This window comes from Burkholderia sola (assembly GCF_905400185.1).
GTDB lineage: Bacteria > Pseudomonadota > Gammaproteobacteria > Burkholderiales > Burkholderiaceae > Burkholderia > Burkholderia sola.
Genome location: NZ_FR989675.1, coordinates 1,772,362 through 2,001,267, shown reverse-complemented (window position 1 = coordinate 2,001,267; position 228,906 = coordinate 1,772,362). Strand labels below are relative to the sequence as shown.

At 67.6% G+C, this 228,906-nt stretch carries 197 protein-coding genes, 3 pseudogenes and 3 riboswitches (2 of these 203 cut by a window edge); of the genes and pseudogenes, 109 read left to right on the top strand and 91 right to left on the bottom strand.

Features of this window, described 5'->3' with window-relative positions:
- On the top strand, positions 1-399 hold the 3' portion of the coding sequence (locus KR541_RS09150) for a 3-ketoacyl-ACP reductase (RefSeq protein ID WP_006491801.1). Its footprint begins 342 nt before the window's first position; the window shows 399 of its 741 coding nt (coding positions 343-741); its start codon lies beyond the left edge, outside the window; the stop codon is at positions 397-399.
- A gap of 119 nt (positions 400-518) precedes the next feature.
- Positions 519-1,085, top strand: coding sequence for a polyhydroxyalkanoate synthesis repressor PhaR (gene phaR, locus KR541_RS09145; RefSeq protein WP_011549704.1), 567 nt, complete (start codon positions 519-521; stop codon positions 1,083-1,085).
- A 264-nt stretch (positions 1,086-1,349) separates the two neighbouring features.
- On the opposite strand, the gene KR541_RS09140 is transcribed toward phaR, so the two are convergent.
- Positions 1,350-1,625, bottom strand: a complete 276-nt coding sequence (locus KR541_RS09140; RefSeq protein ID WP_050014909.1) for a hypothetical protein — start codon at positions 1,623-1,625, stop codon at positions 1,350-1,352.
- Between the two features lie 869 nt (positions 1,626-2,494).
- Positions 2,495-2,731: a hypothetical protein gene (locus KR541_RS09135; RefSeq protein ID WP_050014911.1), complete on the bottom strand. Its 237-nt coding sequence runs from the start codon at positions 2,729-2,731 to the stop codon at positions 2,495-2,497.
- 433 nt (positions 2,732-3,164) lie between these two features.
- On the opposite strand from KR541_RS09135, the pseudogene KR541_RS09130 reads away from it, so the two are divergent.
- A pseudogene (locus tag KR541_RS09130) lies at positions 3,165-3,731 on the top strand (phage late control D family protein); the annotation flags it as partial.
- Between the two features lie 45 nt (positions 3,732-3,776).
- Here the strand turns inward: KR541_RS09130 and KR541_RS09125 are convergent.
- Positions 3,777-5,027: an IS256 family transposase gene (locus KR541_RS09125; RefSeq protein WP_050014915.1), complete on the bottom strand. Its 1,251-nt coding sequence runs from the start codon at positions 5,025-5,027 to the stop codon at positions 3,777-3,779.
- A gap of 55 nt (positions 5,028-5,082) precedes the next feature.
- On the opposite strand from KR541_RS09125, the pseudogene KR541_RS09120 reads away from it, so the two are divergent.
- The 7 genes and pseudogenes from KR541_RS09120 to KR541_RS09090 all read left to right on the top strand — a co-directional run.
- A pseudogene (locus KR541_RS09120) lies at positions 5,083-7,326 on the top strand (DUF2345 domain-containing protein); the annotation flags it as partial.
- Positions 7,323-8,831: a hypothetical protein gene (locus tag KR541_RS09115; protein ID WP_216089512.1), complete on the top strand. Its 1,509-nt coding sequence runs from the start codon at positions 7,323-7,325 to the stop codon at positions 8,829-8,831. The pseudogene KR541_RS09120 and the gene KR541_RS09115, both read left to right, overlap by 4 nt.
- Positions 8,832-8,856: 25 nt before the next feature.
- Entirely contained in the window at positions 8,857-9,882 is a 1,026-nt protein-coding gene (locus KR541_RS09110) for a pentapeptide repeat-containing protein (RefSeq protein ID WP_050015557.1), read from the top strand.
- Between the two features lie 512 nt (positions 9,883-10,394).
- Entirely contained in the window at positions 10,395-11,756 is a 1,362-nt protein-coding gene (gene rimO, locus KR541_RS09105; protein ID WP_050015555.1) for a 30S ribosomal protein S12 methylthiotransferase RimO, read from the top strand.
- Positions 11,757-11,759: 3 nt separating this feature from the next.
- Positions 11,760-12,686 (top strand): sugar kinase, encoded by a 927-nt coding sequence (locus tag KR541_RS09100; protein ID WP_050015553.1) that lies wholly within the window; start codon positions 11,760-11,762, stop codon positions 12,684-12,686.
- Between the two features lie 119 nt (positions 12,687-12,805).
- A complete protein-coding gene (locus KR541_RS09095) occupies positions 12,806-13,348 on the top strand; it encodes a hypothetical protein (protein WP_050015551.1) in 543 nt (180 codons plus the stop codon).
- A gap of 113 nt (positions 13,349-13,461) precedes the next feature.
- Positions 13,462-14,643, top strand: coding sequence for a cystathionine beta-lyase (locus KR541_RS09090; protein ID WP_050015549.1), 1,182 nt, complete (start codon positions 13,462-13,464; stop codon positions 14,641-14,643).
- An 87-nt stretch (positions 14,644-14,730) separates the two neighbouring features.
- Here KR541_RS09090 and serB read toward each other — a convergent pair whose 3' ends face one another.
- Positions 14,731-15,576: a phosphoserine phosphatase SerB gene (gene serB, locus KR541_RS09085; protein WP_050015547.1), complete on the bottom strand. Its 846-nt coding sequence runs from the start codon at positions 15,574-15,576 to the stop codon at positions 14,731-14,733.
- A gap of 169 nt (positions 15,577-15,745) precedes the next feature.
- Positions 15,746-16,696 (bottom strand): LysR family transcriptional regulator, encoded by a 951-nt coding sequence (locus KR541_RS09080; RefSeq protein WP_050015545.1) that lies wholly within the window; start codon positions 16,694-16,696, stop codon positions 15,746-15,748.
- A 124-nt stretch (positions 16,697-16,820) separates the two neighbouring features.
- Here KR541_RS09080 and KR541_RS09075 point away from each other — a divergent pair, with 124 nt between their 5' ends.
- From KR541_RS09075 to KR541_RS09065, 3 genes are all read left to right on the top strand, one after another.
- On the top strand, positions 16,821-17,837 hold the full coding sequence (locus KR541_RS09075; RefSeq protein WP_050015543.1) for a zinc-binding alcohol dehydrogenase family protein: 1,017 nt from the start codon (positions 16,821-16,823) through the stop codon (positions 17,835-17,837).
- A gap of 163 nt (positions 17,838-18,000) precedes the next feature.
- On the top strand, positions 18,001-18,552 hold the full coding sequence (locus tag KR541_RS09070; RefSeq protein WP_050015570.1) for a DUF6013 family protein: 552 nt from the start codon (positions 18,001-18,003) through the stop codon (positions 18,550-18,552).
- 224 nt (positions 18,553-18,776) lie between these two features.
- Positions 18,777-19,250 carry a PliI family lysozyme inhibitor of I-type lysozyme gene (locus tag KR541_RS09065; RefSeq protein WP_050015541.1) on the top strand — a complete coding sequence of 158 codons (474 nt, stop codon included), beginning with the start codon at positions 18,777-18,779 and terminating at the stop codon, positions 19,248-19,250.
- Between the two features lie 34 nt (positions 19,251-19,284).
- On the opposite strand, the gene KR541_RS09060 is transcribed toward KR541_RS09065, so the two are convergent.
- Positions 19,285-20,088: an ABC transporter permease gene (locus tag KR541_RS09060; RefSeq protein WP_050015539.1), complete on the bottom strand. Its 804-nt coding sequence runs from the start codon at positions 20,086-20,088 to the stop codon at positions 19,285-19,287.
- Positions 20,085-20,786: an ABC transporter ATP-binding protein gene (locus KR541_RS09055; RefSeq protein ID WP_216089511.1), complete on the bottom strand. Its 702-nt coding sequence runs from the start codon at positions 20,784-20,786 to the stop codon at positions 20,085-20,087. Before KR541_RS09055 ends, KR541_RS09060 begins: the two co-directional genes overlap by 4 nt.
- A gap of 152 nt (positions 20,787-20,938) precedes the next feature.
- On the opposite strand from KR541_RS09055, the gene KR541_RS09050 reads away from it, so the two are divergent.
- Positions 20,939-23,248: an AsmA family protein gene (locus tag KR541_RS09050; RefSeq protein ID WP_050015535.1), complete on the top strand. Its 2,310-nt coding sequence runs from the start codon at positions 20,939-20,941 to the stop codon at positions 23,246-23,248.
- Between the two features lie 93 nt (positions 23,249-23,341).
- On the opposite strand, the gene KR541_RS09045 is transcribed toward KR541_RS09050, so the two are convergent.
- On the bottom strand, positions 23,342-23,794 hold the full coding sequence (locus KR541_RS09045) for a lipocalin-like domain-containing protein (protein WP_050015533.1): 453 nt from the start codon (positions 23,792-23,794) through the stop codon (positions 23,342-23,344).
- Between the two features lie 159 nt (positions 23,795-23,953).
- Between KR541_RS09045 and KR541_RS09040 the strand changes: the two genes are divergently transcribed.
- The 6 genes from KR541_RS09040 (at position 23,954) to KR541_RS09015 (ending at position 30,688) form a co-directional block, all read left to right on the top strand.
- On the top strand, positions 23,954-25,546 hold the full coding sequence (locus KR541_RS09040) for an ABC-F family ATPase (protein WP_050015532.1): 1,593 nt from the start codon (positions 23,954-23,956) through the stop codon (positions 25,544-25,546).
- 233 nt (positions 25,547-25,779) lie between these two features.
- Positions 25,780-26,529: an FkbM family methyltransferase gene (locus KR541_RS09035; RefSeq protein WP_050015530.1), complete on the top strand. Its 750-nt coding sequence runs from the start codon at positions 25,780-25,782 to the stop codon at positions 26,527-26,529.
- Entirely contained in the window at positions 26,530-27,528 is a 999-nt protein-coding gene (locus tag KR541_RS09030) for a phosphotransferase enzyme family protein (RefSeq protein WP_050015529.1), read from the top strand.
- A gap of 1 nt (position 27,529) precedes the next feature.
- Positions 27,530-28,408, top strand: a complete 879-nt coding sequence (locus KR541_RS09025; RefSeq protein ID WP_050015528.1) for a GTP 3',8-cyclase MoaA family protein — start codon at positions 27,530-27,532, stop codon at positions 28,406-28,408.
- Positions 28,405-29,472, top strand: a complete 1,068-nt coding sequence (locus tag KR541_RS09020) for an asparagine synthase-related protein (RefSeq protein ID WP_124652699.1) — start codon at positions 28,405-28,407, stop codon at positions 29,470-29,472. Before KR541_RS09025 ends, KR541_RS09020 begins: the two co-directional genes overlap by 4 nt.
- Positions 29,473-29,479: 7 nt before the next feature.
- On the top strand, positions 29,480-30,688 hold the full coding sequence (locus KR541_RS09015) for a glycosyltransferase (RefSeq protein ID WP_050015526.1): 1,209 nt from the start codon (positions 29,480-29,482) through the stop codon (positions 30,686-30,688).
- Here KR541_RS09015 and KR541_RS09010 read toward each other — a convergent pair.
- Complete coding sequence (locus tag KR541_RS09010; protein ID WP_050015524.1) at positions 30,645-31,334, bottom strand: cephalosporin hydroxylase family protein; 690 nt, start codon at positions 31,332-31,334, stop codon at positions 30,645-30,647. The genes KR541_RS09015 and KR541_RS09010 overlap by 44 nt on opposite strands.
- Before the next feature lie 25 nt (positions 31,335-31,359).
- Between KR541_RS09010 and KR541_RS09005 the strand changes: the two genes are divergently transcribed.
- Positions 31,360-32,325, top strand: a complete 966-nt coding sequence (locus tag KR541_RS09005; RefSeq protein WP_050015522.1) for a phosphotransferase — start codon at positions 31,360-31,362, stop codon at positions 32,323-32,325.
- Here KR541_RS09005 and KR541_RS09000 read toward each other — a convergent pair.
- The 3 genes from KR541_RS09000 to KR541_RS08990 all read right to left on the bottom strand — a co-directional run bounded on the left by KR541_RS09000 (position 32,322) and on the right by KR541_RS08990 (position 34,062).
- Entirely contained in the window at positions 32,322-32,918 is a 597-nt protein-coding gene (locus tag KR541_RS09000; protein WP_050015520.1) for a polysaccharide deacetylase family protein, read from the bottom strand. The genes KR541_RS09005 and KR541_RS09000 overlap by 4 nt on opposite strands.
- A gap of 16 nt (positions 32,919-32,934) precedes the next feature.
- Positions 32,935-33,486, bottom strand: coding sequence for a hypothetical protein (locus KR541_RS08995; protein WP_050015518.1), 552 nt, complete (start codon positions 33,484-33,486; stop codon positions 32,935-32,937).
- A gap of 210 nt (positions 33,487-33,696) precedes the next feature.
- A complete protein-coding gene (locus KR541_RS08990) occupies positions 33,697-34,062 on the bottom strand; it encodes a hypothetical protein (RefSeq protein ID WP_006488152.1) in 366 nt (121 codons plus the stop codon).
- A gap of 268 nt (positions 34,063-34,330) precedes the next feature.
- On the opposite strand from KR541_RS08990, the gene KR541_RS08985 reads away from it, so the two are divergent.
- The 3 genes from KR541_RS08985 (at position 34,331) to KR541_RS08975 (ending at position 37,787) form a co-directional block, all read left to right on the top strand.
- On the top strand, positions 34,331-35,767 hold the full coding sequence (locus KR541_RS08985; protein ID WP_050015516.1) for an aldehyde dehydrogenase family protein: 1,437 nt from the start codon (positions 34,331-34,333) through the stop codon (positions 35,765-35,767).
- 122 nt (positions 35,768-35,889) lie between these two features.
- Entirely contained in the window at positions 35,890-37,080 is a 1,191-nt protein-coding gene (locus KR541_RS08980) for an NAD(P)H-dependent flavin oxidoreductase (protein WP_050015568.1), read from the top strand.
- 65 nt (positions 37,081-37,145) lie between these two features.
- Positions 37,146-37,787, top strand: coding sequence for an OmpW/AlkL family protein (locus tag KR541_RS08975; protein ID WP_050015514.1), 642 nt, complete (start codon positions 37,146-37,148; stop codon positions 37,785-37,787).
- An 83-nt stretch (positions 37,788-37,870) separates the two neighbouring features.
- Here the strand turns inward: KR541_RS08975 and KR541_RS08970 are convergent, their stop codons facing one another.
- Positions 37,871-38,074 carry a DUF1289 domain-containing protein gene (locus KR541_RS08970; protein ID WP_006493160.1) on the bottom strand — a complete coding sequence of 68 codons (204 nt, stop codon included), beginning with the start codon at positions 38,072-38,074 and terminating at the stop codon, positions 37,871-37,873.
- Positions 38,075-38,435: 361 nt separating this feature from the next.
- On the opposite strand from KR541_RS08970, the gene KR541_RS08965 reads away from it, so the two are divergent.
- From KR541_RS08965 to KR541_RS08950, 4 genes are all read left to right on the top strand, one after another.
- Positions 38,436-39,530, top strand: a complete 1,095-nt coding sequence (locus tag KR541_RS08965; RefSeq protein WP_050015511.1) for a polyamine ABC transporter substrate-binding protein — start codon at positions 38,436-38,438, stop codon at positions 39,528-39,530.
- Positions 39,531-39,616: 86 nt separating this feature from the next.
- Positions 39,617-40,777, top strand: a complete 1,161-nt coding sequence (locus KR541_RS08960) for an ABC transporter ATP-binding protein (RefSeq protein WP_050015509.1) — start codon at positions 39,617-39,619, stop codon at positions 40,775-40,777.
- The gene (locus tag KR541_RS08955) at positions 40,774-41,700 is read left to right on the top strand and encodes an ABC transporter permease subunit (protein ID WP_050015507.1); all 927 of its coding nucleotides are present in this window, start codon (positions 40,774-40,776) and stop codon (positions 41,698-41,700) included. Before KR541_RS08960 ends, KR541_RS08955 begins: the two co-directional genes overlap by 4 nt.
- Positions 41,697-42,518 (top strand): ABC transporter permease subunit, encoded by an 822-nt coding sequence (locus KR541_RS08950; protein ID WP_089435094.1) that lies wholly within the window; start codon positions 41,697-41,699, stop codon positions 42,516-42,518. The genes KR541_RS08955 and KR541_RS08950 overlap by 4 nt, the downstream gene beginning before the upstream one ends.
- A 103-nt stretch (positions 42,519-42,621) precedes the next feature.
- Here the strand turns inward: KR541_RS08950 and KR541_RS08945 are convergent, their stop codons facing one another.
- Genes KR541_RS08945 through KR541_RS08935 form a run of 3 tightly spaced genes read right to left on the bottom strand, consistent with a single transcriptional unit; the run spans position 42,622 to position 46,030 of the window.
- The gene (locus KR541_RS08945; RefSeq protein ID WP_089488467.1) at positions 42,622-43,428 is read right to left on the bottom strand and encodes a sulfite exporter TauE/SafE family protein; all 807 of its coding nucleotides are present in this window, start codon (positions 43,426-43,428) and stop codon (positions 42,622-42,624) included.
- Positions 43,429-43,446: 18 nt separating this feature from the next.
- Entirely contained in the window at positions 43,447-45,114 is a 1,668-nt protein-coding gene (locus tag KR541_RS08940) for a bifunctional protein tyrosine phosphatase family protein/NAD(P)/FAD-dependent oxidoreductase (protein WP_216089510.1), read from the bottom strand.
- 31 nt (positions 45,115-45,145) lie between these two features.
- The gene (locus KR541_RS08935; protein WP_050015500.1) at positions 45,146-46,030 is read right to left on the bottom strand and encodes an MBL fold metallo-hydrolase; all 885 of its coding nucleotides are present in this window, start codon (positions 46,028-46,030) and stop codon (positions 45,146-45,148) included.
- Between the two features lie 253 nt (positions 46,031-46,283).
- Between KR541_RS08935 and KR541_RS08930 the strand changes: the two genes are divergently transcribed.
- From KR541_RS08930 to KR541_RS08910, 5 genes are all read left to right on the top strand, one after another.
- Positions 46,284-47,666, top strand: coding sequence for a sigma-54 interaction domain-containing protein (locus tag KR541_RS08930; RefSeq protein WP_050015499.1), 1,383 nt, complete (start codon positions 46,284-46,286; stop codon positions 47,664-47,666).
- An 81-nt stretch (positions 47,667-47,747) separates the two neighbouring features.
- Complete coding sequence (locus KR541_RS08925; RefSeq protein WP_089488465.1) at positions 47,748-48,272, top strand: M949_RS01915 family surface polysaccharide biosynthesis protein; 525 nt, start codon at positions 47,748-47,750, stop codon at positions 48,270-48,272.
- Positions 48,273-48,445: 173 nt separating this feature from the next.
- Positions 48,446-49,006 (top strand): DUF2975 domain-containing protein, encoded by a 561-nt coding sequence (locus KR541_RS08920; RefSeq protein ID WP_050015496.1) that lies wholly within the window; start codon positions 48,446-48,448, stop codon positions 49,004-49,006.
- A gap of 8 nt (positions 49,007-49,014) precedes the next feature.
- The gene (locus tag KR541_RS08915) at positions 49,015-49,239 is read left to right on the top strand and encodes a helix-turn-helix domain-containing protein (protein ID WP_050015494.1); all 225 of its coding nucleotides are present in this window, start codon (positions 49,015-49,017) and stop codon (positions 49,237-49,239) included.
- Positions 49,214-49,900: a hypothetical protein gene (locus KR541_RS08910; protein ID WP_216089509.1), complete on the top strand. Its 687-nt coding sequence runs from the start codon at positions 49,214-49,216 to the stop codon at positions 49,898-49,900. Before KR541_RS08915 ends, KR541_RS08910 begins: the two co-directional genes overlap by 26 nt.
- Before the next feature lie 47 nt (positions 49,901-49,947).
- On the opposite strand, the gene KR541_RS08905 is transcribed toward KR541_RS08910, so the two are convergent.
- From KR541_RS08905 to KR541_RS08890, 4 genes are all read right to left on the bottom strand, one after another.
- A complete protein-coding gene (locus tag KR541_RS08905) occupies positions 49,948-50,976 on the bottom strand; it encodes a MerR family transcriptional regulator (protein WP_216089508.1) in 1,029 nt (342 codons plus the stop codon).
- Between the two features lie 131 nt (positions 50,977-51,107).
- Positions 51,108-52,673 (bottom strand): efflux transporter outer membrane subunit, encoded by a 1,566-nt coding sequence (locus KR541_RS08900; protein WP_050015489.1) that lies wholly within the window; start codon positions 52,671-52,673, stop codon positions 51,108-51,110.
- 2 nt (positions 52,674-52,675) lie between these two features.
- Positions 52,676-55,837 (bottom strand): efflux RND transporter permease subunit, encoded by a 3,162-nt coding sequence (locus tag KR541_RS08895; RefSeq protein WP_050015487.1) that lies wholly within the window; start codon positions 55,835-55,837, stop codon positions 52,676-52,678.
- Positions 55,834-56,943, bottom strand: coding sequence for an efflux RND transporter periplasmic adaptor subunit (locus tag KR541_RS08890; protein WP_050015485.1), 1,110 nt, complete (start codon positions 56,941-56,943; stop codon positions 55,834-55,836). Before KR541_RS08890 ends, KR541_RS08895 begins: the two co-directional genes overlap by 4 nt.
- Before the next feature lie 188 nt (positions 56,944-57,131).
- On the opposite strand from KR541_RS08890, the gene KR541_RS08885 reads away from it, so the two are divergent.
- Positions 57,132-57,752 carry a TetR/AcrR family transcriptional regulator gene (locus KR541_RS08885; RefSeq protein WP_050015483.1) on the top strand — a complete coding sequence of 207 codons (621 nt, stop codon included), beginning with the start codon at positions 57,132-57,134 and terminating at the stop codon, positions 57,750-57,752.
- A gap of 28 nt (positions 57,753-57,780) precedes the next feature.
- On the opposite strand, the gene KR541_RS08880 is transcribed toward KR541_RS08885, so the two are convergent.
- Together KR541_RS08880 and KR541_RS08875 are read right to left on the bottom strand one after the other, a co-directional pair.
- Positions 57,781-59,514 carry a ClcB-like voltage-gated chloride channel protein gene (locus KR541_RS08880; RefSeq protein WP_200891631.1) on the bottom strand — a complete coding sequence of 578 codons (1,734 nt, stop codon included), beginning with the start codon at positions 59,512-59,514 and terminating at the stop codon, positions 57,781-57,783.
- A 115-nt stretch (positions 59,515-59,629) separates the two neighbouring features.
- A complete protein-coding gene (locus KR541_RS08875; protein WP_050015479.1) occupies positions 59,630-60,706 on the bottom strand; it encodes a YeiH family protein in 1,077 nt (358 codons plus the stop codon).
- Positions 60,707-60,818: 112 nt separating this feature from the next.
- On the opposite strand from KR541_RS08875, the gene KR541_RS08870 reads away from it, so the two are divergent.
- From KR541_RS08870 to KR541_RS08835, 8 genes are all read left to right on the top strand, one after another.
- Positions 60,819-61,712: a LysR family transcriptional regulator gene (locus KR541_RS08870; RefSeq protein ID WP_050015477.1), complete on the top strand. Its 894-nt coding sequence runs from the start codon at positions 60,819-60,821 to the stop codon at positions 61,710-61,712.
- A gap of 162 nt (positions 61,713-61,874) precedes the next feature.
- Positions 61,875-62,639: a TIM barrel protein gene (locus KR541_RS08865; protein ID WP_050015475.1), complete on the top strand. Its 765-nt coding sequence runs from the start codon at positions 61,875-61,877 to the stop codon at positions 62,637-62,639.
- A gap of 28 nt (positions 62,640-62,667) precedes the next feature.
- The gene (locus KR541_RS08860) at positions 62,668-63,660 is read left to right on the top strand and encodes a sugar kinase (protein ID WP_050015474.1); all 993 of its coding nucleotides are present in this window, start codon (positions 62,668-62,670) and stop codon (positions 63,658-63,660) included.
- A gap of 112 nt (positions 63,661-63,772) precedes the next feature.
- The gene (locus KR541_RS08855; protein ID WP_050015472.1) at positions 63,773-65,053 is read left to right on the top strand and encodes an MFS transporter; all 1,281 of its coding nucleotides are present in this window, start codon (positions 63,773-63,775) and stop codon (positions 65,051-65,053) included.
- A 4-nt stretch (positions 65,054-65,057) separates the two neighbouring features.
- The gene (locus tag KR541_RS08850) at positions 65,058-66,023 is read left to right on the top strand and encodes a 2-hydroxyacid dehydrogenase (RefSeq protein ID WP_050015567.1); all 966 of its coding nucleotides are present in this window, start codon (positions 65,058-65,060) and stop codon (positions 66,021-66,023) included.
- A gap of 318 nt (positions 66,024-66,341) precedes the next feature.
- Positions 66,342-67,385, top strand: coding sequence for a LacI family DNA-binding transcriptional regulator (locus KR541_RS08845; RefSeq protein ID WP_050015470.1), 1,044 nt, complete (start codon positions 66,342-66,344; stop codon positions 67,383-67,385).
- A gap of 55 nt (positions 67,386-67,440) precedes the next feature.
- Positions 67,441-68,229 (top strand): YhfC family intramembrane metalloprotease, encoded by a 789-nt coding sequence (locus KR541_RS08840; RefSeq protein ID WP_050015468.1) that lies wholly within the window; start codon positions 67,441-67,443, stop codon positions 68,227-68,229.
- Between the two features lie 13 nt (positions 68,230-68,242).
- The gene (locus KR541_RS08835) at positions 68,243-68,605 is read left to right on the top strand and encodes a DUF3022 domain-containing protein (RefSeq protein ID WP_050015466.1); all 363 of its coding nucleotides are present in this window, start codon (positions 68,243-68,245) and stop codon (positions 68,603-68,605) included.
- Between the two features lie 35 nt (positions 68,606-68,640).
- Here the strand turns inward: KR541_RS08835 and KR541_RS08830 are convergent, their stop codons facing one another.
- Positions 68,641-69,072: a PGDYG domain-containing protein gene (locus KR541_RS08830; RefSeq protein ID WP_050015464.1), complete on the bottom strand. Its 432-nt coding sequence runs from the start codon at positions 69,070-69,072 to the stop codon at positions 68,641-68,643.
- A gap of 143 nt (positions 69,073-69,215) precedes the next feature.
- Complete coding sequence (locus KR541_RS08825; RefSeq protein ID WP_050015462.1) at positions 69,216-69,767, bottom strand: Spy/CpxP family protein refolding chaperone; 552 nt, start codon at positions 69,765-69,767, stop codon at positions 69,216-69,218.
- Between the two features lie 247 nt (positions 69,768-70,014).
- Between KR541_RS08825 and KR541_RS08820 the strand changes: the two genes are divergently transcribed.
- Together KR541_RS08820 and KR541_RS08815 are read left to right on the top strand one after the other, a co-directional pair.
- Complete coding sequence (locus KR541_RS08820) at positions 70,015-70,479, top strand: Lrp/AsnC family transcriptional regulator (RefSeq protein WP_006481526.1); 465 nt, start codon at positions 70,015-70,017, stop codon at positions 70,477-70,479.
- A 489-nt stretch (positions 70,480-70,968) separates the two neighbouring features.
- Positions 70,969-72,069, top strand: a complete 1,101-nt coding sequence (locus KR541_RS08815) for a saccharopine dehydrogenase family protein (protein WP_034181371.1) — start codon at positions 70,969-70,971, stop codon at positions 72,067-72,069.
- A gap of 121 nt (positions 72,070-72,190) precedes the next feature.
- On the opposite strand, the gene KR541_RS08810 is transcribed toward KR541_RS08815, so the two are convergent.
- Both KR541_RS08810 and cydX read right to left on the bottom strand, forming a co-directional pair.
- Positions 72,191-72,808, bottom strand: coding sequence for a P-loop nucleotide/nucleoside kinase family protein (locus tag KR541_RS08810; protein ID WP_050015459.1), 618 nt, complete (start codon positions 72,806-72,808; stop codon positions 72,191-72,193).
- Positions 72,805-72,951 carry a cytochrome bd-I oxidase subunit CydX gene (gene cydX, locus KR541_RS08805; protein ID WP_063772904.1) on the bottom strand — a complete coding sequence of 49 codons (147 nt, stop codon included), beginning with the start codon at positions 72,949-72,951 and terminating at the stop codon, positions 72,805-72,807. Before cydX ends, KR541_RS08810 begins: the two co-directional genes overlap by 4 nt.
- A gap of 200 nt (positions 72,952-73,151) precedes the next feature.
- On the opposite strand from cydX, the gene corA reads away from it, so the two are divergent.
- Entirely contained in the window at positions 73,152-74,129 is a 978-nt protein-coding gene (corA, locus tag KR541_RS08800; RefSeq protein ID WP_050015565.1) for a magnesium/cobalt transporter CorA, read from the top strand.
- Between the two features lie 40 nt (positions 74,130-74,169).
- On the opposite strand, the gene KR541_RS08795 is transcribed toward corA, so the two are convergent.
- The gene (locus KR541_RS08795; protein ID WP_050015457.1) at positions 74,170-74,463 is read right to left on the bottom strand and encodes a YciI-like protein; all 294 of its coding nucleotides are present in this window, start codon (positions 74,461-74,463) and stop codon (positions 74,170-74,172) included.
- A 457-nt stretch (positions 74,464-74,920) separates the two neighbouring features.
- On the opposite strand from KR541_RS08795, the gene KR541_RS08790 reads away from it, so the two are divergent.
- From KR541_RS08790 to KR541_RS08725, 14 genes are all read left to right on the top strand, one after another.
- The gene (locus tag KR541_RS08790; protein ID WP_050015455.1) at positions 74,921-75,409 is read left to right on the top strand and encodes an aminoacyl-tRNA deacylase; all 489 of its coding nucleotides are present in this window, start codon (positions 74,921-74,923) and stop codon (positions 75,407-75,409) included.
- Between the two features lie 931 nt (positions 75,410-76,340).
- Positions 76,341-77,042 carry an energy transducer TonB gene (locus KR541_RS08785; RefSeq protein WP_050015453.1) on the top strand — a complete coding sequence of 234 codons (702 nt, stop codon included), beginning with the start codon at positions 76,341-76,343 and terminating at the stop codon, positions 77,040-77,042.
- An 86-nt stretch (positions 77,043-77,128) separates the two neighbouring features.
- Positions 77,129-78,034, top strand: coding sequence for a MotA/TolQ/ExbB proton channel family protein (locus KR541_RS08780; RefSeq protein ID WP_050015451.1), 906 nt, complete (start codon positions 77,129-77,131; stop codon positions 78,032-78,034).
- A 20-nt stretch (positions 78,035-78,054) separates the two neighbouring features.
- Positions 78,055-78,477: an ExbD/TolR family protein gene (locus tag KR541_RS08775; RefSeq protein ID WP_204383252.1), complete on the top strand. Its 423-nt coding sequence runs from the start codon at positions 78,055-78,057 to the stop codon at positions 78,475-78,477.
- An 81-nt stretch (positions 78,478-78,558) separates the two neighbouring features.
- A complete protein-coding gene (locus tag KR541_RS08770) occupies positions 78,559-78,990 on the top strand; it encodes an ExbD/TolR family protein (RefSeq protein ID WP_069620775.1) in 432 nt (143 codons plus the stop codon).
- A gap of 16 nt (positions 78,991-79,006) precedes the next feature.
- Entirely contained in the window at positions 79,007-80,197 is a 1,191-nt protein-coding gene (locus tag KR541_RS08765; protein ID WP_050015445.1) for a tetratricopeptide repeat protein, read from the top strand.
- A gap of 305 nt (positions 80,198-80,502) precedes the next feature.
- Positions 80,503-81,078: a helix-turn-helix domain-containing protein gene (locus KR541_RS08760; protein ID WP_050015443.1), complete on the top strand. Its 576-nt coding sequence runs from the start codon at positions 80,503-80,505 to the stop codon at positions 81,076-81,078.
- 353 nt (positions 81,079-81,431) lie between these two features.
- The gene (locus tag KR541_RS08755; RefSeq protein WP_050015441.1) at positions 81,432-84,257 is read left to right on the top strand and encodes a TonB-dependent receptor; all 2,826 of its coding nucleotides are present in this window, start codon (positions 81,432-81,434) and stop codon (positions 84,255-84,257) included.
- 240 nt (positions 84,258-84,497) lie between these two features.
- Entirely contained in the window at positions 84,498-86,378 is a 1,881-nt protein-coding gene (locus KR541_RS08750; RefSeq protein WP_050015439.1) for an extracellular solute-binding protein, read from the top strand.
- 13 nt (positions 86,379-86,391) lie between these two features.
- On the top strand, positions 86,392-87,444 hold the full coding sequence (locus KR541_RS08745; RefSeq protein ID WP_050015437.1) for a microcin C ABC transporter permease YejB: 1,053 nt from the start codon (positions 86,392-86,394) through the stop codon (positions 87,442-87,444).
- Positions 87,398-88,513: an ABC transporter permease gene (locus tag KR541_RS08740; RefSeq protein ID WP_050015436.1), complete on the top strand. Its 1,116-nt coding sequence runs from the start codon at positions 87,398-87,400 to the stop codon at positions 88,511-88,513. The genes KR541_RS08745 and KR541_RS08740 overlap by 47 nt, the downstream gene beginning before the upstream one ends.
- Positions 88,510-90,153 (top strand): ABC transporter ATP-binding protein, encoded by a 1,644-nt coding sequence (locus KR541_RS08735; RefSeq protein ID WP_050015434.1) that lies wholly within the window; start codon positions 88,510-88,512, stop codon positions 90,151-90,153. The genes KR541_RS08740 and KR541_RS08735 overlap by 4 nt, the downstream gene beginning before the upstream one ends.
- 46 nt (positions 90,154-90,199) lie before the next feature.
- Entirely contained in the window at positions 90,200-93,373 is a 3,174-nt protein-coding gene (locus tag KR541_RS08730; protein ID WP_050015432.1) for a multidrug efflux RND transporter permease subunit, read from the top strand.
- A gap of 718 nt (positions 93,374-94,091) precedes the next feature.
- Positions 94,092-96,812: a TonB-dependent receptor plug domain-containing protein gene (locus KR541_RS08725; RefSeq protein WP_050015431.1), complete on the top strand. Its 2,721-nt coding sequence runs from the start codon at positions 94,092-94,094 to the stop codon at positions 96,810-96,812.
- A gap of 88 nt (positions 96,813-96,900) precedes the next feature.
- Here the strand turns inward: KR541_RS08725 and KR541_RS08720 are convergent, their stop codons facing one another.
- Complete coding sequence (locus KR541_RS08720; RefSeq protein ID WP_204383248.1) at positions 96,901-97,377, bottom strand: helix-turn-helix domain-containing protein; 477 nt, start codon at positions 97,375-97,377, stop codon at positions 96,901-96,903.
- A gap of 635 nt (positions 97,378-98,012) precedes the next feature.
- On the opposite strand from KR541_RS08720, the gene KR541_RS08715 reads away from it, so the two are divergent.
- The 11 genes from KR541_RS08715 (at position 98,013) to KR541_RS08665 (ending at position 108,381) form a co-directional block, all read left to right on the top strand.
- The gene (locus tag KR541_RS08715) at positions 98,013-98,327 is read left to right on the top strand and encodes a cellulose synthase (protein WP_089491450.1); all 315 of its coding nucleotides are present in this window, start codon (positions 98,013-98,015) and stop codon (positions 98,325-98,327) included.
- Between the two features lie 352 nt (positions 98,328-98,679).
- The gene (locus KR541_RS08710) at positions 98,680-98,928 is read left to right on the top strand and encodes a major capsid protein (RefSeq protein ID WP_230955184.1); all 249 of its coding nucleotides are present in this window, start codon (positions 98,680-98,682) and stop codon (positions 98,926-98,928) included.
- A gap of 130 nt (positions 98,929-99,058) precedes the next feature.
- Positions 99,059-99,397, top strand: coding sequence for a major capsid protein (locus tag KR541_RS08705; protein WP_216089507.1), 339 nt, complete (start codon positions 99,059-99,061; stop codon positions 99,395-99,397).
- A gap of 100 nt (positions 99,398-99,497) precedes the next feature.
- Positions 99,498-100,979, top strand: a complete 1,482-nt coding sequence (locus KR541_RS08700) for a virulence factor TspB C-terminal domain-related protein (protein ID WP_216089506.1) — start codon at positions 99,498-99,500, stop codon at positions 100,977-100,979.
- Positions 100,976-101,254, top strand: coding sequence for a DUF2523 family protein (locus KR541_RS08695; RefSeq protein WP_059608835.1), 279 nt, complete (start codon positions 100,976-100,978; stop codon positions 101,252-101,254). Before KR541_RS08700 ends, KR541_RS08695 begins: the two co-directional genes overlap by 4 nt.
- Entirely contained in the window at positions 101,251-102,159 is a 909-nt protein-coding gene (locus tag KR541_RS08690; RefSeq protein ID WP_176015657.1) for a zonular occludens toxin domain-containing protein, read from the top strand. Before KR541_RS08695 ends, KR541_RS08690 begins: the two co-directional genes overlap by 4 nt.
- Positions 102,156-103,493 (top strand): type II secretion system protein GspD, encoded by a 1,338-nt coding sequence (locus KR541_RS08685; RefSeq protein WP_176015658.1) that lies wholly within the window; start codon positions 102,156-102,158, stop codon positions 103,491-103,493. The genes KR541_RS08690 and KR541_RS08685 overlap by 4 nt, the downstream gene beginning before the upstream one ends.
- Positions 103,494-104,034: 541 nt before the next feature.
- Positions 104,035-104,880, top strand: a complete 846-nt coding sequence (locus KR541_RS08680) for a rolling circle replication-associated protein (RefSeq protein ID WP_089491448.1) — start codon at positions 104,035-104,037, stop codon at positions 104,878-104,880.
- Positions 104,881-104,990: 110 nt separating this feature from the next.
- Positions 104,991-105,497, top strand: coding sequence for a DUF2726 domain-containing protein (locus KR541_RS37015; protein ID WP_208458926.1), 507 nt, complete (start codon positions 104,991-104,993; stop codon positions 105,495-105,497).
- Positions 105,498-105,929: 432 nt separating this feature from the next.
- Positions 105,930-107,420: an ISNCY family transposase gene (locus tag KR541_RS08670; RefSeq protein ID WP_050017844.1), complete on the top strand. Its 1,491-nt coding sequence runs from the start codon at positions 105,930-105,932 to the stop codon at positions 107,418-107,420.
- A gap of 382 nt (positions 107,421-107,802) precedes the next feature.
- Complete coding sequence (locus tag KR541_RS08665) at positions 107,803-108,381, top strand: YbhB/YbcL family Raf kinase inhibitor-like protein (protein ID WP_060733857.1); 579 nt, start codon at positions 107,803-107,805, stop codon at positions 108,379-108,381.
- A gap of 34 nt (positions 108,382-108,415) precedes the next feature.
- Here KR541_RS08665 and KR541_RS08660 read toward each other — a convergent pair whose 3' ends face one another.
- The gene (locus KR541_RS08660) at positions 108,416-109,429 is read right to left on the bottom strand and encodes a hypothetical protein (RefSeq protein ID WP_216089504.1); all 1,014 of its coding nucleotides are present in this window, start codon (positions 109,427-109,429) and stop codon (positions 108,416-108,418) included.
- Positions 109,430-109,860: 431 nt separating this feature from the next.
- Here KR541_RS08660 and KR541_RS08655 point away from each other — a divergent pair, with 431 nt between their 5' ends.
- From KR541_RS08655 to KR541_RS08630, 6 genes are read left to right on the top strand one after another with little or no spacing between them, the layout of a single operon-like run.
- Positions 109,861-111,003, top strand: coding sequence for an acyl-CoA dehydrogenase family protein (locus KR541_RS08655; RefSeq protein WP_216089503.1), 1,143 nt, complete (start codon positions 109,861-109,863; stop codon positions 111,001-111,003).
- A 49-nt stretch (positions 111,004-111,052) separates the two neighbouring features.
- Entirely contained in the window at positions 111,053-111,955 is a 903-nt protein-coding gene (locus KR541_RS08650) for an HpcH/HpaI aldolase/citrate lyase family protein (RefSeq protein WP_216089502.1), read from the top strand.
- Between the two features lie 8 nt (positions 111,956-111,963).
- Positions 111,964-112,617: a pyridoxine/pyridoxamine 5'-phosphate oxidase gene (locus KR541_RS08645; protein ID WP_050012679.1), complete on the top strand. Its 654-nt coding sequence runs from the start codon at positions 111,964-111,966 to the stop codon at positions 112,615-112,617.
- 35 nt (positions 112,618-112,652) lie between these two features.
- Positions 112,653-113,846 (top strand): cystathionine beta-lyase, encoded by a 1,194-nt coding sequence (gene metC, locus KR541_RS08640; RefSeq protein ID WP_050012701.1) that lies wholly within the window; start codon positions 112,653-112,655, stop codon positions 113,844-113,846.
- Positions 113,840-114,484, top strand: a complete 645-nt coding sequence (locus KR541_RS08635; protein WP_050012677.1) for a glutathione S-transferase family protein — start codon at positions 113,840-113,842, stop codon at positions 114,482-114,484. Before metC ends, KR541_RS08635 begins: the two co-directional genes overlap by 7 nt.
- Positions 114,485-114,504: 20 nt before the next feature.
- Positions 114,505-115,287: a glutamine amidotransferase gene (locus tag KR541_RS08630; RefSeq protein ID WP_124640231.1), complete on the top strand. Its 783-nt coding sequence runs from the start codon at positions 114,505-114,507 to the stop codon at positions 115,285-115,287.
- On the opposite strand, the gene KR541_RS08625 is transcribed toward KR541_RS08630, so the two are convergent.
- From KR541_RS08625 to KR541_RS08605, 5 genes are all read right to left on the bottom strand, one after another.
- Complete coding sequence (locus KR541_RS08625; protein WP_124593092.1) at positions 115,210-115,944, bottom strand: autoinducer binding domain-containing protein; 735 nt, start codon at positions 115,942-115,944, stop codon at positions 115,210-115,212. The genes KR541_RS08630 and KR541_RS08625 overlap by 78 nt on opposite strands.
- Before the next feature lie 85 nt (positions 115,945-116,029).
- Positions 116,030-116,461, bottom strand: coding sequence for a hypothetical protein (locus KR541_RS08620; RefSeq protein WP_050012700.1), 432 nt, complete (start codon positions 116,459-116,461; stop codon positions 116,030-116,032).
- Positions 116,462-116,520: 59 nt separating this feature from the next.
- Positions 116,521-118,059, bottom strand: a complete 1,539-nt coding sequence (locus KR541_RS08615; RefSeq protein WP_216089501.1) for a DHA2 family efflux MFS transporter permease subunit — start codon at positions 118,057-118,059, stop codon at positions 116,521-116,523.
- Entirely contained in the window at positions 118,056-119,420 is a 1,365-nt protein-coding gene (locus KR541_RS08610; protein ID WP_080334193.1) for an HlyD/EmrA/EmrK family protein, read from the bottom strand. Before KR541_RS08610 ends, KR541_RS08615 begins: the two co-directional genes overlap by 4 nt.
- Positions 119,421-119,429: 9 nt before the next feature.
- Positions 119,430-120,929: an efflux transporter outer membrane subunit gene (locus tag KR541_RS08605; protein ID WP_176015662.1), complete on the bottom strand. Its 1,500-nt coding sequence runs from the start codon at positions 120,927-120,929 to the stop codon at positions 119,430-119,432.
- Positions 120,930-121,032: 103 nt separating this feature from the next.
- On the opposite strand from KR541_RS08605, the gene KR541_RS08600 reads away from it, so the two are divergent.
- Entirely contained in the window at positions 121,033-121,869 is an 837-nt protein-coding gene (locus KR541_RS08600) for an AraC family transcriptional regulator (protein ID WP_050012673.1), read from the top strand.
- Positions 121,870-121,989: 120 nt separating this feature from the next.
- Entirely contained in the window at positions 121,990-123,357 is a 1,368-nt protein-coding gene (locus tag KR541_RS08595) for a glutamate--cysteine ligase (protein ID WP_216089500.1), read from the top strand.
- Between the two features lie 19 nt (positions 123,358-123,376).
- Here KR541_RS08595 and KR541_RS08590 read toward each other — a convergent pair whose 3' ends face one another.
- Positions 123,377-124,489, bottom strand: coding sequence for a 3-deoxy-7-phosphoheptulonate synthase (locus KR541_RS08590; protein WP_060733859.1), 1,113 nt, complete (start codon positions 124,487-124,489; stop codon positions 123,377-123,379).
- 383 nt (positions 124,490-124,872) lie between these two features.
- Between KR541_RS08590 and KR541_RS08585 the strand changes: the two genes are divergently transcribed.
- The 8 genes and pseudogenes from KR541_RS08585 to KR541_RS08550 all read left to right on the top strand — a co-directional run bounded on the left by KR541_RS08585 (position 124,873) and on the right by KR541_RS08550 (position 129,348).
- The gene (locus KR541_RS08585) at positions 124,873-125,283 is read left to right on the top strand and encodes an acyl-CoA thioesterase (RefSeq protein WP_050012672.1); all 411 of its coding nucleotides are present in this window, start codon (positions 124,873-124,875) and stop codon (positions 125,281-125,283) included.
- A 40-nt stretch (positions 125,284-125,323) separates the two neighbouring features.
- On the top strand, positions 125,324-125,962 hold the full coding sequence (locus tag KR541_RS08580; RefSeq protein WP_050012671.1) for a hypothetical protein: 639 nt from the start codon (positions 125,324-125,326) through the stop codon (positions 125,960-125,962).
- Positions 125,959-126,510 (top strand): shikimate kinase, encoded by a 552-nt coding sequence (locus KR541_RS08575; protein WP_050012670.1) that lies wholly within the window; start codon positions 125,959-125,961, stop codon positions 126,508-126,510. Before KR541_RS08580 ends, KR541_RS08575 begins: the two co-directional genes overlap by 4 nt.
- 497 nt (positions 126,511-127,007) lie before the next feature.
- Positions 127,008-127,280, top strand: a pseudogene (locus KR541_RS08570) (Ohr family peroxiredoxin); the annotation flags it as partial.
- Between the two features lie 71 nt (positions 127,281-127,351).
- Positions 127,352-127,678 carry a DUF4148 domain-containing protein gene (locus tag KR541_RS08565; protein WP_050012669.1) on the top strand — a complete coding sequence of 109 codons (327 nt, stop codon included), beginning with the start codon at positions 127,352-127,354 and terminating at the stop codon, positions 127,676-127,678.
- 64 nt (positions 127,679-127,742) lie between these two features.
- Positions 127,743-128,069, top strand: a complete 327-nt coding sequence (locus tag KR541_RS08560) for a DUF4148 domain-containing protein (RefSeq protein WP_124630378.1) — start codon at positions 127,743-127,745, stop codon at positions 128,067-128,069.
- Positions 128,070-128,141: 72 nt separating this feature from the next.
- A complete protein-coding gene (locus KR541_RS08555) occupies positions 128,142-128,468 on the top strand; it encodes a DUF4148 domain-containing protein (protein WP_050012666.1) in 327 nt (108 codons plus the stop codon).
- Between the two features lie 163 nt (positions 128,469-128,631).
- Positions 128,632-129,348: a GNAT family N-acetyltransferase gene (locus KR541_RS08550; protein ID WP_216089499.1), complete on the top strand. Its 717-nt coding sequence runs from the start codon at positions 128,632-128,634 to the stop codon at positions 129,346-129,348.
- Positions 129,349-129,400: 52 nt separating this feature from the next.
- On the opposite strand, the gene KR541_RS08545 is transcribed toward KR541_RS08550, so the two are convergent.
- The 3 genes from KR541_RS08545 to KR541_RS08540 all read right to left on the bottom strand — a co-directional run bounded on the left by KR541_RS08545 (position 129,401) and on the right by KR541_RS08540 (position 130,460).
- Positions 129,401-129,856: a MarR family winged helix-turn-helix transcriptional regulator gene (locus KR541_RS08545; protein ID WP_050012664.1), complete on the bottom strand. Its 456-nt coding sequence runs from the start codon at positions 129,854-129,856 to the stop codon at positions 129,401-129,403.
- A gap of 107 nt (positions 129,857-129,963) precedes the next feature.
- Positions 129,964-130,092 carry a hypothetical protein gene (locus tag KR541_RS36920; RefSeq protein WP_256122098.1) on the bottom strand — a complete coding sequence of 43 codons (129 nt, stop codon included), beginning with the start codon at positions 130,090-130,092 and terminating at the stop codon, positions 129,964-129,966.
- A complete protein-coding gene (locus KR541_RS08540) occupies positions 130,089-130,460 on the bottom strand; it encodes a GFA family protein (RefSeq protein ID WP_050012663.1) in 372 nt (123 codons plus the stop codon). Before KR541_RS08540 ends, KR541_RS36920 begins: the two co-directional genes overlap by 4 nt.
- A 483-nt stretch (positions 130,461-130,943) precedes the next feature.
- Between KR541_RS08540 and KR541_RS08535 the strand changes: the two genes are divergently transcribed.
- Positions 130,944-132,407 carry an MFS transporter gene (locus KR541_RS08535; RefSeq protein WP_050012662.1) on the top strand — a complete coding sequence of 488 codons (1,464 nt, stop codon included), beginning with the start codon at positions 130,944-130,946 and terminating at the stop codon, positions 132,405-132,407.
- Between the two features lie 74 nt (positions 132,408-132,481).
- On the opposite strand, the gene KR541_RS08530 is transcribed toward KR541_RS08535, so the two are convergent.
- The 5 genes from KR541_RS08530 to KR541_RS08510 form a co-directional block, all read right to left on the bottom strand.
- The gene (locus KR541_RS08530) at positions 132,482-133,375 is read right to left on the bottom strand and encodes a LysR family transcriptional regulator (RefSeq protein ID WP_089488446.1); all 894 of its coding nucleotides are present in this window, start codon (positions 133,373-133,375) and stop codon (positions 132,482-132,484) included.
- Between the two features lie 106 nt (positions 133,376-133,481).
- Positions 133,482-134,309 (bottom strand): alpha/beta hydrolase, encoded by an 828-nt coding sequence (locus KR541_RS08525; protein ID WP_050012660.1) that lies wholly within the window; start codon positions 134,307-134,309, stop codon positions 133,482-133,484.
- Positions 134,310-134,519: 210 nt separating this feature from the next.
- Entirely contained in the window at positions 134,520-134,903 is a 384-nt protein-coding gene (locus KR541_RS08520) for a VOC family protein (protein WP_216089498.1), read from the bottom strand.
- 27 nt (positions 134,904-134,930) lie between these two features.
- The gene (locus KR541_RS08515; RefSeq protein ID WP_089488444.1) at positions 134,931-135,893 is read right to left on the bottom strand and encodes a hydroxymethylglutaryl-CoA lyase; all 963 of its coding nucleotides are present in this window, start codon (positions 135,891-135,893) and stop codon (positions 134,931-134,933) included.
- 21 nt (positions 135,894-135,914) lie between these two features.
- A complete protein-coding gene (locus KR541_RS08510; RefSeq protein ID WP_089488651.1) occupies positions 135,915-137,105 on the bottom strand; it encodes a CaiB/BaiF CoA transferase family protein in 1,191 nt (396 codons plus the stop codon).
- A gap of 259 nt (positions 137,106-137,364) precedes the next feature.
- Here KR541_RS08510 and KR541_RS08505 point away from each other — a divergent pair, with 259 nt between their 5' ends.
- Positions 137,365-138,330, top strand: coding sequence for a D-2-hydroxyacid dehydrogenase (locus KR541_RS08505; RefSeq protein WP_216089638.1), 966 nt, complete (start codon positions 137,365-137,367; stop codon positions 138,328-138,330).
- A 211-nt stretch (positions 138,331-138,541) separates the two neighbouring features.
- Here the strand turns inward: KR541_RS08505 and KR541_RS08500 are convergent, their stop codons facing one another.
- From KR541_RS08500 to KR541_RS08475, 6 genes are all read right to left on the bottom strand, one after another.
- Positions 138,542-138,754, bottom strand: a complete 213-nt coding sequence (locus tag KR541_RS08500; protein ID WP_046545736.1) for a hypothetical protein — start codon at positions 138,752-138,754, stop codon at positions 138,542-138,544.
- A 163-nt stretch (positions 138,755-138,917) separates the two neighbouring features.
- The gene (locus KR541_RS08495; RefSeq protein ID WP_050012655.1) at positions 138,918-139,355 is read right to left on the bottom strand and encodes a hypothetical protein; all 438 of its coding nucleotides are present in this window, start codon (positions 139,353-139,355) and stop codon (positions 138,918-138,920) included.
- A 113-nt stretch (positions 139,356-139,468) separates the two neighbouring features.
- The gene (locus KR541_RS08490; RefSeq protein WP_089488443.1) at positions 139,469-140,392 is read right to left on the bottom strand and encodes an ABC transporter permease; all 924 of its coding nucleotides are present in this window, start codon (positions 140,390-140,392) and stop codon (positions 139,469-139,471) included.
- On the bottom strand, positions 140,392-141,264 hold the full coding sequence (locus tag KR541_RS08485) for an ABC transporter permease (protein WP_209934872.1): 873 nt from the start codon (positions 141,262-141,264) through the stop codon (positions 140,392-140,394). Before KR541_RS08485 ends, KR541_RS08490 begins: the two co-directional genes overlap by 1 nt.
- Positions 141,265-141,313: 49 nt before the next feature.
- The gene (locus KR541_RS08480; protein WP_089488650.1) at positions 141,314-142,393 is read right to left on the bottom strand and encodes an ABC transporter ATP-binding protein; all 1,080 of its coding nucleotides are present in this window, start codon (positions 142,391-142,393) and stop codon (positions 141,314-141,316) included.
- A 50-nt stretch (positions 142,394-142,443) separates the two neighbouring features.
- Positions 142,444-143,610 carry an ABC transporter substrate-binding protein gene (locus KR541_RS08475; RefSeq protein ID WP_209925654.1) on the bottom strand — a complete coding sequence of 389 codons (1,167 nt, stop codon included), beginning with the start codon at positions 143,608-143,610 and terminating at the stop codon, positions 142,444-142,446.
- Between the two features lie 470 nt (positions 143,611-144,080).
- On the opposite strand from KR541_RS08475, the gene KR541_RS08470 reads away from it, so the two are divergent.
- Together KR541_RS08470 and KR541_RS08465 are read left to right on the top strand one after the other, a co-directional pair.
- On the top strand, positions 144,081-144,785 hold the full coding sequence (locus tag KR541_RS08470) for a glutathione S-transferase N-terminal domain-containing protein (protein WP_050012694.1): 705 nt from the start codon (positions 144,081-144,083) through the stop codon (positions 144,783-144,785).
- Positions 144,786-145,026: 241 nt separating this feature from the next.
- On the top strand, positions 145,027-145,380 hold the full coding sequence (locus tag KR541_RS08465) for a colicin immunity protein (protein ID WP_216089497.1): 354 nt from the start codon (positions 145,027-145,029) through the stop codon (positions 145,378-145,380).
- Between the two features lie 176 nt (positions 145,381-145,556).
- On the opposite strand, the gene KR541_RS08460 is transcribed toward KR541_RS08465, so the two are convergent.
- The gene (locus KR541_RS08460; RefSeq protein WP_124630383.1) at positions 145,557-146,078 is read right to left on the bottom strand and encodes a MarR family winged helix-turn-helix transcriptional regulator; all 522 of its coding nucleotides are present in this window, start codon (positions 146,076-146,078) and stop codon (positions 145,557-145,559) included.
- 130 nt (positions 146,079-146,208) lie between these two features.
- Between KR541_RS08460 and KR541_RS08455 the strand changes: the two genes are divergently transcribed.
- Positions 146,209-147,387: an MFS transporter gene (locus tag KR541_RS08455; protein WP_089488442.1), complete on the top strand. Its 1,179-nt coding sequence runs from the start codon at positions 146,209-146,211 to the stop codon at positions 147,385-147,387.
- A gap of 37 nt (positions 147,388-147,424) precedes the next feature.
- On the opposite strand, the gene cobM is transcribed toward KR541_RS08455, so the two are convergent.
- Genes cobM through cbiE form a run of 4 tightly spaced genes read right to left on the bottom strand, consistent with a single transcriptional unit; the run spans position 147,425 to position 151,292 of the window.
- Positions 147,425-148,153, bottom strand: coding sequence for a precorrin-4 C(11)-methyltransferase (cobM, locus tag KR541_RS08450; protein ID WP_089488441.1), 729 nt, complete (start codon positions 148,151-148,153; stop codon positions 147,425-147,427).
- A 42-nt stretch (positions 148,154-148,195) separates the two neighbouring features.
- Positions 148,196-148,927 (bottom strand): cobalt-precorrin-6A reductase, encoded by a 732-nt coding sequence (locus tag KR541_RS08445; RefSeq protein WP_204383236.1) that lies wholly within the window; start codon positions 148,925-148,927, stop codon positions 148,196-148,198.
- Positions 148,924-150,012: a cobalt-precorrin-5B (C(1))-methyltransferase gene (locus tag KR541_RS08440; RefSeq protein WP_124630384.1), complete on the bottom strand. Its 1,089-nt coding sequence runs from the start codon at positions 150,010-150,012 to the stop codon at positions 148,924-148,926. Before KR541_RS08440 ends, KR541_RS08445 begins: the two co-directional genes overlap by 4 nt.
- Positions 150,012-151,292 (bottom strand): precorrin-6y C5,15-methyltransferase (decarboxylating) subunit CbiE, encoded by a 1,281-nt coding sequence (gene cbiE, locus KR541_RS08435; RefSeq protein ID WP_216089637.1) that lies wholly within the window; start codon positions 151,290-151,292, stop codon positions 150,012-150,014. The genes KR541_RS08440 and cbiE overlap by 1 nt, the downstream gene beginning before the upstream one ends.
- Before the next feature lie 202 nt (positions 151,293-151,494).
- Positions 151,495-151,685: riboswitch (cobalamin riboswitch) on the top strand.
- 107 nt (positions 151,686-151,792) lie between these two features.
- On the opposite strand from cbiE, the gene cobG reads away from it, so the two are divergent.
- The 5 genes from cobG (at position 151,793) to KR541_RS08410 (ending at position 157,919) form a co-directional block, all read left to right on the top strand.
- The gene (gene cobG, locus KR541_RS08430; RefSeq protein ID WP_283813221.1) at positions 151,793-153,154 is read left to right on the top strand and encodes a precorrin-3B synthase; all 1,362 of its coding nucleotides are present in this window, start codon (positions 151,793-151,795) and stop codon (positions 153,152-153,154) included.
- The gene (locus KR541_RS08425) at positions 153,147-153,773 is read left to right on the top strand and encodes a precorrin-8X methylmutase (protein WP_124593110.1); all 627 of its coding nucleotides are present in this window, start codon (positions 153,147-153,149) and stop codon (positions 153,771-153,773) included. The genes cobG and KR541_RS08425 overlap by 8 nt, the downstream gene beginning before the upstream one ends.
- Positions 153,770-154,504, top strand: coding sequence for a precorrin-2 C(20)-methyltransferase (locus KR541_RS08420; RefSeq protein WP_050012643.1), 735 nt, complete (start codon positions 153,770-153,772; stop codon positions 154,502-154,504). Before KR541_RS08425 ends, KR541_RS08420 begins: the two co-directional genes overlap by 4 nt.
- Complete coding sequence (gene cobJ, locus KR541_RS08415; RefSeq protein WP_176015665.1) at positions 154,501-156,216, top strand: precorrin-3B C(17)-methyltransferase; 1,716 nt, start codon at positions 154,501-154,503, stop codon at positions 156,214-156,216. Before KR541_RS08420 ends, cobJ begins: the two co-directional genes overlap by 4 nt.
- A gap of 347 nt (positions 156,217-156,563) precedes the next feature.
- Positions 156,564-157,919, top strand: coding sequence for a chitinase (locus KR541_RS08410; protein WP_050012641.1), 1,356 nt, complete (start codon positions 156,564-156,566; stop codon positions 157,917-157,919).
- Between the two features lie 102 nt (positions 157,920-158,021).
- On the opposite strand, the gene KR541_RS08405 is transcribed toward KR541_RS08410, so the two are convergent.
- The 4 genes from KR541_RS08405 to KR541_RS08390 all read right to left on the bottom strand — a co-directional run bounded on the left by KR541_RS08405 (position 158,022) and on the right by KR541_RS08390 (position 162,627).
- Positions 158,022-158,765: an IclR family transcriptional regulator gene (locus tag KR541_RS08405; protein WP_050012640.1), complete on the bottom strand. Its 744-nt coding sequence runs from the start codon at positions 158,763-158,765 to the stop codon at positions 158,022-158,024.
- A 60-nt stretch (positions 158,766-158,825) separates the two neighbouring features.
- Entirely contained in the window at positions 158,826-159,992 is a 1,167-nt protein-coding gene (locus KR541_RS08400; protein ID WP_050012639.1) for an acyl-CoA dehydrogenase family protein, read from the bottom strand.
- Positions 159,993-160,029: 37 nt separating this feature from the next.
- On the bottom strand, positions 160,030-161,331 hold the full coding sequence (locus tag KR541_RS08395; protein WP_050012638.1) for a CitMHS family transporter: 1,302 nt from the start codon (positions 161,329-161,331) through the stop codon (positions 160,030-160,032).
- 132 nt (positions 161,332-161,463) lie between these two features.
- A complete protein-coding gene (locus KR541_RS08390) occupies positions 161,464-162,627 on the bottom strand; it encodes a CaiB/BaiF CoA transferase family protein (protein WP_050012637.1) in 1,164 nt (387 codons plus the stop codon).
- A gap of 277 nt (positions 162,628-162,904) precedes the next feature.
- On the opposite strand from KR541_RS08390, the gene KR541_RS08385 reads away from it, so the two are divergent.
- Positions 162,905-163,165, top strand: a complete 261-nt coding sequence (locus KR541_RS08385; protein WP_050012636.1) for a hypothetical protein — start codon at positions 162,905-162,907, stop codon at positions 163,163-163,165.
- 157 nt (positions 163,166-163,322) lie between these two features.
- Positions 163,323-163,727, top strand: coding sequence for an NUDIX hydrolase (locus KR541_RS08380; RefSeq protein WP_050012635.1), 405 nt, complete (start codon positions 163,323-163,325; stop codon positions 163,725-163,727).
- A 56-nt stretch (positions 163,728-163,783) separates the two neighbouring features.
- Here KR541_RS08380 and KR541_RS08375 read toward each other — a convergent pair whose 3' ends face one another.
- From KR541_RS08375 to cobW, 7 genes are all read right to left on the bottom strand, one after another.
- Positions 163,784-164,110, bottom strand: coding sequence for a low molecular weight protein tyrosine phosphatase family protein (locus KR541_RS08375; RefSeq protein WP_050012634.1), 327 nt, complete (start codon positions 164,108-164,110; stop codon positions 163,784-163,786).
- Positions 164,111-164,138: 28 nt separating this feature from the next.
- Positions 164,139-164,711: a DUF1993 domain-containing protein gene (locus KR541_RS08370; RefSeq protein WP_050012633.1), complete on the bottom strand. Its 573-nt coding sequence runs from the start codon at positions 164,709-164,711 to the stop codon at positions 164,139-164,141.
- Positions 164,712-164,807: 96 nt separating this feature from the next.
- Positions 164,808-165,260, bottom strand: a complete 453-nt coding sequence (locus KR541_RS08365) for a YaiI/YqxD family protein (RefSeq protein ID WP_050012632.1) — start codon at positions 165,258-165,260, stop codon at positions 164,808-164,810.
- A 61-nt stretch (positions 165,261-165,321) separates the two neighbouring features.
- Positions 165,322-165,930, bottom strand: a complete 609-nt coding sequence (locus KR541_RS08360) for a vWA domain-containing protein (RefSeq protein ID WP_050012631.1) — start codon at positions 165,928-165,930, stop codon at positions 165,322-165,324.
- A 68-nt stretch (positions 165,931-165,998) separates the two neighbouring features.
- The gene (locus KR541_RS08355; RefSeq protein WP_050012630.1) at positions 165,999-167,072 is read right to left on the bottom strand and encodes a magnesium chelatase ATPase subunit I; all 1,074 of its coding nucleotides are present in this window, start codon (positions 167,070-167,072) and stop codon (positions 165,999-166,001) included.
- Entirely contained in the window at positions 167,069-170,878 is a 3,810-nt protein-coding gene (cobN, locus tag KR541_RS08350; RefSeq protein WP_216089496.1) for a cobaltochelatase subunit CobN, read from the bottom strand. Before cobN ends, KR541_RS08355 begins: the two co-directional genes overlap by 4 nt.
- Before the next feature lie 6 nt (positions 170,879-170,884).
- Positions 170,885-171,973, bottom strand: coding sequence for a cobalamin biosynthesis protein CobW (cobW, locus tag KR541_RS08345; protein WP_216089495.1), 1,089 nt, complete (start codon positions 171,971-171,973; stop codon positions 170,885-170,887).
- A 221-nt stretch (positions 171,974-172,194) separates the two neighbouring features.
- Positions 172,195-172,459: riboswitch (cobalamin riboswitch) on the bottom strand.
- A gap of 151 nt (positions 172,460-172,610) precedes the next feature.
- On the opposite strand from cobW, the gene KR541_RS08340 reads away from it, so the two are divergent.
- Positions 172,611-174,749 (top strand): TonB-dependent receptor, encoded by a 2,139-nt coding sequence (locus tag KR541_RS08340; protein ID WP_216089494.1) that lies wholly within the window; start codon positions 172,611-172,613, stop codon positions 174,747-174,749.
- Between the two features lie 93 nt (positions 174,750-174,842).
- On the opposite strand, the gene KR541_RS08335 is transcribed toward KR541_RS08340, so the two are convergent.
- Positions 174,843-176,339: an EAL domain-containing protein gene (locus tag KR541_RS08335; RefSeq protein WP_216089493.1), complete on the bottom strand. Its 1,497-nt coding sequence runs from the start codon at positions 176,337-176,339 to the stop codon at positions 174,843-174,845.
- 297 nt (positions 176,340-176,636) lie between these two features.
- Positions 176,637-176,873: riboswitch (cobalamin riboswitch) on the top strand.
- A gap of 110 nt (positions 176,874-176,983) precedes the next feature.
- On the opposite strand from KR541_RS08335, the gene cobA reads away from it, so the two are divergent.
- The 4 genes from cobA to KR541_RS08315 are packed head-to-tail and all read left to right on the top strand — an operon-like array spanning position 176,984 to position 180,117.
- Complete coding sequence (gene cobA / locus KR541_RS08330) at positions 176,984-177,793, top strand: uroporphyrinogen-III C-methyltransferase (protein ID WP_235356174.1); 810 nt, start codon at positions 176,984-176,986, stop codon at positions 177,791-177,793.
- Complete coding sequence (locus tag KR541_RS08325; RefSeq protein WP_050012625.1) at positions 177,790-178,167, top strand: cobalamin biosynthesis protein; 378 nt, start codon at positions 177,790-177,792, stop codon at positions 178,165-178,167. The genes cobA and KR541_RS08325 overlap by 4 nt, the downstream gene beginning before the upstream one ends.
- Positions 178,168-178,201: 34 nt before the next feature.
- Complete coding sequence (gene cobO / locus KR541_RS08320) at positions 178,202-178,804, top strand: cob(I)yrinic acid a,c-diamide adenosyltransferase (RefSeq protein ID WP_089488432.1); 603 nt, start codon at positions 178,202-178,204, stop codon at positions 178,802-178,804.
- Positions 178,805-178,806: 2 nt separating this feature from the next.
- A complete protein-coding gene (locus KR541_RS08315) occupies positions 178,807-180,117 on the top strand; it encodes a cobyrinic acid a,c-diamide synthase CobB (RefSeq protein ID WP_050012623.1) in 1,311 nt (436 codons plus the stop codon).
- A gap of 35 nt (positions 180,118-180,152) precedes the next feature.
- On the opposite strand, the gene KR541_RS08310 is transcribed toward KR541_RS08315, so the two are convergent.
- Together KR541_RS08310 and KR541_RS08305 are read right to left on the bottom strand one after the other, a co-directional pair.
- Entirely contained in the window at positions 180,153-180,440 is a 288-nt protein-coding gene (locus tag KR541_RS08310) for a type II toxin-antitoxin system ParD family antitoxin (protein WP_089488431.1), read from the bottom strand.
- Between the two features lie 112 nt (positions 180,441-180,552).
- Complete coding sequence (locus tag KR541_RS08305) at positions 180,553-181,716, bottom strand: M20 aminoacylase family protein (RefSeq protein WP_089488430.1); 1,164 nt, start codon at positions 181,714-181,716, stop codon at positions 180,553-180,555.
- 359 nt (positions 181,717-182,075) lie between these two features.
- On the opposite strand from KR541_RS08305, the gene KR541_RS08300 reads away from it, so the two are divergent.
- Positions 182,076-183,146, top strand: a complete 1,071-nt coding sequence (locus tag KR541_RS08300) for a type IV toxin-antitoxin system AbiEi family antitoxin (protein WP_050012621.1) — start codon at positions 182,076-182,078, stop codon at positions 183,144-183,146.
- On the top strand, positions 183,115-184,020 hold the full coding sequence (locus KR541_RS08295) for a nucleotidyl transferase AbiEii/AbiGii toxin family protein (RefSeq protein WP_050012620.1): 906 nt from the start codon (positions 183,115-183,117) through the stop codon (positions 184,018-184,020). The genes KR541_RS08300 and KR541_RS08295 overlap by 32 nt, the downstream gene beginning before the upstream one ends.
- A 44-nt stretch (positions 184,021-184,064) precedes the next feature.
- On the opposite strand, the gene KR541_RS08290 is transcribed toward KR541_RS08295, so the two are convergent.
- From KR541_RS08290 to KR541_RS08250, 9 genes are all read right to left on the bottom strand, one after another.
- Positions 184,065-184,481, bottom strand: coding sequence for a PIN domain-containing protein (locus tag KR541_RS08290; RefSeq protein WP_080334190.1), 417 nt, complete (start codon positions 184,479-184,481; stop codon positions 184,065-184,067).
- Positions 184,478-184,738, bottom strand: coding sequence for a type II toxin-antitoxin system VapB family antitoxin (gene vapB / locus KR541_RS08285; protein ID WP_216089492.1), 261 nt, complete (start codon positions 184,736-184,738; stop codon positions 184,478-184,480). Before vapB ends, KR541_RS08290 begins: the two co-directional genes overlap by 4 nt.
- A 250-nt stretch (positions 184,739-184,988) precedes the next feature.
- Positions 184,989-186,005 carry a GNAT family N-acetyltransferase gene (locus KR541_RS08280; protein WP_089488428.1) on the bottom strand — a complete coding sequence of 339 codons (1,017 nt, stop codon included), beginning with the start codon at positions 186,003-186,005 and terminating at the stop codon, positions 184,989-184,991.
- On the bottom strand, positions 186,005-186,844 hold the full coding sequence (locus tag KR541_RS08275; RefSeq protein ID WP_089488427.1) for a formyltransferase family protein: 840 nt from the start codon (positions 186,842-186,844) through the stop codon (positions 186,005-186,007). The genes KR541_RS08280 and KR541_RS08275 overlap by 1 nt, the downstream gene beginning before the upstream one ends.
- An 88-nt stretch (positions 186,845-186,932) precedes the next feature.
- Positions 186,933-189,173 carry a TonB-dependent siderophore receptor gene (locus tag KR541_RS08270; protein ID WP_332374522.1) on the bottom strand — a complete coding sequence of 747 codons (2,241 nt, stop codon included), beginning with the start codon at positions 189,171-189,173 and terminating at the stop codon, positions 186,933-186,935.
- A 46-nt stretch (positions 189,174-189,219) separates the two neighbouring features.
- Entirely contained in the window at positions 189,220-190,596 is a 1,377-nt protein-coding gene (locus tag KR541_RS08265; protein WP_050012615.1) for a lysine N(6)-hydroxylase/L-ornithine N(5)-oxygenase family protein, read from the bottom strand.
- A 33-nt stretch (positions 190,597-190,629) separates the two neighbouring features.
- Positions 190,630-191,661, bottom strand: a complete 1,032-nt coding sequence (locus KR541_RS08260) for a GNAT family N-acetyltransferase (protein WP_050012614.1) — start codon at positions 191,659-191,661, stop codon at positions 190,630-190,632.
- Positions 191,651-196,639: a non-ribosomal peptide synthetase gene (locus tag KR541_RS08255; protein WP_050012613.1), complete on the bottom strand. Its 4,989-nt coding sequence runs from the start codon at positions 196,637-196,639 to the stop codon at positions 191,651-191,653. Before KR541_RS08255 ends, KR541_RS08260 begins: the two co-directional genes overlap by 11 nt.
- A gap of 9 nt (positions 196,640-196,648) precedes the next feature.
- Entirely contained in the window at positions 196,649-206,326 is a 9,678-nt protein-coding gene (locus tag KR541_RS08250; protein ID WP_216089491.1) for a non-ribosomal peptide synthetase, read from the bottom strand.
- Between the two features lie 272 nt (positions 206,327-206,598).
- On the opposite strand from KR541_RS08250, the gene KR541_RS08245 reads away from it, so the two are divergent.
- Positions 206,599-208,344 carry a cyclic peptide export ABC transporter gene (locus KR541_RS08245; RefSeq protein ID WP_050012612.1) on the top strand — a complete coding sequence of 582 codons (1,746 nt, stop codon included), beginning with the start codon at positions 206,599-206,601 and terminating at the stop codon, positions 208,342-208,344.
- Positions 208,345-208,517: 173 nt separating this feature from the next.
- Here KR541_RS08245 and KR541_RS08240 read toward each other — a convergent pair whose 3' ends face one another.
- From KR541_RS08240 to KR541_RS08190, 11 genes are all read right to left on the bottom strand, one after another.
- Positions 208,518-209,543, bottom strand: a complete 1,026-nt coding sequence (locus KR541_RS08240) for an ABC transporter substrate-binding protein (RefSeq protein ID WP_216089490.1) — start codon at positions 209,541-209,543, stop codon at positions 208,518-208,520.
- Complete coding sequence (fhuF, locus tag KR541_RS08235) at positions 209,540-210,340, bottom strand: siderophore-iron reductase FhuF (RefSeq protein WP_050012610.1); 801 nt, start codon at positions 210,338-210,340, stop codon at positions 209,540-209,542. The genes KR541_RS08240 and fhuF overlap by 4 nt, the downstream gene beginning before the upstream one ends.
- On the bottom strand, positions 210,337-212,427 hold the full coding sequence (gene fhuB, locus KR541_RS08230; protein WP_216089489.1) for a Fe(3+)-hydroxamate ABC transporter permease FhuB: 2,091 nt from the start codon (positions 212,425-212,427) through the stop codon (positions 210,337-210,339). Before fhuB ends, fhuF begins: the two co-directional genes overlap by 4 nt.
- The gene (locus tag KR541_RS08225) at positions 212,424-213,272 is read right to left on the bottom strand and encodes an ABC transporter ATP-binding protein (protein ID WP_050012608.1); all 849 of its coding nucleotides are present in this window, start codon (positions 213,270-213,272) and stop codon (positions 212,424-212,426) included. The genes fhuB and KR541_RS08225 overlap by 4 nt, the downstream gene beginning before the upstream one ends.
- Positions 213,272-214,279 carry a TauD/TfdA family dioxygenase gene (locus KR541_RS08220; RefSeq protein ID WP_050012607.1) on the bottom strand — a complete coding sequence of 336 codons (1,008 nt, stop codon included), beginning with the start codon at positions 214,277-214,279 and terminating at the stop codon, positions 213,272-213,274. Before KR541_RS08220 ends, KR541_RS08225 begins: the two co-directional genes overlap by 1 nt.
- Before the next feature lie 45 nt (positions 214,280-214,324).
- On the bottom strand, positions 214,325-214,567 hold the full coding sequence (locus KR541_RS08215; RefSeq protein ID WP_050012606.1) for an MbtH family protein: 243 nt from the start codon (positions 214,565-214,567) through the stop codon (positions 214,325-214,327).
- 85 nt (positions 214,568-214,652) lie between these two features.
- Positions 214,653-215,321, bottom strand: coding sequence for an RNA polymerase factor sigma-70 (locus KR541_RS08210; RefSeq protein WP_216089488.1), 669 nt, complete (start codon positions 215,319-215,321; stop codon positions 214,653-214,655).
- 240 nt (positions 215,322-215,561) lie between these two features.
- Positions 215,562-216,584, bottom strand: coding sequence for a fimbrial protein (locus KR541_RS08205; RefSeq protein WP_050012604.1), 1,023 nt, complete (start codon positions 216,582-216,584; stop codon positions 215,562-215,564).
- Positions 216,581-217,327, bottom strand: coding sequence for a fimbrial biogenesis chaperone (locus KR541_RS08200; protein ID WP_050012603.1), 747 nt, complete (start codon positions 217,325-217,327; stop codon positions 216,581-216,583). Before KR541_RS08200 ends, KR541_RS08205 begins: the two co-directional genes overlap by 4 nt.
- A 17-nt stretch (positions 217,328-217,344) precedes the next feature.
- Positions 217,345-219,831 (bottom strand): fimbria/pilus outer membrane usher protein, encoded by a 2,487-nt coding sequence (locus tag KR541_RS08195; protein ID WP_482830288.1) that lies wholly within the window; start codon positions 219,829-219,831, stop codon positions 217,345-217,347.
- 89 nt (positions 219,832-219,920) lie between these two features.
- Positions 219,921-220,433 (bottom strand): fimbrial protein, encoded by a 513-nt coding sequence (locus KR541_RS08190; RefSeq protein WP_050012601.1) that lies wholly within the window; start codon positions 220,431-220,433, stop codon positions 219,921-219,923.
- Positions 220,434-220,456: 23 nt separating this feature from the next.
- On the opposite strand from KR541_RS08190, the gene KR541_RS08185 reads away from it, so the two are divergent.
- Positions 220,457-220,675, top strand: a complete 219-nt coding sequence (locus KR541_RS08185) for a hypothetical protein (protein ID WP_124630392.1) — start codon at positions 220,457-220,459, stop codon at positions 220,673-220,675.
- Positions 220,676-221,279: 604 nt separating this feature from the next.
- Here the strand turns inward: KR541_RS08185 and KR541_RS08180 are convergent.
- From KR541_RS08180 to KR541_RS08170, 3 genes are read right to left on the bottom strand one after another with little or no spacing between them, the layout of a single operon-like run.
- On the bottom strand, positions 221,280-222,740 hold the full coding sequence (locus KR541_RS08180; RefSeq protein WP_050012690.1) for an efflux transporter outer membrane subunit: 1,461 nt from the start codon (positions 222,738-222,740) through the stop codon (positions 221,280-221,282).
- Complete coding sequence (locus tag KR541_RS08175; RefSeq protein WP_216089487.1) at positions 222,740-225,880, bottom strand: multidrug efflux RND transporter permease subunit; 3,141 nt, start codon at positions 225,878-225,880, stop codon at positions 222,740-222,742. Before KR541_RS08175 ends, KR541_RS08180 begins: the two co-directional genes overlap by 1 nt.
- A gap of 15 nt (positions 225,881-225,895) precedes the next feature.
- Positions 225,896-227,098, bottom strand: coding sequence for a MexX/AxyX family multidrug efflux RND transporter periplasmic adaptor subunit (locus tag KR541_RS08170; protein ID WP_216089486.1), 1,203 nt, complete (start codon positions 227,096-227,098; stop codon positions 225,896-225,898).
- Positions 227,099-227,249: 151 nt separating this feature from the next.
- On the opposite strand from KR541_RS08170, the gene KR541_RS08165 reads away from it, so the two are divergent.
- On the top strand, positions 227,250-227,897 hold the full coding sequence (locus KR541_RS08165; RefSeq protein WP_050012598.1) for a TetR family transcriptional regulator: 648 nt from the start codon (positions 227,250-227,252) through the stop codon (positions 227,895-227,897).
- Between the two features lie 339 nt (positions 227,898-228,236).
- Positions 228,237-228,906 carry the 5' portion of a M23 family metallopeptidase gene (locus tag KR541_RS08160; RefSeq protein WP_204383838.1) on the top strand. 602 nt of this gene lie beyond the right edge of the window, so only the first 670 of its 1,272 coding nucleotides appear in the window; its start codon is at positions 228,237-228,239; its stop codon lies off the right edge, out of view.

The window sequence follows — 228,906 nt, the reverse complement described above, 5'->3', positions numbered from 1 at the left end:
AGCCTGTTCAACGTGACGAAGCAGGTGATCGACGGGATGGTCGAACGTGGCTGGGGCCGCATCATCAACATTTCGTCGGTGAACGGCCAGAAGGGGCAATTCGGCCAGACCAACTACTCGACCGCGAAGGCCGGCATTCACGGCTTCACGATGTCGCTCGCGCAGGAAGTCGCGACGAAGGGCGTGACGGTCAACACCGTGTCGCCGGGCTACATCGGCACCGACATGGTGAAGGCGATCCGTCCGGACGTGCTGGAGAAGATCGTCGCGACGATTCCGGTGCGGCGTCTCGGCGGGCCGGAGGAAATCGGCTCGATCGTCGCGTGGCTCGCGTCGAACGATTCCGGCTTCGCGACGGGCGCCGACTTCTCGCTGAACGGCGGCCTGCACATGGGCTGAGCGTCCGGGCTGCGCGAGCCGGACGGCCGCGCAGCCGGGCGTTTTCCGAAGGCCCCCGCCTCCCGGATTCGGGCGGCGGGGATTCGTCACTTGCGCTACGCTGCACTCAAAGGCGTTACATGACTACTACAAAGAAGACGGCCGAACGGCTCATCAAGAAATACCCGAACCGCCGGCTCTACGATACCGAGACAAGCACGTACATTACGCTGACCGACGTGAAGCAACTCGTGCTGGAGCAGGAGGATTTCAAGGTCGTCGATGCGAAATCCAATGAAGACCTGACGCGCAGCATCCTCTTGCAGATCATCCTCGAAGAGGAAAGCGGTGGCGTGCCGATGTTCTCGTCGTCGATGCTGTCGCAGATCATCCGTTTCTACGGTCATGCGATGCAGGGCATGATGGGCACGTACCTGGAAAAGAACATCCAGGCATTCATCGACATCCAGAACAAGCTCGCGGATCAATCGAAGAACCTCTACGAAGGTAACGCGATGAATCCGGAAGTCTGGTCGCAGTTCATGAACATGCAGGCGCCGATGATGCAAGGGATGATGACGAGCTACATCGAGCAGTCGAAGAACATGTTCGTGCAGATGCAGGAGCAGATGCAGAACCAGGCGAAGTCGATGTTCAGCACGTTCCCGTTCAAGCAGCCGGGCGCGCCGGAGCCCGAAAAGAAGTAAGCGGCGAGCCGGCGTGGACGCGCAAAGTGTCGCGCCGGCATCGTGCGGGACGGTCGTTTGGGACGACCCATTCGGGACGGCAACGGGCCGCGTCGCGGAACGATTGTTCGCACGGCGACATCGCACGCGCGTGCATGGGCGTCGTCGTGCCGTAGCGCCTCAGTGCAAATAAAACGAACAAGGCCGACCGGCAAAGCCCGGTCGGCCGAATATCAGATAAAGCGCTGATTGTAAAAGATGCCGATGGCCGGATTTTCGGCCGGCTTATCGAACCGCGAAGCGGCTTGCCGCCGATCCGTTCGCGCAGTTATTTCCGTAAATAAAGAGATTTCTGTTTTCGGAAAATGCCGAGTAGATGATCGGGAAAACTTCCTTGGCGCTGAACGAGTAAATGCCATCGTTGATGGATACGAGGAGGTTGCCGCTCGTATCGGTTTCGATCTTGTCGATCTTGCCTGCCTTGCAAAGCGATTCCGCGGACGCGTACGAGGATGCTGCAAGCGTCATGGCGCAAACGAGGGTGGCCGCGAGTTTTCTCATGGTCTTTCCTTGGTGAATGAGTGGATTGCTGGGGTTGTGATGCGGGTCATGCACGGTTCAGTATTGGCTGGCCGAATAGGTGCCGATGTCTGATCGATGTGAAATGTATCGGAGATTAATCGGGCGTTGAATGGGGGTGGCGGATTTGGAAATGATTTTTGTGGATTGTTGAGCGTTTCAAACTATTCTTGTGAATTGTGTGTTGTGAGGTCGAATAAGGGCTGGTGGTAATTGGACGGTTGCAACAAAATAAATTTATCGACGATTTTTGGTTGTGGTTTGGTTTGTGGTTTTTTTAATTTATTCCTCTATTTTTTATTTGCGCGGCCGGATTTTTTGAATGATCACCGCTGAAATGCGCAAGGCCATCGGCGAGCGTGCCGCCGTGCGGGCCGATCGGACGGGCAAAGGGCTGATCGCGCTGGCGCGGGCCGAGCGCCAGTGCTCGCGGAATAGACGGGCGGCCCGTTGGCGGGCTTCGAAGCGAGCTGCGATTTCGTTCCGGGCGATGCGCGGGGCGCACACGTTTCGTATCCGTGTTTCGGTGCGCTACACGTGCAGCATCGTGCGCGTGTCTGCAGCCGGAGCGAGGATTGGGCCACCGGTGCGTTTGTCAGTATCGCGCGATGACTGTGGCCGATGGCGGGAAGATTCGCCCGATGGCGCTCTGCGAGGCGCTGGCGCCGGGTGCGATGACGATGGCGCGCAGGCTGGGTGAGGTGCGTGGGGGGCGGCGATAGCGATAGTCACGCGCCTGCGCCGACAACCGGTCGGCCGCAACTCCGTACGGAGCTGTGGCCGATCGGCGATGGCGACGATGCGGTCCGGTTCAAACGGTGCCCGACGGCAGCGATAAGCGTCGGATCGAGTCAGTCTTCGCCATCCGACGGGGGTAGATCGAGAACGAGCTTGACCGCGCTGTAGTTGGCCTTGAGCGAAAACACGCGGCCGATCACGAGAAACGTCTGCCGCGAATTTTCGAGCTCGACGAAGTCGCCCGGCTGCGGGACATGCGCGCCCTGGTCGTAGGAGAAGCTGGTGTTGGTCTGCTCACCGATGGCTTCTGCGGCGTGTTCGGTGAATTCGATCGTGAGGTGGGTGGTCATGCGAGTCCCGTTGGGTAATGGAAGAGATGGAAGAGAGTGGACGCTGCGATTTTCGCATAGCGACAGGGCGGATCCGGCGGAATTGTCGGGAAGCGACGCGTGCGGCTGGATCCCCGTCACTTCATCCGGTTGCCGAGAAAGGGGCCGCACTGGCGCTTGCCTAGGCGCGCGCCGGTGATCGAGTTGCGGCTCGGGCCGTTTGGCGAAGTGTTGAGGCGCTGGCTGTATGCTGGCATCGGCTGCTCATGGCGGTCGAGCGGGGCTTGGAATAACCGACCGCATTTAACCCGTTCTCGATTTCATGGGCTTCGATACTGGTTCCCTCCCACAACGGTACCTCGCGACATGAAGGTCGTCCTTGGCTCGGGTAAAATTGAGCAAGCATTAATCAGACGCTATCCGAGAGCGCTGTAATAATAATGAAAGGCTAACAATGAACGTGCAGAACTTGGCTGCTGCATTGCGCGGTGGCCTGATTCAGCAGGGCCGGTTGTTGAAACTCGATACGCCTCTGGGACCGAACTCCCTTGTGGTGCAGCGGGCCATCGGTCATTCGACGGTCGGCCGGGACTACATTTTTACGCTGGACGTGGTGTCGACTGACAGCGCGATCGAGCTGAAGAGGCTCATCGCCCAACCGGTTACCCTGTGGATCCAGCAAGCGAGTGGCGACTATCGCCCAATCAACGGTTATGTTTATACCGCGCGCCGGCTGGGCGCCGACGGTGGTCTCACAACGTATCAAATCACGCTGCAAGCGTGGATGCACATACTGAAGTTCCGGCGGGACCAAAGGATCTGGATCGACAAGACGGTCGAGGACATCGTTTCCGATGTCCTGAAACAGCACCCCGAGGCTCGTGGCCGGTTTCGATTCACGCTATCCCAGTCGTTACCAAACCGCTCATACACCCGGCAGAGCGAGACCGACTGGAACTTCGTGCACCGTCTGCTCGAGAGCGAGGGGCTGTTCGGCTACTGGGAGCAGGCCGACGACGGAAATCGGGGGGTGTCAGGATTTCCGTGTTCAAGGCGGGTTGAGTAATTACACGGAAGGCCGGACGAATCGATCTGCGTAAAGGATAGCGAATTGGTTCATGGCGGTCTTCCAGTCATGAGCTGCACTACCCCAATTCGCCGTGATGTTGCGCAGGGCCAGCCAGATGAGTTTGGTGGCTGCCTCGTCGGTCGGGAAGTGCCCGCGGGTCTTGATGATCTTGCGCAACTGCGAGTTGATATTTTCAATCGCGTTTGTCGTGTAGATGATCTTGCGCACGCCTGGCGGAAAGGCAAAGAACGGGATCACGCGATCCCAGGCGTTGCGCCACGCGCTACTGACGGTTGGGAATTTCTGACCCCACGGACCATCGGCAAACGCATCGAGTTCGGCCTGGGCCGCTTCCGCGCTGGGCGCGGCGTAGATCGGTTTGATCGCGGCGGCCAACCCTCGGCGGTCTTTCCAACTGGCGTAATCGAGGCTGTTGCGGATCAGATGGACGATACAAGTTTGCAGTGTGGTCGCCGGAAACACCACCGCCAAGGCCTCGGGCATACCCTTGAGACCATCGGTGACAGCGATCAGGATGTCGTGAACGCCGCGCGTCTTCAGGTCATTGAACACCTTCATCCAGAACTTGGCCCCCTCGGTGTTCTCGATCCAGAGGCCCAGAATGTCACGGGTGCCGTCGGGCAGCACGCCCAGCGCCAGGTACACCGCCTTGTTGCGCACGACGGCGTCTTCGCGAATCTTAACCCGAAGGGCGTCGAAGAACACGACCGGATACATCGGCTCAAGCGGTCGGCCCTGCCAGGCAGTCACTTCGGCCATGACCTCGTCGGTCACGGAACTGATGAAGTCGGGCGAGACCTCCGTGCCGTATTGCTCCAGCAGGAAGCCCTGAATCTCGCGCACGGTCATGCCCCGGGCATACATGGCAACGATCTTGTCGTCGAAGCCGGTGAAGCGCCGTTCGTGCTTGGGTATCAGGATGGGTTCGAAGCTGCCGTCGCGGTCGCGAGGCACCTCGATGCGAATCGGGCCGTCTTCGGTCAGGACAGTCTTGGCACCTCGGCCGTTGCGCTGATTTGTGGCGTTGGCCGGCTTGGCCGCACCGGCAGGGTAGCCGAGATGATGACTCATCTCACCGCTCAGCGCTCGCTCGATCAGCGCCTTCTTGAGCGCCAGCGTCGCGGCATTGATGGCTTCGGCGGTCATCGGACCGTTGCCAAACTGCTCAAGCAGTTCGACCGGAATCGCCGGCAGATCCACCGGCTGGGCTTTCGATTTGCGAGGCATACACTCTCCTTGAGAGCATGTTATGCCTTAAACACGAAATTCCTGACAGGCCCGAAAATCGCACACCTTGGTGATCACCGATAGACCGGATACGTTTCCGGACCTGTCGCCCAAGAGCATTTCGTTTTACCGCGGGGGCGCAAAGACCGAGGTCGACGCGCTCACGCAGTGGGCCGGTACGCGCACGCTCCAAAGCGTCACCCTTACTACTCGAACCTTCGACTACAAGAACCCGTCCGATCCCTCGAACCCCAAGGGCACGACGGTGCCGACAATCGAGAGCCAAGGCAATGTCCCGGACCAACTCGAAGTCTACGAATACACGGGTGCATACACGTACCTGCAACAGCAGCGCGGAGACGCACAATCTCGCTTTCGGATGGAGGAATGGGAGTCGCGCGCGAAGCGCTTTCACGGTATAGGAGGACTCCGTGCAATTGAAGCGGGCCGGCGTTTCGTGCTGACAGACCATCCGGTGCACGACACCGATCCTGTCGATCAGCGCGAGTTCGCGACGATCAAGTCATCCTGGTGGATCGAGAACAACCTGCCGATCACTCTTGAGTCGAATTTTCCGTATAGCCTGCATGACGATATCGCCGACGCACGAGCTAGTCACCCGGGCGACGCGTCGTTGCAGGTGCCGCATGCCGACGGTTCCGTCGGCTTTTACCTCGTCGAGGTCGAAGCGCAACGCGCGAGTGTGCCGTACCGCAGCCTGTTTGAGCACGAGAAGCCGAAGATGCATCTGGAGACGGCCGTCGTCGTTGGCCCATCGGGCGAGGAGGTTTACACCGACGAGTTGAACCGGATCCGCGTTCACTTCGTCTGGGATCGCGTGAACGAGGGTGACGAGAGCGCGTCGTGCTGGGTGCGCGTCGTTCAGTCCGACACCGGGGGCGGTTACGGGGGTGTCCATGTCCCACGGATCGGCGAAGAAGTGCTGATCGATCACGTCGGCGGTGATTGCGATCGGCCCCTGGTCGTGGGCCGCGTTTACAACGGGGTGACCCAGCCGCAGTGGCACAGCAACGGGCTTCTGTCCGGGTACCGCTCGAAGGAGTATGCCGGCAGCGGTTTCAACGAACTGGCGCTGGACGATGCCACTTCGCAGAATCGTGTGCGGTTGATGAGCAGTTCTAGCAACAGCATTCTGCACCTGGGTTACCTAATCGATCAGGAGGGCAACACGCGCGGGGCCTACCTCGGCAGTGGCTTCGACTTGCGCACGGACGCGTATGGTGCGGTGCGCGCGACCCGTGGCCTATACGTGACCACGCATCCGAAATCGCCGACGAGCCAGCCGCTCGACGTGTGTGAGACGCAGCAGCAACTTGTGAACGCGGAAAGCCTGCTCGAATCGCTGTCGGGCACCAGCGAACTGCACCAGGCGGAATCGCTTAAACCGGGCCGCGATGCCATGCGTGCGTTCACCGATGCGACTCAGGACAGTGTGTCGGGCGCAACGTCGGGCGGGCGCACGGCGGGCGGTGGCACTGGCTCGGCGAGTGCATTCAAAGAGTCGGTGATGTTGTTCGGCAGCCCGGCCAGCATCGGCCTCTCGACACATCAATCCGTTCACGTGAGTGCGGACCAGCATGTCAACTTGGTTAGCGGGCAGAGTACCCACATCGCCATAGGCAAATCGCTACTGGCGAGCGTCGGGCAAAAACTGAGCCTCTTCGTGCAGAACGCGGGAATAAAACTGTTTGCGGGCAAGGGCAAGGTCGAGATCCAGGCGCAGTCGGACAACATCGAGGTGACCGCGCAGAAAGCAGTGAAGGTTGTATCGGCGACGGACCGGATCGAGATCGCGGCCGACCAAGGAATTCTGCTGACGAGCGGTGGCGCCTACATCCTGATCAAAGATGGAAATGTCGAAGTTCATGCTCCCGGAAAAATCGATATCAAGGGCGCGTCACATACGTTCGCGGGGCCAGCGAGCACAAATTTCGTCATGCCGCACTTGCCCCAGGGCGTAGCGGCCCCGACCGACTTGGAATTCCGTCTGGTCGATCCCTACGGGCGCCCCAGTCCCGGCGTGGAATACAAAACGACGCTCAGTGACGGCTCTGTCAAACACGGCGTACTGGATGCGGATGGTTACGCGAAGATCAGTGGCGTACCTGCCGGCACCAGCGCGAAAGTCCAATACCTGACGGACAAGAGTCCACCCAAGTCGGAGGTCGGTATCAAGACTGATTCCGACTGGAGTCTGTTTCAGTCGATAAAGGTTACGGCCAAGCCTGTGGCCGACGCAGGCAATTCCAACGATCCTGATCGGAGCGGGACAGTATGAGCGAATCGTCAAGCAGCGGCCTGTTGGACGCAATCTGGAAGGAAGTGCTCGGCGACGCGGCGGCCACCTTCAACTGGCTGAAGGATTTCCTGCTGGGCGAGTTCGTTCCAGACCGACCGTTCTCCGTGATCGTTGCCGAAATGCTCGCGAACTTCGTGCCGGGCGTCATTATCGTCACGAGCGCGCGCGATGCGGTCGCCATCATAGTCCGTCTTTCCACGCACCCTGAGCGGCGCAAGGAAGTGTCCGAGTGGATTCTGCTGTGCGCGTGCTTAATCGCCCTGGCCTTGCCGCTGGTGATGGCCGCCGCCGGTGCGGTCGCCGCGGGCGTCGGCGCGGTGGTCACCGGCGTCATGGGTGACGAACTCGCGGCTGCGCTGCGCGCCGTGATGCTGATGCTGATCGAGAAGTCGGGAAAGCTAGCCGAAATGATCCGCTTTCTCAACAAATTCATCAAAGGCAACATTCTTGAGTTTCTGAAGGGAGTGAAGTTTGCCAACTATGAAAAGTCGCTGCTCGAAATTCTTCAGCAGACTACGGGCAAGCTGATCGGCATCGTGCAGGAAGTACGCGGCAAGCTTCTGGAAGCCCGAGTGTTTCATGTCAAGATCGCGGATCATTTCGAGTCGGTCCAGAATCTGGTCCAGAAGCTGTCGACGTGGGAACAGCGGTTCTACGCGGTACAGCAGGAAGGCATCCAGCAGATTCCGAGGGCCGTGGCAGAGTTGCAGCAGCGCCTCGACCGGTTGCTGGCGCAGGAGGCACCAAAGGACGGCCACGTGGTCTCCGCAGGGGTGACAGCGACGAAGCCACAAGCCGTCGCGCCGCCCAAGCAGGAGATCCACGACACGCCAGGGGCGACGCTTCGTGATCCGGCGGCGCACGGTGCCGACGGCACCAATGGAAGCGCGAGGACGGGTTCCGCGCCGGCCCGCAAAGAGAAGCCGAACGTGCCGCCGCCGCCGACTGGTCAGCCGAATGTGAAGATCGAGGAGGTGCATACGCCGGGTGAGCAGTATGCAGTGGTAAACGGTGTCAAGATCAAGCCTCTGCTTTACGACAAGTTGTATCACGGGGCCGACCGAGCCACGCTCGGCGTCGATACGCAGCTGTCGGCCAAGGAGGTCGCGGCAAAGATATATACGGAAGGTCTGCCGGGACGAGGCAACAATATCGATCTGGTTGAACACGCCGGCGGCGCACACGATCGCGCGTTTCGCGGCACAACGGTCATGATGATGACGCCCGACGGTCAGGCCGGCGCGATCTTGTGGGCCGACGAAGGCGGATTTGTGATCGAACTGAAGAACGTGAAGGGCTACGACGTGAATGCCGTACTCGAGGGGCGGGTGCGTAAGCCCGACGGCAGTTTCGGCGGTAACGCCGTGCACGGCGAGGTGGAAATTGCAGTGCCGGGAAGAGTCAAGCCGGAACAGGTGGAGGCGGTGTATGAAGTGGTGATGAGCCGAAGCGGAAGATTGATGGCGCGTAAACTGCCACGGTAATCACATATTTGCCCGGAGAAATTGCATGTTGACGAACGACACCGACGTGCGGGAATTGCGCGATCGATGGAAAATCGGGAAGTACAAAGAACTGCTCGACGCAATCAAGGAAGCGTTGCCAGAGGATGAATGGGTGCCTTTGTGCGACTCCCTGCCACATATGCTGGATGGCTCGCCGACGATCGACCTGCGCGGGGCGCCGTTGCCGGGCGGCAAACTCGAGAACCTGGACCTGAGCTACAGCCATCTCGGCTTTGCTGTGTTCGATGCCTCGCAGTTCGAGGAAGTAGGGTTTCAACACGCGATCCTGGACGGTGTCTCTTTCAAGGAATGCGGGTTTCATTTGGCACAGATGCTGCCTGTCTACGGAAACGGTGCTGATTTTCGCCATGCTCGATTCCGGCAATCGTTCATCGAGTATGCCAAGTTGAGCAATAGCGATCTCTCCGGCGTGACGCTGTCCGACAGCAGTTTGAATTTTTCGGAGCTCATCGAATGCAATTTTTCCGGCATGCTCGCTGAGCAGAGCGAATGGCGCTGGAACACGACGACGCGATGCGCTTTCGTGGCGGCCCGTTTCGTCGAGTGCAGACTGACGGCAACCCGGCTCGATGGCGCACGGCTGATCGATGCCACGTTCGAGAATTGCGATCTGAGCGGTGTTGACTTCAGGGGCGCGGACCTGACGGGTGTGCGCTTTCTTGGTGGCACATTCGGTGACGTGCTGCAGGGTGAGACGACCTACCGGACTCGGTTCGACGATATACCGGAAGCCCGCCGTGCGGTTGCCGCGGGCAGTGCGGAGAATGGGCGCGCCATCGAATGGTGTCCCGTTGTGATCGGTTCGAGCGAGCCTGCCCAGAAGGTCGCCTCGTCGAGACTGAAGGGCCGGCCCGGCGACGTGGTACCGCAGAGTGGATGGTGGACTAGCCCGGCACTCGGGAGTGAACAGGGGCGGCGCTATTTTAAGGAGGGGGAGAAATTTCCCGACATCAAGTCGACGAATTGGGGACTCGTGATCTGGAGTTACAACCCCGCTGATCAGGGTTGAGCCCTGACGCGGGGCCTGACGCGAGCGGAGCAGCCGCGCACGAAAGATCTTGTCGATTTCGCGCGGAGCCATGCCCTGACGACTGCACCGACACCCATAGACATCAAACCGCTGAAGGTTCGGTTAGGTTGCGGTCTCCCTGCTCGTACTGCCGGAACGTGCGCAACCCCACGCCGAGCAGCTTCGCGAAAGGCCCAGGCTGGATTTCGCGCGCGCGACCGACGCCACTGTCGGCTCTACCCCATGCGGATCTCCTCTGACGCGGATCGGCGCGCGCCACGTCCCCGCGATCCAGCTCTGGCACTGCCGGCGGATCGCCGCCTTCACGCGCTTGCTCTTCGTGTCCGATTCCCCGAAGTGATAGGGTCATATAAAACTCCATCTCGTTGTCGGCCCCCAGCGGGCAGCGTGCTCGAACTGCCGATGGGTGCTGCCGCCAACCGCTCATTTTGGCTCGCTGGACCCTAAATCGCTGTAAACTCACGCTTTTGCTGCCACGCCCCCCATTCCAGATGTCCCAATCCCCCAAAGTAGGGTTCGTATCCCTCGGGTGCCCGAAGGCGCTCGTCGATTCCGAACAAATCATCACGCAACTGCGCGCCGAAGGTTATGAAATCTCCGGCAGCTACGACGGCGCCGACCTCGTCGTCGTGAACACCTGCGGCTTCATCGACGAAGCCGTGCAGGAAAGCCTCGACGCGATCGGCGAAGCGCTGACCGAGAACGGCAAGGTGATCGTCACCGGCTGCCTCGGCGCGAAGTCGAGTGCGAGCGGCTCGAACCTGATCGAGGAAGTCCACCCGAAGGTGCTCGCCGTCACCGGCCCCCACGCGGTGGGCGAGGTGATGCAGGCCGTGCATTCGCACCTGCCGAAGCCGCACGACCCGTTCGTCGATCTCGTGCCCGCGGCCGGCATCAAGCTCACGCCGCGTCACTACGCGTACCTGAAGATCTCCGAAGGCTGCAACCACCGTTGCACGTTCTGCATCATCCCGTCGATGCGCGGCGACCTCGTGTCGCGGCCGGTCGCCGAAGTGATGCTGGAAGCCGAGAACCTGTTCAAGTCGGGCGTGAAGGAACTGCTCGTGATCTCGCAGGACACGAGCGCATACGGCGTCGACGTGAAGTACCGCACCGGCTTCTGGAACGGCAAGCCGATCAAGACGCGGATGACCGACCTGGTCGCCGCGCTCGGCGAACTCGCCGCGCAGTACGGCGCGTGGGTGCGCCTGCACTACGTGTATCCGTATCCGAGCGTCGACGAGGTGATCCCGCTGATGGCCGAAGGCCCGTTCAAGGGCCACGTGCTGCCGTATCTCGACGTGCCGTTCCAGCACGCGCATCCGGACGTGCTGAAGCGCATGAAGCGGCCGGCGAACGCCGAGAAGGTGCTCGAGCGCGTGCAGAAGTGGCGCGAGATCTGCCCGGACCTGACGATCCGCAGCACCTTCATCGCCGGCTTCCCCGGCGAGACGGAAGCACAGTTCGAAACGCTGCTCGACTTCATCCGCGAAGCGGAACTCGATCGCGTCGGCTGTTTCGCGTATTCGCCGGTCGAAGGCGCGACCGCGAACGACCTGGATGGCGCGCTGCCGGACGAGGTTCGCGAGGAACGTCGCGCGCGTTTCATGGAAGTGGCGGAGGAAGTGTCGGCGAAGCGCATGCAGCGCAAGGTCGGCAAGACGCTCAAGGTGTTGATCGACGAAGTCAGCGCGGAAGGCGGCATCGGCCGTACGGCAGCCGATGCGCCGGAGATCGACGGCGTCGTCTACGTCGAGCCGGCGGCGAAGGCATCGAAGCGCTACAAGGTCGGCGATTTCGTGTCCGTGAAGATCACGGGCGCCGACGGCCACGATCTGTGGGGCGAGGTGTAAGCGATGGCCGCCGCATTCCCGGAGATCCTCGCGCTCGGCGAGGCGATGATCGAATTCAACCAGTCGCAGCCGGGGCGTCCTGAATTCCTGCAGGGCTTCGGCGGCGACACGTCGAACTTCTGCATCGCGGCGGCGCGCCAGCGCGCATCGACGGGCTTCGTGTCGGCGATCGGCGACGATCCGTTCGGCCGCCTGCTGGCCGACATGTGGGCGTCGGAGCAGGTCGACACGACGTACGTGCGGATCGACCGCTCGGCACCGACCGGCGTGTATTTCGTCACGCACGGCGCCGACGGCCATCAGTTCGACTATCTGCGCGCGGGGTCGGCGGCGAGCCGCTACGCGACGGCCGACCTGCCGCTCGACGCGCTCGCGGCCGCGAAGGCCGTGCACCTGTCGGGCATCAGTCTCGCGATCAGCACGGCCGCGTGCGACGCGGCGTTCGCGGCGATCGACCATGCGCGTCGCAGCGGCGCGAAGGTCAGCTTCGACACGAACCTGCGCCTGAAGCTGTGGCCGCTGCCGCGTGCCCGTGCGGTGATGCGCGAGGCGCTGCGGCAGACGGACATCTGCCTGCCGAGCTGGGACGACGTCACGGCGCTCACGGGCGCGAACGATCGCGACGCGATCGTCGACGCGATGCTCGAACACGGGCCGCAGGTCGTCGCGTTGAAACTCGGCAAGGAAGGCGCGTATGTCGCGACGCCGCACGAACGGCGCGTCGTGCCGGGCTTCGCGGTCGAGGCCGTCGACGCGACCGGCGCGGGCGACTGTTTCGGCGGCGCGTTCGTCGCGCGGATCGTCGCGGGCGACGATCCGTTCGCGGCCGCGCGTTATGCGAACGCGGCGGCGGCGCTGTCGACGACCGGTTACGGTGCGGTCGCGCCGATTCCGCATCGCGACGCGGTGGAACGCCTGATGCAGGGCTGACGCGACACGCGCCTGCCCGCGCATTCGCGGCGCAGGCTTGCGTGGTCATGCAGGAACCGGGTCGCGGCCCGGCACGGTCCGCGATGGTCGGGCGAATCTGAAGCAAGGAGTAACACAAGGTGGGTCGATATTCGGAATGGCAACGGGCGCTCGTCGTCGCGGGTGCGCTGGCAGCGGGCATCGCGATGCCGACGGTGGTCGCCGCGCAGGCGGTCGCACCGGCCGTGCAGCAGGATGAACCGGCGCCCGCGCGGCCGCTGAAGCCGAATCCCGAGTTCGCCGGCCTGCCGCGCTACGAAGGCACGCTCGGCGATCGGCCGATCGTCGTGCATCTCGGCCCGAAGACGGACGAGGAAGGCGTGCACGGCGAATACCAGTTCGCCGACACGGGCGAAGTCGTGCTGCTCGCGGGCGACCGGGACGGCGATACGCTCGAGATCGAAGAGTCGAACGACGGCACGAACATCACCGGCGTGTGGATCGGCCGCTTCGACGCGACGGGCGACCTGAAGGCCGACCGGATGAACTCGGACGAATCGGACCCGCAGCCGGTCGTGCTGCATCTGGCGCCGGGCAAGCGCGCGGCGCTGCAGGTGCGCGACGGCCGGGTGCAGGAAATCGAGACGGTGGGCGGCGTCGTCAACCTGCGTACCGACGACTGAGCACGTGCTGGCTCGGTGCGCGCGGCGCGCATTGTACCGGGCCAAGCGCGCCGATTTTGGCTACTCTAACGACATATTCCGCAACCGAACGGCCTCGTGCCCGGCCCCCAGTCATGACTGCATCCACTCCCAAGCGCGCGCTGCAAACCCGCATCGTTCAACCCGACGACGTCATTCCGGAAGGCTTCCGTTCGTTCGTGCCGCCGGTCGCGCGCGCGTCGACGGTCGTGTTCCCCGATCTCGCGACGATGCGCGCGCTGGTCTGGCACGACGACAACCAGTGGCGCTACGGGCTGCACGCGACGCCGACGTCGCTCGCGCTCGCGCAGCGGCTCGCCGAGATCGAAGGCGGCACGCATGCGCTGCTGCAACCGTCGGGCCTCGCGGCGATCATGAACGTCTACTTCGGGATCGTGAAAGCGGGCGACGACGTGCTGATTCCGCATAACGTGTACGGCCCGAACGCCGATTTCGGCAACTGGCTCGCGAACGATTTCGGCATCACCGTGCGCGGTTACGATCCGTTGATCGGCGCCGGCATCGCCGAGCTGATCCAGCCGAACACGCGACTGATCTGGCTCGAGGCGCCGGGCTCGGTGACGATGGAGGTGCCCGACGTGCAGGCGATCGCGGCCGCCGCGAAGGCGCGCGGCATCGTCACCGCGATCGACAACACCTTTTCGGCGGGGCTCGCGTTCAAGCCGTTCGCGCATGGCGTCGACATTTCGGTGCAGGCGCTGACCAAGTATCAGTCGGGCGGCAGCGACGTGCTGATGGGCGCGACGATCACCGCGAATGCGGAACTGCACGCGAAGCTGAAGCTCGCGCGGATGCGCTGCGGGATCGGCGTATCGGTCGACGATTGCTCGCTCGTGCTGCGCAGCCTGCCGAGCATGCAGGTGCGCTTCGATGCGCACAGCAAGAGCGCGCTCGCGCTCGCGCAGTGGCTGAAGGCGCGGCCGGAGATCGCGACGGTGCTGCACCCGCAGATCGCCGACTGCCCGGGGCATGCGTCGTTCATGCGCGATTTCACGGGCGCGGGCGGGCTATTCTCGGTGGTGTTCGACGCACGCTACAGCGCGGAGCAGATCGACCGTTTCGTCGAGTCGCTCGAGCTGTTCGCGATCGGCTGGAGCTGGGGCGGCGCGTGCAGCCTCGCGATGCCTTACGACGTCGCGTCGATGCGCCCGGACTGGCCGCATCGCGGCACGCTGGTGCGTTTCTACGTGGGTCTGGAAGACGAAGCGGATTTGCGCGCCGACATCGAGCGGGCGATGCAGGCCACGCTCGGCTGATTGCGCGCCGGCAACGTCCGGCAGAAAAACGAAACGCCGGCGCGATATCGCATCGCGCCGGCGTTTTTCATTGACGGTGCCGCGGGATCAGAACAGGCGCAGCAGCCCGTCGAGGCCGACATGGTCGAATGCGACGGTGGCCGCATCGCGCACGACGGGCTTCGCGTGGAACGCGACCGACAGCCCGGCTTCGGCCATCATCTTCAGGTCGTTCGACCCGTCGCCCATCGCGATCGCGCGGCTCGGCTCGAGGCCGAGCGACGCGCACGTGTCGCGCAGCAGGCGCGCCTTCACGTCGGCGTTGACGATCTCGCCGAGCACCTTGCCGGTCAGCTTGCCGTCGACGATCTCGAGCGTGTTCGCATGCGCGTAGTCGAGGCCGAGGCGGGCTTTCAGCCGCTCGGTGAAGAACGTGAAGCCGCCCGACACGAGCAGCGTCTTCAGGCCGGCGGCCTTCACGCCGGCCAGCATCGTCTCGGCGCCCGGCGACAGTTGCAGCCGTTCTTCGTACACGCGCTCGAGTGCGTGCGCGTCGAGCCCGGCCAGCAGCGCGACGCGGCGCGTGAGGCTTTCGTTGAAATCGCGGATCTCGCCGCGCATCGCCGCTTCGGTGATCTCCGCGACCTGCGTTTTCAGCCCGCAGAAATCGGCGATCTCGTCGATGCATTCGATCGTGATCAGCGTCGAATCCATGTCCATCACCGCGAGCCCGAAATCGCCGAGCGTGCGGCCGGCCTCGACGAAGCCGAAGTCGAGCGCATGCGTGCCGCAGTACGCGTCGATGTCGAGGCGTTGCGCCGGGCTCGCGTTTTCGATGCGCAGCGCGTGATCGTCGGTCTGCACGACGCGGGTGCCGCGCGACAGCGCGAGCAGCGGTTTGTGATGGGCGTCCGACAGCGGCGCAAGACTCTGGATGACGAGATTGTGGGTCATGACGAGTGGTTGGGAAGCGAATGAATGACGTGCGCGGCCCACGGGTGGCCGCCTGCGCGCGCGGGCCCCGTGCGGCTGCGGGCCCGTGCGTCGCGAACGCGCCATTGTAGCCGGTTGGTCGCGCGTGGCGGCCGGTGCCGGCGCGAAACCGGGCGCGGTACGGCGGCGGTCACCCGTTTGCGCGATCCCAGTACGGCGGATCGCCGAAATGCTCGGCCAGGAACGCGATGAACGCGAGCGTTTTCAGCGGCACGTGCGCGCGGCTCGGATAGACGGCCCAGATCGCGACGTCGTCCGCGAACGGATAGTCGTCGAGCACGGTGACGAGCGCGCCGCTCGCGAGCAGCGGGCCGACGTCCCAGGTCGATTTGATCGCGATCCCGAAGCCGTCGACGAGCGCTTCGCGGATCGCCTCGCCGTTGCTCGCGACGAGCCGGCCGCCGACCCGCACCGTGAGCGGGCCCTGCGGCGTCGCGAACGACCAGTCGCGCTGGTCGCCGAGGATCACGCACTCGTGCTGCGTCAGATCGGCCGGGTGCCGCGGCATGCCGCGTTCGGCGAGATAGGCGGGCGAGCAGCACAGCACGCGGCGGTTGGTGGCGAGCTTGCGGGCGACGAGCGTCGAATCCTTCAGTGCGCCGAGGCGGATCGCGACGTCGTAGCCGTCGTCGACCAGATCGACGATCTCGTCGGACAGGCGCAAATCGAGCGACACGGACGGGTAGCGGCGCAGGAACGCCGGGATCACCGGCGCGACGTGCTGGCGGCCGAACGACGACGACATCGACACCTTCAGCCGCCCGTACGGCTCGCTGCGGCCGCGGCCGACCGACGCGCGCGCGGCGTCGGCCGCCGCGAGCAGCGCGTCGGCGCGCGCCATGAAGATTTCGCCGTCCTGCGTGAGGCTGATGCGGCGCGTGGTGCGGTGCAGCAGCCGCGCGCCGAGCTGGCGTTCGAGCTGGGCGATGCGCGCGCTCGCGACCGCGGCCGACACGCCGAATTCGCGACCGGCCGCGCTGACGTTCGCGAGCAGCGCCGCGCGCACGAACAGCGCGACGTCGAGCAGGTCGAGCGGCTTGTCGGGCGCGGGAATGGGAGCAGGCGTCGGATCAGACGACATTATTCTGAAATTCCTGAAAATGTTTCAGGAAATATAGCGGTTTTCTCGAATGATCGGGTTGCCTACGATGGCACGCATGGAGGTTGCGCCGCAGCCTGCCGGATCCCCTGAAAGGAGTATCGAGATGAAAGCCGTTGGATTGACCCGTTATCTGCCGATCGACGACCCGCAAGCGTTGCTCGACGTCGAACTGCCGCAGCCCGTGCCGGGCCCGCGCGACCTGCTCGTGAGAGTCGATGCGATTTCCGTGAACCCGGTCGACACCAAGGTGCGTGCGCCGAAGCCGCAGGTCGAGGAGACGCCGCGCGTGCTCGGCTGGGATGCGGCCGGCACGGTCGTCGCGGTCGGCGCCGACGTCACGCTGTTCCGGCCCGGCGACGAAGTGTTCTACGCGGGCAGCATCACGCGGCCCGGCGCGAACAGCGAATTCCACGCGGTCGACGAGCGGATCGCCGCGCTGAAGCCGCGCACGCTCGACTTCGCGGCGGCGGCCGCGCTGCCGCTCACCGCGCTGACCGCGTGGGAAGCGCTGTTCGACCGGTTGCGCGTGTCGCCGCAGGGCGCGGACGCCGGCAAGTCCGTGTTGATCATCGGCGGCGCGGGCGGCGTGGGCTCGATCGCGATCCAGCTCGCGAAGACGCTCGGCAAGCTGCACGTGATCGCGACCGCGTCGCGGCCGGCATCGGCCGAATGGGTGCGCACGCTCGGCGCGGATGCGGTGGTCGACCATTTCGGCGATTTGCCGGCGCAATTGCGCGAGGCCGGGCATCCGAGCGTCGACTACGTGCTGATCTTCAACGATACCGACCATCATTTCCCGGCCGCGGCGGAAGTCATCCGGCCGCAGGGCGGCATTTGCACGATCGTCGAGAACGCGAAGCCGGTGCCGGTCGAATTGCTGAAGGCGAAGAGCGCCGCGTTTCACTGGGAGTTCATGTTCACGCGCGCGATGTTCGAGACGCCGGACATGATCGAGCAGCACAAGATCCTGAGCGAGGTCGCGCGGCTCGTCGACGGCGGCACGCTGCGTACGACGCTCGGCGAACGGCTCGGCGCGATCAATGCCGAGAACGTGCGGCGCGCGCACCGGATGCTCGAGGGCGGGCGCGCGATCGGCAAGCTCGTGCTGAGCGGCTTCTGAGCCGGCAGCGCGCGCCAATAAGGTGACGGCGCCGCGAACGCAAGCGGGGTAACACCCGATGCGTTCGCGGCGCATTGCATCGCGCTTGGCGGTAGACTGGCAACGCATCATGCATCTAAAACCGCGCGGCACGCGCGTGCCGCCGCATGACAAGGAGGTCAGCATGAGCCAACGCAGCTTGTCGGTCGCCGCATCGTGGTCGGTCGTGTTCGCGGCGGTGTGCGCCAGCGCGAGCGTATTCGCGGCGCCGCCGGTCAAGGGCAGCCTGAAGGGCGGCGGGACGGGGCAACTCGAATACACCGTCAAGGTCGACTCGAAGACCTTCGGCAATACGCAGGAGACCCGCAAGATCCGCTCGGGCGAGACGGACGATTTCAACTGGAAGTCGGTGCCGCCGAGCGGCGCGGTCGCGATGCCGGACGGCTGCCCGAACGCCGACAACCTGCCGCGCGACGCGAACGGCGCGATGGTGCGGCAGACCCAGGTGCGGCTCGCGCCGTCGGTCGACGCGAAGGGTGTCGCGAACGTGCAGTTGAGCTTCCAGGCGGCCGCGCCGAAGGGCACGCGCAGCGTGACGGCCGGCGGCAAGTCGCTGCAGTGTCCGGACGTCGTGTCGGTGAGCCAGGTGAAGTGGGTGTCGCTGCCGACCAACGGCGGGTCGAAGGCCGTGACGATGAGCGACGGCACCAAGGTGACGGTGTCGATCAAGCATTGAGCGGCGCGCGTGGGCCGGCGTTTCGTCCGGTGCGCGCGCAACCGGTTCGATTGGCGGAACGAGCAGGGCGGCACGCGAGCAGATCGCGCCGCGTCGCCGTTGCCATGCGTTTCCTCAACCTGCTTCGCGGTACGGCGCGCCGACCGTGCAACGGCGATGCGTGACGTCATGCGGATGTCACGTTATGCTCGCCCGCATTCTTTCCTTTCCGTCACGACACCACGATGAAACTTCGAATGCGTGCGCTGCTGTCCGCCATTGCGTTCGTCGCCGCGCACGCTCATGCGGCCGACGAGTGCAGTTTCGTGAAGAAGGTAGAGCTGCCGTCGCGACAGCAGGTGGCGGTGGTATCCAGCGGCGCACTCGAAGCGTGCTCGACCGGCAGCTACGCGGTGCGCGTGTATTCGACCGCGCATGCCGCCCCGGGCTTCGATACCGACGATTACGTGACCGGCACGTTGCACGCGCGCGACGGCACGGTCGCCGATGCGTACACGGCCGACCTCGGCGCACGCGCGCCGCAGGCGCTCGTCGTGACCTCGCGCTCGGCCGGCAGCGGCGGCTACGTCGGCGCGCAGGCGTATGTGACGACGCCGCGTGCGGTGCGGCTCGTCGCATCGGTCGACGGGCTCGCGCCCGACGCGGATATCGCGGCCGCCCTTCGGCAGGCAATCGGCAAGCGACGCGGCGCGCACTGATCGCGCCGATCGCACGATGTGCCGCCGCCGCGCGTCAGTGCGTTCGCTCTTCGAGCCGCGACGCGAGAAAGCGGTGATCGGCCGAGAACAGCCGGCGATAGGTCATCAGCACCGCGCCGACGGTGCCGAGCGCGGACGCCGCGGCAATCAGGAACATGATCACGATCTGGTAGCGCACGGCCTGCAGCGGCGACTGGCCGGCCAGCACCTGGCCCGTCATCATCCCCGGCAGGCTCACGACGCCGACCACCGCCATCTGGTTCAGCGTCGGCAGCATGCCGGCGCGCACGGCCTGGCGCGCGGCGTGCTGCGCGGCTTCCCAGCGCGTCGCGCCCAGCGCGAGCGCGGTCTCGACGCGATCGCGGCGCGCGGTGAGTTCTTCCATCATCCGCTCGACGCCGAGCGACACGCCCGTCAGCGTATTGCCGAGAATCATCCCGAGAATCGGGATCGCGTATTGCGGCGCGAACCACGGATGGATGCGGATCACGACGAACAGCCCGACCGCCGCGACGAACCAGCTGCTGAACCAGATCGACGCGATGCTGTCGATCCGCTGGCCGCGGTATGTGCGCTTGCCGCGCCCCGCGCCGGCGAACCCGGCGATCAGCGTCATCAGCGCGGTGAGCGGCAGCACGACGTACCAGTGCGGATGGCCGAACACCCAGCCGAGCACGTAGCCGATCGCGAGCAATTGCACGACGGTGCGTACCGCCGCGAGCGCGAGCTTGCGGCCGAGGCCAAGCGACAGCGCCGCCGAGATCGCGCCGTTGACGGCGACGAGCGCGGCCGCGATGCCGACGTCGACGAGGCTCAAGTCCTGCAAGGTCGGGCTCATTGCGCGGCCTCCGTCGGGTCGGCCGCGTGCAGCACGCCCGCCTGCATCACGAGCCGCATCGTGCCGATCCGCGCGGCCTGGGCCGGATCGTGCGAGATCCACATGTACGCGCGGGCGTCGGGCGCCGCGTCGAACCACGCGCCGACGAGCGCTTCGATGGCGCGCGCCGATTCGGGATCGAGCGCGGAGGTCGGCTCGTCGAGCAGCAGCACGTCGGGATCGAGCTGGAGCACGCGCAGCAGCGCGGTGATCTGCGCTTCGCCGCCGGACAGGTCGCTTGCGCGCTGGTCGAGAAAATCGGGGCCGCGGCCGGCCTGCGCGGCGAGCGCTTCTGCGCGGGCGCGATCGAACGCGACGTCGCGATAGATCGCGAGCGAGTACGGGTAGCGCAACTGCGATTCGACGGTGCCGTCCATCTGCGCGGGGCGCTGGCGGACATAGGCGATGCTGCGCCGATAGCGCGGAATCGCGCTGCGCCGGATCCGGCGGCCGCGCCACAGGAGGTGGCCGCCGTCGAGCGGATCGAGCAGCGCGAGCGCGCGCAGCAGCACGCTCTTGCCCGACCCGGATGGTCCGGTGATAGCAATTCGCGATCCCGCGGCGAGGCTGAAATCGGTCGGAGCGAGCAGCGTCTTGCCGCTGCGGGCGTCGCGCCGCGTGATGTGCTGCGCGTCGATGAGGCCGGTGGGGGAGGTCATGTCACAAATGAAAAAAAGCGTTAATGGCGCCGAAAGGCCGCCATGTCGTGCGCCATAATACCCATTGAAAAGCCGCCGTTGTCGTGCGCCGTTCGTCCACGCAAGCGGCCCGGCATCGTGCGGCAACGCTTCAGAACAACAACGGAACCGCCATGACGCTAGCCCGAACCATCGGCAAATCGGCTGCATGGATCGTCGGTATCGTCGCGGTGCTCATCGCGGCGGCCGGCATCTTTATTTTCACGTTCGACTGGAACCGCGCGAAACCGTGGGTCAACGAACACGTGAGTACCGCGCTCGGCCGCCCGTTTGCGATCAACGGCGACATCAAGGTCGGCTGGCGCCGTCCCGATGGCGAGACCGGCTGGCGTGCATGGATACCCTGGCCGAGCTTCTCGGCCACGCAACTCGAGATCGGCAATCCCGACTGGGCGCAGGCGCCCAAGTTCGTCACGCTCGATGCCGCGCACTTCGATCTCGCGCTCTTGCCGCTGCTGGCGCATGAAATCGTCATCCCTTCGATCGACGTCGTCAATCCTGCCGTCGATCTCGAACGGCGCGCGGACGGCAGCAATACGTGGACCTTCCAGTTCAAGCAATCGGGGCAACCGAACAAGTGGAAAGTGCGGCTCGACAGCTTCGGGTTCGCGAAGGGTACCGTCGTCTATCGCGATGCGATCACCCAGGCCGATCTGACGATCGGGATCGATACGCTCGGCCAGCCGGTCCCGCTCGGCGACGTGCTGAAGGAGCAGGAACAGAAGTCGCGCGCGGCGTCCGCCCAGCGCGTCGGCAAGCGCGGCGCCGCGCAATTGAGCGCGAAGGCGAACGCCGAGGCTGCGTCGGATGCATCCCGCGCATCGGCGGCGCAGGTCCCGAGCGCGGCATCGACGTCCGGGTCCGCATCGGGTGTGCTGCCTGCGTCCGTGGTGAATACGGCTTCGTCCGCATCGACGGTTGCGTCGGCATCCGGCGCGAGCGGCGCATCGGCCACCTCCGGCGCCACCGTGCCCGCGAAGCCGTCCGGGCCGACCTATGCGTTCGGCCTGAAGTTCGACGGCCGCTACAAGAACGTGCCGGTCACCGGCACCGGCAAGGTGGGCGGCGTGCTGGCGATCGAGAACGCGACGCAGCCGTTCCCGCTGCAGGCCGACGTGAAGGCCGGCGACACGCGGCTCGCGATCGTCGGCACGCTGACCGATCCGATGCATCTGGCGGCGCTCGACCTGCGACTGTGGCTGCAGGGCACGTCGATGTCGCATCTCTACCAGCTCACCGGGATCACGCTGCCCGACACGCCGCCGTATGCGACCGAGGGGCACCTCATCGGCAACATCAAGCAGGACGCGAGCACGTTCCGCTACGAGAACTTCAACGGGCGCGTCGGCGGCAGCGATCTGCACGGCACGCTGACGTGGGCGCAGCGCGAGCCGCGTCCGAAGCTGTCGGGTGAGCTCGTGTCGAACCTGCTGCAGTTCTCCGACCTCGCGCCGGTGATCGGCGCCGACTCGGCTGCCAGCAAGAAGAAGCGCGGCGACACGACGCGCCAGCCGCCGGACCGCGTGCTGCCGGTCGCGGCGTTCCGCACCGAACGGTGGAGCGCGATCGATGCGGACGTGAAGTTCACCGGCCGCAAGCTGATCAAGAGCCCGCAGTTGCCGATCACCGACCTGTACACGCATATCCTGCTGCAGGACGGCGTGCTGACGCTCGAGCCGCTGCAGTTCGGCGTCGCGGGCGGCACGCTCGCGACGAATGCGCATCTCGACGGCAGCCGTACGCCGCTGAAGGGCCGCTTCACGCTGGCCGCGCGGCATCTGAAGCTCAAGCAGCTGTTCCCGACGCAGAAGGTGATGCAGACGGCCCTCGGCGAAATCAACGGCGATGCGTCGCTGTCGGCAACGGGCAATTCGCCGGCCGCGCTCGCGGCGACGTCGACCGGCGAAGTGAAGGCGCTGATCACCAACGGCCGCATCAGCCGCTTGCTGATGGAGGCCGCGGGGTTGAACGTCGCGAACGTGGTCTACGAGAAGCTGTTCGGCAACCGCGACGTCAACATCAACTGCGCGGCGATCGACTTCGTGGCGACCGACGGCATGCTCGACCCGAAGGTGTTCGCGCTCGATACCGACGATGCGCTGATCAACGTCGACGGCCCGATCAACCTGCGCGACGAATCGATCGACCTGAAGATCCATCCGCACACGAAGGGCTTCCGGATCTTCTCGCTGCGCTCGCCGTTGTATGCGAAGGGCACGTTCAAGAACCCGAAGGTCGGCGTCGATGCGGGCGCGCTCGCGCTGCGCGCCGGTGCGATGGTCGGGCTCGGGCTGCTCAACCCGTTCGCGGCGCTGATCCCGCTGATCGCGCCGAGCAACAATCGCGACGTGCCGTGCTCGGAACTGTTCGGGCAGCTGAAGGCCAAGGCGGCGCAGAAGGGGGCGGCGAAGGCCGGCAAGTGACGCGCGGCCACGGGCGCGGCATGCGCCACCGTGCGGCCTCGGCGTCGTTGCCGCGCCTGGCTGAGCGCCGGCCGTGCTGCGCGGCCAGCGCGCTCAACGGCGGGCGCGTGCCCAGACGAGCACCGGGTCGACCTCCCGGCCGCGGATCCGCACCGGTCCGGCGGTGCCGAGCTGCAGCCGGTCGCCGTCCAGGCTCACGACACGCTGCTGGACGTTGCCGATCCAGTTCGGATACAGGCTGACGTCCATTTCATGGGTCAACGTGCCGTCGTCGTCGACGCTAAAGGGGCCTGAATACGCGATGTAGCCGTGCGCCGCGGCCGCGCGCTCCTCGACGCTCCCGCCTTGCAGGTCGCCGTCCGCGTAGGGCGGGCGGCCGGCCGCCATCAGTTGCGCGGACATGTAGCCGTCGGGCGTGTACAGGATCCAGCCGCGCGCGTCGCGGCCGAGCGGATAGGTGACGGTGCTCCCGTCGCGCGGGCGGATTTCGTACGACACGAGGCGCCATGCGCCGACGAGTTGTTCGCGAAGCTGGCTGGCGAGCATGCGGGATTCCGGTGAGACGGCGGTGACGCGCGTGCCGTCATGTTGACGGGCCGGCGGGAGGGCCGGGAATACGCTGCCGGGGCGGGGCGGTCGGCAGTTTCTCCGACACCTGCTAAAATACACGGTTTTCCGTCGATTTCTCTCTTAACGGGACCTGCCGTGCTTTCTACTGCCAACATCACGATGCAATTCGGGCCGAAGCCCTTGTTCGAGAATATCTCGGTCAAATTCGGCGAGGGCAACCGCTACGGTCTGATCGGCGCGAACGGCTGTGGCAAGTCGACCTTCATGAAGATCCTCGGCGGCGACCTCGAGCCGAGCGCCGGCAACGTCGCGCTGGAGCCGAACGTCCGCCTCGGCAAGCTGCGCCAGGACCAGTTCGCGTACGAAGACGTGCGCGTGCTCGACGTCGTGATGATGGGCCATACCGAGATGTGGGCCGCGATGACCGAGCGCGACGCGATCTACGCGAACCCGGACGCCACCGACGACGACTACATGCACGCGGCCGAGCTCGAAGGCAAGTTCGCCGAATACGGCGGCTACGACGCCGAAGCACGCGCGGGTGCGCTGCTGCTCGGCATCGGCATCGAGGAGAAGTTCCACAACGGCACGATGGCCGACGTCGCACCGGGCTGGAAGCTGCGCGTGCTGCTCGCGCAGGCGCTGTTCTCGAAGCCGGACGTGCTGTTGCTCGACGAACCGACCAACAACCTCGACATCAACTCGATTCGTTGGCTCGAGCAGACGCTCAACGAGTACAACTCGACGATGATCATCATCTCGCACGATCGTCACTTCCTGAATTCGGTATGCACGCACATGGCCGACATGGACTTCGGCACGCTGAAGGTCTGGCCGGGCAACTACGACGACTACATGCTCGCATCGGCACAGGCGCGCGAGCGCCAGGCCGCGGCGAATACGCGTGCGAAGGAACGCGTGGCCGAACTGCAGGACTTCGTGCGCCGCTTCTCGGCGAACAAGTCGAAGGCGCGCCAGGCCACCAGCCGCGCGAAGCAGATCGACAAGATCAAGATCGAGGAATTCAAGCCGTCGTCGCGCCAGAATCCGTTCATCCGTTTCGAGTTCGAGAAGAAGCTGCACAACGTCGCGGTGGTCGCCGAAGAGATCACGAAGAAGTACGAGCGCACGATCTTCCAGAACTTCAACCTGTCGGTGCAGCCGGGCGAGCGCATCGCGATCATCGGCGAGAACGGCGCGGGCAAGACGACGCTGCTGCGTTCGCTGCTCGGCGCGCTGCCGCTCGATCACGGCACGGTGAAGTGGTCCGAGAACGCGAACGTCGGCTACATGCCGCAGGACACGTACGAGGAATTCCCGAACGACATCACGCTGATGGACTGGATCGACCAGTACCGCAAGGACGGCGACGACGAAACGATGGTGCGCGGCACGCTGGGCCGCCTGCTGTTCTCGTCGGACGACATCAGGAAGTCGGTGAAGGTGCTGTCGGGCGGCGAGAAGGGCCGCATGATCTGGGGCAAGCTGATGCTCGGCCGCCACAACGTGCTGCTGATGGACGAGCCGACCAACCACATGGACATGGAGTCGATCGAGTCGCTGCAGATCGCGCTCGAGCAGTTCGAAGGCACGCTGATTTTCGTGTCGCACGACCGTGAGTTCGTGAGCGGGCTGGCGAACCGGATCATCGAAGTGAAGACGGATGGCACGCTGTTCGACTTCGGCGGGAATTACGAGGAGTTCCTGACGAGTCAGGGGCAGGAGTAAGTGTCCTGAGGTTTCCTCCGGTCGTGAGTCGAGCTTAAGCATCACCACACGGAGCGAGCCGCCAGAAGCGCTACAGGCCCGCATCGACAGCAATGTCGATGCGGGCTTTTTCATTTCCCCGCGGCCAAACCCCGCCACGCGGCGCTTTCCAGTTTCCTCCGCGTAATCGACTTCAGGTAAATTACCCACCCAACGCCCCCATCATTCCCCATTTCACCCCGGAGCCGCCCTCGATGCAGGACCATCCTCTCCCGCTCGACCTGTCCGGCCTTGCGCCCAGCCTGTACGCGCAGGGCGCCGAGGAGGGCATCCTGTCGCGCCTGATGGAGCGCCTCACACCGACCAACCGCTTCTGCGTCGATATCGGCGCAAGCGACGGCCTGCGCAACAGCAACACCGCGCGGTTGCTGCGCGAACAGGATTGGGCCGGCGTACTCGTGGAAGGCAGCGCATACCGGTTCGGCAAGCTTGCCGCCCACTACGCGGGCGCGGAGCGCGTCCGCCTGCACCACGATCGCGTGCAGCCCGATACGGTCGATCAACTGCTCGCCGATGCGAACGTACCGACCGACTTCGATCTGCTGTCGATCGACATCGACGGCAACGATTACTGGGTGTGGCGCGGCCTGCAAGCGTTCCAGCCGCGCATCGTCGTGATCGAATACAACCCGTACTACACGCCGCCCGAGCGCTGGGTCATGTGCTTCAATCCGGACCACGAATGGGACGGCTCGACCTATTACGGCGCGAGCCTCGAATCGCTCGTGCACCTCGGCCGCCAGAAAGGCTATGAACTCGTCTGCTGCGACGACATGGGCAACAACGCGTTCTTCGTGCGACACGACCTGTACCCGCTGCTCGGCATCGCGAACAACGATCCGTCGGTGTTGTTCCGGCCGGCGATGTACAAGCTGCGCTACGTCGGACACAACACGTTCCTGACCGGTCATCCGTATCGGCACGGGCCGGCCGAGCACATCTGAATGGATTCGCTCGCCGTCACCTTCGACGAGATTCGCGATGCCTATGGGCTCGGTCGCGGCGGGCCGCCGACGCAGGTCAGCGAGCGGGTGTGGCATCTGCCGACCAGCAGCGGCGCGGGCGTGGCGGTCAAACGCTATGCGCCCGAACACCATGCGCGCGCACTCAAGGAAACCGCCGTCCTCGCGCATCTCGAAACGCACGGCGATACTCGCTTCCACGTGCAGACGCTGAAGCGCACGACGTCCGGCGAATCGCTTTGGTCAGGACAACATTCCCATGCGATGCTGACGCGCTGGGAAGCCGGGCAATTCAAAACCTACGATACGTTTTCGCCAGCCGAATGGGATGTGCTCGGCGCGAGCCTGGCCGCGTTGCACCTGAGTCTCGAACAATTGCCTCTGCCGTCGCTCGATACGATCCGCGCGCGGCTGACCGCGATCGACGCGGATGCGGTGCGCCGCAGCCTGCTGGACGCGCTCGATCGAGCCGATGCGAACGCCGCCGACGCCACGAACCTGCGCCGCTACGTCGATCTCGCGCTACGCATGCTCGACCGCTACTATCCGGGCAGCGTCGATGCGTTCCCGGCCGATGATCCGCAGCACCCGATCCACAACGACTACAACCAGTTCAACTATCTGTTCACGGGCACGCTGCCGCCGTTGATCGTCGACTGGGAAGCGTCGATCGGCGCGCCGCGCGAATACGAACTGGTGCGCTGCCTGAATCATTTGCCGCTGGAGGCACCGCACCTCGCGCAAGCGTTCGTGCGTGCGTACCTGCGCGTGCGGCCGGCAAACCCGGCGTACATCGCGTGGGCGGTCGATGCCGCATGCGTGCAGCACGCGCTCAAGCTGTGGATCGTACAAGGCTGGCTCGACGATCCGTCGCGCTTCGCGTCGCACCTGAACGGCGCGATGACGATGGCGTCCGCGATGGTGGACGCGCGCGACCGTCTGATCGATTTCTTTTCCCGTTGCGTGGAAGCAGGAAGCTGATGTGAGTGCGAATCCGAACGAGACCCCGAATCCGCTGCGCGCCGGCGAGCGGCAGCATGTGTTTCCGCCGCCGCTGGATCGCGATTACCGCGTCGAGGACGGGCGCGTCCAGACCCGTTCGCTGGAAGCACATATCGTCGATCACTGCAACCTGACCTGTGCGGAATGCTGCTCGCTGTCGCCGCTGCTGCCCGAGTGGTACGCGAGCCCCGAATCGATCGAAGCCGATCTGCGCAAGGCCGCGAAGGTGTTGCGTCCGCACATGTTCAAGCTGGTCGGCGGCGAACCGTTGCTGCATCCGGCGCTCGTCGAACTCGTCGAGCGCGTGCGTGGCACCGGCATCGCGCCCGTGATCTCGGTCACGACGAACGGCCTGAAGCTCGGCGAGATGCCCGACGCGTTCTGGCAGGCAGTGGATGCGCTGACGATCTCGCGCTATCCGAAACCCGCGCTTTCCGCCGACCTGATCGCGCATGTCGAGCATCAGGCCGCGCGCTTCGACGTGCGGCTGAACTGGAAGGTGCAGAACGTGTTCACAACGATGAACCGTGCGCGGCCCGGCACGGATCGCGATGAAGCCCGACGCCTGTATCACGATTGCTGGATCCGCGAGCGCTGCCATATGATTCGCGACGGCATGTTCTACACGTGCACGCGTCCCGCGCACTTCCACACGCTGTACAAGGGCGAGAAGGATTTTCAGGCCGACGGCCTGGCACTGCGCGACGACGCGGGCATGCTCGACGCGATGCTTGCCTATCTGCAACGCGAGACGCCGCTCGAAGCCTGCCTGCATTGCCAGGGCGGCAGCGCGCCGGTGGCGCCGCATCGCATCCTGAAACGCATTGAAGTGAACACCTTGAAGGCTCGTTATCCATGATCGTCGGCACGCGCGACCCGTTCGGTTTCGATCGTCTGCACTACCATCCGCGCAGCGGCGTGTCGGCGTCCGGCATCCGCGCGGTATTGCGGGCGTCGGGGCAACCGGCCGGCGCGCCGGACACGGCGGCCATCGCTGGCTACCTGAGCGGCGAGCGCCTCATCGGCCGCACGGTGCTGCGCGACGTGCTCGCGGTGCCGCCCGGCCACCAACTGATCCGGTCGCCACAAGGGTTGACGGTACAGCCGGCGCCCGAGCGGCCGCAGCCAGCCGATCTCGACACCGCGCTGCGCGCGTCGCTGCAACGCGCGCTCGACAGCGGCAAGCGCGTCGCGCTGGCGCTGAGCGGCGGGCTCGATTCGGCGCTGCTGCTCGCGTTGCTGCGCGAACTCGGCGCGCTGCGGCACGTGACGGCCTACATCCTCGCGACCGACATGCCCGATTACTGCGAACGCGACGCGGCGCTCGAACTCGCCGCGCAGATGCAGGCGAACGTGAAGATCGTGCGCGCGAACGAGGCCGATTTCATCGCGGCGCTGCCGAGGACGACCCGCGCGGTCGAGGAGCCGATGTTCAACCTGCATCCGGTCGCGAAGCTGCTGCTGGCCGACGCGATGGCGGCGGACGGCGTCGAGGTGGCGATTACCGGCGACGGCGCGGACCAGGTGTTGCGCCGCGACCGGTCGGCCAACTATCTGCCGCTGTGCCATGCGTTGTTCGACGCCGCGTCGGTCGATCTGCATCCGCCGTTCGTCGACGCCGCCGTCGTCGCGCATCTGACGAGCATCGCGCCCGACCCGGACAAGCAGTGCCTGCGCGATCTCGGCGCGCGCCTGAACCTGCCGGAGCGTCTCGTGCACGGCCCGAAGCGCGGGCGGCTCGCGCCGGCGATGAATCTGGCGCCGCTGCTCGATCGCGACCGCACGCATGCGCTGGCCGACACGCTCGGCCTTGCCACGCCCACTTTGCAGACGGATACCGAACGCGTGCTGTGGACGACGCTGACACTGATCCTCGATCATCTCGGTCGCCTTCATCCCGATGCCGCGCATCGCCCAACCTGAGCCGCTCATGAAACGCATCCTGTTCTGCGTGGTGCCCGAGAAGGGCCACGTCAATCCGTGCATCGGCCCGGCCCAGCATTTGCGCGCGGCCGGCTGCGACGTCGCGTTCTATGCGCCGGCCGACATCAGCGCACAGCTCGACGGCGCTGGCGACTTCGCGTTCGTCGGGCCGCGCGAGACGCCCGAGCGCCACGACCTGTCGCGCGGCGCGAGCTTCGCCGCGAACATTCGCGACGCCGACTGGCTGCGGCACTGGATCCGCACGCTGCTGATCGATCTGGCGCCCGCGCAGGTGGACGGCATCCGCGCGGTGCTGCGCGAATGGCAGCCCGACGTGGTCGTGATCGACCCGCTGCTGTATGCGGCGGCGATTGCGGCCCAGTTGGAAGGGCTGCCGTGGGTATCGATGTCGAATTCGCTGAATCCGGTGCTGCCCGACGATCTCGATTCGGAACTGCTGCGCACGGTGCGATGGCTCGCACCGGAACGCACGCGCCTGTTCGCGCGCTACGGCCTCGACGCACGCTTTCGCGGTTGCGACGTGCTGTCGCCGCACCTGACGCTCGCGTTCACGACCGACGCGCTGGTCGGCGCGCCGCCGCGCGGTGTCGATCTGGTCGGCCCCGCGATGCCGTCGGGCCCGCGCGGCGACGAGACGGCATTTCCATGGGAGCGCCTGGACGCGGATCGTCCGCTCGTCTACATGTCGCTCGGCAGCCAGCTTTACTACCACCCGGAGGTGTTCGCGAAGGTCATCGACGCGACGCGCGCGAGCGCCGCGCAACTGGTGCTGTCGGTCGGCGAACTGGTCGATTCGGATCTGCTGCCGGCCGGCGACGAACGCGTGATCGCGGTGCGTTACGCACCGCAACTGGCGCTGCTGCGGCGCACGCATGCGTTCGTCAGCCACGGCGGCGCGAATTCGGTGATGGAGTCGCTCGCGTGCGGCGTGCCGATGCTGCTGTCGCCGTTCTGCAACGACCAGTTCCATTCGGCGCACTTCGTCGAGCGGGCCGGCGCGGGTTGCGTGCTCGATCTGCGGCAGGCCGGTATCGCGGCCATTACCGGCGCGCTCGAACGCCTGTTGCGTGCGGGATCGTTGCGCGAGCACGCGGCGCGGATCCGCGACAGCTATGCCGCGTGCGACGGCTCCGCGCAAGCGGCCCGCCTGGTCAGCGCACTCGCTTCAGGAAGCCGCCTGGCGACAGCGTCATGAGCACGCGGTCCTCGATGTCGTGATCGATTTCGAACCGGTCGTCGCGGGCGAGAAATTCGCGTGTGGCGGTGGCCGGGTTGTTGCCGCGGCCGTACGGCTTGCCGTCGAACATCGACTCGGGCAGGTACTCCATGATGGTGTCCATCACGATTGCGTAGCTGCCGGGCGTCACGAACGGCGCATAGCATTCGAGTTCGCGCAGCACGTGCGCGTGCGTATGCGTGAGATCGAGGATCGCCATCACGCGCGCGCCGTCGTGGATCTGCGCCCGCACCGAGGCGAGCGTGTCGGCCGCGCACGATTCGCCTTCGATCAGCATCATGCGATGGGCGAGCCGGTGAGATTGCAGGCGCTGGCGAACCTCGTCGCGCAGGCTCGGTTCGATCGCGACGACGCGGCCCTCGGTGCCCGCCAGTTCCAGCATCGACGCGGTGAACACCACGCCGCCGCCTGCCGCGATGCCGGTCTGGACGATGCAGTCGGGGCGCTCGCGCCAGATCAGTTCCTGGAGCGCGAGCATGTCGCCGGGTAGATGGAAGAAGCGTTCGCCGAGCCAGCGGGTCTGGAACAGATGGCCGAATTCGCCGGCGCGCGTCAGCCATTCGATGTTGATGTCCCGCATGCGGGCCGAAGGACGCTCTGACATGGTCGATGCAACGAGTAGGAGTGACGTGAAAACGCTGGAGTGGTGGCTACACCGGTACTGGGACATCGGCCCGGCGCGCCTGCACGCGCTGGCGTCGGGCCATACTAACAAAACCTATCTCGTCGAGTGCGATGCGGGGCGGACGGTGTTGCGCGTGTCGTGGGCCGGCAAGCCGGTCGCGCAGATGCGGCGCGAGGCGTCGATACTCGCGCGTCTCGGCGAGGCGCGCATGGCCTCGACGCTGCCCGCGCTGCCGCGGCTGCGGCCGACCGTCGACGCGCAAACCGGCGTGCAGACGCCCGACGGAAGCTGGTTGCATCTGTTCGAGCATATCGACGGCCGTCCCGGCCTGCCGGACGACCGGCACGCGGGAGCGATCGATGCGATGCGCATGCTCGCGCATCTGCATACGGCGCTGGCCGCGATCCCCGCGAGCGAAGCGGCGCCGCTCGCATGGCTGTCCGCACGTCATGCACGCGTGGCGGCGCGCGCGATGCCGTCGCTGCCGGCCGACTTGCACGACGACTACGACACGGTGATCCGGCGGATCGGCGCGCATCTCGACGCGGCGGCGTCGTGGCTCACGGGGCCCGTGCAGTGGCTGCACGGCGACTATCACGCGGGCAACCTGCTGTATGTGGGCAACGCGGTGAACGGCGTGCTCGATTTCGACGATGTGGGGCAGGGCGCGCAATGGCTCGAGGCGGCCTTCGCGTCGTTCGCGCTGTCGCGCGATGCGGGTCGGGACGACGGCTTCGTATTCGACCGCGGGCGATGGACGGCCTGCTTGCACACTTATATGGCGACGCGGCCGGATGCGGCGCCCGATTGGCTGCGCGACAACCACGACACGCTGACGACGCTGTTCTGCGCGGACCAGTCGCTGATCCATCTCGAAGCCGCGCAGCGCGGCCTATGGATGCCGGGGCCCGGCATCGGGTTCCTCGGCGGCTGGCGCCAGTTGCTGGACGGGGCGGTGCCCGCGGGTTAGCGGGGCGTCGCGTCGGCGCGCTGCCGGTTCAGGAACAGGCGCACGGCTTCGACCGTGTTGGGCCGCGCGTCGCCGTGCCGCGACCCGTCGTGCAGGCAGAACAGCACGTCGCGATGCTGCGCCGTGCACGCGTCGACATGCGCGCACATCGCGTCGAACAGCGCTTGCGACGAGGGCGCCGGCCGTTGCCAGTCGTCCAGTATCGCGGTCCAGCCCGTGTGTTCGCGTTGCAGGCGCGCGAGCACGGCGGCGCGATCGTCGTGCGGCATCAACCCGTACGGCAGCCGCAGCGGGATCGCGTGCGGCGCGGCAACGCCGGCGCGGCGATACACATCGCGAATCAGCGCATCGGTCATGTCGATTTCGTCGATCAGTGCGGCGTCCGCGAGCGCGCCCGGCTTCGCGTGCGAATAGGTGTGATTGCCGAGCCGGTGGCCTTCGCGCGCGATGCTCGTTGCGACGCCGAGCGCGCCCGCCAGATGCTTGCCGAGCACGAAGAAGGTCGCCGTGCACGACGCATCGCGCAGCACGTCGAGCAGCGCGGGCGTCGAGGGCCCGGGGCCGTCGTCGAAACTGAAATGAATGGATATCATCGGTTGCCCGGGCCGCTCACTGAACTGGCTCGATGGCCAGCGGGCACGTGCCGACCGGACGCAGCCGGGTGCCGGTCCATTCGTAGAAGAATCGGGCCGCTTTCGCATTGCCGTCGCCGCAATCGTCGTTGAAGCAGCCGGCGACGATCAGCAGCCTGCTGCCGGCACGGAAGTCGACGCGCTCGTCGTCGTTGCCCATCACGCCCGAGACGGCCGTCACGCCGGGCATCGTGTACGTCGCGCCCGTGTCCTTGTCGACGATCGCGAAATTTCGGCAATCCGTTCCGCAACCCCAGATCGCGACGCGGTAGTGACCGGCAAAGTTGGCCGGTTGCGCGAACGCGTCACGAATAACGGTGCGATAGAGGCGCGCTTCGTGGCTGGTGAGCCGAGGCGCGGCAGCCGGTTTGCGCGGCGCGCGGGCGGCGGCGGCCGGTGCCGGGTAACGGTCGAACGCAGGCGATGCACAGGCCGCGGCCGCCGTGGCTGCGGGCGCAGCACCGGTGGCGCCGGCCGTCAGTGCGGCCGATGCGCCGGCGATCAGCAGAAGTCGATGGGCGAGCGCCACGCGAGTGTCTTTCATGGTCGAGATCGAGGTCGGGCCGCGGCGGCCGAATGGCCGGCGGCGACGATTGTATGACGCTTCGCGCGTGCGGGCGCCGGGGCAGCGCGCATGCACCGTACCCCGACAATCGTTCCGGCCGTGACGGTCGTCACGGCGAAAGGGCGTCGCGCCCGGCGACACCGCGACTCGCGCACCGGGCGGCGCCGGCGCCGCTCAATCGGCCAGCCGCTTGTCGGCGAGCGCCTTGCAGCAGTCCTCGTACACCCACTGCACGAGTTTGGCCCGATAGTCGAGATCGTCGGTATCGACGATTTCCTCGACCGCGTCGCGCGCCCACGACGCGTCGACGAAGCCCGCATGCCGCTTCGCGATGTCCTGCGCGAGCGCCGCGAGCCGGGCGACCGAGAGCCAGTCGGCCTGGCGGTGATGGCGGTCGAGCCAGCGGTGCGCGGCCTGGACCTGGAACGCGGCGTCCGGCCAGGATTCGTTCAGGTAAAACGCGCCGAGGTTGCCGCAGGTGAGCCAGCAAAGCAGCTCCAGGCGGTCTTGCGAGCCGAGGGTATGGGATGCGTCGGACATGGCAGCGCTCACGAAGTGCGTCGATTCCGGGCGGCGCCGGCCGCAACGGGCCGATGCCGATATTAAAAACATAGCACGATGCGGGCCCGGCCGCGCACCCGGGCGGATGCCGACGTGACGGCGGCCCGAAGCGTGCGGCGCCTGCCGTGCGCGGCGCGCGGCGGAGCACCGGCGCTAGGGCGCGCCGGTCCTTTCGAATGGCTGTCATTCGTCACACCAGCCACCGAAACGCTCGCTAGAATGGCGGCTTCCCTGGAGGCGGAACACGATGAAAATCTACGACCAGTTCTACATCGACGGCGCGTGGCGCAAACCGGCCGGCGCCGGCACGATCGACGTGATCGATTCGGGCACCGAAGCCGTGATCGGCCGGATTCCCGAGGGCGTCGCGTCCGACGCGCAGGACGCGATCCGCGCGGCGCGCGCGGCCTTCGACGCGTGGGCGGCCACGCCGGCCGCGACGCGCGCGGGCTACTTGCGCAAGATCGTCGAGCATCTGCAGGCACGCAGCGAGGAACTCGCGCAGTCGATCACCGGCGAAGTCGGCATGCCGATCAAGCTGTCGCGCGCAATCCAGGTCGGCGGCCCGGTCTACAACTGGAAGGCGTACGCGAAGCTCGCCGAATCGTTCGAATTCGAGGCGCGGGTCGGCAATTCGCTGGTGGTGCGCGAGCCGGTCGGCGTCGTCGCGGCGATCACGCCGTGGAACTATCCGCTCAACCAGATCACGCTGAAGGTCGCGCCGGCGCTCGCGGCCGGCTGCACGGTGGTGCTGAAGCCGTCTGAAGTCGCGCCGCTCAACGCGTTCATGCTCGCCGAAGCGATCCACGAAGCCGGGCTGCCGGCCGGCGTGTTCAACCTCGTGTGCGGGTATGGCCCGGTCGTCGGCGAGGTGCTGGTCACCGATCCGGACGTCGACATGGTGTCGTTCACCGGCTCGACGCGCGCGGGCAAGCGCGTGGCCGAGCTGGCGGCCGCGGGCGTCAAGCGCGTCGCGCTGGAGCTGGGCGGCAAGTCGGCGTCGGTGATCCTCGACGATGCCGATTTCGCGACGGCGGTGAAGGGCACGGTCAACGCGTGCTACCTGAACGCGGGCCAGACCTGCTCCGCGCATACGCGGATGCTGGTGCCGGAAGCCCGCTACGACGAAGCGCGCGAGATCGCGAAGGCCGCGGCCGAAACGTACGTCGCGGGCGACCCTCGGCAGGAGACGACGCGCCTCGGCGCGCTGGCGTCGGCCGCGCAGCAGCAGCGCGTGCAGGCGTACATCCAGCGAGGCATCGACGAAGGCGCGGAACTCGTGACGGGCGGCACCGGTTTGCCGGAAGGGCTCGCGAAGGGCTTCTTCGTGAAACCGACCGTGTTTGGCCGCGTCGATCCGAAAGCGACGATCGCGCAGGAAGAGATCTTCGGGCCGGTGCTGTCGATCATCACGTATCGCGACGAAGACGAGGCCGTGCGGATCGCGAACGATTCGCCGTACGGGCTCGGCGGCGCGGTGTGGGCCGGCAGCGACGAACGCGCGATGCGCGTCGCACGCCGCATCCGCACGGGGCAGGTCGACATCAACGGCGGCACGTGGAACGCCGCCGCGCCGTTCGGCGGCTTCAAGCAGTCGGGGCATGGCCGCGAGAACGGCGTGTACGGGCTCGAGGAATACCTCGAATACAAGTCGATGCAGCTGAGGCCGGCGAAGCCGGCCTGAGCGTTTCATCCCGCATGACCGCGCAACGGCACGCTCGCGTGCCGTTTTTTATTGACGGCCGTCAAGGTGCGCGGCGGTGGATCGTCGATCATCGCGATTTCGATGTTCCGACGAGGTTTCAGATGACCGTACGCACTTCCTTTCCGCCGCTGACGATCCGCGGTCGCACCTTGCTGCCCGTCGTGCAGGGCGGCATGGGCGTCGGCATCTCCGCGCACCGGCTGGCGGGCAGCGTCGCGCGCGAAGGCGCGGTCGGCACGATCGCGAGCATCGACCTGCGCCACCATCATGCGGACCTGCTCGCGCGTTGCCGCGCGCACCCCGATCGCGCGACGCTCGAGGCGGCGAACCTCGACGCGCTTGCGCGCGAGATCCGTCTCGCGAAGACGTACAGCGAAGGGCGCGGGATGATCGCGGTCAACGTGATGAAGGCGGTGAGCGCGCATGCGGACTACGTGCGGGTCGCGTGCGACGAGGGCGCGGACGCGATCGTGATGGGCGCGGGCCTGCCGCTCGATCTGCCCGATCTCACGCAAGGGCACGACATCGCGCTGATTCCGATCCTGTCGGACAGCCGCGGGATCGCGCTGGTGCTGAAGAAGTGGATGAAGAAGGGGCGGCTGCCCGATGCGATCGTGATCGAGCATCCGGCGCACGCGGGCGGCCACCTCGGCGTCACGCAGATCGACGACATGCACGATGCGCGCTTCGATTTCGCGCGCGTGCTCGACGAGACCGCGCAGGTGATGGCGTCGCTCGGCCTCGCGCGCGATACGATCCCGCTGATCGTGGCCGGCGGGATCAACAGTCACGACACGGTGCGCGCGGCGCTCGCGGCCGGCGCGAACGGTGTGCAGGTGGGCACGCCGTTCGCGGTGACGGAAGAAGGCGACGCGCACCCGAACTTCAAGCGTGTGCTGGCCGATGCGCTGCCCGACGATATCGTCGAATTCGTCAGCGTGACGGGGCTGCCGGCACGCGCGGTGAAGACGCCGTGGCTCGATCGTTACCTGCGCAACGAGACGCGCATTCGCAACAAGCTCGGCGCGTTCAAGCAGCGCTGCCCGACCGCGCTGGAATGCCTGAGCGTATGCGGGCTGCGCGACGGCATCGAGAAATTCGGCCACTTCTGCATCGACACGCGGCTTGCGGCCGCGCTGCGCGGCGACGTCTCGAACGGGCTGTTCTTCCGCGGCCGCGAAGCATTGCCGTTCGGCCGCGCGATCCGCAGCGTGCGCGATCTGCTCGACCTGCTGCTGACGGGCAGTGCGACCGAGCCTGCGGCAAACCGTCCCACGTTTACGCTGGCTTGACCAATATCAAGATGACGAAAAGACCCTACCGGGAGAATGGAAACCATTCTTTGGGGGTCCGTACCATGCATAAAACGATTCGAACATGTGTCACCGCAGCCGCCGTCGCGGCCAGCCTCGTCGCGATGCCGTCGCTGTCGCACGCGGCGTCGCCGGGCGACGGCATCAATCAGGGTGACGTACTGGTCCGGCTGCGCGCGATCAGCATCCAGCCGAACGAGCGCGCGAGCGACACGCTCGGCGCGATCAACACCGGCGTGAACAACGCGATCGTGCCCGAGCTCGACTTCACGTACATGATCCGCGACTACCTCGGCGTCGAGCTGATCCTCGGCACGTCGCGGCATCAAATGACGTCGAGCCTCGGCAATCTCGGCGGCGTGGGCGTGCTGCCGCCGACGCTGCTGCTGCAGTATCACTTCAACCATGCGGGCAAGGTGCGTCCGTACGTCGGCGCCGGGTTGAACTACACGTACTTCTACAACAACGGGCTCAACGTCGGCGGCGAGGGCGTGTCGATCAACAAGAGCAGCTTCGGTCCGGCACTGCAGTTCGGCGTGGACGTGCAGTTGACGAAGAAGGTGTTCATGAACGTCGACGTGAAGAAGATCTGGATGAGCACCGATGCGACGCTCGGCGACAAGGGCATCGGCACGCTGCACATCGATCCGCTGATCGTCGGCATCGGCGTCGGGATGAAGTTCTAGACACGACGCGCTCGCGCGAAAGGAACAGAGTTGGGGTTGGCGGCATGGCGGTCGGCATGCCGCTCTTTTTTTGTGCAGTGGATTTACAGCTTGTCGTACTGGAAACGCATCGCGGTGCCTTCGCGCGTGATGCGCTCCCACACCGCGCGCTTTTCGTCGTCGCTCAGGAACACCCAGTTCGACACTTCGGCGGCCGTGCGGCCGCAGCCCTTGCAGACTTCGTCGAAGAGCGTCGAGCACACGCCGATGCAGGGGCTGTCGGGGAGGTCGTGAAGATTGGAGGCCATCGGGAGGGTTCGCGCAGTTGAATCGTCAGCCGCCATTTTAATGCATCGCGACGGCCCGGCCGGCCGCCGGCGCCGGGCGCACGCGCCCGCCATCCGAACGCCGCTTCGCCGCTGCCCGTTTTTCCCGGTGGACAGCCGCCGATTACCCGATAGAATTCCCCCGGAACGCCCCGCCGCACGGGCGGTTCGACCGACCGGCGGCGGGAATCTGTTCCGTTTGCGCGACACCGGCATGATTTTTTTGTGACGGGGCGCGAATGATGGTAGTTTTCGGGGTTTTCGAGGGGCGGCGCGCCAGAATGCGCCGCCATGACGAGGCAGACGGCAGCCGGGCAACGCGTCCGGCCGAAGGGAGAACGGGATGAAAGCAAAGGTAGTGGGCCGGTTCGCAGCGCTCGCGCTGTGCGTGGGGGCGTCGGCGGCAGCGGCGAAGGATACGCAGCTCAATGTCTATAACTGGTCGGACTACATTGCGAAGGACACGATCCCGAACTTCGAGAAGCAGGCGGGCGTCAAGGTTCGCTACGACAACTACGACAGCGACGACACGCTGCAGGCGAAGCTGCTGACCGGCAGCTCGGGCTACGACATCGTCGTGCCCACCAGCAACTACGCGGGCAAGCAGATCGCCGCCGGCATCTTCGCGCCGCTCGACAAGTCGAAGCTGCCGAACCTCAAGTACCTCGATCCGCAACTGATGGCGCTCGTCGCCGGCGCGGACCCGGGCAACAAGTATTCGGTGCCCTGGGCATATGGCACGACCGGCCTCGCATACAACCTGACGAAGGCGCAGCAGGCGCTCGGCAAGGTACCGCTCGACAACTGGGACATCCTGTTCAAGCCGGAAAACCTCGCGAAGCTGAAGACCTGCGGCGTGTCGGTGCTCGACGCACCCGACCAGATGTTCGCGGCGACGCTGCACTACATCGGCAAGGATCCGATGAGCACGAACCCGGCCGACTACAAGGCCGCGATGGACGTGCTGAAGAAGATCCGTCCGTACATCACGCAATTCAACTCGTCGGGCTACATCAACGACCTGGTCGGCGGCGACATCTGCTTCGCGTTCGGCTGGTCGGGCGACGTCGTGATCGCGAAGCATCGTGCGATCGAGGCGAAGAAGCCGTACAAGGTCGAGTACTACATTCCGAAGGGCGGCGCGCCGGTGTGGTTCGACGTGATGGCGATCCCGAAGGATGCGAAGAACAAGGAAGCCGCGCTGCAGTGGATCAACTACATCGAGGATCCGAAGGTGCATGCGGCGATCACGAACGCGGTGTACTACCCGAGCGCGAACGCCGAGGCACGCAAGTACGTGCGGCCCGACGTCGCGAACGACCCGGCCGTGTATCCGCCGGCCGACGTCGTGAAGACGCTGTTCCTGCTCAAGCCGCTGCCGCCTGAAATCCAGCGTCTGCAGACGCGTCTGTGGACCGAGCTGAAGTCGGGCCGCTGACGCGAGCCGAAGTGAACCCGCAGTCATGAAGCCCCTGGTGCCCCCGGGGGCTTTGTTCGTCTAACGCAGGAGAGAAGCAGCACATCATGAATAGCCAGTCGGGCGCGCCGGTCGCGGGCGCGCCGTTCTCCGTTTCCTCCTCCGGCGCCGATGCGCGCGCCGAGAACTTTGTCCAGATCGTCGACGTCGTCAAGAAATTCGGCGACACCGAAGCCGTGCGCAGCGTCAACCTGACCGTGCGCCAGGGCGAGCTGTTCGCGCTGCTCGGCAGCTCGGGCTGCGGCAAGTCGACGTTGCTGCGGATGCTCGCGGGCCTCGAGACGGTCACGTCGGGCAAGATCCTGATCGACGGCGAGGACCTCGCGCAGATGCCGCCGTACAAGCGGCCCGTGAACATGATGTTCCAGTCGTATGCGCTGTTCCCGCACATGTCGGTCGAGTCGAACGTCGCGTTCGGGCTGAAGCAGGAAGGCACGCCGAAGGCCGAGCTGAAGGCGCGCGTCGCGTCCGCGCTCGAACTCGTGCAGATGGGCAAGTATGCGAAGCGCAAGCCGCATCAACTTTCCGGCGGCCAGCAGCAGCGCGTTGCGCTTGCGCGTTCGCTGGTCAAGCGCCCGAAGCTGCTGCTGCTCGACGAGCCGATGTCCGCGCTCGACAAGCAGATCCGCCAGCGTACGCAGATCGAGCTCGTCAACATCCTGAACAAGGTCGGCGTCACCTGCATCATGGTCACGCACGATCAGGAAGAGGCGATGACGATGGCGAACCGCCTCGCGGTGATGAGCGAAGGGCAGATCGTGCAGATCGGCTCGCCGAACGAAGTGTACGAATACCCGAACAGCCGCTTCTCGGCCGAATTCATCGGCTCGACGAACCTGTTCGACGGCGTGACGGTCGAGGACGAACCCGATCACGTGTACATCGAATCGCCGGAACTGCCGAGCCGGCTGTACGTGAGCCACGGGATCTCGGGCCCGCTCGGGATGCCGGTCACGGTGTCGGTGCGCCCCGAGCGGATCGCGCTCACGCGCAAGCCGCCCGAAGGCGCGTTCAACTGGGCGCGCGGCCGGATCAGCAACGTCGCGTACATGGGCGGTTATTCGCTGTATCACGTGAAGCTCGACGGGGGCAAGACGGTGATCGCGAACGTGTCGAGCCTCGCGATTTCCGAACTCGACACGCCGGTGCTCGCCGACGAGATCTACGTGCGCTGGAGCGCGACCGCCGGCGTGGTGCTGACGTCATGAACGCGTTCAAGTCCCTGCTCGAGTGGCCGGTGCGGCGCTTCAACCTGACGGGCGCCACGGCGGTCGTGGCCGGGCCGTTCACGTGGCTCGTGCTGTTCTTCCTCGTGCCGTTCGTGCTGGTCGTGAAGATCAGCTTCGCGGAGCTGCAGCTCGGCATCCCGCCGTATACGGAGCTCGCGTCGTACGCCGACGGCGTCGTGCACGTCGCGCTGAACCTGTCGCACTACGCGTTCCTGTTCACGGACAGCCTGTATTTCGCGACCTACGTGAACTCGGTGTGGGTCGCCGCGATCACGACGCTGCTGTGTTTGCTGCTCGGCTATCCGATGGCGTATTACATCGCGCGCTCGAACCCGGCCACCCGCAACCTGCTGATGATGGGCGTGATGCTGCCGTTCTGGACGTCGTTCCTGATCCGCGTGTATGCCTGGATCGGGATCCTGAAGAACAACGGGCTCCTGAACAACTTCCTGATGTGGATCGGGCTCACGCATACGCCGATCGAGCTGTACCGCACGAACTATGCGGTGTACATCGGGATGGTGTATTCGTACCTGCCGTTCCTCGTGATGCCGCTCTACGCGCACCTCGTGAAGATGGACCTGCGCCTGCTCGAAGCCGCGTACGACCTCGGCGCGAAGCCGTGGAAGGCGTTCGTGCAGATCACGCTGCCGCTGTCGAAGAACGGGATCATCGCGGGCTGCCTGCTGGTGTTCATCCCGGCGGTCGGCGAGTACGTGATTCCGGAGCTGCTCGGCGGCGCGAATACGCTGATGATCGGCCGCGTGATGTGGAACGAGTTCTTCAACAACGCGGACTGGCCGATGGCGTCTGCCGTGACCTGCGCGATGGTGCTGCTGCTGCTCGTGCCGATGGCGATGTTCCAGCACTTCCAGGCGAAGGAACAGGGAGGCCGTCGATGAAGCCGAATCGCTACCTGCAGTTCGCGGCGTTGTTCGTCGGCTTCGCGTTCCTGTACATCCCGATCATCAGCCTGATCGTCTATTCGTTCAACGAGTCGAAGCTCGTCACCGTGTGGTCGGGTTTCTCGTTCCGCTGGTATGAGGCGCTCGTCGAGGACGACGAGTTGCTGACGGCCGCGTGGCTGTCGCTGAAGATCGGCGTGCTGACCGCGTTCGCGTCGGTGTTCATCGGCACGTGGGCCGGCTTCGTGCTCGCGCGGATGGGCCGCTTTCGCGGCTTCGCGCTGTTCAGCGGGATGATCAACGCGCCGCTCGTGATCCCCGAGGTGATCCAGGGGATCTCGCTGCTGCTGCTGTTCATCGAGCTCGCGAAGTGGATCGGCTGGCCGGCCGAGCGCGGCGTGTTCACGATCTGGCTCGGCCACGTGATGCTGTGCATCTCGTACGTCGCGATCATCGTGCAGTCGCGCGTGCGCGAGCTGAATCCGTCGCTGGAAGAAGCCGCGCTCGATCTCGGCGCGACGCCGCTGAAGGTGTTCTTCACGATTACGCTGCCGCTGATCTCGCAGGCGCTGATCGCGGGCTGGCTGCTGTCGTTCACGCTGTCGATCGACGACCTCGTGCTGTCGGCGTTCCTGTCGGGCCCCGGCTCGACGACGCTGCCGCTCGTCGTGTTCTCGCGCGTGCGCCTCGGGCTGAACCCGGAGATGAACGCGCTCGCGACGCTGTTCATCATCGCGGTGACGGCCGGCGTCGTGATCGCGAACTTCGTGATGCTGCGTCAGGAACGCAAGCGGATGGCGGGGTTTGCGGCCTGATACGGCGGTTGTGGCCTTCAAGAAAAACGCCCGGTGCCGACGACGAGTCGGCCCGGGCGTTTTGTTTGGCGGCGCGTAACGATCGCCGGCCCATCGCCGGCGTTTATGCGCCGAGCGCCGCCTTCGCCAGCAATCCCAGCGCGACGCAGACGAGCACGGCCGCGAACCCGGCCTGCACGTGCCGCGCGGCGAGGTGGCGCGACGCGCCGCGGCCGGAGGCCATGCCGAGCGCGGTCGCGACGCTGAACCACAGCGTCACGTCGAGCGGCGCGCGCGTGCCCGACACGAGCGTCGCGAACACGCCGCCGGTACCGACCAGCGCGATCACCATCAGCGACGTCGCGACCACCCCATGCATCGACACGTTCGTGAACTTGCGCAGCATCGGCACGATCACGAAGCCGCCGCCGACACCGAGCAATCCCGTCATCAAGCCCGTGACCGCGCCGGTCGACGCCAGCGCGATGCCCACGGGCCACGACCACACGAGCCGGCCCGTATCGGGATTCACGCGGCCGACGCACAGCGGCGACGCGTCCGCGTCGGTCGCCTGCCGCCGCAGCGCCTGTCGTAGCAGGCGGCTGGCGACGACCAGCATCGTCAGCGCGAACAACGTGAGCAGCAGGCGCTGCGGCAGTACGTGCGCGAGTCGCACGCCGAGCGTGGTCAGCGGCACGCCGGCCACGGCCATCAGCAGCGCCGCGCGATAGCGCACGAGCCCGCGGCGGAAGCCTTCGAGCGCGCCGAGCGCGGCGCTGCCGGCTACCGCGACGAGCGCAACGGGCGTCGCTTGCTGCATCGGCCAGCTCATCCCGACGACGAGGGCCGGCACCGCGAGAATGCCGCCGCCGGCGCCGGTCAGGCCGAGCACGGCACCGACGAAGCCGCCGAGTACGAGGGAAATCAGCATGACGTCATCGCGCTCCGGTCAACGGGCGATCGCGGGCTTCGCGAGCCATTCGCGGCCCTTGAGCATCGCCTTCCAGTAGAGCGGCGGCAGCATGCGTTCCTTCAGCAGCCACGCGAGCCGCGATGGCCGTTTGCCGTCGATCAGCCAGGCGGGGAAGGTCGGCGCGACCTTGCCGCCGTACAGGAATTCGGCGAGCACGATCTTGCCGCGCTCGACGGTGAGCGGGCACGAGCCGTAGCCGTCGTACGCGGCGTCGCCCTGTGCGCGGCCGAGCGACGCGAGCAGGTTGTGCGCGACGACGGGCGCCTGCTTGCGGGCGGCCGCGGCCGTTTTCGCATTGGTCGTGTTGGTGACGTCGCCGAGCGCGTAGATGTCCGGAAACTGCTTGTGGCGCAGCGTCGCCGGATCGACGTCGATCCAGCCGGCCGCGTCGGCGAGCGGGCTCGCGCGTACGAAATCGGGGGCCTTCTGCGGCGGCACCACGTGGATCATGTCGAACGGCCGCTCGACGGTTTCCTTGCCGCCGTCCGGCAGCGCGCGCGAGAACGTCGCACGGCGCGCGGGCCCGTCGATCGCGACGAGGTTGTGGCCGAACGACAGCGCGATGTCATAGCTTTTCACGTACTCCATCAGCGCGGGCACGTAGTCGGGGACGCCGAACAGCGCGCCGCCCGCATTCAGGAATTCGACGTTCGCGGCGTCGAGGCGCCCCGTGCGCCGCCAGTGATCGCACGACAGGTACATCGCCTTTTGCGGCGCGCCCGCGCACTTGATCGGCATCGGCGGCTGTGTGAAGAGCGCGTGGCCGCCGCGGAACGCGCGCACCAGCTCCCACGTATACGGCGCGAGATCGTAGCGGTAGTTCGACGTGACGCCGTTGCGGCCGAGCGTGTCGGCGAGGCCGTCGATCGCATGCCAGTCGAGCTTGAGCCCCGGACACACGACGAGCCTGCGATAGCCGATGCGCCGGCAACCGTCGAGCACCACCACGTGCGCGTCGGGCTCGAAGCCGGCGACCGCGGCCTGGATCCGCTGCACGCCGCGCGGCAGTACGTCGGTCATCCTGCGCGCGGTCGTCTCGGGGCAGAACACGCCCGCACCGACCATCGTCCAGCCGGGCTGGTAGTAGTGAACGTCGGCGGGATCGATCACCGCGATGTCGAGCGACGCGTCGCGCGCGAGCAGGCTCGACGCGACCGCGATGCCGGCCGCGCCCGCGCCGACGATCACGATGTCGTGTCGCGCGTCCACGGCCGGCGCGCTCTGGCGGCCGTCCTGCGCGATACGCGAGGCGAGCGCGCTCAGGTCGTAGCCGGCCGCGCCGGCGGTGGCGATGAGGTCGTCCAGCGGGCGCAGCCCCGCCTGCGACAGCGCCCACAGCGTGGCCGACCGCGTGCCGCTGCGGCAGTACGCGAGCACGGGCCCATTCAGCGACGCGACGAGCGCGCCGAACTGCGCGGCCTGGTCGTCGGTCACCTTGCCGGTATCGACCGGCAGGTAGTGCACGTCGATGCCGAGCGGCGCGGCGGCCGCGCGGATCTCGGTGACGGTCGGCTGGTCGGCGCCTTCGCCGTCGGGCCGGTTGCAGATGATCGCGCGAATGCCCGCCGCGTGAAGCGCGGGCAGGTCGGCCGCCGCGATCTGCGGCGAGACCGACAGCGTGTCGGTCAGCTTGCGGATGGTCATATTGGGGGGGCTCCGTTTGGGGGCGCGCGGCTCAGATCGCGTCGAGCGGGATCTTCAGGTAGCGCACGCCGTTGTTCTCGGGTTCGGGCAGGTGGCCGGCGCGCATGTTGACCTGCACCGACGGCAGCATCAGCACCGGCATGTCGAGCGTCGCGTCGCGCGCGGTGCGCATCGCGACGAAATCGTCCTCGCTCACGCCATCCCTCACGTGCACGTTCGCGCGGCGCTGCTCGGCGACGGTCGTCACGAACTGCACGTCGCGGCCGCCCGGCTGGTAGTCGTGGCACAGGTACAGGCGCGTGTCGGGCGGCAGCGCGAGCACGCGCATGATCGAGCGGTACAGCGTGCGCGCATCGCCGCCGGGGAAGTCACAGCGGGCCGTGCCGTAGTCGGGCATGAACAGCGTGTCGCCGACGAACGCCGCGCGCTGCGTCGCGTCGTCCACGCAGTAGGTCATGCACGCGGGCGTGTGGCCCGGCGTGTGCAGCGCGCGGATCGTCAGCGCGCCGAGTGCGAGCGTGTCGCCGTCGTCGACGAGCCGGTCGAACTGGCGGCCGTCTTCCGCGAAGCCGGGGCCTGCGTTAAACAGCGTGCCGAACACGTGCTGCACGCGGCGCACGTGCGAACCGATCGCAATCTGGCCGCCGACCTGCGCTTTGAGGTAGGGCGCGGCCGACAGGTGGTCGGCGTGCACGTGCGTCTCCAGCAGCCAGTGCACGGTCGCGCCGAGTTCGGCGACGCGCGCGATCAGCCGGTCGGCGCTGGCGGTGCGCGTGCGGCCGGATTTCGGGTCGTAGTCGAGCACGCTGTCGATCAGCGCGCATGCGCGGCTTGTCGTATCGAGCAGGAGATAGCTGACGGTGTGGGTCGCCGGGTCGAAAAAGCCTTCGACCGACAGGGCGGGGGCGTTGCTCACGGGGTGTCCTCGATCGGGTGCTGCATCTGCAATCGCGGTCTTTATCTCAAGAAGCATGCCAACCTGCGGCGCGGTACCGGCCGATGTGGCAGGGGCTTGATTCGGCTCGGGTTTTCGGGACGTCGGCGGCCCTGTGGAGATGTCAACGACATCCGGTGGCGGACGAGAACTGCCACATCTGGCAGCGCCGTGGCAGAATTGGCAGTCAGCCTGGCAGTCCATCCGGGCGCCCCTTCGCCGAGCGAGCCGCCGCATGAATCCGCACGACACCATTCCGATCGTCCCCTCCGCGCGTCACGACGCGATGCCCGACGTACGCGCGCTCGTCGCGTATCTCGAGCAGGACCCGCAGCCGATGATCGTCGTCGACCCCGACTATCGGATCCTCGCGGCGAACGATGCGTACCGGCGCCAGTTCGGCGTGGCCGGCGTCGAGCATGTGGGCCGGCATTGTTTCCAGGTGTCGCATCATTACAACGTGCCGTGCGACCAGGCCGGCGAGCATTGCCCGATGAAGCAGGCGCTCGAGTCGCGCGGGCTCAACCGCGTGCTGCACATCCATCACACGCCGCGCGGCCCCGAGCATGTCGACGTCGAACTGCGGCCGATCTTCGACGCGGACGGCAACGTGATCGCGTACGTCGAGCGGCTGACGACGGTGCGCAGCGCGTCCGCGCAGCCGAGCGCGGAAGGGCTCGTCGGCGGCTCGGACGCGTTCAACGCGGCGCTCGGCGCGCTGCAGCGCGTGGCGCCGTCGACGCTGCCGGTACTGCTGCTCGGCGAATCGGGCACCGGCAAGGAGCTGTTCGCCCGCGCGCTGCACGAGGCGAGCGATCGCGCGATGGGGCCGTTCGTCGTCGTCGATTGCTCGGGGATCGCCGAGACGCTGTTCGAGAGCGAACTGTTCGGCTACGAGAAAGGCGCGTTCACGGGCGCGAACCAGCGCAAGCCGGGCCTCGTCGAGACCGCGCAGGGCGGCACGCTGTTTCTCGACGAGATCGGCGACGTGCCGCTGCCGATGCAGGTGAAGCTGCTGCGGCTGATCGAATCGGGCACGTTCCGGCGCGTCGGCGGCGTCGAGGCGCTGCGCGCCGATTTCCGGCTCGTCGCGGCCACGCACAAGCCGCTGCGCGAGATGATCGACGACGGCCGGTTCCGGCAGGATCTTTACTACCGGATCAACGCGTTTCCGATTCCGCTGCCGGCGCTGCGCGAACGGCAGGGCGACGTCGCGCTGCTGGCCGAATCGATCCTGCGGCGGATCGCGAACGCGCGCGGCAACGCGGGCGACGCGAATGCGCGACCGTTCACGCTGACCGAGCGTGCGCGCGCGTGCCTCGATGCGTATGCGTGGCCCGGCAACATCCGCGAGCTGCGCAACGTGCTCGAACGCGCGTGCCTGTTCGCGGACGACGGGACGATCCGCGTCGAACATCTGCCGGCCGAGCTCGTCGTGGCCGCGGCGGCGCCGCATGCGCAGGCGGCGGATGCGGGCGGCGTGTCGGATGCGGAGCTCGTCCGGATCGCGCGCGCGTTCGACGGCACGCGCAAGGCGCTCGCCGCGCAGCTCGGCTTGAGCGAACGGACGCTGTACCGCCGGATGAAGGCGCTCGGGCTCGGCACGCGCGAGCGCTGAACGGGCGTGGTGCGTGCCGCTGGCAGCGGCACACGGCTTTGTCGATAATGGCGCGTTCGATTCCGGCTCTCTCCATCTCCGATGAAAAGGCATGTTCTTTCGAGTTGTCTGTTGCTCACAGTCGCAGCGCTGGCCAGCCAGGCGCACGCCGCCGATTACACGTGGACCGATGCGGCCGGCGCGCACGCGGTGACGCTCGCCAGAACCGCGTCCGGCGACGACGTCGAACTCAAGGTGTCCGCGACGCTCGACGGCCGCCCCGACTGGGCAGTGCGCGACTACGTGAAGGCATGCCCGGTCGACGTGATTCTCGACGTCGTGCCGAAGTCGATCGAAATGCGCGACCTGCTCGGCAACGGCCGCAAGCAGTTCCTGTTCGCGTACAAGATCGGTTGCCGCGGCGACGTGAGCGCCGATCAGGTCAAGTACTTCCTGATCGACGCAGGGACGAAATACGTGCTTCGTGGCGAGGAGATCGTCACGGTCAACGGCAAGTTCGTCGACGGGGGCGCGGCGCCCGTGCCGAACGCAGACCTGAAGGCGCAGCCCGCGTTTCTACGCTATATGACGAAGCATTGGCGCGGGATCAGCATGCGCAACGACTAGGGCGTGAACACGCCCTAGGCGGATGCCCGGCCGTTGCGTGCGGTACGGGCGGGTCGATACGGGTTGAGCCTGCCACGCAATAAAAAATCACAACAAGACGACAATTAATTATCGTTTCACGATAATTATCGACGTACAATCGACGCTCGTTCAATCGTCGTCGAGGAGACGCCATGCATTCCGATCGCATTGCCCGTATCAGCCAGCAGATGGCCACCGTCACGCTGGGGTTCATCGTCTGCATGCTGGTGCTCAACGCTGCGTGCTGGCTGTTTCCGTCGCTGAGCGCAGCCTCGGGGCCCGGCTTCGTATTCGGCCTCACGGATTCGGTACTCACCAACCTGCACGTGGACGTTGCCGCGTTCCCGTGGTGGCAGAAGGCGGTCGGCATCCTGCTGTCGAGCGTGCCGCTCGTCGCGCTCGCGAATGGCCTGCGGCATCTGCGCGCGCTGTTCCGCACGTATGCGCGGCGCGACTATTTCTCCGCACAGGCGGCCGGCCATCTCGGCAAGACGGGGCGGGCGATCGGCCTGTGGGTGCTGCTGAGCCTGCTGTGCGAGCCGCTGCTGAGCGTGTGGGCGACGCTGCGCGAACCGGTCGGCCATCGGGTGGTCAGCCTCGGCTTCACCATGCCGTACGTGGTCGCGTTGTTCACCGCAGCCTGCATCGCGATCATCGCGCACATTCTCCGGCAGGCGAGCGAGCTCGATGCCGAGCATCGGCAGTTCGTCTGAGGCGCGCGATGACGATCGTAGTCAAGCTCGACGTGATGCTCGCGATGCGCAAGGTCCGCTCGAAGGATCTGGCGGCCGCCGTCGGCATCACCGAACAGAATCTGTCGCTGCTCAAGCAGGGGAAGGTGAAGGGCATCCGCTTCGCGACGCTCGACGCGATCTGCCGTTATCTCGACTGCCAGCCGGGCGACCTGCTCGCGTTCAGCGATGACGGCGGCGGCACGCCCGACTGACGCAGCGCGCTCGCGGCGTGCCGATGCGGCGGGGCGCCGTCGGTCGCGCGTCGTCGCGCTCGCGGTCGTGGTGTCCGTATCGCTCCACCTGCTCGGATGGTTGCTGATGCAACGAGTGCCGCCAGCGGGTAGCCCGAAATCCGTCGAGCGGCCGCGCACCGCGCTGCGCGTCGAGTTGATTCCCGCGCGGCCGACGCCAGAGGTGATCGCACGCGAGATCGGGCGGGTCGGCCCGAATGCAGGCGGGCGCGGCAACGTGCAATCGGCGAAACGTTCTGCGGTGGTGGCGAACGCGCAAAGGGCCGCGCGTTCGTCTGCGGATATGCCGGATGCATCGCACAGGCAAGGCCAGACGACGGCCAGTGCAAGTGCCAACGAGCCGGCGACCGCTGCGAGCCCTGATCTAGACTGGCGTCGCGATCTGGATGCAATCGGTGCACAGCCACGCACAGCGCGCAGCCCCGCGCAGGCGGCCGTCGGCGCGCTGGGCGCATCGTCCGGCGACACATCTGCGCATCGTCGCGCCATCGACGCCAGGCTGGCCGACGGCATGTCGGGCGCGCGTCGCGCCGATTGTCGCAACGCGTACGCGGGTGCCGGCCTGCTCGCGTTGCCGATGCTCGCGCTGGATGCGGTTCGCGATACCGGCTGCCAATGGTGAAACGGGCGGCACACGGGAACCCCGCTTGCCGCCCGCGAATCACGCGATCAGCGCGCCGGCGCCAGCTGCGCCGTCGCCTCGCGCATGAAACCGAGCAGCGTGTCGTCGGTCCACGAATCCTTCGTCAGCGCCGGCTCGTTCATCAGCGCGTGGCGGAATTTCGCGTGCGTGGCCGGATCGTGGCCCGCGTAGCTGCAGAACAGCTCGAGCCAGCGCTGCGCGAGCGCGCGGCCTTGCGGCGAATCGGGCCGCGTGCCCGCATCGATCGCGTCGCGCACGTCGGCCATCAGTTGCGGCCATTCCATCGCCCGTTGACGGTAGTGCGCGCGCATGAAGCGGCTCTCGTCCGGCGTGAGGTACTTCTCGAAGAGCCGCATCTTCGTTTCCGACGAGGCCCGCAGCACATAGTCGCGCAACGCCGTCGAGATGCCGATCTTCGACTGCATCGACGGCTCCTGCTCATGCATCAGATTCAGCTTCGCGAGCAACCGCGGATCGTTGTTCGTGTCGCGTACCAGCAGCGCCATCCAGCGCGCGGCAAGCGCACGTACGCGCTCGTCCTCGGCGGGCACACCCGCCTCGTGCAGCGTACGGACCTCGTCGACGAGCGCGATCCATTCCGCGTCGCCGGCCTGGCTCTTCTGGTACATCGGCAGGCGCGCGAGTTCTTCCTCGGAGAAATATTTGTCGTACACGGTCATCAACTCCAGTGTGGTGAGCCAATCGGCCAGTTCCGGCTCCGAGCCCGCGGCGAGCTGCACATGCAGACTCACGAGCCGCTCGCGCAGCTGCGCGGTTTGCGCAAGCTGACGGTCGAGCAGCGCGATCTGCTTCGCGACGAGATCGACGAGCGGGGTGCCGGGCTGGTTCAGGTGGTCGCCGATTTCGGTGAGCGACAGGCCGAAGCGACGCAGCGCCTGGATCTGGTGGAGCCGGGCGATGTCGTTGCGGTCGTACAGCCGGTAGCCGTTGTCGGCGCGCGCCGAAGGCGTCAGCAGACCGATCGCGTGATAGTGATGAAGCGTGCGGACGGTCAGCCCGCTGCGTTTCGCCAGTTCTCCCACTTTCAGTCGCATTCGTTCCTCCGTTCGGTACGCACACTGGAGTCTCGAACGTTACGCTACGTGAGGGTCAAGCGGAAGATCGGCGATCGAACGCGCGTGGCGGGGCGCCGCACGCACGTTCGATCGGAGGGGGGGTATGGCGGTTATTGCGCCGAAGGAGCGGGGTCGGGCGCGGCGGCGCGTGCTTGCGTGCCGGTCGTGCCGTCGCCGGCGGCGTGGCCGCTTTTACCGGACGTGTCGCCGTTGTCGGCCGGCGGCGTGCCCATCGCCTGGTAAAGCCGCGCGGTATCCGCGAACCGTGCGCCGGTCGCGCGAATCTCGTCGAGCCGCGCATTGCGGTACTGCAACTCGCTCGCGCGCGCGGCCGACGGCGGCAGCGCGCCGAGCCGCACGCGGGCGGCCGCGTCGTCGTACGCGCCACGCGCGGACAGCGCGGCGCGCGACGTCGCATCGAGCGCCTGGGCGTCGTGCTCGAGCGCCGCGAGCGAATCGGCGACGTTCTGGAACGCGCCGAGCACCGCCTGCTTGTACTGGTCGACCGCGGCCTCGTAGGTTGCCTTCGCCGCGCGGCGCTGCGCGAGCAGCGCGCCGCCGTGGAAGATCGGCTGGCTCAGCGACGCGCCGACGTTCCAGATCGCGCCGGCGCCCGACAGCATCGCCGGCCAGCTGAAGCCACCTTTGCCCATCGCCGCCGACAGCGACAGTTGCGGAAACATTTGCGCGGTCGCGAGGCCCACTTCGGCGGCGGCGGCCTTCAGCCCCGCGTCGGCGGCCTGGATGTCCGGGCGGCTTTGCAGCAGGTCCGACGGCACGACGACGGGCACCTGCTCGGGCAGATGCAGATCGGCGAGCGCGAGATCGGCCGGCGGCCGGTCGGGCGTACGGCCGACCAGCACGGCGAGCGCGTGGCGCGCCGAGTCGCGCTGCTGGCGCAGCGCGGGCAGGCTTGCCGCGAACGTGTCGGCGCTTTGCCGGGCGTTCAGCGCGTCGCTGCGCGAGGCCGAACCGAGCGCATGGCGGCGCTCGGCGTCGTGCGCCTGGTCGTTCGCGAGCGCGACGAGCCGCTCGGTCGTGTCGATCTGCGCATTGAGCACCGATACGGTGATCGACGCGGTCACGATGTTCGCGGCCAGCGCGCGCCGCGCGGATTCGAGCTGGAACGCGCTGACGTCGACGCGTTTCGCGAGCGCGCGGTTCGCGAAGCGCGACACGCCGAACAGGTCGACCGTGTAGCTCGCCTGCAGTTGCCCGACGAACGTGTCGTACAGCAGCGTCGGTGCGCCGAGCGCGGGAATCGGCACGCCGAGCGCGCGCTGGCGCGTGGCCTGGCCGACCGCGTCGATCGACGGCAGCATCGAGCTGCCGATCTGCCCGCGCAACTGCTCGCGCGCCGCATCCAGCGAATGCGACGCCGCGCTCAGCGTCGGGCTGTTGCGCAGCCCTTCGTCGACGAGCGCGTTCAGCGCATCGGAACGGTACTGTTTCCACCAGTCCGGCACCGGCTGCGCGCCGACCTCGAACTGTTGCGCGACGCCTTGTGCGGACACCGTCTGCTGGACTTGCGGCGCGGCGCCGTAGTGCGCGGGCGACGGCATCGCGGGCGGCTCGCCGCTCGGCGCGAACCACGCGCAGCCCGCGAGCGGGCCGGCGACGCTCGCCGCGGCGAGCACCCGCACGGCTTTCTTTTTCAGGGTCATCGATCGATCCATGGTCAGGCTCCCGACGGCGCGGCGGGCGTGCCGCCTGGCGGCGGGCCGTCCTGCGGGTCGCGTTCGGCGCGCTTCACGCGGAACCACGTCGCGTACAGCGCAGGCAGGTAGAACAGCGTCAGCACGGTCGCGCTCGTGATGCCGCCCATCAGCGCGGTCGCCATCGGCCCGAAGAAGTTCGAGCGCAGCAGCGGGATCAGCGCGAGCACCGCGGCCGCGGCCGTCAGCGTGATCGGGCGGAAGCGCCGCACGGTCGCGCCGATGATCGCGTCGACGCGGCCGTGGCCGGCCGCGATGTCCTGCTCGATCTGGTCGACCAGGATCACCGAGTTGCGCATGATGATCCCGAACATCGCGATCACGCCGAGCATCGCGACGAAGCCGAACGGCTGGCCGAACAGCAGCAGCGTCGCGGCCACGCCGATCAGCCCGAGCGGCGCGGTCAGCACGACCATCAGCACGCGCGAGAAGCTCTGCAACTGGATCATCAGCAGCGTGAACACGGCGATCGCCATCAGCGGCATCTGCGCGTTGATCGACGCCTGCGCCTTCGCGCTTTCCTCGACCGAGCCGCCGATGTTGATCTGATAGCCGACCGGCAGTTGCGCGCGCAGCGGGTTCAGCTTCGTGTCGACCGCATGCGTGACGTCGATGCCCTGGGCGCCGGCGCGCACGTCCGACTGCACGGTGATGGTCGGCTGACGGTCGCGCTCCCACACGACGCCGTATTCGAGCGTCGGCGTGAAGCGGCCGAGCGAGCCGAGCGGCACGGGGCCGTTCGGCGTCGGCAGCGCGAGGCCCGCGAGCTTCGCCGGATCGACGCGGTCGGCGCGCGGCGCGCGCAGGTCGACGGCGATCAGCTTGTCGCGCTCGCGATACTGCGTGACGGTCGTGCCGGACAGCGTCATCGCGAGGAAGCTCGACACGTCCTGCGACGTGACGTTCAGCTCGCGCGCCTTCTTCTGGTCGAGCTCGAAGCGCACCGAGCGCTCGGCCGGCTCGTCCCAGTCGAACTGCACGTTGACCGTGCGCGCATCGCCGCGCATCGTCGCCGCGACCTTCTCGGCGATCGAGCGGACCGTCGCGATGCTGTCGCCGCTCACGCGGAACTGCACCGGATAGCCGACCGGCGGGCCGTTCTCGAGCCGCGACAGGCGCCAGCGCACGGCAGGAAATGTGTCGCGCAGCGTGGTTTCGAGCCAGGTCGCGAGCTTCTCGCGATCCTCGACCGATTTCGCGGTGATCACGAACTGCGCGAAGTTCGGCAGTTGCAACTGCTGGTCGAGCGGCAAATAGAAGCGCGGCGCGCCGCTGCCGACGAAGTTCACCGCATGGTCGATCTCGGGCCGCTTGTCGATCGCTTTCTCGAGGCGCTCCGTTTCGCGCAGCGTCGCCGCGAACGACGCGCCTTCGGGCAGCCGCAGGTCGACCAGCAGCTCGGGCCGGTCGGAGCTCGGGAAGAACTGCTGCGGCACGAGCGAGAAGCCCATCATCGCGACGACGAACAGCACGCCCGTGATCAGCAGCACGACGAAGCGCCGCTCGATGCACCAGTCGATCCAGCCGCGCAGCCGCCGGTAGAAGCGGGTGTCGTAGATGTCGTGCTCGTGATCATCGGGCAGGTGCGCCTCGTGCGCGTGCCGCTTGCGCTCGGGCAGCATGTGGAAGCCCAGCAGCGGGATCAGCACGACGGCCGCGAACCACGACGCGATCAGCGCGATCGCCGACACCTCGAAGATCGAGCGCGTGTATTCGCCGGTGCTCGATTTCGCGAGCGCGATCGGCAGGAAGCCCGACACCGTGACGAGCGTGCCGGTCAGCATCGGGAACGCGGTGCTCGTGTACGCGAACGCGGCGGCGCGCGCGCGGGTGTAGCCCTGTTCGAGCTTCACGGCCATCATCTCGACCGCGATGATCGCGTCGTCGACGAGCAGCCCGAGCGCGAGCACGAGCGTGCCGAGCGACACCTTGTGCAGCCCGATGTCGAACAGGTACATGAACAGCGCGGTGACCGCGAGCACGACCGGGATCGAGATCACGACGACCATCCCGGTGCGCAGCCCGAGCGACACGAGGCTCACGACCAGCACGATCGCGACCGCTTCGGCGACGGCTTCGAGGAAGTCGTCGACCGAATGCGAGACCGCGTGCGGCATGCTCGACACCTCGGTCAGCTTCAGTCCGGCCGGCAGTTGCGCCTGCAAGTCCTTCGATTCGGCGTCGAGCGCCTTGCCGAGCCGGATCACGTCGCCGCCCGGCTGCATCGTCACGCCGATGCCGAGCACGGCATGGCCGTTGGTGCCTGGACCGGCCGTACGCATCTGCGTGACTTGCGGATCGTCGTAGCCGCGTTTCACGGTCGCGAGATCGCCGAGCCGGAACGTGCGGCCGTTGATGCGGATCAGCGTATTCGCGATCGCGTCGACGTTGTCGAACTGGCCGCTCGGCCGCACGAACACGCGATCGTCGGCGGTCGTCAGCACGCCGGTCGACGAGATGTCGTTCTGCGCGTTGATCGCCTGGCCGAGCTGCTGGGGCGAGATGCCGAGGCGCGTGAGCTGCGCGTTGTTGACCTCGATGAAGATCCGCTGGTCGGGGTCGCCGAAATAATCGACCTTGCCGACGCCCGGCACGCGCAGCAGCACGGTGCGCAACTGGTCCGCGTAGTCGTGCAGTTGCGCGGGCGTGAAGCCGTCGCCCTCGAGCGTCCAGATGTTGGTGTAGACGTCGCCGAATTCGTCGTTGAAGAACGGGCCCTGCACGCCGGGCGGCAGCGTATAGCCGATGTCGCCGACTTTCTTGCGGATCTGGTACCAGGTTTCGGGCACGTCCTTCACGGGCGCCGAATCCTTCATCGTGAAGAAAATCAGCGATTCGCCGGGGCGCGAATAGCTGCGCAGGAAGTCGATGGCCGGCGTTTCCTGCAGCTTGCGGCCGATCCGGTCGGTCACCTGTTCCTGCACCTGCCGTGCGCTCGCGCCGGGCCAGAAGGTGCGGATCACCATCACGCGGAACGTGAACGGCGGGTCTTCGGATTGCGCGAGCCGCGTGTAAGCGAGGATCCCCGCGAGCGTCGCGAGCGCGATCAGGTAGACGACCAGCGCCTGGTGGCGCAGCGCCCAGGCAGAGAGGTTGAAGCGGCCTTCTTCGTGGGAGACGCTCACGATGCGAAGTCCTCCGGATGCAGCGGCGCGATCGCGCGCACCTTCTCGCCCGCGCTGACCGTATGCACGCCCTGCAGCACGACGCGCTCGCCCGGCTGCAGCCCGTGCGACACGGTGACCGTGCGCTCGTTGAAGCGCGCGACGTCGACGCGGCGCAGTTCGAGCGTGTCGTCCTTGGTGCGCACGACCCACACGGCCGGTTGCGCGCCGTCGTGGAACAGCGCGGTCGCGGGCAGCGTGATCGGCTGCGTATCGCCCGCGGCCGGCGCGCCGTCGAACGCGACGTCCGCGGTCATCCCGAGCCGGATCGCCGGATCGGGCGCGCCGAGCGTGAGCTTCACGCGGTAGGTGCGGCTTTGCGGATCGGCGGCCGGCGCGATTTCGCGCACCTTCGCGGCGAACTGGCGGCCCGGCAGCGACGGCAGCGTGACGGTGGCGGCATGACCGGGCGCGAGCGACGCGAGCGCGGCCTCGGGCACGTCGCTGACGACGTCGACGTCGCCCGACCACGCGAGCTGGTAGACCGGCTGGCCGGCCGACACGTTCTGGCCGGTGTCGGCCTGTTCGGCCGTGATGGTGCCCGCATGGTCGGCGACGAGCGTCGCGTAGCGGAGCTGGTTCTTCGCGAGCGCGAGCTGCTGCTGCGCCTGGTCGCGCTGCGCGAGCGCCGACGTGTAGCTGTTCTGCGTCTGCTCGAGCTGCGCGGTCGCGATCAGGTTTTCGCGGGCCTGCGCGCGATCGCGGTCGAGCTGCTGTTTCGCGAACGCGAGGCTGTGCGACGCGGCATCGAATTGCGCCTGCGCGCTTGCCGCGTTCTTCTCGACGTCGGACGGATCGAGCAGCGCGACGACCTGGCCGACCTTCACCGTATCGCCGAGCCGCACCCGGCGCTCGATGATCTTGCCGGCGATGCGGAACGACAGCGGGGTCGCATAGCGCGGCTGGATGTCGCCGGGCAGCGTGCGTGCGGCCGCGACGGTGTCGGCCCGCGCGGGCAGCGCGACGACGGGGCGCGGGGCGGGCGGCGCGGATTCTTTCGGATGACAGGCGGCAAGGACGAGCGCGGCGCCGATCAGCAGCGCGGCGCGGGAACCGGAGCGATTCACGAAACCCCCAGGTGAGGTGGAGCGGAACGAGGCCGGCAAGCGCGGCGGGCGCTTGCCCCAAGTGGCGCCGGCAGCGGCGCACACGGACAGACGAACGACATCTTCGGAAACTGTGGCGGATTCTAATACACACCTGTATCTGAATGCAAAGATGAATCCGAAAGGGAAGAGATGCTAGACTGCGCGGCATGAAACCACAGCGCTTAACTCGCGAGCAGAGCAGGGACCAGACGCGCGAGCGTCTGCTGAAAGCCGCGCATCGCATTTTTCTGAAGAAAGGCTATGTGGCCGCGAGCGTCGAGGACATCGCAGCGGCGGCCGGCTATACGCGCGGCGCGTTCTACTCGAATTTCCGCAGCAAGTCCGACCTGCTGCTGGAACTGCTGGAGCGCAATCACGAGGAGGTGCGGGCCGACTTCGAGGCGATTTTCGAAGGGGGCGGCACGCGCGAGCAGATGGAATCGATGGCGCTCGCGTATTACCGGACGCTGTTTCGCGACGACGAATACTCGCTGCTGTGGGGCGAGGCGAAGCTGCAGGCGGCGCGCGACGCGAAGTTCCGCGTGCGCTTCAACCAGTTCCTGCACGGCAAGCGCGTGCAGATGGCCGAATTCATCGAGCGCTTCGCCGAGCGTTCGGGCACGCCGCTGCTGCTGCCGGCCGACACGCTCGCGTTCGGGCTGATGTGCCTGTGCGACGGCGTGCAGTCGTACTACACGGCCGATCCGCAGCACGTATCGGTCGACGTGGCCGAATCGGTGCTCGCGGGGTTCTTCGCGCGGGTCGTGCTGGGGCGCGCGCCGGACTGAACACGGCAGGCGGCGCGGGCGGTGCGCGTCAGCGCTCGCCGGTCATCCGCCGGTACGCGTCGAGCAGCGACGTCTTGTAGACGACGCCCGCGAGCGTCGGCTCGGCTTCGCTCTCGATCACCGGCAGCCGCTCGCCCTGGAACGCCATGAAGCGCTCGAGCGCGGTCGCGAGCGGCATGTCGGGCGTGAGCAGCGGAAACGGCGTGTGCGCGTAGTGCGCGGCTGTCTTGTCGGTCGTGTCGCGCTTGTCGAGCAAATCGGACGTGATGTCCTTCAGCGCGACCGCGCCGCGAAAGCGCCCGGCGTCGTCGGTCACGTACAGATATTTCACCGGATATTCGAGAAACACGCGCGTCATGTCGGCGACGCTGGCGGTGAGCGGCACGACGGTCTGCGCGGGCTGGATCAGCTCGCGCATCTGCGTGGTGCGCAGCCGCTGCCGCTCCTGCGCGTCCTGGTAGTGGTGCTGCGTGATGTCGTACATCGACGTCGTGCCCGTCGCGCGCGCGACGAAATACGCGAACACGCACGACACCAGCAGCGGCAGCACGACCTGATAACTCAGCGTCATCTCGAAGATCATCAGGATCGCCATCAGCGGCGCCTGCGTGGCGCCCGCCATGAACGCGCCCATCCCGACGATCGCGTACGCGAAATACGCGGACGTATGGCCCGGCCACAGCGCGTCCATCGCGAGCCCGAACAGCGAGCCGAACACCGCGCCGACGAACAGCGTCGGCGTGAACACGCCGCCGATCGCGCCCGAGCCGGCCGTCGCGGCGGTCGCGATCACCTTGAACACGAGGACCGCGACGAGCGCCTGCCAGGTCCACGGCGAATGGAGGATGTGGTTCACGACGCTGTAGCCGTTGCCCCACACGTCCGGAATCCATACCGAGATCACGCCGACCACGAGGCCGCCGAGCGCGAGCCGCACGGGCAGCGGCACCGGCAGTCGCTTGAACTGCGTCTTCGACGCGTCGAGCAGATGCAGGAACTGCGGCGCGAGCACGCCGCACAGCGCGCCGAGCACGACGAACGGCAGCACCTCGGCGCCCGTCACGGCCGGAAACACCGGCATCTCGTACGGCGGCCGGTAGCCGGCGAATTCGCGCATCACGATGTTCGCGACGACCGACGCGACGACCATCGGCCCGAAGCTCTCCATCGCGATCGTGCCGAGCACGATCTCCGACACGAAGAACGCGCCGGCGATCGGCGCGTTGTACGCGGACGTAATGCCGGCCGCGGCCCCGCACGCGACCAGCAGACGCAGGCGCGGCGGGTCGAAGTGCGCGAAGCGGCCGACGAGCGACGCGGCGAGCGCCGCGAGCTGCACCATCGGGCCTTCGCGGCCGATCGAGCCGCCGCTGCCGATCGTCAGCAGCGACGACACGCTGCGCCACAGGCTCTGCCGCACCGGCACGACGCCGTTGCCGAGCGCGACCGATTCCATGTAGTCGGTCTTGGCGGCCGCCTTGTCGCCGCGCGTCGCGAGCAGCAGCACGCAGCCGGCGAGGAAGCCGCCCGCGGCCGGCATCCAGAATCGCACGTACCACGGCAGGCTCTTCGCCATCTGCACGAAGCTGCCGCTGTGCCCCGAGATCAGGCGCTGCATCAGGTCGATGCCTTCGCGGAACGCCATCGTGGCAAAGGCGCCGCCGACGCCGACGATGGCCGACCAGATCAGCATCGTATGGGCGTCCGACAGGCGGAGCAGCGTTCGCGCGCGAGTGCGCAGCTTCAGCAGGAACGAGAGCACGGCTGAAAGGGGGCGATGGAAAACGACGCGAAGCATAGCACTGCGCCGCGCCCGCGGGACTTCCCCGTCGGGCTTCCCGTAGGGCGCGGCGCGCGAGCCGTCGCGGACGTGCGGCTCAGCCAAGCCAGTGCTGCACGGCCCAGGTGATCGCGTAGCCGCCGGCGATCAGCCACACGTACAGGATCAGGCCGGTCATCAGCGCGCGCGGGCCGGCCGCGCGGATCTGCGCGACGCGCGTCTCGATGCCGAGTGCGGTCATGGCCATCGTCAGCGCGAAGGTGTCGAGCACGTTCAGCGTATGCGTAACGTCCGCGGGCAGCACGTTCAGCGAATTGACGATCACGAAGCCGAGGAAGCCGAGCGCGAACCACGGCACCGCCACCTTGCGCTTGCCGTGCGTGCCGCCGGCCGCGTCGTGCGCCGAGCGCGCCGAACGGGCGAGCCACCAGCCGAGCGCCAGCAGCACCGGCACCAGCAGCATCACGCGCGTCATCTTCACGATCGTCGCGACGTGCACGACCTGCGGGCTGATGTCGCTCGCCGCGCCGACCACCTGCGCGACTTCGTGGATCGTGCCGCCGAAGAACAGACCGAGGCCGGCCGGATCGAGGTTCAGCAGCCCGGCGTGATAGGCGAGCGGATACAGGAACATCGACAGCGTGCCGAACAGCACGACGCTGCCCACGGCCATCGCGCTCTGGTGCGGTTTCGACTGCAGCGTCGATTCGAACGCGAGCACGGCGGCCGCGCCGCAGATCGCGCTGCCGGCGGCGGTCAGCAGCGCGGCGTCGCGGTCGAGCTTCATCAGCTTCATGCCGACCCAGGTGCCGATCGCGAGCGTGCTGACGACGACCAGCACCGATACCGCGAGGCCCGGCAGCCCGACCTGCGCGATTTCCTGCAGGCTCACGCGCAAGCCGAAGAACGCGACCGCGATGCGCAGCAGCTTGCGGGCGGAGAAATTGACGCCGGCCGCCCAGCTGGCCGGCATGCCGTCGCGCAGCGCGTTGCCGTACAACGCGCCGGCGACGATGCCGACGATCAGCGGCGACAGGCCGAGCCCCGCGATCGCGGGAAGCTCGGACAGGCTCGTGACGGCGGCGGCGAACAGCGCGACGAACAGCACGCCGTTCAACTGGCCGCGCATCGACGGCGCGGCGTGGCTGAGAGAGGGAGTCGGAGCAGTGGACATGGAAGCACCGTGATGGAGCGTGTGGCGATGGTGTAATCCTAATTTCGTTATATCGATATGAAAAATTGTGATTTGTGACGTAAACTATCCGAAAAGCCGATAATTCGTTCCCATGACCCCGGATCAACTGATAACGTTCGCCGCCGTCGCCGAGCATCTGAACATCAGCCGCGCCGCCGTGGCGCTGCATCTGTCGCAGCCGGCCGTATCGGGCCAGTTGCGGCTGCTGCAGGACGAGTTCGGCGAGCCGCTGTACCAGCGCGACGGCCGCGGCATCCGCCTGACGCCGGTCGGCGAACAGCTCGCGCAGTACGCGAACGCGCAGCGCGACACGTTCGCGCAGGCGCGTGCGTTTCGCGACGCGGTGCGCGGGCTGGAAGCCGGCACGCTGCGCATCGGCGCGAGCACGACGCCCGCGAGCTACCTGCTGCCGTACCTGATCGCGGCGTTCCAGCCGCGCGCGCCGCGCGTGGCGATCCAGACGATGAGCGGCAACACGGCCGACGTGGTCGCGGCGCTGCCGTCGCTCGACCTCGCGCTGATCGAAGGGCCGCCCGGCGAGGCGCTGCCGCCCGGTACGGCCGTGCACGCGTGGCACGAGGACGAGATCGTCGCGATCGTGCCGGCCGGCCATCCGCTCGCGGCGCCCGGCTACGACGCGGGCGTGACGCTCGACGCGCTCGCCGCGCATCCGCTCGTGCTGCGCGAGGCGGGCTCCGCCGTACGGCAGCTCGTCGAGCGCGCGTTCGCACATGGCGGCGCGCCGATGCGCGTCGCGTTCGAGATCGCCGGGGTCGAGGCCGTGAAGGAGGCCGTGCGCGCGGGGATGGGCGTCGGGTTCGTGTCCGCGATGTCGCTGCGTCACGACGATGCGGCGCTCGTGCTGCGCTCGCTGGCGCCCGCACCGCTCACGCGGCATTTCTCCATTCTCGTCCCGCATGGCGGCGCGCCGTCGCGGCTCGCCGCGCAATTCCTCGAAATGAGTCTCGCGCAGCGCCTCGCGTAGTCGACCGAAGTTGCGCCGGGAACATGCGTTGCACGCGGGCGCGGCGCGCATTCGTGCGATAACGGAGCGTTAGGGATTTCCTCTATGGCGTGCGTCCGAGGCGAAGCGCACCATCCGTCTCAAGCAAATGGAACCGGTTCCATTCCGGTGAAAAAGGGCAACATGGCAGACATCGTGATCGTGGCGAGCGCATTCGGGATGGACCGGGTGCGCCAGGAGGGCCACAGTGCATTCATCGCGACCGTGGCGGCATCCGGCGCGACCGGTTTCGAGGTACGGCGCGAACTGTTCGCGTCGGACGACGACACGGCGCCCGGTGCGCTGGCCGCGCTCGGCGCGCAGATCGCCGGCCACGGGCTGTGGTCGGTCTATTCGACGCCGGACTCGCTGTATACGGAAACGGGCGCGCTCGATGCCGACGCATTGCGCGACGGGCTCGCGCAAGCCGATGCGCTCGGCGCACGCTTCGTGAAATTCCAGCTCGGGGGCTTCGCCGGCGACGCGCACGCGGCCGAAATCGTCGCGCTGTCGCGCGGCGCGCAGGCCCGCGTGGTGGTCGAGAACGGCCAGCTCGAGGTCGGCGGCGCGTTCGCGCAGTTCCGTGGGCTGTTCGATGCGCTCGCCGATGCCGGCATGCGCGATGCGCTCGGCATGACGTTCGACATCGGCAACTGGCAGTGGCGCGGCGAAGCGCCGCTCGACTGCGCACAGGTGCTCGCGCCGCATGTGGAATACATTCATTGCAAGGCCACCGAAGGCGAGGGCGCGCGCCGGTTCGCCGTCGCGCCGGCGCCGAACGATCCGCTCGTGACCGGCGTGCTCGCGGCGCTGCCGCAGCATGCGCCGCGCGGCATCGAGTTTCCGTTCGACGCGGCCGACCTGGCCGGCGATGCGTGCCGGCGCGTCGCGTGGCTTGCAACCGCGTGACCGCGGAAGGATCCTGAGGAGTTCAGTCATGAAAGCAGCACTCGATGTCGTGACCTATGGCGAAGCGATGGCGATGTTCGTCGCGACGGAGCCCGGCCACCTCGCGCACGCCGGACAATTCGCGAAGCGGATCGCCGGCGCCGATCTCAATGTCGCGATCGGGCTGTCGCGGCTCGGCTTCCGGGTCGGCTGGATGAGCCGGGTCGGTAGCGATTCGTTCGGCCGCTACGTGCTCGACACGCTGGCGCGCGAGGGCATCGACGCGTCGTGCGTGACCGTCGACCCGCGCTACCCGACCGGTTTCCAGCTGAAGTCGCGCAACGACGACGGCAGCGACCCGACCGTCGAATATTTCCGCAAGGGTTCGGCGGCGAGCCACCTGTCGTGCGACGACTACGTGGCCGACTACGTGCTCGGCGCGCGCCACCTGCATCTGACGGGCGTCGCGCCGGCGATCTCGGCGACGTCGTGCGAACTCGCGCTCCGGCTCGCGCGCGAAATGCGGGCGGCCGGCAAGACGATCTCGTTCGACCCGAACCTGCGCCCGACGCTGTGGCCGTCCGCCGACGTGATGGCGAAGACGCTGAATGCGCTCGCGACGCTCGCCGACTGGGTGCTGCCGGGCCTCGCCGAAGGGCGGCAGCTCACCGGGCACGACACGCCGGCCGACATCGCGGGCTTCTATCTCGCGCAGGGCGCGCGCGGCGTCGTGATCAAGCTCGGCGAACAAGGCGCGTATTTCCGCACGGCCGACGGCCGCGAAGGCACGGTCGCCGGCGAGCGCGTCGAGAAGGTCGTCGATACGGTCGGCGCCGGCGACGGCTTCGCGGTCGGCGTGGTCAGCGCGCTGCTCGAAGGGCGCAGCGTCGAGCAGGCGGTCGCGCGCGGCAACCGGATCGGTGCGCTCGCGATCCAGGTGATCGGCGATTCGGAAGGATTGCCGACGCGCGATGCGCTCGACCGGCTCGAAAAGGTCAGCAATCGCGCCGATCGCTTAGAGGAAACCGTCACCGCGCAATGAGAGGCCGGACACGGCACAATCCGCGGATCCATTTCGTGCTTCATGCACGGTTTTGCATGAGACCGGACGACGCAACGATGCGCCGATGCCGGTCTACTCAGGAGACACTCTGATGGCAGCCAATCTCGCAGCTCGACGCTGGTGGACGATCATGCCGATCGTCTTCATCACGTACAGCCTCGCCTACCTCGATCGCGCGAACTACGGGTTCGCGGCCGCAGCCGGCATCAACCAGGATCTCGGCATCAGCAAGGGCCTGTCGTCGCTGATCGGCGCGCTGTTCTTCCTCGGCTATTTCTTCTTCCAGATCCCCGGCGCGATCTACGCGGAACGCCGCAGCGTGAAGAAGCTCGTGTTCGTCAGCCTCGTGCTGTGGGGCGGCTGCGCGGCGCTGACCGGCGTGGTCAGCAACATTCCGTCGCTGATGGCGATCCGCTTCGTGCTCGGCATCGTCGAGGCGGCCGTGATGCCGGCGATGCTGATCTACATCAGCAACTGGTTCACGAAGAACGAGCGCTCGCGCGCGAACACGTTCCTGATCCTCGGCAACCCGGTCACCGTGCTGTGGATGTCGATCGTGTCCGGTTATCTCGTGCATGAATTCGGCTGGCGCCACATGTTCATCGCCGAAGGCGTGCCGGCCATCATCTGGGCCGTGTGCTGGTGGGTGCTCGTGCAGGACAAGCCGGCCGATTCGCCGTGGCTCAGCGCCCAGGAAAAGCGCGATCTCGACGCCGCGCTCGCGGCCGAGCAGGCGGCGATCAAGCCGGTGCGCAACTATGGCGAGGCGTTCCGCTCGCCGGCCGTGATCAAGCTGTGCGCGCAGTATTTCTGCTGGAGCATCGGCGTGTACGGCTTCGTGCTGTGGCTGCCGTCGATCGTGAAGAACGGCTCCGACCTCGGGATGGTCGCGACCGGCTGGCTGTCCGCGCTGCCGTACCTCGCGGCGACGATCGCGATGCTCGCCGCGTCGTGGGCGTCCGACAAGGTCGGTTCGCGTCGTGGTTTCGTGTGGCCGTTCCTGCTGGTCGGCGCGGCCGCGTTCGCCGCGTCGTACGCGCTCGGCTCGTCGCATTTCTGGATATCGTATGCGCTGCTGGTCGTCGCGGGCGCCGCGATGTATGCGCCGTACGGCCCGTTCTTCGCGATCGTGCCGGAACTGCTGCCGAGGAACGTCGCCGGCGGCGCGATGGCGCTGATCAACAGCATGGGCGCGCTCGGCTCGTTCGTCGGCTCGTATTTCGTCGGCTACCTGAACGGCGCGACCGGGTCGCCCGTCGCGTCGTACGCATTCATGAGCGCCGCGCTCGTCGCCGCGGTGATCCTCACGCTGTCCGTCAAACCCCAGGCGCGCGATGCGCATCCGCTCGCCGCGCCGCTGCAAGGAAAATGAAACGATGAAGCCCCGTATCGTCGCGTACAAGCCGCTGCCCGATGACGTCCTCGCGTACCTGCGCGAGCATGCGGACGTCGTGCAGGCCGATGGCGCCGCAGCCCTCGCCGATGCGCTCGGCGGCGCGGACGGCGCGATCGGCGCGAGCCTGAAGATCACGCCGCAGATGCTCGACCGCGCACCGCGGCTGAAGGCGTGGTCGACGATCTCGGTCGGCTACGACAACTTCGACGTCGCGGATTTCACGCGGCGCGGGATCGTGCTCGCGCATACGCCGGACGTGCTGACCGAGTCGACCGCCGATACGGTGTTCTCGCTGATCCTCGCGTCCGCGCGACGCGTGGTCGAGCTGGCCGAGTGGGTGAAGGCCGGCCACTGGCATCGCAGCATCGGCCCGGACCTGTACGGCACCGACGTGCAGGGCAAGACGCTCGGCATCGTCGGGCTCGGGCGGATCGGCGGCGCGGTCGCGCGCCGCGCGGCGCTCGGCTTCCGGATGCAGGTGCTGTACGCGAACCGGTCCGCGCATGCGGAGGCCGAGACGCAGTACGGCGCGCGGCGCGTGACGCTCGACGAATTGCTCGCGCAGTCGGATTTCGTGTGCCTGCAGGTGCCGCTGTCGCCCGACACGCGCCACCTGATCGGCGCGCCCGAATTCGCGAAGATGAAGCGCGGCGCGATCCTGATCAACGCGTCGCGCGGGCCGGTCGTCGACGAAGCCGCGCTGGTCGACGCGCTGCGCGCGGGGACGATCCGCGGCGCGGGGCTCGACGTATTCGAGAAGGAGCCGCTGCCGGCGGATTCGCCGCTGCTGCAGATGAAGAACGTCGTCGCGCTGCCGCATATCGGCTCGGCGACGCACGAGACGCGCGATGCGATGGCGCGTTGCGCCGCGGAGAACCTGGTCGGCGCGCTGGCCGGCACGCTGCGCACGAATCTCGTCAATCCGGATGCGCTGGCGCATGCCTGAGCCGCCTGCGATAACCGCCCGGCGCCATTAGAGTCGATGATCTTGGTGCGAGAGGGCTGGCTGCGTTATGATCGCCCGCGCTCGTCGTATCGACGGCCGGCCACGCGGCCGGCGGTGTCGCGCGACGGGCATCCGCGCCAGGTCCGGTGCGGCCGACTGCCATAGCACGCTGCTGGCGGGCGCGGCTCGACAGCGCACCGGGCCAGCGCAGGCGCCCACGCGCCACGACAGGGGAGGCCGCCGGTTGGCTTACGTTTCCAACAACAATGGTCCGTCTGCTCACGAAGCGGCGCGGATCGTACGTCGCGAGGCACGACAGTGACCGATTCGCAACCTTCCACGACGCGTCCGGCGACGATCAGCGACGTCGCGCGCGAGGCCGGCACGGGCAAGACCAGCGTTTCGCGCTATCTGAACGGCGAGACGCATGTGCTGTCCGTCGATCTGCGCCAGCGGATCGAGGCGGCCATCGCGCGGCTCAACTACCGGCCGAACCAGATGGCGCGCGGGCTCAAGCGCGGCCGTAACCGGCTGCTCGGCATGCTCGCCGCCGACCTGACCAATCCTTATACCGTCGAAGTGCTGCAGGGCGTCGAGGCCGCGTGCCATGCGCTCGGCTACATGCCGCTCATCTGTCACGCGGCGAACGAAGTCGAGATGGAGCGCCGCTTCCTGCAACTGCTCACGACTTACCGCGTCGAAGGGCTGATCGTCAACGCGCTCGGCGCCGACGAAGACGTGCTGCGCCCGCTGCGCGGCGCAGGCATTCCGGCCGTGCTCGTCGACCGCACGGTCGAGGGCTTCGAGGCCGACCTGATCGGCCTCGACAATACCGACGCGATCGAGACGGCGCTCGCGCACCTGGTCGAACACGGCTTCGACGCGATCCATTTCGTCGTGCAGCCGTTCGAGCGGGTCAGCTCGCGGCGCGTGCGCGAGACCGCGTTCCGCGCGGCGCTGGCGGCGCGCGGGTTGCCGGTGCCGCCGACGATCGTGCTCGACCTGAACGAACCCGACGCGGCCGCGGCGGCGCTCGCCGACGTCGATGCCCGCCTCGACGATGCGGCCCGGCGCGGCGTGCGCGCCGCACTGTTCGCCGCGAATGCACCGGTCGCGCTGGCGATCGCGCGCCATCTGCGCGCGCGTTTCGGCGCCGCGTGGCAGCAGCAGGCGGCGCTGCTGTCGATCGACGATCCGGAATGGGCCGAGCTGATCGGCATCACGACGATCCGTCAGCCGACCTACGAAATCGGCTACAAGGCCGTCGAATTCGTGCACGAGCGGATCGACGGCGCGGCGGGCGACGTGCGCGTCGCGATGCTGCCCGGCGAGCTGATCGCGCGCGCGTCGACCGCAAGCTGAGTATCATTCGGGGCACGCGGCGCGTCAGGTGCGCTGCCCCGAACCAAGGAAATACATGACTGTCGCTCCCGTCACGCTGGCGGCGCTGATCGCCGCCACGCTGATCATCGCGCTGCTGCCGCTCGTCCTTTACCGCATCCTGCGCAAGCCGCTTGCGCTCAACCGCCGCGACACGATCGTCGGCGTCGCCGTCTTCACGTTGTTCGCGATGATTCTCGAGCGCGCGTTCCACGGTCTCGTGCTGAGCCACACGCCCGAGGACGGCTGGCTGACGCAGCCGCTCGCATTCGTCGCATACGGCGCGCTCGCGACCGCCGTATTCGAGGAAGTCGGCCGCTATCTCGGGATGCGTTTTCTGGAGCGCCGCTACGGCGCATCGGCCGGCGACGGTCGCGGGATCGGCTACGGGATCGGTCACGGCGGCGCCGAAGCGTGGTTCGTCGGCGTGCTCGTGTGGGGCCAGTGGTCGTATCTCGCGTGGCTCGCGAGCCGCGGCCAGCTCGAGACGCAGCTGGCCGACCTGCCGGTGGACACCGTGGTGCGGCTGCACATGATGCTCGCGACGCTGTCGGCCCAGTCGATCCTGCTGTTGCTGCTCGAACGCTGCGCGGCATTCGCGGTGCAACTGGCGCTGTCGGTGCTGGTGTGGCGCGGCGTGCGGGCCGGCCGAATCGCCGTGTTGCCGCTCGCGATCGTGCTGCATGCGCTCGCGGCGACGCCGACGCTGCTGTACCAGGTGCGCGTGCTGCCGGCCGCGTGGGTCGAGGCCGCGTATTTCGTGCTGACCGCGGTGCTGGTGGTCGTGCTGGTGAAGACGTGCCGGCCGTCGCGTGCGGCGGCCTGACGGGAGAGACGGAATGGACGACTACCTGATCGAATGCCAGAGCGCGGAATTCGACGCGCTCGCGCGCGTGATCTGCGATCTGTTTCCGGAGCAGACGCGCTTCGCCGAAAGCAGCGACGCGCGCGGGCGCTTCCTGTCCGTGCACTGGCTGGCGATGCGGTTCGGCGCGACGCCGAAGCGGATGACGCTCGACATCCGGATCGTGCCGGCCGCGCTCGCGCGCTATCTGGCGCTCAAGCCGATGCAGCGCGCGCGCAGCCATGCGGTGCTGCATGCGTATACGGAAGCGATGCTCGGGTCGCTCGAAGAACGGCACGCGGCCGGCGAGGCCGTCGAGCGCGACGCGGAACTCGAGCTCGACGAAGACTTTGCGTGAGCGGTGGCGCCGGCCGCGTGCCGGCGCGTGACGCGTTACGCGTCGCGGTAGACCTGCGCGAAGCGCTGCGCCTGCACGACGCCGTAGTCGCCGGGCGCGTATTGCATCACCCAGTCGCCGGCCACGCCGCGCAGCGTGTCGCCGTTTTCCGAGCGGGCGATCGTAAACGGTTCGTCCATCCGGCGCGCGAGCACGACGGCCGGCCGGTTGCGGTAGGCGCCCGCTGCGCCGTGCGCGAGCGCCGGGTCGGCGGGCAGGTATTTGGCGTCGAAGCGCGCGCGCGACACGGCCCAGCGGTCGCCGGTCGAGCCGGTGATCAGCGCGTCGCCCGTCACATAACGGTTCGGGCCTTCGAGGCTCATCAGTTCGCCGTCGGCGTCCGCGAAGGACACGGCGACGGTTTCGTCCTTGACGACACGACGGGCCTGCGGATCGGTACGCAGATCGAGTTGCTTGAGTTCGAGCATGGCGGGGAAGGGCGGGGAAGGGCGGGAAAGCGGGAAAAGCCGGGAGCTTATCCCGAATTCGGCGCGCCGTGTGACGCGCCGTCGCCGATCGCGGCGCGGCGCCGTTCGGCCCGGGCGGGCCGGCACGGCGCCGGCGGGGCGCGTCAGGGCTGCGCCGGCGCGCTCGCGGCCGGCGCGGCGGCCGCCTTGCCTTCCTTGCCCTTCGTCCTGCCCTTGCCGTGGTGCTCGCCGCCGTGGTGCAGCCAGCTGCGGAAGGTCGTGTCGGCCAGCGCCTTCTGCTCGGCCGGGAAGCTCTCATAGAGCGGCGCGAACGCGTCGGCGAGCTTCTTCGCGCCGTCGGCATTCGCCTGCGACAGCTCCGCATACTGCTTGATGTCGTCGAGCGCGGACACGTCGTGCTTGGCCATCCGTTCGCTGTAGAGGCGGCCCATCGTGGCGCCGTTGTCGCGCATCGTATCGGCGAACGTCTTCCATTGCGGCTCCTGCGCCGACGTGATCTTCAACTGGTCGTGCAGGTACTTGATGCGCTGCTCGGTGCGCGCTTCGTGGCGTGCCGCGCGCTGCTCGGCGCTCGGGGCCGATGCCGCGGCCGTCGTGGCCGGCGCCTGGGCCGGTGCTTGCGGCTGCGCCGGGGTTTGCGCGAATGCGCTGGCTGCAACGACGAGCGTAGCGAGGGTGAGCGAGATTTTCTTCATGGTTGGCTCTCCGGGGTGGTGTCTTGCGAGCGGGCGCGGCGGCCATCGCCGCCGGCGCGCCTCTCGCGTCGTCGTTATTAGTAGCACGTTGCCTGCGGGGCGGCAGTGAATGCGACACTTGCTTACATCCGATACGAATCGAAATCGACGGTTCGAATCCGGGCCATGCCGGTTGGGCGCGCCGGCGTTCGGCGCTATCATCGCGTCACTTTCCACTCCGCCGGCACGTGCGTGCCGGCCCAGCGTCATGCGTCCACCCCGCCTCGACCAACTCGACGATCTCGACCGGCAGCTCGTCGCGCTGCTGCAAGCCGATGCGCGCGCGAGCGTCGCGGATCTCGCGCGCCAGCTCGACGTGGCGCGCACGACGGTCGTCGCGCGCATCGCGCGGCTCGAACGCACCAACGTGATCGCCGGGTACAGCGTGCGGCTCGGGCAGGACGTGCTCGATGCGAGCATCTATGCGTACGTCGGCATCATCCTCACGCCGAAGTTCGGCAAGGACGTATTGCGCAAGCTAGACCGGATGCCGGAAGTCCAGCTGCTGTGCGCGGTGAGCGGCGAGTATGACTACGTCGCCTGGCTGCGCGCCGATTCGCCCGAACGGCTCAACGATCTGCTCGACCAGATCGGCACGCTCGAAGGCGTCGAGCGCACGACGACGTCGATCATCCTGTCGCGCAAGATCGATCGCGGGACGATCGGCGGCTGACTTGTTGCTGCACGCGGCGCGTGCATGACGGCGCGCGTGCATGCACCGCGCAGGGAGCGGTGCATCACAGGTGCTCGGCTTGACGACGGGTACGTCTCCGCTCGCATTCGTATTGGCCTTCGTCGTACTTCATGATCGACACGGATGACCGCGGTCGTCCCTTCGCGCATCTCTCCCGAATCTCCTTTCGTATTCCGCTTTGACCGGCGTGTTGCATCTTGACGCACGGTCAGTGCGTGCGTCCGATGTCACGCGGTGTGTCCTCGTTTTCGTCCTCGCAATGCGCAACCGCCAACGGCCGGTTTGCGGCAGTGCCTCTACGCGATTTTTAGATGATTTGGTCGTTTAGACGAAATATATCGTCATAACGTCGAAACTACAGGTCGTTTCGCATCATTCTTCGTCTTGGAACTGATTTTGAGCGTCCCTACACTGTGTCCATGGCTCAACGCCGTCCACAACACCAACCCATCATCAGGAGATAAGCGCATGAAAATCGCCATCGTCGGCGCAGGTCTGATCGGCCACACCATTGCTCACATGCTGCGCGAAACGGGCGACTACGAAGTCGTCGCGTTCGACCGCGACGCGGATGCGCTCGCGAAGCTGTCGCGCGAAGGCATCGCGACGCAACGGGTCGACTCGGCCGACGCGAATGCGATTCGCGAAGCGGTGAAGGGCTTCGATGCGCTCGTCAACGCGCTGCCTTACTACCTCGCTGTCAACGTGGCCGCCGCTGCGAAGGCCGCGGGCGTTCATTACTTCGACCTGACCGAAGACGTGCGCGCCACCCATGCGATCCGCGAACTGGCCGACGGCTCCGACCGCGCGTTCATGCCGCAATGCGGCCTCGCGCCGGGCTTCATCGGCATCGCCGCGCACGAGCTCGTGAACGGCTTCAGCGAAGTGCGCGACGTGAAGATGCGCGTCGGCGCGCTGCCCGAATATCCGACCAACGCGCTGAAGTACAACCTGACGTGGAGCGTCGACGGCCTGATCAACGAATACTGCCAGCCGTGCGAAGCGATCCGCGACGGCCGCAAGCAGTGGGTGCAGCCGCTCGAAGGCCTCGAGCACTTCTCGCTCGACGGCACCGAATACGAAGCGTTCAACACGTCGGGCGGCCTCGGCACGCTGTGCGAGACGCTGTCGGGCAAGGTCGAGACGCTCGACTACAAGTCGGTGCGCTACCCGGGCCACCGCGAACTCGTGCAGTTCCTGCTGGAAGACCTGCGCCTGTCGACCGATCGCGACACGCTGAAGTCGATCATGCGCCGCGCGGTGCCGTCGACGAAGCAGGACGTCGTGCTCGTGTTCGTCACGGTGACGGGCGTGAAGGACGGCCAGCTGGTGCAGGACGTGTTCACGCGCAAGATCTTCGCGAAGGACGTGTGCGGGATGCACATGAGCGCGATCCAGATCACGACGGCCGGCGCGATGTGCGCGGTGCTCGATCTGTTCCGCGAAAAGAAGCTGCCGCAGAGCGGTTTCATCCCGCAGGAAAAGGTGTCGTTGAAGGCGTTCCTGTCGAACCGCTTCGGCAAACTGTACGAAGGCGGCACGATGGAGCGCGTGCACGCGGTCGCCTGACCGTCGTTATCAGACGATTCGCCAGCCCATCTCCGGCACGAGGGCCGTACGACGCCGGGAGCGCAGCAGCGCTTCCGGCGTCGTTTTTTGGGAGAAGCGGGAACGGCGCCGGGCGGCGCGCTCAGGCCGGCAGCGGCGGGACGATCGTCGCCGGTTGCGGCGGCGGCACGATGCGGTGCAGCAGCGCGTCGATGTCTGCGTCGGACGGCGCGGTGTTGTCGAACATCACGATGCCGTCGCATTCGCGGCCGGTCGGCACGAAGCGGCGCTGCCGGTATTCGTCCCAATGCGCGAGCTTGTACGCATCGTTCGGATTGGCGCGCGCGACGATCCGCTGGTGCGCGACGTCTTCCGACGTGTGGACCCAGACGACCGTCAGCGTGACGTCGGGCGCGATGCCGAGCCATGCGCGATCGAGGATGCGCCGGTCGCGCACTTCGCGCGACAGCGGGCCGACGACCAGCGCGCCGATGCCGAGCGCGAGATTTTCACGGGCCGTGTCGAGCAGGCCCTGGTATTCGGGATCGCGAAGATGTTTCAGGTAGAGCGGGCTGTCGCGGTCGTTCGGATCGTCCGTGAGCGCGCCCATCGCGGCCGCGCTGTAGCGGCCGTACAGCGTGTCCTTGTCGAGCAGGCAGAACGCCTCGCCGGTCGCGCGCATCAGCGGCCCGATGAGCCGCTTCGCGAGCGTGGTCTTGCCGGTGCCGGCGTGACCGCAGAAGAACACGAGATGCGTCACGAATACCGGCTCCCCGCCTCCTGGCGCGATGTGTCGCTGCGCTTGTCGCCGCGCGAGAACACTTCCGCTTCCAGCCACATCGCGTTGATGATGCCGAAGCCGAGCGCCACGCCGATGCCGAGTATCCACGAGAAATACCACATAGGTCTGTCTCCTTGACGGTGGGGTCGCACGGTCGTTGTGCGTTGTGCAACGCAGGCCCGGTGGGCCTGTCGACGTGCCCCGACGCGCGTGCTGCGGCGCACGCAGCACGATCATGACCAATATCGGCGTACCGCGCAAGCCGGGCCGTCCGTGCAGCAAACCGGTAAACTGATGCGCAAACCGCAACATCGTGGACAACATGCTGATCAACTGCGCTGCTTACCAGGACGGCCGCAAGCTGGCCGACATCGACATCGACGCCATCAGCGATTACGTGTCGAAGCCCGAATGCTTCGTATGGGTCGCGCTGAAGGATCCGACGCCCGAGGAAATCGACCTGATGGGCGAGGAATTCGGGTTGCACGAGCTGGCGCTCGAGGACGCCCGCAAGGGACATCAGCGGCCGAAGATCGAGGAATACGGCGATTCGCTGTTCGCGGTGCTGCATACCGTCGAACTCGAGGATGACGGCGAATTCAAGGTCGGCGAACTGAACGTGTTCGTCGGTCCGAATTACGTGCTGTCGATCCGCAACCATACCGAGCACGATTTCCGCGACGTGCGCAAGCGCTGCGAGCGGGAGCCGCATCTGCTGCGGGAGGGGTCGGCGTTTGTGTTCTACGCGTTGATGGACCAGGTCGTCGACCGGTATTTCCCGATCCTCGAAACGCTCGGAGCCGAACTCGAGGAACTCGAGGATCGCATCTTCGCGAAGGCGACGCCTGCGTCGTCGCGCGCGATCATCGAGGATCTCTATTCGCTGAAGCGCCGGCTCGTGCTGCTGTACCAGCACACGGCGCCGCTGATGGAGCCGCTCGCGAAGCTCACCGGCGGGCGCGTGCCGCAGGTCTGCAGCGGGATGGCGGCCTATTTCCGCGATGTGTACGACCATCTGCAGCGGATCGTGAAGACGATCGAAGGGCGCCGCGAGATGGTCGTCACCGCGATCCAGGTCAACCTCGGGATGATTTCGCTCGCGGAGAACGAGGTGACCAAGCGGCTCGGCTCGTTCGCCGCGCTGTTCGCGATACCGACGATGATCGCCGGCATCTACGGGATGAACTTCGCGAACATGCCCGAGCTGCACCTGAAATACGGGTTCTACGGCTGCATCGCGGTGATGGCCATCGCCGATCTCGCGCTGTGGTGGCGCTTCAAGCGGGCAGGGTGGCTGTAGGGCCTGTTCACGCTAATAACGGGCTTGCGCAGGCCCGATTTCACGCGGGACGCGGCGCGTGCTTGCCGACCACGACGCGCCACGGCCGCACGCGCCACGACTTCACGAGGCCGTTCTGCACGTACGGATCGGCGCGCGCGAACGATTCGGCCGCTTCCGGCGAATCGCCTTCGAACACGAGCACGGCCTGATCGGCCGGCTCCGCCAGCGCGCCGGCGAGCACGAGTTCGCCGCGCTCGGTCGCGGCCTGCGCGAGCGCGAGATGCTCCGCACGGAACGCGTCGCGCCGCGACAGGTAATCGTCGACGAGTTCGTAGATCAACTGGTAATGCATGATCGCTCCAGGAGTCGGTTTCCGCCGCGGGAGGGTGGGCGGCCGGCTCAGTATAGGGCACCGGGAAAGCCGTTGGCGACGGGGTTGGCTGGCGTGCCTTGGGGTGCACGCTTCGGAACAATGCGTGCCCGCAGGTATCCTGGTGTTCTTCCTCGAATGCAACTAACGGTCTAGTGTCTGTACATCGGCTAATTGCCGGGCGCGACCGCATCTACGTGCGCACTGCCCAAAATCTGTCTGCGGAAGTGAGGGGCTGCGAAACGTATTCCGGGGCCCGATTTCACATGCCGGCGAGGGCGGGCGGCCCGGACGGAAGCTGAGGGCGGCGGCTGCCGGGCCGGGTGGACTGGCGTCGCACACGAGCGTTTCCATTGGGCCGAAATGCGACCTATGCTGAACGAATCAAGAGCGAACGCCGTTCGCCCGATTGACCCGATTCGCCCAGACGAGGTGCGCCATGCCGGTCTCAGCCACCCTGCAGGATTGCCTGCGCCAGAAGTCATCGCGGTACGAAGTCGTGTACCACCCCTATAGCCATACGAGCATGGAGACGGCCGCCGCCGCGCATATTCCCGGCGATCGCCTCGCGAAAACCGTGCTCCTCGAGGACGCCGAGGGTTACGTCGCCGCCGTGCTGCCGACGACGCACGCCGTGCGTCTGTCGGATCTCTGGGTGAAGACGGGACGCCATCTCGTGCTCGCTCGCGAGGTCGAATTGCGCGAGCTGTTCAAGGATTGCGACATGGGCGCGCTGCCGCCGGTGTGCATGGCGTACGGGATGAAAACGTTCCTCGAGGAGCACCTCGCGCAGCAGCCGGAAGTCTATTTCGAGGCCGGCGATCATGAGGCGCTGATTCACATGACGCAGGACGAATTCCTGATGCTGATGGAGACGGCCGAGCGCGCGCATTTCTCGCACCGGATGCAGGGGATGATGCTGTCCTGAGCGATGCCGGTCGTTCGTCGAGGAAGGATGCGCGCGGGAATTTTCCACCGGTTCGGTGAGGGGGAGATGCCGGTGCGTGCAGAGGGCGGGGAATGAATTCATGCTGATACGGCGGAGTCCTGATTCGAAAATTAGATTGGTTGTGCGAATCATTTAATGGAAACCGGACGAGCAGCGAGATCTATTGCTTTTGATTTGGAATCCTTGATATATGGTCGATGCGAGCGCCATCCGAGCATCGCCGAGCCGCCGTGGAATCGGCTAGAGCCTGTTCGCGCGGATGCAAGCCCGTTCCCGGCATGCGTGAGCTGTGGCCTCGCACGGTATGCATGCGCGGCAGTGGTTCATCGGCTGCCGTCGCCGGGCGCGCCCACGAAACACATCCGGCAACACGCGCACCGAGCGGGCCAATTCGGTGCGCCGCACTAAACTGGTGATTATTTATGCGCAAGTCACTAAATGAGTGCGATACCATACAAATCAATTACTAAATCAATGAAAAATGATTCATGAAGTTTACTAACTCGTTATTCGAGTAATGCCTCCAAACTTTGTATTCGGCTATCAAATAAAGTTTGACGCCCAAATTTTTTCCTTGCTATCTTCTGCACCCAAGACGAACGGCTTGGCTGACATCGGCGTGTAACGAAGATCCAATCGTCATGCGAAAAGTGTGACTATGTCGACGCAGCTGACAACTGCCTGAATGCGCTGGTTCGGGGTAGACGCCGGATAGGGCGGCTATCCCGTTGCGGTTGAAACGATTCCTTGAAATTGCACAAATCAGGATCCGGATTCGATGCTTTCAATTCGGATTACCAATTGAATTAAGAATGAAATTTCGGGTTGAGGCGGAGACGGAACCGATCCGGTTCCGGCGCCGGCCATCATCGCGAAACTGGGCGATTCGCTTGGGGGAAGGATAGTGGGCATGAAAGTCGAAGAGCATCTGGTTGCTTCGAACAGCGGACTGGCCACGCTGGGCCGTCCGCGGGAATTCGGCAAGAAGCAGCAGAATCCGGTGCGCCGTTTCGGCGGCATCGCAGTCGTCCTCCTGTTGCATGCAGTGCTGATCTACGCATTGCTCAACGGCCTCGCGACCAAGGTCGTGCAGGTGATCCAGCATCCGATCGAAACCCGCATCATCGAGCCGGTGAAGCCGCCGCCGCCCCCGCCGATGCCGGTCGTCAAGCTTCCGCCGCCGAAGTTCGCGCCGCCGCCGCCGCCGTTCGTGCCGCCGCCCGAAGTGCCGGTGCAGGCGCCCCCGCAGCAGGCAACGATCACGCACCAGTCGGCCCCGGCGCCGTCCGCGCCGGCCGTGCAGGCGCCGGTCATCGCACCGCCCGCGCCGGCCAAGCCGGTCAGTCACGAAGTCGGGGTCGTCTGCCCGAATTCGGACTCGATTCGCGCGTCGATGCAGTACCCGAAGGAAGCGCAGGAAAACAACATCACGGGCGACGTGACGATCGAGTTCGTCGTGGATGCGGAAGGGAACATCACGAACGAACGCGTGGCCCAGTCGGCCGACCCGGTGCTCGATCGTGCGGCCTACAACACCGTGAAGCGCTTCAAATGCGTGGCGCAAGGCCAGGCGGTGCGGGTCCAGGTGCCGTTCTCGTTCAATCTGAATTGATGCAGTGGGCGGTCCGGCGGGAGCCGGACCGGGGAAAACCGGCTTGAACTCAAATCGTAAGTTTAACGAAAGAATTGGAGTGGGGTATGACGAAACGTTCTCTGGCCGCGCTGGCGGCAAGCCTGTTGATGTCCGTCGCTGCGATCGACGGGCTCGTTGCGCCGCAACTCGCTTACGCGCAAGCGAGCGGAGCCACGGCGACATCCGACGCGTCGACACAGGCCGCGGCGTCGACGCAGGCGCCCGCCGCCGCCGAGTCGGCCCCGCCGCCGGCGCCGGCCGCGACCGAAGCGGTCGAGAATCCGTACGGGCTCGGCGCGCTCTGGAGGAACGGCGACTTCGTCGCGCGCTTCGTGCTGATCCTGCTCGTGATCATGTCGATGGGGAGCTGGTACATCATGATCACGAAGTTCGTCGAGCAGTTGCGGGCTAACCGCCGCGCGAAACTCGCCGACGCGCAGCTCTGGAGCGCACCGTCGCTGGCCGAGGGCGCGAAGCTGCTCGACGAGGCGTCGCCGTTCCGCTTCATCGCCGAAACGGCGATCGAGGCGGGCGAGCATCACGACGAGGCGCTGCTCGAAGCAGTGGACCGCAACACGTGGATCGACGTGTCCGTCGAACGCTCGATCACGAACGTGTCGAACCGCATGCAGGACGGGCTCGCGTTCCTCGCGACGGTCGGCTCGACCGCGCCGTTCGTCGGGCTGTTCGGCACGGTCTGGGGGATCTATCACGCGCTGACGGCGATTGGCATCGCGGGGCAGGCGTCGATCGACAAGGTCGCCGGCCCGGTGGGCGAGGCGCTCATCATGACGGCGATCGGCCTCGCGGTCGCGGTGCCTGCCGTACTCGGCTACAACTTCCTGGTCCGGCGCAACAAGTCGGTGATGGAGCGGGTGCGCAACTTCGGCGCCCAGCTGCATACCGTGCTGCTGGCCGGCAGCAAGCGTCCCGCTCGCGTGCCGTCGGCCGCCGCGTCGCTCGTGAACTGACCGGCTGACGGAGACGCGCGATGGGCATGAACGTCGGGCAGGACGAAAGCGACGAGGTGATCGCGAACATCAACACGACGCCGCTCGTCGACGTGATGCTGGTGTTGCTGATCATCTTCCTGATCACGATTCCGGTCGTCACGCACACGATCCAGCTGCAGTTGCCGAAAGAGGTCGTGCAGCCGCTGCAGACCACGCCGAAGAGCGTCGAGATCGCGGTGAACCGCGACGGCGATTTCTTCTGGGGCGAGCAACGGGTGGACACGTCGGCGTTGCTCGCGAAGCTGAAGGGGGTGTCGCAGCAGCAGCCGCAGCCGAGCGTGCACGTGCGCGGCGACCAGAACACGCGCTACGAGTTCATCGGCCGGGTCATCACGATGTGCGAGCGCGCGGGTATCGCGAAGGTGTCGTTCATTACGGAACCGCCGGCGCGTGGTGGCTAACGTTGCGTGGGAACGGCATACGCACCGCTGCCGATCGACGGCGACGCAGCGGATCGGAGCAGGCATCGACAGGAGCAGACGATGGGAATGAACGTGCCTTCGGGCGGGGGCGGCAGCGAGCCGGACGTGATGGTCGACATCAACACCACGCCGCTGATCGACGTGATGCTGGTGCTGCTGATCATGCTGATCATCACGATCCCGATCCAGATGCATTCGGTGAAGATGGACCTGCCGGTGGGCAATCCGCCGCCGCCCGCCACACAGCCGGAAGTCGTGCAGATCGACATCGACTTCGACGGCACGACGACGTGGAACGGTGCGCCGGTGCCGGACCGCGCGGCACTCGAGGCGAAGCTGACGCAGGTCGCGCACGAGCCCGTGCAGGCGGAGATCCATCTGCGGCCGAACAAGCTGGCGCCGTACAAGGACGTGGCGGCCGTACTGGCGTCCGCGCAGCGCGTGGGCGCGACGAAGATCGGCCTGATCGGAAACGAGCAGTTCATGCAATGACGGGACAGGTCGACCGATGAACCAGCGACGATGGAAACGGATGATGGCGCTGACGGCGCTCGGTGCGGCCTGCTTGCTCGGCCGGCCGGCGTGGGCGGCCGACGCGTTGCGGCCCGATGTGGCGAAGCCGTTGGCGGCGGCACAGGACCTGTATCGCGCGCACAAGTATCGCGACGCGCTCGGCAAGATCGCGCAGGCGGCCGCCGTGCCCAACCGCACGCCGTATGAAACCTACATGGTTGAAGCGACGCGCGGCGCAGCGGCGATGGCGGCCGGCGATACGGGCGTGGCCGCGCAGGCGTACGAAACCGTGCTGAATTCGGGGCGCCTGTCGGGCGAGGACGAGCAGCGGACGACGGCGGCGCTCGCGGGGATCTACTTCCAGCAGAAGAACTATCCGCAGGCGATCCGAATCGCGCAGCGCTACCTGAAGGCGGGCGGCACGGATCCGGAAATGCGTACGCTGCTCACGCAATCGTATTACCTGTCGAACGATTGCGGCCAGGTCGTGAGCCAGTTGAAGGCAAGCGCGGACGCACAGGTGAAGGCCGGCCGCGCGCCCGACGAAGGGCAGTTGCAGATGCTCGCGACCTGCGCGCAAAAGAGCAAGGATGCCGGCGCGTATCGCAGCGCGCTCGCCATGCTGGTGGCTTATCATCCGAGCCCCGCGTACTGGGAGGAAATGGTCTCGGCGATTCGCGGCAGCCCCGGTTACCTGTCGTCGCTCGACCTCGACATCTACCGGCTGCGCAGGGCGACGGGCTCGCTGACGACGGCCGACGCCTATATGGAGATGACGCAGCTCGCGCTGGTGGCGGGCACGCCGGCCGAAGGCCGGCAGGTGATCGACCAGGGTTTCGCATCCGGCGTGCTGGGCAAGGATGCGCAGGCGGACCGCGAGAAACGGCTGCAGGCGCTGGCCGCCAGGCGCGCGCAGTCGGGCGCGGACGCTGCCAATCCGGTGGCCCCGATCGACGTCGGCATGAATCTGGTGTTCGCGGGCCACGCGGCGCAGGGGCTGTCGATGATGGAGCAGGCGATCGCGAAGGGCGGGCTCGAGCATCCCGATGCGGCGCGGCTGCGGCTTGGCGAGGCGTACTACGTGGCGGGCGAGAAGGCGCACGCGGTTCAGGTACTGCGCACGGTGAAGGGTAACGACGGATCAGGGGATCTGGCGAAGCTCTGGACGGCCGTCGCGTCGCGGTAACGACGGAGGGGGAAGCAGGCGCGCGATGCGGGATGGGCGCCGTGCCGCATACACGTGGTACCGCGGCGACCTGAAGGCGGGGAAGTCTGTCTAGGTGAAGAAAAGGGGCAGTCTTGTTAATTAGTAAACCGAATGAAATGAGCGTGAATCGCACGGCCACGAAGCGGGAATCCCGTTTCGCGGCACGTGCGACGTGCGCCCGGCGGCGAAGGGGACCGGAGTTTCGCGCCGCGGCGGCAGTCTCATGGCACCGGGAAAGGCCTGCCGACATCAAACCGATTTCGATTGAGAGGTTCCGTTCTTCCATGGTCTTGCCTCCCGATGAATCGGTGCTCGTTGCGGTTTCGCTCGGCAACAAGATCCGCGCGCTTCGGCAGCGGCTGAAACTCACGCTCGACGAAGCGGCCACGACGGCAGGGATCTCGAAGCCATTCCTGTCGCAGGTCGAGCGCGGACGCGCGACGCCGTCGATCACGTCGCTGGTCCGAATCGCTAAGGCGCTCGGTGTGACGATGCAGTACTTCATCGACACGCCGACCGAGGCGCGCTCGGTGTGCCGCGGCGACGCATTGCAGTATTTCCAGTTCGCGAACTCGGCGAGCTCCTTTGCGCGGCTGACGAATCTCGTGGACGGTCGCAAGCTCGACGCGATTCTCGTCAGGATACCGGCGGGGCAGTCGCCGTCTGAAGTGACGACGCATGCCGGGGAGGAGTTTCTCTACGTGATGCGCGGAAGGGTCGTGCTCACGCTGGAGGATTGCACGTTCGTGTTGAGCGCGGGCGACACCGCGCACTACGAGTCGACGCTGCCGCATGCGTGGCACAACACGGCCGACGAAGAGGCGGTGATCGTCTGGGTCGGTACGCCGCGGCTGTTCTAGCGGAGGCGGCAGGTGCTGCACGCCGCGATGCAGGAGAAGTACCCGATCGATGGAAGGCAGCACGCAGTATGGCGCGCGAGCATTTTCGTCGACGGCGGGGCTGGGCTCGCCATCCCTCGAATCGGAAGTGGCAGGAAGCGCGCTCAGGACATGTAGTAAGTATCACGAATCGAAATATAACGAGATGGTGATGCCGAGTGGCACGGGTGCCCTGAGGCCGATCCGTTCGAGTCACGGCAGTCGGAAGAGTGGCTATCGCGGGTTCCGTTAGACGGGCACCCAGGACGCGCAAGGAATTCACAAGGTTCCGGCACGCAGCAGGCGGGGTCTTACTACGAGCGAGAGGGAACAAGATGAAGCAGAGAGTTTTGGCGTTGGCCATCAAGAGGATAGTCTGGGCGGAACTGGCGCTGACGGCCGCGCTGGTGCCGCCGGCGTTCGCCCAGAGCCAGCCGGCGCCGGGCGCCGCATCGATCGCGGATGCGGTCGCGAACGGCGCACCGATGACCGTTGCACAGGCGGACGGTGCGACGAGCGCTGTCGCTGCCACGGGCGCCTCGGCGTCCGGTGCGGCAGCCGAGGCGACGCCTGCCACGCCCGGCGCGAACGGACAGGGCAAGGTAGCGCAGATCAAGCGGTTCGAAGTGACCGGTTCGCTGATCCGGCAGGCCGACAAGGTCGGCTTCAACCAGGTTCAGACCGTCACGAGCAAGGACATCGAGAACAGCGGCCAGACCAGCGTCGCTGACTACCTGCGCAGCACCTCGGCCAACTCGGCAAGCAGCTGGAGCGAGGGCTCGACGAACAGCTTCGCGCCGGGCGGCGCAGGTATCGCGCTGCGCGGCCTCAGCGAGAAATACACGCTGGTGCTGATCGACGGCATGCGGGTGTCGCCGTATGCGTTCGCAGTGAACGGCAGCGATCAATTCTTCGACCTGAACACGCTGCCGCTCAACATCATCGACCGTATCGAAATTGTCAAGACAGGCGCGGTGTCTCAGTATGGTTCCGACGCAATCGCGGGCGTGGTCAACATCATCACGAAGAAAAACTTTCAGGGTCTTGAATTGGGGGGCAGCTACGGTGGCGCAACGAACGGTGAAGGCGGCCAGGGCACGACGAAGTTCAGCATCCTCGGCGGCTTCGGTGACCTGAACGCCGACCGCTTCAACGTGACGGCGGCGGCCAGCTACTACAAGTCGAACGGCATCTCGATCGCCGATCGCGACACGACGCAGAACCAGAACTTCTCCAATTTCCCGGGCGGCTTGTCGAACCAGAGCGTCTCCTACTGGCGCAATCCGACCACCGGCGCGAAGGTGCCGCTGAGCCCGTGTCCGAACGGAGGCCAGGCCGTGCCGGGCACCTCCGTCGCGCAGGTCAACGGTCCCGGCACGGTCTGCGCAAACAACACCGCGTACGCATCGTCGCTGTCGCCGTGGACTGAACGCCTGAGCGCGAAGGTGCACGCCGACTTCAAGATCAACGACGCGATGCAGGCGTTCGCCGATCTCTGGGAAAGCAACAATACGACGGTCACGAACAACTTCGTCGGCCGCCTCGGCAACAGCACGCAGACCTATGATCCGGCAACGGGCGGTCTCGCGCCGATTTCGAACCTTGTGCCGGGCAGCAACCCGTATAACCCGTTTGGCGTGCCGGCCAAACTGGTCTACGCATTCCCGGCCGCGCAGGCCGTGCATACGAGTTCCAACTTCTGGCGTGCCGCGACGGGCGTGAAAGGCTCGTTCAGCACGCCACGCGTGGGGGATTGGGACTGGACGGCGTCCTACACGCATTCGCAGGACACGGTGTCGAACAACTATTCGAACCTGATCAACGCGGCCGCACTGGAAAATATCGTCCAGAACGGCGTGTTCGACTTCGCCAATCCATCGTCGACACCGAACGGGTTGAACGGACTGTACGGAAGCACGTCGACACAGGCCATCACGAAGCTCGATGCTGTCGACGCGACGCTGTCGACGCCGAACCTGTTCACGTTGCCCACGGGTAACGTCGGCCTGGGTCTCGGTACGCAATTCACGCACCAGAGCCAGTACATCGGTACGGGCGCGGACTACGCGAATGGCACGCTCATCCAGCCGTCGCTGCAGTCGGTCAACGGGGAGCGCAACGTCGCGGCGGTCTACTACCAGATCGACATTCCTATCCTGAAGAACCTGACGTTCAGCCAGTCGGGGCGCTACGACCACTACAGCGACTTCGGTGGCGCGTTCTCGCCGCGCTTCGCGTTGCGCTTCCAGCCGATCCGCGAGCTGACGATGTACGGTTCGTACAACCGTGGCTTCCGCGCACCGACGCTGATCGAAAACACCTCGTCGAGGACCTACGGCGCGCAGGGCGCGGTCGACGCGAACGATCCTAACAACCCGAACGCATACAACCTCGTCGAGGAAGTGCAGACCGGTAACAGCAAGCTGCAGCCGGAGCGGACCAAGAACTACAACATCGGCTTCCAGCTGTCGCCCACCCGCAATACCGATTTCGGCTTCGACTGGTACAAGATCCACATCGACAACGTGATTGGCACGGAAGACATCCAGACGGTGGTCGACCAGAACGATCCGTCGAAGGTGATCCGTAACCCGAACGGCTCGATCGCGTATGTGCTGCTGCCGTATATGAACCTCTCGTCGCTCGATACGGACGGCTTCGAGACCACCTTCCGCCAGTCGGTGTCGACCAAGATCGGTACGTTCACGCTGTCGGGTGACTGGGCCTACGTGTGGCACTTCAAGATGCCGGTGGGCGGCGAGACGACCGACTTCGCGGGCAACAACGGTTCGCTGAACGAGCCGTTCGGCGGCAGCTTCCCGCGCTGGAAGGGCAACACGAGTCTGAACTGGAACTACCACAACCAATGGAACGCGACGTTGACGTGGATGTTCACGGGACCGTACAGCCAGGCCATCCTGTCGCCGGGCCAATATCCGAACATGCAGGACAGCGTGGCTTCGTACAGCCAGTTCAATCTGATGGTCAGCTACACCGGCTTCAAGCATTGGACGATCTATGCGGGCATCGACAACATCTTCAATCGTGCGCCGCCGTTCGACCCGGTTTATATGAACGCGAGCTACCAGACGGGCTACGACACGTCGCTGTACACGTATGTCGGTCGATTCGCGCAGGTTGGCGCGACCTACAAGTTCTGATGGCGATTGCGATGCACCGATAGGCTTTAGACCGGCCGCTCCACGTCCACCTCCCCATTTTTTGGAGCGGCCCTTTTTCGCCTGGCGCCACGACGGCCTGCAACCGGGACGTGCGGCGATGCAGTTCGCAGGATCGTTTTCAGCACGAACAACCAGTGGGATGCAGGTGGCACGCGGCAACCTGCACAGGAATCTACCGCGCGCAGGCCTCGCGCCCGCACGCTTTCGGACAGACCGACCATGAAACTGTTGAAATGGCGATGGGCAGGCGTGCCGCGCGCGGCGCTGTTCGCATGCGCCGTGCTGCTCGTGTCGGGTAGCGCCATGCCACGTGCGGCGCTCGCGGTGTCGGCGATCGCGCAATACGACCAGCCGAAATACCCGCCGGACTTTGCGCATTTCGATTATGCGGACCCACAGGCGCCGGACACCGGCGCGCTCAACTTCGAAAACTACGACGAAGCGCAGAGCTACGACTCGCTGAACCCGTTCCTCGTGCGCGGCTCGCCCGCACCGGACATCAAGAACCTGATGTTCGACACGCTGATGCAGCGCAGCTGGGACGAACTCGCGTCCGAATACGCGTTGATTGCCGACGACGTCGAGGTGGCGCCCGACGGGCAGTCGGCCACGTTCCACATCAACCCGGCCGCGCGCTTCTCGAACGGCGACCCGATCACCGCGGCCGACGTCAAGTATTCGTTCGATACGCTGACGAGCCCGCAGGCGTCGCCGCTGTACAACGCGCAGTTCTCGATCATCCGGCGCGCAGTGGTCGTCGACGGCCACACGATCCGCTTCGAGTTCAGGCACGCGGAGCGCGACGCCGCGCTGATCGCGGGCGACCTGCCGGTGTTCTCGCCGAAGTGGGGGCAACACGCGGACGGTACGCGGCCGCCGTTCGACCAGATCGCGAACGAGCCGCCGATCGCGAGCGGCGCGTACCTGATCGAGCAGCGCAGGAACGACAAGCAGATCGCGTACGTGCGCAACCCGCACTACTGGGCCGCGAACCTGCCGTCGCGGCGCGGGATGTTCCGTTTCGCACGCGTGTCGTTCAAGCTGTATCTCGACCAGTACACGGCGCTCGAGGCGTTCAAGGCCGGCGATGTCGATGCGCGAATGGAGTACAGCTCGACGCAGTGGGCGCGCAAGTACGTCGGCAAGAATTTCGGCAACGGCATGCTGAAGAGGGGCGAGTTCCCGGACGGCCCCGCGCAGATGCAGGGCTTCCTGATGAACCTGCGCAAACCGATGTTCCAGGACGTGCGCGTGCGGCACGCGCTTGCGCTGGCATTCGACTTCGACTGGATGAGCCGGATGATGTTCTACGGGCAGTACCGCCGCACCAACAGCTTCTGGGACGCGAGCCCGTTCGCCGCGTCGGGCATGCCGAGCGCGAAGGAACTCGCGCTGCTCGAACCGTACCGCTCGACGCTGCCGCCGGAGGTGTTCGGCCCGATGGTCAAGCAGCCGTCGACGTTGCCGCCGGGCTCGCTGCGCGCGAACCTCAAGCAAGCGCGCGACCTGCTCGCTCAGGCTGGCTGGCACTACCGGGACGGCGCGCTGCGCGACGCGAACGGCACGCCGATGTCGATCGAGATCATCGACGACCAGCCCGGCATGGATCGCCTGATCCTGCCGTACACGCAGGCGCTCGCGACGCTCGGCATCCATGCGTACCTGCACGAGATCGACAGCGCGCTCTACCAGAAGCGGCTCGACAATTTCGAGTACGACATGACGACGTATATCTACTCGCCCGTGACGATCCCGGGCGCGGAACTGACGCGTCGTTTCGGCAGCGAGGCCGCATCGCAGCCGGGCTCGGAGAACTATCCGGGCGTGAAGTCGAAGGCCGTCGATGCGCTGATCCGCGCGGCGCTTGCGGCCAATACGCTCGACGATCTCGAGACGGCCACGCACGCGCTCGACCGCGTGCTGATCAACCTGTACGTGCTCGTTCCGCAGTACTACATGCCGAACGCGCGGATCGCGTACAAGACGACGCTCGGCCATCCGCCGGTCGTGCCGGCTTCCTATCAGTACGAGGACTGGATCATCGACTACTGGTACGTGAAGAAGCCGGTAGCACGGCCACAACCCGCCGCCGCGGCCTGACGAGGGAGCGACGATGCTTGCATACATATTGAGGCGCCTGCTGCTGATGATCCCGACGCTGATCGGCGTCGTGACGATCACGTTCGCGGTTACGCAATTCGTGCCGGGCGGCCCGGTCGAGCAGGTGCTCACGCAATTGCGCCACGGCAGCGCGCGTGGAGGCGAGGCGGGCGGAGGCGGGGGCGGCTACCACGGCAGCCAGGGCGTCGATCCGCAGCAGATCGCGCAGATCCGCAAGCAGTTCGGCTTCGACAAACCGCCGCTCGAACGCTACGCGCTGATGCTGAAAAGCTATGCGACGTTCGACCTCGGGCAGTCCTATTTCGCGCACCGCAGCGTATGGGCCGTGATCCGCTCGAAGCTGCCGGTGTCGATCACGCTGGGCTTGTGGACGGTGATCCTCACGTACTTCGTGTCGGTGCCGCTCGGCATCGCGAAGGCCGTGCGCAACGGCTCGCGTTTCGACACGGTAACGAGCGTGCTCGTGCTCGCCGGCTACGCGATTCCGGGCTTCGTGCTCGGCGTGCTGCTGCTGATGCTGTTCGGCGGCGGCACGTTCTGGCAGGTGTTTCCGATGCGCGGCCTGACCTCGGACGACTTCGACGAGCTGACGCTGATCGGCAAGGCTCTCGACTATCTGTGGCATATCGCGTTGCCGGTGACGGCGTCGGTGGTCGGCAATTTCGCGATCGTCACGATTCTCACGAAGAACACGTTCCTCGATGAAATCGGCCGGCAATACGTGCTGACCGCACGCGCGAAGGGCGCGCCGGAGCGCGACGTGCTGTGGAAGCACGTACTGCGCAATGCGGCGATCCCGCTGCTCACCGGGTTGCCGGCCGCGTTCGTCGGCGCCTTCCTGAACGGCAACCTGCTGATCGAGACGCTGTTCTCGCTCGACGGGATGGGGCAGCTCTCGTACGACTCGGTGATTCGCCGCGACTATCCGGTGGTGCTCGGTTCGCTGTTCCTGTTCACGCTCATCGGCCTTCTGACCAAACTCATTGCTGACGTCTGCTATGTCCTCGTCGACCCCCGTATCCAGTTCAACCGCCTGGACCACTGATCCGGCCGCCGTCGCATGCGCGGCGTCGCCGTCGCCATGGCGACGCACGTGGCGGCGGTTTCGCGCGCAGCGGCTCGGCTACTGGAGCCTCGTGATCTTTGCCACGCTGTTCGCGCTCAGCCTGCTGGCCGAAGGACTGTCGAACGACCGGCCGCTGGTGGTGCGCTACGACGGGCATTTCTATTTCCCGATCGTGAAGGACTATCCGGAGACGCAGTTCGGCGGCGATTTCCCGGCGAAGACCAACTATCTCGATCCATACATCCGCGCGAAGATCGAGTCGCACGACAACTTCGCGATCTACCCGCCGAACCGCTACCGCTACGACACGATCGACTATTTCGCGTCGCGGCCGTATCCGGCGCCGCCGTCCGCGAGCAACTGGCTCGGCACCGACCAGTTCGGCCGCGACGTGCTCGCGCGGCTGCTGTACGGATTTCGGCTGTCGGTGCTGATGGCGTTCGCGCTGACGGTTTCGGGCGTCGCGATCGGCGTGCTGACGGGCGCGCTGCAGGGCTTCTACGGCGGGCGCACCGATCTCGTCGGGCAGCGCCTGATCGAGATCTGGAGCGCGCTGCCCGACCTGTACCTGCTGATCATCTTCGCGTCGATCTTCGAGCCGTCGCTGTGGCTGCTGTTCGTCCTGCTGTCGATGTTCGGCTGGCTCGTGCTGTCCGACTACGTGCGCGCGGAGTTCCTGCGCAACCGCGCGCTCGACTACGTGAAGGCCGCACGCACGATGGGACTGTCGAACTGGCAGATCATGTGGCGGCACGTGCTGCCGAACAGCCTGACGCCGGTGATCACGTTCCTGCCGTTCCGGATGAGTGCGGCGATCCTGTCGCTGACGAGCCTCGACTTCCTCGGCCTCGGCGTGCAGCCGCCGACGCCGAGCCTCGGCGAACTACTGCAGGAAGGCAAGAACTACCTCGACGCGTGGTGGATCTCGATCTCCGCGTTCTCGGCGCTGGTCGTCACGCTGCTGCTGCTCACGTTCATGGGCGACGCGCTGCGCAATGCGCTCGACACGCGCGCGCGCGGCTCGGCCTTCGGCGGGGAGCAACGATGACGACTCCTTTGCTGGACATTCGACGGTTTTCCGCGCACTTCGGCGCGAAAGCCGCCGTGCAGGACCTGAGCCTCGCGGTCGGGCGCGGCGAGCGCGTGGCGCTCGTCGGCGAGTCGGGCTCGGGCAAGAGCGTGACGGCGCTGTCGATCCTGCGGCTCGCGCAGCAGGCGACGCTGTCGGGACAGATGCTGTTCGACGGCGAGGATCTGCTCGCGAAGACCGAGCAGCAGATGCGCGGCATCCGCGGCGCCGATATCGCGATGGTGTTCCAGGAGCCGATGACGGCGCTCAATCCGCTGTATACGATCGGCAAGCAGATCGCCGAGAGCCTGCGGCTGCACGAGGGACTGCGGCCGGGCGACGCGCGCGAGCGCGGCATCGCGCTGCTGCGGCGCACCGGGATTCCGGAGCCGGAGCGGCGCATCGACAGTTTTCCGCACCAGTTGTCGGGCGGCCAGCGGCAACGCGCGATGATCGCGATGGCGCTCGCGTGCCGGCCGCGGCTGTTGCTCGCGGACGAGCCGACGACGGCGCTCGACGTGACGGTGCGCCAGCAGATCGTCGACCTGCTGATCGAACTACAGGAACAGGAGGCCGCCGCGCGCGGGATGGCCGTGCTGCTGATCACGCACGACCTGAATCTCGTGCGGCGCTTCGCGCAGCGCGTGGCCGTGATGGAGCAGGGCGTGCTCGTCGAAACGAACACGACCGGCGCGCTGTTCGCCGCGCCGCAACACGCGTACACGCGCCGGCTGCTCGACAGCGCGCCGCAACGTGCGGTCGAACCGGTCGCGGCCGGTGCGCAGACGATCCTCGACGTGCGGCAACTCGCCGTCGATTACCGCATCGCGACGAAGGGCTGGCGCGCGGTGTTCGGCAAGACGGCGTTCCGGGCCGTGCACGACGTGAAGCTGAGCCTGCGGCGCGGCGAGACGCTCGGGATCGTCGGCGAATCCGGGTCGGGGAAATCGACGCTGGCGGCGGCCGTGCTCGGCCTGCAGCGGCCGGCGTCGGGCGGCATCGAGATCGACGGCATGCCGCTGGCGTCGCTGCGCACGACACGCGGCCGGCGCGCGCTGTACGGCCGCATGCAGGTCGTGTTCCAGGATCCGTTCGGCTCGCTGTCGCCGCGCATGACGGTCGAGCAGATCGTCGGCGAGGGGCTTGCCGTGCACCGGCCGGAGGTGGCCGGCGCCACGCGGCGCACGCGGGTCGCTGCCTTGCTGCAGGAGGTCGGCCTGCCGGCCGACGCGATGCTTCGCTATCCGCACGAATTTTCCGGCGGCCAGCGTCAGCGCATCGCGATTGCGCGCGCGCTGGCCGTCGAGCCGGAGCTGCTGGTGCTGGACGAGCCGACGAGCGCGCTCGACGTGTCGATCCAGAAGCAGGTGCTGAATCTGCTGACGAACCTGCAAAAGAAGTATCAACTGAGCTACCTGTTCATCACGCACGATCTCGCGGTGATGCGCGCGATGGCCCATCGGGTCATCGTGATGAAGGCGGGGCGCGTGGTCGAGGAGGGCGATACGCTCGACGTGTTGCACGCGCCGTCCCACCCGTATACGCAGGCGCTGCTCGCGTCGTCGATGCTCGCACCGGAACCGGGTCCGCTGCAGCGGGAAGGGGGCGCGGATGAGTGACGTGAAGCGGGCGCGGCGCGCCTGCACCGTTCGCTGACGCACGCCGATGCCATCGTTCTTCATCGACCGCCCGGTGTTCGCGTGGATCGTCGCGCTCGCGATCGTCGTCGCGGGCGTGCTCGCCATTCCGCAATTGCCGATCGCGCAGTATCCGCGCCTTGCGCCGCCGCGCGTCGTGATCACCGCGACCTATCCGGGCGCGTCGACCGAGACGGTCGACGCCGACGTCGGCAGCATCATCGAGGAAAGCCTCGACGGTGCCGACGGGCTGCAGTACTACGAGACGAGCAGCGACGGTCACGGCAATCTCGAGATCGACGTGACGTTCGCGCCCGGCACCGATCCGGACATCGCGCTCGTCGACGTCAACAACCGGCTGAAGCAGGTCGAGCCGCGGCTGCCGCAGCAGGTCGTGCAGCAGGGCATCGGCGTGTTCAAGGCGGCCAACACGTTCCTGATGCTCGTCACGCTGACGTCGACCGACGGCACGCGCGACTCCGCCCAGCTCGGCGACTATCTGAACCGTTACGTGCTGCGCGAGCTGAAGCGCGCGCCCGGGGTCGGCGCGGCCCAGTTGTGGGACGCCGACGAGGCTCTGCGGGTCTGGCTCGATCCCAGCAAGTTGCGCGAATACGACCTCGGCGCCGACGACGTGATCGCGGCGATCGGCGTGCAGAACGCGACGGTGACGGCCGGCGCGATCGGCGATGCGCCGTTCGTGCGCGGCCAGCAGCTCACCGCGACGATCGTCGTCAAGGGACAGCTGACGTCGCCGGAGGAGTTCGGCCGGATCGTGCTGAAGTCGAAGCAGGATGGTTCGGTCGTGCGCGTCGCCGATGTCGCCCGCATCGAAATCGGCCGCGACGACTATTCGTTCTATTCGCGGCTGAACGGCCGTCCGGCGGCCACCGTCGGCATCCAGCTCGGCCCGCGCGGCAACGCGCTCGAAACGTCGAACGCGATCCGCGCCCGGCTTGCCGAGCTGTCGAAGACGCTGCCGCCGGGCGTCGCGGTCGAGATTCCGTTCGACGGCGCGCATTTCGTGAAGATCGCCATCCGGGAAGTCGTGCTGACGCTCGTCGAGGCCGTCGTGCTGGTGTTCTGCGTGATGTGGCTGTTCCTGCGCGAGCTGCGCTACACGCTCGTGCCGACCGTCGTGATTCCGGTCACGCTGATGGGCGCGTTCGTCGCGATGTGGGTGTTCCGGCTGTCGATCAACGTGTTCACGATGTTCGGCCTCGTGCTGGCGATCGGCATTCTCGTGGACGATGCGATCGTCGTCGTCGAGAGCGTGCACCGGGTGATGGAGGCGGGCGTGTCGCCGCGCGATGCGACGCGGCACGCGATGAAGCGGATCGGCGGGGCGATCGTCGGCGTGACCGCGGTGCTGACCGCCGTGTTCGTGCCGATGGCGTTCTTCCCGGGCAGCGTCGGCGGCATCTACCGGCAGTTCGCGGTGTCGATGATCGCGTCGATGCTCGTGTCGTCGTTCATGGCGCTGTCGCTCACGCCGGCGCTGTGCGCGAATTTGCTGAAACCGGTCGTCCGTCACGAAGGCGGGGGCGGGGGCGTGCCGCGCCGCAGCCTCGGCGCGCGCGTGGCCGACCGCTTCGGCGTCGCGTTCGCGCGCGCCGAGGCCAGCTATCGGCGCGTCACCGTGTCGGCGGTACGCCGCACGGGTGCGGTCGTCGGCATCTATGTCGCACTCTTGGCCGTGTGCGGGCTGCTGTACTGGACGATGCCGGGCGGCTTCCTGCCGACCGAGGACCAGGGGCAGCTGCAGGTGATGATCCAGTTGCCGGCCGGTGCCACGCAGGCGCGCACGCTCGCGGTCGTCCAGCGCGTCGAGGCGATCCTGCGCGCGGAGCCGGCCGTCGCGAACGTGACGAGCGTGATCGGCTGGAGTTTCGCGGGCAGCGGGCAGAACGTCGGGATGGCATTCGTCGACCTGAAGGACTGGGCGCAGCGCGACGTCGATGCGATGACGTTGCGCGATCGCCTCAACCGGCGTTTCGACGCGATTCTCGACGGCGACGTACAGGCGACGCTGCCGCCGTCGGTGCCCGGCATCGGTCACGCGGACGGCTTCACGTTCCGTCTCGAGGATCGCGGCGGGGTCGGGCTCGACGCGCTGAAGGCCGCCCGCGAGCAGTTGGCCGCGCGTGCAAAGGCGGACCCGGCGCTCGCGTCCGTGCATTTCGAGGACTTGCCGGACGCGCCGCGCATCGAGCTCGACGTCGATCGCGCGAAAGCATATGCGCTCGGCGTGCCGTTCGAGCGCATCGCGGGGCTGCTCGGCGGCACGTTCGGCTCGAACTACATCAACGATTTTCCGGCGTCGGGCCGGATGCGCCGCGTGATCGTCGAGGCCGACCCGGCCGCGCGTGCGACCGACGCGCAACTGATGGCGCTGACGGTACCGAACCGGACGGGGGACATGGTGCCGCTGTCGGCCATCGCCGCGCCGCACTGGACGGTCGGGCCCGTGATGCTGAATCGCTACGACGGCTATCCGTCGCTCGACGTCAGCGGCCGGGCGGCGACCCACACCAGTTCGGGTGCGGCGATGGCGGAGATGGAGCGGCTGGCCGCCATGCTGCCGGCCGGGATCGGTTACGACTGGGTCGCCGCGGCGCGCGAGGAGCGGATTGCCGAGCGGCAGACGCCGCTGCTGGTCGGGTTGTCGGTGCTCGCGGTGTTCATGGCGCTCGCCGCCTTGTATGAAAGCTGGACGATTCCGCTGTCGGTGCTGACGATCGTGCCGCTCGGCATCGTGGGCGCGTTGGCGGCGGCGTTCGCTCGCGGGATGCCGAACGACGTGTACTTCAAGGTCGGGATGATTACGGTGATCGGATTGTCGGCGAAGAATGCGATTCTGATCGTGCAGTTCGCACGCGAACTCGTCGGGCGCGGCGTGCCGCTGCGGCAGGCTGTGGTGGAGGCCGCGGCCGTGCGGTTTCGGCCGATCGTGATGACGTCGATGGCGTTCCTGCTCGGCGTCGTGCCGTTGGTGCTGGCGACCGGCGCGGGTGCGGAAAGCCGGCGTTCGATCGGGACCGGCGCGTTCGGGGGCGTGCTGGCGGCGACGATATTCGGGCTGGTGTTCGCGCCGGTGGCGTTTCGGGTAGTCGTGTCCATAGGCCGGCGCGGGCGGCATGCAGCGGTGACGAAGCGCGAGGCGCCGCGCGTGGAAACGGCCGGGAATCTGGAGATCGATTGATGGTAGTGATGGGGATTCATCGACCACGCGTTCGGACTGTTTCCATGCCAAGGATTCGCGTCTTCCCTCTGGTAAACAAAAAAGTTCGGACTGGCGAGTACCGGCCGCATGCTCCATTGCGGCGCATGCGCGAACGGGTGAAAAAGCAGCCGAACAAGGAAGACAAGACAACGGTAGCGGCTGATGAACCATATCGATTTTTATTCGGCACCAACCGAGTGCATCTATTGCACCTAAACAAAGTTATGTGGCATCAAATATTTTTTGACGCGTCGATTCTGTCCTGCTATGTTCGCGTCCAATGTAAAACTTGGTAGTAAACGGTAATTCATGTTCCGTGAATTAATGCTTTCAAAGTGAATACGTAAAGAAGCCTTTCAACGGGAGACTGCCTTCCTGGCAACCCGTACGCACTGATTGACGAAGCGCCATGGTGAGAATGTTCCAGGGCGTAGCGCGTATGCAGCCTTTCGATACGCGGAAATACCGATCCATGTAATTAGGCTTCCTAATTCTATAGAAATTCAGCTTCTTGTATTTCAAATTCATTCCACTCATAAGCGGAGGAAATAATTTTGAAAGAAATGGGAAGGTGGACGGAATGGTTGTGATCGTCAGATGACGAATCAGGAACGCGGGGCAACGCTATTTAAAGGCCGGCGAGTCTCCGTGCATACAAAAAGGTCAGGCCTTGCGACGACAAAGGGAAAGGGGTGTTATGAAACCAACGGCTTTGGGATCGGCAATACGCAGCATCGCATGGGCTGAAGTCGCGTTGACGGCGGCTTTGGGTACCTCCGCTTACGCGCAGACAACGCCTGTCGACGGGAGCGTCGCCGCCGAGCAAACCGGCAGCACGGCCGCCGCCGCGCCCGCGCCGGCGTCCGGCGCCGCTGCGGGCGGGCAGACCGTGAAAAAGCTCGACAAGTTCGAAGTGACGGGCTCGCTGATCCGCACATCGGATAAGGTCGGCCACACCGAAGTGCAGGTCATCACCGCGAAGGAAATCCAGCAAAGCGGATACACGACGGTCGCCGATTTCCTGCGTTCGACCTCGGCCAATTCCGCAAGCAGCTGGGGCCAGACGACGATGAACAGCTCGGCACCCGGCGGCGCCGGCATGGCGTTGCGCGGGCTCAGCGAGAAATACACGCTCGTGCTCGTCGATGGCCAGCGCGTCGCGAACTATGCGCAGTCGGTGAACTTCACCGACACGTTCTTCGATGTCAACGCGATCCCGCTGAACATGGTGGAGCGCGTCGAGATCGTCAAGACCGGCGCGGTATCCGTCTACGGCTCGGACGCGATCGCGGGCGTCGTCAACATCATTACGAAGAAGAACTTTCAGGGCCTGCAGATCGACGGCCAACTCGGCAAGGCGCAGCATCCGGGCGACGGGCAGGGCAACTTCAGCGTACTGGCCGGCTTCGGCGACCTGAATTCGGATCGCTTCAACGTCACCGCGGCCGCCAGCTATTACCGCGATTCGGGTTCGACGCTCGGCGATCGAGACATGACGTCGGCGCAAGACTTCACGCAATATCCCGGCGGACTGGCAGCGCCGCTCGGGCCGAACCAGCAATCGTACTGGTCGCTGGCGGACGGCTCCAAGGTGCCGCTTTCGCCGTGCCCGCCCGGCAGCAAGACGAGCGCGACCAATTGCACGTATAACCCGGCCGCGTCGACGTCGCTCGTTCCGTCCACGACGCGCCTGAACGCGAAGGTGCGCGCCACCTTCAAGATCGACGACAACACGCAGGCCTATGCGGGCTTCTGGGTGAGCCGCGATGAAACCGTCCAGTTGCAGGGACCGGCGTCGATCTCGAGCACGACGAACGTCTACAACCCTTCGACCGGGTCCGTTTCGCCGCTGCCGCGCACCGTACCGGTGAGCAATCCTTATAACCCGTTCGGCGTGCCGACGGCGATCAACTTGACTTTCCCGGGCAACGTCGTGAGGGCGGACACGGTATCGACGTTCTGGATGGCGAACACGGGCGTCAAAGGCTCGCTCGACGCGGGCAGATTCGGCGCGTGGGACTGGTCGGCCGATTACGGCCACTCGCAGAGCACCGTCGATACGACGTATCGCAACCGGATCAACGCCGCGGGCCTCGAGAACATGCTCGCGAACGGCACCTATAACTTCTCGAACCCGGCCTCCACGCCAAACGGCCTGAACGGCGTTTTCACGGACGACGATCAGCAGGCCATCTCGAAGGTCGACAGCGTGACGGCCAAGGCCTCGACGTCGAATCTCTTCACGCTGCCCGGGGGCCCGGTCGGCCTGGGCCTGGGCACCGAGTTCCGCCACGAATCGTCGACGATCAACCCCCAGACGCTCGCGTCGCAGGGCGTATCCGCACCGGCGAACGTGCAGACGGTGGAGGGTTCGCGCAACGTCGCCGCCGCGTTCTACCAGGTCGACATTCCGATCCTGCGCAATCTGACGTTCACGCAGGCGGGCCGCTACGATCACTACAGCGACTTCGGTGGGGCGTTTTCGCCGAGCTTTGCGCTGCGTTTCCAGCCGGTGCAAATGCTGACGACGTATGCATCGTACAGTCGCGGCTTCCGCGCGCCGACCCTCGTCGAAAACTCGCAGGCCGTCTATCTCTCTCACCAGAACCTCGTCGATCCGAACGATCCGAGCGGTGTGCCGACCAAGCACTTCACGACGGAGCAAGTCGCGGGCAATCCGAATCTTCAGCCGGAGCACACGAAGAACTACAACATCGGCTTCCAGCTTTCACCCGATGCGATGACCGATATCGGCGCGGCGTTCTACAAGGTCCGCATCGACGGCGTCATCGGCACGGACGATCCGAACGCGGTGCTCGTCGCCAACGATCCCTCGCGCGTCGTGCGCAACGCTGACGGGTCGGTGCGTTACCTCGTTCAGCATTTCGTGAACCTCGGTGCGCTCGATACCGATGGCTTCGATCTCAACTTCCGCAAAGCGCTGCGCACCAAGTACGGCACGTTCACGCTCGCAGGCGACTGGACTTATGTGTGGCACTTCAAGCTGCACAGCCCCGGAACCGCACCGCAGGACTTCGCCGGCAACAACCTTGCGCTGCTGCAGCCGTTCGGCGCGAGCAACCCGCGCTGGAAGGGCAATACGAGCCTGAGCTGGGACTACCGGCAGCTGACTACCACGCTGACCTGGCAATACACCGGGCCATATACGAACGCCGTGGCCGCGGAATTCGGCGACGGCGGTACGGGATCGGTGGCGTCGTACAGCCAGTTCAACCTGATGTTCAACTATCGCGGCTTCAAGCATTGGACGATTTACGGCGGCATCACGAACCTCTTCGACAAGAAACCGCCGTTCGACGTCGAGTGGCAAGCCGTGCCCGACATCACTGGCTATGACCAGTCGCTCTACACGGATCTCGGCCGCTTCTTCCAGATCGGGGCGACGTACCGGTTCTGACGGCGAGGAGGCCGCCAGGCGGCAACCGGTCCCGGCGCGCGGCCCGCGCCGGGACGACGAAGAATGAGCACATCGACTCCTACGAGGATCAGAGGTGGAGGGTTTGAATGCGAAGGCGCTCGGCCAGCAGCACCTCGTGCAGTCGATCTTTGTTATTTGACATAATCAACACCGCCCCGACCCCATTTCCTTCCGCTGGCGCGGGTTGCGCGGGGGTAGGTGTCACAAAATTTGTGACAGCGGCGTCTGCCTCGTTAGGCGTCGTCGAATAGATCGCCAGTCCAAGGGTCACGGTCGCGGCTACCCCGGCCGCGCGTAGGTTTCCCAAGGCTCGTGCCCATACCGATGCGTTCTTCTCGTCGATCTCTTGCTCAACTTCGGCGAGTGTCTCGAACGGCGGTAATCCCGCCATTTCAGCCAGCCGCATGATTTGGGCTGGGTCTGGTCGGCGTGTCCCTTTCCGCCAGTTCGAAAGGCGTGACTGCTCTATGCCAAGTTGGTCGGCGACAGCGCCGAGTGAGCCTTGCTTTCGCTTGGCTGCGTCGAGTAATTCGCTAATCGTCATAAATATCCCCTTGACAGTTTTGCCAGTTCGTACAAATAATCCCACTCAGATTTAGACGAACCGGCAAATTTTTGCCGTATCAGTCAAGACCGCAGTCTAGCAGTCTGGTGGGAAAGGTAAACCCCGTTGGTCGGGGTTTTGTAAGTTAACGGACGGGGGGGTCTCCGTGGCTGCATATCGAGTCCATGCCTATACGCCGCACGCGCATACGCGTGTCGCGACGGTCGAAGTCCGCGCTCGTGATGGCGAGAGCGCGCGTCAGAAAGCCCGTGCCGAGTTGCATCGGCAGGGCCGTCAACCGAATTCCCTAACGCTCGTGCCTGTTGAAGTCGGCGCGACGTTCAATCCTTTCCGAGTGTGAGTCGTGGCAAAGAGCCCGACCGATTACGTCACGCCTGATCTGTTCGACGGTCGCACGTCGGTGCCGCCGCGTCGGATGCCGCTGGACGTACGGCGTCGCGATGTGCGGACGGTTCCGGTCGAGGTCGCGGATGAGATTTGCGGCTGGTGCGGCGTTGACCGTGTTGGTGGTTGTGGTGCCTGTAGTGATCTGAGAGTCGTTGAGCGCTGAGAGCGCATTTTGTCGCCCGACATGGGCTTATTTCGTCTGATTGGTAGTCCTAATGGAGATAGATATGAACAAGCAAAAGTTGTCCATTCTTCAAGTCATCAAGCGCGACGGCGTGTCCCAAAAAACGGGCCGGCCGTGGGCGATTCATTCGGCGCAATGCGTCTTGGAGCAGGACGTCGATGGTCAAAAGCAACTGCTCGTTGGCACGATCAACTTGCCGGACCACCTCAAGGCCGTGGAGCCGGGTGAGTACTTGGCTGACTTTGGGTTCTTCCAGTCGATGGAGGGCCGGCTCGAACCGCGTATCACGTCGCTGGTGCCGTTCGGCATGCCTGTTGCAAAGCCTAAGCCGGGCGCGGGCGTGGGAGCGACGGCGTAAGGCCGTGGTGGCTCGATGCGGCTGCTCGGCGTGCACGTGGGTACACCTATGGCGCGCTCGGTTGCTTGACGCGCTGTCGGCAGGCGATCACGGGTTGGCGGCGTCGAGCCTTGCGATGCTCGGCGGGCTGTGTGGAGTGTGGTGAATGGAGAGTCTTCCGATAGATGCGTTGGATCGGATCGCATTGCAGTTGGCGTTGTTGAACGTGCTTCTGTGTGTGTATCTCGTCTGCAAGGGTGTCGGGTACGCGTCGGCCGTCATCGGTCGGCGCGATCCGCCGAAGAAGTTGAATCGTTCGAAGCTGGCCCAATCGGACGGTTCCTAATCGGTGGGCTGAATCAGGGAGAAAGCAATGTTTCAAATCAAGAAAGTGATGGCTGGTTCGAAGCGTGCGGCTGTCGGCGTGGTGGCTGCGGTCGCTTCGGTGGGCGCGTTTGCGCAGTCGAGCGGCGGCACGACGGGTTCGTCGTTCGACGTTACGCCGATCGTCAACTCGATCAACTCGGTCGTGCCCGCTGTGGTTTCCGTTGGTGGCGCGGTGTTGGGCGTCGTCGCGGTGGCATGGGGTATCAAGATGGTGCGCTCGTTCGTGGGTCGCTGATCGGGAGCGGGTGGTGTTGGGGCGGCGTTCTGGTGTCCAGGGCGTCGCCCTTTTTGTTGGCGAGGGCGTGAGCATGGGCGGATCGATAAGGGCGGGTTTCGGTGTGCGGTGGTGTGCGGGCGCGTGGCGCGTGCTGGCCGTGCTCGTCGTTGCGCTTGTCGCTTCGGGCGCACGCGCTCAGTCCTCGGCGCTGGCGGCAAACATTGTTGTCTGCGGTCCGCAAGGCTTGGCGGGTGTCACGTATGTGAGTGTGGCAGGCCAGTCGGTGTCGTGCGGGACCGACGCGAACGGCAATGCACTGGTTCTGCAGATGAGCACGCAATTGGTCGCCTTGAATGCGAACGATACGACCGATGACGGCGGCGTTGCGGTCGGCTCGGCGATTGGCGCGGCGGTCCTTGGCGTGCTGGCGGTGGCGTACGGGTTTCGCGTGGTGCGTAATTGGATCAATTCATCGTCCGAGGGGTAAGCGATGCATATCGGCTTTTGGTTCGAAGTGGCGCTCATCGTGGGGACGTGCTGGTCGGTCGGCTTGATTCTCTTTCTCTGAAGCGATACGCGGGGGCGTTATGCGGTTTTCTCACTTCGTTGCGTCGTGTGCTGTTCTGCTGTACGGCATCTTTGCGACGATGCCGCACGACGTGGCTTATGCGCAGGTGTCGCCGGATTCAACGTCGGTGCCGCGTGCGATTGCGCAGTTGATTGCGAACAAGGCGGGGCAACTCGGCTACACCGGCACGGCGTTGGATGAGATCGTTGTGGCGACGGAAAAGGCAATGTCGGCTGCCGCGCAAGCTGAGGCGGCCGCAGCGGCGGGGGCGTCCTGGCTGTTGGTAGGGCTACAGGCGGTTGTAGGGGCGGGACTAATGGCGACCCCTACATCGTTGGGTAACGATACGTTGACGACGTGGCAATTCAATAAGGACGGGACGGTAACGCTTGCGCACGGATCGGGGGCAACGGTTTCAAGTCCTTATCCGCCGTTGAATCCGGGCGTTGCCGTGTGGTGCTATTACTCGTGGTGCGGTTCGTCTGGCGAGGCCGCTGTACAGTCTTTTTCGCAGTACAACAGCGGGATCATCGCTTCAGATGGGAAGTCTGAGCACGTGGTGAGTTGTTCCGGTACGAGCAGTACGTCAGTAACGTGCACTGTCGAAATCGATCAAGTGCGCGATGGTTCCCACTATACGCAGGATGGCTTTATCGCAAACAGAAATGGCACGTATGGCGGCGGGGCATGTGCGAGCGGGATGCTCGATAAGACCGGCGCTTGTACGGCTTACGTGCCGGCGAAGCCAACGACGCCGGCCCCGGTGACGGAGTCCTTGCCTCAGGCTATTAGCGGTTTATCGAGCGACGAATTAAGTCAACCGCTGAACCCCGAGGTTCTCGCGGACGTTGTTGATGCGCTTTGGCAGGATGCGTCGCAACAGTCTGGCTATCAGGGCATTCCGTATCCGGTTGATAACCCGGTTACGTCATCGGATGCGGGCGCGGTTCAGCAGTCGAATCCTTCGGCATGGCCGACAGTGGGCGGTGCGGCTGCACCGGTTGCGGCACCTTCGGGCGGTGGTAATCCGTACGTGATTCCGAGTCCGTCGACGGGTACCGGCACCGGGACAGGTACGGGCACGGGAACAGGCACTGGAACGGGTACCGGTACCGGCACGGGAACAGGTACCGGTAGCGGAACGGATCCGGGAACAGGAACGGGAACGGGAACGGGCACAGGTGGTGGTACGTCCGGCGGATCGTCCGACACGTCGGACCTGTGCCGATTGAACCCATCAATTGTTGCGTGTCAGCAGTTGGGCTCTGCGTCGGCGCCGACGTTGCCGTCGAGCAGCGCATCCGTTTCATTGTCGCCGGTCTCGGTGGGTGGCCCGTCGAATCCGGTCTGCCCCGCACCTGTCAGCGTTGATGTATTCGGGAGCCGACTGGTGATCCAGTATCAACCCGAGTGCGATTTCATGGTCCGCGTTAGGCCATTTATCGTGGCGATGTGCGGGATCGTCGCGGCGGGGATTTTTGTTGCGGGGCTTCGATCATGACGATTGCCGCGTGGTTAATGTCTTTGGTCGGGCCGATGCTGATTCAGGCGTTGATTGCGCTCGGCGTCGGCGTCTTGACCGTCGCTGGAACCGATGTGGCGTTGAATCAGGCCATCGGATGGATTACGAGCGGCGTCGGTGGGCTGCCGAGCGACATGGCGAATGTGCTGGCGCTCGGCGGCGTTTTTCAAGGCGTCTCGTACATCGTCGGGGCCTTTACAGCGCGCGTGACGATGTTCGGCCTGTCGGCTGCTAAACGGTTCTTCCTGAAATGATTACGCTCATAACGGGGGTGCCCGGTAGCGGCAAGTCGTTGCGGGCCGTGTTCGAAATGTCGCGCGAGGTTAAGGCCGGTCGGCGGCTCATGGTCGATGGCATCAAAGACTTGGCGCTCGATCATGTCATGGTCGATGAGCCGTGGTTGCGCAAGTGGTTCGAGCACGCGCAGGCGCAGGACCTGATCGTCGTCGATGAGGCTCAGCGGATTTGGCCGCCTACGTCCGTGAGCGTGAAGCCGGGCGAGGATATCGAAAAGCTGCATGTGCATCGCCATATGGGCGTCGATTTCATCCTGATCACGCAACACCCACAGCGAATCAATAAGACCGTGCGCGATCTGGTCGGCCGGCATGTGCACGTGCGCAAGCTGTTCGGGCTCAATCGGGCGATGCTCTACGAGTGGGACCATTGCCATAACGTCGCGAGCCTTAAGGACGCGGTAAAGACGGTGTGGGCATATCCGCGCGAGGTGTTCAGGCTATACACAAGCGCCGAGGTCCATACCAAACCAAAGGCGGTCATTCCAAAGTCGCTGTTTCTGATTCCGATTGCTGCTGTCGTCGCGGTCGTCGCGGCATACGCCGGTTTGAAGTCGATTCATAGCGGCTTCGGTGCGACGAATAAATCGGGCGGTCAAGTATCGGCCACCGCCCCGGCACCTTTGGCCGCCGCAGGGATACCGAGCGTTTCGTCAGCATCGGATAGTGCCTCGGAAAGTTGGCGAGTCGTCGGCCGCTATGCGTTGGGTAGCCGCGCGTTCGTAGTCCTCGCGAATGAACGCGGTGCGCTGCGGGTCGAGGATTCCGCGCGTTTCGTGGGCGAAGGGTTGGCGACGGTCGGGACCGTTGACGGGCAACGCGTCGGGATGTGGTCGGGCAAGCTACGGGGAGCAGAGAAATGATGCGTGCGTTAGGTGTTGCGCTGTTGATGGTTTGCGGTGCGGTTTGGGCGGACGTGCCGGGTTTGCCTCCGTTGCCGCCGTCGCTCGCGTCTGCGCCTATGTCTGCGGTCGCGTTGAAGCCGCTGCCGCCGGTTCGCAATGGAGCGTTCGACCTGCGATTCGTGAACGTCGGTCAAGTGGTCGATCTCGTATATGGCGACGCGCTCAAGGTGCCGCACGTGATTTCGTCGGACGTGCTCGAAGATACCCGGCTCGTGTCGTTTCAGTTCGATAGCAGCAAGGGCGATTTGCACGATTTCTTCAAGGCGTTCCTCGATTCGCAAGGCTTCGAAGTGGTGACGCGTAACGGCGTGGATTTCGTCGGGAAGAAGCGTGACGCGAGTCCGGCTCAACGCGAGACCTTCGTCTATACGCCGCGCCATCGCAGCGCGGGCTACCTGCTGAAACTCGTGCAGCCGCTTTTCGGGAGTCGGCTTGCGAGTGTCGCGCAAGTACCGCCGGTGCAGTCGGTCGCCGCGGCTGTACCCGCTTCGGCGTCCGGCGTTCCCGCGGCTGTGCCGAGCGCGGCCATGCCGAGTAATGACGGGCCGATGGCAGCGGCCGGTGATCAGCTCGTTTTCGTCGGTGCGCCAAGCGACGTGAAGCAAGTCAAGGCGCTGTTGCCCGAACTGGATACGGTGGTGGGCGAGGTCGTCGTACGGGGATGGGCGTATGAGGTTGACGATACGGACGGGGGGAATACGGGTTTTAGCATCGTCTCCCGGCTGCTCGGCGTGGGGGTGCAAGTCGGTGGTGGCTCGACGGCCATCGACACAACGGCCCTGCAATTTGGCGCCGGCCGGCTGGGTTTCGCGATATCCGCACTCAGTACCGATTCCCGCTTTCATGAGGTGTCGTCGCCGAACGTGCGGTGCGTGTCGGGGCAGCAGGTCAAGCTCAATGTCGGACAACGGGTGCCGACGGTGTCGAGCATCAGTTACCAAGGGACGAGCGGCACGCCTGTGCAGTCCATCGAATACCAGGATGCCGGCGTTATCTTCAACGTGACGCCGACCGTGCTTCAAGACACGATCCAGTTGAGCATCGATGAAGAAATTTCCAGCTTTGCGGCGACGACGACGGGCGTGAACGGCTCGCCGACGAAAAGCACTAGGTCACTGCAAACCGTCGCGGCGCTCAAGGATGGCGAGGTGATCGTTCTCGGCGGGCTGATTCAGGATCAAGACAGCGAGACGCATAGCGGTCAGCGTTGGTTGCCGTCGTTCCTGCACGGGCATACGCGTTCGAAGGGACGAACCGAAGTTGTGCTCGTGCTGCAAGTGCAAAAGGTGTAAGTGCCGGCGTGCGGGCGGGGCGTCTAGCGTTAGGAGTGTCCCGCCGTGTTCGAAGCGACGTACCGCCTCGGCGGTTGTGCGAAGTCGGGGCGGCTGCGGCCTCTCAAGGCCCCTCGCGGGACCGAGTAGCGGGTATCGGCGCAGGCCGTGAACGTAGGCGGTGCGTCAATGCCGGGGCACCCCTCATTGCTAAGCCGATTTTCCGGGGCGTCTACCGCGCTATAGGGGCCGGCGTAGGGCGCTCTCGCGAGCCGGCCGATGGTTGTGTAGGGGAACATGCTGGCGGGGCGCGCGCGGGCCTCCCGCGAGCCGCAGGCCGCGAAGGCCGGCGCGCGCAGCGCGCCTAAACTTGTACCTCTAACACTTAACGGAAACGGCCTACAGCAGGGCGCTGGCAGCAAGGCGGAGACAGGCGGCAGTAAAAGAAAAACCCGGCGATCGCGGCAACGATCCCGGGCGGTGGCAAACATCGGATAAAGGGCTATCCAACGTGAGCAACGATATTGTAGTCGATGGTGGGCGCGAGTACGGCGATGGCTTGATGCAGTTTTCGCCGTTCAGTGACGAGTACATCGTCCGCACGCGGCGCTTTGCCGATGGCCAGCAAGAGGTCGTGTCTTTTGCTGCGCGCATCCGGCGACACTTTCAAGAGATCAGGTTACGTCCCAGGGCAGCAAGGGGCGAGCGCGAAAAAGCTGACGGTGAGACTGATGAGCAGGTTACGGCGAGGGCGTCGAAGTCGTTGCAAACGTCTATCGAGCGATCAAAGCGCATGGTGCGGTTGAGGTGCAAGGCGATCGGCGCCGACCGCATGCTGACGCTCTCAACGCGTGAGAACGAGACTCGAGTCGAGGTGTGGGCAAAGTGGTGGGACGAGTTTCGGCGCCGGCTGAATCGTATCCATGATTTCCACTACGTGGCGGTGCTCGAGCGACAGCAGCGCGGTGCGTGGCATATCCATGTGGCGGTGAGCGGCCGGCAAAACTGGAAACTGCTGCGTTCGATCTGGCTGTCGGTCGTCAGCAAGGCGGGCACCGATGGTGCGGTCAATGACAGCACCGGCAACAAGAAATGGCGTGCGCTGGTGCGCCGGATGGGCGGCAAGGGGCGTGCGATGCGCCATCGGATCGCGACGTATATCGCGAAATACATCGGCAAGGATGCCGACGCATCGACGTTCAACAAGAAACGGTATTGGACGAGCCGGGGCATTGTGGTGCCCGAGGTCGAGCCGTACGCGCATCTGGGACCGGAGTTTGGCGCGAAGGATGCCATTGTCGAGGCGCATCGCGCGGTGCTGTCGGCCGGCTCCTCGTGCGATGGGGCGCAGTTTTACTGGAATCAGGGAATAGGTGTTTTCTGGATGGCGACGGGCAACGGGACGTAATGATTTTGAATGCGTCGGTAATGTATTCGAAGCCAACGTAACAGATTGCAACAGATTGTAGTCAGTGTTTGCTTAAATAGCGGACATTCGTGTTTTTTGTCGGGGTGGGTATGCACGGATTGCTTCCGATTTTAGCTGTCGGTCTGGTTGCGATTCTTCTAATGACTGGTGGCGCTAAGAAAGGTGCCAGCGCCCCTAGACGCGGCGGTTCTGTGCGTTACGTTCGCCGTCGGCTCATGACGGCTCGGGAATTTCAGTTTTTTGGCGCGTTACGGGCGGCGCTTCCTGATGCGGTGATTCATTCGCAGGTGGCTATGGCTGCGCTTATTGATGTTGAGGGGGCGAACCGCTCGGCGCGGAATTCGTTCGACCGAAAGATTTTCGATTTCGTGGTATGTCGCGCGGACGGGGACGTACTGTACGTAATCGAGTTGGATGACAAGTCGCATGCGTCGGGGAGCGCACGTCGTCGTGACTCGGTTAAGGACGATATTGCGGCTGCTGCTGGTTTGCGTGTGGTGCGATATCGGAGTGTTGGTACGGACGCGGCCGTTTTGCGACGCGATTTCGAGTCGCTGGTGGCGTTGGCGACGGGTAGCGCGAGGCGTGTCGCCTAGCTATGGTTCAATTGGAATTGTGGGAACGTGAGCCGTTGTCTGGGGCTCAGTTGGCGGTGGTGGTCGGCGAGATACGGAATTTGTACTGGCATATTCGCAACACGCGTCGAGGGCTGCATGACGCACGTCGTCGGCGCGTGTATCGTCAAATCGCGGTTCAAAAAAAACGCCTGCTCGTGGCAGGCGTCTCGAAGCGTGAAGTTTTGGATTTTCTAGCGTGTTGCCGGGCGAGGCAGTGTCGGGATACATGTTGCATAGGCTGCGTTCAGCCAACGGCGTAGCCTTTTCATCCAATTTGACATAATCAACATTATCAACATTTTTTGTTGTAGTAGCTAAGTTCAAATGTCCGCTTCTGGCTAAGTTCAGATGTCCGTTTTTCGACCCATCGTAAGCTGACCGGCTGCCGGTTGTCCGGCGCCGGAGGCTGCGATGGCTGCAACGGAACGGATCACGATGACGATGCGCGAACTGGACAGGTTCAAGGTCATTCAGGACGTGGCGGACGGCAAGCTCAAGCCATGGCGTGCGGCAGAACGGCTGGAGCTGACGACCCGGCAGGTTCGCCGGCTGGTCGCCAGGCTGCGGGAACACGGGCCTCAAGGTCTCGTGTCGGGACGGTATGCGAAGCCAAGCAACAACCGGCTGGACGCGGTAATTGTGGACCGGGCGCTGTCGATCATCCGCGATCGCTACGCCGATTTCGGGCCGACGCTGGCCTGCGAGAAGCTCTGGGAGTGTCACGGCATTCGGCTGGCCAAGGAGACGGTCAGGAAGCTGATGACGGAGGCTGGCCTCTGGATTCCGCGTCGGCAGCGTCCGCCGAAGGTTTATCAGCCGCGAGCGCGCCGGGCGTGCCTCGGTGAACTGATCCAGATCGACGGCAGCGATCATCGATGGTTCGAGGAACGGGCGCCGGCCTGCACGCTGCTGGTGTACGTCGACGACGCGACGAGCCGGTTGATGATGCTGCACTTCACGCAGACCGAATCGACCTTCAGCTACTTCGAGGCCACGCGGGCGTATATCGAACGCCATGGCAAGCCCGGAGCGTTCTACAGCGACAAGGCCAGCGTGTTCCGCAACGTGAAGCCAGGCAAGACCGGTAACCGTGTGACGCCGTTCGGCCGCGCGATGTACGAGCTGAACATCGACACGTTCTGCGCGAACAGCAGTTCAGCCAAGGGGCGCGTCGAGCGCGCACACCTGACGTTGCAGGACCGATTGGTCAAGGAGATGCGATTGCGCGGAATCAACACGGTGGCCGACGCCAACGCTTACGCGCCCTCCTTCATGGCCGCCTACAACACACGCTTCGCGAAGCCGCCGAAGAGTGACTTCAATGCGCACCGGCCGCTGCGGGCCGACGAGAGTCTGGACTTGGCGCTGACGTGGCGCGAGCCGCGGAAAGTAACGAAGTCGCTGACGGTGCAGTACGACCGGGTGCTGTACTTGCTGGAGGACACGCCGGAGAATCGGAAGTTGATTGACCGGCAGATCGAGGTGTGGGAGTACCCGGATGGACGGATTGAACTACGGGCTGACGACCGGGTGTTGGACTACAGACAGTACGACCGCCTAACCGAAATCGATCAAGGCGCCGTCGTTGAGCACAAGCGCTTGAGTCATGTGCTGCAGGTCGCGCAAGCGCTTCAGGCGCAACGCGATAACAGCCGAATCGGTAAAGCGCCGTCACGGACACATCGCGGCGACTCAACCCGGACCAATCGAAACGACCCGCAAGCGGGAAAGAAGAAGCAACGCGAGATCACGCAGGCCGACGTCGAGCATGTGATCGTGGAGCTGGCGCAACGTCGGCAAACCGCAAAGCCGCCAACCAAACCTGGCCGTCGGTCTGCAAAGGCTAGTGAAACAAACGTAAGCGCCCTGCCCGTTCAGGCGCCGACCTTCGACACTGCGTAATGCTCAAAACGAGGAAAAAGACGCAGCAAAACCAACCTAAAAACCGGACATTTTTAAATAGCTGGAAGGTGGACATCTGAATCCGGGTATGACATTTGTTGTAGCGGCCATATCCTAATGTCGTGTTCTGGCTATTTACAGATGTCGTGTTTTTGACTGCTGGCATGCTGGACGGCTCGTTGAGTAAGCCCGGGAGCCGACCATGCAGCCAGCCGGATTCGACCTCGCCGGCACGAGCGACGATCGAATCGACTGAACGTCCTGCCAACGACGTTGCAGCGAAGGCAACACCGTGGTTCGCGAATCTGGCTTCCGGGACGAATCGCTACACGATACCGTTGTTACCGTTGTACTGAACGCTTACCCTTCAACGGAGCACATCATGCGATCGAGGATTTTATTTTCCGCGATTCTATGCACTTCAGCGGCACTAGCGGTCATCCCGGCGATCGCCAGCGCGGCGCCGTTCACCATCATGGTCGATGACCTCAGTCACGGGCATTTTACGAACGAACACGTGTACGGAGGCTTTGGCTGTCGCGGTCAGAACGTTTCGCCGCGAATTTCGTGGACTCACGTTCCGCGCGGCACGAAGAGCATCGTCGTCACAATTTTCGACCCCGATGCGCCGACCGGCGGGCTCGGCTGGACCCACTGGGAGATCGTCAATATTCCACCTTCGGAGTCGTCGATCGAAAAAGGCGCTTCCGGCAATCCGAAATTCCTGCCGGCGGGCGCTGTCGAGACGTTGACGGACTTTGGCGAATCCGGATACGGTGGGCCCTGCCCGCCTCCGGGGGCGTCGCATCGATATGTCGTGACGGCGTCGGCCTTGGACGTGGAAAAAATTGACGTGGCGCCGGCGGCGAGTCCTGCACTCGTCGCCTATCAGATGCACGGGAAAGTCATCGCTCAGGCGAAATACGTCGCCCGATATCGTCGCGCATTGACTCACGATTGATGGTTGTCATTACGCCAATGACATTCCACCATCACTAGAAATTGCGCGCCACGCCGACCATGAACATGTCCTGGTCCTTGTCGTTGCCGGTTGCGACACGATTGAAGCGCAAGCTCGCCGCCCACCCGTTCGTGATCCGATAGGCCACTTGCGCGCTGAGCAACGCATTGAGTCGTGTCGTGCCGGAAACGTCGTTCCGATCCCGCGAGAGATACGGACCGACGCCGGCCGAAAGCGTCCATTTGCTCGTGACCGGCGCGACGTACCAGAATTGCGCGGCCACGCCTCGTCGGCCGGCCACGCCATTGTTGCCTTCATAGATGAAGCTCGCCGAATAGGCCCACGCATTGCCGAGCGGCCGCTTGACTTCGACCATGTATCCTTTTTCGATCGGCACTCGAGGGCGGTTCGTCTGCGACGTCCCGGCCCAAACGCCGACCTGCGTCTTGCCGTCCGAAAACACCGGGCCAGGAGCGCCGCCGAAATCCGAGCCGATACCGAAGAGCACCGCGTCGGAATTGAATCCGCCAATCATCTGGACGTGGTTGTACTGCAGCTTGAGGAAGAAGCGGTTGGGAACGACGTAATACCGCACCGCTGCCGACGCACGCACGCCCCAGCGCTTTTCATTGCGTGGCTGGTCGTCGACATGTGTCGTGTCCATGCTGAAATACGGGCCCGCCGAAAATTCGAGTGCCATACGACTGCCGAGCGGCCAACGAAACGAACCCAACGCGGCGAAACCGTCACGGTGGTGATCCAGCGGATGCCCTTCGTTCAAATAGGCAAGATAGACGGAGAGGTAGTCATTCAAGACGTCGCCGAATCCGACTTCGTACGCACGCCAATGCATGTCGCCGCCTTCGGTCCCGCGTCCGTCGCCATACACCGCATAGGCGTTGAGCGTTCTCTCCGATGATTTGGGCCCGCTCGGCGAGCTCGAAGGACCGTCCTCGGCGTGCGCGTGTACCGGGCACGCCAGTATTGTCAGACCAGCGATCGAGCTTGCGAGGACGAAGCGCGAACAGATGCGACGGCATTGTCCCATTTGGACACCCTTTCACCTTGGTCACCGCGATTTCGTGGGGAAGTTGATAGCGATTATAGGCGGCGTCCGGTCAGACGGCTGACGTGCATCGCATGCCGACATCGGGCAGGCGCATCGACGACGAAGCCATCGACGATGCAACCGCTCGCCTGCTCGCCCGTCGTTCCCGCGAGCCGCGCGACGATGTCGCAAACCGTTCGCAGAACGTGCGGCTGAAATGCGACATGTCGTTGATCCCCGCCGCAACGCGACGCCCCGTTTTTGTCTACATAGATCAGGCTCGTGTCGCCCTCTCCCGATCCCGCCAAACCGCTCATTCACCCTGCAACTACCACTACTGCCAGTACCTGCGCTGTCCCTGCCCCCTTAACCTTGTCGTCATCGCTGGCGCGCCGTCGAAGGCCGCGCCGCTTCGACCGGAGACACGACAGATGCCATTCGACTGGACGCAGGAACAGCACGCGACGCGTGTACGGTTTCGCGAGATCGGCGCGGAGATCGCCGCCGCCGTGGAGCAGGACGGCCGCCCGCCCGCCGCATTCGACGAAGCCGGCTGGACGCGGCTCGGGCACGAAGGACTGTGGGACATGATCGTGCCGGAGACGTATGGCGGCGACGGTCACGGCTGGTGGCATTTTTCCGCGGCGCTCGAAGGGCTTGCGTCGTCGATCCGCCGCCCGGCGCTGCTGCTGTCGGTGATCGCGCAGGCCGGCATGGTGCGCGCACTCGAGCGCCATGGCACGGCGGCGCAGCAGGACCGCTATTTCGGCGCGATCCTGCGTGGCGAACTGAGCGCGACCGCGATTGCCGAGCCCGGCACCGGCACCGACGTGCGCAGCATCGCGACGACGCTCGCCGAGCACGGCGACGGCTACCGGCTGACCGGCAGCAAATTCAATATCGCGCATGCGCCGCTCGCGCGCTTCATCCTCGTCGTCACGCGCATCGAAACGCCGGGCCGGCGCAACACCGCGCTCGTGATCGTCGATCGCGACCAGCCGGGCATGACGGTGTCCCCGCCCGACCGCAAGCTCGGCCTCGAAGACCTGCCCACCGGTGCGCTGCATTTCGACGACTGTCCGATCACGCGCGGCCAGTTGCTCGGCGAACCGGGCGCCGGGCTCGGCAACCTGATCGACATCATCTCGCTCGGCCGTCTCTATTACGGCCTCGTCGCGGCGCAGGTGATGGCGCCCTATCTGCGCGATGCGATCGGCTATTGCCGCGAGCGACGCAGCTTCGACAGCACGATCGATGCCCACCAGTACGTGCAGCGCCGCCTCGTCGACCTGCAGATCGGCATCGAGCGCGGCACGTGGCTCGCGCGTGGCGCGCTCGCGCAGTTGCTGACGGATCACCCGCAGGCGTTGATGACGTGCTCGATCGCGAAGCTGGTCGGCGCGCAGGATCTCGTCGACGGCGCGATCGGTCTCGTGCGGCTGTACGGCAGCCTCGGCTATCAGGCCGGGCCCGTGGCCGCGTTCGCGGCGGACGCGCTGGGCTTCATGAGCGTCGGCGGCACCGAGGAAATGCATCGCAAGAACATCTTCAACCAGATGATGCGCGCCGGCTGAGTGCTCGCGCCATCGCCACGCGCACCCCGCGCCCTACAGGAAACCACGCATGACACTGACGAACCGACGCCCTTCCCGCCTGCGCCGCTCCTGGCTGTTTCTCGCCGGCGCCGATCACGATGCGCTCGTTGACGGCACCGCGAGCGGCGCGGATGTGCTGATCCAGGAACTCGAAACCTTTACGCCTCCCGACCGGCGCCCGGCCGCGCGCGAACTGAGCGAGCGGGTGCTCGCCGGTTGGCGCGACGCCGGCGTGCTGGCGTCCGTACGCGTGAATCCGCTCGACGCGGGCGGCATCGACGACCTGCGCGCCGCGATGCGCGGCCGCCCGGACATCGTGATGATGTCGTACGTCGCGACGCCCGAGCAGGTCGTCGCGCTCGACGAAGCCGTCACGCGTTTCGAGCGGGAATACGACATCGCGCCGGGCTCGACCGAACTGGTGCCGAACGTCGAGACGACGCTCGGCCTCGTGAACACGATGGCGATCGCACGCTCGAGCCCGCGCGTGTCGGCCGTGCTCGTCGCGACCGAGGACATGGTGGCCGACATGGGTGCCGAGCGCACCCGTGCGGGCCGCGAGCTCGACTACGTGCGCTCGCGTTTTCGCGTCGAATGCGCGGCGGTCGGCGTGACCGCGATCGACTGCCCGTACAGCTATGCCGACAACGAAGGCGCGGAGCTCGACATGCGCGTGTCGCGCGGCCTCGGCTACCAGGCGAAAGCGATCGTCAACGCGCAGTTCGTGCCGGTCGTCAATCGCGTGCTGACGCCGACGGCCGATGAAGTCGCTCTCGCCCGCCGCGTGATCGACGCGTTCGATCACGCGCGGCGTACCTCCGGCGGCCGTCGTGTAGCCGCCGCCGTCGTCGACGGCTTCCTCGCGGAAGTCCCCGACTATCTCGCCGCGCATCGGCTGATCGCCCGCGCGACGCAATTCGGCATCGCATGAGTGTCGCCATGGATACGATCGCCACGCGCCTGAAGGCGCTGAAAACCCTCGCGCATGCCGCGCCGCACGTGCCGGCCGACCACTGGGCCGATACGCCGCACGCGCAGTTCGAACGCTGGCTCGACGAGGCCGTGACCGCGGGCGCGCTCGAACCGCAGGTGACGACGCTGTCGACGGTCCGCCCGGACGGACGGCCCGATGCACGTTCCGTCGTGCTGCTGAACCTCGACGCGCGCGGCTGGCATTTCGCGGCGAACGCACGCAGTCCGAAGGGGCGCCAGCTCGCGAACCTGCCGTTCGCGGCGCTGACGTTCTACTGGCCCGCGATCGCGAGCCAGATCCGGCTGAGCGGCCCGGTCGAGCGCTTGCCGGACGCCGAAGGCCATGCCGATTTCGCGAGCCGCCCCGAGCGGTCGCGCGCGAGCATCCTGGCCGGACGGCAAAGCGAACGGCTCGACGATCCGGCCGACCTGGCGCGTGCGATCGACGCGCAGCTCGAACGGCTGGCCGCCGATCCGGCGCTCGTGTCGGACGACTGGCACCTGTATACGCTGGCGCCGGACGACGTCGAGTTCTGGCGGGCCGACAGTTCGCGCCGTTTCGCGCGGCAGGCGTATCGCCGCGCCGGCGAGCGCTGGGAGCGGTGCGCGCTATGGCCGTGAAGCGTGACGAACCGCCGTCGCTGCCGCGCGACGGCATGCATGACCGCCTGCACGACGACACGCGGCTCGCGCACGCCGGCCGCGACAGCGCCGCATGGCACGGCTTCGTCAATCCGCCCGTCTACCATGCGTCGACCGTGCTCAGCCCGACGGTGTCGGATCTGCTGAACCGCACGCAGCCGTATATCTACGGCCGTCGCGGCACGCCGACGACGGACGCGCTCGAGCGCGCGGTGACGAGCCTCGAAGGCGGCGCCGGCGCGGTGCTGTGCCCGTCGGGCCTGTCCGCGTGCACGCTCGCGCTGCTGTCGTGCCTGACACCCGGCGACCATCTGCTGATGACCGCATCGGTCTACGGCCCGGTGCGTCACGCATGCGAAGGCGTGCTGGCGCGGCTCGGCGTCGAGACGACGTGGTACGACGGCAGCACGCCCGTCGCGGCCGCGTTTCGTCCGAACACGCGCGCACTGTACGTCGAGGTGCCCGGCTCCTACACGTTCGACATGCACGACATCCCTGCCCTCGTGCGGCTCGCGCACGCGCACGGCGCGCAGGTCATCGCGGACAATAGCTGGGCCACGCCGCTGTTCTTTCAGCCGCATGCGTTCGGGATCGACGTGTCGATCCAGGCCGGCACCAAGTATCTGGTCGGGCACTCGGATGCGATGCTCGGCACGGTGTCGGCCAACGCGCGCGCGTGGCCCGCGCTGAAGCAACTGCACGGTGATCTCGGACTGTGCGCGGGCCCCGACGACGTCTATCTCGCGCTGCGCGGATTGCGCACGCTCGGCGTGCGGCTGCGGCAGCACCAGCGCAACGCGCTCGCCGTCGCGAGCTGGCTCGAGCGGCGTCCCGAGGTGCAGCGGGTGCTGTATCCGGCATTGCCGGGCGACGACGGCCACGCGCTGTGGCGCCGCGATTTCCGCGGCGCGTCGGGGCTGTTCTCGATCGTGCTGCAGCCCGCGCCCGCGCATGCGATCGACGCGTTTCTCGATCACCTGACGCTGTTCGGGCTCGGCTATTCGTGGGGCGGCTACGAGAGCCTCGCGCTGCCGTTCGAGCTGGACGCGCATGGCCTCGCGGCGCGCTGGCCGTCCGGTAGCCGCGGCGTGCGCCTGCACATCGGGCTCGAGGATGCGGACGACCTGATCGCCGATCTTGCGGCGGGCCTCGACCGCTATGCGGCATGCGCGTCGATCGCCGCTTGCGAGGATGCCGCGCGATGCTGACCGTCTGGGGCCGCCGCACGTCGTTCAACGTGCAGAAGGTGTTGTGGCTCATCGGCGAGCTCGGCCTGCCGTACCGGCATATTGCGGTCGGCGGCGAGCATGGCTCGCTGCAGACGCCCGCGTTCGCGGCGCTGAATCCGACCTGCCGAATTCCGGTGATCGACTGGGACGGCGACGTCGTGTGGGAGTCGCACACGATCCTGCGCTATCTTGCCGCGCGCGTGCCGAACAATCCGTTCTGGTGCCGCGACACGTTCGCCCGCTCGCGCGCGGAGCGCTGGATGGACTGGTCGCAGACCGCGCTCGAGCCCGACGTGATGACCGGCTTGTTCTGGGCGCTCGTGCGAACGCCGCCGGAGCGGCGCGACGAGGCGATCGTGCTCGACAAGGCCGCGCGCAGCGCGACGCATTACCGGCTGCTCGACCGGCTGCTGTCGACCCAGCCGTTTCTCGGTGGCGCGTCGCCGGGCCTGGCCGACATTCCGGCCGGTGCGACGCTGTTCCGCTATTTCTCGCTCGACGTCGAGCGGCCGCCGTTGCCGCACGTCGAGGCCTGGTACGCCCGCCTGTGCCGACGGCCCGCCTATCGCGAACAGGTGATGGTGTCGTTCGACGCGTTGCGCGGCCAGCCGGGCTGACCTTCTACCGACCACCCGACATGACGCACTTAGCCCTTCGTCCGATCCTGATCGTGCTGCATCGCGAACAGTCGAGCCCCGGCCGGATCGGCCGGCTGCTCGCCGCCCGCGGCCATCCACTCGACATCCGCCGCCCGCCGCTCGGCGATCCGTTGCCGGCGACGCTCGCCGACCATGCGGGCGCCGTGGTGTTCGGCGGGCCGATGAGCGCCAACGACGGCGATCGCTGGATCCGCGACGAGATCGACTGGATCGGTGTGCCGCTGCGCGAGGCGGCGCCGTTTCTCGGCGTCTGCCTCGGCGCGCAGATGATGATTCGCCATCTGGGGGGGCGCGTGAATACGCATCGCGACGGGCGCGCGGAAATCGGCTACTGGCCGATCGCCGCGACGCCGGCCGGCCGTCGGCTCGGTTCATGGCCGTCGCACGTGTACCAGTGGCATCGCGAAGGCTTCGAGCGCGTGGCCGGGCTCGAGATCCTCGCGACCGGCGAGCATTTCGAGAACCAGGCCGTCCGTTACGGGCCGCGCGCGTACGGTGTCCAGTTCCATCCGGAAGTGAGCTATTCGATGATGCGGCGCTGGAGCACGGCGGCCGCGCACAAGCTGACGGTGCCCGGCGCGCAGGACCTGGCGACGCAGGCCAGCGAAGGCTGCCGGCACGACCGCGCGACGGCCGCGTGGCTCAGCGCGTTTCTCGACCGCTGGCTCGACGAGACGCCGGCGTCAGGTCGGCACCGTCACGTCGGAGATGCTGATCAGCCCCCACTCGACCGCGCGCAGCACGGCTTCGTGCCGACGTGACACGTTGAACTTGCGGCGGATGTTCATGAAGTGGAAGTTGATGCACGACTCGGTCACGTTCAGGATGTGGCCGATTTCCCACGAGGTCTTGCCGGCCGCATGCCAGCGCAGGCACTCGACCTCCCGCCGGCTGAGGCGCGGCACGCTGTCGGGCGGTGCGTGGCAGCGTGTGCCGGCGATCGCTTCGCAGGCGATGTCGCGCAACAGCGTGAGCGCCGCCAGATGCCGGTCGCAGCGCTCGCACGTGGCGGCGAGATCGTCCGCGCTCGCGCACGACAGCATGCCGACCTCCCCCTTCGGGCCGCGCACGGGCAGCACGACGCCGCTGCGCATGCCGTACGCGGCCGCCGCTTCGTAGCATGGCCGTTGCTCGGGCAGCCCGAACAGCGCGCCGTCCCAGACGAGCGGCAGCGCCGAACGGAAGCAATGCTGCAGCATCGGGTCGATGCGGTCGAACTGCCGCTGCCGGTACAGCGCCGTCCAGCCCGGCACGCCGCTGCTCCACTTGCGCGCGAGATCGAACGACGCGCCGGCGAACGGCAACACGATCAGCACGACCTTGTCGAACCCCATGCCGGCGGCCGCGTCGGTCATCCGCTGCCATGACGCGTCCGTGTCGCCGGGTACCAACCATTTCAGACAATCCAGTCCTTTCATACAGGCCACCCCGTTTAATTGTTGGAATCTGCAATCAGGCGGACTTGCGCAACCGGTTCGAGGCGTTGCGCGCGAACGGGCCGCGCTAGACCGCCTCCGTCAAGCGTCGCCGACCGGCCTGCTTCGCGTCGTCGAGCGAAGCCGTCACGTCGAACGGAATCCCGAACGCCTTTTCGATGCCGGCCGCGTTGGCGATGGCCGCTTCGCGCTCGCGCGGGTCCGGTTCGACCGACACGAGCGCGCGGCAGACCGCGGCGAGCGCGGCGCGGTTCTGCTTGAGCCACATGCCGCGTTCTTTGCGGTCGTCGTGCTGCTCGTCGGGCCGGGCCGGCGGAAAGATCATGACAAACGGCTCGCCGTGCCGCATCAGCGCGTGCATGTCGTCGAGCCAGCGCTGCGCGTAGCCGGCGGATGCGATTGCATCGTTGCGCACGACGACGAGCGGAAATTCCGTGACGTCGAACACGGCGAGCGCCGCCAGTGCGGACGGCGCGTTTTCAGCGTGGTGGGTAGGCATCGGGTCAATCTCCATCGAATTGAACAGCATGGGTTGGAACGGGCCGCGCGGCGCCCGTTTCATCGTTTCGCGGCGGCGCCGGGGCCGAATGGCGGGCGGGCGAGCCACACCACCGCGATCACCGCGAGATACACGCAGCCGAGCGCGAACGACACGTCGTTGAACGAAATCTGGTAGGCCTGAGCGTCGACCAGGTTGCCGAGCAGCGTCGCCGCGCGTTGCGGATCGCCGCCGCCGAGTTGCGCGAGTTCGGCGCGAACGGCCGGATCGAACTTGCTCAGGTGCTCGCTGAGCTGCGCGTGATGCAGGATCGCGCGCCGGTCCCACAGGAACGACGTGATCGACACGGCGAAGCTCGCGCCGAGCGTGCGCAGGAACGTGGACAAGCCGGAGCCCGCGGCGATCTCGTCCGGCTTCAGGTCGGACAGCAGGATGCTGTTGATCGGCATGATGAACAGCGCGAGGCCAAGGCCCTGCAGCAGCTGGATCAGCGCGATGTGCGTGAAGTCGACGTCGGGCACGAAGCCCGCGCGCAGGAACGACGACGTGCCGAGGATCGCGAACGCGCAGCACACGAGCACGCGCATGTTGAAGCGCGGTGCGTACTTGCCCATGAACGGCGTCATCAGCACGGGGATCACGCCCATCGGCGCGACGGCCAGCCCCGCCCAGAACGCCGTATAGCCGAGCGTGCGCTGCAACCACTGCGGCACGATCACGTTGACCGCGAAGAACGCCGAGTACGCGAGCACGAGCGTCAGCGTGCCGGCCGCGAAGTTGCGATGCTTGAACAGCCGCAGGTTCACGATCGGGTTCGGCTCGTTGAGCTCCCAGATCAGGAACAGCGCGATCCCGAACGCGGCGACCACCGACATCACGACGATGAACGTCGAGTTGAACCAGTCGGCTTCGTTGCCCTTGTCGAGCACGATCTGCAGCGCGCCGACGCCGACCACGAGCGCCGCGAGACCGACATAGTCGACGCGCGCGGCAACCGTCGTCTCGACGCGCGCGCGCATCTGCGCGAACACGCACATCGCGGCGAACACGCCGATCGGCAGATTGATCAGGAACGCCCAGCGCCACGAGTAATGTTCCGTCACCCAGCCGCCGAACACGGGGCCCGCGATCGGCGCGACGACGGTCACCATCGCGATCATCGACAGCGCGAAGCCGCGCCGCTGCGGCGGGTAGATCGACAGCATCAGCGCCTGGGTGGTCGGGATCATCGGCCCGGCCACGAGGCCCTGCAGCGCGCGGAATGCGACGAGCTGCGGCAGGTTTTGCGCAAGGCCGCACAGCAGCGACGCGAACGTGAACGCCAGCGTCGCCCATACGAACAGCCGGACCTGCCCGACGCGCTTCACGAGAAACCCGGTCAGCGGCAACGCGATCGCATTGCTGACCGAGAACGTCGTGACGACCCATGCGCTCTGCGTCGTGCTGACGCCGAAGTTGCCGGCGATCGTCGGCAGCGACACGTTCGCGACGGTGCCGTCGAGCACCTGCATGAACACCGCGAGGGCGAGGCCGAACGTCGTCAGCGCGACGCTCGACGGACGAAAGCCGGCGTCGGCGGCCGGCACCGGGCCGCTCATCGCACACGCTCCGCATGCACGGCCGCCGGCAGGTTCGCATGCACGACGTCGGCGATCAGGCTGTCGGCGCGCGCGAGCTCGTCGCGGTACACGTCGGTCCGGAACACCGGCGCATCCTGCGCGCGATGCGACAGCATCGCACCGCTGCGGTCGTGCTGGTCGACGCGCGCATGCATCGACAGGCCGATGCGCAGCGGATGCGCGTCGAGTTGCGACGGGTCCGTCAGTTCGATGCGCACCGGCAAGCGCTGCACGATCTTGATCCAGTTGCCGGTCGCGTTCTGCGCGGGCAGCAGCGAGAACGCGCTGCCGGTGCCGACGCCGAGGCTCTGCACGCGGCCCGTATAACGCACGGCGTCGCCGTACAGGTCGGCGGTCAGCTCGACCGGTTGGCCGATCCGCATGTGTTCGAGCTGCTTTTCGGTGAAGTTCGCGTCGACCCACAGCTCGCGCAGCGGCACGACCGCGAGCAGCGGCACGCCCGGCGACACGCGCTGCCCGACCTGCACCGTGCGCTTCGCGACATAGCCGGTGACGGGCGCGACGATGTCGGTGCGCGCACGGGCCAGGTAGGCGGCGCGCAGCCGCGACGCCGCGGCCTGGACGTCGGGATGCGACGCGACCGCGGTGTCGTCGACGAGCGCCTTGCTCGTCTGGTGCTGTTCGGTCAACGTCGCGAGCGCGCTTTGCGCGGCGGCGTACGCGCTTTGCGCGGACGTCAGCGTGTCGAGCGCATGCGCGAGCTCCTCGCGCGAGATCGCGCCGGAGCGGCCGAGATCCTCGCGGCGCCGATAGTCGGCTTTCGCCTTGTCGAGCGCGGTGCGCCGTGCGTCGAGGTCGGCGCGCGCGCCGTCGATGCTGTTCGCGAGCCCGCGCTCGTTGCTGTACAGGCCGCGCACCTTGCGCACCGTGGCCGCGAGGTCGGCCTGCGCGGCCGCGAGCGCGATCTGCGCGTCGCTCGCGTCGAGACGGACGAGCGGCGTGCCGGCGCGAACGAGGTTGCCGTCGTCCGCGTCGATCGACACGACGGTGCCCGTCACCTGCGGCGTCAATTCGACGACGTTGCCTTGCGCGTACGCGTTGTCGGTGGACTCGTACCAGCGGCCGACGATCCCGTACCAGATGCCCCAGCCGACGATGCCGAGCGCGAACACGGCGACGAGCGCGCGCACGAGGTGCTTGCGTCGTGCGGGCGGCGGCGTGGCCGGTGCGGCGCCGCCCGGCGCCGGTTGCGTGCGGGCGTCCGACCCGCCCGGCGCGCGCGGCGCACCGGTGTGGTCGGCCGACGGGGGCTGGCGGGCGCTGGCGGGATCGGCGGTTGCGGGCCGCGCGGGAGTCTGCAGGGTGTTGTCGCTGCTCATGGTTCGATGTCAAGGACGGTGGGAAGGAGTGGCGGCGAGCGCGACGTCGTCCGGCTCGGCATGGAAGCCGCCGCCGAGCGCGGCGACGAGCTGCAGCGACTGGTCCGCGCGCTGGGCGCGCAACGCGGCGACTTCGCGACTCGCGATCAACAGCTGCTGGCGCACGACGAGCGCGTCGAGGTAGCTGCCGACGCCGGCCCGGTAGCGCGCGTCCGCGAGCCGCCATGCATCGGTGGCGGCGTCGAACGCGCGCTGCTGCGCATCGGCCTGCGCCGCGAGCGAATGCAGCCGGTGCAGATCGTCGGCCACCTCGCCGATCGCGCCGATCAGCGTCTTGTTGTAGCCGGCGACCGCGACGTCGTATTGCGCGTCGCGCTTGCGCAGCACGCCGCGCCGTTCGCCGCCGTCGAAGATCGGCAGGCTCACGGCCGGGCTGACGTTGTAGGTGCGCGAGGCGGCCTGGAACAGCGATGCGCCGCCGCGCGTCGCGAGACCGATCAGCGCGGTGAGACTCACGTCGGGCAGGAAGTCCGCGCGGGCGGCCGCGACGTTGCGGCTCGCGGCTTCCACCCGCCAGCGTGCGGCGACGAGATCGGCGCGCCGGCCGAGCAGCGCGGCCGGCAGGTCGGCCGGCACCGCGAGCGCGGCGGTGGGCAGCGGCGCGGGCCGCACGAGCGCGAGGCCGCGATCGGGGCCTGCGCCGAGCAGGATCGCGAGCGCGATGCGCGCGCTGTCGATCGCCTGCGCCGCGCGTGCCTGCTCGCGCATCGCGGCCGCGACTTCGCTTTCGGCCTGGCGCTGCTGCGCGACGTTGTCGATGCCTTTCGTGACACGCTGACGCGTCAGCGACAGCGCTTCGTCGGCGCGATCGTATTCGGCGCGCGCGACGTCCTGCTGATCGAACGCATAGGCGAGATTCACGTAGGCGCGCGCGACGTTGACGGACAGCAGCACGCGCGCGGCCCGTGCATCGATCTGCGCGGCCCGTGCTTCGCCGAGCGCGGCTTCCCACGCGGCGCGGCGGCCACCCCACAGATCGAGATCCCAGCTCAGGCCGAGATTGATCTCGCGCGTGTGGCTGAAGACACCGCCGCCCTCGCCCGGCGAGAACTGCGTGGCGGACGTGCGTTCCCCTTTCGCGCCGGCGCGGCCGACGAGGTGCGGCAGCCGGGCGGCCTGCGCTTCGATCACGAGCGCCTGCGCTTCGCGCGCACGCGCATCGGCGGTCGCGAGATCGGGATTGCCGGCAAGCGCTTCGTCGATCAGCGCATTCAGCTGCGCATCGTTCAGCGCAGCCCACCAGTCGGCGGCTGGCCAGTCGGCGACCGGCGCATGCGCGAGGCTGCGCGATGCGGCGAGCGTATCGGCGCCGCGCAGCGTGCCGGCGGGCGTGAGCCCGTCGCGGCTCGCGCAGGCGCCGAGCATGGCGAGCACGACGGCGACGGCCATTCGCGACAGGACGCGCGGCGCGACGGCATCGCGCGGCGGCGGAGCAAGTACTGCATGCATCGCATTCCTCGGATTCGTTTGAGTTTGAATACGACACGCATTGTTGGACGCTCCCCGGCAAAGCTGATAATGTTGTTTAGACAAAAAATAATGAAATCCGGCCATGCCCATCCGAGACACCTCTCCCGCCCGCGCGGCGCAACGCGCCGACGCCGATCCGAGCGAACGCGCGGACGGCCCATCGCTGATCGCCGTCTGGGGCGAGGACGACGGCAGCAACACCTACCAGCTCGGCACGCGCGAGGTCGACTGGCACAGCCATCTGCGCGGTCAGGTGTTCTGCGTCGAAAGCGGGTTCGCGCACGTGCGCACGCCGCACGGTTCGTGGCTGCTGCCGCCGCATCGCGCGGGCTGGATTCCGCCGGGCGAGCAGCACAAGGTCAGCATCAGCGGTGCGCTGAGCGGCTGGAGCGTCGTGATCGCACCGGCCGCGAGCCGCCGGATGCCCGACCAGCCGTGTGTGATCGCGATCAGCGAACTGATGCGCGCGCTCGTGCGGCGCGCGGTGTCGTGGGCCGACCAGGACCGGCTCGACCTCGAGCAGGCGCGCATGAGCGTCGTGCTGCTCGACGAGATGCGCCGCGCGCCGCACGAACCGCTGCACTTGCCGATGCCGCGCGACCGGCGGTTGCTGCGGATCGCCAACGCGATCCTCGGGCAGCCGCACGACAGCCGGACGCTCGACGCGTGGGCCGAATGGGCCGGGCTGTCCGCCCGCACGCTGAGCCGGCTGTTCGTCGCGGAAACCGGCACGAGCTTCGCGCAGTGGCGGCAGCAGGCGCGGCTCACGCATGCGCTCGAACGTCTGGCGAACGGCGACAGCGTCGCCAACATCGCGGACGCGCTCGGCTATGCGACGCCGAGCAATTTCATCGCGATGTTCCGCCGCGCGTTCGGCGATTCGCCCGCGCATTACTTCGCGAAGCGCAAGCAGCCGTAATGCCGTGCGGCATCGCCCGGCCCCCTATCACCCCTGCCAGTACTGCGCGCGCATCGACGTCGCTATAGTCGCCGTGCGACCGGCCGGTCGGTCGCCCAATGTGACCTGTGGAGGATGTCGATGTCGAACGCCGTCGGATCGGACAACACGCCGATCGTCTCCGAGCAGCAGCTCGCCGATCATCTGGCCGCCGGCTGCAAGCCGGCCGCGCAGTTCCGGATCGGTACCGAGCACGAGAAATTCGTCGTTTCCCGTGCGACGCACGCGGCTGCGCGTTATGAAGGACCGTCCGGCATCGCCGAGGTGCTGGCGCGGCTGCGCGGCGACGGGACGCCGATCGTCGATGCCGGGCAGACCGTCGGCGTGATCCAGCGCGATGGCGCCGCGATCTCGCTCGAACCGGCCGGCCAGCTCGAACTGTCGGGTGCGCCGCTCGATACGCTGCACGATACGCACACCGAACTGCATGCGCACCTCGCCGCGGCCCGTGCGGCATGCGATCCGCTCGGCCTGCGCTGCGTGCCGCTCGGTTTTCACCCTCACCTGTCGCGCGACGCGCTGCCGTGGATGCCGAAGCAGCGCTACGCGATCATGCGGCGCTACATGCCGCGCGTCGGCACGCGCGGGCTCGACATGATGCAGCGCACGTGCACCGTGCAGGTCAACCTCGATTTCGCGTCGGAAAGCGACATGGCGCGCAAGCTGCGCGTGTCGCTCGCGTTGCAGCCGGTCGCGACCGCGCTGTTCGCGAATTCGCCGTTCCGCGACGGCCGCCCGTCGGGCTTGCTGTCGACGCGCGCCGACACGTGGCTCGATACCGACGCGGATCGCTGCGGCGTGCCGGCGCTGTTCCTGTCGCGCAGCTTCGGCTTCGAGCGCTACGTGAGCTGGCTGCTCGACAACGTGCCGATGTACTTCGTACGGCGCGGCGATCGCTATGCGGACGCGACCGGGCACACGTTCCGCGATTTTCTGCGGCGGCGCATTCCGCATCTCGAAGGCGAGATGCCGACGCTGGGCGATTTCGCGGACCATCTGACCACGGTGTTCACCGAGGTGCGGCTGAAGCGCTATCTCGAGATGCGCGGCGCCGATGCCGGCTCGCCGGACATGATGGTCGCGCTGTCCGCATTCTGGACCGGCCTGCTGTACGATCCGGCCGCGCTGTCGGAAGCCGAGACGCTGGCTGCCGAGATCGACCGCGGCACGCTGCTCGCGCTGCGTCGCGACGTGCCGCGTACCGGGCTCGACACGCCGGCCGACGGCCGGTCGTTACGCGCGGTGGCGGCCGATGCGCTCGCGATCGCGCATCGCGGCCTGCGCGCGCGGGCGCGCAACGATGCGGCCGGACGCGACGAATCGATGTATCTCGCGCCGCTCGACGAAATCGTCGCCGGCGCGCCGACCCAGGCCGAACACTGGCTGGCCCGCTATCGCGATGCGTGGGTCGGCGACGCGACGCGGATCCATGACGAAGCCGCCATCTGAGCGCGTCGCGCCGGGCCGCTCACGCGCAGCAGGCAAGCAGCGGCTCGTGCGCGAACTCGGCGCCGAGCGGCAGCGCATGGCCGCGTCGCCGGGTACGCACGGCGTGCGCGAGCGTCTCGAACAGCTGCGCGGTATCGGCGAACGACAGGCACGCGTCCGTGATGCTCTGCCCGTAGCGCAGCGGCACGCCCGGCACGAGATCCTGCCGCCCTTCGATCAGGTGCGACTCGATCAGCACGCCGACGATGCGCGTATCGCCGGCCGCCACCTGCGCGGCGACTTCCGCGCCGACGGCGAGCTGGTTCCGGTACTGGCGTCGGCTGTTGCCGTGACTGACGTCGATCATCACGCGCGGGGCGACGTGCGCGGCCGTCATCCGCTCGCAGGCGGCATGCACGGCGGCCGCGTCGAAGTTCGGCTCGCGCCCGCCGCGCAGCACGACGTGCGTATGCGGATTGCCGGGCGACGCGCTCGCGCATAGCCGGCCGTCGGCATCGATCGACAGGAATCGGTGCGCGTGCGCCGCCGCGCGCATCGCATCGACGGCGACCTGGACATTGCCGTCGGTGCCGTTCTTGAAGCCGATCGGAATCGGCAGCGACGACGCCAGCTCGCGATGCACCTGCGACTCCACGGTGCGCGCCCCGATCGCGCCCCAGGCGACCAGATCGGCCAGGTAGCGCGGCGACAGCGGATCGAGAAACTCGGTCGCGGCCGGCATCTCCGCGCCGTTGAGGTCGCACAGCAGCGCGCGGGCCGTCTGCAGCCCGACGTCGATCCGGTCGCTGCCGTCGAGCAGCGGATCGTTGATCAGCCCCTTCCAGCCGACCGTCGTGCGCGGCTTCTCGAAGTACACGCGCATCACGATTTCCAGCTCGTCCGCGAAGCGCGCGCGTTGCAGCGCGAGCCGTGCCGCGTAGTCGCGTGCGGCGTCGGGATCGTGTATCGAGCACGGGCCGGCGATGACCACGAGCCGGTCGTCCGCGCCATCGAGCACGTCGACGATCGCGCGGCGGGTCGTGTGAACGGTGCGCGACGCGCGCCACGCCGGCGGCAGTGCGCCGGCCAGATCCGCAGGGGACGGCAAGCGCGACACGGCGTCGCGGTTTGTCGTCCAGGCGTTTGCATGCATGGGGACTGCCCTCCTGTCGATAATGAACGGGATTTTTTCACTACAGCGCGACTGTATTGAATGGCGCTTTCTACGCGCAACTAACATATTTATCAGTTTCTAATTCATAACTTTATGAATGAGAAGAATAAGAGTCGGATTCGATAATCGAGGAACCCGGTGCGTGTACGTTTGCGGCGTGTGGAACCGCATATTCATTGGGTTTCATTCGAAAATGGGGATGTGATTTCGCAGAGGGGACTGCAGGCTGATGCGACTTTCCGCCGCGCGTCGCTATTCGTTCTGATAGTGGCGGCCCGATAGTCGTTCGATTAATTTTCGGATGCCCGAGGGCCATTCGGGCTCGAAAATATAAATCAACCCAGTCATTGCGGAGAGTCACCATGTCGAAACGACATTACGAAACCCCTATTCACGTCAAGTATCGCGATACGGATTCGATGGGGCATGTGAGCAGCCCCGTCTATTACGACTACCTGCAGCATTCGTATCTCTGCTACATGTTCGACCTGCTCGGCCTGCCCCGCAGCGAGAAACTGCCGCACATCATGGTGAAGACGCAGTGCGAGTACCTCGCGCCCGCGCAATTCGGCGACAACCTGACCATCCGCTCGAGCATCGTGCGCTTCGGCAGCAAGAGCTTCGATCTCGAACACCTGATGGAGCGCGACGACCAGACCATCGTCGCGCGGGGCGTGTCGACGCACGTGATGTTCGATTACGCGAACAACACGACGCTGCCCGTGCCCGACGAATTCAAGACGCGCGTGCTCGAATTCCAGGGGTCGCTGTGATGCGTGCGCACCCATTCGGGGGCGACACGTGAGCTGCGCGGTGGCGCGCGCCCGGCGCCGGATCGGCGCGATCGTGGAGCGGCGGGACGATCGCGCGATCGTGATCGTCCGGCATGCGGCGCAGGCCTTGCTCGGGCCGGCTGCGCTCGAGCGGCACCGTGCGCTCGCGTATCGCCACGAGGACGAGCTGGAGGTGCTGCTGCAGCCGTGCGGTGGCGCGCACGACGGCGTGCGGACGCTGCTCGGCCGGCTGCGGGACGCCGGCGTGGCCGTCGCGCTCGACGCGGCGACGGTCACGCACGATGCGTCGCTGCTCGAATTCGCGAGCTGGGTCACACGGTGTACGACGACGCCCGACGGCTCGGCGATGGCACGCGACGACGCGGCCGTGCCGGGCGGTGCGCTGCTCTCCGGGCTGGTCGTGCGATGGCGCGATCTGCACGACAGGTGGCGACGGCCCGACCGCGACGCGGGGCCCGAACGCACGCCGCGAACCATTGCGGCGGATGCGGCCGAACACATCGCGGCCGGCGATCCGGACGAGCCGATACTCGGCGCGCTGCTCGACGCCGATGACGCGTCGACCGGCGCGGCGCTCGACACGCTGTCGGACGCAGTGCGCGCGCGACGGATCTGTCTGGCGACGCGGGCGCGCTGGCCGCTCGCGCGACGGTTATGAACACCGCCGTAGCGACGGCCGGCGGGCGCGCGTTTCTGGTCGGCATGATGGGCGCGGGCAAGTCGACGCTTGGCCGCGCGCTCGCGGCGTCGCTCGGCTGGTCGTTCGCCGACAGCGACGACGAGATCGAGCGGCGCATGGGGCGCTCGGTCGCCGCGCTGTTCGACCGGGTGGGCGAAGGCGGCTTTCGGCTGCTCGAAGCGCAGATCGTCGACGAGCTGACGCAGCGCGCGAACGTGGTCGTGGCGACCGGCGGAGGCGCGGTTCTGAATCCGCGCACCCGCGCACGCCTGAGCGAACGCGGCAGCGTGATCTATCTGCATGCGGACCCCGATGTGCTGTGGCGGCGTACGCGCGACGACGCGCGGTGTCGGCCGCTGCTGCAGGCGGGCGAGCCGCGGCAGACGCTCGCCGCGCTGTACCGGATGCGTGACCCGCTGTATCGCGAATGCGCGCACGCGCTGGTGGACACGACCGCACACGACGTCTCGCGCGCAACGGCGGAGGTGTTGACGGTGCTGTTTGCGCGGATGAGCGCGCCGGCGTGATGGCGCATTCAGTTCCCTGCCCTTCGAATCGAGCGCACGTTCGGTGGCCCGCGCGTTTTTGAAACGGCGAGTTTGGTTTGCCAACAGTGCTATTGTGATAAGAAAAGTTATCTGGATAGATGCATTGTTTTATCCAACTGCATGTTCCGCGACAGAAGGTTCAGGTCATCAAACCACCGGGAAATCGGTTCCGTCGCGAGCGCTCGCCACGTTTCGACATTCGCGCGCGGCGATCACCTTGCCGAGCGTCCGAACCCTATCGGCCAAGAACCAGAGCGGCGAAACCGCATCGTCCACTGGGCAGCCGTGGTTCATTGGGGGCGAAATCGCCTGAAAAGCCTTGCCAGGAAAGGCGCTGCCCGTTTCAGATACATTGAAATACAAAATATCGCATGCGATTTAATCGAATGCGCTTGACGCAAGCGGCGGCCAGGCGGAAACTGCGTCGCATGCGATCGAATCGCATCTGACACAAACCTCAACTGACGGAGCAAATGATGAGCAAGATCGACAAAGTGCTGTACACGGGCAAGACGCATACGACTTCCGGCGGCCGCGACGGCGCGGCGCGCAGTTCCGACGGCCGCCTCGACATCCAGTTGTCGTCGCCGGGCAGCGCCGGCACCGGCACCAACCCGGAACAGCTGTTCGCGGCCGGCTGGTCGGCCTGCTTCATCGGCGCGATGCAGCTTGCGGCGCGTGCCGAGAAGGTGACGCTGCCGGCCGATCTCGCGGTCGACGCCGAAGTCGATCTTGGCACATCCGGATCGCCTGAACGTTGCATCGGGCGGCCGAACGCCGCCTTCTCGAATTCCCGATTCCTTTTCTATCGAGGTGAAAAATGAAGACTCAATTGATCGCTGCGCTGCTCGTCGCTGTTTCGTCTGCCGTTGCCGCTCCGGCGTTTGCCAATGAAGCCGCCGTGACGCGTGCGCAGGTGCGCGCCGAACTCGCGCAGCTTCAACACGTCGGCTATCCGCTGAACCGCGCGACCGACGCCACCTACCCGAACGATCTGCAGGCCGCGCTGACGCAGATCCACGCCGACGATGCCGTCGCGGCCAACGCACAGGCTGCCGGCTACGGCAGCAACGGCGACACCGCGACGCAATCCGGCCGCCGCTATGTCGCAAGCGTAGCCGAGCGCTCCGTGTACTTCGGTCACTGAGCACCCCACCGGTACGTGAACCGCGAGTCCTTTTATTCCTGATGCCATTTTTTCGAGGTGAATGATGAAAACCCCATTGATCGCTGCCCTTCTCGTCGCCGTTTCCGCTTCCGTCGCCGCACCGGCGTTTGCCGACGCAGGCGTCGTGTCCCGCGCGCAAGTACGCGCCGAGCTCGTCCAGCTTGAACAAGCCGGCTATCGGCCGGGCCGCGCGAACGATCCGCATTACCCGGCCGACCTGCAGGCCGCGTTGACGCGCATTCATGCGAACGATGCGGTGGCGGCCGATACGTCGGCATCCGGTTACGGCATCGATGCCGCAGCCGCGACGCAGTCGGGCAGCCGGCCGGCGACGCGTATTGCCGAACGCTCGATCTACTTCGGCCATTGAACGAACACGCGAACGACGCCGATGGCCGGCGTGCGGTGCGCTTCCCGAATTCCTTTTCTATCGAGGTGAAAAATGAAAACCCAACTGATTGCCGCCCTTCTCGTTGCCGTGTCGGCCACCGTCGCCGCGCCGGTTTTTGCAAGCGAAAGCACCGTCACCCGTGCGCAGGTGCGTGCGGAACTGGCCGCGTTGCAGCAAGCCGGCTACCAGCCGAATCGCCCCAACGATCCGAACTACCCGGACAATATCCAGGCGGCGCTGAAACGGATTCGGGACGACGGCGCCGTCGCGGCCGACACGAAGACAGCCGGTTACGGCAACGACGCCGGCGGCGCCTCGCAGTCCGGCAGCCGAAACACGCTGCGCACCGCCGAGCGCTCGATCTATTTCGGACATTGAGCGCGGTACGGCGAATTCGGTCGCCGAAGTCCCCATATAAAGCGCATGCGATGTAATCGCATGCGCTTTTTTCATGTTGCGCGGATCTGCGTTGACGGAGCTACCTGCCCGGCCCATCCAGGATTATTCTGTGCGGCCCCCATCTTCCATCAAGGAGCCGCCGATGCCGGACGCGATGACCGCAAACACGACAGGCGATGCGCACGTGCTCGACCGGGTCGTCTGGAATGCGCTCACGGGCAGGCAGCGCCGTTTTGCGCTCGGCGACGGCCGTGCGCTGCGGTTCCCGACGGCCATCGCGCCGTTCGCCGCGATCGACGACGCGAGCCCGGCGTCGTTGGACGCACTGCGCGCGCTGATCGCCGCACACAGGCCGGCGGCGCTCGTTACGCCGAACGAAATCGAGCCGCCGGCGGGATTGTCGGTGATCCGGCGCGCGACGTTGCTTCAGATGACTTGCGAACGGACGTTCGAGCCGGCCCCCGAATCGGAGCATGTTCCGCTCGGCGAAGCCGACGTGCCGGACATGCTCGCGCTGACCGCCGCCGCGCAGCCGGGCCCGTTCGGCCCGCGCACGTTCGAGCTCGGCCACTACATCGGCGTGCGCCGTGACGGCCGGCTGGCCGCGATGGCCGGCGAGCGGATGCAGGTGGACGGATATACCGAGATCAGCGCCGTCTGCGTGGATGCCGCGTTTCGGCGGCAAGGGCTGGCGGCGCGGCTGATCCGGTCGCTGATCGCGACGATCGGTGCGCGTTCGCAAACGCCTTTCCTGCACGTCCTCACGACGAACCAGGTGGCGATCGAGCGCTATCTCGCGCTCGGTTTCGTCGTCCGTCGCGAGATGCACCTGCTGGTGCTGGACGATGCGCGCGCATGACCGCGCGGCCGGCGCGATGCCCGCGTCGGCCGCTTGTCGCGCCTGAGTGTTTTTATGCGTCGGTCGAGCGGATCAGGTTGCCGCGCAGCGTGACGATCGCCTTCTGCACCTTCGCGAACTCGTCCGGCTTCAGCCCGGTCGCTTCGACCAGGTTCATGTCGAGCCCTTTCTCGCGCACGCGGCGGCCGCTTTTCGTCAGGCTGACGAGCACCTGGCGCTCGTCGGACGGATCGCGGTGCCGCTCCAGATAGCCCATTGCCTCGAGCTTCTTCAGGATCGGCGTCAGCGTATTGGATTCGAGGAACAGCTTCTCGCCGAGTTGGCCGACGGTCTGGTTGTCCTGCTCCCACAGCGCGATGATCGTGATGTATTGCGTATACGTGAGGCCGAGCTCGTCGAGGATCGGCTTGTACGCCTTGCCGAACGCGAGGTTCGCCGAGTAGATCGCAAAGCACAGGAACTCGGACAGCTTCGGCGCGGCAGGCGACGGGGTTTCGGTCGGTTTCATGGACTTCCTCCAGCGACACGAACGGTCGCAGACAATCGCATTATATATCGCATGCGATCTTATCGGAAGCATGATAATCGGGGGCGATCGGCCGACGCGCCGCGCGCTCAGCCCGGCTTGCGGCGCTTGCCGGTTTGCTGACGGCTCACCGACAGCAACGTGCACTGCACCGGATGCGCGATTTCGGTCGCGAGCCCGCCCGCGGCAAACAGCAGGATCATCAGCCAGCGTTTCATGCGTCCTCCACGACCGAGAGGCTCGCGCCATCGGCGACCGCCGCGTCGAGCGCATACGGATCGACGCCGTCGAGGCAACCGAGATTGACGCGCCAGCAGGCCGGATCCTTGCGGGTCTGGTGGAACGGATAGACGCCGCAGCCGCTGCAGAAGTAGTGACGCGCGGTGTGCGTGTTGAAGCGATAGCACGTCAGTGCGTCCTCGCCTTCGATGACGCTCAGATTGGCGGCGGCGAACATCGGGCTCATCAACGCGCCGCGTCGGCGGCACAGACTGCAGTTGCAGCGAATGGCCGGCGCAATCGCCGTCGTGACTTCGAATTTGACGGCCCCGCAATGGCAGGACCCCTTGAACCAGGTTGCAGACATGATGGACTCCGGAAGAGGTCATGCCTGCTTTATAGCGAACCCGCGCGCGGGCGGTGTATCGCACTGTATCGGTAGTCGGCGCGGATACAGGACATTGCAAATCTACCGCGCGCGGCGACAGGTATCGCATTTCCGGTTTCATCCCTAGAATCGGCGTCATGGTTTTCCCGGGCCAAGGGATCGCGCGGGTGCGCATCGTTTTCGATATGCACCCGCCCGCCACGCAGGCTGCAACGGCCTGCCGCGCGAATCTGGCCACCGCGCGCGCCCCACCCTTTCTGCTCAGGAAAGGAGGCTTGAGACATCCTCAATTATCACGTGCCGCCGATTTGCCCACCATGTATCGGACGATCGGCGCAACCCGCATGGCAGACGCTTGCGCGAGCCCGGCGATGCCTGTCGTCGCGCCGGGCGGCCGACGTGTTACGCGGGTCGCGAACGGCCAGAACCCGCAACACCGCATATCGATAATCAGGAGACACGATGAACAGCCAATCCCTCGACCTCGACGGCCACGCGGGCGGACCCGCGTCCGCCCGCCCGCCGGCCGCCTCCGCAGGCGCCGGCGTCGACACGGCGACCCTCCCCGGCCGCCGCGTCACGCTCGGCGATTTCATGGACGATCTGCCGGTCGGTGCGTTGCATCGATTCGTCGTCTGGGTGATCGGCATCGGGTTGTTCTTCGACATGTACGAGATCTTTCTCGTCAGTACGATCGGCTCGGCGTTGCAGCACGAATACGGGCTGAGTCGACAAAGCGCCGATTTCAAGCTGTTGTTGGCGTCCGCGTTCATCGGCATGTTCGTCGGCGCGATGTGCCTGGGCAGCCTGGCCGACCGTATCGGCCGACGCAAGGCGTTCCTGCTCACGCTCGGGTGGTACAGCGCGTTCTCGCTGGTCGGCGCGTTTTCGGTGAACGCCGACATGCTCGTGGCCTGCCGTTTCCTGACCGGCATCGGCGTCGGCGCGATCTATCCGGTTGCCGACAGCTTCCTGTCCGAAATCCTGCCGAAGGACAAGCGCGGCCGGCTCGCCGCGTGGGCCTATACGACTTCGTATGTCGCGGTGCCGCTCGTCGGCTTTCTCGCGCTGTGGCTGAACCCGCTGCATGTGGCGGGCGTCGCCGGCTGGCGCATCATTCTCGCGATCGGCAGCCTCGGCGCCGTGTACGTGCTGTTCGTCCAGCACCGGCTGCCGGAAAGCCCGCGCTGGCTGCTCGCGCAAGGCCGCACGGCCGAGGCGCACGCGGCGCTGCGGCGCTTTGCGGAAAGCGCCGGCGTGCGCGCGCCCGAACACTTCGCGGAACCGGCCGAGCCGCAGCGGCCGCTCGGGCTCGGCGAGCGCATCGCGCTGCTGCGCCGCCAACCGTATGGCGCGCGCTACCTGATGCTGGCGATCTTTCACCTGTTCCAGGGCTTCGGCTATTACGGATTCGGTACGCTGGCCGGCACGGTCGTGAAGAGTCGCGGTTTCGACGTGACGGACAGCACGCTGTTCATCGCGCTATCGTTCATCGGCTATCCGATCGGCTCGCTGCTGTCGATTCCGCTGCTCAACTGGATCGAGCGCCGCACGCTCGTGATCGTGTCGATCCTGTCGATCGCAGTGTTCGGGCTGTGCTTCGCGTATTCGGGCAATACCGTGCTGATCGTCGGCTTCGGATTCCTGACGACGTGCGCGTCGAACGTGTTCAGCAACGCGTATCACGTGTATCAGGCCGAGATCTTCCCGGCACGCGTACGCTCGACGGCGATCGGGAGCACCTATGCGCTGTCGCGCATCGTCAGCGGCGCGCTGCCGTTCGTGTTGCTGCCGGTGCTCGTCAACTACGGCGCGGGCGCGATGTTCGGCGTGATCTCGGCCGCGCTCGGCGTCGTCGCCGTCACGCTGCGCGTGCTGGGGCCGCTGACCACGCGGCGCAGCCAGGATGAGATCAATCCGGTTTGACGCGGCAGTCGGCACGGAGCGCACGGGCGCATGCCCGTGCGTCGCCGTTTCATCGCACTATCGCACCATCGCATTCACCGCGCCGACATGAAATCAAACAGCTTCGCGACGTCGGTCGTCAGCACCGTGTCGGCCTTCACGCCGACCCACAGCGTGCGCGTTGCCCACGCGTCGTCGAGCTTCACGACACCGAGCCGCGCCGCGCGCTCGCCGGTCACCGCGTCGCGCGGCAGCACGCCGATGCCGAGGCCGGCCTCGATCATCCGGCTCACACCGTCGAAATTCGATACCTGGATCCGCAGCTTCAGCGAGCGCTCGGCCGCGAACGCGGCGTCGGTCATCCGCGCGAGCAGCGAGCTGCCGTCGCTCAAGCCTACGTAGTCCTCGTCGAGCGTATCCGCGAAGCGGATGCTGTCGCGCGCGGCGAACCGGTGCGTGCGCGGCACGAGCAGCACGAGTTCGTCGCGCCGGTACAGCCGCCGGTCGATGCCGGGCGCCGGCACGTTGTCGGCGAATACGCCGAGATCGGCCTTGCCCGACGCGAGCGCGTCGACGATCTCGTGGCTCAGCCGCTCCTCGAGACTGACCTTGATGCCGGGGTGGTCGGTGAGGAACGCGGCAAGATCGGCGGGCAGGAACTGGACGATCGCTGACGTATTGGTCCACACGTGGATATGGCCGCGCACGCCGGCGACGTAGTCGCTCATCTCGTGCGCCATCCGGTTCACCTGCTCGATCACCTTCGCCGCATGATCGAGCAGCGCGCGGCCCGCGGGCGTCAGCTCGACGCCGCGCGCATGCCGGACGAACAGCGCGCTGCCGGTCACGCTTTCGAGTTCGGCGATGCGCTTGCTGACCGCGGACAGCGTGAGCTGGCCGTGTTCGGCCGCCTTCGTCAGGCTACCGTGCTCGGCGACGAGCGCGAACACGCGCAGCGACTGCAGATCGAAATGAAGCGGGTTCACCATGTCGTGGAATCCTGGAAGGCCGTGCCGGGGTATGCCGTCAGCGCGCCGGCCTGACGCCGATCATACGCCGGGCCGTGCGCGTGCGATATGGCGGGATATGGCCCGGCTAGCGCGGCGCGATTGCATGCAAGGCGTCGAGCATCGCGCCGTCCGGCGTCGCGAGATCGTCGAGCACCGCGAAGTGCTGCATGCCGCGCAGCCATGTGCGGACGATCCGCTCGCCGGCGGCTTCGCACGCCGTCGCGTAGACGTCTGCTTGCCGGATGAGTTCGGGCAGTTCGGCGTCGCCGACCGCAATGACGGTCGGGGCGCCGGGCCCGATGTGATGCAGCGGACTGTATGCGTCGACTTCGCGCGCGGTGAGCTGCAGCTTGTCGTTCAGGCAGCACAGCGCGATCGGTTCGAGATCGACGAGCGGGCTGATCGCGAGTGCCGACACGACGGCCGGATGCGCGCGATGCATGGCCGTCAGGTGGCCACCCGCCGAATGGCCGCTCAGGTAGATCGGCCGCCCCGCGGTGCCGAGGCCGTCGCGGTCGGCCGCGAGATGGTCGAGCAGCGCGCCGATCTCGCCGACGATATCGGTCATCGTCGCGACCGGCGCGAGCGTGTATTCGGCGAGCACGACGTCGTAGCCACGCGCGAGCGGCCCGCTCGCCGCATACGCGAAATCCTCTTTCGTGCAGTGCTGCCAGTAGCCGCCGTGAATGAACACGAACAGCGGCGCGTCGGGCTGTCCGCACGGCAGCCAGTCGAAGCGCTGCGCGGGTTGCGCGCCGTAACGCAGGTCGCGCCGGCCGGGCGTTGCCGCGTACAGCGCCGCGCTGCGCGTCTGGCATGACGCCAGCAACGCGGGGAAATCGGGAACGGCCTTCGTGTTCAGGTACGCGGCGTCGAGCGCCGTGCGGTCCATGCCGCGATAGAGGATCGTCATTCGGAAAGCGCCTGGATCGGGTTGCGGATGCGCGCGGCCGGTGGGTTCCGTGCGCGGCGAAGGCGGCGGCCGCGCCGACGCCGTGGCGCCATTATCCGCAGCGCGGCCGCGCACGGCTATCCGGAATCGGCGGGCGCGGCGCCTGCGTGTCCGCTTTCGGCGAAGGATTGTGGCGGCGTGCGCGCAGCGTGCCGGTGCTCGCGCGGCCGGTCAGATCGGTTCGGAGATTTCGATCAGGTTCAGGTCGGGATCGCGCACGTAGACCGAGCGGATCTTCTGCGTCGCGCCCGTGCGTTCGACGGGCCCTTCGACGATCGGCCAGTCGACGCGCCGCAGGTGCGCGATCACGTCGTCGAGCGGGACCGACGCGATGAAGCACAGATCGAGCGCGCCCGGCACCGGCACGTGCGCTTTCGGCTCGAATTCCGCGCCGCGCACGTGCAGGTTGATCTTCTGGTTACCGAAACGGAACGCGAGCCGGCCCGCGCCGAAGGTGTCGAGCTGCATCTGCAACACCTCGGTGTAGAAATGCTTCGTCCGCTCCGGATCGACGCAGGTCAGCACGAGATGATCGAGGCGGTCGATCAGCGCCATGGGATTCGCTCCTGTTTCTGTTGACGTTCACGAGAAAGCGCGTTGCGCGGGCATGTCGCAGGTATCGGCGCGCGGGGGCGGATGAAGGTCCGAGCGGCGCCCGGCCTTCAAGATCTGGCTCGGCACGTCGTGCCCGATCAGCGCGGGCAGCCGCGCCGACGCGGCGAGCACGGCCACGAGGTCGATGCCCGTATCGTAGCCGTCGAGTTCGAGCATGTGCACGAGTTCCTCGGTGCACGCGTTGCCGGTCGCGCCCGGCGCATACGGGCAGCCGCCGAGCCCGCCGAGCGACGCATCGAAGCGGTCGATGCCGGCGTCGAGCGCCGCGAGCGTGTTCGCGAGCGCCATCCCGCGCGTGTTGTGAAAGTGCAGCGTGAGCTGCGACGCCAGGAAGCGCTCGCGTGCGCGGCGCGACAAGTCGCGCACCTGCGACGGAAACGCCATGCCCGTCGTGTCGCACAGCGTGAAGCCGTGCACGCCGAGATCCGCGAAGCGCTGCATCCACGCGAGCACCGTTTCGGCCGGCACGTCGCCTTCCATCGGGCAGCCCATCGCGGTCGACAGCGACACGTTGATCGCGACACCCGTGCCGCGCACCGCGTCGATCACGTCGCGCAACTGCGCGAACGACTGCTCGCGCGTCATCCGCAGGTTCGCGCGGTTGTGGCTCTCGCTCATCGACATCACGAGGTTGACCTCGTCGACGCCGCACGACAGCGCGCGCTCGGCGCCGCGCACGTTCGGCACGAGCACCGTATAGACGACGCCCGGCGCGCGCGCGATGCCGTGCATCACGGCTTCCGCGTCGCGCAGCGCGGGAATCGCCTTCGGCGACGTGAACGACGTGACCTCGATCTTCGCGTAGCCGCAGGCGCTCAGCGCGTCGACGAGCGCGATCTTGTCGTCGGTGTCGACGAACGCCGCTTCGTTCTGGAAACCGTCGCGGGTCGCGACTTCGTGAATATGGAGTCGTTGCGGATGGGGGTTCATGTCTTCGTCCCGGTGGTCGTTTCAGATCACGCCGCGCGTGCGCCAGTCGTCGCGGGTTGCCGCGTCGATGCCGAGCGATTCGAGCACCGCATCGGTATCCGCGCCGAGCGCGGGCGCCGGCCGCTCGATGCGCCCGGGCGTCGCGTCGAGTTTCGGCACGATGCCCGGCACGAGCACCGGGGTGCCGTCGGGCAGCGCGGCGTCGACGATCATGTCGCGCGCACGGTAGTGCGGATCGGCCGCGATGTCGGCCACGTCGTAGATGCGCCCGGACGGAATGCGCGCGTCGTTCAGCGCGGCGAGCACGTCGTCGAGGTCGTGACGCGCGCTCCATTCGCCGATCGCCGCATCGATGCGCGCGACCTGGGCGACGCGCCCGTCGTTGTGCGCGAGCGCCGGATCGTTGCCGAGATCGGGCCGGCCGATCAGTTCCATCAGGCGCCGGAAAATGCTGTCGCCGTTGCCGGCGATCAACGCGTACCGGCCGTCGCGGCAGCGGTACGCGTTGGTCGGTGCGATGCCCGGCAGGCTGCTGCCGGCCGGCTCGCGCACCGCGCCGAACGCCGCATATTCGGGCAGCAGGCTTTCCATCATGTTGAACACCGATTCGTACAGCGCGACGTCGACGACCTGCCCCTTGCCGCCCTGCTGTTCGCGATGCCGCAACGCGAGCAGCACGCCGATCACGCCGTGCAGCGCGGACAGCGAATCGCCGAGCGAGATGCCGACGCGTACCGGCGTGCGTCCCGGCTCGCCGGTCAGGTGGCGCAGGCCGCCCATCGCCTCGGCGATCACGCCGAAGCCGGGGCGGTCGCGATACGGGCCCGTCTGCCCGAAGCCCGACACGCGCAGCATCACGAGCCCCGGGTTGATCGCGGACAGCGCGTCCCAGCCGAGCCCCCAGCCTTCGAGCGTGCCGGGCCGGAAGTTTTCGATCAGCACGTCGGTGTCGGCGACGAGGCGGCGCACGACGTCCTGCCCTTCGGGCGTGCGCAGGTCGAGCGTGAGCGAGGTCTTGTTGCGCGACTGCGCGGCCCACCAGACCGACGTGCCGTCGTGCAGCAGCCGCCATTTGCGCAGCGGATCGCCGACGCCGGGCGGCTCGACCTTGATGACCTCCGCGCCGAATTCGGCGAGCATCCGGCCCGCGAACGGCCCGGCGATCAGTTGGCCAAGTTCCAGCACGCGGATGCCGTCCAGGGGGCGTGTCATGACCGTCTCCGATGAAATCGTGTTGTCGATGACGGCGATCATGACGGCGTTCGCGCCCGGCGAAAATCGATCGATGGTCAACCAGACTTTCCGAAACGGAAAGGCGGGCGACGGCGCGAGCGCGGTATCGGCCAGGTGTGACGCGCCAGCCTTTCCATCCGGGAAAGCACGCTCCCGCAACGGTCAAACGGCGGCGCGCGCGCCGCGCGCAGAATCGGATCCGTTCCGCGCCGCCGGGCGCCTGTCAGCGAGACCCGCCATGTTTTCCGTTTCTTCTCCCGCGAAGATCGTGTTCCTCGATCGCGCGACGCTGTCGCCGCAGACCGTGCTGAAGCCGTTTCCGTTTCCGCACGTGGTGCAGACGTTCGACCGGACGGCCGCGCACGAAGTCGCGGCGCGCATCCGCGATGCGGACATCGTCGTGACCAACAAGGTGCGGCTCGACGCGACGGCTCTCGCCGACGCGCGGCGGTTGCGGATGATCGCGATCGCCGCGACCGGCACCGATATCGTCGATCTCGATACATGTGCGGCACGCGGCATCGTCGTGAGCAATATTCGCGGCTATGCGATGCGTACGGTGCCCGAGCACACGTTCGCGCTGATCTTCGCGCTGCGCCGCAGCCTCGTCGCGTATCGCGACGCGGTACGTGGCGGGCGCTGGCTCGACAGCGGGCAGTTCTGCTTCTTCGATCATCCGATTCGCGACCTGGCCGGTTCGACGCTCGGGATCGTCGGCGACGGCGTGCTCGGGCGTGCGGTGGCCGCCATCGCGCGGGCGCTCGACATGCGCGTGTTGTTCGCCGCGCACGACGACGCAGCGGGCGACGGTTATGCGCCGCTCGACACGCTGCTGCGCGTCAGCGACGTGATCACGCTGCACTGTCCGCTCACGCCCGCGACGCGGCATCTGATCGACGCACATGCGTTCGCGCGGATGGCGCGCCGGCCGCTGCTGATCAATACCGCGCGCGGCGGGCTCGTGGACGAAAGCACGCTCGTCGACGCGTTGCAGTCGGGGCAGATCGCGGGCGCGGGATTCGACGTGGTTACGCAGGAGCCGCTGCCGGCCGCGCATCCGTTTCACGCGATCCTGTCGCATCCGGCGTTCATCCTGACACCGCATGTCGCATGGGCCAGTGACGAAGCGATGCAGGCGCTGGCCGATCAGCTCGTGGACAACGTCGCCGCGTTCGTCGGTGGCGAGCCGCGGCATGTCGTGTGATACGCGCAGACATGCACAAACAGAACGGCCCCGCTCGATTGCTCGAAGCAGGGCCGACCGGATGCGGGCTGCTTATGCGGGCGACTCGGCACGTAACGGGTTCGTGCGTTCGCCGCTGTCTTGCGGCCGGTTTCCGAATACGTGACGAGACGACTTCAGGGCATTGAGACCGGTAGTGACGTCGCCCAAGCCCGAAAAGCGGAAAGCCGGCTCAGTAAGCGGACATCTCGACGCAAGGGTCGACCTTGGACGGCGAGCAGATGACCGAGTACTTGGCGCTCTCGCGCATCAGCGCTTCGCCTTCGTGCAGTGCGATCCTGATCTCGGGGTGACGCTCGTACGCGAGGAAGGCCGAGCACACGACGGCGGACATCACGACGAGGGAAAACACAAATTTTTCAAGGGTTTGGAAGCGTTCAGGCATGGGATGACCTTTCTCTCATGGCCGGAATTATACCTTGAGATAAGGGTTTTCCCTATAACCCTGGCTGCATACCGAGGATGCGTTCAAACGAGATAGGCGCGATGCTCGCGCCCTTTTTTATCGGGAAAAAGCAGCAGTGCGGTCCAGGCTGGCCGCCCTCGCGTCACTTCGCCGCCGACGCGCCGCTCGCCGCATTGCCCGGCCAAGCCTTGCCGATATGGTCGATCAATGACTTCGCGGTGCCCGTCACGAGCGCCGCATCGACGCCGGACGTCTGCCATGAGCCGTCGGCCGCCTTCACGAAGGTCAGGTTCGCGCGCGACGGCGAGTAATCGGCATTCCGCCACGTGACCACGACGTCGCACGAGTACGTGCGGTCGCCGAGCTTCTTGCAGTCGCCGTCGGGTTTCGCCGACACGACGTCGGCCGACACGGGCAACGGCTGGCCGAACAGCGCGTTCAGCCCGCCGTGGTTTTCGGCCTCGAGCGCGCGGCGCACGGCGGCGTCGACGTCGCTCGATCCGGGACCGTCGTGGAGCAGATTGCAGGCGGCCAGCAGCGTCGAGGCACCGGCGAGTGTCAGCAGCGTTTGAAACTTCATGGATATTCGTCGATCGGGTGAACGCCGCGTAGTCTGCAACGTCCGCGTATCGTGCGCGGTATCCATTTGTAACCAATTGCACGGCGGCCCGGCGCGTCCGTTGCCGCCCTCGCCTACTGCCGCTCCTGCTTCACGCGGCTCACGAGCTGGGTCGGACTGACGAACTGCAACGCGATCACGACCCACACGAGCGTGATGGCCATGTAGATCATCGCCATCGCGTCGATCGACTGCGGCGCGCGCACGCCGGTCGAGAACACCGCGTAATACAGCGCGACGACGAGCGTCTGCGTGCTCGGCCCCGCGGTGAAGAACGTCAGTTCGAACATCCCGATCGTGCGCACCAGCACGAGCAACCCGGCCGCGAGCATGCCGGGCACGAGCAGCGGCAGCAGCACGTAGCGGAAATAGCGCGACGTGTTCGCGCCGAAGATACGCGCGGCGGCTTCGAGATTCGGGTCGATCTGCTCGATGAACGGCGTCATCACGAGGATCACGAACGGCAGCGCCGGCACGAGATTCGCGAGGATCACGCCCGGCAGCGTGCCCGCCAGCCCGATCTTGTACATCACGGTCGCCATCGGAATCCCGTAGGTGACGGGCGGCACCATCAGCGGCAGCAGGAACACCAGCAGCGCGAAGCGCTTGCCGCGAAACTGCACGCGCGCGAGCGCATACGCGGCCGGCACACCGAGCGCGATCGACAGCAGCACGACCGCGCCGACGACCTCGACGGTCACCCACAGCACGCTCGCGAGCTGGAAGTCTTCCCACGCCTTCGCATACCAGTGCAGCGTGAAGCCCTGCGGCAGCGGCGTGCCGAACCAGCGCGTCGCGACCGAGTTCACCGCGACGGTCGCGATCAGCAGCATCACGTTCAGCAGGAAGAACGCCATCAGCCCCCAGACGAGCGCCTTCCATGCGCGGCCGGCGAGATTGCTTTTCATCCGGTGCGGTTCCCTTGCGTCGACGGGTCGCGCATCGGGCGCGTCGTGCTTCGGCGGCCACGTGCGAGCGGCATGATTGTCGGTCGCCATCAGCCCTTGCCTCCCGTGACCGCACCCGTATAGAAGAAGCGGCGCGCGCCGAGCATCGACGCGACCACCAGCAGCTGCACGAAGCCCATCACGATCGCGATCGCCGACGCGAGCGAATAGTCGTAGCTCTCGAACGCGGCTTCGGCCGCCGCGATCGAGATCACGCGCGTCGGGCCGGCCGGCGCGCCGAGCAGCACGGCCGACGGGAACACCGAGAACGCCTGCACGAACGACAGGCACGCGGCCATCGTGAGCCCCGGCACGAGCAGCGGCAGGTAGATCCGGCGAAACTGCTGCCACGGGTTCGCGCCGAGCGTCGCGGCTGCGCGCGCGAGCGTCGGGTCGATGCCGCTGATGTACGACAGCATCAGCAGGAACGCGAACGGAAAGCCCGACACGATCAGCGACAGCAGCACGCCCCAGTAGTTATGCGTGAGGCGCACTTCGTCGGTGTACAGGTGCAGCCCCTGCAGCGCCTGCGGAAACCAGCCGTTCGGCCCGAAATACGTGAGCATCCCGTCGGCGACGAGCACCGTGCCGAGCGTGACGGGAATCACGAGCAGCGTCGTGACGAACTTCTGGTACCGCGAACTGCGGCGTAGCGCGAACGCGACGGGCACCGCGATGCCGACGTTGAGCAGCGTCGCCGGCACCGCGAGCTTCAGCGTGACGAGCACGGTCGGCCACATCGCGGTGTCGGTGAAGAACTGCACGTAGTTCGCGAGCGCGCCGCCGCCGTTCGTCGGCTGGAACGACAGCACGAGGCCGTACGCGAACGGATAGATGAACAGCGCGGCGATGAACGCGAGCGCCGGCGTGACGAGCCACGCCTTCGCATCGCGCGGCGCGCCGCCGGTCGCGAGCGTGCTCATGCGGCCTCCGGGCGAGGTACCCCCGCGCATGCCGATTGGCGCAGCCCGTTCATTGCACGTCTCCCGCATAGACGAGCGCGCGCGCCGGCGCCACGCGCAGCCGCAGCGCCTCGCCTTGCGCGAACTCGCCGGCCACGCGCGCCCAGATTGGGCCGAACGGCGTGATCGCGCGGATCAGCGAGTCGCGGCCGCCGTATTCGACCGTCTCGACGGTCGCGTCGAACGCATTGTCGGCACCCGCTTGCGCGCGCTCGATGTCGTCGGGGCGTAGCGCGATCACGACGTCCTTCGCGTCGAAGCCGGCCATCGGCACGCCGAGGAGGCGCACGCCACCGGCTGTCACCCGAACGCAGTCGCCGGCCATCCCTTCGAGCGTGAACGGCAGCACGTTGCGATAGCCCATGAAGCGCGCGACGTGCAGGTTGTGCGGACGCGTGTAGACGTCCTTCGGCGACGCGACCTGCTGCACGACGCCCTCCTTCATCACGACGATGCGGTCGGCCATCGACAGCGCCTCGTCCTGGTCGTGCGTCACGTAGATCGTCGCGCGTTCGAGCTGCGTGTGGATGCGGCGGATCTCGGCGCGCATCTCGATGCGCAGTTTGGTGTCGAGGTTCGACAACGGCTCGTCCATCAGCACGAGCGGCGGCTCGATCACGATCGCCCGCGCGATCGCGACGCGCTGCTGCTGGCCGCCCGACAGTTGCCCGGGCAGCTTGCCTTCGTGACCGACGAGCTGCACGAGCTCGAGCGCCTGCTGCGCGCGCCGCCGCGTTTCCTGCTTCGCCACGCCGCGCATCTTGAGGCCGAAGCCGACGTTGTCGAGCACCGACATGTGCGGAAACAACGCGTAGTTCTGGAACACCATCCCGAAGCCGCGACGCTCGGGCGGCAGCACGTCGATGCGCGTGTCGTCGAGCCAGATGCCGCCGCGCGTGAGCGGCTGCAGCCCGGCGATGCAGTTCAGCGCGGTCGATTTGCCGCAGCCGGACGGGCCGAGCAGCGCGATGAATTCGCCGCGCCGGATCTCGAGGTCGAGGCCGTTCAGCGCGGCAACCTGCGCGCCTTGCGCATTGGTGAAACTGCGGCACACGCCGTCGAGCCGCAACCGTTCGAAACTGTGCTTCATTTACGCGAACTCCGTCGGCGCGGGCGCCCGAGCGCCCGCGGGTTCATGCGTTATTTCGATTTTTGCGAACCGATCTCGCGATCCCACTTCTGGAACGCGGCGACCATCGCCTGCGCGTTGAGCGGCTGCACGTGCGGACGATCGGCGAGCAGCTTCGCGTATTCGGGACGGCCGAATTTCCTGATCACTTCCTGGCTGTGCGCGGGCGCCATCTCGAGCGTCACGCCCTTCACCGCCGGGCCCGGATAGAAGTAGCCGTCGTCGTAGGTCGTCGCCTGCTGCGCCGGCTCGAGCAGGAAATTCATCAGCTTGAACAGCACGTCGAGCTTTTCCTTCGGCACGCCCTTCGGGATCACCATGTAGTGCGCGTCGTTGACCCACGTCATGTTGTCGAACGCCTGGACTTTGAATTCGGCCGGTACGATGCCGAGCGCGCGCGGGTTGAGATCCCAGCCGGTGACGGTCACGGTCATGTCGCGCGTGCCCTCGCCGAGCTCCTTCATCACCGCCGACGTTCCGCCCGGGTAATACGGCACGCAGTCGTTCAACTGTTTTAGGAATGCCCAGGTCTTGTCCCAACCGTTGATCGGGTCCTGCGGATTCTTGTCGCCGAGCACGTACGGCAGCCCCATCAGGAACGTACGGCCGGGGCCCGAGTTCGCCGGGCGCGCATAGATCAGCTTGTTCGGGTGCGCCTTGCACCATGCGAGCAACTGGTCGGGCGTCTTCGGCGGGTCGGAGACCTTCGCCGGGTTGTATTCGAGCAACGGGCCAGCCGGCATGTAGGTGACTTCGAGGCCGAAGCCCTGCGCCAGATCCTGCATCTTGCGCGGGCCGGGCGCGTACTTGTCGAGCACGCCGGGGAGCGCGGCTGCGTTGTCGGGCAGGAGCTTCTGCCACAGGTTCTGTTCGATGCCGGCGGCCAGCGCGTCGGTGCCCGTCAGCACGAGGTCGATGTCGGAGCGCCCCGCCGCCTGCATCGCCTTGATCTTGCCCGGCAACTGCGGCGCGGGTGCGTTTGTGAACGTGACGTTCGCGACGAGGGTCGGGTTCTTCTCCTTGAACGCCTCGATGGCCTTCTGCGTGAGCTGCAGGTTGCCTGCGACGTCGACGATGTTCAGCGATACGGGGGCCGCAACGGCCGCGCCGGCCGACAGCGTGAAGCCCAGGGCGAGTGCGATCCGGCGGACACGGCGAGCGATCGGGGTGGTGTTCATGTCTCCTCACTTCGGTCGGTGGATGGGACCTTTCTTGTCAGGAAATCATGACGGCGTTATACGATGTCGGTCAACAAAAAACCACGGAATGCGGGGCGGGACTTTCCCTGACAAAAACCTTCCGTTTGTTGACGAATTGCGCGGTGGTTGATTTTGTGGGCGGTTGTGCCGTCGCCTGGCACGGTGTGTTAGGACGTCGTATCTCGGGGGGAGGCGACGGGCATCGAGCCGTATGCGGTCCGGCGGCCGACGGACACGCGTTGCTCGCCGTGTCTTGCGGCACTGTGAACGACGCCGGCCACGGCTACCGTGTCGAACAACCGGCGGCCGACCGACCCCTGCATCGATTTCCCGGATCGGCTACAGTGGGCGCTTTCGGCGCGCTCCGCCCCGCCGCCGAGCCGTGAACCGTGCGCGAGCGCGACGGCACGGGCGGAGCGCGGATCATTCACTTCGACGAGCGAACCTTCATGCCCGATCTGTCCGCCTTCCCGATCACGCAAAAGTGGCCGGCCCAGCATCCCGACCGTCTCCAGCTCTACTCGCTGCCGACGCCGAACGGCGTCAAGGTGTCGATCATGCTCGAGGAAACCGGCCTGCCGTACGAGCCGCACCTCGTGCGCTTCGACACGAACGACCAGTTGTCGCCCGAATTCCTGTCGCTGAACCCGAACAACAAGATTCCGGCGATCATCGATCCGAACGGCCCGGACGGCCAGCCGCTGCCGCTGTTCGAATCGGGCGCGATCCTGATCTATCTCGCGGACAAGACGGGCCAGCTGATCCCGAAGGATCTCGCGGGCCGCTACGAGACGATCCAGTGGGTGATGTTCCAGATGGGCGGCATCGGGCCGATGTTCGGCCAGGTTGGCTTCTTCCACAAGTTCGCCGGGCGCGATTACGAGGACAAGCGACCGCGTCAGCGCTACGTCGACGAGTCGAAGCGCCTGCTCGGCGTGCTCGACGCCCATCTCGCGAACCGCCAGTGGGTGATGGGCGATACGTACACGATCGCCGATATCGCGATCTTCCCGTGGGTGCGCAACCTGGTCGGTTTCTATGAGGCGGGCGATCTGGTCGGGTTCAGCGAATTCCGGAACGTCAAGCGGGTGCTTGACGCGTTTGTTGCTCGTCCGGCTGTCGCGCGGGGGCTTAATATTCCGGCGCGGGGTTGATCGGTTACGCGGGCGCACCACGTGCGGCCCGCGCCCTGCGACCTGCGACGCCCGCCGCATTGTGCGGAGGGTTTTTTTGGGTCATCGCGAATTTTCGGGGAACGCTGGGAAGACTGTCGGTCTTCGGCCAGGAGCGGACTAGTCGACAACCGTTGCGCAAAGCGGCCATTGGCGTCGTCCGCAATCGTGAAGAACAATCGAAAATGAACTTCTCACAGTCGGATTGTATTGAAACCACCCTATGAACATCGATCGTTCTCGCGTCTACGATTCGTCGGATGACTTTTTTTCCCTCGATGGAAGCATCGTGATGCAGCTTTCTACCGACGCGGCAATTGCAGTTTGTGAGCGGGCGGCCCAACACGGCTTGGTTGTCGCTCGAATCGAAGGCGGCATATGGCATTTTCCTGGATTCGAAGCGAGGGTCGATTGCATTTGGGATGGTGCTGATCCTCCTATTGATCTGAGCGCTGCGGAACGAAATAATCAAAGGGCAGCCGAGTTCATTAGATCGGAGAGCCCGCCGCACGATGTTTTCTTGATGACGGCCCCGCCGATGACAGGTTGGAAATCCAGACAACCACAGGGCTTTTGACGCCCCCATGATGCATTTCGGCCACGCAGATTTACACCCAGGTCACGGTCCCGCTCATTCCACGGTAAACGTCCGTTTTGCCAAGACGTCCAGGTCCGCTTCGGGTCGGCAAGCGACGCCCACGAAAATTCACGAAGAAATTTTTTGCCCGCCGCGTACGTTCCATCACGCATTCTTCAACGCGACGTCCCTTCCCCCCCTTCCGGCGCCCCACCTTCCAGCCTCGCCAGCAACTTCCCCAGCAGTTCCGACAACTGCGCCTGCTCCGCCGCCGACAACACAGCCAGCACCTCGCGCTGATTATCGATATGCGCACCAACCGCCTCATCGATCAGCGCCCGCCCCGCATCCGTCAGCGCGACGAGCGTGCCGCGCCCGTCGGCCGGGTTCGGCCGACGCTCGACCCACCCCGCCTTCTGCAGCCGGTCGATGCGCGCGGTCATCCCGCCCGACGACATCATCAGCGCGTCGTACAGCGCGGTCGGCGTCAGCGCGAACGGCGCGCCACTGCGCCGCAGCGTCGCGAGCACGTCGAATTCGCCCGGCTGCATGCCGTAGCGCGCGAACAGCGGATTGAGACGGTCCCGCGCGATCACGAGCGCGGCTTCCTGCAGCCGCCCCATCACCACCATCGACGTTGCGTCGATATCCGGACGCTCGGCGCGCCATTGCGCGAGCGCATGCTCGGCTCGATCCATTAACCCTCCTCGGCTCACCAGTTATCTTGACGTCAAGATAACTCGCCATATATCTTGATGTCGAGATACTTTACCGGAAAAACGCGCGGCGTCTCGCTGACAGCCGCGCACCGATATCGAGGGCCTTGCAATGAATCGCTTCACTTCCCCCGGATGGCGGCTCGCCGCGATCGTGCTCGTCGGGCTGAACCTGCGGCCGGCGCTCGCCGCGGTCGGCCCGTTGCTCGACATGATCCAGCGCGCGACGGGTATTGGCGACGGCGCGGCCAGCCTGCTGACGACGATCCCGATCCTGCTGATGGGGCTCGGCGCGCTGAGCGCGCGGCGGCTACAGCGCATCACCGGGATCGTGGGCGGCGTGTGGCTCGGCGTCGCGTTGATCGGGCTGGCCTGCGCGTCGCGCGTCGGTGCGCAGCACGCATGGCTGCTGCTCGCGAGCGCGTGCTGCGCGGGCGTCGGGATCGCGATGGTGCAGGCGTTGTTGCCCGGCTTCGTGAAGGCGCATTTCGCGACGCGCATCGGCGGCGCGATGGGCGTCTATTCGACGTCGATCATGGGCGGCGCGGTGCTCGCGAGCGTCGTCGCGCCATTCGCCGCGGCGCGCTGGGGCTGGCTCGCCGCGCTCGCGGGCTGGGCGCTGCCTGCGGCGCTCGCCGCACTGGCGTGGCCGCTGGCCAGCCGCGGTGGCGACGCGCTGGCCGGCGGGCCGGCGTCGGTATCGAATGCACGGCCGACGCGTTCGCCGCGCGCATGGCGGCTCGCGCTGTTCTTCGGCATCGCGACGGGCGCTTACACGCTCGTGCTCGCGTGGCTGCCGCCGTACTACATGCGGCTTGGCTGGTCGCCGACCGTGGCCGGCAGCTTGCTCGGCGGCGTGACGCTCGCGGAAGTCGTCGCGGGGCTGACCATTTCCGCGACGATCGACCGCCTGCCCGATCGCCGGCCCGCGCTGCATGCGGCGATCGCGTCGCTGTTCGTCGGCTTGCTGGTGATGCTGGCCGCGCCCGACGCGCTCGCGTTGCCGGCCGCGCTGCTGCTCGGCGCGGGGATCGGCGCGCTGTTTCCGCTGTCGTTGATCGTCACGGTTGACCATGCGGCGACGCCGGCCGATGCCGCGTCGCTGACGGGGTTCGTGCAGGGCGTCGGCTACCTGGTCGCAGGCTTGTTTCCGTTCGCGGCCGGCCTGGTGCGCCAGCATCTTGCGGACCTGACGCCCGCGTGGATCGCGATGGCGTGCCTCTGTGTCGCGCTGTTCGCGCTGGCGGCGGGGTTTGCGCCGAAGCGGGTGCGACGCATGGCGCGGGCCTGAGCGACGCCGCGGGCCAGCGGCGCGGGCGCGAGTGCGTTCAGCCCCCGCTCGCGTACAGCGTCGAATCCGCGAACCCTTCGGCGTCGAGCACGCGCCCGATCAGGATCAGCGCGGTGCGCTCGATCTGCGTGCCCTGCACCTTGTCGACGATGTCGGCCAGCGTGCCCGTCACGCGTTCCTCGTCGGGCCAGCTAGCGCGATAGATCACCGCCACCGGGCAATCGGCGCCGTAATGCGGCAGCACTTCGTCGACGATACGCGCGAGATGGCGCACGCCGAGATGGATCGCGAGCGTCGCGCGATGCGCGGCGAGCGCGCCGAGCGCTTCGCCTTCCGGCATCGTCGTCTTGCCCGCGAAGCGCGTGAGGATCACCGTCTGCGCCACGCCGGGCAGCGTCAGCTCGACACCGAGCGTCGCCGCGCACGCAGCCGTGGCCGTCACGCCCGGCACGATTTCGTACGGAATCCCGAGCGCTTTCAGGCGGCGGATCTGTTCGCCGATCGCGCCGTACAGCGACGGGTCGCCGGAATGCACGCGCGCGACGTCCTGCCCTTTCGCGTGCGCGGCGGCGAGCAGCGCGACGATCGCATCGAGGTCGAGCTCGGCCGTGTTGACGACCTGCTCCGCGCAATGACCGTCGAGCACGGCGGCCGGCACGAGCGAACCCGCATACAGGATCACCGGGCACATGCGCACGAGGCGCTGGCCCTTCACCGTGATCAGCTCCGGGTCGCCAGGGCCCGCGCCGATGAAGTACACCGTCATCGAAAATTCTCCGTCAATTCGTGGGGTGACCGCTGCGTCGCGTCAGGCGCGCGCGGCCGGATCGAGTGCGTCGATGAGCGCCGTGACCGAGTCGAACCCGCGGTCGGCATCGGGCAGCGGCGGCCGACGCAGCATCACGACCGGCAGCCTGCGTTCGCGCGCGACGTCGAGCTTGGCCTCGGTGGCCGCGCCGCCACTGTTCTTGCTGACGACGACGTCGATGCCGGCCAGCGCGAATAGCGCGCGCTCGCCGTCGGGCGTGAACGGCCCGCGCGCGGCGATGACCTGCGCGCGGGCGTTGCCGGGGTGCGCATCGAGGCAGCGCACGAGCCAGAACTGGTGCGGCGGGATCGCGTCGAGATGCGCGAGCGGCTCGCGGCCGAGCGTGAACAGCGGACGCCTGAACGGCGCGAGCGCGGCCTCGATGCCGGCCCAGTCGTCGACCATCCGCCAGTCGTCGCCCGGTTGCGGCGTCCACGGCGCGCGGCGCAGCGCCCATAGCGGCACGCCCGCGTCGCGCGTCGCCGCCGCGGCGTTCGCGCTGATTTGCGCGGCATACGGATGGGTCGCGTCGATCACGAGGCCGATGCCGGCGTCGCGAAGATACGCGGTCAGCCCGGCTGCGCCGCCGAAACCGCCGACGCGCACGTCGCAGCGCAAATCGTCGGGCGTCTTGCCAAGGCCGGCGAGACTATAGACATGATGCGGGCCGAGCGCGCGCGCGATTTTCAGCGCATCGCCGGTGCCCCCGAGCAGCAGGATGCGCGGGCTCATCGCGCCTCCCCGACGAAGCGGCCCTGTCGATCGATCGCGAACATTTCGACCGCGACCGACGGCGGCACGATGTCGCGCGCGACCCGCAGCGCGTGCGCGCAGACCAGATCGCCGAGCGGCACGCCGTCGGCCTGCGCGAGCTTCAACGCTTCCTGGCTCGTGTTCGCGGCGCGCATCGCGGCCTGCAGCGCATCGCTCGCGCCGGCTTGCGCCGCCCACTGCGCGAGCAGCGGCAGATCGATGCTCGAATGGCGGCTGTGCAGGTCGAGATGGCCGGCCGCGAGCTTGCTGAGCTTGCCGAAGCCGCCGCACATCGACAGGCGCGCGACCGGCGCGCGCCGCAGGTGCTTGAGCACCGCGCCCGCGAAATCGCCCATCTCGATCAGCGCCATGTCGGGCAGATGGTAGTGCGCGCGCATCGCATCCTCGCTCGCGTTGCCCGTGCAGGCGGCGATGTGCGCGATGCCATTCGCTCGCGCGACGTCGATGCCCTGATGAATCGACGCGATATAGGCCGAGCACGAAAATGGCCGCACGATGCCGGTCGTGCCGAGGATCGACAGCCCGCCGACGATGCCCAGGCGCGGGTTCATCGTCTTCAGCGCGAGCGCCTCGCCGCCTTCGACGCCGATCGTCACGTCGAAACCGCCCGTGTAGCCGTGTTCAGCGGCGAGCGCTTCGAGGTGCGTGGTCATCATCTGGCGCGGCACCGGGTTGATCGCCGGTTCGCCGACCGGCAGCGTGAGCCCCGCACGCGTGACCGTGCCGACGCCCGGCCCCGCATGAAAACGCACGCCGGGCGCCCCCGCGAGCGCGACGCGCGCGAAGATCAGCGCGCCGTGCGTGACGTCCGGATCGTCGCCGGCATCCTTGATCGTGCCGGCTTCGGCGCCGTCGGCCGTGACGCGGCAGAATTCGAGCCGCATCATCACGCGCTGTCCCTTCGGCAGCACGATCTCGACCGCGTCGTCCGCGTGACCCGCGAGCAGCAGCCGCGCGGCCGCGAGCGACGTCGCGGTCGCGCAGCTGCCGGTCGTGTAGCCGAAGCGCAGCGGCGCGGGCTGTTCGGGGGTTTCGTCGCGCATCACGCGTCCGCTGGGTTCGACGGGTTCGCCCTATTCGACGAACCTGCCGCGTCGGCCGCGTCTGTCGCGTCTGTCGCGTCGGGCTTGCGCCCGTCGTACAGCGTGACCGGCAGCGGCTGCCGCCACGTGTCGAAGCGGCCGAGCGGTTCGGCGTGCGCGAGCGACACGCGCGTGAGCGTGCCGCCGTGCGCATCGCGCCACGCGGCGAGCGCCATCTCGCCTTGCAGCGTGACCGCGTTCGCGACCAGCCGTCCGCCGGGTTTCAGCGACGCCCAGCACGCGTCGAGCACGCCGGGCGCCGTCGCGCCGCCGCCGATGAAGATCGCGTCGGGCGCGGCGAGCCCCGCGAGCGCATCGGGCGCACGGCCCGCGACGAGTTGCAGGCCCGGCACGCCGAGCGTATCGCGGTTGTGTTCGATGAAGCGCTGCCGCTCCGCATGCGCTTCGATCGCGATCGCCTGGCAGGATGGATGCGCGCGCATCCATTCGATGCCGATCGAGCCGCTGCCGGCGCCGACGTCCCACAGCAGTTCGCCGCCCGCGGGCGCGAGGCGCCCGAGCGTCATCGCGCGCAGGTCGCGCTTGGTGAGCTGGCCGTCGTGGCGGTACGCGTCGTCGGGCAGGCCGGGCGTGAGCGCGCGGCGCGGCGCGTCGGGGCCCGCCCGGCAGTCGAGCGCGACGAGATTGAGTGCGGCGGTTTCGTCGATGTTCCAGTCGTGCGCGAGGCCGTCGATCCGCCGTTCGAGCGGGCCGCCCAGATGTTCGAACACGCTGATGCGCGTCGGCCCGAAGCCGCGGGCGACGAGTTCGGCCGCGACCGCGGCCGGCGTACGGCCGTCGGCGCTCAGCACGAACAGCCGCCGGCCCGGCAGCAGGTGGCGGCCCAGCGTCGCGAGCGGACGCCCGACGAGCGAGACCGCGCCGACGTCCTGCAGCGCCCAGCCGAGCCGCGCGGCCGCGAGCGACAGCGACGACGGCGCGGGCAGCACGCGCCATTCGTCGGGGGAAAGCGCGCGGGCGAGCGTCGCGCCGACGCCGAACAGCATCGGGTCGCCGCTTGCGAGCACGCACACGGGCGCGCCGCGGCGCGCGAGCAGCCCCGACAGGTCGAACGGCGATGGCCATGCTTCGCGCGCGGCGCGCAGCCGCGCGGGCAGCATGTCGAGATGCCGTTTCGCGCCGACCACGTGCGTCGCATCGAGCAGCGCGCGCCGCGCGTGGCGTCCGAGCCCCGCGTAACCGTCGTCGCCGATGCCCACTACCGTCAGCCACGCCGTCATGCACCCTTCCCCATCGTTCGATTCCATCGTGTCGCCGCGCGGCCGTGAAAGCGCCGGTGCCGCCGTCCGCGTTGCAAAAAACGGCATGGTACCGTGTTCCACCCGGCGTTTCATCTGCCGGCTCGCCCGCGCCCGACCGTTGCCCGCTTCGCCGGCCTCGAACGGCCGGCCGGTCGCGAATCGCGGCCGAAATCGGGTATCCTACGGCCGTTCGTTCGCCGGTGCCCTTCGGGGCCGAAGAGGGAACACAGGGCGCACCGCGCGCCGCTGTGGCTGCCCCCGCAACTGTAGACAGCGAGCCGATCTCCCCCTCATGCCACTGGTTTCACCGGGAAGGCCGGGAGGCGGCGCCGACCTGTCAGCCAGGAGACCTGCCGGCCAGAAAGTGCGTGCGTGCCAGTCGGCGTCGGGCGGGGTGTACCGATGCGTTGGCCGTGGCGCCACACTGTTCCGGTATCCCGTTGAATTCCGCCCCCGATTCGATTCCTGCGTCGCCCATCGTGCGCCCGTCGGCTTGCCCGGGGCTCGTGCGCGTGGTCGCGGCCGCCGACGGCGGGCTGTGCCGGATCAAGCTGCCGGGCGGCCGGCTCGACACGCGCCAGGCGCGTGCGATCGCCGCCGCCGCGCGCCTGCACGGCTCCGGCGAGATCGATGCGACCAATCGCGCGAATCTCCAGTTGCGCGGCATTCGCGACGGTGCGTCCGATGCGCTCGCGCGCGCGCTGCTCGAAGCAGGGCTCGGCCCGCGCACAAGCGCCGGCAACACCGCCATCGATGCGGCCGCGCTCGCGGCGAGCGACGACGTTCGCAACGTGATGCTGAGCCCGCTCGCCGGGCACGACCCGGCCGCGCTCGTCGATAGCCGGGCGCTCGCCATGCCGCTGCTCGACATGCTCGCGAGCGAGCCGCGCCGCGGCGAACTGTCGCCGAAATTCTCGATCCAGCTCGACGGCGGCGAAGCGGTCGCGGCGCTCGATCATCCGCACGACGTCTGGCTCGCCGCGTGGCGTCGCGGCGACGGCGCGGTACGTCTCGCGGCGGGGCTGGCCGGCTGCCCTCCGGTTGCGCACGACGACCGGCCCGCGTCGGTCGACGTGTCGATCGATCAGGGCGTCGCACTGGTCCGCGCACTGCTGCTCGCGTTCCTCGATCTCGCGCCGGCCGACGTCACGCGGATGCGCGCGTTGCTGTCGATGTGCGGCGAACGCACGCTGCTCGAGCGCGCGCAACACTATCTGCCGTTCCCGCTCGCGGCCGATCCGACGCTCGCCGGCTGGCGGCGCACGCCCGCGGACGCCGCGTTGCGTTTCGGCGCATACCCGTCGCGCGACGCGGCACGCTGCAGCATCGGCGCGCAATTCGCGCTCGGGCGGCTTGACGCGGCGCAACTGGAGCGGCTCGCCGCGCTGGCCGAAGCCGACGGCGACGGCACGCTGTCGATGACGCCGTGGCAAGGCGTGTTCATGCACGGCGTATCGAACCAACACGCGGCCGCGACGCGCGAAGCACTCGCGTCGCTCGGCCTCGTGTGCGCGGCGTCCGACCCGCTGGCGACGCTCGTCGCCTGCACCGGCAGCGCGGGCTGCGCGAAAGCGCACGCCGACACGAAACACGACGCGCGCGTGCTTGCTGCGCGCGTCGGCCATCCGCTCGACGTGCATCTGACCGGTTGCGAACGCCACTGCGCGCTGCCGCACGCTGCCGTGCATACGCTCGTCGCGGTGGCGCCCGAACGCTACGACCTTTATCGGCGCGACGCGGCCGCGGGCCTCGGCGCCCTGCTCGCGCGCCGTCTGACGATTGACCAGGCCGCGATCCGCCTCATGGACGCGCGGCACAGCCAGGACACCACCGATGCTTGACTACATTCGCGACGGGCAGGAAATCTACCGTCAGTCGTTCGCGACGATCCGCGCCGAGGCCGACCTGTCGCAGGTGCCGCCCGATCTCGAGAAACTCGCGGTACGCGTGATCCATGCGAGCGGGATGGTCGACGTCGTGTACGACCTGCGTTTTTCCGCTGGCGCCGGCACGGCCGGCCGCACCGCGCTCGCGGCCGGCGCACCGATCCTGTGCGACGCGAGGATGGTCGCCGAAGGCATCACGCGCGCGCGGCTGCCCGCGGCCAACCGCGTGATCTGCACGCTCGGCGAGCCGCAGGTGCCCGATCTCGCGCAACGCCTCGGCAACACGCGCTCGGCCGCCGCGCTCGAACTGTGGCGTCCGCATCTCGCGGGCAGCGTCGTCGTGATCGGCAATGCGCCGACCGCGCTGTTCCACCTGCTCGACATGATCGACGCCGGCGCGCCGCGCCCCGCGCTGATCGTCGGTTTCCCGGTCGGCTTCATCGGCGCGGCCGAATCGAAGGCGGCGCTCGACGCCGACAGCCGCGGCGTGCCGTACGTCACGCTGCTCGGCCGGCGCGGCGGCAGCGCGATGGCCGCCGCCGCGGTGAATGCGCTCGCGACGGAGGTCGAATGACGCGCGCGCGCGGACGGCTGTTCGGGGTCGGGGTCGGCCCCGGCGATCCGGAACTGATGACGATCAAGGCGCTACGCGTGCTGCAGGCGGCGCCCGTGGTCGCGTATTTCGTCGCGAAGGGCAAGAAAGGCAACGCGTACGGCATCGTCGAAGCGCACCTGCTCGACGGACAGACGCAACTGCCCCTCGTCTATCCGGTGACGACCGAGGCGCTGCCGCCGCCGCTGTGCTACGAGACGGTGATCGCAGATTTCTACGACACCGCGGCCGAGATCGTCGCCGCGCACCTCGATGCAGGCCGCGACGTCGCGGTGATCTGCGAAGGCGACCCGTTCTTCTACGGCTCGTACATGTACCTGCACGACCGTCTCGCGCCGCGCTACGACACCGAGGTGATCCCGGGCGTGTGCGCGATGCTCGGCGGCACGGCCGTGCTCGGCCAGCCGCTCGTCTATCGCAACCAGAGCCTGTCGGTGCTGTCGGGCGTGCTGCCCGAGCACGAACTGCGCGAGCGGCTCGCGCGGGCCGACGCGGCCGTCGTGATGAAGCTCGGCCGCAATTTCGACAAGGTGCGGCGCGTGCTCGACGAACTCGGGCTCGCGAAGCGCGCGCTCTACGTCGAGCGCGCGACGATGGCGAACCAGCGCATCGTGCCGCTCGACGAAGTCGATCCGATGGCGTCGCCGTATTTCTCGCTGCTCGTCGTGCCGGGGGAAAAATGGCAAGGATGACGACGCCGCCCGCGATCGTGATCCTCGGCGCGGGCGCGCTCGATACCGCGCGACGTATCCAGGCGCGTTATCCAGATGCCCTCGTGCACGGTCTCGCGTCGCGCGTCGACGCCGACGTGCCGTTCGACGAACTCGGCCCTCACCTGCGCGAACTCTATGCGCGCGGCTTGCCGATCGTCGCGCTGTGCGCGGCCGGCATCGTGATCCGCTGCCTCGCGCCCGCGCTCGCCGACAAGGGCGTCGAGCCGCCGGTGCTCGCGGTCGCGGAGGACGGCTCGGCCGTCGTGCCGCTGCTCGGGGGGCTGACCGGCGTCAACGTGATCGCGCGCGAAATCGCCGAATGCGTCGGCGTCGCGCCGGCGATCACGACGAGCGGCGAACTGCGCTTCGGCGCGTGCGTGCTCAATCCGCCGGAAGGCTATGCGCTCGCCGATCTCGCGCAGGGCAAGCGCTTCGTGTCCGACCTGCTCGCGGGCGCGTCGATGCGCATCGACGGCGCCGCGCCGTGGCTCGACGACGTCGCGCTGCCGCGCGATGCCGCAGCCGCGCACGCGATTCGCGTGACGCCCGATGCGTGGCGCGGCGCGCGCGACGAACTCGTGATTCATCCGCGCAGCGTGGTGGTCGGCGTCGCCGCGAATGCCGCGCATGCCGGCGAAGCGCTTGCTGCGCGCATCGAAGCCCTGCTCGACGCACAGGGCCTCGCGCGGCTGGCGCTCGCGGCCCTCGTCGCGCCCGCATCGGCGATCGGCGAACCCGCGCTGGAAGAAGCGGCGAACACGCTCGACGTGCCGCTGCGTTTCGTCGATAGCGATAGTGACCGCGACGCGCCCGCCGACGCCACCACGCTGCTCGGCCGCGCATTACGCGTCGCCCACACGCTACGTGAAGAATCGAACGGCCTCGCGTGCGCGATCGCATCGCACCCGGTCGATCCGGCCACGCTCGGCCGCGCACGCGGCCGCCTGACGGTGCTCGGCCTCGGCCCGGGCGGCGCCGCCTGGCTCACGCCGGCCGCACGCGCGGCGCTCGCGGATGCGACCGACATCCTCGGCTATACCACCTACGTGAACATGGCCGGCCCGTTTCGGGCCGACCAGCGCGTGCACGGCACCGACAATCGCGAGGAAATGCAGCGTGCGCGCCATGCGTTCGAACTGGCGGCCGAGGGCCGGCGCGTCGCGGTCGTGTCGTCGGGCGACCCCGGCGTATTCGCGATGGCCGCGGCCGTGCTCGAAGCGCTCGATGAAGCCCGAGACCCGCAATGGGCCGCGGTCGACCTGCGCGTGGAGCCCGGCATCTCGGCGTCGCTCGCGACGGCCGCGCAGGCCGGCGCACCGCTCGGCCACGATTTCTGCGCGATCTCGCTGTCGGACAACCTGAAGCCGTGGGACGTGATCGAGACGCGCCTGCGGCATGCGGCGCAAGCCGATCTCGTGATGGCGTTCTACAACCCGATCTCGCGTGCGCGGCCGTGGCAGCTCGACCGTGCGCTCGATATCGTGCGCGTGCATCGCGCGGCCGACACGGTGGTCGTGCTCGGCCGCGACATCGGCCGGCCGGGCGCGACGCTTTCGACCACGACCCTCGGCGCGCTGCGCAGCGACCAGGTCGACATGCGCACGATGGTGATCGTCGGCTCGTCGACGACGCGGCGTTTCGCGATCGGCAACGCACGCGAATGGGTCTATACGCCGCGCTGGTATCGTTGAACGCCGCTGCGCCCGCCGGGTTGCGCATACCGCATCCCGGCGGGGTTCGCACGAATGTGAATGCGCATGCGAGCGAGCCGTTGATCGGCATGCCGGTTCGCTGGAACCGGTCCATCCGCGCGGCGGCGCGCGATCGATCGGAAAAAGTGCCCTCCGCGCGTTTCGATATTCGACCGAATCGGCAAGTTCGTTACGTATCGGAAATCGAATAACAAAAAGAAGAACACCTAAGTTTCCTATTCGACGCGAATCCTCCAAGATAGGCACGCCGCCGGCGGGACACGTGCGTTGCCCCCCGGCGACGATACGCAGGCCAGCGTATCCCTCTTCCACTTGGAGAACACAGAATGAACAACAATGTGTTGCCGCGTTTCATTCCGCGTGGGTTTGCCGCGGGTTGTCTGCTCGCGATGGCGAGCGTGTCGCACGGTGCCGGCGTCTATGCGCCGTATGTCGACGTGACGCTTTATCCAACGCCGTTGGTCGATCAGATCGGCGTGCGCCAGGGCATCCAGCAGTTCACGCTCGCATTCGTGGTCGCGGGCAACGGCTGCGTGCCGTCGTGGGGCGGCGTGCAGCCGATCGGCAACGGCGCGAGCGGCGGGCTGCTGACCGCGCTGTCCACGTCGATCGCGAGCTACCGCGCGAAAGGCGGCGAAGTCGCCGTGTCGTTCGGCGGCGCGAACGGCACGCCGCTGATGCAGGCGTGCTCGACGGTTCCCGCGCTGAAGACCGCGTACCAGACGGTGATCGACACGTACGGCCTCACGCATATCGACTTCGACATCGAGGGCGCGTCGCAGCAGGACACGGCGGCGGTCACGCGCAACTTCCAGGCGGTCGCGCAGTTGCAAGCCGACTATGCGGCGAAGGGCAAGCCGCTGCACGTGACGCTGACGCTGCCGACGATGCCGACCGGGCTCACGCAGGACGGCGTGAACGTCGTCAACGCGGCCATCGCGAACAAGACCACGTTCGACGCGGTCAACGTGATGGCGATGGATTACGGCCCCGCGAACATCGACATGGGCGCCGCCGCGATCAGCGCCGCGCAGGCGCTCTATTCGCAGCTCGACACCGCGTTCAAGTCGGCCGGCCAGCCGAAGACCAACGCGCAGCTGTGGCAGATGGTCGGCGTCACGCCGATGATCGGCGTCAACGACGTGCAGGGCGAAACCTTCACGCTCGCGAATGCGCAGACCGTGCTGAACGCGGCCGTCGCGAACGGCTACGGTTTCTTCGGCAACTGGTCGGTCGGCCGCGATCAGGCGTGCCCGTCGGGCGGCACGTATGCGTCGCCGACCTGCTCCGGTGTCGCGCAGCAGCCGTACGCATTCGCGACGATCTTCAAGAAGCTCGACGGCAAGTGGGGCGCGGGCGTCACGCAGGATCCGAACTACGGCGGCGGCTCGGACGGCGGCACGCCGCAGCCGGGCGCACCGTGGGCGGCCGGCCAGGTCTATACGGCCGGCGCGACGGTCACCTACCAGGGCACCACGTATCAGGCGCAGTGGTGGACGCAGGGCGACGTGCCGGGCCAGGCGGCCGTGTGGAAGCCGATAAGCGGCGGCACGCCCGCGTGGTCGGCGACGACCGCGTATCAGGGCGGCACGTGCGTGACGTATCAGGGCGCGAAGTATTGCGCGAAATGGTGGACGCAGGGCGACAACCCGAGCGCGGGCGGCGTGTGGGTGAAGTCGTGACGGTGCGACACACCCGCGCGTGACGTGCGGCGGGCCGCTTCCGGCGTGGCGGGACCGCACGCCGGCGACGGCCCGTTGCCCGCGCCGTCGCGCGCCGCTGCCCTACCCGCGCGCGTGCTCGGCCTGCAGCCGCGCCTTCGCGTCGACGAGCAGCGCCGCATGCGTGTCGCGATGCTGGCGGATCCGCTCGGTCGGCCCGACGACCGACAGCCCGTACCAGTCGCCGTCGAGCGTCAGCGCGACCGCGATCGCCGATAGCTCCGGCGCGCTCTCGCCGAAATTCTCGGCCCAGCCGAGTTCGCGAAACCGCGCGGTCTGCGCGACGAGCGCCGGGAGGTCGGCCACCGTCGCGTCGGTAAAGCGTTCGAACGGCAGTTGCGCGCCGAGCGCCTGCTGCGCATCGCTCGCGAGTTCCGCGAAAATCGCCTTGCCGATCGAGTTCGCATGCAGCGGCCGCAGCTCGCCCGGCTGACGCGTATAGCGGATCGCCTGTTCCGATTCGACGACGTCGAGATACGTGACCGACGCACCCTGGATCTTGCCGAGCACCGCCGTTTCGCGGCTCGCGTCGCGCAGCGCGACGAGGTGCGGATGCACGATGTCGACGACCGGATCGGTCGCGTCGATCGCGGCGGCGACCGTCTGCAGGCGTCGCGTCGGATAGTAGCCGCCGCGCTTGCGCACTTCGTACAGATAGCCGCGGCTCACGAGCGTGCGCGCCATCGCGAGGCAACTCGACGCCGGCACATTGAGCAGGCGCGCGAGTTCGGTGAGCGGCAGCGGCCGCCGTTCGGCGGCGAACAGCTCGAACAGGTCGAGCGTGCGGGCAACGAGTTTGACGTCCATGACGAGCGCTTGATTCGGAACGGGAAACCGCGCGCCGGGCGGGCCGCCGGGTCGCTACGGTCAGTATGACTTCGGCAGCCCGAGCACCTTCTCCGCGATGTAGCACAGGATCAGTTGCGGACTCACGGGCGCGAGCCTCGGAATCATACACTCGCGCAGATAGCGCTCGACGTGATATTCCTTCGCGTACCCCATCCCGCCGTGCGTCGCGATCGCCGTCTGGCACGCGTGGAACGCGGCTTCCGCGCCGAGGTATTTGGCCGCGTTCGCCTCCGCGCCGCACGACTGGCCCGCGTCGTAGCGCGTCGCGGCCTTCATCACCATCAGCCACGCGGCCTCGAGCTGCATCCACGCCTGCGCGAGCGGATGCTGGATCGACTGGTTCTGCCCGATCGGCCGGCCGAACACGACGCGCTCGCACGCATACTGCGTCGCGCGGCGCAGCGCGGCCTGCCCGAGGCCGATCGCCTCGGCCGCGATCAGGATCCGTTCGGGGTTCAGCCCGTGCAGCAGATAGCGGAAGCCGTCGCCTTCGTGGCCGATCAGGTCGTCGCGCGACACGCGCAGGTTGTCGATGAACAGCATGTTCGAATCGACCGCCTTGCGGCCCATCTTCTCGATCTCGCGCACTTCGACATGCGAACGGTCGAGGTCGGTATAGAACAGGCTCAGCCCGTCGGTCGGCTTCGCGACCTGGTCGAGCGGCGTCGTGCGCGCGATGATCAGCATCTTGTTCGCGACCTGCGCAGTCGAGATCCAGATCTTGCGTCCGCTCAGCACGTAGTGATCGCCGTCGCGGCGCGCCTGCGTGCTCAGGTGCGTGGTGTCGAGCCCCGCATCGGGTTCCGTTACTGCAAAACACGCCTTGTCGTGGCCGGCGATCAGCGGCGGCAGGAAGCGCGCCTTCTGCGCGTCGTTGCCGAACACCTGCACCGGGTTCAGCCCGAAGATGTTCATGTGGACGGCCGACGCGCCGGACAGCCCCGCGCCCGACGCGCTGATCGTGCGCATCATCAGCGCCGCCTCTGTCATCCCGAGCCCGGCGCCGCCGTAGGCCGGGTCCATCGCGATGCCGAGCCAGCCGGCGTCGGCGAGCGCCGCGTGGAAATCGGCGGGAAACCCGCCGGCGCGATCGCGTTCGAGCCAGTAGTCGTCGCCGAAGCGTTCGCAGATTTTCTCGATCGCGCTTTCGATCGCGCGCTGGTCGTCGGTCAGGTCGAACTGCATGGACTGCTCTCCCGGAAAGCGTGAACGGCCGCGCCGCTCACAATGGAAACAGGCCCGTCGCGACCGCGGCGAAGACCATCAGCACGGTGGCGGCGAACAGGAACGGAATCGTGAATTTCTGGTGCTCGGCGAGCTCGACGCCGGTCAGGCCGACGATCAGGAACGTCGCGGGCGTGAGCGGGCTCACCGGAAAGCCCGTCGTCATCTGGCCGAGCAATGCGGCCTGCGCCATCTGGATCGGCGGCACGCCGAGCAGCTTGCCGCTCTCCGCGAGCACCGGCAGCACACCGAAGTAGAACGAGTCGGGATCGAACAGCAGGCTGAGCGGCATCGACAGCAGCCCGAGCACGAACGGCATGTGGCGCGCATGCTCGACGGGCACGTGCGCGACGACGACCTCGGCCATCGCCTTCAGCATCCCTGTGCCGGACATGATGCCGGTGAACGCGCCGGCCGCGAGCAGCACGCTCGCCATCATCAGTGCGGCCTTCGCATGCGCGTCGATCCGCTCGCGCTGTGCCTGGACGTCCGGATAGTTGATCACCAGCGCGGCGACCGTGCCGAGCATGAACATCACCATCGGGTCGACGATGCCCGACACCAGCGTGCCGAGCACGACGAGCGTGAGCGCGACGTTGATCCCGAAGCGTCCCGGGCGGCGCAACGCGCGTTCGGCGTCGGTCAGCTCGCGCGGCGCGATCGCGAGCGCGGCCGCGCCGGCGCGGTCGAGCCCGAGCCGTTTCGCCTCGCGCACGCCGAGCACGTACGCGGTGCCGAACACGAACACGAGCCCGACGATCTGCACCGGGATCATCGGCGTGAAGATCGTCGAACCGGGAATGTGCAGCGCGGCCGATGCGCGCAGCATCGGGCCGACCCACGGCAGGAAGTTGACGCCGGCCGCCATCGACGCGACGCACGCGAGGATACGGCGATCCATCCCGAGCCGCGTATAGAGCGGCATCATCGCGGGCAGCGTGACGAGAAACGTGACCGCGCCCGAGCCGTCGAGATGGATCAGCAGCGCGAGCAGCGCCGAGCCCATCACGATGCGCGGCGGATGGCAGCCGATCACGCGCAGCACGCCCGCGATGATCGGGTCGAGCATCCCCGCATCGGTGAGGATTCCGAAAAATAGAATCGCAAAAACGAACATCCCGGCGATCGGGCCGATGTTCTGTACGCCGTGCACGACGAACTTGCCGGTCTGCAGTCCGAAACCGGCCGCGAGCGACGCGGCCACCGGCACGACGATCAGCGCGACGAGCGGCGACAGCCGCTTCGTGATGATCAGGCCGAACAGCGCGACGATGGCGACCGCGCCGATCCATGCGAGCATGATGCGTCTCCTCTTCAGCCGGCGCGCATCGACGGGCGTGTCGATGCGCGGGCCGACGTGATGTCCGAATGTGGGTGTGCGCGGCGCGCGGCCGTGCGCCGCTGTGCGGCACGGCCGACGCCGCGATGCCGGTCAGGTGCGGCGGTGGTCGTCGTTGCCGTTGTCGTCCTCAAACACCTGCGCCGCATGTTCGTTCAGCGCGGGCGGCGGCCGCCGGTACGTGGCCGGCGTGCGGCCGAGCTTGATCGGCGACGCGATGCCGCGGTGCCGGCCCAGCTCGACCTTCATCTGCCGGTGCGCGACATGCGGATGGTCGAGCGCCGCGTCGAGCCCGAGCACGGGCGCGCACGGCACGCCGCGGCGCATCAGGTGCTCGGCGAGCGTCGCGCCGTCGTGCGCGGCCAGCGCCGTTTCGAGCAGCGTGCGCAGCGCGGCGCGGTGCTGGCTGCGCGCGCGGTTGTCCGCGAAACGCGGATCGTCGAGCCAGTCGCGCGTGCCGAGCACGTCGCACAGCGCGGCGAACTGCCCGTTGTTGCCGACCGCCAGGAAGATGTCGGCGCCCGCCGTCGGAAAGCTGTCGTACGGCGTGATGTTCGGATGCGCGTTGCCGGTGCGCACGGGCGCGTTGCCCGAATGAAAGAAATTCGGCGTATGCGGATGGAGGATCGACAGCGCGCAGTCGAACAGCGTCGATTCGACGAACTGGCCGCGCCCGCTCGCATCGCGCTCGCGCAGCGCCATCAGCACGCCGAGCGCCGCGTTCAGCCCCGTGACGAGATCGACGATCGGCACGCCGACGCGCAGCGGGGCACCGCCGGCTTCGCCGTTGACGCTCATCAGCCCGGCCAGCGCCTGCACGGCCGCGTCGTAGCCCGGCAGCCCGCCGAGCGGGCCGTCCGCGCCGAAACCCGACACGCGGCAATACACGAGGCGCGGAAACCGCGCATGCAGCGCGTCGAACCCGAGCCCCCAGCGCTCCATCGTGCCGATCTTGAAGTTCTCGACCAGCGCGTCCGCGCGTTCGAGCAGTCCGAGCAGCCGCTCGCGATCGGCCGGCTGCGTCAGGTCGAGCGCGATGCCGAGCTTGTTGCGGTTCACGCCGAGGAAATACGACGCGGTGTCGCCGTCGAACGGCGGGCCCCACGTGCGCGTCTCGTCGCCGGACGGCGGCTCGACCTTGATCACCTCCGCGCCGTGGTCGGCGAGGATCTGGGTCGCGTACGGGCCGCCCAGCACCCGCGACAGATCGATGATGCGCAATCCCGCCAGCGCGCCCTGCTGCTCGTGTTCCGCCATGCGTCTCGCTCCTGGTTCCGGTCGATCGGACCGCCGGTTCCGGTGGCCGGGCGCTTGCGCGCGGCTTCTCCGGATTTGACGAATAATTCTTGTGTGTGAATTTATATTCACACCGGAGAATTATGTTGTCAAGCCCGGAGGGACCCGGCTGCCGCGCGGATCGCGTCGTCGCGCGCAAGCGGGAACGACGCCGAACGCAGGCCGGTTGCGGTGACGCCCCGCCGTTCGCTAAGCTGACGGACCACGTTCATCCCGAACGACACGAGACGGAATCTCCATGAAACGATTGTGGCTGGCGGCCCTCGTGCTGGCGTCGACGCTGGGCGTCGCGCATGCGCAGAACCAGACTTTCCATTTCGGCGAAGGGCAAACCGGGATGCCGGGCGCCGCGCCGCATGCCGCCGCGCCGGCGGCCCGGCCCGCGCCCGCACGTCGGCACGTGACCGCGCCGTCGCCCCATCACCGGCGTGCGGTTCACAAGCGCCGCCATTCGCGCCACACGAAGCCGACGCGCAGCGGGATCTACACGCACGCGTGAGCTTTCGTCCATTCCGCCGTGCGACCGCGGTGCACGGAACTGTCACGAACGGCCGGTAACATCGGCGCGGCGGCTTGCATGCCGTCGCCGCCTGCTGTCGGACGACGGCCGCCGGCGTGCACTTCTCTCCACGATTCAGCACCTGTCTTGCCAGAACATGAGCACCGGGCCGGATACCCTCGCCGTCATCAAGGAACGCGCCACGATCGTGTGCCGCCAGCGCAGCAGCGTGCTGCTGGTCGCGCGCACCACGGCGCGCTGGTCGCTGCCGGGCGGCACGATCCGGCGCGGCGAGACGCCGCTCGAAGCCGCGCGGCGGGAACTCGCGGAGGAAACCCGGCTCGAGGGACTCGCGCTCGACTACGCGGTGCAGTTCGGCGGGCTGACGAAGTTGCATCACGTGTTCGTGGCCGACGTGCCGGCGCACCTGATGCCGCGCGCGAGCAACGAGATCGCCCACTGCAAGTGGTTCGCGGTCGACCGGCTCGACACGCTGCGAGCGAGCGTGCCGACACGCAAGATCATCGAGCTGCTGCGGCTCGACTGTTTTCTGCATTCGTGAGCGAACCGCTTCGCTAAGGTCGATGCCGGCTCAGGCTTGGGCACGGCTCGCGGCGATTACGCGCGCAGGAATGGGCCAGCCTTGCGTTCGAGCAGCGCGACGAGTTCGGGCTGCATGAACGCGTAGCGGTCGGGGATATCGAGGCAGACGATCTTCCGGTGCTTCAGATGCGCACCGAATTGCGCCGACAGTCGCGCTTTGTGCGCGCGCTCCATCACGAACACGATGTCCGCCCAATCGAGCTGCTCGGCGGACAGCCGCACGTCCGCGTCGGGCGCGAGGCCCGCGGAGTCGGTTTCGACGCCCGGCCACGCGGCGAACACCGCTTCGGCCGTCGGGCTGCGCAGCCGGTTGCGGCTGCAGAGGAACAGAGCACGTGCCATGTCGCTTCGCGGCCGCCCGGAGGCCGGCTCAACCCTGCGGAATCGTGCCCGGCCGCACGTAGGCGAGCATGTGCGGCACGTAATCGGCCTTGCCGAGTTCGACGCCGTGATGGCGCAGGATCGCGTACGCGGCGATCGCGTGAAAGTAGAACTGCGGCAGCGCCCAGTCGCGCGCGTACTGTTCGCCGGTCATGTCGAACGCGATCCCGTTCGGCATCTCGAGCGAGATCGGCAGCGCTGCGCCGCCATCGAGCGCATCCGGTGCGAGTTCGCCGAGAAAGGCGAGCGTGCCGGAGATGAGCGCCTGCGCATCGGCCGGCGAGCCGGGTTGCGCATCGGCATTCCAGCCCGCCTCGCGCAACGCGAGCAATGCCGCCGGCAGCGGTTCGCCGCGCAGCCGGTGCACCGGCTCCATCGCCTGGAAACACGAGAAGCGCACCTGCGCGGCGAGCGGACACATGTCGGGCGCGAGCCTCAGCGTCATCGCCGCGTCGGGTTCGTCACCGGCGGCCTGCCGGTGGGCGACGGCCTTGTCGAGCCACGCTGACTGGGCGCGCAGCATCTGGGCGTAGGTCGGAACGAGAAGTTGGGTCGGTGACACGCGTGCGCTCCTGTGCTGAGGGTTCGCGCCACACGATAGCAGCGTCGGCGCGAACCTGCATCCCGGCCGGGCGCAGACGGGCGCAAACGCATGCCGTTACGGCTTGCCGTGCCGCGCGAGGAACCGGTCGAACTGCGACGCGAACGTCTTGCCGTCGCGCGCGCTGAACGGCGCCGGCCCGCCGGTGTCGATGCCCGCGCTGCGCAACTGGTCCATCATCGCGCGCGTCGACAGGCGCTCCTCGATGTTCTCGCGGCTGAACCAGTTGCCGCGCGGGTCGAGCGCGTGCGCGCCCTTGTCGAGCACGGCGGCGGCCAGCGGGATGTCGGCGGTGATCACGAGGTCGCCGGGTTCCGCCAGCTCGACGATGCGCGCGTCGGCCACGTCGAAGCCGGCCGGCACCTGCACGGCCTTGATGAACGGCGACGGCGGCGTACGCAGAAACTGGTTCGCGACCAGCGTCACGTGGATTTCGGCGCGACGCGCGGCGCGAAACAGCATGTCCTTGATGACGGCGGGACATGCGTCGGCATCGACCAGTACTTGCATGGCGGGAGTGTCCAGTGGGCAGAAGCGCAAACGCCGATCATAGCGCACCGCCGACCGGCCATCAGCCGGCGAGATCCGTGCGAAGCGCGTCGACCGTCATCCATCGCGCGCCCCACGCCGCGGCGAGCCGCGCGCCCTGCCCGATTCGCACGGCCGCATCGTCGAAGTCGACGAACACGACGTGATCGGCCGCCGCGGGTCTGGCCGGCATCTCGCGCGTGCGGCCGTCGGACAGCACCCACAGCCAGCGCTGCTTGCCGGGCTCGCGGCGAGCGGCGCGGGCAAGCAACTGCGCGGCGGTCGCGATACCGTCCGCGAGCGGCGTGCCGCCGCCGCCGTCGACCGGCTCGAGCCAGCGCGCGTTCCACCAGCGCGGTACGGCCGGGCCGAAGCGCCGCGCGGCGCCGTTGCCGCCGAAGCAGATCAACGCGGTTTCGACGCGTGCGCGCGCAGCCTGATCGAAATACGCGACGATCAGCCCCTTCGCGAGCGCGAGCCGCTCATGCGACAACATCGACGCCGAACAGTCGAGCACGAAGCAATGTAGCGCGTGCGGCGTGCCCGCGCGTTTCCCGTAGCGCAGATGATCGCGATGCAGCGGGCCGCCGCGTTTCGCGGCGAGCGTCGCCGGCCACGCGACGGCCGTGCCGGCGCGCGCCGTGCCCGGCACGCGCGCGGCGGCGCCTGTCTGCCATCGAGGACCGCGAATCGCGTTCGCGGCGGCGCCGGCTCGATGGCTCAGCGTTTTTTTAGCGGCAGCGGCACCACGCTTTTCACGTCGCGCAGCCCGGTCGGTTCGGGCGGCAGGTAGCCCCAGTCGCCCTGCGATGCGGACGCGTCGGCCTCTGTGTCGTCGGTGCCGCCGTGTCGCTTGTCGGGCTGCCGTGGTGTATCCGAGCGCAAACGATCGTCGTGCTCACCACCTTGCTGCGACGGCGGCGGCCCCGCATGGCGCCGATGCCGCAGCACGGCTTCGGCCACGCGCGCCACATGCGACACCGTCACCGCGTCGGCCTGCTCCAGCGCGGCCAGCGCACGCGCGGCGCGCAGCATCACGAGATCGGCGCGCAACCCGTCGACGGCCGCGTCGATGCACAGCGCGCTGACGCGCGCATGGACCGCATCATCGAAATCCAGCGTCGCCAGCCGCGCACGCGCCGCATCAATCCGGTCCGCGAGTGCCCGCTGGGCCGCCGCGTGACGCGCGCGAAACGCATCCGGATCGAGATCGAACGCGAGACGCGCCTTCACGATCCGCTCGCGCTGGGCGGCGTCGAAGCAGTTCTCCAGCTCGACCATCAGCCCGAAGCGGTCGAGCAGTTGCGGACGCAACTCGCCTTCCTCGGGATTCATCGTGCCGACGAGCACGAAGCGCGCGTCGTGCGCATGCGACACGCCATCGCGCTCGACGATGTTCACGCCGCTCGCGGCGACGTCGAGCAGCGTATCGACGAGCCCGTCGGCGAGCAGGTTCACTTCGTCGACATACAACACGCCCCGATGCGCGCGCGCCAGCAGGCCCGGCCGGAAACGCACGCCGTTTTCGGCCAGCGCGTGCGCGAGATCGAGCGTGCCCGTCACCTGCTCGTCGCTTGCCGACAGCGGCAGCGTGACGAACTGCCCTTCCGGCAGCAGCTCCGCGAGGCCGCGCGCCGCGGTCGATTTCGCGGTGCCGCGCGGGCCGCTGACGAGCACGCCGCCGAGCGACGGGTCGATCGCGGCGAGCAGCAGCGCCTGCTGCAACGCGTCCTGCGCGACGAGCGCCGCAAACGGAAAAACCGCGCGGGCGCGGTGCGTCGTCGGATCGGTCATCGCCGTCCTCCTTCCTGACGTTGTTCGCTGGCGAGCCAGATCGCCTCGATCCGCTCGCGATAAGGGCCCGGCTGCTGCCACAGCCCGCGCTGCATCGCTTCGACGAAGCGCTCGCAGATGCCGTGCAGCGCGTTCGGGTTGTGCCGTTCGAGAAACGCGCGGGTGGCGTCGTCGAACAGGTACGCGTCGGCGACGAGCGCGTACTGGTGATCGGACAGCACGCGCGCGGTCGCGTCATAGCCGTACAGGTAATCGACGGTCGCGGCGAGTTCGGCCGCACCCTTGTAGCCGTGACGCTTCACGCCGTCGAGCCATTTCGGGTTGACGACGCGCGAGCGGATCACGCGCGCGATTTCCTCGCGCAGCGTGCGCATCTTCGGCGCGACCGGGTTCGCATGGTCGCCGTGATAGATACTCGGCTGCTGCCCGGACAGGTGCCGCACCGCCGCCGTCATTCCACCCTGGAACTGGTAGTAGTCGTTCGAATCGAGAATGTCGTGCTCGCGGCTGTCCTGGTTCTGCACGACGACGTCGATCGTCGCGAGCCGCTCGCCGAACACGTCGGGCGCGGCGTCGCCCGCACTGTTCTGCGCGTATGCATGGCCGCCCCATCGACGGTAGGCATCCGCGAGATCGGCGTCGGTCTGCCAGCGCCGCTGGTCGATCAGGTCCTGCAGGCCCGCGCCGTAGCTGCCCGGCCGCGCGCCGAACACGCGCCAGCCGGCGCGGCGGCGCGCTTCGTCGGGCGCCATGCCCTGCGCGACCCACTTCTCGCGTTCGCGCTCGATGCGCGCGCGGATCGGGTTCAGTTCCTCGGGCTCGTCGAGTGCGGCAACCGCCTGCACGGCCGCGTCGAACAGATGCATCAGGTTCGGGAATGCATCGCGGAAGAAACCGGACACGCGCAGCGTCACGTCGATGCGCGGCCGGTCGAATATCTCGATCGGCAAAATCTCGAAGTCGGTCACGCGGTGGCTGCCGTGCGCCCATTTCGGTCGCACGCCGAGCAGCGCGAACGCCTGCGCGATGTCGTCGCCGCCGGTGCGCATCGTGGCCGTTCCCCAGACCGACAGTCCGATCGCGCGCGGATAGTCGCCGTGATCCTGCAGATGGCGTTCGATCAGTTGCTGCGCGGATTTCAGCCCGAGCGACCACGCGGCCTGCGTCGGCACCGCGCGCGTGTCGACCGAGTAGAAATTGCGGCCCGTGGGCAGCACGTCGGGACGGCCGCGCGACGGCGAACCGCTCGGCCCCGGCGGCACGAAGCGGCCGTCGAGCCCGCGCAGCAACTGCCGCATTTCCTCGCCGCCGCACGCGTCGAGCGCAGGCAACAGCGTCGAACGCACGCGTTCGAGCACCGCGAGCGTATGCGGCCATTCGCCGGGCGGCGGCATGTCGAGGCCGGGATCCTCCGAAGCGGTTCCGCACACGACGTTGAGCCAATGCTGCGCCAGCCGTTCGAGCCGTTCGCGCGTATCGCCCGCATGCCGCCACGGCGACGCGTCGAGCGTTTGCAGCACGGCCGGCCGCGGCCCGGTCCACGGTGCGGCCCAGTCGGCCGAAAGCGGGTCGAAATCGCTGCCAAGCGCGAGATCGTGCGCGAGCGCGCCGATCAGGCCAGCCCGTTCGCCCTTGCCGTCACCGACCGGAAAACGTGCCAATGCGAGCAGCGTGTCGCGCCGCTGGCGCTCGACCGGCGACGCGCCGAACACGTGCAGCCCGTCGCGGATCTGCGCTTCCTTCAATTCGCACAGCCATGCATCGACGCGCGTGAGCAGCGCATCCTCGTCGCCCGCATCGCGCGGCGGCGACACGCTCAGTTCGTCATGCAGACGATGCTCGGCGATCGTCGCGAGGATCGTCTTGCGCAGCAGCTTCGCGCGTCGCGCATCGACCATCAGCGCTTCATAGTATTCGTCGACCTGCCGTTCGAGATCCTGCAGCGGGCCGTAGTTTTCCGCGCGCGTGAGCGGCGGCATCAGGTGATCGACGATCACCGCCTGCGCGCGGCGCTTCGCCTGGCTGCCCTCGCCCGGATCGTTGACGATGAACGGATACAGATGCGGCAGCGGCCCGAGCGTCAGGTCGGGCCAGCATGCGTCGGACAGCGCGACGCTCTTGCCCGGCAGCCATTCGAGGTTGCCGTGCTTGCCGAGATGGATGACCGCGTCGACGCGATACGCATCGCGCAGCCAGAAATAGAACGCGAGATACGCGTGCGGCGGCACGAGATCCGCATCGTGGTAGCTCGCGTAGTCGTTGTCGTCGCGCGAGCGCGACGGCTGGATGCCGACGAACACGTTGCCCGCGCGCCAGCCGGCGATCGTGAAGCGCTGCTGCCGCAGCGTCGGGTCCGCTTCGGGCGGCCCCCAGCGTTCGTTCAGCGCGTCGCGCACGGCCGCCGGCAGTCGCGCGAAGCGCGCGACGTAGTCGGCCAGCGCGTAACTCTGAAACGCGGGACGCAGCGTGCGCACGGCGGGATCGTTGGTCACGCCTTCGGTGAGTTGCGCGATCAGCGCATCACCGTCAGACGGCAGATCGGCCACCGTGTAGCCCGCATCGCGCAGCGCCGCGAGCACGCGCAGCGCCGATGCCGGCGTGTCGAGCCCGACGCCGTTGCCGATCCGCCCTTCGCTTTGCGGATAGTTCGCGAGAATCAGCGCGATGCGCTTGTCGGCGTTATCCAGCGTGCGCAGCCGGCACCAGCCGCGCGCAAGCGCCGCGACGAACGCGATCCGCTCCGCATCCGGCTGGTAGCGCACGACGTCGACTTCAGTGTGCGGGCAACGATACGCGAGCCCCTTGAAGCTCACCGCGCGCGTGACGATGCGCCCATCGACTTCGGGCAGCGCGACATGCATCGCGATGTCGCGGGCGTGCAGCCCCTGGTTGTCGGCCACCCACGCGTCGCGATTGCCGCCGGACAGAATCACCTGCAGCACCGGCGCGTCGCCGGCCAGCACGTCGGGCTCGGCGCTGTCGATCGCGCCGGCCGCGAACGCGGTGGTGTTGAGCACGAGCGCGACGCCATGCGTGTCGCACAGCTGCGTGATGACCTCGCGGCTCACCGCGTCCTTCAGCGACGTCACCGCGATCGGCAGCGGATTCAATCCTTCGTCGATCAACGCATCGGCCAGCGCGTCGAACACGGCCGTGTTCGCGGCCTGCCAGTGCGCGCGATAGAACAGGATCGCGACGACCGGCGCGCCCGGCGTCCAGCGCGGCCGCCAGTCGTCGACGCTCGCACGGTCGCGCGCCGGGTGATACAGCGCGGCGGCCGGCAGCGGGCGCGGCGGTTCGGGCTCGTCGCCGAACCCGAGCGTGTGAAACGCGATACTGCGCAGCAGCGCGTCGGCGTTGTGCACGCCGCCTTCGCGCAGATAGCGCCACCACAGCCGGCACAGCTCGGCCTCGACCGTGCTCTTCGCGACGAGGTTCGGGTCCTCCTGCAGGTCGCCCGAGAACATCGCGAGCTGCTGCCCGCGCTTCGACGCGAGCGACACGGCCTGCTCGATCCCGTACGGCCAGTACGCTTCGCCGCCGAGATGATCGATCACGACCGTCTTCGCGTGACGCAGCACGTCGTCGACATAGAAATCGACCGACGCAGGCTGCCGCAGGAACGTGACGTTCGCGAGCCGCACGCTCGGGAACCCGGCCGGCAAGTGCGGCACGACGCTCGCGAGCAGCGACAGCGTCGTGTCGGCCGAACTCAGGATCACGATGTCGGCCGGCTGCTGGTCGATCCGGACGACGCCCTGCGTATCGTCGACGAAGCCGCCCGGCGTGGTGCGCAACAGATGCATCGTGCGTTACGCCTGCTGCGGCTCGGCCGCGCACGCGGCGTCGAACGCGCGTTGCAGCGCGGCCGCGTCGAGATCCTCGCCGATCAGCACGAAGCGGCTCGCGCGCGTTTCGCCGTCCTGCCAGCGGCGGTCGAAATAGCTGTCGAAGCGGCGGCCGACGCCCTGGATCACGAGCCGCATCGGCGCGCCGGGCAGCGCGGCGAAACCTTTCGCGCGATAGATCGTGTGCGCTTCGACCACCCGCTGCAATGCGGCGATCGTCGCTTCGCGCATGCCGGCGTCGCCCGACACCACCACCGAATCGAAATCGTCGTGATGATGATCGTGATCGCCGTCGTCGGCCGAGCCGTGATGGTCGTGCCGCAGATGGATCGTGTCCTCCGACGCCGATTCGAGGCCGAGCAGCATCGCGAGATCGAGCTCGCCGCGCGTCGCACGCACGATCTTCACCTGCGGCGGGATTTCTTCGCGGATCGCGGTTTCGATCTGCGCGAACTCGGCGTCGCCGACGAGGTCGGCCTTGTTCACGATCACGAGATCGGCTGACGACAGTTGATCGGCGAACAGTTCGTGCAGCGGCGATTCGTGGTCGAGGTTCGGATCGGCGCGGCGCTGCGCGTCGACGGCCTGCGGGTTTTCCGCGAACTGGCCACTCGCGGCGGCCGGCCCGTCGACGACGGTCACGACCGCGTCGACCGTGAAGCTGTTGCGGATCGTCGGCCAGTTGAACGCCTGCACGAGCGGCTTCGGCAGCGCGAGGCCCGACGTCTCGATCAGCACGTGGTCGATGTCCGCGCGGCGCTCGACGAGTGCTTCCATCACCGGATAGAACTCTTCCTGCACGGTGCAGCACAGGCAGCCGTTCGCGAGTTCGTACAGCTGGCCCGGCGCTTCGCCCTGCGCGCCGTCGGCATCGTCGCAGCCGATGCCGCAGCCCTTGAGGATTTCGCCGTCGATGCCGAGCTCGCCGAATTCGTTGACGATCACCGCGATGCGGCGGCCTTCGGCGTGCTGCAGGATATGGCGCATCAGCGTCGTCTTGCCGCTGCCGAGAAAGCCCGTGACGATCGTGACGGGCAGCTTGCGTAGGGTCATGGTAGGTCCGGTGTCGAAGAGGGAATCAGGACGGGATCGTCGCGTCGGGGGCGGCGCGGCCATTCAGCGGGCGGTGCGCGGGAAGCTCGCCGCGTGATCCGCGCGGACAGTCGCACGGCGGGCGGAACAACGAATCGGACATGGTGCTTCCTTGCGAACGGTCGACATCGTGAATGCCAACACGGCTGCGGCCGTGGACGATGCGCCGCCTCCCCGCGGCGCTGAACCCCAACGTTTAGGCCGGTATCCGGGCTGACGAACACGCCGCTTCGCCTTCCCGGATGCGCGGCATCCAGTGGCGGTCGTCCGCATGCGCATGGCATGCGGCGAAGCGGCGCTGCGTGGCGCTTCTCGCGCGACGCGTTCGCTTACCGTTGCGGGGGCAGCACAGGTTGGCTCGACTGCGGTGCAGGCAGGCTCCCTGTTTCCCGTTTAACTGCGCGTGCCGGAGCGGCGCGCGCGAGCACCAAAACGCGTGCGAGTGTAGGCGGCGGGGCCGGGAGCGTCAAGGCGAGCGGCCCTCGGCGAACGCGAATGATTGTCGTTTTCAACTGATCGGGATAAACTTCGCCGACAACAACGCAAACCATCGCGCAACGGCAATGTGAGGCAATCACTCAGTCATCCTTAAATTTTCATGTCGAAACGACAGATATCCGGGCGGCGCTTTCCTGTGCTGGCCCTGTCGCTGTGCTCGCTCGCCGGCGTGGCCTCCTTCCCTGCGCCGGCGGCCGAGTTCGACGACGAACTGCCCGCGCTCGAGGTGCGCAGCCGCCGTCATCCGAACGATCCGCGCGCCGAAAGCGTGAGCACGGCAACCCGCACCGCGAGCGATCCGCGCGACGTCCCGCAAACCATCGACAGCGTCGCAGTCGACGAAACGCTGTCCTACGGCGGCCGCACGCTGGCCGACGCGCTGGCCGGCGTGCCGGGCGTGTCCAATACGTCGGATACGCGCTTCGATTCGTTCCGCATTCGCGGCTTTTCCGCCGCGGGCGACCTGTTGCTCGACGGCATGCGCGACGATGCGCAATACGTGCGCAGTCTCGGCAACATCGAACGCGTCGAAGTGCTGAAGGGGCCGGCGGCGGCGCTGTACGGGCGCGGCAGCGGCGGCGGCGTCATCAACCGGATCACCAAGCAGCCGTTGCCGGAAAACTTCGGCCATCTGTCGGCGGCGACCGGCAGTGATGGACGGCTCGGCGCATCGGTCGATCTCAACCGGATGCTGTCGAGCGCATGGAGCGTGCGGCTCAATGCCGGACGCGAACACGCCGGCAGCTTCCGCGACCACGTCGACGGCACGCGCCAGACCATCGCGCCGTCGATCAAATGGCGGGACGCGCGGCGCAGCTGGCTGCTGCAGTTCGAATACGACGCGTACCGACGCGTGCCCGATCGCGGCATCCCGGCGCCGGTCGCCGCGCTCGACGCGGCCGGCAAACCCGTTGCGTACTCACTGCCGTCCGAGCGGCGCGCGACCTTCTTCGGCGCGGCGGGACGCGACACCATCCGCGACCAGAACATGAACTGGCGCTCGGTCTTCACGCACGCGCTCGGCGGCGACTGGGAACTGCGTCATACGCTGGGCGTGCTGGATTTGCGCAGCACCTTCGACAACACCTACGTCACGCAAAGCTACGTCACGAAGCCGCGCGACTACCGGCGCGTGCAACGGGCGCGCTACCTGCAGGACTTGACGCATCTCAACGTGCAGACCGGCGTCGAACTGGGCGGCAAGGTCGCGACCGGACCGGCGCTGCATCATCTGCTGTTCAGCATCGAATACGGCTGGCAGAAACGCAGCCCGACGCTCTGGCAGGCCGACGCGACGCCGGTCCCGATCAGCGGACCGGATCGTTTCGCTCTGGCCGGTTCGGCGCCGCGCCCGTATGCGATGAACCGCCATCGCGTGAGCGACTACGCGATCTTCGCGCAGGACCGCATCGACCTCGGTCGAGCGTGGAAGTTGCTCGGCGGCCTGCGCGGCGAACGTTTCGACGTCGATTCGACCAACGTGCTGAACGATCTGCATTCGCGGCGCACGACGACGGCATGGAGCCCGCGGCTCGGCGTCGTGTGGTCGCCGGTCCGCGCGCACAGCGTGTATGCGTCGTACAGCAAGAGCTTCGCGCCGGTCGGCGGCGACCTGATCGGCATCACGCCGGACGCGCGCGGCAACGCCAACGATCTCGGCCCGCAATACAACCGCCAATACGAGATCGGCGTGAAAAGCGACTGGCGCGGCGGCGCGCTCACCACGACCCTCGCACTGTTTCAGCTCGATCTGTACAACCGCCGCGTCGCCGACCCGGTGCGGCCGGGCTTTTTCGACCTCACCGGCCTCGAACGCAATCGCGGCCTGGAACTGGGCGTCGCCGGCCGGCTCACGGGCGACTGGTTCGTCCGCGGCGGCATCGGCTGGCAACACGCGCGGGTGGTCGACGCCGAGCCGAAGTACGCGGGCAAGCGGTCGGCGGGCGTGTCCGGGGCGAACGGCAGCCTGTTCGTCAGCCATGCGCCGCTGCGCGGATTTTTCGCCGAACTCGGGCTGGTGTACGAAGGTGCGCGTTACGCCGATCGCGACAACCTGCTCGAACTACCCGCCTACGTTCGCTGGGACGGCAAGGCCGGCTATCGCACGCGCGACTTCGAGGTCACGCTGGCGGCCGTCAACCTGACCGATCGCGACTATTACGCGAATGCGACGGGCCTCGCGCAGATCATGCCCGGTGCGCCACGCACGTTCACGCTGACGGCGGCGTACAAGTTCTGACCGCGCGGGCCGCGCCGACGCCCCGCGCAGCCGGCCCGCGGGGGACGGCGTCAAGACGAGCGGTCGTCGCGACCGGCGTTTCGGTCCGGATGCTCAGCCGGTTCGCGGCGACTGCTCCGCGATCGCTTCCTGCAGCGCTTGCACTGTATCGGGACGCCCGAAATACCAGCCCTGCGCGCCGATCGACAGCCCCGGGATGTCGAGCATCTGCGCCTGCTCACGGGTCTCGACGCCCTCAAAGACCACGCCGACCCCGAGCCGACGGGCAATCGCGAGGATCTCCGGAATGATCGAGGTGCCGTCATGCTGCGGCGCGGCTGGCAGAAGCGAACGGTCGACCTTGATGTAGTCGATCGGAAGATGCTGCAACAGGCTCAGGCTGGAGTAGCCCGTGCCGAAATCGTCCATGTAGACGGGATGCCCGAGATCGCGCAATTGCCGAAGCGCCGGCACAATTTCCGGCAGTTCCACGGTCGACCGTTCGGTCAGTTCGAAGCCGACATGCTTGCGCGACAATCCGGCCGGCCAGCAACGGTCCAGCGTCGCCATCAGGCTGCCGTCCCGCAGTTCGTCAGCGCTGACGTTGATGGTCACGCGAAAGTCCGGCTCGCTGTCGAACAGCAGGCGCATCTCCCGCAGGACCGTGCGCACGACGAAGGCCGTGACGTCGGCGATCATGCCGGCGCGTTCGGCGTCGGCAATGAATACGTCGGGTGCGGCTGGCCCGTCGATCCAGCGGATCAGCGCCTCGGCGGAGACGATCCGCGATGATGCGCCCAGCGCGACGATCGGCTGATAGCGCAGGACAAATTGCCCGTTTGCCAGCGCTCGACGTATCTGCGCGGGAAGCGCCGTCCACCGTCGGTGCAGCATCAGCGCCCCGAGCCCCAGACAGCAGCCCGCCGCGCCACCGGCGATCCCCAGCAGCCAGGCGACGTGCCGACTGGCGTTTGCCAGTGCTTGCGGTGTCACGACGACGATCGTGCACACCGGCACGCGGGCCGAGCAGAATGATTTGCCGTCCCGAAACCCCGGCACCTGGCTGGCATCGACGTACGCCGGGACGCCGCGCGCGTCGAGCCCGATGACGAGCGCGGTTGGGTGGCCTTTGAGCCCGATCACGTAGTGCAGACCTGACGGCGGCAGTACCCTGAACGCGTCCAGATCCATCAGCAGGTTCGCCCTCCTTCCCGCGACCACGAGCCCCAGCGTGTCAGGACTCGACAACAACGGCACGGTCCAGAAGGCCGACATCGCGTCGGTCAGCCGGAATGGCTGCCGCTTCGGAGAAAAGGGCCTGGGCAGCATGCCCAGCATCGTCGTGCAAAGCAGATCGGTGCCCGACAGGCGTCCGACGTCCTTGACGTACTTCGACTGCACGGAAGCCGATCGCAACAGGCGCAGGTCTCGCGGCGAGCAGTCCGCGTACGGGGAGGCATCCACGTCGGCAAGCGTCCTGGCCGCCGAATCGAACACAAGGTCGATCTGCTGCACGACTTGCGCCCCCAGCCCCGCAACCGATTGCGCCAGCACGGTCTTCGTAACAAGCGGCCAGGCTTTCAGCGCCAGTCCTGCCGAAACGACCAGCATGCCGATCGCGAGTGCATAACCGGCCCCACTGGAGGTTGTCCATCTGCGTACGTTCGCCATAGGCGCGGCACTTCGCGATGTAGTGGCCATCGCCCTGCAGGTCCGGCAGAGCGAGCCGATTTTGGTATGGGTCTCGTCAGCTTCGTGCGACTGGCAGCCCGAAGCCGGCGCCTTGCTTACGATGTCGACCAGATGATTGCACACCAATATTGCGGGTACGCAATGCTTCTTCCCCGGATTGAGTCCCGGACGGATGCGGGCGCGGTTCGCCGGCCTCGCGCCCGACGCACGCTGTGCTATCGTATGCGCCGCGTTCGGTGCTCGCATGCGCATTCCGCGCATGCAGTTAAACGGGAAACAGGAGGCGGACATCCGCCCGGCCTGTGCTGTCCCCGCAACGGTACGCCGCCCGCGCAACGCGCTTTCCCGCGCGTGCGCCCAGGCCGCCCGCGATGCCACTGCCCTTCGACGGGCGGGAAGGCTGCGGCCTGGCAAGCGGCCAGCCCGGATACCGGCCGACGCAAGGGGCGAGCGCGATGCTCGCCGAACGCCCGATCCGCGGGGAACGGATGGGGTGCGCATTCCACCCGCGTTCGCGCGGGTTTCGCCCGATCCGACATGCACTGCCTGCCCGCCGGCCGCCGATGCGCCGCCCGCCTTCCCTGTTCCACTGTTTCGACACGGTGCGCGCCGTGCCGCGCGCGATGAGCCGCGCGTGGCTGATCGGCGCCGGCCCCGGCGACGCCGACCTGCTGACGCTCAGGGCCGTGCGCGCGATCGGCGCGGCCGACGTGCTGCTCGTCGACGATCTCGTGAACCCCGAGGTGCTGCGCCATGCGCGCGCCGATGCGCTGATCGAGCACGTCGGCAAGCGTGGCGGCCATGCGTCGACGCCGCAGGCGGCGATCGTGGCCGCGATGCTCGCGCACCTGCGCGCGGGCCGCAGCGTCGCGCGGCTCAAGGGCGGCGATCCGTTCGTGTTCGGCCGCGGCGGCGAGGAGCTGATCGCGCTCGGTGCGGCGGGTTGTCCGGTGGAAGTCGTCAACGGGATCACCGCGGGCATCGCCGCGCCGGCCGCGCTCGGCATCCCGGTCACGCACCGCGGCGACGCGCAAGGCGTGATCTTCGTCACGGGCCACGGCGCGGGGGCCGACGAGCCCGACTGGCGCGCACTCGCGGCCACCCGCATGACGATCGTGGTCTACATGGGCATCCGCCGGCTCGACGCGATTGCCGCGGCGTTGCGCGACGGCGGGCTGCCAGCCGACACGCCGTGCGCGGCGATCGAGAACGCGACGCGCCCCGAACAGCGCCACGTCGTCGCGACGCTCGATACGCTCGTCGATCGCATCGCGGAAACCGGTATCGGCTCGCCGGCGATCGTCGTGATCGGCCGCGTCGCGGCGCTCGCCGACGATCCGGCGGTGCGTGCGGCGCTCGGCGGCCACGCATGATGCGCGTCGCGCTCGGTGTCGGTTTCCGCGCGGGCGTCACGGCCGCGCAACTCGATGCCGCGATCCGCGCCGCGCTCGCGTGCTACCCGGCCGCCGAACCCGCGCTCGTCGCGACGCTCGCCGACAAGGCGCGCGCCCGTGCGCTGCGCACGCTGTGCGCGCGCCGCGGCTGGCCGCTCGTCGCGTTCGACGCGGCGCAACTCGCGAGCCGCCCGGAACTGGCCGCGAGCGGTCCGTCCGGCGCCGCGCTCGCCCGCTTCGGCATCGCGGGCGTAGCCGAGCCGTGCGCGCAGCTCGCCGCGCCGCACGGCCGGCTGCTCGGCCCCAAATCCATCCGGGACGGCGTGACGGTCGCGCTCGCCGGCCCGCTTTGAACCCATTGTTTCGCTTTCGACAGGACGACTCCCGATGAAGACCGATTCCGAATCCCATCAGCGGATGGCCGAACGCCGCCGCGCCGGCCATGAAAAGAAACAGGCCGCCGCCACCCAGGAAAAGGGCCTGCTGATCGTCCACACCGGCAACGGCAAGGGCAAGAGCACGGCCGCGTTCGGGATGGCCGTGCGCGTGCTCGGCCACGGGATGCGGCTCGGTGTCGTGCAGTTCATCAAGGGCGCGCTGCATACGTCCGAGCGCGACTTCCTCGGCGCGGTCGCGGAGTGCGATTTCGTGACGATGGGCGACGGCTATACGTGGAACACGCAAAACCGCGACGCCGACATCGCGACCGCGCGCAAGGGCTGGGACGAGGCGCGCCGGATGATCGAAAGCGGCGATTACCGGATGGTGATCCTCGACGAGCTGAACACCGTGCTGAAGTACGAATACCTGCCGCTCGACGAAGTGCTCGCGACGCTCACGGCTCGACCGGAGTTGGTGCACGTCGTCGTCACCGGGCGGCACGCGCCCGATGCGCTGATCGATGCGGCCGATCTCGTCACCGAAATGCGGCTCGTCAAGCATCCGTACAAGGAGCAAGGCGTGAAGGCGCAGCGCGGCGTGGAGTTCTGAGCATGCCGGCCTGCCCCGCGCTGTTCGTCAGCGCGCCCGCGTCCGGACAGGGCAAGACGTCGGTGACGGCCGGCCTCGCGCGGTTGCACCGCCGGCTCGGCCGTCGCGTGCGCGTGTTCAAGACCGGGCCGGATTTTCTCGATCCGATGCTGCTCGAACGCGCGAGCGGCGCACCCGTGCATGCGCTCGATCTCGGGATGGTCGGCGAGGCCGGTTGCCGCGCGCTGCTCGCCGACGCCGCGCACGACGCGGACCTGATCCTGATCGAAGGCGTGATGGGGCTATTCGACGGCACGCCGAGCAGCGCCGATCTCGCGGCCGCGTTCGGCGTGCCGGTCGTCGCGGTGATTTCGGCGAAGGCGATGGCGCAAACGTTTGCGGCGATCGCGTTCGGGCTCGCGCGGTTCCGGCCCGAGGTGCCGTTTCACGGCGTGCTGGCGAACCGCGTCGGCTCGGCACGGCACGCGGAATTGCTGCAACAGGCGTTGCCCGACGACCTGCGCTGGCTCGGGCACGTGCCGGCCGATGCAGGCATCGCGTTGCCGGAGCGGCATCTCGGGCTGCATCAGCCGGCCGATATCGACGATCTCGATGCACGGCTCGAGCGCGCGGCCGATGTGCTCGCGCAAACCGCGCTTGTCGAGTTGCCGGCTGCCGTCACGTTCGCGGAACCGGACGTGGCCGCGCCGCTGCCGCGCGCGCTGGCCGGCAAGCGGATCGCGGTGGCGCGCGATGCGGCGTTTTCGTTCATCTATCCGGCCAATCTCGCGTTGCTGGATACGCTCGGTGCCGAGCCGCGGTTCTTCTCGCCGCTCGCCGACGAACCCGTGCCCGACGATTGCGATGCATTGTTTTTGCCGGGCGGCTATCCGGAACTGCACGCGGCGACGCTTGCCGGGAATGCCCTGACCGCACGAACGATTCGCGCGCATGCGGCAGCCGGCCGGCCGATCGTCGCGGAATGCGGGGGGATGGTGTACCTGTGCGAATCGCTGACCGACGTGGACGGCTCGACGACGCCGATGCTCGGCCTGCTGCCCGGGCATGCGACGATGCAGCGCCGGTTCGCGGCGCTCGGCATGCAGCAGCTCGATACGCGCACCGGGCCGATGCGCGGCCATACGTTTCATTATTCGCGGCTGGATACGGCGCTGGCGCCGGTCGCGACCGCGGCCCGGCCCGATGGCGAGGCTGGCAGCGGCGAAGCCGTTTATCGCGCGGGTGCGATCGTCGCGACGTACATGCACATGTACTGGCCGTCGAATCCGGATGCGGTCGTGGCGCTGTTCGGTGGGGAAGCATTCGAGACATGATCGGCCGGCCTTCGGCGGTACGACGCCAACGCTCTTCAGGATTCGGGACAGGAAGCGTGTGACCAGGCGTGACCGGCCTTGACCGCAACGCGTTGCGCCCGCATGCGAGCCAGGAAGGTTTCTCCGTCGAACGTCTTGGGATGACCGGAGGCCTCCCCGGCGTCCAGCGCGTCATGCAACACGCGCACCTGTGCGTTGCATGATTCGGGCGGCCGCCATCTCGCTCGCATGGTGTCGCTATCGGAACATCGCTCCGACAGCCCGCCGGCGTCGACGTACTCGACAACGTGATCGTCTGGAGAAACAGGCGCTTTTCTCGACATGATTCACTTCGTTTGAGCACGATGGGCATATATCAAGGCCAGGTACATGTCGTCTGTCATGACTGGGAGCGGATTGTGAATGCCCGGCCCCAACCTCGCACCGCATCCTCCATCACACCAGAAACGCCTCGGCCAACTTCACCCAGTACGACGCGCCAGTCGGCAGCACCGCATCGTTGAAGTCGTAGCCGGGGTTATGCACCATGCAGCCGCCCTCCCCGTCGCCGTTGCCGATGATCAGATAGCAGCCCGGCCGTTTCTCGAGCAGGAACGCGAAATCCTCGCTGCCGGTGAGCGGCACCATCCCGTCGATCAGATTGGCTTCGCCGCCCCATTCGCGTGCGACGCCGCGCGCGAACGCCGTCATCTCCGCATCGTTCACGAGCACCGGATAGCGGCGCTGGTAGTCGATCGTCGCGGTCGCGCCGAACACGGCCGCCTGCGCACGGACGACCTCCTTGATGCGCGTTTCGAGCAGGTCGCGCACGTCGGGCTTCAGCGCGCGCACCGACAGGCGCATCTGCGCGCGATCGGGAATCACGTTCGGCGCGTCGCCCGCGTGGATCGCGCCGACCGTGATGATCGCCATGTCGAGCGGCGACACGTTGCGCGACACGATCGTCTGCAACGCCAGCACGATCTGCGCGCACACGACCACCGGATCGATCGCCCGGTGCGGCACCGCGCCGTGGCCGCCGCGGCCCTGCACGTCGATGACGACGGTATCCGACGACGCCATGAACGGCCCCGGCAGGAAACCGAACTTGCCGGTCGGGAAGCCCGGCATGTTGTGCATCGCGAAGATCGCGTCACACGGAAATTGCTCGAACAGCCCTTCGTCGAGCATCTTCTTCGCACCGCCGAGCCCTTCCTCGGCCGGCTGGAAAATCAGGTTCAGCGTGCCCGAGAAGCGGCGTTCGCGCGCGAGGTGCTTCGCGGCCGCGAGCAGCATCGCCGTGTGACCGTCGTGGCCGCACGCGTGCATCTTGCCCGCGATCGTGCTCTGGTACGGCAGGCCCGTCGCTTCGTGGATCGGCAGCGCGTCCATGTCGGCGCGCAGGCCGAGGCGCTGCGCGCCATCGCCCACTTTCAACTGCGCGACGACGCCGGTGCCGCCGAGCCCGCGATGCACGGCGTAGCCCCACGACTGCAACTGCTCGGCGACGAGCTCGCTCGTCGCGAATTCCTCGAAACCCAGTTCGGGATGCGCATGGATGCGGTGCCGGATCTCGATCATTTCGTCGGCGAGGCCTGCGGGGATCACGCTGTGCGTCACGGTGTCGTCTCCTGTTGTGCAGTGGGGAATGTGCAGGCAAGGATAGTGCGTTGAACAGCAACCGGACAGACAGAAAGTCGTCGTGGCAGCAACTACTGATTGCTGGTCGGATCGCGCACGCAGGGGACGAAGCGTGGCCCTCGCGAGCGCTATGCCGTCCGGACGACTGCCGCTGGCGATCGGCACGCACGACACTGTGTGTTCAGGTTCGAATTTTCATGCGGAGGGGATCGTTGGGTGTCGCTCAACAATCTGGAATAATCCATTTACATCAAATGGTTGGGAACGTTTGTTCATTTTTTGACGAATGTACATTTTTTGTGTACGCTGACAAAACAGTGAACAAGCGATCCTCCGTGATGCCCGCAAACGCTCCTCTTCCGATATCGGAACAGCACGTGCTCGATGAGGCCTGTGCCGCGTTCGCGCGCGCGAGCCGGCGCTTCGCTGCGCGGCCCGTGCGCGTGCCGGCGACGTACCGGGCGCGCGCCGACGCAATGATCCGCTTCGACATCGCCGGGCAGACTATCGAGATGCCGGCGGCCGTGAGCATCGGCGTCGAATCGCTGCAGGGCGCGCTCGCGGCGCTGCGTCGCCGCGGCGGCACGCCGGCGCCGGGCGAGCGGCCGCTGATGCTGGTCGCGCCTTATTTTTCCGCCGAACTGGCCGCCCGCCTGATCGAGCACGACATCCCGTTTCTCGATACCGCCGGCAATGCGAGCCTGATCCAGCCGGGGGCCACCGTGATGATCGCCGGTCGGCCGAAACCTGCCCGCACGCCGCGCCGTCAGGCGTCACGCGCGACCACGCCGAAGGGGCTCGCCGTGATGTTCGCACTCGCGACGCAGTCGGGCCTCGTCGCGCAGCCGTATCGGGGGATTGCCGCCGCGTCGGGCGTCGCGCTCGGCACGGTCAACCTTGCGATGGACGATCTGATCGCGCGCGGCCTCGTCGCGCAACGGCGCAACGGCGAGCGCCTGATTCCCGACTGGCCGCGCTTCGTACAGGAGTGGGTCGCGCTCTACCCGAGCCGCCTGCGCGCGAAGTTGCCGGCCCGGCGGTTTGCCGCGATCTCGCCAGACTGGTGGCGCGACTTCGATTTCGCGTCCTTCGATGCGCAACTCGGCGGCGAACCCGCGGCCGATCTGCTGACTCACGATCTGAAGCCGGCCACGATCACCATCTATACGCACGGCGCCGTGCCGAACCGCCTGCTGCTGCAAGGCCGCATGCGTCCGGACGAACGTGGCGACGTCGAAATCCTCGAAGCGTTCTGGCCGCGCTCGCCGGCGCTCGACTGGCGCGAGCAGGATGTGCCGCTCGTGCCGCCGCTTCTGATCTATGCGGATCTCGTCTCGTCCGGAGACAGCCGCAACCTTGCCGCCGCCGCGCAGCTCCATGACCGATACCTCGCCCACCCGCCCGCTTGAAATCGATGCGAGCCGGCCGCTCGAGCCGGCGGCGGTCGCGCTGCTGCAAGCGGTCGGCGCGGCCTGCGCGCATCTCGACGCGGCCTTCGTCGTGGCCGGTGCGACCGCGCGCGACATTCTGATGTGGCACGTGCACGGCATCCGTCCGGTGCGTGCGACGCGGGATGTCGACGTTGCCGTATGCGCGGTGAGCTGGCCGTTTCACGCGCAGCTCGTCGATGCGCTCGTCGCGACCGGACAATTCGCGCACGCGCCGAAGCATCAGCAGAAGCTGCTGTTCGACAGCGGCACGCCGGGTTTTCGCACCGAACTCGATCTCGTGCCGTTCGGGCCGCTCGAAACGCCGCCCGGGGAAATCGCGTGGCCGCCCGGCGGCGAGTTCGTGCTGAACGTGCTGGGTTTCCAGGAGGCGGTCGATACGGCACTGCCCGTGTCGGTCGGCGCGGGCGTCGTGGTGCCGGTGGCCAGCCTGCCGGCGCTCGTGCTGCTGAAGCTGCTTGCGTGGAAGGACCGGCGCGCGCGCCAGAACAGCGACGCGTACGACCTGCTGTTCCTGCTCACGCATTTTCACGACGCGGGTAATCGCGAGCGCATCTGGGACGTCGCGCCCGATCTGGTGGAACGACATGGTTTCCAGCCGGAGCTGGCGGCGGCGGCGTTGCTGGCGCGCGATGCGAAACGGATTGCGTTGCCGCATACGCGCGACGCCATTCACGCGCTGCTAGCCGACGAAACGATGTACGCGATGCTCGGGCAGGACCTGCTGGCACGTGCGTTCGCGCTGTTGCCGGGTGAGTTCGACGACGACGCGGACCGGTATCTCGACGCGTTCCGTGACGCCTTTCTTGCCGGCCCACCCGCCCGCCGCGTGTGACGTGACGCAGCCCGGCAAGCGGACGACGCTGCCGCGCGTCGGGGTCAAGCCACCCAGTCTTCGACGGGCAACCCCGCGACACGACTGAATTCGCGGCCGTTGTTCGTGACCAGCACCGCGCCGGCCGCGATCGCGTGTCCGGCGATCGACGCATCGTTCGCGCCGATCGGCGTGCCGCGTATGGCGAGATCCGCCCGAATCGCGGCGGTGGCGTCGACTGCCGCCGAATCCCACGACAGCACGCCATCCAACCGCGAAACGAAGGCCGTCACGAGTTCCGCATGCTTCGGCGACGCTTTCTTGCCCACCGCGCCAAAGCGCATCTCGGCGTAGGTCACGGCCGACACGACGATCCGGTGCTGTGCGTTGACGCACGACTGCAACCGCGACAGCACCACGGGCGGCCGCTCGCGCATGATGAACGAACAGATATTCGTATCGAGCATGTAGAGCGTGGTCACCGGTTGGACTCCGGCGCGTCGGCATCGCCGGACAGGTCGAAGCGACCGGACTCGATGACAGCCGGGCGTTCGGCCAGGAAATCGGCATCGGCCAGCGGTTCGTTCGCGAACGACAGCCACGTGGGACGTACCGGCCACAACAGCAGCGTGTCGCCCTCGCGGCGGATCTCGAGTTCCGTGACACCCTCGAACTCCATGTCCTTCGGGATGCGGATTGCCTGGTTACGGGCGTTCTTGAAAATGGAAACAGTGCGCATGAGCCACTCCATGGGAGTACGATGCGCCCATTCTAAACATATGCTGGCATATGTCAATTTGTCGGGACGCGCATTCGCGGTTGCGTCCCACGTTGTCGCGGATGTCTGATTCATGCTGCCGGCCTGTCGTCGATGAGAGGAGCGATCCATTCTTCACGACGCAGGCCGCGCGGTCCATATACCGGACGGCCGATGCATGCGCATCGCCAGGCTACGCAGGCCGTCGCACCGACGCCGCGCGCCCGCCTCGTCACGGCAACCGGAAAGTGTCAAAGAACGTATCGCGCTCGATCACCGTGAGCGCCGCGCGCTTGTGCGGGAAATCGAATTCCTTCAGCGTGTAGAACCCGAGCCGATGCATGTACGCGATATGCCGCACGTGATCGACGCGCGGCTCGCCGACGAGCCGCTGCGTACGCGGTTCGTCGACGAACATGTAGTGCAGCACCCCGCTCCACCACGCATGCAGCTTGCCGGCGCTCTGGAACCGCGAGTCGCCGATCAGCAGGTGCAGCCCGCGATCGTAGTCGTGCGCGTCGTAGAACGGCGCGAGGCGGTCCTCCTTCGCCCAGTAGAACTCGAAATAGCCGAACGGCGTGTCGTCGAAATAGCCGATCATCGGGTGCATGTGCGGATCGGCCAGCCGTTCGGCGAGATACGCCGCATGCTCGTCGCGCGTGCCGCGCTGGTCCCAGAAATGCGCGACGCGGTCGAGGTTCATCCAGCCGCTGAACAGGTCCGCGTGCGCGTCGATGTCGACGGTGCGCAGGCTGAACGTCATCCCGACCTGCGGCATCGCGCGCGCATAGATCTCGCCGGCCGGCGACGGCGGCCGCACCGGATGCCGGTGGCCGTTCGTGATCGCGTAGCGCAGCGGCATCCCGCCCGACGCAGGCGCCTTCAGCCACGGCCGCGGGTTCTGCCAGAACGTCGTGCGCGACACGGTGAGCCGCAGCGCGTCGCCCGCGACCTGCGCGCCGTCGATCACGCCTTCGCGCACCGCACGCGCGACGTACGAGGCCACGGCCGCCGCATCGGCGCCGCCGAGCGGCACCGTGATCGTCGCCGCGTCGTGCCGCGTGTCGGTGTTGAACAGCGCCACTAACGTCGGGAGCAGCGCGTCGGGCGCGTCGTCGGGCCGCCATGCGTCGAGCGCATGCTCGACGACCGCCGCCGCCTGCCCGTGCGCGGCGCCGTCGAGTGCGGCGGCCACTTCACCTTCGACGGCGTCGGCGGCGCCGGCCGGTTTCGTCAGCGTGTCTTGCATCACAATGCTCCCGCGTCGTGGCGATCGGCGAGCACATGCAGCCCGCGCTCGAGCGCCGGAAACAGGCTGCGCTGGAAGTTGTTCCAGCGCAGTTCGAGAATCGTGTCGTCCGGCGCGATCGGCGTGTCGAGCACGTCGCAGATCACCTCGCCGGAATCGATACCGTTGTCGACGTAGTGGAACGACGCGCCCGTCATCGTCACGGGTTCGATGGACGACGTCGCGCCGGTGGCCCAGTCGACCCGTTCGCCGCGCGCGCCGTGCAGCGCGTCGAGCGTCGCCCACGCGCCGCGCCGCTGGTACGGCGAATCGTCGGCGGTGATGCCCGGGTGGATGTTCGCGATGCGCCGGTGAAAGCGCGCGCCCGGCCGCACGAGTTCGTCGAGGATCACGAGCAGCCCGTCGAGCACGACGACGTCGGCGTCGAGTTCGAGCAGGCGCTCGAGCAGGCGGCGCTCGAACGCCTGTTTGCCGGCCACGCGCTCGCGCGCGTCGCGCGGCAGCCGCCGGTACGTCGACGGGATCGAACAGAACAGCTCGTCGACCGGCCGGCCCTGCACCGTCAGCCCTTCCGGCAGGATCCACGGGCGGCCCGGCGTGCGCGCGAAGCCGTAATCGGCCACTTTCGCGCGGTCGGCCGGCGAGCTTTCGTCGTCGTCGACGATCACGCCCTGGAGCGTGTAGCGTTCGCCGAGCGGCGAATCGTTCAGGCGCTCGACGAGGAATTCGAGCGGCGCCTTCATGTAGCGCGTGCCGCCGCGATAAGCGACCGGCTGGCCGGCGCGATCGGCCGCGCCGTTGCGCAGCGACTGGATGTAGACGAGATTTTTCTTCGGCATGGAGGCGTCGTGGAAAAAAGCGGACGAAGGCGCCGCGGCCGGCCTGCCCCGGCTACGAAGGCCGGCCGGCGAGCCGCGGCGCGCGACGTCACCAGTTGTATTTCGCGGTGGCGATCACCGTGCGGTCGGTCCCGAAGATGCAGACGTTGTTCGACTGGCAACCGCTGATGTAATGGCGGTTGAACAGGTTCGTCCCGTTCACCGCGAAGCGCCAGTTGCGCATGTCGTAATGCAGGCCCGCGTCGAACAGCGTGACGCTCGATACCGTCAGCGAGTTGTCGGCCGCACCGGCCGACGCGCTCTGGTAGCGAATGCCGCCGCCGAGGCCGAAGCCGGCGAGCGGCCCCGTGTACCAGGTCCAGTCGGTCCACAGCGACGCCATCTGGCGCGGACGCGGAATGTCGACCGGCCAGTTGTTCAGCGAAACGTCGTTGGCCTGCACGTTCTTCACGTCCTGATAGACGTACGACGCGATCACCGACAGGTTGCGCGTGACCTTGCCGGTCGCGCTCAACTCGATCCCGCGCGAACGCACTTCGCCCGTCTGCACCGACTTCGTGCCGGTCGGGTCCTGGCTCGGCAGCGCCGACGTGAGCACGTTGGTCTGGTTGATCTGGTAGATCGCCGCGTTCAGCATCAGGTTCTTGCCGGGCGGCTGCCAGCGCAGGCCGGCTTCGATCTGCTTGCCGCGCGTGGGCTGCGGCAGTCCGCCGCCGACCAGGTTCACGCCGATCAGCGGATTGAACGACGTCGCGTAGCTGACGTACGGCGACAGCCCGTAGTCGCCCTGGTACGTGAGGCCGACGCGGCCCGTGAACGCCGTCACGTCGGCCTTCGTCGACGTGCCGGCCGCGCGGTCGTCCTGCCGCATGTTGACCCAGTCCTCGCGGCCGCCGAGCGTCAGCGTCCAGCGGTTCCACTTGATCTGGTCCTGCGCGTACAGGCCGAACGTGTTCAGCGTCGTGTACGTGTTGGTGCGGAACGTCGCGTCGGGCGTGAACACCGCCGTCGTGACCGGCTGGTACACCGGGTTGTAGATGTTCAGCGGCGGTGCGGCGGCGAGCCACTCGCTGTCGGTCGCGGTCTGCCGGTTGTACTGGAAGCCGAGCAGCAGCGTGTGCTGCAGCGGGCCCGTCGCGAAGCGGCCCTCGAGGTTGTTGTCGATGTCGAAGCGGCTGTAGTTCATCTGGAACACGCCGGCCCAGCGCGACACGTCGGTCGTGCTGCCGTCGACGAAGCCGTTGCCGAACACCGAGCCGTTGTCGAGCGACAGGTGCATCAGCCGCGTATTCTGGCGGAACGTCCAGGCCGGCGTCAGGTTGCGCTCGAACTGGTAGCCGACCGACCACTGCTTCTTGCGGTAGTAGTTGAAGCTGCCGTCGCCTTCGTAGATGTCCTTGTTGATCTGGCCGTTCGGGTTCGGCAGCACCGTGCCCTGCGCGGGCAGGAAGTTCGACGAGATGTCGCCCCAGTCCTGCAGGTAGGTCGCGGACAGCGTCAGCGACGTATCCGCGTCCGGGCGCCAGCGGAACGACGGCGCGAGCGCGACGCGCTGGTCGTTGTTCGGGCCCGTCATGGCGTTGCCGTCGCGCGCGACGCCGACGAAGCGGTACGCATACTTGCCGTCCGGATCGAGCTTGTCGCCGACGTCGATCATGAACTGCTTGCGCGCGTAGTTGCCGATCTGCACGCCGGCTTCGCGCACGCGCTCGCCGTCGGCGAGCTTGGTGTGCACGTCGATGATCGCGCCCGGATCGCCCGCGCCGTACAGCACCGAGGTCGGCCCGCGCAGCACGCTGATGCTGTCGATCATGTACGGGTCGACGCGCCAGCTCGCGAGGTTGATCGTGTTCGGCACCTGCAGTCCGTTCACGTAGGCGGTCGGCGTGAAGCCGCGCAGCGCCGCGTACCAGTCGGAGCGGTTGTCCGACCCGTACGACGAGAAGCCCGGCACGTAGCGCAGCGCCGCGTTCACGTCGGTGGCGCCGGTCATCTCGATCTGCTGCGCGGTGACGACGTTGATCGTCTGCGGGATCTCGTTGAGCGGCGTGTCGGTCTTGGTGCCGGTCGTGCTGCGCTTCGCGACGAGTCCGACCGTGCCGTCGCCGGCCGAGGCCGCGTTGACGGTGATCGCCGGCAGCGTGCCGTTCTGCGCGGTGCTCGACGTTGACGTCGTCGCGCCGCTTTGCGCACTGCTGGCCGACGCCGCGGCGCCCGCGTTCACGGCCGGCGCCGTCTGCGCGTACGCGTGCCCTGCCGCCGCCGTACCGAACGCGACGCTTGCCGCGGCTGCGATCGCACGCAAACGCGTGCCTGTTGCCCACTCCATCTTCTTCTGCTCCACTTTTTTCATGCGGTCTCCGACCGCGCCTTTGTCAAAGAGCGAAAGCCATCCGGCCCGCGCTCACCCCGTTGTTCGGTCGTTTTTCGTGCGTGGCCCGCGCCGCGCCTTCGTCGTGCGCGGGTGCGATCCCGTCCTCGAGCGACGCGCAGATCTCGTCGGCGCGGCGCGCCAGTACCGACAGCAGCGTGTCGGACAGGCCGTGGCTGTCTTCGCAGCAGCCTTGCAGGTAGATGCGCGGCGCGAAGTGCTCGGGCGTCGCGAGCAGGTAGTCGCGCGTGACGTCGCCGCGCGTGAGCGCATCGCCCAGGTGCGGCGCGAGCCCTTCGAGCAGCGCCGAATGCGTGTCGCGGCGGTAGCCGGTCGCGAGCACGAGTGCGTCGAAACGCTCGACGCGCGTGGCGCCGCTCATCCGGTCGCGCAGCGTCAGCTCGATGCGGCCGTCGGCGGTGCGCACCGCGGCCTCGATCGCGCTGTTCGCGAGCAGCGCATGACGCGGCGTGCAGTCGATGCGCTGCAGATAGAGCATTTCGTAGATTTGCTCGATCAGCGGCCGGTCGACCACCGCGTAGTTCGTGTCGCGATAGCGCTCGAGCAGCGCGCGGCGCGCGTCGTGCGGCTGCGCATAGACGACGTCGGTGAATTCGGGGCTGAAGATTTCGTTGACGAACGGGCTGTCGTCGGCCGGCTTCAGCGCGCCCGCGCGCATCACGAGGCTCGCGTCGACGTGCGGGAAGCGGCGCGCGAGGTCGATGAACACCTCGGCCGCGCTTTGCCCCGCGCCGATCACCGCGACGCGGCGGCGCTCGCCGTCGGGCGACGCGACGAGCCGGTCGATGTCGGCCAAATACGTCGACGAATGGATCACGCGGTCGCGGCCGAGCGCGGCGAACGCATCGGGAATCGCCGGCGTGCCGCCGACGCCCACCGACAGCGCGCGCGTGACGCGCTGGCGCTCGTGGCCGGCCGCGTCGCGCGACAGCACGCGCAGCGCGTCGATCTTCGCGCCGTCGCCGCGCACGGGTTCGATCCCGAGCACGGTCTCGCTGTAATGGACGCGATCGTCGAACGCGTCGGCCACCCAGCTCAGGTAGTCGTGGAATTCGACACGGGTCGGATAGAAGTTCTTCAGGTTGATGAATTCGTTCAGCCGGCCGCGTTCGAACAGGTAGTTGATGAACGTGTAGCGGCTTTTCGGATCGCGCATCGTCACGAGATCCTTCAGAAACGAGATCTGCATCCGGCAGTCGTCGAGCAGCATCCCGCGATGCCAGCCGAACTCCGGCTGGCGCTCGATGAAGCAATGGGCGAGCGTGTGCGCGCCGCCGCGCTCCGCGAGGCGCACGGCCAGCGCCAGATTCGACGGCCCGAAGCCGACGCCGATCAGGTCGAATACGGTTTCTCTCTGCATGTCTCAGCTCCCTTTATCGGTGAATCCGGCCCGTCAGACGTGACGGCCGGAGAAGAACGTCTCGCGCAGCGTGCGCATCCACAGCGGCTGCGCGTCGGCCAGCGCGAGACGGCGCTGCCGCGCGAAGCCATGCCGCGCGAGATGGTCGGCAACCCGCGTGTGGCCGGCCGGAACGGCACAGCCGACCGCTTCGGTACGCAGGTCGTCGAGAAACAGGTAATGCACGACGGACGGCAGCCAGCCGGCCACGCGGTGCGCACCGCGCCAGCGCGGCTCGCCGACCAGCATCCGCAGCCCGCGGTCGTAGTCGCGCGCCGCGACGTGCGGCGCGAGCGCGTCCTCCTTCAGCCAGAACGCTTCGAAATACGCGAACGGCTCGTCGTCGAAACAGCCGACCAGCCGCGTCACGTGCGGATCGGTTTCCTGCGCGCCTTCCGCGCCGCGTGGCGCGGGCTGTGCGCCGGGCCAGCCGTCGCGCACACGCGGCTCGTCGAACCAGCGCGCGAGCCGCTCGGTGTCTTCCGCCGGCTGCCAGCCGCGCAGCGTGAAGCGCACGCCGAGCGCCGGCAGGTCGCGCGCATAGACGTCGCCGCGCGGTGCGGGCGGACGGCGCGGATGACGCCGGCCGTCGGTGATCGTCGGCAGCGTCGCGCACGGCAGCGCCGCGCCGACGCGCCACAGGTCGGCCTGCTGCGCCCAGCCGTCGCGCAGGCAGCGGCCGCCGTCGGCCAGCACGCCGCTCGCGCGCAGCGCGTCGAGCGCGACCGCCGGCCATGCGGCCGGGTCGAGCCGAATCGCCGCGTGGCGCGCGCTGTCCGAGAACGCCGCGGCGAGTGCGGCCAGCAGCGCCCGCCGCTGATCGGCCGGCGCCGCGCGATGGTTATAGGCGACGAGGCGCAGCGCGCCGTCGTCGCCGAGCTGTGCGCGCAGCAACTGCGCGCCGATACCGTCGCCCTGCGCGACGCGGATCTCCGCGCCGTCGCGCGCGGCGAACAGGCCGTCCGCGAACGCGAGGCGGTAGGTATCGAGCATCGTGAATCCGTCCGGGCGCACTTCAGCCAGCATGGCGCGCCTCCTGTCCCGTTTCCGCTTGCGCATCGAGCCGCGCGCCGAGCGCCGCGAGCGTCGGCGCCGCGAACACGTCGGCGACCGTCAGCGCATGACCGGCACGACCGGCCACGTCGACGAAGCGCACGACGTCGAACGACGTCGCGCCGGCTTCGAACAGGTCTGCATCGGCCTCGGGTGCGGCCGTCGCGAACGTGTCCGACCACAGCGCGGCGAGCGCGGCGGCCGCATGGGACGACATTGCATGGGGCTGGGTCGCGGCGCCGGCGCGTGCGCCGGACGCAGCGTGCGCGGCTGCGTGCTTATCAGGTGCGCCGAGCGCCGCCTCCGACGCGCCGGCGAACCGCGCGACTTCGTCGTGATACAGATCGACGAGCGTCTCGACGAAATCGCGCGCGAGCAGTTCGTCCGCATACGAGAACGCGGCGCTCACGCGGCCATCCGGATGCTCGACGACGTCCAGCTCCAGCGTGAACACGACGCGATGGCGCACGTCGTCGAATCCGGCCAGCGACAGACCGGCCCAGTCGCGTGCGGCGGCGCCGGTCGGGCGCAGGTAGTTGAACATCACCTGGAACAGCGGATTGGCCTGCGCGGCGCGCGGCGCACGCAGCGCGGCCACGACGTCGGCGAACGGCACGTCGGCATGCGCATAGGCGGCAAGCGCCGTGTCGCGCACTTGCGCGAGCACGTCCGCACGGCGCGCGGACGGGGCGATCCGCGTGCGCACGACGACCGAGTTGATGAACAGGCCCAGCGCGGCGCGGGCCGCGTCGCCCGTGAGTTCGCGCGTCGACGCGAGCACGCCGACCGGCTGGTCGGCCGCGCCCGTCGCGCGGAACAGCGCGGTGTTGAGCGCCGCGTGCAGCAGCATCGGCAGCGTCGCGTGCGAGGCCGACGCGGCGTCGCGCGCGGCGCGAATCAGTGGCGCATCGAATTCGAATGCGATGCGGGCCGCGCGCCATTGCGGCACGGCCGGCGCATCGGTGCGCTGCGGCAATATGCGCGACGGCAGATCGGCGAGCGCATCGCACCAGTACGCGACGCGCGCCGGATGGCACGGCGCGGGCAGCACGAGCGGTGGCGCGGCCGGTTCGACGGCTTCACCGGCCGGCACGGCGCTGCGCTGCACGCGGGCGACATAGCGGGCGCGCACCGCGTCGAGCCACAGCTCGATCGATTCGCCATCCGACACGATGTGGTGGATCGTCACCGACAGCACGTGATCGTCCGCGCCGAGCCGCAACACGCGGGCGCGCCACAGCGGCGCGTCGGCCGCGAGGTCGAACGGGGCGAGCGCATCCGCGTCGGTCAGCGCGGTCGCGCGAGCCAGCGCATCGGCTTGCGCCGACAGGTCGATCACCGGCAGATCGACGGCAACGTCTGCGTCGATCCGCTGGCCCGGCAGCGCGCCGTCGCGGACGACGAGCCGCGCGCGCAGCGCCGGATGCCCGGCGGCGGCATCCGCGAACGCGGCGCGCAGCGCATCGACGTCGAGCGGGCCGCGCACGCGCAGCGCGACCGGAATGTTGTATGCGGCGCTGTCCGGCTGCGCGCGCCACAGGAACCACAGGCCGAGCTGCGCGGGCGACAGCGGCCACACGCCGTGCGCGTCCGGTTTGGCCATGGCGACGCCCGGCGCCGTGGCGCCGGTATGCGCGGCGCGCGGCGCATCGGCCACCTGCCGCGCGTATGGCGCGAGCACGGGCGCCTCGAACAACGCACGCACCGGCACGTCGCGGCCGAGCCGCTCGGCCACGCGCGTCGCGACGCGCACGGCTGCCAGCGAATGGCCGCCGAGGTCGAAGAAGTGATCGCCGCGGCCCACGCGTTCGAGGTTCAGCACGTCGCACCAGATCGCCGCGAGCGCGGCTTCGTCGCCGTCGTGCGGTGCCTCGTACGCACGTTCGACCCGCACCGGCGCCGGCAACCGCGCGCGGTCGACCTTGCTGTTCGCGTTGCGCGGCAACGCATCGAGCACGATCAGTTGCGCGGGCACCATGTAGTCGGGCAGCGTGCGGCGCAGGTGCGCATCGAGCGTCGCGGCTTCGACCGGCTGCGCGGCCGCCTGCGCTTCGGCGGTCAACTCGACATACGCGACGAGTTGCGCGAGCGCGCCCTGTCCGTGCACGACCGCGCAGGCTTCGCGCACCGCGTCGTGCGCGGCGAGCTGCGCTTCGATTTCGCCGAGTTCGATGCGCAGGCCGCGCAGCTTCACCTGATGATCGACGCGGCCGATGAAATCGAACACGCCGTCCGCGCGGCGCCGCACGAGATCGCCGGTCCGGTACAGCCGCGCGCCCGGCGCACCATACGGATCGGGCACGAAGCGCTCGGCCGTCAGCGCCGGCCGGTCGAGGTAGCCGCGTGCGACGCCGATGCCCTCGCCGCCCAGATACAGTTCGCCGATCACGCCGACCGGCAGCGGATGCAGCCGCGCATCGAGCACGTGCGCGGTGCGCGCGCCGACCAGCGTACCGATCGGCAGATACGCGGCGTCGCCGAGCTTCGCGAGATCGTCGCCGGGACGGAACATCCACAGCGTCGGCGTGATGACCGTTTCGGTCGGGCCGTAGCCGTTGACCACGCGCACGTTCGGCAGCGCGCGGCGCAGCATCGCGAACGCCTCGCGCGACGTCGCCTCGCCGCCGACGGTCAGCGAACGCAGCGTCGGCGGCGCGCCGTGCGCGAGCGCCCATTCGGCGAGCTGGGCCGCGCAGCCGGGCGGCACGTAGGTCATCGTCACGCCGTCGCGGATCATCATCGCGCAGGTCTGCGCGGGCGGCCACAGCACGTCGGCCGTCACCGACACGGCGGCGCCCGACATGTATTGCGAAAACCAGCCTTCGTGCGCGCCGTCGAAATTGACCGACTGGAACAGCAGGAACACGTCGTGCTCGCCCGCGCCGTAGCGCTCGGCGATCGCCGCGCAATGCAGCGCGAACGACGCGTGGTCGACGATCACGCCCTTCGGCTTGCCGGTCGAACCCGACGTGTAGATCGCATACGCCGCATGACCGGGCAGCACGTCCGGCAGCGCGACATGTGCGGCTTCGTCGAGCGCAGCGATTTCGTCCGCGCGCCAGATGCGCAATTCAGGCAAGTCGGGCAGCGACGCGGCGCTCGCGGCGTCGGTCAGCACGTGCGCAATGGCCGCATCGCCGACGATCTGCGCGAGCCGTTCGCGCGGATGAGCCGGATCGAGCGGCACGAACGCGGCGCCCGACTTCAGCACCGCGATCAGCGCGACGAGCAGGTCGACCGAGCGCTGCAGCGCGACGCCGACGCGCATCTCGGGCCGCACGCCGGCCGCCACCAGATGGCGCGCCAAACGTGCGGCACGGGCATCGACCTCGCCGCGCGTCAACGCGCGATCGATATCGGCGACACCGCGTGCGTCGGGCCGCGCGTGCGCATGGGCGGCGATGCGTGCATGCACCGGTACGAACGGCTCGGCGGCGGTCGCGCCGGCCGGCGCGTTCCACGCGAAGAGCTGCGCGCGTTCGTCGGCGGGCAGCCAGTCGAGATCGCCGATCGGCAGATCGGGGCGCGCGAGCGCATCGGTCAGCAGCGTGACGAAGCGCGCGGCCAGCCGTGCGATCGCATCCGCGTCGAACAGGTCGAGCGCGTAGATGAAGGCGGCGTCGAACGTGCCGTCCGGCGTCGCTTCGACGGACAGCGTCAGGTCGAATTTCGCGGACGGCGTACCCGACGGCAGCAGCGCGGCCGACGCCGCGCCGAGCGGCGGCAGCGCGCGGCGTTCGCCATACGCGGCCATCACCTGGAACAGCGGATGGTGGCTCGCGCTGCGCGGCACGCCGAGCGCGTCGACCACCTGCTCGAACGGCACGTCCTGGTGCATCTGCGCATCGACGAGCGCACGCTGCGTACGCGCGACCAGCGACGAGAAATCGCCGTGCGCGGGCACGTCGACGTCGATCGCGAGCGTATTGACGAAGAAGCCGATCAGGCCGGCGACTTCCGCGCGCTCGCGGTTCGCGGCCGGCACGCCGACGCAGATCCGCGCGTCGCCGGTCGCGCGCGCCAGCAGCGCATCGAGCGCGGCGAGCAGCACCGCGAACGGCGTCGCGCCGGACGCGGCCGCGAACGCGCGCAACTGCGCAGCGACGCGCGCGTCGAGCGAAAACACATGGCGCGCGCCGCGCGCACTGCGACGGGCCGGCCGTGCGGTCGCGCCGGGCAGCGTCAGCACGCCGCGCTGCGGATCGAGCCGTTCGCGCCAGAACGCGAGCTGACGGTCGCGCTCGCCGGCATCGAGCCAGCGGCGCTGCCACAGCGCGTAGTCGGCGTACTGAATCGGCAGCGGCGCGAGCGTCACCGGTTCGCCCGACGCATACGCGCGATAGAACGCCGCAAGCTCGAACAGCATCACGCCCGACGACCAGCCGTCCGACACGATGTGATGGACGGTCAGCGCGAGCCAGTGATGCGTCGCGTCGAAGCGCACCAGATGCGCGCGCACGAGCGGCGCCGTGCCGAGATCGAACGGCTCGGCTTCGTCGGCCGTCGCGACGGCTTCCGCGCGTGCCGCGCGCTGCGCGTCCGGCAACGCTTCGAGATCGGTTTCGCGCCACGGGCAGCGCAGCGGTGCGTGGATCGTCTGCGCGACGCCGTCCTGCGCTTCGTCGAAGGTCGTGCGCAGCGCCTCATGGCGCGCAATCAACGCGTCGCATGCAAGACGCAGCGCGTGCACGTCGAGCGGCCCCGTCAGCGCGAGGCGCTCGGTGATGTGATACGCGTCCGGCGCATCGATCAGCCGCGCGTGCAGCCACAGCCGCGTCTGCGCGAACGATGCCGGCACGCGATCGCTGCGCGGCGTGCGCGGCGGGATCGGCAGCACGCGGAAGTCGATGCCGGCCGCGCCGAGCTTGTCGATGAAGACCGCACGCTGCGCGTCGGGCAGTTGCGCGAAACGCGTCGCGAGCGCGAGCCAGTCGGGTTGAACCTTCGTCATCCGTCGTCCTTATTGGGTTTCCAGTTCGCCGAGCAGCGCGTCGATCGCGCTCGCCGCATCGGTCGCGCCGCGTGCCGCGCAGGCCACGTCGATCGCTTCCGCGCAGCGCGCCAGCGTGCGCGTGTCGAACAGCGTGCGCAGCGGCAGCGCGAGCCCCCAGTGCAGGTTCGCCTGCGCGTGGGCCTGCGTCGCGAGCAGCGAGTGGCCGCCGAGCAGGAAGAAATCGCCGTCGCGGCCGATCGCGTCCACATGCAGCACGCGCTGCCAGATGTCGGCGAGCGCGCGCTCGGTATCGGTCGCGAGTTCGACGGCTTCGGTCGCTTCGCGCACCGGCGCGGGCAGCGCGTGGCGGTCGCATTTGCCGTTCGGCGTGACCGGCAATGAATCGAGCTCGATCAACTGCGACGGCACCATGTACGCCGGCAGTTGCGCGCGCAACGCACCGAGCAGCGCCGCACGGTCGAGCGGGCCCGCGTCGCCGCGCGCGACATAGCCGATCAGTTGCTCGTCGCGCACGACCACGACCGCATCGTTGACGCCCGGCGCCGCGCGCAGCAGCGCCTCGATCTCGCCCGGCTCGATCCGCTGGCCGCGCAGCTTCACCTGCGTGTCGACGCGGCCGAGGTAGTCGAGCGCGCCGTCCGCGCGCCGGCGTGCGAGGTCGCCGGTGCGGTACATGCGGGCGCCTGGCACGAACGGATCGGGCACGAACCGCTCGGCAGTCAGCGCCGGACGGCCGAGATAGCCGCGTGCAAGGCCCGCGCCCGCGAGATACAGTTCGCCGGTCGCGCCGGCCGGCACCGGCTGCCACGCGGCATCGAGCACGTGCAGTTGCAGGTTCGCGATCGGATGGCCGATCGGCACCGCGACCGCCTGCGCGTCGTCGGGGCCGCAGGTCCAGTGCGATACGTCGATCGCGGCCTCGGTCGGCCCGTACAGGTTCACGAGCGTCGCGTTCGGCAACAGGCGCGCCATCTTCGCGACGAGCTCGGGCGCCAGCGCCTCCCCGCTCGCGACGATCAGGCGCACGCTGTCGCATTGCGCGGCGGCCGAGAAATCGTCGAGATGCGCGGCGAACGCGGCCAGCATCGACGGCACGAAATGCAGCACCGTCACGCCGTGCGCGTGGATCGCGGCGGCCAGGCGCGCCGGGTCGCGGTGATCGCCCGGCGCGGCGATCGCGAGCTTCGCGCCGATCGCGAGCGGCCACACGAATTCCCACACCGACACGTCGAAGCCGAACGGGGTCTTGTGCAGCACGACGTCGTCGTGCGTCAGCCGGTACGCGTGCTGCATCCACGCGATCCGGTTCGCAAGCGCGCCGTGCGTGTTGCCGGCGCCCTTCGGCTTGCCGGTCGAGCCGGACGTGTAGATCAGGTACGCGAGCTGCGCGTCGTCGATCGCGGCGGCTTCGTGGTCGATTTCGCGCGCTTCGTCGGCCAGCAAGTCCGCGACCGTCAGCAATTGCGTGTCGGCGCCCTCGCCCAGCGCGGCCTCGACCTGCTCGCGCAGATGCGCCTGCGTGATCGCGACGGCCGGCCGCGCGTCGCGCAGCAGGTACGCAATGCGCTCGGCCGGATAGTCGGGATCGACCGGCAGGTACGCGGCGCCGGCCTTCAGCACGCCGACGAGCGCCATCACCATGTCGAACGAGCGCTCGACGCACAGCGCGACGGGTGTGTCGGGCTGCACGCCGCGCCGGCGCAGTGCGGCGGCGATGCGCGACGTCGCGGCGTCGAGTTCGCGATAGGTCGCGCGCTGCACGCGGCCGTGAGCGTCCGCGTATTCGAGCGCGGTCGCGTCGGGTGTCGCCCGTGCCGCGTCGGCGAATTGCAGGTGCAGCGGCTGCCGCTGTTCGGACGGCCAGACATGTGCGGTGTGCTGCGCATGCACGAGCGTATCGCGGGTCGCATCGTCGGCGATCGACAGCGTGCCCAGCAGCGCGTCCGGCGTACGGGCCAGCGCATCGAGCGCGCAGGCAAACGCGCGATGCCAGGTCTCGACCTGACGCGCGTCGACGCGTGCGGTGTCGTAGCCGTAGTCGATCGTCAGTTCGGCGCCGCATTCGATGACGAGCGTCAGCGCGAAATCGGTCGCTTCGATGCTGCGTATGCCGCTCAACGCCAGCGCGCGCGGATCGGCGTCACGCACGGACTCGTCCACCGGATAGTTCTCGAACACGACCAGCGTGTCGAACAGCGCGCCGCCCGACCCGCGCGCCCAGCGCTGGATGTCGGCGAGCGGCGTGTGTGCGTGTTCGGCGGCCGCCGCGTTCTCGCGTTGCAGCGCTTGCAGCCAGTCGGCCGCACGTTGCTGCGGCGCCGGCGCGGTGATGACCGGCAGCGTGTTGATGAAGAGGCCGAGCACCGAGTCGACGTCCGCAAGCGCATCGGGGCGGCCGGCGACGGTCGCGCCGAACGCGACGGCCGGCTGGTGCGTCATCCGCTGCAGCGCGAGCGCCCATGCGCCCTGCACCAGCGTGTTGACGGTCAGCTTCAGCGCGCGGGCGGTTTGCGCGACGCGCGCCGTCGTGTCGGCGTCGAGCGTCGCGCGCCACGTGACCATCTCGGCATCCGCGCGATCGGCCGTGCGCTCCGCGATCAGCGTCGGTGCATCGAGCCGCGCCAGGCGGTCGGTCCAGAAGTGCTCGTCGGCGTCGCGGTCGCGCGTGCCGAGCCATGCGATGAAATCGCGATAGCGCAGCGCCGGGCGGCTCGCGAACGGCGACACGGCGTCCGGGTCGCGGTAGTCGCGCAGCACGTCGGCGAGCAGGCGCGCGGTGCTCCAGCCGTCGAGCAGCACGTGGTGGCGCGTCCAGACGACCCGCCACGCATCGTCCGTCACGCGGATCAGCGTGAGCCGCATCAGCGGCGGCGCGCGCCAGTCGAAGCCGCGCGTGCGGTCGGCCGCGAGCCATGCGTCGAAATCGGCGTCGAGCGTGTCGCCGCGCGTGCGCCAGTCGAGTTGCTCGACCGGCATGCGTGCGTGCCGATGCACGCATTGCAGCGGCGCGGCTTCGTCCGGCATCACGCTCGTGCGCAGGATGTCGTGACGCGCGACGGACGCGTCGAATGCGGCCGCGAGCCGGTCGGCGTCCAGCGCGGTCGCGGTCGCGACGAGCTGGTTCACGTAGCTCGCGTGGCCGGGCGCGAACAGCGCATGGAACAGGATGCCCTGCTGCATCGGCGACAACGGATACACGTCGTCGATCGCGCGCCAGTCGAGCGGCGCGCGTTCGATCGCGGCCTGCGTGAGGCCGGCGGCCTGCGCGAGCGGGAAATCGCCCGGCGTCGCGCCGGCGCCGCGATGCGCGACGCGCGACACGCATGCATCGACGAGTTCGCGCAGCGCGGTCGCGAAGCGTTCGGCGAATGCGTCGATCGTCGCGCGTTCGAATTGCGGCGCACCGTAGACCCAGTGCACCTTCAGCGTGCGCGCGCCGTCGCCGTCCGTGTCGAGGTACGCATGGATCGCGAGCGTATTGCCGAGCGGGCCTCGAGGATCGCGCTCGACGCCGGTGCCGCCGAAGCGCGGGACGAGCGTCGCGTCGCGCGGCGCGTCGAACTGGCCGAGATAGTTGAACGTGACGCGCGGACGCGGCACGGCGGCCAGCGCCGCACGCGTGGCCGCATCGCCGTAGTGCGCGAGCACGCCGAAGCCGAGCCCCTTGTGCGGCACCGCGCGCAGCGTGTCCTTGACCGCGCACAGCGTGTCGCGGGCCGTGGCTGCGACCGGCAGCGTCACCGGGTAATGGCTCGTCAGCCAGCCGATCGTGCGGCTGGCATCCGCGTCGTCGAACAGCGCTTCGCGGCCATGCCCCTCGAGTTCGACCCGGCACGATGCGGCACCGCGCGCGCCGGCCAGCGCGAGTGCGAGCGCCGCGCCGAGCAGCTCGATCGTCTGCGTGCGATAGGCCGCGTGCGCGTCGGTCAGTGCGGCGCGGGTCAATGTCGCGTCGATCGTCTGCACGACGACGGCCGCATCGGCGTTCGTCGCCGCTGCGTCGGGGTGATCGGGCGCGATGTCGTCGCCCTGCGCCGTGCCGGCCCAGTAGGCGGCTTCCGCTGCGAACGGCGACACCGGTTCCGTTGCCGCGCGGGCGAGCCGTGCGGCCCAGGCGTCCGCGCGCAGGCCTGGCTGCGACAGGCGGGCCGGCGTGCGCTCGCATGCCGCGCGGTAGGCGGTGTCGAGATCGTCGAGCAGGATGCGCCACGACACGCCGTCGACGATCGCATGGTGAATCGCGAGATAGAGCCGCGTCGAACCGTCCGGCAGCCGTGCCGCGCATGCGCAGGCGAGCGGCCCGTTGCCGAGATCGAGACGGCGTTGCAGCGCGTCGAAGCGCGCCAGTGCATCGGCTTCGTCGCGTGCGGCGACTTCGACGAACGGCAGCGCGTCGTACGGCTTCGCCGCATCGCTCGCGTGCCACGTGCCGTCGGCGGCGCATGCGAAGCGCTGGCGGAATGCGTCGTGATGTGTGAGCAACGCGTCGAATGCGCGCGCGAATGCGTCCGCGTCGAACGCGCCGCGCACGTCGAACGACACCGACTGGTTCCAGTGGCCGCGGTGCGGGATATCGAGCGCGAAGAAGCGCTGTTGTGCGGGCGTCAGGATCGGCTTGGCAGCCGGCGTGGCCGTTGCAGGCGCAACCGCAGGGTGCTGCGCGGTGACGGCCGTGTCATCCGTTTTCGCGACGCGCGCGAGTTCGGCGACGGTCGGCCCGTCGAACAGCTGCTTCGGCGTGAAGCGGACACCGCGCTTGCGCGCCCGGGCGATCACCTGCAGCACGAGGATCGAGTCGCCGCCCAGTTCGAAGAAGTTGTCGTCGCGGCCGACCTTCGGCGCCTTCAGCACGGCCTGCCAGACATCGGCAAGCACCGTTTCGACCGCGCCTTGCGGTGCATCGCCGGACGCGACCACAACCGGCACGGCGGCCAGTTCGCGCAATGCCGCGCGATCGATCTTGCCGTTCGCGGTCACCGGCAGACGCGCGAGCGAGACAAACTGCGCGGGCACCATGTAGTCGGGCAGCGTCGCGGCCAGCGCGGCGCGCACCGCGGCTTCGTCGAACGCCGCGCCGTCGCGCATCACGACGAACGTCGCGAGCCGCAGGCGGCCATCGTGCTCGATCGCGAGCGTCTCGGCCTGCGCGATCGGGCCGGTCGCGCGCACGGCCGCACTGACCTCGCCCGGCTCGACGCGATAGCCGCGAATCTTCACCTGATCGTCGATGCGGCCGAGGAATGCCAGACGGCCGTCCGTGCGCAACCGCACGCGGTCGCCCGTCCGATACAGCCGCGCGCCCGGCGTGAAAGGATCGGGCACGAAGCGCTCCGCCGTTTGCGCGGGCCGGCCGAGGTAGCCGCGCGCGACGCCCGGCCCGCCCAGATACAGCTCGCCGGTCGCGCCGGCCGGCACGCACGCGCCGAACGCGTCGAGCACCAGCGCGCGCGCATTCGGCAGCGGCAGGCCGAGCGGCACGCCGCTCGCCGGATCGCGCGCGTCGGCGGCAATCGACGCCGTGTCGCACACGATCGCGCCGACCGTCGCTTCGGTCGGCCCGTAATGGTTGATCACGCGGCAGGCCGGCGCGAGCGCGGCCAGCCGTGCGACGAGCGCCCACGTGAGCGTTTCGCCGCCCGTCACGAGCGCGTGGCGCGGCAGCACGTCGGCCGGCACGCGCGCGTCGAGCAGCGCCTGCAGGTGGCTCGGCACGATCTTCAGCACGCCCACGTCGCGGCGGCGCATTTCGTCGGCGAACAGGTCCGGATCGAACGCGCACGCGGCCGGCAGCAGGTGCAGCGTACGGCCCGCGCACAACGCGCCGAACAGCGTCGTGTGGCCGAGGTCCGCGGCGACGGTCGACACCATCGCGAACGACGCGTCGGGCGCGAACGCGAGTTCGTCGAGCATCCCCTGCACGTAGTCGGCCAGCGCGCCGTGCGACACGACGACGCCCTTCGGCGTGCCGGTCGAGCCCGACGTGTAGATCAGGTACGCGCCCTGTTCCGGGTGCGGCGCGACGCGCATGCCGGCCGCATGGGCGAGCGTCGCGTCCTGCGCGAGCGCGTCGACGTCGAGCGGCTGCGTGTCGGTGCCGGCCGGCCACGCGGCCGGGTCCGCGACGAGCGCCCAGCGCGCGCCGCAGTCGGCGGCCGCCGCGGCGAGGCGCGCGGACGGTTGCGCCGGGTCGAGCAGCACGGCCAGCGCGCCGGCTTTCAGCGCGCCGAGCAGGCCGACGACGAACCGTGCCGAACGCTCGATGCAGACGACGACCGCCGCTTCGGCGGCGACGCCGCGTTGCGTCAGCGCCCGCGCGATGCGGTTCGATGCGTCGTCGAGTTCGGCGAACGTCAGCGAGGTCGATGCGTCAGAAAGTGCGACGCGATGCGGGTAGGCAGCCGCCTGCCGCGCGAACGCGGCGACGATGTCGGCATGTTCGATGCGCAGCGCACGGCCGTCGCGCGGCTGGCGCGACGCCACCGATGCATCGCACGGCAGCGCGGCCGTCGTCGCGTGCGGTTCATGCGCGGCGGACGCGACGAGCGCCGCATAGCTGTCGAGCCACGCACGCGCGGTATCGGCATCGATGCAGTCGGTCGCATAGGCCGCGACCAGTTCGATCCCGTTCGCGTCGTCGGTGAAATCCAGCGCGAAATCGAAGCGCGCGGCGAGATCGGGCCCCGGCGTCGCGACCGCCGTGGCGCCCGGCAGCACGCTGTCGTGCCGTGCGTCGAACTGCTGCGCGAACTTCACGCGCAGCCATTCGTCGCCGCGCTTGACGGGCGGCTTCACCGCGTCGACGACGCGCTCGAACGGCACGTCCTGGTGCGCGACCGCGTCGAGCGCCGCGGTACGCGCCGCATCGACGAGCGCACGGAACGGCAGCGTCGGCGCCACGCGGACGCGCAGCGCGACCGTATTCAGGAAAAGACCCAGCAACGCGCGCGTTTCGGGGCGCTGACGATGCGCGACCGGCACCGCGACGACGACGTCGGTTTCGCCGGTCAGTCGCGACAGCCATGCGTCGAGCGCGGCCAGCAGCACCGTGAAGACGGTCGCCTGGGCACTGCGGGCGAGTTGCCGCACGTCGGCCGCGACTGCATCGGGCAGGCGCACCGACACGCGCGCGCCGTGCAGCGTGCGTGCGGCGCCTGGCTGGCGGTCGACCGGCAGCGCGAGCGGGCCCGGCACGTCGCACAACGCGCCGCGCCAGTAGTCGAGCTGGCGCTCGCCCTCGCCGCCGGCCAGCATGTCGCGCTGCCAGTCCGCGTAGTCCGCGTACTGGATCGGCAATCCGGGCAGCGACGGTTCTCGGCCTTCGGCATACGCGCAGTACGCAGCCGACAGTTCGTCGAACGCGCAACGCGAACTCCAGCCATCGGTGATCGCGTGATGCGCGGTCAGCAGCAGGCGGTGACGGTCGTCCGCGAGCACGACCAGCGTCGCGCGCAGCAGCGGGCCGCGCGCGAGGTCGAACGGTTCGGCCGCGTCGCGCTCGGCAAGACGCGCGGCTTGCGCGTCGCGGGCAGCCGGCGGCTGCTCGCGCAGGTCGACCGACGCGATCGACACCGGCAGATGCGCGTGAATCCGCTGCATCACGACGCCGTCGTCGTTGTCCACGAGTGTCGTGCGCCACGCTTCATGTCGGCCGATCACGTGATCGAGCGCGCGCTGCAGCGCGTCGCGGTGGAGCACGCCGTCGATCGTCCAGTGCGCGGCGATGTGATACGCCGCGCTTGCGTCGCGCGTTTGCGCGAGCACCCAGAAGCGTTGCTGGGCGAGCGATGCCGCACGATCGACGTACGTCGCACCCGACGCGGCCGCATCGGCCGGCGCGCGGCGCGCGGCAATCGCGGCCAGCGGTTCGCCGGTCTCGCGTTCCGCGCGGTCGACGATTTCGGCCAGTTCGGCGAGCGCCGGATCGGCGAACAGCGTGTCGAGCCGCAGGTTCACGCGCATGGCGGCACGGATCGCGGCCTGCAACTGCATCGCGGCGAGCGAATCGGCGCCCAGCGCCAAGAAACGATCGTCGCGCGACGGCGTGGCGTCGAGGCCCAGCAGCGTCTGCCAGAGGCCCGCGATCTGTTGTTCGGTCGGTGTGCGCGGCGCATCGCCCGCGGCTTGCGTCGTGTCGCGCGCGGCGGCAATCCGCTGGGCGGCAATCCGCTCGCGCAGCGCGGCACGATCGAGCTTGCCGTTCAGCGTGTACGGCAGCGCATCGCAACGCACGAACCGGTGCGGCTGCCACGCGGCCGGCAATTGCGCGGCCACATGCGCCTTCAATGCGGCATCGTCGGCCGCCGCGCGCAGCGCGACGCACGCGATCAAGCGCGTCGGCCCGTTGGCGGTGTCGGCCATCACGGCCGCGTCGGTCACGGCCGGGTGCGAGCGCAGGCACGCGGCGATTTCCGCCGGTTCCACGCGCACGCCGCGCACCTGGACCTGATCGTCGAGGCGGCCCAAATAATCGTATGCGCCGTCGTCGCGCAGGCGTGCCAGGTCGCCGGTGCGATAGACGCGCGCGCCGGGTTCACCGTCCGCATCGGGAATGAAACGCTCGGCCGTGAGCGCCGGGCGACCGTGATAACCGCGTGCGACGCACACGCCGCCGAGCAGCAGTTCGCCCACCCCATCGGCGTCGGCGCCGTCGATGCACGCGACCCGCGGGCCGATCACGCGGCCGATCGGCAGCGACGCATACGCGTCGTCCGCGGCCAGCACCGGCGTCTCGCCCGGCTCGACCGGCCACAGCATCGGCGAGATCACGGCTTCGGTCGGCCCGTAACCGTTGATCAGGCGCACCGCCGGGAACGTGCGGCGCACGAATTCGAACGCCTGCTGCGGCAGCGCTTCGCCGCCGAACGCGAGCACGCGCAAGGCCGGCGGCACGCCGTCGCGCGCGGCGACGGCCGCGAATTCACGCAGGTACGCGGGCGGAAACGCGGCGACGTTCACGGCTTCGCGCACCATCAGCGCATGCGCGTCCACCGGCGCGAACGGCTGCGGCGGCGCCACGACGATGCCGGCGCCGACCGCGAGCGGCGCGAGCCAGCATTCGTGCGCGGCGTCGAAGTTGACCGACGCGAAATGCAGCAGACGGTCGCCGCCCTCGATCGGCAGCGCGGCCGCGAGCGCGTCGCAATGCGCGGCGAGCGGCCCGTGCTCGACGACCACCGCCTTCGGCGTGCCGGTCGAGCCCGACGTATAGATCATGTAAGCGGCCGAACGCGGATGCACGGTCACGATGTCGTCATCGAACACGTGATCCTGCGCGACGCCCGATGCTTCCACCGCTGCGTCGAACGCGTGTTCGAACGGCGTGCCGAGCGCCGCGCGGCCGGCGGCGTCGACGATGCCGTGCCGCAGTTGCGCGTCCTGCACGATCCAGTCGAGGCGCGCGGCCGGATGGCGCGGATCGAGCGGCACGAACACGCCGCCGGCCTTCAGCACGGCCAGCAGCGCGACGAACAGGTCGCCCGACCGCTCGACGCACACGCCGACCCGCACTTCGGCGCCGACGCCGGCCGCCCGCAGTTGCCGGGCGAGTTGCGACGCACGTGCGTCGAGCGCACCGCGCGACAGGCGCAGGTCGTTCTGGAAAGGCACCGCGATGGCGGGCGCGTCGGGCGCGATGCGCGCCAGTTCGCGGATTCGGTGATGCAGCGCAGTCGGGAAACTCGTCATGTGCGTGAAATCCTTCGGTCCGGCCGCTTCGGCCAAGTCTCGGGGCCGCTTGGGGCGGCTTCACTGGTGTGACGAACGACGCGGCCGATTTTTTACCGCTTTGTGCGCAAAATGCGTGCGACCGCTTTTTTTGGCGATGTCGCTAAATATTTGCGCGGCCCGTTCGTCTATCAGGAAGGAAAGCCGGAACGGGGCGCGCCCCGCCCGCCGCTTTCGCGTCAGATTTGCCGTTTTTCGCGTTATTGCCTGCCTTCCCTTTACCGACGTTGCCGATGACAGCCGCCCACGAGCCTTCTTCCCCGCCGTCCCTCGACGCTTCCCCCGGCCGCCCCGCGGCGCGCCTGATCCTTGCGCTGCTGCGCGAAAGCCGCGTGTCGCTCACGCTGGCGCTCACCGCGTGCGTGCTGAACGGCGTCGCGAGCGTGCTGCTCGTCGCGACGCTGAACCGCGCGCTGTCGCAACCGGGCGCCGCCGACGCCGCGCTCGCGTGGCGCTTCGCGCTGTGCGCGGTGATCGCGCTCGTCACGCGGATCGTGTCGGGCACGCTGTTCGCCCGCCTGTCGCAGGACACGATGGCGCGGCTGCGCGTGCATCTGGCGCGGCGCGTCGGCGCGGCCGAACTGCGCGACATCGAGCGGATCGGCGCGGCGCCCGTGCAGTCGGTGCTGACCGACGATGCGACCAACGTGTCGATGCTGTTCTTCGCGCTGCCGAACCTGGTCATGCACGGCTCGATCGTGTTCGGCTGCCTCGGCTATCTCGCGTGGCTGTCCTGGCCCGTGTGCGTGCTGGCGCTGGCCGCGATCGTCGCCGGCTCGCTCGGCTATCACACCGGCGACCGCCGCGCGATCGCGGCGCTCGAAGCGGCCGGCCAGGCGCAAGACCGCCTGTTCGGCTATCTCGGCTCGCTGTTCTCCGGCGCGAAGGAGCTGAAGCTGCACGATGCGCGCGCCCGCCAGTTCGTCGACGGCCAGCTCGGCGCCGCGATCGGCGAAGTGCGCGACCATCGGCGCCGCGCGTTCAGCGCGTATGCGGTCGGCGTCGGCTGGATCATCTTCCTGTTCTACGTGTTCCTCGGCATCGCGTCGTTCTGGCCGCAGCTCGGCGTGCATGCCGATCCGGCCGCGGCCGCCGGCTACGTCGTCGTGTTCCTGTTCATGCTCGTGCCGCTCGACGGCCTGCTGAACAACCTGCCGACCGTCAACGCGGCGCGCGTGTCGCTCACGCGGATCGAAGGCGTGATGGCCGAGTTCGGCGCGCTGCGCACGGTGCCGCCCGCGGCCGATGCGCCCGACGTGCCGCCGGCCGGCGCGGTCACGCTGCGCGGCGTCACGCATGCGTATTTCCACGAGCGCGACGAACGGATGTTCAGCATCGGGCCGATCGACCTGACGATCAAGCCGGGCGAACTCGTGTTCATCGTCGGCGGCAACGGCAGCGGCAAGACGACGCTCGCGAAGGTGTTGACGGGGTTGTACGAGCCGGAGCAAGGCACGATCGAGGTCGACGGCCGCACGATCGGCTGGCGCGAACGCGCGGCCTACCGGCAGCGCTTCAGCGCGGTGTTCAACGATTTCCATCTGTTCGATGCGCTGCTCGGCATCGTCGACCCCGACGATCCGTCGCGTGCGCAGGCCGATGCGCGGGCGAACGCGCTCGTCGCGAAACTCGCGCTCGACCACAAGGTGAAGGTGGTCGACGGCGCATTCTCGACGCGCGCGTTGTCGACCGGGCAGCGCAAGCGGCTCGCGCTCGTCGTCGCATACCTGGAAGATCGCCCGTTCTACCTGTTCGACGAATGGGCGGCCGACCAGGATCCGTCGTTCAAGGCCGTGTTCTACGAACAATTGCTGCCCGAGCTGCGCGCGCGCGGCAAGGCCGTGATCGTGATCACGCACGACGACCGCTATTTCGATCTCGCCGATCGTCTGCTGAAGCTCGACAACGGGCGCATCGTCAGCGACACGCAGCCGGCGCGCCTGCGCGCGCAGGATGGCGTCGATGCGCTGAGCGCGTAACACGACACCGACAGTCGATCGAAAAAATCGCCGACATGCTGCATGGGCAGTGTGTCGGCGATGGTCGTTTCAGCGGGGAATGTGGCTGACGTGTAGCGAAAGGACAGGCGGAAGCCCCGCGTCGTCAAGCCGGTCGCCACGCCCTGCCCGTCCACGCGGCCTCGTCCGCACGCTCAACGCACGGCCGGCAGCTTCAGGATCGTATCGGTCATCACGTCGGCCAGCTTCAGCGCCGACATCGGCCCGCCGAACCCCCAGATGTTGCGCTCGATCAGCGCGATCCGATGCTCGCGCAGCGCGGGCACGAAACGCCACACCGGCGAATCGAGTTTCGTCGACAACGGCACGTCCATCCCCGACGCGGTCACGAACAGCACGGCCAGGTCGCGCTGCCGCAGCAGGTCGGCCGACGTCACGTACAGCGTGCCTTCCCGCGTCGGCTTCTTCGGCCACGGATCGAGCCCGAGCGCCCGCGCGAGGCCGGCCGACGTGCTGTTGCCGGTATAGGCCCAGTAGCGGTCGGGCAAGCCGAGATCCTGCAGCAGCGCGACGCGCTCGCCGTGGCGGCCCGCGGCCGCGAGCCGCGCCGCATTGCGCGCGATGCCGGCGTCGAGTTGCGCTTCGACCGCCTGCGCGCGCGCGTCGCGCCCCGTCACCGCGCCGATCGTCCGGAAGATCTGCCGCATCCAGTCGAGCTGCGTGACGGGCACGCCGCCTTCGGACACGTTCGGGCTGAACTGGAACAGGATCGTCGGCGCGATCCGGTCGAGCGCGTCGAAGATCGGTGCATGCCGGAACCCGACGCCGATGATCAGGTCCGGCTTGACCGCCGCGATCGCCTCGAGCCCGGGCTCCTGCCGCGAGCCGATGTCGGTCACGTGCGCGAGCTGCTCGCTCCGATAACCGAGCCAACCCGGATAGAACCCGGTATCGGCCATCCCGACCGGCACGAGGTCGAGCGCGATCACGCTTTCCGCGAACATGAAGTCGAGCGCGACCACGCGCTGCGGCCGCATGGGCATCTTCGCGCTGGCCTGCGACACGACGGGATTGCCGGCCAGCGACACGGCGCCTTGCGTACCGCCGGCGCTCCCGGCCACGGAAGCTGCGGCGGCCGATGCGGAAAACGCGCCGCAGCATGCGGCGCCGAGCGCGGCCGCGAGCGTGCCAAGCACATGCCGGCGGCCGGCATGCGTCACCGGATCGCGTCCTGCTCGGCCAGCGCCGCGTCGTCCATCGTCAGTAGCAGCGGGCAGCTTCCACACAGTTGCGTTTCTCCAGGAATTTCGTAGCGCAGGCAGCACACGCGGCGCGCGCGAAACGGCGTCGGCAGCAGCGGCGAGCGCGGCACGGCATCGCGCACGGGCTGGCGCAGCGGATTCGATTCGCCGCGCACGCAGGTCGAGCCGAACAGCCAGTCCGCATCGCGGACGGGATCCGCCGCGCACGGCAGCGAACGGTACGTATCGAGCAGATAGTCGAGCAGATTGCCCGCGTTGCTCCACAGCACGCGCGGCGTGACGCGACCCATCGCCGCGAGCAGGTCGATCACCGCGCCGAGATGCGCGATGAGCCCCGCATAGCGCGGCTCAGGTTCGTCGCACGGCGCGCCGAGCGCATCGCTCGCGAAATACAGTGCGGCCGGCATCCCGTCGTCGAGCGCGACGAACGTGCGCTCGGGCGTCATGTCGAGCGGCCGGCCGAGCGTCAGCGCGGCGACGACGCCGGCCGGCGCCGCGCGGCCGAAATAGTATTTGCTCCATTGCGACATCAGCGCACGCGCATGCTGCGCCGGATCGCCGCCGTAATGGTCGACCATCGCGGCGAGCACGGCGTCGCGGTGCGCGGGCAACGCGCTGACGGGCACGACGATGCGGCCCGGCGCGTGCCCATCGTCGGGCATGCCGAGCCACACGGCGTCGAGGTGCTCGGCAAACGGTCCCGGCGCGAACGCCGAAAAACGCGTGGCGCGCGCGCCGTCGAGCGCCGGCGTCATCGCCCGGCGCGCCGGGCGCGGCGCCCCTCGAGAATCAGCAGCCCGAGCAGGTACGGCGCGCCGATCAGCGCGGTCAGCACGCCGGCCGGCACTTCGCGCGGCGCGACGACGGTGCGCGCCGCGAGATCCGCGACGCCGAGGATCAGTGCGCCGCACGCCGCCGCGAGCCACAGCCGCGTGCGATGTCGGCGCGCGCCGAGCATCGTCGCGACGTGCGGCGCCATCAGCCCGATGAAACCGACCGGCCCGACCGCCGCGACGGCCGCGCACGCGGCGAGCGTCGCGATCGTCAGCGCGAGCGGCCGCAGCGCGGCCACCGGCAGGCCGAGCGCGGCCGCCTGATCGTCGCCGAGCGCGAGCATGTCGAGCGGTTTCGCGAGCCACGCGAACACCGGCACCGCGAGCACGCACCACGGCAGCAGCATCGACACCTCGCCCCAGCTGCGGCCGTACGTACCGCCGACGAGCCATACGACGAAGCGCGCGGGCTGCACGCTTTCCTGCGTGATCAGCCATTGCGCGAGCGTGGTCCACAGCGCGCCGATCACGATGCCGGTCAGCGCGACCGCGAGCGGCGCGTAGCGATGCCGGTGATTCAGCGCGAGCGTGATCGCGAGCGACAGCCCGCCGCCGATCAGCGCGGCGGCGGCCAGCGTCACGTGGCCCATCAGCGGCCACGTCGACAATGCGAACAGCGTGACGAGCCCCGCGCCCTGCGTGACGCCGAGCACTTCCGGGCCCGCGAGCGGATTGCGCACGACGCTCTGCATCGCGACGCCGCTGACCGCCAGCAACGCGCCGGCGAGCAGCGCGCACAGCAAGCGCGGCAGGCGCAGGTCGATCAGCATCCGCGCGAGCGCATCGTGACCGGACAGCGCGGCCGACCAGCGCGCGGGCGACAGCCATTCGGGGCCGGCCGACACGCCGACAAAAACCACGAGCAGGCCCGCCACGACGAACAGCACGGTGCGCAACGGCCAGCCGAGCCGTTCGAGCCAGCCGACGAGCCGCGTCGAGCCGCCGCCCGCCGCACGTTCGGCATCCGCGTGCAGCACGCCCGACCACGCGGCGCCGCGCCGGATCATCGCGAGCATCAGCGGCGTGCCGACCAGCGCGATCGCGACGCCGGTCGACAGCGTCGCGTCGAGGCCCGATGCGAGCACCGCGCTATCGGTGACGAGCACGAGCGCGCCCCCGGCGAGCGCCGACAGCGACACCAGCACGCCGAGCCGCGCCGCGCGCGCGCCGCGCACCTGGCGCAGCAGGTTCGGCGCGACGAGGCCGACGTACGACAGCGGGCCCGCGATGCTGACCGCCACGCTCGTGAACGCGACCGCGACGATCGTCGCGACAAGCCGCGTCGCATCGACGCGCACGCCGGCCGCGGCCGCCGCATCGTCGCCGAGCGTGAGCGGATTCAGCGGCCGGATCACGAACGGCAGCGCGACCAGCGGCACGACGAGCCAGCGCGCGGCGAGCGCGAGGCCCGCCGCGCCCGGCTGGTACAGGCTGCCGTTGGTCCACAGCGCGGCGCCCGCGATGTTTTGCTCGAAGAACGCGAGCACGAGCGTCGACAGCGCGGCGAACAGCAGCATGCACACGCTGCCCGCGAGTACGAGCCGCAACGGCGTCGCGCGCCAGCCGCCCGCCGCGACGATCGCGCACGCGGCAGCCGCGAGCCCGCACACGAACAGCAGCGGCACCGACGCGACGCCCGCCAGCGCCGGCACCAGCATCGCCGCGAGCAGGCCGAGCTGGGCGCCGCCCGTCACGCCGAGCAGGTCGGGCGACGCGAGCGGATTGCGCGTGAGCGACTGGAACAGTGCGCCGGCGATGCCGAGGCAGCCGCCCGCGACGAGCGCGGCCGCGACGCGCGGCAGATTGAGGTCGAACAGGAATACGTGCGCGAGCGACGCGGCATCGCTGCCGGGCGCCGCGTCCCACCACACGCGCAGATCGGGGGCGATCCGCAGCGCCGCGAGCAGCGCGATCAGCGCGACGAGACCGAACGCGATCGCGCCGGCCCGGCCCTTCGCCGCGCTCTTGCCCGTCGCCGCGAGGCGCTTGCGCATCGCGAACGTCGTCATACGGCGAGATCCCGGTCGAAGACGCCGGCCGCCTGCGGCGCGCCGTCGGTCGACGGCCCGTAGGCCGGCACGCACATCGGCGCGCCCGTCTGCGGATGCGCGAGCTTCAGCATCTCGACGCCGAACGCCGCGCGCAGCCGCGCCGGCTCGAGCATCGCGTCGGGCGTGCCCTGCGCGACGAGACGGCCCGCGCGCATCAGCACGATCTCGTCGCTGTACGCGGCCGCCTGGTTCAGGTCGTGCAACACCCAGACGATCGTCAGCCCGCGCGCGCGGTTCAGCGCACGCAGCGCATCGAGGATGTCGAGCTGGTGATGAATGTCGAGATACGTCGTCGGTTCGTCGAGCAGCACGATCGGCGCCTGCTGCGCGAGCGCCATCGCGATCCACGCGCGCTGGCGTTCGCCGCCCGACAGCGCGCCGACGTCGCGCTCCGCATCGTTCACAAGGCCGCTCGTGTCGAGCGCCTCGTCGATCGCCGCATGATCGGCGCGCGACAGGCCGCGCAGGAAGCCGCCGTACGCATAGCGCCCGTACGCGACGAGTTCGCGCACCGTGAGGCCCGACGGAATCTGGTTGAACTGCGCGAGCATCGTCAGCTCGCGCGCGAGCGCGCGACGGCGAAACGATGCGAGCGGCTTGCCGTTGACTTCAACGTGGCCGGCACGCGCGGGCTGCAGGCCCGCGAGCGTGCGCAGCAGCGTGCTCTTGCCGCAGCCGTTCGGTCCGCACAGCGCGGTTACGCGACCGGCCGCGATCGACAGGTCCAGCCCGTCGATCACGACATGGTCGCGATATCCCACCGACAGCCCGCGCGCGGCAAGCGCGGCGGTACTACGCGTCATCAATCCTCCGTTCGGTCGCGCGGGACCGTGTAACTCTGCGCCATCGCGACGACGACCTTGCGCGGCCCCTCGAACGGGTCGCGCGCATGCGCGGTCAGCATGTTGTCGAGCATCAGCACGTCGCCGGTGCGCCACGGGAACACGATGCGCTGCTGGTCGAGCACGCCGCGGATCTGCGCGAGCGCGTCGGCCTCGAGCGGTTCGCCGTCGCCGTAATACACGTTGCGCGGCACGTTCTCGAGCCCGACCGCGTCGACGAGCGCTTCCTGCATGTCGTCGTCGAGCGCCGACAGGTGAAACAGGTTCGCCTGGTTGAACCATACGCGGTCCCCCGTGCGCGGATGGCGCGCGACGGCCTGGCAACGCTCGCGCGTGCGCAGCAGCAGTTCGCCGTCGTCGTCGGTGCGCCACGCGCACTCGATGCCGCGCGCCGCGCACATCCGCTCGACCTCGGCCGGCTCGTCGGTGCCGAACGACTGCTGCCACGGCAGATCGAGACCCTGCCCGAAATTGCGCACGTACAGCAGCTCGCGCTTCTCGAAGCGCGCGACGAGCGCCGGATCGAGCGCGCGGTAAACGGCGCGGCTGTCCGCGATCGGCGTCGCGCCGCCCTTCGGCGCGGCGAGCGCGCAGTGGAACCAGATCCGCAGCGGCCATTCGCGCGTGTACGACTGCTCGTTGTGCAGCGGAATCGCGCGGTGCGGCGGGTATTCGGTCGACGTGTAGACCGCGCCTTCGACCTGGCTGCGCGGCGTCGACGCGTATTCATAGCCGATCAGCGGATCGCCGAACGAGGCCGCGAATTGCTGGAACGTGTCGATCGACGGCACGCGAAAGCCCGTGAACAGCACGCCGCCCGCCCGTTCGAGCGTGTCGACCGCGATCTCGCGCGCGAGCGGCGCGACGTCGTCGATCGACATCCCGTCGTTGCCGCGCGGCGACACGACGGTGGGCAGTCCCGGCTCGATACGCAGGTCGTCGAGCGTCGGCAACGAAAGCAGGGTCATGCAACGTCCTCTTCAGGTGACGCGCCGCACGTGCGGCGCAACGGGTCACGACGCGCGCGTCGCGCGCTCGCCGTCCATCGCGCGGCGCAGGCTCGCGGGACGCATGTCGGTCCAGACGGTTTCGATGTGCGCGAGACAGTCGGCCTTCGGGCCGCTCACGCCGATCTCGCGCCAGCCGGCGGGCACGGGCCGGAACGTCGGCCAGATCGAATACTGTTCTTCGTCGTTGATGACGACCGTATAGACGAGATCGTCGGTGTCGGCGGAAGGCGTCGGGGCTTGCGTCATGATCGGAAATCGCTGGGCGGTTGAAGGAAGCGAAGCGGCGAATTCGGCCGCTCCTGTCTGATAGACGGTTGGCCGGCGCGTTTTTTTACCGCCGCCGTGCGCGGCCGCCCAGGAACACCGGGCAGGCGACGCCGCGATGGCATGCGTCGAGGCATTCCGCGCAGTGGCGCTCCGCGTCGCGCACCATGAAATGCACGAGCGTCTGCGACACGTTCAGCGCGCGCGCCGCGGTCTGCAGCGTCTCCTCGCGCAGCCGCACCATCTCGAATGCCGCCCGGCTGCGCGCCGGCAGGTCGTCGAGCGCGGCGCACACGCGCCGCAGCGTATCGCGCGTCATCAACGCGGCTTCCGGCGTCGGCTCGGGCGACGGCACGTCGTAGCCGTCGTCCTCTTCGGTGTGATAGACGTTTTCGAGGCTTTGCCGGCGGCACGCGTCGATCGATGCGTTGCGCACCATCCGCGTCACGTACGCGACCGGCTGGCGCACCGCGTCCTGATTGGGGAACTCGACGAGTTTCACGAACACGTCGTGCACGATGTCCTCCGCGCGGCTCGCGCAGCCGACGAAGCCGCGCGCGACGTTGACGAGCATCGCGCGATGCGAGATCAGCACATCGAGCAGCGCGCCCTGCGCACGCGGCTCGGACGCCCGGCGCGCACGCGGCGCGGCGCGCGGCGGCAGGTCCGGATAACTGCCGAGGAACGGGTTTGCCGCTGCCGCTACCGGTCGGTCGAGCACTTCCGCCATCGCCATCGATCTGCTCCGTCAAATTCCGAGATAAGGGAATTTAACGTAAACGCAAATCATTCTCAATCCGATTACGAGATAACCCTTTAGGTTAGTGGGATTTGTCTGAACAATTGCCGGAATGCCTGCTTCGGCGGACAGGACGAACGCGACGGGTCTACGAAGCACGGCAAGCTTTCCGGGCCGAAGGAAGTTGCCCGGTGACCGAAACGACCGAGATGCACGACGCGGCCGCGCCCACCGCCGTCAGTAGATGAACAACCGGATCGTCGCCGTCGCATCGAACCGCCCGATCTTCGGCGGCCCGAACGACTTCAGCACCGCGTCCATCAGCACGCTCTGATTCATTACGTTGGACGCGAACTGAGCCAGCGTGAACTGCTGGTTGAACGGAATGGCCTTGCCCTGGCTATCCTCGATGCCGATCCCGAAATTGCTGTCCTGCGCCGGCACCAGCAAACCGTTCTGGACCGGAAAACTCGTTTCGAAATACCCGTCCACCCGCACCGCGACGTTGCATTTCTTGGTCAGCGACAACGAGAACCGCTTGCGGGGCACCGCCGGCATGAAGCCGTTACCCGCCGCCTGCACCTGCCCGAAATTGACGATGCCCGGTTCGGGCGTCACGAGGACGTCGACGAAGCACGGTGTCGGCTTGAGGTTGCGCAGGCCGCTCAGCCGGTACTGGAAGCTCGTGCCGAACGCATTCAGCCCGAACTCGCCGTCGAACTGGAACACCGTGTAGATATCGCTCGGCGGCTGGATCCAGTTGCCCTTCTTGCGCACGACGACCTGGTAGTCGATGCTGATGTTCGTGCGCTGGCAACGCCCGCGGTCGAAGTCGTACCGGGTGCACGGCGGCACCGAATACCCGGTAAACACCCCGCCGCCGCGATTGCTGGTCTTGTCGAAATAATCGACGCCCTTGTAGCGGATGCCGATCTCGAGTCCCCATGCGGCAGGGTCCGTACGATTCGGATTCGCGTAGAAGTAGATGTTGTCGACGACCTTCAGGCTGCCGGCGTCCCCCAGGTCCTTGTAGCAATACCCCGACGTCGTGCGCACCGGCGACACCCAGATCACGTAGCCGTCCGGCGCGTCGGTCGGATACGACGCCACGCCGCCGATCGGCTCGGTCAACGACGTCGCGCCGCTGTTCGTCAGGCAGCGCAGCGCCCACGCCGGCTGCACGGCCGCGATCAGCAGCGCGAGGACGACCCAGCGCAGCCATGCCGCCGGCGCCGCCCGATGACGCATGCCCGCGCTCATTGCTTCACGCTCTTGCACACACCGGCGTCGCACGCATACTCGACCGCCACCTGGCCGCCGTAATCGTCGATATGCGTGACGAACAGCGTCGCCGGCGTCGCGGCCTTGAACGGCACGTCGGCCGTGCTCATCGGGCTCACCATCACCGGCTCGATCGGCACCGGCGTCTTCTGCGCGCCCGCGCTCACGTCGACCACCGTCACGTGGTACGGCGTCGGGTTGTCGAACACCAGCTTGTGCGCGGCCGCCTCCACCCGCAGCGTCATCGGCAGCGTCCAGTCCTCGTCGCGCGCGGGCTGCACGGCCTTCGGCCGGTAGAACAGCTTCATCTGCGTATGCAGCGCGATCTGCAGCGTGTTCGGCGTATCGGTCTTCGGCGGCACTTCGCGGATGTTCAGGTAGAACACCGTTTCGCGATCGGCCGGCAACTCGGTGCCCGGCAGCTTCGCGATCCGCAGCACGTTGCGCTCGTTCGCCTCGATGCGCTGCAGCGGCGGCACGACCATCAGCGGCGATGTGGTCTTGTTGCCCTTCGCGTCCTCGAGCCACGACTGCACGAGATACGGATATGTCGCGCTCTTGTTGGTGATCGTCACGATCGCGGCCTGCTCGCCTTCGTTGAAGATCACGCGCGTGCGATCGGGCACGATCGCCGCCTGCGCGGCGCCAGCCAGCATCGCGCCGACGGTCGCGAACGCGCACAGCGCGCGCCGCGGGAAAGAAAGGGAGAAAGCGTTCTTCATCGCTGGATCCATGAAAATCATCGTTCGACCCGCGCGGCCGCCGCATGCGACTCGCCCGGTGTCCGGCACGTCACCGGAATCGGCGTGCCTTCGAGTTGGAGCTGATTCGGCAGCGCGTCGATCGTGCACAGCGTGCGTTCGCCCGCCCGCACCGCCAGCGCGGATTTCGGCTGAACCTGGGTCAGGAACGCCGCGCCGCCCTCGCCGACGATGCCGAGCTCCTTGCCGTTCGCCGCGTCCTGCACCGACGCGCCGAACGGCAGCGCGTGGCCGGCCGCGTCGGTCAGCGTCAGGTACAGGTTGCTGCCGCGCGCGGCGGAGAACTTCACGAAGCCGATCGCGCCGTCGGTCAGCACCATGCGCTGGATCGGGTTCGTCACCTGCACTTCGAGCGGCAGCTTCTCGACGTTCACGGTCGCGTCGTACACGTTGTAAGGCGAGATGCCGTCGAGGACCGCGTAGCCGCGCGAATCGGTGTGCGTGAGCGTGCCGGACAGCGGCACGTCGGGCACGCCGTCGGTCGACACCAGCAGCCGCGTATCGCCCGCGTTGCCGTTCGCGTGCGCGGACACGCCGTACTGCGTCGCGACGAACGAGCCGTCGACTTCGAGCGACGCGGCCGCATACGCATTGGCGAGCGTCGATGCCTGCGCGGTGAGCTGGTACGCCGACGTGCGCTGCCGGAAGCTCGCGTTCGCCGACGCGCGGCCGTCGGTCTCGCCCGCATTGACCTGATAGGTGCGGCCGGCCGGATCGTCGTAGATGTAGCCCGCGTTCACGCTGGTGCTGCCGTTGCCCGTCGTCAGGTTCGACGTGACGGTGTGGCGGCCGCCGATCGGCAGCGTCGCGGTGACCGAGAACTGGTTGCCGCTCGCGCCGGCGCTTTGCGTGCGGAATGCCGACACGCTGACGTTCAGGTTGCGCAGCGTGCCGATCGAGAATGCACGCGTGAGCGTCAGGCCGACGCGCTGCTCGGACGCGCGCGCCCAGTAGGTCGTCTGGTCGTACGAGAAATAGGTCGACGTGTCGCCGAAGCGCTTCGACAGCGTCGCCGAATAGCGCTGCTTGCTGTTGGCGAGGCCGTACGCGGTCGGGTCGCCGGAGAACTGCGCGAAGCTGGTGTACTCGCGCTCGGAGAAGCGGTAGCCGAAGAAGCGCACGTCCGCATCGAGCCCGTCGAAGTGCTTCGAATAGTTGATCCGATACGAGTTGCCGTTGCGTGTCGCGCCGTTCCACCACAAGCGCGCCCGCGCATGCGTGACGTCGGCCGACACCGCGCCGAACGCGCCGAAATCGCGGCCGACGCCGAGCGCGATCGACGTATAGCCCGACGCGGCGATGAAGCCGCCATAGGCGGTGACGTCGAACGGCAGGCCGTACGCGATTTCGCCGAAGCCGAAGAACGGCGTGATGCCGGCGCCGCCGAACAGCCGCGGCTTGCCGACCGCGGCCTTGTAGCGCAACTGGCCGGTGCGCGCGAGGAACGGCACGGCGGCCGTCGTCACCTGGAAGCGCTGCACGCTGCCGTCCTCTTCCTCGACCGCGACGTCGAGCGTGCCCTGCACGCTCGTGTTGATGTTCTGCAGCGCAAATGCGCCCGGCGACACGCGCGTCACGTACAGCACGCGGCCGGCCTGCGACACGGTCACGGTCGCGTTGGTGCGCGCGACGCCCGAGATCAGCGGCGCATAGCCGCGCAGCGACGGCGGCAGCATGCGGTCGTCACTGCGGATCGACGCACCCGTCAGCGCGAACGTGTCGAAAATGTCGGAGGTCAGGTAGTCGTCGCCGAACGTCACCGTCGACTGGATCGACGGCAGCGCGCGAAACGCATAAAGCCGGCTGAAGCGGAACGTGCGGTCCGCGTACGCGGTGTTGCCCACGTTCGATTGCGCCTGGTAGTCGCCGCGAAAACGCCACGCATCCCAGTTCGCGCCGACCGTCCCGTACGCCTGGATCGCATTCGTCTGCCCGCCGCCCGCACCGAAGTTGCGGTTCGTGTTCGCGATCACGCGATAGTCGAGCATCGCGCCGGGAATCCCTTCGGACCAGTGCTCCGGCGGCAGGTAGGTCGAATCGGTGAATTCGAGCGCCGCCTGCGGAATCGTGATCTTGAGCCGCCCGTCGCTTTTCAGGTAACGCACGGTCGCCCCTTCGATCGCGGCCAGGTCGACGCAGCTACCGCCCCGGAAGCGCGGCAGGTCCTTGACCAGCGACGGCTTCAGGCCGAACCGCGCGACGAGCTCCGGCCGCAGGCACGGCTTGCCCGCGCCCGTCGCATCGACCGCCACGAATTCGATCGGCTGCAATCCGAGGTACAGGTCGTTGACCTGCACGTCGAGCATGTACTCGCCGGGCAGCGTGAAGTCGGCCTGTGAGAACTGCGACAGGTCGACGTTGCGCGTTCCGTCGATGTCGAGGAACGACGAATTGAATTCCGTCGCCTGGCTCTGGCTGCCGACGACCAGCACGGAGACGCAAAGGAAGGAATGTCTGATTCGCACGCGGTGCTACCGGGAGTCCGAGGAGAAGGAAAACGAGAGGAAGGACGAAGGAGGAAGGGATGCACGCATCCCTCCTCCGGTACGGATGCTTACTGGTAGCGGACCGTGAAGTTCGCGACGCCGTCGGCGGTACCCGGCGTCACGCCGGCTGCCGTCGCTTCGTACATCGCCGCGAAGCGCGCGATGTTCGTGCCGTTCTGCAGCAGCGTCGGCGCCTTCTGCTCGGCGCCGTTGTCGAGGTATTCGCCCGACGCGGCCTGCAGGCGGATGCCGACGTTGGTTGCCGAACCGATCGTGGCGAGCAGCTTCGGCTGGCCCGCGCTCGACGTGCCCGTGAACGTGAAGTACGCGTTCTTCGCGACGCTGGTGTCGCAATCGGTCAGCTTGATGTCGAAGTTGGTCGGCGTGGACTTGTCGCCGGCTTGCTTGAACACGTTGGTCGGCACCTTGCCGAGGTTCACGGTCTGGTTGACCGAGCCCGAGTCGATGCCGCATGCGCCCGCGACGATCTCGCCCGTGAAGTTGATCGTGCCGGTGCCCGCTGCGAAGGCCGAGGTGGACAGGGCTGCGAGTGCGACAGCGCTCAGGATGGATTTTTTCATGAGGTTTCCCGTAAGGAGTGCAAATGGAATGGACGACGTGGCGGACACAAACGACAGCGCGTGGTGGCTCCCGTCCGACACGAGGCGGCATTATCGAGATAACCACGAAAGATGTCTGTAAATCATTGTCAAATGCATCTGACAATGTTCGATTTACCCCTCTAAAACCCCATTATTTCCCCTCCATTTTCAATCCCGGATTTTTTATCCGCAGTCCTTTTTTATTTTCCGGAACCGATTGAAGATTAAGGGAATTTCTTGCCGATAATCATCGACGCCGCGCACTTCCTTACTGGCGCTGGCTTGAGCAGGACCGCCACTCAAAGGACAAAACATTGTCCAACACCGCCATCGTTGTCCGATTACAACGCTAATATCTAATCATTTTCAACTGACAGGAAATTAACGATGGCATTCCATCAATATGGATTTATCGCGCAAACGATTGCGCAAGAATACAAACGTTTTACCGCGACACTTTGCCGCCACCATTAATTCCGATATGTTGATTAATCCATTCGTCAATTGCCGATCTTGAATCGCATGCATGCGCGGCCGCTGGAACGCGGCTCGCTTGCCGGATTGGACGAGATGAAAAAGGAAAGAACGCGGCACACGTTTGCGCCGGGGAGCGGCACGACCGGTCGCCGGATGCGGGTGGCAGGGAAGCAACCGCTCTGCCCTGCCGGGAGATGAAAAGGAGGCGCGGAACAGCGCCAGGAAGCGCCGATGCCGCGCGGCGAAACGACGGGCATCACGCGCTGTCGAAGCAGCGGCCGCACGTTGAATCGTACGGCCGCCGTCATGTCGCCCGACACGCTGCCGCGTCAGGCGACGCGTCGCACGTCACGCGGAAGCCGCGGCCTCCGCCGTTGCCGGCGCCCAGCCGCCGCCGAGCGCGCGATACAGCGCGATCGCGTTCGCGAGCCTGAGCTGCCTGAGCCGGATCAGCTCCTGCCCCGACTCGTACGTGCTGCGCTGCGCGTCGAGCAGCTCGAGATAGGTCGCGACGCCGCCCGCATAGCGGCGCTCCGCGAGCCTCAGCCGTGCGCCGTCCGCCGCATATACGTCCTGCTGCGCGGCAAGCTGCCGGTCGATCCAGTCGCGCGCGGCGAACGCATCGGCCACTTCGCGAAACGCGGTCTGCACCGCCTTCTCGTATTCGGCGACCGCGATGTCCTTGCGCGCGTGCGCGACGTCGAGGTTCGCGCGATTGCGACCGCCCGCGAAGATCGGCAGCGTGATGCGCGGCGCGAACGTCCACACGCTGGTGCCGGCCGCGAACAGGCTCGAGAACGCGTCGCTCACCGAGCCGTAGTCGGTCGTCAGCGCGACGCGCGGGAAGAACGCCGCGCGCGCCGCGCCGATGTTCGCGTTCGCGGCCTTCAGCCGCGCCTCGGCCTGCCGGATGTCTGGCCGCCGTTCGAGCAGTTCGCTCGGCGCGCCCGGCGCCACGGGCGCGATCGACAGCGTGTCGAGCGCGGTCGCGTCGTCGGGCACGTTGCGCGCGAAGTCGCCCGCCAGCAGTTGCAGCGCCCGTACGGCCTGCGCATGCTCGCGCTGCAGCGCGGCCTGCGATGCGCGCGCGGACGCCACCAGCATCTCGGCCGAACGCAGCTCGATCGCGTCGCTCGTGCCGGCGGCATAGCGGCGTTGCGTGAGCGCGGCCACCCGTTCGCGGGCTTCGAGCGTGCGCTCAGCGAGCGCCAGTTGCTCGTGCAACGATCGTTCGGAAACGTACGCGCCCGCCACCTCGGCGATCACACCGATACGGACCGTGCGCTGCGCGTCGGCAGTCGCGAAATACTCGGCGAGCGCCGCGTCGGACAGGTTGCGCACCCGGCCGAACAGATCGAGCTCGTATGCGCTGACGCCGACGCCCGCACGATACAGCCCGCTGATCGCGCTTTCGCGCACGACCGGGTCGTACTGGCGCGCGCGTTCGTAGCCGAGATTCGCGTCGACCGACGGCATCCGGTCCGCGCGCTGCACGCCGTACAGCGCGCGCGCTTCCTCGAGCCGGCCGGCCGCGATCCGCAGGTCGCGATTGTTCGCGAGCGCCGCGTCGATCCACGCCTGCAGCGCCGGATCGGTGAAATACGCATGCCAGTCGTCGAGCAGCGCGGCATCCCGTGCCGCGCTCGGTAGGGCCGCCGGCGCCGTACTGCCGTCGACCGGCGCATAGGACGCCGGCACCGGCGCCGCCGGGCGCTCGTAACGCGGCGCGAGCGAGCACCCGGCGAGCGCGAGCGCGGCGGCCAGCGCGACCGGCGCCCGCCGCGCGGCGCGTGCATTCAGCGCGAACATCATGGTTGCGAACCCTCCATCGTCGTCGGCTGCGCACCGCCGCGCCGGCGCGGGCCGACGTCGAACAGGCGGCCGACGATCACGAAAAACAGCGGGACGAGGAACACCGCGAGCACGGTCGCCGTGATCACGCCGCCGAGCACGCCGGTGCCGATCGCCGTCTGCGCGCCGGACGCGGCGCCCGACGCGAACGCGAGCGGCAGCACGCCGACGCCGAACGCGAGCGACGTCATCACGATCGGCCGCAGCCGCAGGCGCGCGGCCTCGAGCGCCGCGTCGACGAGCGACATGCGCTGCGCGACGAGATCCTTCGCGACTTCGACGATCAGGATCGCGTTCTTCGCGGACAGCCCGATCGTCGCGATCAGCCCCACCTTGAAATAGATGTCGTTCGGCATCATCCGCAGCGTCACGCCGAGCACCGCGCCGATCACGCCGAGCGGCACGACCAGCATCACCGCGAACGGAATCGACCAGCTCTCGTAGAGCGCCGCGAGCGCGAGGAACACGACGAGCACCGACAGCGCGAACAGCATCGGCGCCTGCGCGCCCGACAGCCGCTCCTCGAACGACTGCCCCGACCACGCATGGCCGATGCCGGCCGGCAGCTTCGCGGCGATCCGCTCGATCGCGGCCATCGCGTCGCCGCTGCTGTGGCCGGCCGCGGCCGAGCCGTTGATCGTGAACGACGGATAGCCGTTGTAGCGCGTGAGCTGCGGCGGCCCCATCGTCCAGTGCAGCGTCGTGAACGCCGCGAGCGGCACCATCTCGCCGCGCGCGTTGCGCACGCGCAGCTTCTTCACGTCGTCCGGATCGAGCCGGTGCCGCCCGTCGGCCTGCACCATCACGCGTCGCACCTGCGTGCCGTGCATGAAGTCGCCGATATAGTCGGAGCCGAACATCACCGCGAGCGTCGTGTTGATCTCGTCCATCGACACGCCGAGCGCGGACGCCTTCGCGCGATCGATGTCGAGCTTCAGTTGCGGCGCGTCCTGCGTGCCCGCGAACATCAGGTCGGTGAGCGCGCGATCCTTGCCGCCCGCCGCGAGCAGTTGCTCGCGCGCGGCGCTGAACGTCGCGTAGTCGAGCCCGCCGCGGTTCTGCAGCCGGAAGTCGAAGCCGCTCGACGAGCCGAGATCGGGCAGCGCCGGCGAGTTCATCGCGAAGACCGTCGTGTTCGGCGTGCCCGCGAAGCGCTCGTTGATGCGCGCGACGATCGACTGCACGTGATCGCGCACGGCCTGGCGCTCCTTCCAGTTCTTCAGCGTGACGAAGATCATCCCGCCGTTCGGCCCTTCGCCGTACAGGTTGAAGCCGCCGAGCGCATACGTATAGGCGGTCGGCTCGTCGCGGCGGATCGCCGACTCGACCGCGCGCACGCTCTGCATCGTTTCCGCGAGCGGCGTGCCTTGCGGGCGGATCACCATCACCATGAAGTTGCCCTGGTCCTCGTCCGGCAGGAATGCGGTCGGCAACTGCGTGAGCATCAGCACCGCGGCCGCGGTCAGCGCGCCGTACACGACGAGCCAGCGCAGCGGCTTCTTCAGCATCGTGCCGACCCGCGTCGCATAGCGCTGCGTCGCGCGCGCGACGAAGCGGTTGAACCCGCCGAAGAAGCCGCGCTTCTCGTGATGGTCGCCGGCCACCGGCTTGAGCAGCGTCGCGCACAGCGCGGGTGTCAGCGACAGCGCGAGGAAGGCCGAGAAGCCGATCGACACCGCGAGCGACAGCGCGAACTGCCGGTAGATGTTGCCCACCGCACCGCCGAAGAACGCCATCGGCACGAACACCGACGTCAGCACCACGGTGATCCCGACGATCGCGCCGCTGATCTGCTGCATCGCCTTGACGGTCGCGTCGTACGGCGCGAGCCCCTCCTCGACCATCAGCCGCTCGACGTTCTCGACGACGACGATCGCGTCGTCGACGAGGATGCCGATCGCGAGCACCATCCCGAACATCGTCAGCACGTTGATCGAGAAGCCGGCCGCATACATCACGCCGAACGTGCCCGCGAGCGCGACCGGCACGACGAGCGTCGGGATCAGCGTCGCGCGCAGGTTCTGCATGAACAGGAACATCACGAGGAACACCAGCACGCCGGCCTCGATCAGCGTCGTGACGACCTTGTTCATCGACACGCGCACGAACGACGACGTCTCGTACGGAATCTGGTATTTCACGCCCGGCGGGAAGTATCGGGACAGCTCGTCCATCGTCGCGCGCACGCGCTTCTCGGTGGACACCGCGTTCGAGCCCGGCGCGAGCTTGATGCCCATCCCGGTCGCGACCTTGCCGTTCACGTACGACGGATAGTTGTAGTCGTTGCCGCCGAATTCGACGCGCGCGACGTCGCGCAGGAACAGCGCGGCGCCGTCGGCCCGCGCGCGCAGCGCGATCGCGCCGAAATCGGCTGGCGTCTTCAGCGGCGCGTCCGCGAACACGGTCGCCGCGATCGGCGCGCTGTCCGGCACCGCGCTGCGGCCGATGTCGCCGATCGTCACGCGCGCGTTGTGCGCGCGCACGGCCGACGCGATGTCCGACGCGGTGAGCCCGTGCCCGGCCAGCTTCACCGGGTCGGGCCAGATCCGCATCGCATATTCGGCGCCCCAGAACTGCACCTTGCCGACGCCCTCGACGCGGCGCAGCGCCTGCACGACGTTCGCCGACGCGTATTCGCCGAGCTGCACGTCGGTCATCCGGCCGTCGTCGGACGTCAGCGACACGACGAGCTGGATATTATCGGCGGCCTTCTCGACCTGGATGCCGTCGCGGCGCACGGGCTCGGGCAGGCGCGCGTCGACCGTCTTCAGCCGGTTCTGCACTTCGACGGCCGCGAGATCGGCGTTCACGCCCTGCTTGAACGTCAGGTACAGCGACGCCGCGCCGGCGCTGCTCGTCGCGGACGTATACAGCAGCCCCGGCGCGCCGTTCATCTCGCGCTCGATCAGCGCGGTCACCGATTCCTCGACGACCTGCGCGGACGCGCCCGGGTACGTCGCATAAATGCTGACGACGGGCGGCGCGATGTCCGGGTACTGCGCGACGGGCAGCGCGCGAATCGCGAACAGGCCGCCCAGCATGATGAAGATCGCGATCACCCATGCGAAGACGGGGCGATCGATGAAGAAACGTGCCATGTTGGTTTGAACCGGTCAGGTTTGACGGGCGGCCGCCTGCGAAGCGGCCGCTGCCGGCGCGGCCTTCGACGGCGGCGCCTTTTCGACGGGCTGGACGGCCGTATCGGGCGCGAACTGCGCGACGTCGTCGACGATCACGCGCTCGCCGCCCGCGAGGCCGCGCGTGATGCGCCAGTCATGGCCGCTCATCTGGTCGGCCGTGACCTCGACGTCCTTGACCTTGCCGTTCGCGCCGACGACACGCACCGACGTACGGTCGGCCGTGCGCAGCAGCGCGTCGCGCGGCACGAGGATCGCGCGCCGGTCGACCGCCGTGTCGAGCGCGATCCGCACATACGCGCCCGGCAGCAGTTCGCGCTCCGGATTCGGGAACAGCGCGCGCATCGCGACGGTGTCGGTGGTCGGGTCGACCGCGAGATCGCTGAACAGCAGCTTGCCCTTCAGCGGATATGCGGTGCCGTCGGCGCGCAGCAGCGTCACCGCGACATCGTGCTGCGCGATGCCCGTTGCGCGCCCGCTCTTCACCGCGCGACGCAATGCGTCGACGTCGGCGGCCGGCTGCGAGAAGTTCACGTAGATCGGATCGAGCTGCTCGACGGTCGTGAGCGGCGTCGCCTGGTCCTGGCCGACGAGCGCGCCCTCGGTCACGAGCGCGCGCCGTGCGCGGCCCGCGATCGGCGCGGTGACGGTCGCGTAGTCCAGCTGCAGTTGCGCGCGCGCGAGTTCGGCCTTCGCGGACGCGACCTCGGCCTTCGCCTGCGTATCGGCCGCGACGGCTTCGGTGTGGTCCCGCTCGCTCACCGCGCGATCGCGCACGAGATCGTCGTAACGACGGCGCTTGTCGGTCGCCGCGAGCGCGGCGGCCTGCGCCTTCGCGAGCGCACCCTGCGCGGCGTCGCGCGCGGCCTTCAGCGGCGCGGGATCGATGCGGAACAGCACCGCGCCCTGCTTCACCTCCTGGCCTTCCTCGTAGGTGCGCGCGGTGACGATGCCCGCGACCCGTGCGCGGACTTCCGCCTGCCGGTACTCATCGAGCCGGCCCGGCAGTTCGACCGTCATCGGCACGGCCGTCGGGCGCACCGTCACGACGGTGGCCTGCTTCGCGGTCTCCGGCGCGGCGTCCTTGTCGCCCTTTCCGCATCCGGCCACGGCCAGCAGCGCCGCGAGCGCGAACGGCGCCAGCCGCAGGCGGCGCCACAGGGTGCGTTTGTTATTCATGTTCTGACCTCGGATCGTTCGCCGCCGATACAATGCGGCGGCTCAGGGTGGCCGATTATAATCAGTCACGACTGATTAAATACATCCGCTTTCCATCCGGCTGACGCACTGTCTCAATAAAACGACAGCGAACTGTAAGGAATTTCACGACATGGCCCGCAAGACCCGGGAAGAATCGCTCGCCATCAAGCACCGGATCCTCGACGCCGCCGAGCTCGTGCTGCTCGAAAGAGGCGTCGCGCAAACCGCGATGGCGGACCTCGCCGAGGCCGCCGGGATGTCGCGGGGCGCCGTCTACGGCCACTACCGCAACAAGATGGAAGTGTGTCTGGCGATGTGCGACCGCGCGTTCGCGCGCACGTCCGAGGGGTTCGACGCGGGCGACGGCCTGCCGCCGCTCGCTACATTGCGGCGCGCCGCGTCGCACTACTTGCAGGAATGCGGCGAGCCGGGCCCGATGCAGCGCGTGCTCGTGATCCTCTATACGAAATGCGAGCAGAGCGAGGAAAACGGCGCGCTGCAGCGGCGCCGCATGCTGCTCGAGCTGCAGATGCTGCGGATCACCAAGGCGCTGCTGCGTCGCGCGATCGCGGCCGGCGAAGTGGCCGCCGATCTCGACGTGCATCTGGCCGCCGTCTACCTCGTGTCGCTGCTCGAAGGCGTGTTCGCGTCGATGATCTGGACCAACCGGCTGCGCGGCAACCTATGGAACGACGCCGAGGCGATGCTCGACGCCGGTTTCGACGCCGTGCGCACGTCCGCCGCCCTGCGCAGACGCGCGCAAAAATTGCCGGACTAACGGAAATCGTCGTAACAAATGCTGATTTAACCCGATTTACCGCAGTGCGAAACGAGTGAGCCGACCCTCTTTAAAATTTTTAACGTTTCGCGGAACATCGGTAGACTGACGCTGTCATCTTTCTTTAGCGTCTTCGTGATAACCGGGTTCGACCCGGTATGCACGCCGCCGTTCGAAGCGGGCACCGCCCCGCAGGTTGGGTCGAACGGAAACGACACAGGCCCCTGGCGGGGCCTGTTTTGTTGCACGCCCGCCGCCCGCCCCGTCGCCGTTCGACGGATGTGCCGCCGGCGGCCCCCGCCCACACCCCTTTGAACCGCTTTCCTGGATGTGGACACCTTGGTCAAGTCTGTCGCAACCCCTGATGCCGTCGCGCCCGGTCGCGCGCAGCGCGCCGTGCGCGCGCTCGTGCCGGCCGCCGTGCTCGGCGCCCTCGCCGCATTCGGCCTCGCCGCCGCGCTGCCGGCCGTGTCGCAATTGCCGGGCGCCGTCGATTCGGGCACGGCCGCGCTGCCGCAGCGCGTGCTGTCCGATACGCCGTTTCCCACCGCGCAGCATTTCGTGACGAGCGAACTCGCCCGCACGATCGGCGAGCGCAACGAACACGTCGATCGCAACGATCGCAGCCTGCAGCCGGGCCTGTTCGCGCCGCTCAGCGCGCATCGCAACGACATGCTCGGCTACGCGAGCCTGTTTCAGTTCGCGTCGCCCGATCGCCCGCAAGGGATGCGCGCGGGCGACATCGAGCTCACGCTGTCCGATACGCTGAACCGTCTCGACGTGCCGCCCGAAGTGCGCATCCAGCTCGGCGACCTCGTCACCGGCAAGGTCGCGATGCGTGCGAGTGCGCAGCGCGGCGACTATTACCGCGTCGCGTTCGACACAAACGACGGCACGCCGCGCCTCACCGCGCTCGAGCTGCGCGTCGCCGGCCGCACGTTCGGCGCGATCTGGTTCCGCGCGCCGGGCGCCGAGCACGGTGCGTACTACACGCTCGACGGTTCGCCGC

What these genes read in the sequence shown, in the direction of transcription:
- phaR (WP_011549704.1), top strand. Translation starts at nt 519, where the DNA reads ATGACTACTACAAAGAAGACGGCCGAACGGCTCATCAAGAAATACCCG.
- KR541_RS09140 (WP_050014909.1), bottom strand. Translation starts at nt 1,625, where the DNA reads ATGAGAAAACTCGCGGCCACCCTCGTTTGCGCCATGACGCTTGCAGCA.
- KR541_RS09135 (WP_050014911.1), bottom strand. Translation starts at nt 2,731, where the DNA reads ATGACCACCCACCTCACGATCGAATTCACCGAACACGCCGCAGAAGCC.
- KR541_RS09125 (WP_050014915.1), bottom strand. Translation starts at nt 5,027, where the DNA reads ATGCCTCGCAAATCGAAAGCCCAGCCGGTGGATCTGCCGGCGATTCCG.
- KR541_RS09115 (WP_216089512.1), top strand. Translation starts at nt 7,323, where the DNA reads ATGAGCGAATCGTCAAGCAGCGGCCTGTTGGACGCAATCTGGAAGGAA.
- KR541_RS09110 (WP_050015557.1), top strand. Translation starts at nt 8,857, where the DNA reads ATGTTGACGAACGACACCGACGTGCGGGAATTGCGCGATCGATGGAAA.
- rimO (WP_050015555.1), top strand. Translation starts at nt 10,395, where the DNA reads ATGTCCCAATCCCCCAAAGTAGGGTTCGTATCCCTCGGGTGCCCGAAG.
- KR541_RS09100 (WP_050015553.1), top strand. Translation starts at nt 11,760, where the DNA reads ATGGCCGCCGCATTCCCGGAGATCCTCGCGCTCGGCGAGGCGATGATC.
- KR541_RS09090 (WP_050015549.1), top strand. Translation starts at nt 13,462, where the DNA reads ATGACTGCATCCACTCCCAAGCGCGCGCTGCAAACCCGCATCGTTCAA.
- serB (WP_050015547.1), bottom strand. Translation starts at nt 15,576, where the DNA reads ATGACCCACAATCTCGTCATCCAGAGTCTTGCGCCGCTGTCGGACGCC.
- KR541_RS09080 (WP_050015545.1), bottom strand. Translation starts at nt 16,696, where the DNA reads ATGTCGTCTGATCCGACGCCTGCTCCCATTCCCGCGCCCGACAAGCCG.
- KR541_RS09075 (WP_050015543.1), top strand. Translation starts at nt 16,821, where the DNA reads ATGAAAGCCGTTGGATTGACCCGTTATCTGCCGATCGACGACCCGCAA.
- KR541_RS09070 (WP_050015570.1), top strand. Translation starts at nt 18,001, where the DNA reads ATGAGCCAACGCAGCTTGTCGGTCGCCGCATCGTGGTCGGTCGTGTTC.
- KR541_RS09065 (WP_050015541.1), top strand. Translation starts at nt 18,777, where the DNA reads ATGAAACTTCGAATGCGTGCGCTGCTGTCCGCCATTGCGTTCGTCGCC.
- KR541_RS09060 (WP_050015539.1), bottom strand. Translation starts at nt 20,088, where the DNA reads ATGAGCCCGACCTTGCAGGACTTGAGCCTCGTCGACGTCGGCATCGCG.
- KR541_RS09055 (WP_216089511.1), bottom strand. Translation starts at nt 20,786, where the DNA reads ATGACCTCCCCCACCGGCCTCATCGACGCGCAGCACATCACGCGGCGC.
- KR541_RS09050 (WP_050015535.1), top strand. Translation starts at nt 20,939, where the DNA reads ATGACGCTAGCCCGAACCATCGGCAAATCGGCTGCATGGATCGTCGGT.
- KR541_RS09045 (WP_050015533.1), bottom strand. Translation starts at nt 23,794, where the DNA reads ATGCTCGCCAGCCAGCTTCGCGAACAACTCGTCGGCGCATGGCGCCTC.
- KR541_RS09035 (WP_050015530.1), top strand. Translation starts at nt 25,780, where the DNA reads ATGCAGGACCATCCTCTCCCGCTCGACCTGTCCGGCCTTGCGCCCAGC.
- KR541_RS09030 (WP_050015529.1), top strand. Translation starts at nt 26,530, where the DNA reads ATGGATTCGCTCGCCGTCACCTTCGACGAGATTCGCGATGCCTATGGG.
- KR541_RS09020 (WP_124652699.1), top strand. Translation starts at nt 28,405, where the DNA reads ATGATCGTCGGCACGCGCGACCCGTTCGGTTTCGATCGTCTGCACTAC.
- KR541_RS09015 (WP_050015526.1), top strand. Translation starts at nt 29,480, where the DNA reads ATGAAACGCATCCTGTTCTGCGTGGTGCCCGAGAAGGGCCACGTCAAT.
- KR541_RS09010 (WP_050015524.1), bottom strand. Translation starts at nt 31,334, where the DNA reads ATGTCAGAGCGTCCTTCGGCCCGCATGCGGGACATCAACATCGAATGG.
- KR541_RS09000 (WP_050015520.1), bottom strand. Translation starts at nt 32,918, where the DNA reads ATGATATCCATTCATTTCAGTTTCGACGACGGCCCCGGGCCCTCGACG.
- KR541_RS08990 (WP_006488152.1), bottom strand. Translation starts at nt 34,062, where the DNA reads ATGTCCGACGCATCCCATACCCTCGGCTCGCAAGACCGCCTGGAGCTG.
- KR541_RS08985 (WP_050015516.1), top strand. Translation starts at nt 34,331, where the DNA reads ATGAAAATCTACGACCAGTTCTACATCGACGGCGCGTGGCGCAAACCG.
- KR541_RS08980 (WP_050015568.1), top strand. Translation starts at nt 35,890, where the DNA reads ATGACCGTACGCACTTCCTTTCCGCCGCTGACGATCCGCGGTCGCACC.
- KR541_RS08975 (WP_050015514.1), top strand. Translation starts at nt 37,146, where the DNA reads ATGCATAAAACGATTCGAACATGTGTCACCGCAGCCGCCGTCGCGGCC.
- KR541_RS08970 (WP_006493160.1), bottom strand. Translation starts at nt 38,074, where the DNA reads ATGGCCTCCAATCTTCACGACCTCCCCGACAGCCCCTGCATCGGCGTG.
- KR541_RS08965 (WP_050015511.1), top strand. Translation starts at nt 38,436, where the DNA reads ATGAAAGCAAAGGTAGTGGGCCGGTTCGCAGCGCTCGCGCTGTGCGTG.
- KR541_RS08960 (WP_050015509.1), top strand. Translation starts at nt 39,617, where the DNA reads ATGAATAGCCAGTCGGGCGCGCCGGTCGCGGGCGCGCCGTTCTCCGTT.
- KR541_RS08955 (WP_050015507.1), top strand. Translation starts at nt 40,774, where the DNA reads ATGAACGCGTTCAAGTCCCTGCTCGAGTGGCCGGTGCGGCGCTTCAAC.
- KR541_RS08950 (WP_089435094.1), top strand. Translation starts at nt 41,697, where the DNA reads ATGAAGCCGAATCGCTACCTGCAGTTCGCGGCGTTGTTCGTCGGCTTC.
- KR541_RS08945 (WP_089488467.1), bottom strand. Translation starts at nt 43,428, where the DNA reads ATGCTGATTTCCCTCGTACTCGGCGGCTTCGTCGGTGCCGTGCTCGGC.
- KR541_RS08940 (WP_216089510.1), bottom strand. Translation starts at nt 45,114, where the DNA reads ATGACCATCCGCAAGCTGACCGACACGCTGTCGGTCTCGCCGCAGATC.
- KR541_RS08930 (WP_050015499.1), top strand. Translation starts at nt 46,284, where the DNA reads ATGAATCCGCACGACACCATTCCGATCGTCCCCTCCGCGCGTCACGAC.
- KR541_RS08925 (WP_089488465.1), top strand. Translation starts at nt 47,748, where the DNA reads ATGAAAAGGCATGTTCTTTCGAGTTGTCTGTTGCTCACAGTCGCAGCG.
- KR541_RS08920 (WP_050015496.1), top strand. Translation starts at nt 48,446, where the DNA reads ATGCATTCCGATCGCATTGCCCGTATCAGCCAGCAGATGGCCACCGTC.
- KR541_RS08915 (WP_050015494.1), top strand. Translation starts at nt 49,015, where the DNA reads ATGACGATCGTAGTCAAGCTCGACGTGATGCTCGCGATGCGCAAGGTC.
- KR541_RS08910 (WP_216089509.1), top strand. Translation starts at nt 49,214, where the DNA reads ATGACGGCGGCGGCACGCCCGACTGACGCAGCGCGCTCGCGGCGTGCC.
- KR541_RS08905 (WP_216089508.1), bottom strand. Translation starts at nt 50,976, where the DNA reads ATGCGACTGAAAGTGGGAGAACTGGCGAAACGCAGCGGGCTGACCGTC.
- KR541_RS08900 (WP_050015489.1), bottom strand. Translation starts at nt 52,673, where the DNA reads ATGGATCGATCGATGACCCTGAAAAAGAAAGCCGTGCGGGTGCTCGCC.
- KR541_RS08885 (WP_050015483.1), top strand. Translation starts at nt 57,132, where the DNA reads ATGAAACCACAGCGCTTAACTCGCGAGCAGAGCAGGGACCAGACGCGC.
- KR541_RS08875 (WP_050015479.1), bottom strand. Translation starts at nt 60,706, where the DNA reads ATGTCCACTGCTCCGACTCCCTCTCTCAGCCACGCCGCGCCGTCGATG.
- KR541_RS08870 (WP_050015477.1), top strand. Translation starts at nt 60,819, where the DNA reads ATGACCCCGGATCAACTGATAACGTTCGCCGCCGTCGCCGAGCATCTG.
- KR541_RS08865 (WP_050015475.1), top strand. Translation starts at nt 61,875, where the DNA reads ATGGCAGACATCGTGATCGTGGCGAGCGCATTCGGGATGGACCGGGTG.
- KR541_RS08860 (WP_050015474.1), top strand. Translation starts at nt 62,668, where the DNA reads ATGAAAGCAGCACTCGATGTCGTGACCTATGGCGAAGCGATGGCGATG.
- KR541_RS08855 (WP_050015472.1), top strand. Translation starts at nt 63,773, where the DNA reads ATGGCAGCCAATCTCGCAGCTCGACGCTGGTGGACGATCATGCCGATC.
- KR541_RS08850 (WP_050015567.1), top strand. Translation starts at nt 65,058, where the DNA reads ATGAAGCCCCGTATCGTCGCGTACAAGCCGCTGCCCGATGACGTCCTC.
- KR541_RS08840 (WP_050015468.1), top strand. Translation starts at nt 67,441, where the DNA reads ATGACTGTCGCTCCCGTCACGCTGGCGGCGCTGATCGCCGCCACGCTG.
- KR541_RS08835 (WP_050015466.1), top strand. Translation starts at nt 68,243, where the DNA reads ATGGACGACTACCTGATCGAATGCCAGAGCGCGGAATTCGACGCGCTC.
- KR541_RS08830 (WP_050015464.1), bottom strand. Translation starts at nt 69,072, where the DNA reads ATGCTCGAACTCAAGCAACTCGATCTGCGTACCGATCCGCAGGCCCGT.
- KR541_RS08825 (WP_050015462.1), bottom strand. Translation starts at nt 69,767, where the DNA reads ATGAAGAAAATCTCGCTCACCCTCGCTACGCTCGTCGTTGCAGCCAGC.
- KR541_RS08820 (WP_006481526.1), top strand. Translation starts at nt 70,015, where the DNA reads ATGCGTCCACCCCGCCTCGACCAACTCGACGATCTCGACCGGCAGCTC.
- KR541_RS08815 (WP_034181371.1), top strand. Translation starts at nt 70,969, where the DNA reads ATGAAAATCGCCATCGTCGGCGCAGGTCTGATCGGCCACACCATTGCT.
- cydX (WP_063772904.1), bottom strand. Translation starts at nt 72,951, where the DNA reads ATGTGGTATTTCTCGTGGATACTCGGCATCGGCGTGGCGCTCGGCTTC.
- corA (WP_050015565.1), top strand. Translation starts at nt 73,152, where the DNA reads ATGCTGATCAACTGCGCTGCTTACCAGGACGGCCGCAAGCTGGCCGAC.
- KR541_RS08795 (WP_050015457.1), bottom strand. Translation starts at nt 74,463, where the DNA reads ATGCATTACCAGTTGATCTACGAACTCGTCGACGATTACCTGTCGCGG.
- KR541_RS08790 (WP_050015455.1), top strand. Translation starts at nt 74,921, where the DNA reads ATGCCGGTCTCAGCCACCCTGCAGGATTGCCTGCGCCAGAAGTCATCG.
- KR541_RS08785 (WP_050015453.1), top strand. Translation starts at nt 76,341, where the DNA reads ATGAAAGTCGAAGAGCATCTGGTTGCTTCGAACAGCGGACTGGCCACG.
- KR541_RS08780 (WP_050015451.1), top strand. Translation starts at nt 77,129, where the DNA reads ATGACGAAACGTTCTCTGGCCGCGCTGGCGGCAAGCCTGTTGATGTCC.
- KR541_RS08775 (WP_204383252.1), top strand. Translation starts at nt 78,055, where the DNA reads ATGGGCATGAACGTCGGGCAGGACGAAAGCGACGAGGTGATCGCGAAC.
- KR541_RS08770 (WP_069620775.1), top strand. Translation starts at nt 78,559, where the DNA reads ATGGGAATGAACGTGCCTTCGGGCGGGGGCGGCAGCGAGCCGGACGTG.
- KR541_RS08765 (WP_050015445.1), top strand. Translation starts at nt 79,007, where the DNA reads ATGAACCAGCGACGATGGAAACGGATGATGGCGCTGACGGCGCTCGGT.
- KR541_RS08760 (WP_050015443.1), top strand. Translation starts at nt 80,503, where the DNA reads ATGGTCTTGCCTCCCGATGAATCGGTGCTCGTTGCGGTTTCGCTCGGC.
- KR541_RS08755 (WP_050015441.1), top strand. Translation starts at nt 81,432, where the DNA reads ATGAAGCAGAGAGTTTTGGCGTTGGCCATCAAGAGGATAGTCTGGGCG.
- KR541_RS08750 (WP_050015439.1), top strand. Translation starts at nt 84,498, where the DNA reads ATGAAACTGTTGAAATGGCGATGGGCAGGCGTGCCGCGCGCGGCGCTG.
- KR541_RS08745 (WP_050015437.1), top strand. Translation starts at nt 86,392, where the DNA reads ATGCTTGCATACATATTGAGGCGCCTGCTGCTGATGATCCCGACGCTG.
- KR541_RS08740 (WP_050015436.1), top strand. Translation starts at nt 87,398, where the DNA reads ATGTCCTCGTCGACCCCCGTATCCAGTTCAACCGCCTGGACCACTGAT.
- KR541_RS08735 (WP_050015434.1), top strand. Translation starts at nt 88,510, where the DNA reads ATGACGACTCCTTTGCTGGACATTCGACGGTTTTCCGCGCACTTCGGC.
- KR541_RS08730 (WP_050015432.1), top strand. Translation starts at nt 90,200, where the DNA reads ATGCCATCGTTCTTCATCGACCGCCCGGTGTTCGCGTGGATCGTCGCG.
- KR541_RS08725 (WP_050015431.1), top strand. Translation starts at nt 94,092, where the DNA reads ATGAAACCAACGGCTTTGGGATCGGCAATACGCAGCATCGCATGGGCT.
- KR541_RS08720 (WP_204383248.1), bottom strand. Translation starts at nt 97,377, where the DNA reads ATGACGATTAGCGAATTACTCGACGCAGCCAAGCGAAAGCAAGGCTCA.
- KR541_RS08715 (WP_089491450.1), top strand. Translation starts at nt 98,013, where the DNA reads ATGAACAAGCAAAAGTTGTCCATTCTTCAAGTCATCAAGCGCGACGGC.
- KR541_RS08710 (WP_230955184.1), top strand. Translation starts at nt 98,680, where the DNA reads ATGTTTCAAATCAAGAAAGTGATGGCTGGTTCGAAGCGTGCGGCTGTC.
- KR541_RS08700 (WP_216089506.1), top strand. Translation starts at nt 99,498, where the DNA reads ATGCGGTTTTCTCACTTCGTTGCGTCGTGTGCTGTTCTGCTGTACGGC.
- KR541_RS08695 (WP_059608835.1), top strand. Translation starts at nt 100,976, where the DNA reads ATGACGATTGCCGCGTGGTTAATGTCTTTGGTCGGGCCGATGCTGATT.
- KR541_RS08690 (WP_176015657.1), top strand. Translation starts at nt 101,251, where the DNA reads ATGATTACGCTCATAACGGGGGTGCCCGGTAGCGGCAAGTCGTTGCGG.
- KR541_RS08685 (WP_176015658.1), top strand. Translation starts at nt 102,156, where the DNA reads ATGATGCGTGCGTTAGGTGTTGCGCTGTTGATGGTTTGCGGTGCGGTT.
- KR541_RS08680 (WP_089491448.1), top strand. Translation starts at nt 104,035, where the DNA reads ATGCAGTTTTCGCCGTTCAGTGACGAGTACATCGTCCGCACGCGGCGC.
- KR541_RS37015 (WP_208458926.1), top strand. Translation starts at nt 104,991, where the DNA reads ATGCACGGATTGCTTCCGATTTTAGCTGTCGGTCTGGTTGCGATTCTT.
- KR541_RS08670 (WP_050017844.1), top strand. Translation starts at nt 105,930, where the DNA reads ATGGCTGCAACGGAACGGATCACGATGACGATGCGCGAACTGGACAGG.
- KR541_RS08665 (WP_060733857.1), top strand. Translation starts at nt 107,803, where the DNA reads ATGCGATCGAGGATTTTATTTTCCGCGATTCTATGCACTTCAGCGGCA.
- KR541_RS08660 (WP_216089504.1), bottom strand. Translation starts at nt 109,429, where the DNA reads ATGGGACAATGCCGTCGCATCTGTTCGCGCTTCGTCCTCGCAAGCTCG.
- KR541_RS08655 (WP_216089503.1), top strand. Translation starts at nt 109,861, where the DNA reads ATGCCATTCGACTGGACGCAGGAACAGCACGCGACGCGTGTACGGTTT.
- KR541_RS08650 (WP_216089502.1), top strand. Translation starts at nt 111,053, where the DNA reads ATGACACTGACGAACCGACGCCCTTCCCGCCTGCGCCGCTCCTGGCTG.
- KR541_RS08645 (WP_050012679.1), top strand. Translation starts at nt 111,964, where the DNA reads ATGGATACGATCGCCACGCGCCTGAAGGCGCTGAAAACCCTCGCGCAT.
- metC (WP_050012701.1), top strand. Translation starts at nt 112,653, where the DNA reads ATGCATGACCGCCTGCACGACGACACGCGGCTCGCGCACGCCGGCCGC.
- KR541_RS08635 (WP_050012677.1), top strand. Translation starts at nt 113,840, where the DNA reads ATGCTGACCGTCTGGGGCCGCCGCACGTCGTTCAACGTGCAGAAGGTG.
- KR541_RS08630 (WP_124640231.1), top strand. Translation starts at nt 114,505, where the DNA reads ATGACGCACTTAGCCCTTCGTCCGATCCTGATCGTGCTGCATCGCGAA.
- KR541_RS08625 (WP_124593092.1), bottom strand. Translation starts at nt 115,944, where the DNA reads ATGAAAGGACTGGATTGTCTGAAATGGTTGGTACCCGGCGACACGGAC.
- KR541_RS08620 (WP_050012700.1), bottom strand. Translation starts at nt 116,461, where the DNA reads ATGCCTACCCACCACGCTGAAAACGCGCCGTCCGCACTGGCGGCGCTC.
- KR541_RS08615 (WP_216089501.1), bottom strand. Translation starts at nt 118,059, where the DNA reads ATGAGCGGCCCGGTGCCGGCCGCCGACGCCGGCTTTCGTCCGTCGAGC.
- KR541_RS08610 (WP_080334193.1), bottom strand. Translation starts at nt 119,420, where the DNA reads ATGAGCAGCGACAACACCCTGCAGACTCCCGCGCGGCCCGCAACCGCC.
- KR541_RS08605 (WP_176015662.1), bottom strand. Translation starts at nt 120,929, where the DNA reads ATGCATGCAGTACTTGCTCCGCCGCCGCGCGATGCCGTCGCGCCGCGC.
- KR541_RS08600 (WP_050012673.1), top strand. Translation starts at nt 121,033, where the DNA reads ATGCCCATCCGAGACACCTCTCCCGCCCGCGCGGCGCAACGCGCCGAC.
- KR541_RS08595 (WP_216089500.1), top strand. Translation starts at nt 121,990, where the DNA reads ATGTCGAACGCCGTCGGATCGGACAACACGCCGATCGTCTCCGAGCAG.
- KR541_RS08590 (WP_060733859.1), bottom strand. Translation starts at nt 124,489, where the DNA reads ATGCATGCAAACGCCTGGACGACAAACCGCGACGCCGTGTCGCGCTTG.
- KR541_RS08585 (WP_050012672.1), top strand. Translation starts at nt 124,873, where the DNA reads ATGTCGAAACGACATTACGAAACCCCTATTCACGTCAAGTATCGCGAT.
- KR541_RS08575 (WP_050012670.1), top strand. Translation starts at nt 125,959, where the DNA reads ATGAACACCGCCGTAGCGACGGCCGGCGGGCGCGCGTTTCTGGTCGGC.
- KR541_RS08565 (WP_050012669.1), top strand. Translation starts at nt 127,352, where the DNA reads ATGAAGACTCAATTGATCGCTGCGCTGCTCGTCGCTGTTTCGTCTGCC.
- KR541_RS08560 (WP_124630378.1), top strand. Translation starts at nt 127,743, where the DNA reads ATGAAAACCCCATTGATCGCTGCCCTTCTCGTCGCCGTTTCCGCTTCC.
- KR541_RS08555 (WP_050012666.1), top strand. Translation starts at nt 128,142, where the DNA reads ATGAAAACCCAACTGATTGCCGCCCTTCTCGTTGCCGTGTCGGCCACC.
- KR541_RS08550 (WP_216089499.1), top strand. Translation starts at nt 128,632, where the DNA reads ATGCCGGACGCGATGACCGCAAACACGACAGGCGATGCGCACGTGCTC.
- KR541_RS08545 (WP_050012664.1), bottom strand. Translation starts at nt 129,856, where the DNA reads ATGAAACCGACCGAAACCCCGTCGCCTGCCGCGCCGAAGCTGTCCGAG.
- KR541_RS36920 (WP_256122098.1), bottom strand. Translation starts at nt 130,092, where the DNA reads ATGAAACGCTGGCTGATGATCCTGCTGTTTGCCGCGGGCGGGCTCGCG.
- KR541_RS08540 (WP_050012663.1), bottom strand. Translation starts at nt 130,460, where the DNA reads ATGTCTGCAACCTGGTTCAAGGGGTCCTGCCATTGCGGGGCCGTCAAA.
- KR541_RS08535 (WP_050012662.1), top strand. Translation starts at nt 130,944, where the DNA reads ATGAACAGCCAATCCCTCGACCTCGACGGCCACGCGGGCGGACCCGCG.
- KR541_RS08530 (WP_089488446.1), bottom strand. Translation starts at nt 133,375, where the DNA reads ATGGTGAACCCGCTTCATTTCGATCTGCAGTCGCTGCGCGTGTTCGCG.
- KR541_RS08525 (WP_050012660.1), bottom strand. Translation starts at nt 134,309, where the DNA reads ATGACGATCCTCTATCGCGGCATGGACCGCACGGCGCTCGACGCCGCG.
- KR541_RS08520 (WP_216089498.1), bottom strand. Translation starts at nt 134,903, where the DNA reads ATGGCGCTGATCGACCGCCTCGATCATCTCGTGCTGACCTGCGTCGAT.
- KR541_RS08515 (WP_089488444.1), bottom strand. Translation starts at nt 135,893, where the DNA reads ATGAACCCCCATCCGCAACGACTCCATATTCACGAAGTCGCGACCCGC.
- KR541_RS08510 (WP_089488651.1), bottom strand. Translation starts at nt 137,105, where the DNA reads ATGACACGCCCCCTGGACGGCATCCGCGTGCTGGAACTTGGCCAACTG.
- KR541_RS08505 (WP_216089638.1), top strand. Translation starts at nt 137,365, where the DNA reads ATGTTTTCCGTTTCTTCTCCCGCGAAGATCGTGTTCCTCGATCGCGCG.
- KR541_RS08500 (WP_046545736.1), bottom strand. Translation starts at nt 138,754, where the DNA reads ATGCCTGAACGCTTCCAAACCCTTGAAAAATTTGTGTTTTCCCTCGTC.
- KR541_RS08495 (WP_050012655.1), bottom strand. Translation starts at nt 139,355, where the DNA reads ATGAAGTTTCAAACGCTGCTGACACTCGCCGGTGCCTCGACGCTGCTG.
- KR541_RS08490 (WP_089488443.1), bottom strand. Translation starts at nt 140,392, where the DNA reads ATGGCGACCGACAATCATGCCGCTCGCACGTGGCCGCCGAAGCACGAC.
- KR541_RS08485 (WP_209934872.1), bottom strand. Translation starts at nt 141,264, where the DNA reads ATGAGCACGCTCGCGACCGGCGGCGCGCCGCGCGATGCGAAGGCGTGG.
- KR541_RS08480 (WP_089488650.1), bottom strand. Translation starts at nt 142,393, where the DNA reads ATGAAGCACAGTTTCGAACGGTTGCGGCTCGACGGCGTGTGCCGCAGT.
- KR541_RS08475 (WP_209925654.1), bottom strand. Translation starts at nt 143,610, where the DNA reads ATGAACACCACCCCGATCGCTCGCCGTGTCCGCCGGATCGCACTCGCC.
- KR541_RS08470 (WP_050012694.1), top strand. Translation starts at nt 144,081, where the DNA reads ATGCCCGATCTGTCCGCCTTCCCGATCACGCAAAAGTGGCCGGCCCAG.
- KR541_RS08465 (WP_216089497.1), top strand. Translation starts at nt 145,027, where the DNA reads ATGAACATCGATCGTTCTCGCGTCTACGATTCGTCGGATGACTTTTTT.
- KR541_RS08460 (WP_124630383.1), bottom strand. Translation starts at nt 146,078, where the DNA reads ATGGATCGAGCCGAGCATGCGCTCGCGCAATGGCGCGCCGAGCGTCCG.
- KR541_RS08455 (WP_089488442.1), top strand. Translation starts at nt 146,209, where the DNA reads ATGAATCGCTTCACTTCCCCCGGATGGCGGCTCGCCGCGATCGTGCTC.
- cobM (WP_089488441.1), bottom strand. Translation starts at nt 148,153, where the DNA reads ATGACGGTGTACTTCATCGGCGCGGGCCCTGGCGACCCGGAGCTGATC.
- KR541_RS08445 (WP_204383236.1), bottom strand. Translation starts at nt 148,927, where the DNA reads ATGAGCCCGCGCATCCTGCTGCTCGGGGGCACCGGCGATGCGCTGAAA.
- KR541_RS08440 (WP_124630384.1), bottom strand. Translation starts at nt 150,012, where the DNA reads ATGCGCGACGAAACCCCCGAACAGCCCGCGCCGCTGCGCTTCGGCTAC.
- cbiE (WP_216089637.1), bottom strand. Translation starts at nt 151,292, where the DNA reads ATGACGGCGTGGCTGACGGTAGTGGGCATCGGCGACGACGGTTACGCG.
- KR541_RS08425 (WP_124593110.1), top strand. Translation starts at nt 153,147, where the DNA reads ATGCTTGACTACATTCGCGACGGGCAGGAAATCTACCGTCAGTCGTTC.
- KR541_RS08420 (WP_050012643.1), top strand. Translation starts at nt 153,770, where the DNA reads ATGACGCGCGCGCGCGGACGGCTGTTCGGGGTCGGGGTCGGCCCCGGC.
- cobJ (WP_176015665.1), top strand. Translation starts at nt 154,501, where the DNA reads ATGACGACGCCGCCCGCGATCGTGATCCTCGGCGCGGGCGCGCTCGAT.
- KR541_RS08410 (WP_050012641.1), top strand. Translation starts at nt 156,564, where the DNA reads ATGAACAACAATGTGTTGCCGCGTTTCATTCCGCGTGGGTTTGCCGCG.
- KR541_RS08405 (WP_050012640.1), bottom strand. Translation starts at nt 158,765, where the DNA reads ATGGACGTCAAACTCGTTGCCCGCACGCTCGACCTGTTCGAGCTGTTC.
- KR541_RS08400 (WP_050012639.1), bottom strand. Translation starts at nt 159,992, where the DNA reads ATGCAGTTCGACCTGACCGACGACCAGCGCGCGATCGAAAGCGCGATC.
- KR541_RS08395 (WP_050012638.1), bottom strand. Translation starts at nt 161,331, where the DNA reads ATGCTCGCATGGATCGGCGCGGTCGCCATCGTCGCGCTGTTCGGCCTG.
- KR541_RS08390 (WP_050012637.1), bottom strand. Translation starts at nt 162,627, where the DNA reads ATGGCGGAACACGAGCAGCAGGGCGCGCTGGCGGGATTGCGCATCATC.
- KR541_RS08385 (WP_050012636.1), top strand. Translation starts at nt 162,905, where the DNA reads ATGAAACGATTGTGGCTGGCGGCCCTCGTGCTGGCGTCGACGCTGGGC.
- KR541_RS08380 (WP_050012635.1), top strand. Translation starts at nt 163,323, where the DNA reads ATGAGCACCGGGCCGGATACCCTCGCCGTCATCAAGGAACGCGCCACG.
- KR541_RS08375 (WP_050012634.1), bottom strand. Translation starts at nt 164,110, where the DNA reads ATGGCACGTGCTCTGTTCCTCTGCAGCCGCAACCGGCTGCGCAGCCCG.
- KR541_RS08365 (WP_050012632.1), bottom strand. Translation starts at nt 165,260, where the DNA reads ATGCAAGTACTGGTCGATGCCGACGCATGTCCCGCCGTCATCAAGGAC.
- KR541_RS08355 (WP_050012630.1), bottom strand. Translation starts at nt 167,072, where the DNA reads ATGACCGATCCGACGACGCACCGCGCCCGCGCGGTTTTTCCGTTTGCG.
- cobN (WP_216089496.1), bottom strand. Translation starts at nt 170,878, where the DNA reads ATGCATCTGTTGCGCACCACGCCGGGCGGCTTCGTCGACGATACGCAG.
- cobW (WP_216089495.1), bottom strand. Translation starts at nt 171,973, where the DNA reads ATGACCCTACGCAAGCTGCCCGTCACGATCGTCACGGGCTTTCTCGGC.
- KR541_RS08340 (WP_216089494.1), top strand. Translation starts at nt 172,611, where the DNA reads ATGTCGAAACGACAGATATCCGGGCGGCGCTTTCCTGTGCTGGCCCTG.
- KR541_RS08335 (WP_216089493.1), bottom strand. Translation starts at nt 176,339, where the DNA reads ATGCTGGTCGTTTCGGCAGGACTGGCGCTGAAAGCCTGGCCGCTTGTT.
- cobA (WP_235356174.1), top strand. Translation starts at nt 176,984, where the DNA reads ATGCGCCGCCCGCCTTCCCTGTTCCACTGTTTCGACACGGTGCGCGCC.
- KR541_RS08325 (WP_050012625.1), top strand. Translation starts at nt 177,790, where the DNA reads ATGATGCGCGTCGCGCTCGGTGTCGGTTTCCGCGCGGGCGTCACGGCC.
- cobO (WP_089488432.1), top strand. Translation starts at nt 178,202, where the DNA reads ATGAAGACCGATTCCGAATCCCATCAGCGGATGGCCGAACGCCGCCGC.
- KR541_RS08315 (WP_050012623.1), top strand. Translation starts at nt 178,807, where the DNA reads ATGCCGGCCTGCCCCGCGCTGTTCGTCAGCGCGCCCGCGTCCGGACAG.
- KR541_RS08310 (WP_089488431.1), bottom strand. Translation starts at nt 180,440, where the DNA reads ATGTCGAGAAAAGCGCCTGTTTCTCCAGACGATCACGTTGTCGAGTAC.
- KR541_RS08300 (WP_050012621.1), top strand. Translation starts at nt 182,076, where the DNA reads ATGCCCGCAAACGCTCCTCTTCCGATATCGGAACAGCACGTGCTCGAT.
- KR541_RS08295 (WP_050012620.1), top strand. Translation starts at nt 183,115, where the DNA reads ATGACCGATACCTCGCCCACCCGCCCGCTTGAAATCGATGCGAGCCGG.
- vapB (WP_216089492.1), bottom strand. Translation starts at nt 184,738, where the DNA reads ATGCGCACTGTTTCCATTTTCAAGAACGCCCGTAACCAGGCAATCCGC.
- KR541_RS08280 (WP_089488428.1), bottom strand. Translation starts at nt 186,005, where the DNA reads ATGCAAGACACGCTGACGAAACCGGCCGGCGCCGCCGACGCCGTCGAA.
- KR541_RS08275 (WP_089488427.1), bottom strand. Translation starts at nt 186,844, where the DNA reads ATGCCGAAGAAAAATCTCGTCTACATCCAGTCGCTGCGCAACGGCGCG.
- KR541_RS08270 (WP_332374522.1), bottom strand. Translation starts at nt 189,173, where the DNA reads ATGGAGTGGGCAACAGGCACGCGTTTGCGTGCGATCGCAGCCGCGGCA.
- KR541_RS08265 (WP_050012615.1), bottom strand. Translation starts at nt 190,596, where the DNA reads ATGCAGAGAGAAACCGTATTCGACCTGATCGGCGTCGGCTTCGGGCCG.
- KR541_RS08260 (WP_050012614.1), bottom strand. Translation starts at nt 191,661, where the DNA reads ATGCTGGCTGAAGTGCGCCCGGACGGATTCACGATGCTCGATACCTAC.
- KR541_RS08255 (WP_050012613.1), bottom strand. Translation starts at nt 196,639, where the DNA reads ATGACGAAGGTTCAACCCGACTGGCTCGCGCTCGCGACGCGTTTCGCG.
- KR541_RS08250 (WP_216089491.1), bottom strand. Translation starts at nt 206,326, where the DNA reads ATGACGAGTTTCCCGACTGCGCTGCATCACCGAATCCGCGAACTGGCG.
- KR541_RS08245 (WP_050012612.1), top strand. Translation starts at nt 206,599, where the DNA reads ATGACAGCCGCCCACGAGCCTTCTTCCCCGCCGTCCCTCGACGCTTCC.
- fhuF (WP_050012610.1), bottom strand. Translation starts at nt 210,340, where the DNA reads ATGACGCCGGCGCTCGACGGCGCGCGCGCCACGCGTTTTTCGGCGTTC.
- fhuB (WP_216089489.1), bottom strand. Translation starts at nt 212,427, where the DNA reads ATGACGACGTTCGCGATGCGCAAGCGCCTCGCGGCGACGGGCAAGAGC.
- KR541_RS08225 (WP_050012608.1), bottom strand. Translation starts at nt 213,272, where the DNA reads ATGACGCGTAGTACCGCCGCGCTTGCCGCGCGCGGGCTGTCGGTGGGA.
- KR541_RS08220 (WP_050012607.1), bottom strand. Translation starts at nt 214,279, where the DNA reads ATGACCCTGCTTTCGTTGCCGACGCTCGACGACCTGCGTATCGAGCCG.
- KR541_RS08215 (WP_050012606.1), bottom strand. Translation starts at nt 214,567, where the DNA reads ATGACGCAAGCCCCGACGCCTTCCGCCGACACCGACGATCTCGTCTAT.
- KR541_RS08210 (WP_216089488.1), bottom strand. Translation starts at nt 215,321, where the DNA reads ATGGCGATGGCGGAAGTGCTCGACCGACCGGTAGCGGCAGCGGCAAAC.
- KR541_RS08205 (WP_050012604.1), bottom strand. Translation starts at nt 216,584, where the DNA reads ATGAGCGCGGGCATGCGTCATCGGGCGGCGCCGGCGGCATGGCTGCGC.
- KR541_RS08200 (WP_050012603.1), bottom strand. Translation starts at nt 217,327, where the DNA reads ATGAAGAACGCTTTCTCCCTTTCTTTCCCGCGGCGCGCGCTGTGCGCG.
- KR541_RS08190 (WP_050012601.1), bottom strand. Translation starts at nt 220,433, where the DNA reads ATGAAAAAATCCATCCTGAGCGCTGTCGCACTCGCAGCCCTGTCCACC.
- KR541_RS08185 (WP_124630392.1), top strand. Translation starts at nt 220,457, where the DNA reads ATGGAATGGACGACGTGGCGGACACAAACGACAGCGCGTGGTGGCTCC.
- KR541_RS08180 (WP_050012690.1), bottom strand. Translation starts at nt 222,740, where the DNA reads ATGTTCGCGCTGAATGCACGCGCCGCGCGGCGGGCGCCGGTCGCGCTG.
- KR541_RS08175 (WP_216089487.1), bottom strand. Translation starts at nt 225,880, where the DNA reads ATGGCACGTTTCTTCATCGATCGCCCCGTCTTCGCATGGGTGATCGCG.
- KR541_RS08170 (WP_216089486.1), bottom strand. Translation starts at nt 227,098, where the DNA reads ATGAATAACAAACGCACCCTGTGGCGCCGCCTGCGGCTGGCGCCGTTC.
- KR541_RS08165 (WP_050012598.1), top strand. Translation starts at nt 227,250, where the DNA reads ATGGCCCGCAAGACCCGGGAAGAATCGCTCGCCATCAAGCACCGGATC.